General features: G+C 64.1%; 211 protein-coding genes and 4 tRNA genes. 108 read left to right on the forward strand and 107 right to left on the reverse strand.

Annotation, left to right across the window (positions count from 1 at the left end; genetic code table 11):
* Positions 1-146 precede the first annotated feature (146 nt).
* A tRNA-Cys gene (locus LK12_RS06915) sits at positions 147-220 on the reverse strand.
* 212 nt (positions 221-432) lie between these two features.
* Here LK12_RS06915 and mobA point away from each other — a divergent pair.
* Positions 433-948: a molybdenum cofactor guanylyltransferase gene (gene mobA, locus LK12_RS06920; RefSeq protein ID WP_039280986.1), complete on the forward strand. Its 516-nt coding sequence runs from the start codon at positions 433-435 to the stop codon at positions 946-948.
* Here mobA and LK12_RS06925 read toward each other — a convergent pair.
* Both LK12_RS06925 and LK12_RS06930 read right to left on the reverse strand, forming a co-directional pair.
* A complete protein-coding gene (locus LK12_RS06925; RefSeq protein WP_052223230.1) occupies positions 943-1,509 on the reverse strand; it encodes a winged helix-turn-helix domain-containing protein in 567 nt (188 codons plus the stop codon). The genes mobA and LK12_RS06925 overlap by 6 nt on opposite strands.
* A gap of 292 nt (positions 1,510-1,801) precedes the next feature.
* Positions 1,802-3,001, reverse strand: a complete 1,200-nt coding sequence (locus LK12_RS06930; protein ID WP_039280988.1) for an LL-diaminopimelate aminotransferase — start codon at positions 2,999-3,001, stop codon at positions 1,802-1,804.
* Positions 3,002-3,195: 194 nt separating this feature from the next.
* Between LK12_RS06930 and LK12_RS06935 the strand changes: the two genes are divergently transcribed.
* From LK12_RS06935 to lptG, 6 genes are all read left to right on the forward strand, one after another.
* Entirely contained in the window at positions 3,196-5,058 is a 1,863-nt protein-coding gene (locus LK12_RS06935; protein WP_039280990.1) for a PHA/PHB synthase family protein, read from the forward strand.
* 301 nt (positions 5,059-5,359) lie between these two features.
* Positions 5,360-6,352, forward strand: coding sequence for a phasin family protein (locus LK12_RS06940; RefSeq protein ID WP_039280993.1), 993 nt, complete (start codon positions 5,360-5,362; stop codon positions 6,350-6,352).
* Between the two features lie 112 nt (positions 6,353-6,464).
* Positions 6,465-6,851: an ATP-dependent Clp protease adapter ClpS gene (clpS, locus tag LK12_RS06945; protein WP_052223231.1), complete on the forward strand. Its 387-nt coding sequence runs from the start codon at positions 6,465-6,467 to the stop codon at positions 6,849-6,851.
* Positions 6,852-6,930: 79 nt separating this feature from the next.
* Positions 6,931-7,326 carry an MAPEG family protein gene (locus LK12_RS06950; RefSeq protein WP_039280994.1) on the forward strand — a complete coding sequence of 132 codons (396 nt, stop codon included), beginning with the start codon at positions 6,931-6,933 and terminating at the stop codon, positions 7,324-7,326.
* Between the two features lie 70 nt (positions 7,327-7,396).
* Entirely contained in the window at positions 7,397-8,623 is a 1,227-nt protein-coding gene (gene lptF, locus LK12_RS06955; RefSeq protein WP_039280997.1) for an LPS export ABC transporter permease LptF, read from the forward strand.
* A gap of 1 nt (position 8,624) precedes the next feature.
* Positions 8,625-9,722: an LPS export ABC transporter permease LptG gene (lptG, locus tag LK12_RS06960; protein ID WP_039280998.1), complete on the forward strand. Its 1,098-nt coding sequence runs from the start codon at positions 8,625-8,627 to the stop codon at positions 9,720-9,722.
* 7 nt (positions 9,723-9,729) lie between these two features.
* On the opposite strand, the gene LK12_RS06965 is transcribed toward lptG, so the two are convergent.
* Entirely contained in the window at positions 9,730-10,833 is a 1,104-nt protein-coding gene (locus LK12_RS06965; RefSeq protein ID WP_039281001.1) for a fatty acid desaturase family protein, read from the reverse strand.
* Between the two features lie 147 nt (positions 10,834-10,980).
* Between LK12_RS06965 and LK12_RS06970 the strand changes: the two genes are divergently transcribed.
* Both LK12_RS06970 and LK12_RS06975 read left to right on the forward strand, forming a co-directional pair.
* Entirely contained in the window at positions 10,981-12,147 is a 1,167-nt protein-coding gene (locus LK12_RS06970) for a hypothetical protein (RefSeq protein WP_039281675.1), read from the forward strand.
* Between the two features lie 89 nt (positions 12,148-12,236).
* Complete coding sequence (locus LK12_RS06975; protein ID WP_052223232.1) at positions 12,237-13,172, forward strand: HpcH/HpaI aldolase/citrate lyase family protein; 936 nt, start codon at positions 12,237-12,239, stop codon at positions 13,170-13,172.
* On the opposite strand, the gene LK12_RS06980 is transcribed toward LK12_RS06975, so the two are convergent.
* Both LK12_RS06980 and lipB read right to left on the reverse strand, forming a co-directional pair.
* The gene (locus LK12_RS06980; RefSeq protein WP_039281003.1) at positions 13,153-13,461 is read right to left on the reverse strand and encodes a hypothetical protein; all 309 of its coding nucleotides are present in this window, start codon (positions 13,459-13,461) and stop codon (positions 13,153-13,155) included. The two genes, LK12_RS06975 and LK12_RS06980, sit on opposite strands and share 20 nt — an antisense overlap.
* Entirely contained in the window at positions 13,462-14,172 is a 711-nt protein-coding gene (lipB, locus tag LK12_RS06985; protein WP_039281006.1) for a lipoyl(octanoyl) transferase LipB, read from the reverse strand.
* A gap of 80 nt (positions 14,173-14,252) precedes the next feature.
* Here lipB and LK12_RS06990 point away from each other — a divergent pair, with 80 nt between their 5' ends.
* The gene (locus LK12_RS06990) at positions 14,253-15,095 is read left to right on the forward strand and encodes a lipoyltransferase (protein ID WP_039281008.1); all 843 of its coding nucleotides are present in this window, start codon (positions 14,253-14,255) and stop codon (positions 15,093-15,095) included.
* A gap of 18 nt (positions 15,096-15,113) precedes the next feature.
* On the opposite strand, the gene LK12_RS06995 is transcribed toward LK12_RS06990, so the two are convergent.
* From LK12_RS06995 to LK12_RS07010, 4 genes are all read right to left on the reverse strand, one after another.
* Positions 15,114-15,761, reverse strand: coding sequence for a class I SAM-dependent methyltransferase (locus LK12_RS06995; protein WP_039281011.1), 648 nt, complete (start codon positions 15,759-15,761; stop codon positions 15,114-15,116).
* Between the two features lie 113 nt (positions 15,762-15,874).
* Positions 15,875-16,219 (reverse strand): arsenate reductase (glutaredoxin), encoded by a 345-nt coding sequence (gene arsC / locus LK12_RS07000; protein WP_039281013.1) that lies wholly within the window; start codon positions 16,217-16,219, stop codon positions 15,875-15,877.
* A 10-nt stretch (positions 16,220-16,229) separates the two neighbouring features.
* Positions 16,230-16,808 carry a (2Fe-2S)-binding protein gene (locus LK12_RS07005; RefSeq protein ID WP_039281016.1) on the reverse strand — a complete coding sequence of 193 codons (579 nt, stop codon included), beginning with the start codon at positions 16,806-16,808 and terminating at the stop codon, positions 16,230-16,232.
* Between the two features lie 42 nt (positions 16,809-16,850).
* Positions 16,851-18,890, reverse strand: a complete 2,040-nt coding sequence (locus LK12_RS07010; protein WP_039281018.1) for a TonB-dependent receptor — start codon at positions 18,888-18,890, stop codon at positions 16,851-16,853.
* 261 nt (positions 18,891-19,151) lie between these two features.
* Here LK12_RS07010 and LK12_RS07015 point away from each other — a divergent pair, with 261 nt between their 5' ends.
* Positions 19,152-21,593, forward strand: a complete 2,442-nt coding sequence (locus tag LK12_RS07015) for a TonB-dependent receptor (protein WP_039281020.1) — start codon at positions 19,152-19,154, stop codon at positions 21,591-21,593.
* 82 nt (positions 21,594-21,675) lie between these two features.
* Here LK12_RS07015 and LK12_RS07020 read toward each other — a convergent pair whose 3' ends face one another.
* Together LK12_RS07020 and LK12_RS07025 are read right to left on the reverse strand one after the other, a co-directional pair.
* Positions 21,676-22,683 (reverse strand): alcohol dehydrogenase catalytic domain-containing protein, encoded by a 1,008-nt coding sequence (locus LK12_RS07020; protein WP_039281023.1) that lies wholly within the window; start codon positions 22,681-22,683, stop codon positions 21,676-21,678.
* 7 nt (positions 22,684-22,690) lie between these two features.
* Entirely contained in the window at positions 22,691-23,386 is a 696-nt protein-coding gene (locus LK12_RS07025; protein ID WP_039281025.1) for a fumarylacetoacetate hydrolase family protein, read from the reverse strand.
* Between the two features lie 122 nt (positions 23,387-23,508).
* Between LK12_RS07025 and LK12_RS07030 the strand changes: the two genes are divergently transcribed.
* Complete coding sequence (locus LK12_RS07030) at positions 23,509-24,069, forward strand: YqgE/AlgH family protein (RefSeq protein ID WP_039281027.1); 561 nt, start codon at positions 23,509-23,511, stop codon at positions 24,067-24,069.
* A 4-nt stretch (positions 24,070-24,073) separates the two neighbouring features.
* Here LK12_RS07030 and LK12_RS07035 read toward each other — a convergent pair whose 3' ends face one another.
* The 5 genes from LK12_RS07035 to LK12_RS07055 all read right to left on the reverse strand — a co-directional run bounded on the left by LK12_RS07035 (position 24,074) and on the right by LK12_RS07055 (position 28,372).
* Positions 24,074-24,361 (reverse strand): putative quinol monooxygenase, encoded by a 288-nt coding sequence (locus LK12_RS07035; protein WP_039281029.1) that lies wholly within the window; start codon positions 24,359-24,361, stop codon positions 24,074-24,076.
* Between the two features lie 4 nt (positions 24,362-24,365).
* Positions 24,366-25,331, reverse strand: coding sequence for a TauD/TfdA dioxygenase family protein (locus LK12_RS07040; RefSeq protein ID WP_052223234.1), 966 nt, complete (start codon positions 25,329-25,331; stop codon positions 24,366-24,368).
* Between the two features lie 43 nt (positions 25,332-25,374).
* Entirely contained in the window at positions 25,375-26,265 is an 891-nt protein-coding gene (locus tag LK12_RS23750) for an SDR family NAD(P)-dependent oxidoreductase (protein WP_052223235.1), read from the reverse strand.
* Between the two features lie 102 nt (positions 26,266-26,367).
* The gene (locus tag LK12_RS07050; protein WP_039281032.1) at positions 26,368-27,444 is read right to left on the reverse strand and encodes an LLM class flavin-dependent oxidoreductase; all 1,077 of its coding nucleotides are present in this window, start codon (positions 27,442-27,444) and stop codon (positions 26,368-26,370) included.
* Positions 27,445-27,487: 43 nt separating this feature from the next.
* Complete coding sequence (locus LK12_RS07055) at positions 27,488-28,372, reverse strand: TauD/TfdA dioxygenase family protein (protein WP_082010397.1); 885 nt, start codon at positions 28,370-28,372, stop codon at positions 27,488-27,490.
* 247 nt (positions 28,373-28,619) lie between these two features.
* Here LK12_RS07055 and LK12_RS07060 point away from each other — a divergent pair, with 247 nt between their 5' ends.
* Positions 28,620-29,357 (forward strand): TetR/AcrR family transcriptional regulator, encoded by a 738-nt coding sequence (locus tag LK12_RS07060; RefSeq protein WP_039281034.1) that lies wholly within the window; start codon positions 28,620-28,622, stop codon positions 29,355-29,357.
* A gap of 3 nt (positions 29,358-29,360) precedes the next feature.
* Here the strand turns inward: LK12_RS07060 and LK12_RS07065 are convergent, their stop codons facing one another.
* From LK12_RS07065 to LK12_RS07090, 6 genes are all read right to left on the reverse strand, one after another.
* Positions 29,361-30,512, reverse strand: a complete 1,152-nt coding sequence (locus LK12_RS07065) for an NADH:flavin oxidoreductase (protein WP_039281036.1) — start codon at positions 30,510-30,512, stop codon at positions 29,361-29,363.
* Between the two features lie 48 nt (positions 30,513-30,560).
* Positions 30,561-31,142 carry a nucleotidyltransferase family protein gene (locus LK12_RS07070; protein WP_039281039.1) on the reverse strand — a complete coding sequence of 194 codons (582 nt, stop codon included), beginning with the start codon at positions 31,140-31,142 and terminating at the stop codon, positions 30,561-30,563.
* Positions 31,139-32,128, reverse strand: a complete 990-nt coding sequence (locus LK12_RS07075; protein WP_039281041.1) for an XdhC family protein — start codon at positions 32,126-32,128, stop codon at positions 31,139-31,141. Before LK12_RS07075 ends, LK12_RS07070 begins: the two co-directional genes overlap by 4 nt.
* 73 nt (positions 32,129-32,201) lie before the next feature.
* Positions 32,202-32,804 carry a TetR/AcrR family transcriptional regulator gene (locus tag LK12_RS07080; protein WP_039281043.1) on the reverse strand — a complete coding sequence of 201 codons (603 nt, stop codon included), beginning with the start codon at positions 32,802-32,804 and terminating at the stop codon, positions 32,202-32,204.
* Positions 32,805-32,869: 65 nt separating this feature from the next.
* Positions 32,870-33,517, reverse strand: a complete 648-nt coding sequence (locus LK12_RS07085; RefSeq protein ID WP_052223237.1) for a murein L,D-transpeptidase catalytic domain-containing protein — start codon at positions 33,515-33,517, stop codon at positions 32,870-32,872.
* Positions 33,518-33,602: 85 nt separating this feature from the next.
* Positions 33,603-34,847: a polyhydroxyalkanoate depolymerase gene (locus tag LK12_RS07090; RefSeq protein ID WP_039281046.1), complete on the reverse strand. Its 1,245-nt coding sequence runs from the start codon at positions 34,845-34,847 to the stop codon at positions 33,603-33,605.
* A gap of 197 nt (positions 34,848-35,044) precedes the next feature.
* On the opposite strand from LK12_RS07090, the gene LK12_RS07095 reads away from it, so the two are divergent.
* The 8 genes from LK12_RS07095 to ribA all read left to right on the forward strand — a co-directional run bounded on the left by LK12_RS07095 (position 35,045) and on the right by ribA (position 44,275).
* Positions 35,045-36,877, forward strand: a complete 1,833-nt coding sequence (locus tag LK12_RS07095; protein WP_039281048.1) for an ABC transporter transmembrane domain-containing protein — start codon at positions 35,045-35,047, stop codon at positions 36,875-36,877.
* A gap of 103 nt (positions 36,878-36,980) precedes the next feature.
* Complete coding sequence (locus LK12_RS07100) at positions 36,981-39,113, forward strand: M13 family metallopeptidase (protein ID WP_039281050.1); 2,133 nt, start codon at positions 36,981-36,983, stop codon at positions 39,111-39,113.
* 151 nt (positions 39,114-39,264) lie between these two features.
* Positions 39,265-40,077, forward strand: a complete 813-nt coding sequence (locus tag LK12_RS07105) for an undecaprenyl-diphosphate phosphatase (protein ID WP_039281052.1) — start codon at positions 39,265-39,267, stop codon at positions 40,075-40,077.
* A 5-nt stretch (positions 40,078-40,082) separates the two neighbouring features.
* Complete coding sequence (gene ppk2, locus LK12_RS07110) at positions 40,083-40,865, forward strand: polyphosphate kinase 2 (protein ID WP_039281055.1); 783 nt, start codon at positions 40,083-40,085, stop codon at positions 40,863-40,865.
* A gap of 145 nt (positions 40,866-41,010) precedes the next feature.
* The gene (rpmG, locus tag LK12_RS07115) at positions 41,011-41,178 is read left to right on the forward strand and encodes a 50S ribosomal protein L33 (protein WP_039281057.1); all 168 of its coding nucleotides are present in this window, start codon (positions 41,011-41,013) and stop codon (positions 41,176-41,178) included.
* Between the two features lie 42 nt (positions 41,179-41,220).
* Complete coding sequence (locus LK12_RS07120) at positions 41,221-41,880, forward strand: LolA family protein (protein ID WP_039281059.1); 660 nt, start codon at positions 41,221-41,223, stop codon at positions 41,878-41,880.
* Positions 41,881-42,419: 539 nt separating this feature from the next.
* Positions 42,420-43,208, forward strand: coding sequence for an exodeoxyribonuclease III (xth, locus tag LK12_RS07125; RefSeq protein WP_039281062.1), 789 nt, complete (start codon positions 42,420-42,422; stop codon positions 43,206-43,208).
* Positions 43,209-43,240: 32 nt separating this feature from the next.
* Positions 43,241-44,275 carry a GTP cyclohydrolase II gene (gene ribA, locus LK12_RS07130; RefSeq protein ID WP_231568265.1) on the forward strand — a complete coding sequence of 345 codons (1,035 nt, stop codon included), beginning with the start codon at positions 43,241-43,243 and terminating at the stop codon, positions 44,273-44,275.
* Positions 44,276-44,278: 3 nt separating this feature from the next.
* Here the strand turns inward: ribA and LK12_RS07135 are convergent, their stop codons facing one another.
* The 5 genes from LK12_RS07135 to LK12_RS07155 form a co-directional block, all read right to left on the reverse strand.
* A complete protein-coding gene (locus LK12_RS07135) occupies positions 44,279-45,121 on the reverse strand; it encodes a TauD/TfdA dioxygenase family protein (RefSeq protein ID WP_039281064.1) in 843 nt (280 codons plus the stop codon).
* Between the two features lie 104 nt (positions 45,122-45,225).
* The gene (locus tag LK12_RS07140) at positions 45,226-46,176 is read right to left on the reverse strand and encodes a hypothetical protein (protein ID WP_039281066.1); all 951 of its coding nucleotides are present in this window, start codon (positions 46,174-46,176) and stop codon (positions 45,226-45,228) included.
* A 390-nt stretch (positions 46,177-46,566) separates the two neighbouring features.
* Positions 46,567-47,436, reverse strand: a complete 870-nt coding sequence (locus LK12_RS07145) for an aldo/keto reductase (RefSeq protein WP_039281069.1) — start codon at positions 47,434-47,436, stop codon at positions 46,567-46,569.
* Positions 47,426-47,698, reverse strand: coding sequence for a tautomerase family protein (locus LK12_RS07150; RefSeq protein ID WP_039281071.1), 273 nt, complete (start codon positions 47,696-47,698; stop codon positions 47,426-47,428). Before LK12_RS07150 ends, LK12_RS07145 begins: the two co-directional genes overlap by 11 nt.
* A 5-nt stretch (positions 47,699-47,703) precedes the next feature.
* Positions 47,704-48,201, reverse strand: a complete 498-nt coding sequence (locus tag LK12_RS07155; RefSeq protein ID WP_231568266.1) for a (R)-mandelonitrile lyase — start codon at positions 48,199-48,201, stop codon at positions 47,704-47,706.
* 132 nt (positions 48,202-48,333) lie between these two features.
* Between LK12_RS07155 and LK12_RS07160 the strand changes: the two genes are divergently transcribed.
* On the forward strand, positions 48,334-49,242 hold the full coding sequence (locus tag LK12_RS07160; protein WP_039281073.1) for a LysR family transcriptional regulator: 909 nt from the start codon (positions 48,334-48,336) through the stop codon (positions 49,240-49,242).
* A gap of 18 nt (positions 49,243-49,260) precedes the next feature.
* Here the strand turns inward: LK12_RS07160 and LK12_RS07165 are convergent, their stop codons facing one another.
* A complete protein-coding gene (locus LK12_RS07165; protein WP_039281075.1) occupies positions 49,261-49,530 on the reverse strand; it encodes a hypothetical protein in 270 nt (89 codons plus the stop codon).
* A gap of 336 nt (positions 49,531-49,866) precedes the next feature.
* On the opposite strand from LK12_RS07165, the gene LK12_RS07170 reads away from it, so the two are divergent.
* On the forward strand, positions 49,867-50,052 hold the full coding sequence (locus tag LK12_RS07170) for a DUF465 domain-containing protein (RefSeq protein ID WP_039281077.1): 186 nt from the start codon (positions 49,867-49,869) through the stop codon (positions 50,050-50,052).
* Positions 50,053-50,123: 71 nt separating this feature from the next.
* On the forward strand, positions 50,124-51,104 hold the full coding sequence (locus LK12_RS07175) for a TerC family protein (protein WP_039281080.1): 981 nt from the start codon (positions 50,124-50,126) through the stop codon (positions 51,102-51,104).
* Positions 51,105-51,143: 39 nt separating this feature from the next.
* Here the strand turns inward: LK12_RS07175 and LK12_RS07180 are convergent, their stop codons facing one another.
* Complete coding sequence (locus LK12_RS07180) at positions 51,144-52,463, reverse strand: DUF2254 domain-containing protein (RefSeq protein ID WP_039281082.1); 1,320 nt, start codon at positions 52,461-52,463, stop codon at positions 51,144-51,146.
* A 112-nt stretch (positions 52,464-52,575) separates the two neighbouring features.
* Here LK12_RS07180 and LK12_RS07185 point away from each other — a divergent pair, with 112 nt between their 5' ends.
* From LK12_RS07185 to LK12_RS07200, 4 genes are all read left to right on the forward strand, one after another.
* A complete protein-coding gene (locus tag LK12_RS07185; protein WP_039281084.1) occupies positions 52,576-53,469 on the forward strand; it encodes a DMT family transporter in 894 nt (297 codons plus the stop codon).
* 285 nt (positions 53,470-53,754) lie between these two features.
* Positions 53,755-54,423 carry a LuxR C-terminal-related transcriptional regulator gene (locus tag LK12_RS07190; RefSeq protein WP_039281085.1) on the forward strand — a complete coding sequence of 223 codons (669 nt, stop codon included), beginning with the start codon at positions 53,755-53,757 and terminating at the stop codon, positions 54,421-54,423.
* 128 nt (positions 54,424-54,551) lie between these two features.
* Positions 54,552-55,133, forward strand: a complete 582-nt coding sequence (locus LK12_RS23755; RefSeq protein WP_082010398.1) for a PilZ domain-containing protein — start codon at positions 54,552-54,554, stop codon at positions 55,131-55,133.
* Positions 55,134-55,243: 110 nt separating this feature from the next.
* Positions 55,244-55,786 (forward strand): pseudouridine synthase, encoded by a 543-nt coding sequence (locus LK12_RS07200; RefSeq protein WP_039281087.1) that lies wholly within the window; start codon positions 55,244-55,246, stop codon positions 55,784-55,786.
* Positions 55,787-55,793: 7 nt separating this feature from the next.
* On the opposite strand, the gene nadA is transcribed toward LK12_RS07200, so the two are convergent.
* The 3 genes from nadA to LK12_RS07215 all read right to left on the reverse strand — a co-directional run bounded on the left by nadA (position 55,794) and on the right by LK12_RS07215 (position 58,549).
* Positions 55,794-56,780, reverse strand: coding sequence for a quinolinate synthase NadA (nadA, locus tag LK12_RS07205; RefSeq protein WP_039281089.1), 987 nt, complete (start codon positions 56,778-56,780; stop codon positions 55,794-55,796).
* A 94-nt stretch (positions 56,781-56,874) separates the two neighbouring features.
* Positions 56,875-57,588 (reverse strand): hypothetical protein, encoded by a 714-nt coding sequence (locus tag LK12_RS07210; RefSeq protein ID WP_039281092.1) that lies wholly within the window; start codon positions 57,586-57,588, stop codon positions 56,875-56,877.
* Positions 57,589-57,664: 76 nt separating this feature from the next.
* Positions 57,665-58,549 carry an MBL fold metallo-hydrolase gene (locus tag LK12_RS07215; RefSeq protein ID WP_039281094.1) on the reverse strand — a complete coding sequence of 295 codons (885 nt, stop codon included), beginning with the start codon at positions 58,547-58,549 and terminating at the stop codon, positions 57,665-57,667.
* Positions 58,550-58,672: 123 nt separating this feature from the next.
* Here LK12_RS07215 and glpK point away from each other — a divergent pair, with 123 nt between their 5' ends.
* Positions 58,673-60,163 (forward strand): glycerol kinase GlpK, encoded by a 1,491-nt coding sequence (gene glpK / locus LK12_RS07220; RefSeq protein WP_039281096.1) that lies wholly within the window; start codon positions 58,673-58,675, stop codon positions 60,161-60,163.
* A gap of 30 nt (positions 60,164-60,193) precedes the next feature.
* On the opposite strand, the gene LK12_RS07225 is transcribed toward glpK, so the two are convergent.
* Entirely contained in the window at positions 60,194-60,658 is a 465-nt protein-coding gene (locus LK12_RS07225) for a DUF1465 family protein (RefSeq protein WP_039281097.1), read from the reverse strand.
* 154 nt (positions 60,659-60,812) lie between these two features.
* Positions 60,813-61,010, reverse strand: a complete 198-nt coding sequence (locus LK12_RS07230) for a DUF465 domain-containing protein (RefSeq protein ID WP_039281099.1) — start codon at positions 61,008-61,010, stop codon at positions 60,813-60,815.
* 246 nt (positions 61,011-61,256) lie between these two features.
* Here LK12_RS07230 and LK12_RS24150 point away from each other — a divergent pair, with 246 nt between their 5' ends.
* The 5 genes from LK12_RS24150 to tilS all read left to right on the forward strand — a co-directional run bounded on the left by LK12_RS24150 (position 61,257) and on the right by tilS (position 67,148).
* Positions 61,257-61,412 carry a YdcH family protein gene (locus LK12_RS24150; protein WP_082010399.1) on the forward strand — a complete coding sequence of 52 codons (156 nt, stop codon included), beginning with the start codon at positions 61,257-61,259 and terminating at the stop codon, positions 61,410-61,412.
* 101 nt (positions 61,413-61,513) lie between these two features.
* Entirely contained in the window at positions 61,514-63,790 is a 2,277-nt protein-coding gene (gene ptsP / locus LK12_RS07235; RefSeq protein ID WP_039281101.1) for a phosphoenolpyruvate--protein phosphotransferase, read from the forward strand.
* 160 nt (positions 63,791-63,950) lie between these two features.
* Positions 63,951-65,075: a helix-turn-helix domain-containing protein gene (locus LK12_RS07240; RefSeq protein WP_039281104.1), complete on the forward strand. Its 1,125-nt coding sequence runs from the start codon at positions 63,951-63,953 to the stop codon at positions 65,073-65,075.
* A gap of 122 nt (positions 65,076-65,197) precedes the next feature.
* Entirely contained in the window at positions 65,198-66,172 is a 975-nt protein-coding gene (locus tag LK12_RS07245) for a tetratricopeptide repeat protein (protein WP_231568267.1), read from the forward strand.
* On the forward strand, positions 66,153-67,148 hold the full coding sequence (tilS, locus tag LK12_RS07250; protein WP_039281109.1) for a tRNA lysidine(34) synthetase TilS: 996 nt from the start codon (positions 66,153-66,155) through the stop codon (positions 67,146-67,148). Before LK12_RS07245 ends, tilS begins: the two co-directional genes overlap by 20 nt.
* A 3-nt stretch (positions 67,149-67,151) precedes the next feature.
* Here tilS and LK12_RS07255 read toward each other — a convergent pair whose 3' ends face one another.
* The 3 genes from LK12_RS07255 to LK12_RS07265 all read right to left on the reverse strand — a co-directional run bounded on the left by LK12_RS07255 (position 67,152) and on the right by LK12_RS07265 (position 70,391).
* Positions 67,152-67,829, reverse strand: a complete 678-nt coding sequence (locus LK12_RS07255) for a L,D-transpeptidase family protein (protein WP_039281696.1) — start codon at positions 67,827-67,829, stop codon at positions 67,152-67,154.
* Positions 67,830-68,056: 227 nt separating this feature from the next.
* The gene (locus tag LK12_RS07260) at positions 68,057-69,628 is read right to left on the reverse strand and encodes an AMP-binding protein (RefSeq protein WP_039281112.1); all 1,572 of its coding nucleotides are present in this window, start codon (positions 69,626-69,628) and stop codon (positions 68,057-68,059) included.
* A gap of 127 nt (positions 69,629-69,755) precedes the next feature.
* Positions 69,756-70,391 (reverse strand): TetR/AcrR family transcriptional regulator, encoded by a 636-nt coding sequence (locus LK12_RS07265; RefSeq protein ID WP_039281114.1) that lies wholly within the window; start codon positions 70,389-70,391, stop codon positions 69,756-69,758.
* Between the two features lie 111 nt (positions 70,392-70,502).
* Here LK12_RS07265 and LK12_RS07270 point away from each other — a divergent pair, with 111 nt between their 5' ends.
* From LK12_RS07270 to LK12_RS24895, 4 genes are all read left to right on the forward strand, one after another.
* Positions 70,503-72,824 (forward strand): TonB-dependent receptor, encoded by a 2,322-nt coding sequence (locus LK12_RS07270; protein ID WP_039281116.1) that lies wholly within the window; start codon positions 70,503-70,505, stop codon positions 72,822-72,824.
* Between the two features lie 96 nt (positions 72,825-72,920).
* Positions 72,921-73,790 carry an alpha/beta fold hydrolase gene (locus tag LK12_RS07275; RefSeq protein WP_039281699.1) on the forward strand — a complete coding sequence of 290 codons (870 nt, stop codon included), beginning with the start codon at positions 72,921-72,923 and terminating at the stop codon, positions 73,788-73,790.
* A 1-nt stretch (position 73,791) separates the two neighbouring features.
* Positions 73,792-75,057, forward strand: coding sequence for a spinster family MFS transporter (locus tag LK12_RS07280; protein WP_039281119.1), 1,266 nt, complete (start codon positions 73,792-73,794; stop codon positions 75,055-75,057).
* Positions 75,058-75,100: 43 nt separating this feature from the next.
* Entirely contained in the window at positions 75,101-75,415 is a 315-nt protein-coding gene (locus tag LK12_RS24895) for a hypothetical protein (RefSeq protein WP_052223240.1), read from the forward strand.
* Between the two features lie 13 nt (positions 75,416-75,428).
* Here LK12_RS24895 and LK12_RS07290 read toward each other — a convergent pair whose 3' ends face one another.
* The 7 genes from LK12_RS07290 to ectA all read right to left on the reverse strand — a co-directional run bounded on the left by LK12_RS07290 (position 75,429) and on the right by ectA (position 82,801).
* Entirely contained in the window at positions 75,429-76,766 is a 1,338-nt protein-coding gene (locus tag LK12_RS07290; RefSeq protein ID WP_039281706.1) for an MFS transporter, read from the reverse strand.
* Between the two features lie 32 nt (positions 76,767-76,798).
* Positions 76,799-78,052 carry an MFS transporter gene (locus LK12_RS07295; RefSeq protein ID WP_039281121.1) on the reverse strand — a complete coding sequence of 418 codons (1,254 nt, stop codon included), beginning with the start codon at positions 78,050-78,052 and terminating at the stop codon, positions 76,799-76,801.
* A 73-nt stretch (positions 78,053-78,125) separates the two neighbouring features.
* On the reverse strand, positions 78,126-79,565 hold the full coding sequence (locus LK12_RS07300; protein ID WP_039281122.1) for an aspartate kinase: 1,440 nt from the start codon (positions 79,563-79,565) through the stop codon (positions 78,126-78,128).
* Positions 79,562-80,482 carry an ectoine hydroxylase gene (gene thpD / locus LK12_RS07305; protein WP_039281124.1) on the reverse strand — a complete coding sequence of 307 codons (921 nt, stop codon included), beginning with the start codon at positions 80,480-80,482 and terminating at the stop codon, positions 79,562-79,564. The genes LK12_RS07300 and thpD overlap by 4 nt, the downstream gene beginning before the upstream one ends.
* A 24-nt stretch (positions 80,483-80,506) precedes the next feature.
* Positions 80,507-80,920: an ectoine synthase gene (locus LK12_RS07310; protein ID WP_039281126.1), complete on the reverse strand. Its 414-nt coding sequence runs from the start codon at positions 80,918-80,920 to the stop codon at positions 80,507-80,509.
* Positions 80,921-80,957: 37 nt separating this feature from the next.
* Complete coding sequence (gene ectB / locus LK12_RS07315) at positions 80,958-82,298, reverse strand: diaminobutyrate--2-oxoglutarate transaminase (RefSeq protein ID WP_039281130.1); 1,341 nt, start codon at positions 82,296-82,298, stop codon at positions 80,958-80,960.
* 17 nt (positions 82,299-82,315) lie between these two features.
* Positions 82,316-82,801 (reverse strand): diaminobutyrate acetyltransferase, encoded by a 486-nt coding sequence (gene ectA / locus LK12_RS07320; RefSeq protein WP_052223241.1) that lies wholly within the window; start codon positions 82,799-82,801, stop codon positions 82,316-82,318.
* Between the two features lie 289 nt (positions 82,802-83,090).
* On the opposite strand from ectA, the gene LK12_RS07325 reads away from it, so the two are divergent.
* Positions 83,091-83,552, forward strand: coding sequence for a MarR family winged helix-turn-helix transcriptional regulator (locus tag LK12_RS07325; RefSeq protein ID WP_039281132.1), 462 nt, complete (start codon positions 83,091-83,093; stop codon positions 83,550-83,552).
* A 31-nt stretch (positions 83,553-83,583) separates the two neighbouring features.
* On the opposite strand, the gene LK12_RS07330 is transcribed toward LK12_RS07325, so the two are convergent.
* From LK12_RS07330 to LK12_RS07345, 4 genes are all read right to left on the reverse strand, one after another.
* Positions 83,584-85,455 (reverse strand): AMP-binding protein, encoded by a 1,872-nt coding sequence (locus LK12_RS07330; protein WP_039281136.1) that lies wholly within the window; start codon positions 85,453-85,455, stop codon positions 83,584-83,586.
* 25 nt (positions 85,456-85,480) lie between these two features.
* Positions 85,481-85,990, reverse strand: a complete 510-nt coding sequence (locus LK12_RS07335) for a GNAT family N-acetyltransferase (RefSeq protein ID WP_039281139.1) — start codon at positions 85,988-85,990, stop codon at positions 85,481-85,483.
* A 90-nt stretch (positions 85,991-86,080) separates the two neighbouring features.
* The gene (locus LK12_RS07340; protein ID WP_039281142.1) at positions 86,081-87,748 is read right to left on the reverse strand and encodes an MFS transporter; all 1,668 of its coding nucleotides are present in this window, start codon (positions 87,746-87,748) and stop codon (positions 86,081-86,083) included.
* 56 nt (positions 87,749-87,804) lie between these two features.
* Entirely contained in the window at positions 87,805-89,211 is a 1,407-nt protein-coding gene (locus LK12_RS07345) for a DcaP family trimeric outer membrane transporter (RefSeq protein WP_082010400.1), read from the reverse strand.
* A gap of 209 nt (positions 89,212-89,420) precedes the next feature.
* Between LK12_RS07345 and acs the strand changes: the two genes are divergently transcribed.
* Both acs and LK12_RS07355 read left to right on the forward strand, forming a co-directional pair.
* Complete coding sequence (acs, locus tag LK12_RS07350) at positions 89,421-91,370, forward strand: acetate--CoA ligase (RefSeq protein WP_039281145.1); 1,950 nt, start codon at positions 89,421-89,423, stop codon at positions 91,368-91,370.
* A gap of 10 nt (positions 91,371-91,380) precedes the next feature.
* Entirely contained in the window at positions 91,381-92,010 is a 630-nt protein-coding gene (locus LK12_RS07355; protein ID WP_039281149.1) for a response regulator, read from the forward strand.
* Here LK12_RS07355 and LK12_RS07360 read toward each other — a convergent pair.
* The 5 genes from LK12_RS07360 to LK12_RS07380 all read right to left on the reverse strand — a co-directional run bounded on the left by LK12_RS07360 (position 91,987) and on the right by LK12_RS07380 (position 99,598).
* Entirely contained in the window at positions 91,987-95,334 is a 3,348-nt protein-coding gene (locus LK12_RS07360; protein WP_039281152.1) for a hybrid sensor histidine kinase/response regulator, read from the reverse strand. The two genes, LK12_RS07355 and LK12_RS07360, sit on opposite strands and share 24 nt — an antisense overlap.
* A gap of 105 nt (positions 95,335-95,439) precedes the next feature.
* Positions 95,440-95,515: transfer RNA gene (locus LK12_RS07365), tRNA-Thr, on the reverse strand.
* A gap of 71 nt (positions 95,516-95,586) precedes the next feature.
* Complete coding sequence (locus LK12_RS07370; protein WP_039281155.1) at positions 95,587-97,305, reverse strand: DUF885 domain-containing protein; 1,719 nt, start codon at positions 97,303-97,305, stop codon at positions 95,587-95,589.
* Positions 97,306-97,388: 83 nt separating this feature from the next.
* Entirely contained in the window at positions 97,389-98,255 is an 867-nt protein-coding gene (locus LK12_RS07375) for a hypothetical protein (protein ID WP_197063495.1), read from the reverse strand.
* Between the two features lie 23 nt (positions 98,256-98,278).
* A complete protein-coding gene (locus LK12_RS07380) occupies positions 98,279-99,598 on the reverse strand; it encodes a replication-associated recombination protein A (RefSeq protein ID WP_039281161.1) in 1,320 nt (439 codons plus the stop codon).
* A gap of 91 nt (positions 99,599-99,689) precedes the next feature.
* Between LK12_RS07380 and LK12_RS07385 the strand changes: the two genes are divergently transcribed.
* On the forward strand, positions 99,690-100,139 hold the full coding sequence (locus LK12_RS07385; RefSeq protein WP_052223242.1) for a hypothetical protein: 450 nt from the start codon (positions 99,690-99,692) through the stop codon (positions 100,137-100,139).
* Here the strand turns inward: LK12_RS07385 and LK12_RS07390 are convergent.
* The 4 genes from LK12_RS07390 to LK12_RS07405 all read right to left on the reverse strand — a co-directional run bounded on the left by LK12_RS07390 (position 100,136) and on the right by LK12_RS07405 (position 103,119).
* Entirely contained in the window at positions 100,136-101,287 is a 1,152-nt protein-coding gene (locus LK12_RS07390; protein ID WP_039281717.1) for a glycosyltransferase family 4 protein, read from the reverse strand. The two genes, LK12_RS07385 and LK12_RS07390, sit on opposite strands and share 4 nt — an antisense overlap.
* A gap of 115 nt (positions 101,288-101,402) precedes the next feature.
* The gene (locus LK12_RS07395; RefSeq protein WP_039281165.1) at positions 101,403-101,888 is read right to left on the reverse strand and encodes a hypothetical protein; all 486 of its coding nucleotides are present in this window, start codon (positions 101,886-101,888) and stop codon (positions 101,403-101,405) included.
* 235 nt (positions 101,889-102,123) lie between these two features.
* Entirely contained in the window at positions 102,124-102,507 is a 384-nt protein-coding gene (locus tag LK12_RS07400; RefSeq protein WP_052223243.1) for a hypothetical protein, read from the reverse strand.
* Positions 102,508-102,702: 195 nt separating this feature from the next.
* Positions 102,703-103,119: a hypothetical protein gene (locus LK12_RS07405; RefSeq protein ID WP_039281168.1), complete on the reverse strand. Its 417-nt coding sequence runs from the start codon at positions 103,117-103,119 to the stop codon at positions 102,703-102,705.
* Positions 103,120-103,529: 410 nt separating this feature from the next.
* On the opposite strand from LK12_RS07405, the gene LK12_RS07410 reads away from it, so the two are divergent.
* Complete coding sequence (locus tag LK12_RS07410) at positions 103,530-104,375, forward strand: outer membrane protein (RefSeq protein ID WP_039281171.1); 846 nt, start codon at positions 103,530-103,532, stop codon at positions 104,373-104,375.
* Positions 104,376-104,464: 89 nt separating this feature from the next.
* Here LK12_RS07410 and typA read toward each other — a convergent pair whose 3' ends face one another.
* A complete protein-coding gene (gene typA / locus LK12_RS07415; RefSeq protein WP_039281175.1) occupies positions 104,465-106,297 on the reverse strand; it encodes a translational GTPase TypA in 1,833 nt (610 codons plus the stop codon).
* Positions 106,298-106,609: 312 nt separating this feature from the next.
* Here typA and LK12_RS07420 point away from each other — a divergent pair, with 312 nt between their 5' ends.
* The 3 genes from LK12_RS07420 (at position 106,610) to LK12_RS07430 (ending at position 110,449) form a co-directional block, all read left to right on the forward strand.
* Positions 106,610-109,237 carry a TonB-dependent receptor gene (locus tag LK12_RS07420; protein ID WP_231568284.1) on the forward strand — a complete coding sequence of 876 codons (2,628 nt, stop codon included), beginning with the start codon at positions 106,610-106,612 and terminating at the stop codon, positions 109,235-109,237.
* 155 nt (positions 109,238-109,392) lie between these two features.
* On the forward strand, positions 109,393-109,848 hold the full coding sequence (locus LK12_RS07425) for a DUF805 domain-containing protein (protein WP_039281182.1): 456 nt from the start codon (positions 109,393-109,395) through the stop codon (positions 109,846-109,848).
* 115 nt (positions 109,849-109,963) lie between these two features.
* The gene (locus LK12_RS07430) at positions 109,964-110,449 is read left to right on the forward strand and encodes an RDD family protein (protein ID WP_039281185.1); all 486 of its coding nucleotides are present in this window, start codon (positions 109,964-109,966) and stop codon (positions 110,447-110,449) included.
* A 7-nt stretch (positions 110,450-110,456) separates the two neighbouring features.
* Here LK12_RS07430 and LK12_RS07435 read toward each other — a convergent pair whose 3' ends face one another.
* Positions 110,457-112,982: an ABC transporter permease gene (locus tag LK12_RS07435; protein ID WP_039281189.1), complete on the reverse strand. Its 2,526-nt coding sequence runs from the start codon at positions 112,980-112,982 to the stop codon at positions 110,457-110,459.
* 27 nt (positions 112,983-113,009) lie between these two features.
* Complete coding sequence (locus LK12_RS07440; protein WP_039281192.1) at positions 113,010-113,720, reverse strand: ABC transporter ATP-binding protein; 711 nt, start codon at positions 113,718-113,720, stop codon at positions 113,010-113,012.
* Positions 113,721-113,860: 140 nt separating this feature from the next.
* On the opposite strand from LK12_RS07440, the gene LK12_RS07445 reads away from it, so the two are divergent.
* Positions 113,861-114,541: an arylesterase gene (locus tag LK12_RS07445; protein ID WP_082010423.1), complete on the forward strand. Its 681-nt coding sequence runs from the start codon at positions 113,861-113,863 to the stop codon at positions 114,539-114,541.
* Here LK12_RS07445 and recF read toward each other — a convergent pair.
* The 3 genes from recF to LK12_RS07460 are packed head-to-tail and all read right to left on the reverse strand — an operon-like array spanning position 114,504 to position 117,575.
* Positions 114,504-115,601: a DNA replication/repair protein RecF gene (gene recF / locus LK12_RS07450; RefSeq protein ID WP_039281198.1), complete on the reverse strand. Its 1,098-nt coding sequence runs from the start codon at positions 115,599-115,601 to the stop codon at positions 114,504-114,506. The two genes, LK12_RS07445 and recF, sit on opposite strands and share 38 nt — an antisense overlap.
* 46 nt (positions 115,602-115,647) lie before the next feature.
* Positions 115,648-116,442, reverse strand: a complete 795-nt coding sequence (locus LK12_RS07455; protein ID WP_039281201.1) for a queuosine precursor transporter — start codon at positions 116,440-116,442, stop codon at positions 115,648-115,650.
* A gap of 11 nt (positions 116,443-116,453) precedes the next feature.
* Positions 116,454-117,575: an epoxide hydrolase family protein gene (locus tag LK12_RS07460; protein WP_052223244.1), complete on the reverse strand. Its 1,122-nt coding sequence runs from the start codon at positions 117,573-117,575 to the stop codon at positions 116,454-116,456.
* Positions 117,576-117,660: 85 nt separating this feature from the next.
* On the opposite strand from LK12_RS07460, the gene LK12_RS07465 reads away from it, so the two are divergent.
* Positions 117,661-117,737 (forward strand) — tRNA-Arg (locus tag LK12_RS07465).
* 58 nt (positions 117,738-117,795) lie between these two features.
* Here the strand turns inward: LK12_RS07465 and LK12_RS07470 are convergent.
* Positions 117,796-120,285, reverse strand: coding sequence for a TonB-dependent receptor (locus LK12_RS07470; RefSeq protein ID WP_039281204.1), 2,490 nt, complete (start codon positions 120,283-120,285; stop codon positions 117,796-117,798).
* 255 nt (positions 120,286-120,540) lie between these two features.
* On the opposite strand from LK12_RS07470, the gene LK12_RS07475 reads away from it, so the two are divergent.
* Both LK12_RS07475 and LK12_RS07480 read left to right on the forward strand, forming a co-directional pair.
* Positions 120,541-121,791: a cytochrome P450 gene (locus tag LK12_RS07475; protein WP_039281206.1), complete on the forward strand. Its 1,251-nt coding sequence runs from the start codon at positions 120,541-120,543 to the stop codon at positions 121,789-121,791.
* Positions 121,792-121,999: 208 nt separating this feature from the next.
* The gene (locus LK12_RS07480) at positions 122,000-122,992 is read left to right on the forward strand and encodes an MBL fold metallo-hydrolase (RefSeq protein WP_039281209.1); all 993 of its coding nucleotides are present in this window, start codon (positions 122,000-122,002) and stop codon (positions 122,990-122,992) included.
* 18 nt (positions 122,993-123,010) lie between these two features.
* On the opposite strand, the gene LK12_RS07485 is transcribed toward LK12_RS07480, so the two are convergent.
* A complete protein-coding gene (locus LK12_RS07485; protein WP_039281212.1) occupies positions 123,011-123,205 on the reverse strand; it encodes a hypothetical protein in 195 nt (64 codons plus the stop codon).
* A gap of 392 nt (positions 123,206-123,597) precedes the next feature.
* On the opposite strand from LK12_RS07485, the gene LK12_RS07490 reads away from it, so the two are divergent.
* Positions 123,598-124,425, forward strand: a complete 828-nt coding sequence (locus LK12_RS07490; RefSeq protein ID WP_039281216.1) for a universal stress protein — start codon at positions 123,598-123,600, stop codon at positions 124,423-124,425.
* Positions 124,426-124,435: 10 nt separating this feature from the next.
* Here the strand turns inward: LK12_RS07490 and LK12_RS07495 are convergent, their stop codons facing one another.
* Positions 124,436-127,171 carry an HAD-IC family P-type ATPase gene (locus tag LK12_RS07495; RefSeq protein ID WP_039281219.1) on the reverse strand — a complete coding sequence of 912 codons (2,736 nt, stop codon included), beginning with the start codon at positions 127,169-127,171 and terminating at the stop codon, positions 124,436-124,438.
* A gap of 460 nt (positions 127,172-127,631) precedes the next feature.
* Positions 127,632-127,967, reverse strand: a complete 336-nt coding sequence (locus tag LK12_RS07500) for a UrcA family protein (RefSeq protein WP_039281222.1) — start codon at positions 127,965-127,967, stop codon at positions 127,632-127,634.
* 351 nt (positions 127,968-128,318) lie between these two features.
* On the opposite strand from LK12_RS07500, the gene LK12_RS07505 reads away from it, so the two are divergent.
* The 3 genes from LK12_RS07505 to LK12_RS07515 all read left to right on the forward strand — a co-directional run bounded on the left by LK12_RS07505 (position 128,319) and on the right by LK12_RS07515 (position 132,481).
* Complete coding sequence (locus tag LK12_RS07505; protein WP_039281226.1) at positions 128,319-129,803, forward strand: AMP-binding protein; 1,485 nt, start codon at positions 128,319-128,321, stop codon at positions 129,801-129,803.
* Positions 129,804-129,942: 139 nt separating this feature from the next.
* Positions 129,943-131,007 (forward strand): tyrosine-protein phosphatase, encoded by a 1,065-nt coding sequence (locus LK12_RS07510; protein WP_039281230.1) that lies wholly within the window; start codon positions 129,943-129,945, stop codon positions 131,005-131,007.
* Between the two features lie 184 nt (positions 131,008-131,191).
* A complete protein-coding gene (locus tag LK12_RS07515; RefSeq protein WP_231568268.1) occupies positions 131,192-132,481 on the forward strand; it encodes an MFS transporter in 1,290 nt (429 codons plus the stop codon).
* A 6-nt stretch (positions 132,482-132,487) separates the two neighbouring features.
* Here the strand turns inward: LK12_RS07515 and LK12_RS07520 are convergent, their stop codons facing one another.
* The 8 genes from LK12_RS07520 to LK12_RS07550 all read right to left on the reverse strand — a co-directional run bounded on the left by LK12_RS07520 (position 132,488) and on the right by LK12_RS07550 (position 137,487).
* Complete coding sequence (locus LK12_RS07520; RefSeq protein ID WP_039281233.1) at positions 132,488-133,282, reverse strand: NUDIX hydrolase; 795 nt, start codon at positions 133,280-133,282, stop codon at positions 132,488-132,490.
* Between the two features lie 355 nt (positions 133,283-133,637).
* Positions 133,638-133,967, reverse strand: coding sequence for a Grx4 family monothiol glutaredoxin (gene grxD, locus LK12_RS07525; RefSeq protein WP_039281236.1), 330 nt, complete (start codon positions 133,965-133,967; stop codon positions 133,638-133,640).
* Positions 133,968-133,998: 31 nt separating this feature from the next.
* Entirely contained in the window at positions 133,999-134,232 is a 234-nt protein-coding gene (locus LK12_RS07530) for a BolA family protein (protein ID WP_039281238.1), read from the reverse strand.
* A gap of 55 nt (positions 134,233-134,287) precedes the next feature.
* The gene (locus LK12_RS07535) at positions 134,288-134,611 is read right to left on the reverse strand and encodes a DUF1476 domain-containing protein (RefSeq protein ID WP_039281241.1); all 324 of its coding nucleotides are present in this window, start codon (positions 134,609-134,611) and stop codon (positions 134,288-134,290) included.
* A gap of 167 nt (positions 134,612-134,778) precedes the next feature.
* The gene (leuD, locus tag LK12_RS07540) at positions 134,779-135,381 is read right to left on the reverse strand and encodes a 3-isopropylmalate dehydratase small subunit (RefSeq protein ID WP_039281245.1); all 603 of its coding nucleotides are present in this window, start codon (positions 135,379-135,381) and stop codon (positions 134,779-134,781) included.
* A complete protein-coding gene (locus LK12_RS24900; RefSeq protein WP_197063486.1) occupies positions 135,381-135,551 on the reverse strand; it encodes a hypothetical protein in 171 nt (56 codons plus the stop codon). The genes leuD and LK12_RS24900 overlap by 1 nt, the downstream gene beginning before the upstream one ends.
* Before the next feature lie 5 nt (positions 135,552-135,556).
* On the reverse strand, positions 135,557-136,990 hold the full coding sequence (leuC, locus tag LK12_RS07545) for a 3-isopropylmalate dehydratase large subunit (RefSeq protein WP_039281248.1): 1,434 nt from the start codon (positions 136,988-136,990) through the stop codon (positions 135,557-135,559).
* A gap of 83 nt (positions 136,991-137,073) precedes the next feature.
* On the reverse strand, positions 137,074-137,487 hold the full coding sequence (locus tag LK12_RS07550) for a hypothetical protein (protein WP_039281252.1): 414 nt from the start codon (positions 137,485-137,487) through the stop codon (positions 137,074-137,076).
* A 314-nt stretch (positions 137,488-137,801) separates the two neighbouring features.
* On the opposite strand from LK12_RS07550, the gene LK12_RS07555 reads away from it, so the two are divergent.
* The 5 genes from LK12_RS07555 to LK12_RS07575 all read left to right on the forward strand — a co-directional run bounded on the left by LK12_RS07555 (position 137,802) and on the right by LK12_RS07575 (position 141,581).
* The gene (locus LK12_RS07555; protein ID WP_039281254.1) at positions 137,802-138,575 is read left to right on the forward strand and encodes an alpha/beta fold hydrolase; all 774 of its coding nucleotides are present in this window, start codon (positions 137,802-137,804) and stop codon (positions 138,573-138,575) included.
* 32 nt (positions 138,576-138,607) lie between these two features.
* Positions 138,608-139,126: a sterol desaturase family protein gene (locus LK12_RS07560; RefSeq protein WP_039281257.1), complete on the forward strand. Its 519-nt coding sequence runs from the start codon at positions 138,608-138,610 to the stop codon at positions 139,124-139,126.
* Between the two features lie 107 nt (positions 139,127-139,233).
* Positions 139,234-139,566, forward strand: coding sequence for a hypothetical protein (locus LK12_RS25130; protein ID WP_231568269.1), 333 nt, complete (start codon positions 139,234-139,236; stop codon positions 139,564-139,566).
* A 97-nt stretch (positions 139,567-139,663) separates the two neighbouring features.
* The gene (locus tag LK12_RS07570) at positions 139,664-140,623 is read left to right on the forward strand and encodes a formate/nitrite transporter family protein (protein ID WP_082010403.1); all 960 of its coding nucleotides are present in this window, start codon (positions 139,664-139,666) and stop codon (positions 140,621-140,623) included.
* Between the two features lie 121 nt (positions 140,624-140,744).
* Complete coding sequence (locus LK12_RS07575) at positions 140,745-141,581, forward strand: sterol desaturase family protein (protein ID WP_082010404.1); 837 nt, start codon at positions 140,745-140,747, stop codon at positions 141,579-141,581.
* Positions 141,582-141,587: 6 nt separating this feature from the next.
* Here LK12_RS07575 and LK12_RS07580 read toward each other — a convergent pair whose 3' ends face one another.
* Both LK12_RS07580 and LK12_RS07585 read right to left on the reverse strand, forming a co-directional pair.
* Positions 141,588-141,947: a YbaN family protein gene (locus tag LK12_RS07580; protein ID WP_039281261.1), complete on the reverse strand. Its 360-nt coding sequence runs from the start codon at positions 141,945-141,947 to the stop codon at positions 141,588-141,590.
* Positions 141,944-142,357, reverse strand: a complete 414-nt coding sequence (locus tag LK12_RS07585; RefSeq protein ID WP_039281263.1) for a SufE family protein — start codon at positions 142,355-142,357, stop codon at positions 141,944-141,946. Before LK12_RS07585 ends, LK12_RS07580 begins: the two co-directional genes overlap by 4 nt.
* A 108-nt stretch (positions 142,358-142,465) precedes the next feature.
* Here LK12_RS07585 and LK12_RS07590 point away from each other — a divergent pair, with 108 nt between their 5' ends.
* Both LK12_RS07590 and LK12_RS07595 read left to right on the forward strand, forming a co-directional pair.
* Complete coding sequence (locus tag LK12_RS07590; protein WP_039281266.1) at positions 142,466-142,975, forward strand: CinA family protein; 510 nt, start codon at positions 142,466-142,468, stop codon at positions 142,973-142,975.
* Between the two features lie 29 nt (positions 142,976-143,004).
* The gene (locus LK12_RS07595; protein ID WP_052223273.1) at positions 143,005-145,029 is read left to right on the forward strand and encodes an NAD(+) synthase; all 2,025 of its coding nucleotides are present in this window, start codon (positions 143,005-143,007) and stop codon (positions 145,027-145,029) included.
* 15 nt (positions 145,030-145,044) lie between these two features.
* Here LK12_RS07595 and LK12_RS07600 read toward each other — a convergent pair whose 3' ends face one another.
* From LK12_RS07600 to LK12_RS07625, 6 genes are all read right to left on the reverse strand, one after another.
* Positions 145,045-145,284 carry a hypothetical protein gene (locus LK12_RS07600; protein WP_039281272.1) on the reverse strand — a complete coding sequence of 80 codons (240 nt, stop codon included), beginning with the start codon at positions 145,282-145,284 and terminating at the stop codon, positions 145,045-145,047.
* Positions 145,281-145,571, reverse strand: a complete 291-nt coding sequence (locus LK12_RS07605) for a hypothetical protein (protein WP_039281276.1) — start codon at positions 145,569-145,571, stop codon at positions 145,281-145,283. Before LK12_RS07605 ends, LK12_RS07600 begins: the two co-directional genes overlap by 4 nt.
* A gap of 79 nt (positions 145,572-145,650) precedes the next feature.
* On the reverse strand, positions 145,651-145,941 hold the full coding sequence (locus LK12_RS07610) for a hypothetical protein (RefSeq protein ID WP_039281279.1): 291 nt from the start codon (positions 145,939-145,941) through the stop codon (positions 145,651-145,653).
* Positions 145,942-145,963: 22 nt separating this feature from the next.
* A complete protein-coding gene (locus LK12_RS07615) occupies positions 145,964-146,356 on the reverse strand; it encodes a PspC domain-containing protein (protein ID WP_039281282.1) in 393 nt (130 codons plus the stop codon).
* An 88-nt stretch (positions 146,357-146,444) separates the two neighbouring features.
* Positions 146,445-147,302, reverse strand: a complete 858-nt coding sequence (gene pspA, locus LK12_RS07620) for a phage shock protein PspA (protein WP_039281285.1) — start codon at positions 147,300-147,302, stop codon at positions 146,445-146,447.
* Positions 147,299-147,493: a hypothetical protein gene (locus LK12_RS07625; protein ID WP_039281288.1), complete on the reverse strand. Its 195-nt coding sequence runs from the start codon at positions 147,491-147,493 to the stop codon at positions 147,299-147,301. The genes pspA and LK12_RS07625 overlap by 4 nt, the downstream gene beginning before the upstream one ends.
* A gap of 162 nt (positions 147,494-147,655) precedes the next feature.
* Between LK12_RS07625 and pspF the strand changes: the two genes are divergently transcribed.
* The 13 genes from pspF (at position 147,656) to LK12_RS07680 (ending at position 158,611) form a co-directional block, all read left to right on the forward strand.
* Positions 147,656-148,714: a phage shock protein operon transcriptional activator gene (gene pspF / locus LK12_RS07630; protein ID WP_039281291.1), complete on the forward strand. Its 1,059-nt coding sequence runs from the start codon at positions 147,656-147,658 to the stop codon at positions 148,712-148,714.
* A 99-nt stretch (positions 148,715-148,813) separates the two neighbouring features.
* Positions 148,814-149,329, forward strand: coding sequence for a helix-turn-helix transcriptional regulator (locus LK12_RS07635; RefSeq protein ID WP_039281294.1), 516 nt, complete (start codon positions 148,814-148,816; stop codon positions 149,327-149,329).
* A 60-nt stretch (positions 149,330-149,389) separates the two neighbouring features.
* Positions 149,390-149,743, forward strand: a complete 354-nt coding sequence (locus tag LK12_RS07640) for a hypothetical protein (RefSeq protein ID WP_231568270.1) — start codon at positions 149,390-149,392, stop codon at positions 149,741-149,743.
* Positions 149,744-149,763: 20 nt separating this feature from the next.
* Positions 149,764-150,240 carry a hypothetical protein gene (locus LK12_RS24590; protein ID WP_156135421.1) on the forward strand — a complete coding sequence of 159 codons (477 nt, stop codon included), beginning with the start codon at positions 149,764-149,766 and terminating at the stop codon, positions 150,238-150,240.
* Positions 150,210-150,602 (forward strand): JAB domain-containing protein, encoded by a 393-nt coding sequence (locus tag LK12_RS24595; RefSeq protein WP_269430654.1) that lies wholly within the window; start codon positions 150,210-150,212, stop codon positions 150,600-150,602. Before LK12_RS24590 ends, LK12_RS24595 begins: the two co-directional genes overlap by 31 nt.
* 324 nt (positions 150,603-150,926) lie before the next feature.
* Positions 150,927-151,499 (forward strand): ribosome maturation protein RimP, encoded by a 573-nt coding sequence (rimP, locus tag LK12_RS07650; protein WP_039281298.1) that lies wholly within the window; start codon positions 150,927-150,929, stop codon positions 151,497-151,499.
* Between the two features lie 2 nt (positions 151,500-151,501).
* Positions 151,502-153,130: a transcription termination factor NusA gene (gene nusA, locus LK12_RS07655; protein ID WP_039281300.1), complete on the forward strand. Its 1,629-nt coding sequence runs from the start codon at positions 151,502-151,504 to the stop codon at positions 153,128-153,130.
* Positions 153,111-153,830 carry a DUF448 domain-containing protein gene (locus tag LK12_RS07660; protein WP_039281303.1) on the forward strand — a complete coding sequence of 240 codons (720 nt, stop codon included), beginning with the start codon at positions 153,111-153,113 and terminating at the stop codon, positions 153,828-153,830. The genes nusA and LK12_RS07660 overlap by 20 nt, the downstream gene beginning before the upstream one ends.
* Positions 153,831-153,853: 23 nt before the next feature.
* A complete protein-coding gene (gene infB / locus LK12_RS07665; RefSeq protein ID WP_039281305.1) occupies positions 153,854-156,463 on the forward strand; it encodes a translation initiation factor IF-2 in 2,610 nt (869 codons plus the stop codon).
* A gap of 92 nt (positions 156,464-156,555) precedes the next feature.
* Positions 156,556-156,729, forward strand: a complete 174-nt coding sequence (locus LK12_RS24600) for a hypothetical protein (RefSeq protein ID WP_156135423.1) — start codon at positions 156,556-156,558, stop codon at positions 156,727-156,729.
* Positions 156,726-157,259: a DUF1697 domain-containing protein gene (locus tag LK12_RS07670; protein ID WP_039281308.1), complete on the forward strand. Its 534-nt coding sequence runs from the start codon at positions 156,726-156,728 to the stop codon at positions 157,257-157,259. The genes LK12_RS24600 and LK12_RS07670 overlap by 4 nt, the downstream gene beginning before the upstream one ends.
* Before the next feature lie 131 nt (positions 157,260-157,390).
* Complete coding sequence (gene rbfA / locus LK12_RS07675; protein ID WP_039281311.1) at positions 157,391-157,783, forward strand: 30S ribosome-binding factor RbfA; 393 nt, start codon at positions 157,391-157,393, stop codon at positions 157,781-157,783.
* Between the two features lie 96 nt (positions 157,784-157,879).
* On the forward strand, positions 157,880-158,611 hold the full coding sequence (locus LK12_RS07680; RefSeq protein ID WP_039281313.1) for an alpha/beta fold hydrolase: 732 nt from the start codon (positions 157,880-157,882) through the stop codon (positions 158,609-158,611).
* A 12-nt stretch (positions 158,612-158,623) separates the two neighbouring features.
* Here the strand turns inward: LK12_RS07680 and LK12_RS07685 are convergent, their stop codons facing one another.
* On the reverse strand, positions 158,624-160,264 hold the full coding sequence (locus tag LK12_RS07685) for a DUF1963 domain-containing protein (RefSeq protein ID WP_039281315.1): 1,641 nt from the start codon (positions 160,262-160,264) through the stop codon (positions 158,624-158,626).
* A 121-nt stretch (positions 160,265-160,385) separates the two neighbouring features.
* Here LK12_RS07685 and LK12_RS07690 point away from each other — a divergent pair, with 121 nt between their 5' ends.
* The 8 genes from LK12_RS07690 to LK12_RS23765 all read left to right on the forward strand — a co-directional run bounded on the left by LK12_RS07690 (position 160,386) and on the right by LK12_RS23765 (position 167,792).
* Positions 160,386-160,976, forward strand: coding sequence for a thymidine kinase (locus LK12_RS07690; protein ID WP_039281318.1), 591 nt, complete (start codon positions 160,386-160,388; stop codon positions 160,974-160,976).
* 150 nt (positions 160,977-161,126) lie between these two features.
* A complete protein-coding gene (locus tag LK12_RS07695; RefSeq protein WP_039281319.1) occupies positions 161,127-162,047 on the forward strand; it encodes a sulfotransferase family protein in 921 nt (306 codons plus the stop codon).
* A 42-nt stretch (positions 162,048-162,089) separates the two neighbouring features.
* The gene (locus LK12_RS07700) at positions 162,090-162,776 is read left to right on the forward strand and encodes a site-2 protease family protein (protein ID WP_039281322.1); all 687 of its coding nucleotides are present in this window, start codon (positions 162,090-162,092) and stop codon (positions 162,774-162,776) included.
* A gap of 117 nt (positions 162,777-162,893) precedes the next feature.
* Entirely contained in the window at positions 162,894-163,289 is a 396-nt protein-coding gene (locus LK12_RS07705) for a DUF6491 family protein (protein ID WP_052223246.1), read from the forward strand.
* Positions 163,290-163,337: 48 nt separating this feature from the next.
* A complete protein-coding gene (gene truB / locus LK12_RS07710; RefSeq protein ID WP_052223247.1) occupies positions 163,338-164,273 on the forward strand; it encodes a tRNA pseudouridine(55) synthase TruB in 936 nt (311 codons plus the stop codon).
* Positions 164,274-164,278: 5 nt separating this feature from the next.
* Complete coding sequence (gene rpsO, locus LK12_RS07715; protein ID WP_039281325.1) at positions 164,279-164,548, forward strand: 30S ribosomal protein S15; 270 nt, start codon at positions 164,279-164,281, stop codon at positions 164,546-164,548.
* Positions 164,549-164,849: 301 nt separating this feature from the next.
* Complete coding sequence (gene pnp, locus LK12_RS07720) at positions 164,850-167,117, forward strand: polyribonucleotide nucleotidyltransferase (protein ID WP_039281329.1); 2,268 nt, start codon at positions 164,850-164,852, stop codon at positions 167,115-167,117.
* 222 nt (positions 167,118-167,339) lie between these two features.
* Positions 167,340-167,792 (forward strand): hypothetical protein, encoded by a 453-nt coding sequence (locus LK12_RS23765; protein WP_052223248.1) that lies wholly within the window; start codon positions 167,340-167,342, stop codon positions 167,790-167,792.
* A gap of 41 nt (positions 167,793-167,833) precedes the next feature.
* Here LK12_RS23765 and LK12_RS07730 read toward each other — a convergent pair whose 3' ends face one another.
* From LK12_RS07730 to LK12_RS07750, 5 genes are all read right to left on the reverse strand, one after another.
* Entirely contained in the window at positions 167,834-169,045 is a 1,212-nt protein-coding gene (locus LK12_RS07730) for a sensor domain-containing diguanylate cyclase (RefSeq protein ID WP_197063487.1), read from the reverse strand.
* 227 nt (positions 169,046-169,272) lie between these two features.
* Positions 169,273-169,794, reverse strand: a complete 522-nt coding sequence (locus tag LK12_RS07735) for a DUF1993 domain-containing protein (protein ID WP_039281332.1) — start codon at positions 169,792-169,794, stop codon at positions 169,273-169,275.
* 51 nt (positions 169,795-169,845) lie between these two features.
* A complete protein-coding gene (locus LK12_RS07740; protein WP_231568285.1) occupies positions 169,846-170,934 on the reverse strand; it encodes a GGDEF domain-containing protein in 1,089 nt (362 codons plus the stop codon).
* A 265-nt stretch (positions 170,935-171,199) separates the two neighbouring features.
* Entirely contained in the window at positions 171,200-171,952 is a 753-nt protein-coding gene (locus tag LK12_RS07745; protein ID WP_039281336.1) for a peptidylprolyl isomerase, read from the reverse strand.
* 4 nt (positions 171,953-171,956) lie between these two features.
* A complete protein-coding gene (locus LK12_RS07750; RefSeq protein ID WP_039281338.1) occupies positions 171,957-172,649 on the reverse strand; it encodes a GcrA family cell cycle regulator in 693 nt (230 codons plus the stop codon).
* 97 nt (positions 172,650-172,746) lie between these two features.
* Here LK12_RS07750 and LK12_RS07755 point away from each other — a divergent pair, with 97 nt between their 5' ends.
* Positions 172,747-173,625, forward strand: a complete 879-nt coding sequence (locus tag LK12_RS07755; protein WP_039281341.1) for an ABC transporter permease — start codon at positions 172,747-172,749, stop codon at positions 173,623-173,625.
* A 41-nt stretch (positions 173,626-173,666) separates the two neighbouring features.
* Here LK12_RS07755 and hspQ read toward each other — a convergent pair whose 3' ends face one another.
* Positions 173,667-174,047: a heat shock protein HspQ gene (hspQ, locus tag LK12_RS07760; protein ID WP_039281752.1), complete on the reverse strand. Its 381-nt coding sequence runs from the start codon at positions 174,045-174,047 to the stop codon at positions 173,667-173,669.
* Between the two features lie 157 nt (positions 174,048-174,204).
* Here hspQ and LK12_RS07765 point away from each other — a divergent pair.
* A tRNA-Ser gene (locus tag LK12_RS07765) sits at positions 174,205-174,294 on the forward strand.
* A 244-nt stretch (positions 174,295-174,538) separates the two neighbouring features.
* Here the strand turns inward: LK12_RS07765 and LK12_RS07770 are convergent.
* The 4 genes from LK12_RS07770 to LK12_RS07785 all read right to left on the reverse strand — a co-directional run bounded on the left by LK12_RS07770 (position 174,539) and on the right by LK12_RS07785 (position 178,122).
* Positions 174,539-176,209: a recombinase family protein gene (locus LK12_RS07770; protein WP_039281343.1), complete on the reverse strand. Its 1,671-nt coding sequence runs from the start codon at positions 176,207-176,209 to the stop codon at positions 174,539-174,541.
* Complete coding sequence (locus tag LK12_RS07775) at positions 176,206-176,622, reverse strand: DUF2924 domain-containing protein (protein WP_039281346.1); 417 nt, start codon at positions 176,620-176,622, stop codon at positions 176,206-176,208. The genes LK12_RS07770 and LK12_RS07775 overlap by 4 nt, the downstream gene beginning before the upstream one ends.
* Entirely contained in the window at positions 176,622-177,179 is a 558-nt protein-coding gene (locus LK12_RS07780; RefSeq protein ID WP_039281349.1) for a DUF3489 domain-containing protein, read from the reverse strand. Before LK12_RS07780 ends, LK12_RS07775 begins: the two co-directional genes overlap by 1 nt.
* Positions 177,180-177,480: 301 nt before the next feature.
* On the reverse strand, positions 177,481-178,122 hold the full coding sequence (locus LK12_RS07785; RefSeq protein ID WP_231568274.1) for a TetR/AcrR family transcriptional regulator: 642 nt from the start codon (positions 178,120-178,122) through the stop codon (positions 177,481-177,483).
* Positions 178,123-178,174: 52 nt separating this feature from the next.
* On the opposite strand from LK12_RS07785, the gene LK12_RS07790 reads away from it, so the two are divergent.
* From LK12_RS07790 to LK12_RS07805, 4 genes are all read left to right on the forward strand, one after another.
* Positions 178,175-179,713: a cytochrome P450 gene (locus tag LK12_RS07790; RefSeq protein WP_039281756.1), complete on the forward strand. Its 1,539-nt coding sequence runs from the start codon at positions 178,175-178,177 to the stop codon at positions 179,711-179,713.
* Position 179,714: 1 nt separating this feature from the next.
* Positions 179,715-180,527, forward strand: a complete 813-nt coding sequence (locus LK12_RS07795) for an SDR family NAD(P)-dependent oxidoreductase (RefSeq protein WP_039281352.1) — start codon at positions 179,715-179,717, stop codon at positions 180,525-180,527.
* Positions 180,528-180,555: 28 nt separating this feature from the next.
* Positions 180,556-181,767, forward strand: a complete 1,212-nt coding sequence (locus tag LK12_RS07800; protein WP_197063488.1) for a cytochrome P450 — start codon at positions 180,556-180,558, stop codon at positions 181,765-181,767.
* A 261-nt stretch (positions 181,768-182,028) separates the two neighbouring features.
* Positions 182,029-182,805, forward strand: a complete 777-nt coding sequence (locus tag LK12_RS07805) for an NYN domain-containing protein (protein WP_039281357.1) — start codon at positions 182,029-182,031, stop codon at positions 182,803-182,805.
* A 372-nt stretch (positions 182,806-183,177) separates the two neighbouring features.
* Here LK12_RS07805 and LK12_RS07810 read toward each other — a convergent pair whose 3' ends face one another.
* From LK12_RS07810 to LK12_RS07820, 3 genes are all read right to left on the reverse strand, one after another.
* Positions 183,178-183,960, reverse strand: a complete 783-nt coding sequence (locus LK12_RS07810; RefSeq protein WP_039281359.1) for an alpha/beta fold hydrolase — start codon at positions 183,958-183,960, stop codon at positions 183,178-183,180.
* A 925-nt stretch (positions 183,961-184,885) separates the two neighbouring features.
* A complete protein-coding gene (locus LK12_RS07815) occupies positions 184,886-185,665 on the reverse strand; it encodes an SDR family NAD(P)-dependent oxidoreductase (protein WP_039281362.1) in 780 nt (259 codons plus the stop codon).
* Positions 185,666-185,749: 84 nt separating this feature from the next.
* Positions 185,750-186,193, reverse strand: a complete 444-nt coding sequence (locus LK12_RS07820; RefSeq protein ID WP_231568286.1) for a nuclear transport factor 2 family protein — start codon at positions 186,191-186,193, stop codon at positions 185,750-185,752.
* Here LK12_RS07820 and LK12_RS25135 point away from each other — a divergent pair.
* Positions 186,143-186,355 (forward strand): hypothetical protein, encoded by a 213-nt coding sequence (locus tag LK12_RS25135; protein WP_231568288.1) that lies wholly within the window; start codon positions 186,143-186,145, stop codon positions 186,353-186,355. The two genes, LK12_RS07820 and LK12_RS25135, sit on opposite strands and share 51 nt — an antisense overlap.
* A gap of 5 nt (positions 186,356-186,360) precedes the next feature.
* On the opposite strand, the gene LK12_RS07825 is transcribed toward LK12_RS25135, so the two are convergent.
* Both LK12_RS07825 and LK12_RS24160 read right to left on the reverse strand, forming a co-directional pair.
* Positions 186,361-188,775 (reverse strand): TonB-dependent receptor, encoded by a 2,415-nt coding sequence (locus tag LK12_RS07825; RefSeq protein WP_039281366.1) that lies wholly within the window; start codon positions 188,773-188,775, stop codon positions 186,361-186,363.
* 147 nt (positions 188,776-188,922) lie between these two features.
* A complete protein-coding gene (locus LK12_RS24160; RefSeq protein ID WP_082010407.1) occupies positions 188,923-189,648 on the reverse strand; it encodes a TetR/AcrR family transcriptional regulator in 726 nt (241 codons plus the stop codon).
* Between the two features lie 212 nt (positions 189,649-189,860).
* On the opposite strand from LK12_RS24160, the gene LK12_RS07835 reads away from it, so the two are divergent.
* From LK12_RS07835 to LK12_RS07855, 5 genes are read left to right on the forward strand one after another with little or no spacing between them, the layout of a single operon-like run.
* Positions 189,861-191,201, forward strand: coding sequence for an aromatic ring-hydroxylating oxygenase subunit alpha (locus tag LK12_RS07835; protein ID WP_052223253.1), 1,341 nt, complete (start codon positions 189,861-189,863; stop codon positions 191,199-191,201).
* 40 nt (positions 191,202-191,241) lie between these two features.
* Entirely contained in the window at positions 191,242-191,718 is a 477-nt protein-coding gene (locus LK12_RS07840) for a nuclear transport factor 2 family protein (RefSeq protein ID WP_039281369.1), read from the forward strand.
* A gap of 36 nt (positions 191,719-191,754) precedes the next feature.
* On the forward strand, positions 191,755-192,570 hold the full coding sequence (locus tag LK12_RS07845; RefSeq protein WP_039281371.1) for a sugar phosphate isomerase/epimerase family protein: 816 nt from the start codon (positions 191,755-191,757) through the stop codon (positions 192,568-192,570).
* A gap of 46 nt (positions 192,571-192,616) precedes the next feature.
* Positions 192,617-193,138 (forward strand): VOC family protein, encoded by a 522-nt coding sequence (locus LK12_RS07850; protein WP_039281374.1) that lies wholly within the window; start codon positions 192,617-192,619, stop codon positions 193,136-193,138.
* 51 nt (positions 193,139-193,189) lie between these two features.
* On the forward strand, positions 193,190-193,936 hold the full coding sequence (locus LK12_RS07855) for an SDR family oxidoreductase (RefSeq protein ID WP_039281377.1): 747 nt from the start codon (positions 193,190-193,192) through the stop codon (positions 193,934-193,936).
* Between the two features lie 131 nt (positions 193,937-194,067).
* On the opposite strand, the gene LK12_RS23780 is transcribed toward LK12_RS07855, so the two are convergent.
* Positions 194,068-194,733: a TetR/AcrR family transcriptional regulator gene (locus tag LK12_RS23780; protein ID WP_156135424.1), complete on the reverse strand. Its 666-nt coding sequence runs from the start codon at positions 194,731-194,733 to the stop codon at positions 194,068-194,070.
* A 117-nt stretch (positions 194,734-194,850) separates the two neighbouring features.
* Between LK12_RS23780 and LK12_RS07865 the strand changes: the two genes are divergently transcribed.
* The 9 genes from LK12_RS07865 (at position 194,851) to LK12_RS24605 (ending at position 203,451) form a co-directional block, all read left to right on the forward strand.
* A complete protein-coding gene (locus LK12_RS07865; RefSeq protein ID WP_039281379.1) occupies positions 194,851-195,252 on the forward strand; it encodes a nuclear transport factor 2 family protein in 402 nt (133 codons plus the stop codon).
* Between the two features lie 31 nt (positions 195,253-195,283).
* Positions 195,284-196,045 (forward strand): SDR family NAD(P)-dependent oxidoreductase, encoded by a 762-nt coding sequence (locus tag LK12_RS07870; protein ID WP_039281382.1) that lies wholly within the window; start codon positions 195,284-195,286, stop codon positions 196,043-196,045.
* Between the two features lie 27 nt (positions 196,046-196,072).
* Positions 196,073-196,600: a VOC family protein gene (locus tag LK12_RS07875; RefSeq protein ID WP_039281390.1), complete on the forward strand. Its 528-nt coding sequence runs from the start codon at positions 196,073-196,075 to the stop codon at positions 196,598-196,600.
* Positions 196,601-196,641: 41 nt separating this feature from the next.
* A complete protein-coding gene (locus LK12_RS07880) occupies positions 196,642-198,732 on the forward strand; it encodes a PQQ-dependent dehydrogenase, methanol/ethanol family (protein WP_039281769.1) in 2,091 nt (696 codons plus the stop codon).
* A 13-nt stretch (positions 198,733-198,745) separates the two neighbouring features.
* The gene (locus LK12_RS07885; protein ID WP_039281391.1) at positions 198,746-199,132 is read left to right on the forward strand and encodes a nuclear transport factor 2 family protein; all 387 of its coding nucleotides are present in this window, start codon (positions 198,746-198,748) and stop codon (positions 199,130-199,132) included.
* 50 nt (positions 199,133-199,182) lie between these two features.
* Entirely contained in the window at positions 199,183-199,989 is an 807-nt protein-coding gene (locus LK12_RS07890) for an SDR family NAD(P)-dependent oxidoreductase (RefSeq protein ID WP_039281773.1), read from the forward strand.
* A 1-nt stretch (position 199,990) separates the two neighbouring features.
* Positions 199,991-200,785 (forward strand): sugar phosphate isomerase/epimerase family protein, encoded by a 795-nt coding sequence (locus tag LK12_RS07895; RefSeq protein WP_039281393.1) that lies wholly within the window; start codon positions 199,991-199,993, stop codon positions 200,783-200,785.
* A 660-nt stretch (positions 200,786-201,445) separates the two neighbouring features.
* Positions 201,446-203,281 carry a glycosyltransferase family 2 protein gene (locus LK12_RS07900; protein WP_231568275.1) on the forward strand — a complete coding sequence of 612 codons (1,836 nt, stop codon included), beginning with the start codon at positions 201,446-201,448 and terminating at the stop codon, positions 203,279-203,281.
* On the forward strand, positions 203,278-203,451 hold the full coding sequence (locus LK12_RS24605) for a hypothetical protein (protein WP_156135426.1): 174 nt from the start codon (positions 203,278-203,280) through the stop codon (positions 203,449-203,451). Before LK12_RS07900 ends, LK12_RS24605 begins: the two co-directional genes overlap by 4 nt.
* A 21-nt stretch (positions 203,452-203,472) precedes the next feature.
* Here the strand turns inward: LK12_RS24605 and LK12_RS07905 are convergent, their stop codons facing one another.
* Genes LK12_RS07905 through LK12_RS07915 form a run of 3 tightly spaced genes read right to left on the reverse strand, consistent with a single transcriptional unit; the run spans position 203,473 to position 205,416 of the window.
* A complete protein-coding gene (locus tag LK12_RS07905) occupies positions 203,473-203,892 on the reverse strand; it encodes an ATP-binding protein (protein WP_231568276.1) in 420 nt (139 codons plus the stop codon).
* Positions 203,876-204,199, reverse strand: a complete 324-nt coding sequence (locus LK12_RS07910; protein ID WP_039281403.1) for an STAS domain-containing protein — start codon at positions 204,197-204,199, stop codon at positions 203,876-203,878. Before LK12_RS07910 ends, LK12_RS07905 begins: the two co-directional genes overlap by 17 nt.
* Positions 204,199-205,416: a PP2C family protein-serine/threonine phosphatase gene (locus tag LK12_RS07915; protein ID WP_082010409.1), complete on the reverse strand. Its 1,218-nt coding sequence runs from the start codon at positions 205,414-205,416 to the stop codon at positions 204,199-204,201. The genes LK12_RS07910 and LK12_RS07915 overlap by 1 nt, the downstream gene beginning before the upstream one ends.
* A 139-nt stretch (positions 205,417-205,555) precedes the next feature.
* On the opposite strand from LK12_RS07915, the gene bcsS reads away from it, so the two are divergent.
* From bcsS to LK12_RS07940, 5 genes are read left to right on the forward strand one after another with little or no spacing between them, the layout of a single operon-like run.
* Positions 205,556-206,263, forward strand: coding sequence for a cellulose biosynthesis protein BcsS (gene bcsS, locus LK12_RS07920; RefSeq protein ID WP_197063489.1), 708 nt, complete (start codon positions 205,556-205,558; stop codon positions 206,261-206,263).
* A gap of 13 nt (positions 206,264-206,276) precedes the next feature.
* Entirely contained in the window at positions 206,277-207,131 is an 855-nt protein-coding gene (locus LK12_RS07925; RefSeq protein ID WP_039281410.1) for a glycoside hydrolase family 16 protein, read from the forward strand.
* Entirely contained in the window at positions 207,128-209,641 is a 2,514-nt protein-coding gene (locus LK12_RS23785; protein ID WP_052223255.1) for an ATP-binding protein, read from the forward strand. The genes LK12_RS07925 and LK12_RS23785 overlap by 4 nt, the downstream gene beginning before the upstream one ends.
* Positions 209,638-210,009 carry a response regulator gene (locus tag LK12_RS07935; protein WP_039281413.1) on the forward strand — a complete coding sequence of 124 codons (372 nt, stop codon included), beginning with the start codon at positions 209,638-209,640 and terminating at the stop codon, positions 210,007-210,009. Before LK12_RS23785 ends, LK12_RS07935 begins: the two co-directional genes overlap by 4 nt.
* Complete coding sequence (locus LK12_RS07940) at positions 210,002-210,295, forward strand: Hpt domain-containing protein (RefSeq protein WP_082010411.1); 294 nt, start codon at positions 210,002-210,004, stop codon at positions 210,293-210,295. Before LK12_RS07935 ends, LK12_RS07940 begins: the two co-directional genes overlap by 8 nt.
* A 533-nt stretch (positions 210,296-210,828) precedes the next feature.
* Here LK12_RS07940 and LK12_RS07945 read toward each other — a convergent pair.
* From LK12_RS07945 to LK12_RS07955, 3 genes are all read right to left on the reverse strand, one after another.
* Complete coding sequence (locus tag LK12_RS07945) at positions 210,829-211,134, reverse strand: hypothetical protein (protein ID WP_039281420.1); 306 nt, start codon at positions 211,132-211,134, stop codon at positions 210,829-210,831.
* Positions 211,135-211,476: 342 nt separating this feature from the next.
* A complete protein-coding gene (locus tag LK12_RS07950) occupies positions 211,477-211,842 on the reverse strand; it encodes a response regulator (protein ID WP_039281423.1) in 366 nt (121 codons plus the stop codon).
* 52 nt (positions 211,843-211,894) lie between these two features.
* Positions 211,895-212,177: alternative oxidase (locus LK12_RS07955; protein ID WP_039281427.1), on the reverse strand; the 283-nt coding region annotated here is incomplete at its 5' end.

Here is a 212,177-nt window from a genome sequence, read left to right on the forward strand (position 1 = left end):
TCGCCAGATCAAGCCGTCTTTTTACCGGTGCCGTGATTGTACCCCGATGGGGCCAGATCGGTCCGAACTGTCCTGGAGATTGTGGCCGAGAGACATCGGAAACAGCTGCCTGGCAGACGCCTGTGAGCGTCTCCGGAAAGCTGTACTGGAGGCCCGAGCCGGAATCGAACCGGCGTATACGGATTTGCAGTCCGCTGCGTCACCACTCCGCCATCGGGCCATCCGTGTGGAGGAATGCGCGCCTAGCAACGGATCGGGCGGGGTGCAACTCAGATTCGCGCGTTGTGCCGGAAATCGCGCGCAGGCGTTTGCCGGCAAGGCCTGGGAAAGGGGCATGCCGTGGAGTGGCCCGGTGGGTCTGCCCTTTCTTTCAGCATCTTCCTGCCGCTATGATGCCTGCCGAACCGTTCCCTGAACCGCGGAGCTATGACTATGATACTAGGGGCCGTCCTCGCCGGCGGAATGTCGAGCCGCTTTGGCAGCGACAAGGCGCTGGCCGAAGTGGATGGGCATACGCTCCTCACCCTGGCCGTCGATGCCCTCGCGGGAATGTGCGAGCATGTGATCGTCGTGGGGCGCGAAACGGCACCCGCACCGACCGTGCCCGATTGGCCGCGTCCGGGAATGGGGCCGCTTGGCGGACTGGCGGCGGCGCTGCACCATGCGGCGGACGAAGGCTACGAGACGGTGCTGAGCTGCGGAGTCGATGCCATCGCCTTGCCGGACGATCTTCTGCGGCGGTTGTCCCCCGCACCGGCGTGTCTTTCCGCACAACCGGTGATAGGGCAATGGCCCGCCTCGGCTGCGGCAGTGCTCGAGACGCTTTTAAACAGCGACGAACGTCACTCGATGTTTCGCTTTGCCGAGATGATCGGTGCGCGCAAGGTCGAGACCGCCAAGCCGATCCCGAATATCAATACGCCCGCCGATCTCGCGGCACTTTCATAGCCCGGCTGAGGCTTGGTTCTGAGGTAGCAGCGGCAAGGAATCGATCTCGCGCTCGGCGCCTCGGGTGCTGACCTCTTCCGCAATCCGCAGGCTGTAGCCTCCTTCGGAAGCGGTCTCAATGACGCCGACGAGGCCGGCAAAGCCCAGTTTGCGCCGCAAGCGCGACATGTGGACCGCTATGCTGTTGGTTTCGGGAACGAAGCCCATGCGCCAGACGTCGTGGATCAGGGCCTGCTTGCTGACGGTTCGATTGGGACTGTCGGCCAGACGCCAGATAAGGGCGAATTCACGCGGATTGAGATTGAGGGGCTTGCCGTTGCCGTATCCTTCCCGGGCGAGGAGATCGAGCTCGAGATTGCCGATCCGGCGCAGGCGGGGAAGCCAGTTGAGGCATTCTGCCACGCGACCGGCGCGCGCATCGAGTTCTTCGATCGAAAGCGTGTCGGGCAGCGCATCGCCGAATCCCATCTGAATTAGCGTCGCACGTTCGTGCGGGCGCTTCACCCCGGTGACCACGATCAGCCTCCGTTCGGTCGCGGCATAGGAGGAAAGCACTTTCATCCAGGAGATGCTGTCGAGCTCTCCGGCGTTGACAATCCCGACGCAGCCCGTGGTCGGGTCGGGTTCCAGGCACCACTTTCGGCGGCGCAGGTCCAGAGCCGAGGGAAGTGGTCCTTCCCCCAGCCAGCAAAAACGGAAAGACGTCCTTCCGTAAGAGTCCGACGAGCCCATTGATCCCCCATCTTGTCGTCCACTGTGACGGAGGAAGGATCGGCGCAGCGAGGGCTGCGAACAACACGTATAATCTTACAGGAAGTACCTGTGGTTTTTCCCCATGTTATGGGAATTTCTCTCAGGAAGCCGGCCCATTTACACCCATGGAGGCCAGATAGCGCTTCACATTGCGCGCCGCCTGGCGCAGGCGCTGTTCGTTTTCGACCATGGCAATCCGGACGAAACCCTCGCCGTCCTCGCCATAGCCCACACCTGGCGCGACGGCGACTTCGGCGTGGGTGAGGAGCTGCTTGGAGAATTCGAGGCTGCCCATTTCCTTGAGCGCAGGCGGAAGCGGCGCCCAGGCGAACATGGAGGCCTTGGGGCTGGGGATTTCCCACCCAGCGCGGCCGAAGGCTTCGACCATGACGTCGCGCCGCTTCTGGTAGAGCTGGCGATTCCGCTCGACGATATCCTGCGGTCCGTTGAGCGCGGCGCAGGCGGCGGCCTGGATCGGCGTAAAGGCGCCATAGTCGAGGTAGGACTTCACGCGGGTCATTGCCGCGATCAGCCGCTGGTTGCCCACGGCGAAGCCCATGCGCCACCCTGCCATCGAATAGGTCTTGCTCATCGAGGTGAACTCGACCGCCACGTCCTTGGCGCCGGGGACCTCCAGGATCGAACGGGTCGGATTGCCGTCGTAATAGAGTTCGGAATAGGCAAGGTCTGACAGCACCCAGACCTTGTTCTCCTTGGCCCAGGCGACGAGGCGCTCGTAGAAGGCAAGATCCACCGTCTCCGCCGTCGGGTTGGAAGGATAGTTGACCACCAGGATGGACGGGCGCGGCACGGTGAAAGCCATCGCCCGGTCCAGCGAATGCCAGTAGCGTTCGTCCGGCGTGGTCGGGACCGAGCGGATCGTGGCGCCGGCAATGATGAACCCGAAGGTATGGATCGGGTAGCTGGGATTGGGGGCCAGCACGACGTCACCTGGCGCGGTGATCGCGGTGGCCAGGCTGGCAAGGCCTTCCTTGGATCCCATGGTGACGACGACTTCGCTTTCCGGGTCGACGTCGACACCGAAACGGTTGGCGTAATAGTTGGCTTGGGCGCGGCGTAGGCCGGGGATGCCCTTGGATTGCGAATAGCCATGGGCATCCGGCTTGCGGGCCACTTCGCACAGCTTGTCGATCACGTGATCGGGCGGCGGCAGATCGGGATTGCCCATGCCGAGGTCGATGATGTCCTTGCCCGCCTGGCGTGCTGCATGCCGCATCGCGTTGACTTCGGCGATGACATAGGGCGGCAGTCGCTTGATGCGGTAGAACTCGTCTTCCATGACCTCTTTGATTCCATAAGTTGACGCGGCATGAGCGCCGCTCGGTCCCTGTAGGGGATTACGCTCGTTGCGCAAATCCTCGATCGTTGCAAAGATTGTATCACGAAGTGCTGCCGGTGGTGCCCGTTAGGGACTCGACACGGATCGTTCTGCGGGCCACATGCGGCAATGCACACCAAGGAGTTCGATTGCCCATGGCGAGCGACGCCAGTGATTTGCTTAGCGACGTCTTGAACACCCAGACCGAGAGCCTCGCCACCCTGTTTGGCGCCATGGTCCCCGCCGCAGGCACGCCGGAAGCGGAAAGTGCTATGCAATGGTCGCAGATTGCCGCCCGGATGCACACGATCTGGACCGAATATCAGGTCGAGCAGTTGGAAAAGGTCAAGGACAGACCGCCGCACTACGCCGATCCGGTGAAGTGGATCGCCACGGCAGAGGCCGTTTTCCGGCAATTGCCGCTCGCCGACCCGAAAGTGCAGCAGAACTTGTGGGAAGAGGGGATTGCCCTCGTCAATTCCGTGCTCGGGCAATATGGCCTGGGGCCGCAAGGATCCGCAAAGGCAGGCGGGGAGCCCGAATTGCCGCGCCGGGACCGTCGTTTTGCCGATCCCGAATGGCGCAACCAGCCATTCTTCGCTCTGCTCCACCAGCTCTATTTGCTGCTGAGCGACAACATCAAGGGAATGGCGTCCGCCGTCGAAGGGCTGGAACCGGCGCGCAAGGCGCAACTCGAGTTCGCGACCAGCGCCATCGTCGATGCCCTGAGCCCGGCGAATTTCCCGCTCACGAATCCGGTCGTCCTGGGCAAGGCGACGGAGACCAGGGGCGAAAGCCTGGTGCGCGGCCTCCAGAACATGCTGGACGACATGCGCAAGGGCCAGCTCACGCACAGCCGCCCCGGCGCCTTCGTGCTGGGCGAGAACATCGCCGTGACGCCCGGCAAGGTGGTTTTCGAAACGCCGCTTTTTCAACTCATCCAGTACACCCCCACGACAGACAAGGTGCTCAAGACGCCGCTGGTGATCTTCCCGCCGTGGATCAACCGCTTCTACATCCTCGACCTGAATGCCAAGAAAAGCTTCGTGCGTTGGGCCGTGGAGCAGGGGCTCACCGTGTTCATGGTCTCGTGGAAATCGGCCGATGCCTCGATGGCGGACCTTGTCTGGGACGACTACATCAATGCTCAGATCGAGGCGATCGACGTCGTCCGGGACCGGCTCAAGGTCCCTTCGGTCAACACCATCGGCTATTGTGTCGCGGGCACGACGCTGGCCGCCACGCTGGCGGTGCTGGCGCGAAAGGGCGAAGCCGACAAGGTCGCCAGCGCGACATTCTTCACCGCACAGGTCGACTTCGAAGAGGCCGGCGATCTCAAGCATTTCGTCGACGACCAGCAGATAGAGACCGTCGGCAAGCTGTCGCCGGAGGGCTATCTCGACGGGCGGTATCTGGCCGCCACCTTCAACGCCCTGCGGGGTAACGATCTCATCTGGAATTACGTCGAGAAAAATTACCTCAAGGGCGAGGACCATCCCGCCTTCGACCTGCTCCACTGGAACGGGGACGTCACCAATCTGCCGGCGCGCTGGCACCGGGACTATCTGCGCGATCTCTACCGCGACAACCGGATGGTCGTGCCGGATTCTCTCCAGGCCTGCAATGTACCGATCGACCTGCGCCGCATTGCCACACCGGTCTATATACAGGCCGGGCGCGAGGACCATATCGCACCGCCGCAAAGTGTCTGGAAGTTGACCCATCACCTGTCGGGGCCGTGGACATTCCTGCTGGCGGGGTCGGGCCACATAGCGGGTGTCGTCAACCCCCCGTCCTCGGGGAAATACCAGTACTGGATCAACGAGGGATCGCCCGAAACGCTGGAGGATTTCGTCGCCGGCGCGAACGAGCATCCTGGCAGCTGGTGGCCGCATTGGGGACAATGGGTCGAAGCCCTGGATCCGACCCGCGTCCCGGCTCGCGGCAAGCGGCGTCCCGGCGGCCGCGGCGACCGCGTGATCGAGGACGCACCCGGCCGCTACGTCGCGCAGCGCTGAACCGGCCAGGCAATGCCCTGCGAGCATTACGGATAGAGGCGGAACATCTCTTCGCCTAAACGGTAATACTTCGGGACTTGGGCAAGGCTGGCCTGGAAGACCGTCTGCGGCGAACGCTTCAGACGCCCGTTTGTGCACTGCAACATAAATTGTGCAGTGCACAAATTTCCATTTGACTTCGCGCCTGCACAAACCTATTTTGCAACGCAGCAACGATGAGTCGAATCACGTACGCATCACACATTGGTCGGGGGTGTCCCTTTCCCAATGGGGTGCATCACTCGATTGCCGGGATTGTCTAATGGCTGCCAATGAAGACCCGAAGGACATAGCTTCAGCAGACAAGGCCTATCAGGCTGCTGTCGAAGCTACGCCGATCAAGGCGGCGGAATCCACCAGCAAGGTGGATTCTGCAAAGGAGCCCGAGGCCAAGGCGGCTCCCGCCAAGCCGGCAGAGACGAAACCGGAGCCAAAGGGTGCCAAGGTCGAGCCGGGTCCGGCCGCAACGAAGGCCAAACCGGCGACGGCCAGCCGCAAGGCAGCGGCAAAGCCCAAACCGAAGTCGGCGAAAGCCAAGCCTGCAGCCAAGGCGACACCGAAGGCGGCTGCAAAGCCTGCTGAAACGGCGAAGCCCGTTGCAAAGACCAAACCGGTGGCGAAAGCCAAGCCGGCCAAGAAAAAGGAAGTTCCGGTGAAGGCTGCGGCGCCCAAACCGGCTGTCAAGGTTGCCGGGGCAAAGGACAAGGCGGTTTCCGCCGCGACCACCAGCCCCAAGGCAGCCGCCCCCAAGGCGGCGAAGCCCGCTGCAAAGCCCGCGTTCGCAGAATTTTTCAGCAACTTCATGCTCGAGGACAAGACAATGGATATGAGCGCTAATTTTTCCGGTTTCCAGGATGCAATGACCGAGGCCCAGGCCAAGGCGAAGGACGTGTTCGAGAAGAGCACCAAGATGTTCGGCGAAGCCGGCGATTTCGCCAAGGGCAATGTCGAAGCGGTCATGGAATCCAGCAAGATCATGGCCGAGGGCATGCAGTCGCTCGGTTCGGAAATCGTGACCGAGAGCCGCAGTGCCTTCGAGACCATGAGTGGCGACATCAAGGAACTCGCCGCTGCCAAGTCGCCCACCGACTTCTTCAAGATCCAGGGCGACATGATGCGCAAGAGCTTCGATAGTGCCGTGGCCTACAGCTCCAAGAACAGCGAAGCCATGCTCAAGCTTGCCAGCGACGTGATGGCGCCGATTTCGGGCCGCGTCAGCATGGCGATGGAAAAGGCCCGCTCCACTTCGCTCTGAGGCGGACTAGCCGTCCGGTCGGACTCGAATTGTCCGACCGGCGAGCATCAAATTCATTATCGTCGCCGGGGCATCTTGATGAAAGGTGCCCCGGTGCGATATTCTGATCCCTATGATTTCCTCTATCGCCGATTCCGAACGCTCGCCCCTCTGGCCGGTGCTTGCCGGGGACGACAATGATTCGGACAACGACACAGGCGGCGACGAGCAGGTCGGCATCGCTACGAAGACGCGCGCGAAGCCGAAAAAGCCCAGCCAGTTCAAAGTTCTGATGCTGAACGACGACTATACCCCGATGGAATTCGTGGTGATGGTCCTGAAGCGTTTCTTCCACATGGACATGGAGCAGGCGACACGCGTGATGCTCCACGTGCATCAGAAGGGTGTCGGCGTCTGCGGCATATTTCCTTATGAAATCGCGGAGACCAAGGTGAACCAGGTGATGGACTTCGCCCGGCAGAACCAGCATCCGCTCCAGTGCACTCTCGAAAAGGCCTGACGGGTCCGCGCGGTTGACGCGCACGGTCGCGCGCCGCAATGCTAGCCCCCCGCCAGTCATGCACAGGAGAAACATCGCGATGCCCCAGGAAATTCTCGTTCTGGCATGGGGCGCAGCCCTCGTGATCGTGCAGATATTCCTGGCAGGACATCTCAAGACAAAGCAGTACGGCGCGGATTGGAACATCGGGGCTCGCGACGAGCCGATGCCGCCGCTAGAGCCGGTGCCTGCGCGCGCCCGGCGGGCCCAGGACAACATGATGGAAACCTTCCCGGTCGCCGTCGCGGCTCTGCTGGGCGTGGTGGTTGCCGGCCGGTCGAGCGACGTCTCGGTCATCGGCGCCTGGCTGTGGCTGGCGATGCGGGTGGTGTATGTTCCGGTCTACCTGCTGGGAATCAAGGGCTTGCGCACGGCGATCTTCCTGGTGAGCATGGTTGGCCTGTTGATGGTCCTCGTCCCGCTGCTGGGGGGCTGAGACCCCTTTCCCAGGTGCCGCGATACGGTTAAGGCAGACTTCGCCTGTCGCAGAACCATCGCGGAGCCACGTGAAATTCTTCACCGCCCTTGACCGTTACATCTTCCGGCTCGTGCTGATGCCGATGCTCGCGATCTTTCTGCTCGCGGCTTCGCTTCTGGTCCTGGACAAGATGCTGCGGCTGTTCGACTTCGTCGCGACCGAGGGTGGGCCGGTCGGCGTAGTCTTCAAGATGCTGGGCAACATGTTGCCCGAGTACGCCAGCCTGGCCATTCCGCTGGGCCTGATGCTGGGTATCCTGCTGGCGTTCCGCAAGCTGGCGACCAGCAGCGAGCTCGACGTCATGCGGGCAGTGGGACTCAGCTATACGCGCATGTTACGCGTGCCCTATCTGATCACGCTGGTCATGGTCGCGATCAATTTCGCAAACGTCGGCTACCTCCAGCCGCTTGCGCGCTATGCCTACGAGCAGCTCAATTACGAGCTGAAATCAGGGGCCCTGGGGGCATCGATCAAGGTTGGCGAATTTACCTCGCTCAAGGACCGAATCGCCCTGCGGATCGACGAAAGCCAGGATGAAGGCCGGCGGTTGATGGGCATTTTTGCGCGTGTCGCCAACAGCAAGGGACAAGTGCTGTCGATATCGGCACGCGAGGGTCGTTTCCTTGCGCTCAAGGGATCGCCCGACACGATCATCCTGCGCCTCGAGCAGGGTCAGATCATTCAGGACGAACCCGGGCAGGAACCGCGCGTACTCACCTTCACCCGGCACGACCTGCCGATCGACCTTCCCGAAATCGAGAAGTTTCGCCAGCGTGGCGGCGCGGCCCGGGAATATCTTTTGCCCGAACTCATGAAGCTGGGCTGGAACGACAGCCAGCCCCAGGCGGGGCGCGTCTCAAGCCAGGCCAATTTCAGCTATCGCATGGTGGAAGTGGTGATGATGCTGCTCTTGCCGCTATTGGCGGTGGCGCTGGCGATCCCGCCCAAGAGGTCGACATCGGCACTCGGCCTGTTCGTGTCGATCGTGATGATCGTCGCCTATCACAAGGTCAACCAGTACGCGAACGACGTCGCCTCGCTGGGGCGCATCAATCCGATCCTTGGCCTGTGGGGCCCTTTCATCGTGTTCGCGGTGATCATCCTGTGGATGTACTGGCGCGTGGCCTATGTGCCGGGCGGACAGGCTATCGGCTGGCTCGAAAAGGCGGCGGACAGCATTTCCAAGCGCCTCAAGTCGCTGCTGCGCCGCCAGCGCCGCGGCCCTATCCTGCCCAAACCGGCGGACCAGTCCTGACATGCAGCTCGAATTCTTTCCCTCGCGCACGCTGACGTTCTATCTCGCGCGCCTGTTCATCACCCGCATTCTGGCGGTACTGCTGATGCTGGTCATGGTGCTGCAGGTCCTCGACCTGCTGGGCGAAAGCGGCGATATCCTGGCCTATTCCGGCAATGGCCAGATGCAGCTTCTCTATTACGTCTCGTTGCGCGCGCCGCAGTTGGTCGCCCGGTTCCTGCCCTATTCGGTGCTGCTGGCCACGATCATCACGCTGGCCACGCTGAACCAGAACAGCGAGGTCATCTCGATGAAGGCGGCAGGGCTTTCGGCACATCAGGTACTGGCCCCCTTGATGCTGACGGCGTTTGTGATTTCCTGCATCAGTTTCGCATTCAACGAACGGGTTGTGACTCGCGCATCGGCTGCGCTCGATGCCTGGCACGCCGTCGACTACGGGCCCATCCCCGAGGATTCCGGGGTGCGCAGCAACTTATACTTGTCCGACGGACGCGATCTCATGATGGCGAAAACGCTGACCGGGACCGGCAACGACATGGTGATGACGGGGGTGACGTTCTACCGCCGTGACGCCAACGACATGATCGTGGAGCAGTTGCGCAGTCCGCGTGCGATCTATGCCAACCCCGGTTGGAAGCTCGAAAAGCCACTCCGTTTCGAGGTGGACGGTACGACGACCACGCAATTGACGTCCGCCACGGTCGCCCCCGGGATCACGCCGAGCAAGGTCACCCTCGCGAAGGTGGACGCGGATTCGGAAAACATCTTCACGCTGGCCAGATCGATCAAGGCGATGAAGGTCGCCGGGCAGCGCACGAGCGCGCTCGATGCGGCCTGGTGGCACAAGATATCGGGACCGCTTTCTTCCACGCTCATGCCGCTTCTGGGTGCGGTCGCGGCTTTCGGTCTGGCGCGTTCGGGCCAGCTGCTGATCCGCGCCGTGATCGGCATGGCTCTGGGTTTTGCCTATTTCGTATTCGACAACGCGGCGCTGGCGATGGGCAACTTCGGCGGTTACCCGCCGCTGGTCGCGGCCTGGGCACCGTTCGTGCTTTTCGCCCTCATCGGCGAAACGGTGCTGGTCAGAACCGAGGAATAACGGGCTTTCAGCGCGCCCGCATCGTGCTTCCCGCCAGCCGTTTGAGCAATGGCGTCAGCCCCTTGTAGCTGGCCCGCGCATATGTCGTGTCCTCGCCCAGATGGGCCGAGAGCCGCCGGTGGCATTCGCTCAGCGAATGATAGGGCATCGATGGCAGCAGGTGGTGCAGCGCGTGATAGCGCAGTCCGACCGGCGCCCACAGCGGCGACAGCACCGCCGGTGGCGGGACATTGACGGAATCGAGATACTGCGCAGTGACGGTCATCGCTTCGCCGTCGTTCTCCCACAGGTGCGCCACGAGCGTACGCACCTGGTTGAGGAAGGCGGTGAAGGAAACGACGCACAGGGCAATGGCCAGCGGGCGCCATCCATAGGCAAAGCTCGCGGCCAGCTCGGCAATGGCCCATATCGAACAGCCCAATTCCTGCCAGAACACCATCCGTGCGAACTGGCCTTCGGGCGGCCGGCGCCGGTACTGCGGATTGATCGACAGCGCCGAGGCCCGCTCCCACACGAGCCGGCGGAGCGGCGGGATCACCACGCCGAGCGGAACGAGGACAGCCGAGCGTACCAGCAGCGCAGGGGGCAAAAGGATCGCGGTCAAGGCGAAGACCGGCAGGCTCCAGGGCTTCATCAGCGCCAACGGCATGTATTCCGGATCTTCGATCGTGCCGTAACGGGTGCGGGCGTGATGTTGCGTATGCACCCCTTCGTACATGAACGAGGGGATCAGCAGCGGAATGCCCACCAGCAGGTTCCAGGCGAAGCGGAAGCCGGGCAGGGCGTCCTTGTGGACGTGAGTCAGCTCGTGGATGAACAGCAGCGCCCGGTAGAGCGCCAGCGATGCCAGCAGGCCGCAGGCGAAAGCGGCAATCGGATTGTCCAGCAGGATGGCGCCGGCAAGGGCTGTATAGCCCAAGGCTGCCGAGCCGAGCATGTCCGGCCAGTAGATTGCCGGCCTCGCAGCCGAAATGTCTCGCGTCAGCTCCACCGCGGCGCGCAACATCTCCTTGTCGTCGGGCATTTGCGAATGCCACGTCGACGCCGCACGCTCTGACGCGTCCGGGCGCGGTGACGGGATAGACTGTTCGACTAGGTCCTGGGCAATCATGTGCTCGAATTCCAAAATCTTCCGGGCAAAACGGCGCCCGGGACACGGTTTGCGGAAATGGTCTGTCCCGGCCCGCTTGACAAGTCGCCGCGTGCGGCCGCACTTCGCCTTTCCATAGATCCCATAGGCTGGAACAAAGGCAGCATCGTGGCCAACTCCGAACTAGTCATCACGCCCGTTACCAGCAAGGCCGACCGCGCCGCCTTCGTGGACTTCGCCTATCGGTGCAATGCGGCAGATCAAAACTGGGTGCCCAACCTGCGCTCGGAGGAAATGTCCAAGTTCACGCCCGGCAAGAACCCTTACTTCGAACACGCCCGCTACCAGCTTTTTCTCGCGCGCCGCAGTGGACGGATCGTCGGGCGCATATCGGCGCACATCGATGAACTGGCGCTGAAACAGCCCGTGGAGCAGGGCATGGGGCCCGGAACCGGTAACTGGGGCGCGATCGAGGCAGAGGACGAGGAGACCGCGCAAGCCCTTATCGCCACTGCCGAAGGCTGGCTGCGCGGGCAGGGCATGACGCGGGTCCTCGCACCGATGAACCTGTCCATCTGGGAAGAGCCCGGGCTGCAGGTGCTGGGCCACGACCATCCGCCGATGGTGATGATGGCCCATCACAATGCTTCCTACCAGGGCTGGATCGAGGCGGCGGGCTACGAGCGGGCGAAGTCGCTCTACACCTACGATCTCGACGTAACGAAGGAGTTTCCCCCGCTGATCCAGCGCATCGTCGCTTCCGGCGAGAAGAACGCCAAGATCCGGATCCGCAAGGCCGACCTCAAGCACTTCGATCGCGACGCGGCGATCATCTGCGACATCCTCAACGATGCATGGTCAGATAACTGGGGCTTCGTGCCGTTCACGGACAAGGAAATCGAATATACCGGCAAGGCGCTGAAACCGCTGGTTCACCCCGAACTCATCCGCATCGCCGAATACGAAGGCGAACCGGTCGCCTTCATGATGACCCTGCCCGATCTCAACCAGCCGCAGATGCGCTTGAACGGTCGCAACGGCAAGCCGTCCATCCTGGGTCTGATCAAGCTCCTGCTGTGGCTGCGCAAGCCGCGCCCGGCGGACATGCGCGTGCCGCTCATGGGTGTGCGCAAGAAGCTTCAGTCCTCGCGGCTCGCAAGCCAGCTTGCCTTCATGATGATCGAATATATCCGCCGTGCCGCCACGGCCAAGTTCGGGGCGCAGCGCGGGGAAATCGGTTGGATTCTCGAGGATAACCAGGGGATGGTTGCCATCGCGGACGCCATCGACAGCAAGGTGAACCGGGAATACGTGATCTATCAAAAGACACTCTAGGTCCACCTCCCGGCCCCTGATCTCCAGACTTTCTTAACGCCCCGCCGCTAACCTCCGTGCAGGTTTGGAGAAGGCAAGGCAGGCTGGCGATGAAATTCCGCTCCTGGCTCATAGTGCCCGGCAATAGCGACGAGGATCTCGGCGCGGCATTCGGCAGCGGCGCGGATGCCATTGTGGTCGATCTCGAGGAGTCGGTATCGCACGACCAAAAGCCGCGAGCCCGGCAGATGGGCGCCGAATGGCTGGCCGCGCACCGCACGAACCTGCTTGAACACAGGCAGATGAGCCGTTGGGTGCGGATTAACGCGCTCGATTCGGGTCATGCGCGTGAAGATCTGGCCGCGGTCATGCCCGAGGCGCCGGACGGCATCATCCTGCCCAAGGCAGCCGGACCTGAGGCGGTTCGGCAACTTGCCAGCGAAATCTACGAGTTCGAGCAGCGTATCGCTCTGCCCGCGAATTCGACGCGGATCATGTCTGTGGTCGGCGAGACGCCGCTGTCGGCCATGCGGATTGCGGAATACATCGGGACTGCCCACCAACGGCTCTGTGCTCTTACATGGAATGCCGGCGGCCTCACCGCCTCGCTGGGGGGCACCGGTGTCCGCCGCGCGGACGGAACGTGGAGCGATGCGTGCAGCTTCGTGCGGGCGCAGACCCTGTTGACCGCTCATGCCGGTATGTTTGCCGCGATCGACACTGGCTTCGACGATCGCAAGGACGCCGCCGGCCTCGCGAATGCGGCGCGTCAGGCGCGGCGCGATGGATTTGCCGGCATGTTCGCACTTCACCCCGATCAGGTCGCTGCGATCAACGAGGCCTTCATGCCAAGCGGTGACGAAGTGGAGGATGCCCGCGCGATCATGGATGCTTTCGCAAGCAGCCCCCATGCCGAGACGCTACCGTTCAAGGGTCGGATGGTGGACCGCGCGCACCTTGCCATTGCGGAGCGGACGGTCGAACTGGCCGCCTATGCGACTGCCGGCGGCGACACCCGTACCGGGCCTATTCTGCGCCCTGCGTAACCGTATCGTCCTGCGCGGGAGCATCGGTCCCCGCGTCTTTGGCGGCATCGTCCGAATCCTGCGACGCTGAATCGTCCGGTGCTTCCGCCTTTCCGCCGGGCGTGGTGCTCGGGTTGGCCGGGGGTGCCTTGGAGCGCACGGTGTCGTAGGGCGGCATGTCATCGGTGACCGAACGCGGCAGGATTTCGCCTCCGGCGGCATCTGCCTCGTCAGGTGCCTTGTCCTTCTGGCAGCCTGCAAGCGCCAGGGCGATGGCCATTGCAAAGGTCAGAACAGTCGGGGCTTTCATTCAGGCGGTCTCCGGCGGAGCGGGTTGGGGGCAAGGCCGTTCGAGCGAAGCGAGAAAGTCGTTCGCGCGGGAAAGCAGGGCTTTGTCCCACGTTTCAAAGTCGACCTCCCGGCCAAGGCGTGCCAGGCTGGTCACGCCGAACTCCTCGATACCGCAAGGAACGATCCCGGCAAAGTGGGACAGGTCCGGCCGAATATTCACGGCGAAGCCGTGCATCGTTACCCATTTCCGGATGCGGACGCCGATGGCGCCGATCTTGGCTTCCTTGCCGTCCACGTCCGTGGTCCAGATGCCGATGCGCCCTTCGCGGCGGAAGCTCTCGACGCCGAAATCGCGCAAGGTCTCGATCACCCATCCTTCCAGGCCATGAACGAAACCGCGCGCGTCGCGAGCCCGCTTCTTGAGGTCCAGCAGGACATAACAGACCCGCTGGCCGGGGCCGTGGTAAGTGTAGCGGCCGCCCCTCCCGGCCTCGACGACTTCGAAGCGGGGGTCGAGAAGCTCGGCGGACGCCGCGCTCGTGCCGGCAGTGTAGACGGGAGGATGTTCGAGCAGCCAAACCAGTTCGCGGGCCTCCCCTGCTGCGATCGCGGCATTGCGCGCAATCATCTCGTCTAGCGCCTCGCGATAGGGCACGGGGCTTTGCGATATGCGCAGTTCTATATCGCCGGCCAGATTCAATTCACTGGTAAGTGTGGCGGGAATCGTCATGGCGCGTTGCGTGGCGTCATTCCCTGCGGTTATCAAGTGCCTTTAGACAGCCTGCGCGACAGGACGATCGGGAGCACGTGATGAAGTTCGATAGTAACAGGGCCTGGCTCGAGGCGATGGCGGCAGTTCGCGCCAACCGGCAGGTCCTGCTTGCGGTTGCCGGCGTATTCTTCCTCCTGCCCACGCTGCTGTCGACCGTGTTTCTCACCGACGTCCAGGCCCAGATCTTCGAAGCCATGAACAGCCCCGAGACGGTCGAGAGCATATTTTCGGCCAATCTCGGGCTGTTCCTGGTCTTCGGCATCGGCGGAATGCTGGTGCAATCCGTCGGCTACCTGACCGTCATGGCGCTGCTGAGCGATCGCGTGCGGCCGACCGTCGGCGAAGCCATCTCCGCGGCACTTCGTGCCCTGCCGACCCTGATCGGCGTCGTGCTGTTGACCATGGCCGGCACGTTTCTGGCGTCCTTGATTCTCGCGCTGTTGCTCGGCGGCATCGTCGGTCTGATCCTGGGGAAGGGCGCGGCTTCCGCATTGGTGGCGATCACCTTGCTTGCCGCGCTTGTCTATGCAGCCGCGAAACTCTCGCTGGTGATACCGGTCGTGGTCAACGAGGGCATCGGCAATCCCCTCGCGGCCATGGTGCGGTCCTGGCAATTGACGCGCCATAACAGTCTGCGGCTGTTCGGCTTCTTCGTGCTGTTGATGATTGCCTACCTGGCAGTGGCTTTCACCGCCACGGTTGCGCTGGTGGGGCCGGTGGCGCTGATCCTGGGGGAAGGGCGGGCGCTGACATTGTACACGGGCGTGATTTCCGGTGCCATCAGCGCGATCACCAGTGTGGTCCTGGTGGCGGTGCTGGCATACACGCACCGCCAGCTTGCCGGGCCGTCGCCAGACGCGATTGCCGAAACCTTCGAATAAGGGCGTGGCGTCGAGGCGTCAGGCCTCGTGCTGGTCTTCTTCTTCCTTCCAGCCCCACCACATGAAGCACGGCGGTACATTCAGCGGCTCAAGGGCATTGTCGATGCTCTTGAAGTGCCGGGCCATGTACGAGCGGGCCTTGGGGGTGAACTGGTAGACGAGGAATGCGCCGCCCTTGCGGATGACGCGATGGGTGGCTGCGGCAATCGCGGGACCCACGCCATCGGGCAGCGTCGAGAAAGGGAGGCCGGACAACACGTAGTCGGCCTTTTCATGTCCGTGCGCGCGAACGATCTCCTCGACGTCGGCGGCAGAGCCGTGGACCGCGACAAAGCGGCTGTCGGTAATCGTGCGGCGCAGGTAATCGATGAACTGGGGATTGGTGTCGATCACCAGCAACATGCCGTCGCGTCGCATGCGATCGAGCACCGGACGGCAGAACGTGCCGACTCCAGGCCCGTATTCCACGAAAAGCTTGCAGTTGTCCCAGTCGACTCGCGACAGCATCCGATTGATGGTGAATCGCGAGGAAGGAACGATCGAACCAACCATCACGGGGTTGCGCAGGAAGCCTTCGAAGAAGACGCCCCAAGGTCCCAAGCCTTGCTTAATCTTCCGCTTGATCCTTTGGGGCAGCGCCTCTCGGGCAAGCTCTGAACTATTCATGCTGGCGGAAGCTCTCGCACTGTTACCGGGTCACGAAGGAGCAAAGCGGTGGCAGATTAGCTACCGCTTTGCAAGGCGAAGGGGGCGGGCTTTCCAGATAAACTATCGGCCCGTCACAGAATTTCCTGCACCTTTTCTTGCGGTCGACACAGCCGCGCGCCCTTGTCCGTTTCGACGAGCGGACGTTCGATGAGAATCGGTTCGGCCGCCATCGCGGCAAGCACGGTTGCGTCGTCGGCCTCCGGCAGGCCCCGTTCGGTCGCATCGGTGCCGCGGATGCGCAGCCCCTGCTGCGGCGTGATGCCGGCATCCTTGTAGAGCTGCGCCAGCTTCTTCGCGCTCGGCGGATTCTTGAGATACTCCACCACTTCCACATCCACGCCGGGCGTTTCCTCGAGCATGGCGAGAGTCTTGCGCGACGTGCCGCATTTCGGGTTGTGCCAGATCGTGGCTTTCATGGTCGTCTCCTCATTGATCCGTTGGTGTGGGCGAGGGCGCGGTCGAAGGCTCCGTTACTGGAGCCAGGGCCGGGACTGCCTTTGCCGCGTCTTCGCGAGTGATGCCGGGGGGCGGTGCGGCACTGATGGTGTCCTCGCGGCGCCGGACCGCCCCGGCGCGTTGAATGGCGCGAACCAGGCGGGGATAGACGCCGCAACGGCAAAGATTGGGAATGGCTTCCTTGATCTCCGCTTCGGAAGGGTTCGCGTTGCGGGACAGAAGTGCGGCGCCGCTCATCACGATGCCGGGCGTGCAAAAGCCACACTGGATCGCCTGTTCGGCCACCATGGCCTGCTGCACGGGATGCGAGCGGTCGCGGGACAGGCCTTCGATGGTGATGACGAGGCGACCTTCGCACTCTGCCAGGGTTATCAGGCAGGACCGCAGGGCGGTTCCGTCGACCATGACCATGCAGGCGCCGCAATCGCCGACGCCGCAACCGTATTTGGTGCCCGTCAGATTCGCAGCGTCGCGCAACGCCCAAAGCAAGGGCGTTTGCGGGTCCATGTCGAATTCGACCGGGCGCTCGTTGACGGTCAGACGCGGCATCGCCGGATCCTTAAGCCTTCGCGCCGGGAACCGCCAGAGGGCTCATAGATCGAGCTTGATGCCCGCCCAGAGCGTGCGCGGGAGGCCAAGGTCCATCGAGCCGGCCTGATTGCGGGTGATGATGGTCTCGTCCGTCAGGTTCTCGCCGCGCAGGACCAATGCGAACGGGCCCGCGAGCGGCACGAGCGCGTAGGCGTCGAGTGTGGTCGCGGCGGGCAGCACGTCGGTTTGCTGATCGTCCTCGAACTGCGCCCCGACATGGCGGACCGTGCCCGCCAGCCGCCATCCCGGGCGCGGCGCCCATGCCAGAGTGGCGCTGGCGGCCAGTTTCGGGACCTGCGGGGGGCGCATGCCGTCGAGTGCCGCCTGCGAGCCGCTGGCTTCCACCTTGGAATCCGTCCAGGCCAGCGATCCGATGAAGTTCCACTGGCCCAGCGATGCATTGGCAGTGGCTTCGATGCCGCGGGCGCGGATCGCGTCGACGTTCTGGCGCTGGCGCAGGTTCGTGTCGACCGTGACATTGGCGATCGCATCCTTCAGTCGATTGTCGAATGCCGTCAGCGAAAGCAAAATCGCGTCGGACGGGCGTACTTCTATTCCCGCTTCGTATCCGCGCAGACGTTCCGGCTTCAGTGCGGCATTGGCCTGGGTTACCACGGGGAAGACCACGAAGGGACGGTACAGTTCGTTCAGGGTCGGTAGACGCATGCCGGTATAGGCCGCTGCCCGCAGAGAAAGCATATCGCTGGCATGCCAGACCACGCCGCCGCGCGCGTTTACGTTCCAGTCGGAACGGTCAGGAAAGGCGGTGTTCTCGCTGACGGTGCCAGTGGCATCCAGTTCCCGGTAGAAGCCGTTGCGGATGGTCCAGCGGTCGGCGCGGACCCCGGCGGTCAGGACGAAGGCGCCGAGCGTCCAGTCGTCCTCGGCATAAAGGCCGAAGTCGGACTGATCACCGCCGGCGCGGCGAAAGGCGGTGGGAAGCCCGCTCACGGTGGAATAGGGCATTTCGACGAGATGGCCTTCGGTGAGGCGCACGTCGGCGCCCAATCGCAGCACGTGGGCATCGCCTACAGGAGGGCGGATTTCGGCCTTTCCGCCCACCGCCAGCGTCGGCGTCTTTGCCTGATCGAGGACCTTCTTGAAGCGCGACGAACTGATGACGACATTCGAGAAGTTCTGCGCCTGGGCATAGCCCAGCACGTCGAACTGCCAGTCGCCACGGCCCACCAGGCGCAAACTGGCCTGCTGACCTGAGCTCGAGGAATCGGCGCCTTCGAAGCGCAGCGTGCGATTGTCGTCGTAGGCGAGGCCCGAGGCCTGGATCTCGACCGTATCGGTCAGCGGGGCTACGGCGCGAAGGGCGGCAGACCAGCTTTCGTATCCGGCACGAGCCGATGCCGGCACGCGCTGGTCGCGCGGTGTCGTCCAGAAGCCCTTGCCCCTGTCCCACTGAACGCTGGCCATCATGAAGCCATCGCCCAGACGTGGCGCCGTGGTGGCCGAAACCTGCGTTTCGCCGCGTTGGTCGACGAGAGCAGAGGCCTGCAGGGTGCCGATCTCGTCCGGACCCGCGCTGGTGAGGTCGATCGTGCCGGAAACGGCGCCGGTTCCGAACGCTCCCATGCCGCCGCCGCGGACAACGCGAATGGAGGCGAGACGTTCGGGGTTGAGTGCCGACAGGGGAATGTAGCCGAAGAACGGGTTGCCCACCGGCACGCCGTCGAGCAGCACCAGCGCCCGGCTCGACGCGTTGCCGCCCAGCGCCCTCAACGTCACGCCCTGTGCGGATGGGTTGGCGGAGCGGCTGTCGGATCGCCTGAATTGCTGGAACCCGGCGACCGAGGAAAGGACATCCTCGATCCGGCCAGAAGCGCTCGTGGTAACCTCCGCGCGATCGAGGACGGTCACGTCGTAGGCCGGCTCTGCCGGGCCACTTTCCAATCCCGCTCCGGTGACGACGATGGCGTTGGCCGGTGTTTCGACGTCTGCTTCGGCGGCATGAGCGGACGTGGTGGTCATGCCGATGCAAAGGGCAAGAAGAGAAGCGGCGATGTCGCGAATGGACCGGTACGTTTTCATGCCGCTTCCATAAGCAACGGACGATTTCAATCAAGCGCTGCATTGGATTGCGACATCCGCACTGTGCACGAACGGACAAGTAATTAACACTTGTTTAGAGAGGATGTTACAGGTGTTGATATTGCTGTGAAACAAAATTAGAAAAGTGCGCAGGGAAGAGGGAAAGAACCGATAACAGCGCGCGAATGCGCTTCCTCTTCCTGGCGCCGTGTGACGCCGATGCGCCATGCGGACGCCTGCAAGACATGGAGGAGGTAAGAGATGAATGCATCGAAGGCATGGCTTTGCGCCTGCACTACGCTTGCGGCTGCATTGGCAGCATCCCCGTCCCTCGCACAGGATTCCCAGCCCGGCGATCGCGCAGAACAGGATGACGTCTACGGTGGCGACATCATCGTGACGGCGCGCCGGCGCGTGGAAACCGCGCAGGATACCCCGGTGCCGATGACGGTACTCAGCGATACCTTGCTCGATCGCTATGGCGTGACGGGCATCGATTCGATTGCCCAGTTCACGCCCGGCCTGCTGACCGGCGAATCCTCCGGCTCGATGGGTGGTTCGATTTCCTTGCGCGGCATCGGTTCGGGCGAGTCGATGGCGTTCATCGACCAGGCCGTGTCGGTCAACGTCGACGGCGTGCCGATTTCGAGCGCCCAGATCCTGCGTGCCGCCCAGATGGACCTGCAGCAGATCGAAGTCCTGCGCGGCCCGCAGTCGCTGTTTTTCGGGAAGAACAGCCCGGGCGGCATCATCTCGATTATCACGGCTGACCCCGGCGACACACCAGAACTGATGGTGCGCACCGGCTACGAGTTCAAGGCGCGTGAGAAGTACGTCGACATCACGGCTTCGGCGCCGCTCACCGACAGCATCGGGCTGCGCCTTGCCACCCACTGGTCGAAGCAGAAGGGCTACATCAGGCTGGTCACGCCCAATGCGCCGGGCACCAGTTCACCGCCCCCGGGATTGATCCCCACCGACCTGCACCGTTTCCCCAAGCAGGACGAGATATTCCTGCGCGGTACGCTGGCGATCGACCCGACAGACAGGCTCAGCATCAGCCTCAAGGGCACCTACACCGATACCGAGATCGTGGGCGGCCCTTCGTTCTTTTCGGACATCGTCGCCTGTCCCTACGGTTCCGCGCAGCGTCCGTTCGAGGATGCCAGCAACTGCGAGAACGACGGCACGGTCTATACCTCGCAGCTGGACCCTTCGTTCCTGGCGCTCAGCCCGTTGTTCTACGGACCCTACGGCGGCCGTATCAACAAGCAGTACCTGGTGAGCGGCCAGATCGACTGGGATCTCACCGATGCCCTCAAGCTGACCAGCGTTTCCGGTTATTACGGCGTGCGCGAAGCCCTGACCTCGAACGGCGGCTACGGGCCGACCAGCAACAACGGCTTTGCCGTGCGCTTCACCAACGACCAGTATTCGCAGGAACTGCGCCTGGCTTCCGACTTTGGCGGCATGTTCGACTTCGTGGTGGGCGGCTTCTACGAAGACCGCAAGCTGTACACCCTGACCTTCATCGCGATACCGGTCATAAACTATCCGCTGCCGACCGAATCCACCCACCAGGACCAGAAGTCGGCCTCGGCCTTCGGACAGTTGCTGTTCAATCCCACCGACCAGCTTCAGATCACGGCTGGTGGGCGCTACACCCACGAGACCAAGCACCTGCTCGATTTCACGGTCACGCCTTACGGAGGCACGCCCTACGACGTGACGACGGATCCGCTCTATCCGGATACGAAGCTGAAATTCAACGATTTCTCGCCCGAACTGACAATCAACTACAAGCCCTTCGACGACGTGATGCTTTTTGCGTCTTACAAGGAGGGCTTCAAGTCGGGCGGCTTCGATGCCGGCTTCACCAACGGCGCCATCGTCCTCGATCCGGCCCGCGGGCAGAGCTTCGATCCCGAGGAAGTGAGCGGCTTTGAGGTAGGGATGAAGTCCCGGTTCGCGGATCGGCAGGTTACGCTCAACCTCACGGGGTACTGGTACGATTACTCGGGCCTGCAGGTGTCCGTGTTCGATACCACCAGCCGGGCCTTCCGTCTGCAGAACGCGGCCAAGGCGCGCATCCGCGGCATCGAGATGGAAACCAGTTTCCGCCCCTATTCGGTGCCGGGTCTCAGCCTGCACGCGGCAGCTGCCTTCAACGATTCCAAGTTCCGCGATTACCTGGCCGATTGCTATGCGGGCCAGACCGTCTCGCTGGGGTGCAACCAGCAGTACGACGCCGTGCTCATGCGCTACACGGCGCAGGATCTTTCCGGGCGGCGGCTGCGCAAGGCCCCGGTCTTCACCGGCCAGCTTGGCGGCTACTACGAGTTCGGCCTGGGCAAGTCGCTGATGATGAGCCTGTCCGCCGATGCCAGCTATTCGAGCAAGTACAACGTCGGCACTCAGCTTCAGCCGCTGGCCGTGCAGAAGGCCTTTGCCAAGCTCGACGCCACGTTCCGGCTGTTCACACCGGACCACAAGTGGGAACTGGCGGTCATCGGCCGCAACCTCACCAACAAGCGCAACCTCATCAACGGCATCGACCGTACCGGCACCGGCGGTGCCAAGGGCACGGACGGCGTGAGCTGTACCTCCATTGGTACGCCGACGGGCTGTATACCGCTCGCGGACATCATCGGTACGCCGGCAAAACCGCGCACCGTCGCGATCCAGTTGACCTACAACTACTGAGCAAGGGGGGATCCGGGCCGTCCTCCGGCGGCTCCGGAGCACCGGCTCTCCCGCAAGGGAGGGCCGGTGTCGGATTCCGGGCTCAGCGGGGCAGGCTGACGTGAACCTTGGTGTCCTCGTTTGGGCCGCGCAGTTGCACCATTGTTGCCGGCAGCGCATCGAGAGGAACGGTGCGTGTCAGGATCGTGGCGGGATCGACATGTCCCTTGTCGAATTCGTCTGCGATGTAGCGGAATTCCTCCGGCGTGTAGCCGACAAGGAATTGCACGGTCACGCACTTGTAGGAGGCCATCGCAGGAAGGACGGGGTCGGGATGTGTACAGAAGCCGAGTGAAATGACCCGTCCGTAGGGCCGAGCGTGCAGGACTGCCTTGTCCAGCATGCCTTCGACGCCGACGGCTTCGACCACTACGTCGGGCATGCCGCCGAGCACCTCCATGACGTCGGTCACTTCGTCTTCACCGAATGCGACAAAGGCATCGGCGCCCATTTGCAGGCACAGATCGCGGCGGCGGTCGGACCGTGAGGCAGCAACGATCCTGCCTGCCCCCATTAGCCTGGCCCAATAGATGGCATAGAGCGCCACGGTGCCGCCGCCGAGCACAAGCACGGTTTCGCCCTTTGCCAGTCCCGACCGGCGCATGCCGTAAAGGCCGACCGCCAGCGGCTCGATCAGCGCGCCGTCACTCACCGAAAGGGTCTGGGGCAGCGGAAAGGCCACTGCCTCCGGGATGGCGACATATTCGGAAAAGCCACCAAGGGCCGGGTGGGGGCTGGCGCAGATGATCGGATTGTCGCCGCCGTTGCAGGCAGGGCAATTTCCGCAGCCCAGGGCGGGGATTACGGCTGCACGGGTGCCGACCTTCAGCCGTTCCACGCCCTTGCCGAGCGCGACGACTTCCCCGGCATATTCGTGGCCGAACTGACCGGGCGCATAGTCCCAGGCCTGGCCCTTGGTCATCGAGATGTCGGTTCCGCAAATGCCACAGCGCTCGACGCGAAGGAGCACCTCGCCGGGCCCGGGTTCGGGGTCGGGCAGCGTTTCGATGGTGATCGGCTTGCCGCCGCCCGGATAGATCGCTGCCCGCATTACGCCGTCACTCCGCCGGGTCTATGGTCAGGCGAACGGGCTCCAACCCTTCGACCGCGCCTTCCAGGGTATCGCCGGGTGCCACCGGCCCAACTCCGGCCGGAGTGCCGGTGTAGATGAGATCTCCGGGTGCGAGGTGATACATGCGTGACAGATCGGCGATCAATTCCGGCAGCGTCCAGATCAGCTCGGCGAGCGAGGCATTCTGCTTGACGGCCCCGTTCTGCGACAGCGTGATCCGTTGGCTTGCGACTTCACCGAACCGGGCGGCCGGCGTGATCGGACCGAGGACCGCGGCATTTTCGAAGTCCTTGCTGGTATCCCAAGGACAGCTCTTGTCTTTCGCGATGTTCTGGAGATCGCGCCGGGTCATGTCGAGCCCGCTGGCATATCCGAAGACGAGGTCCACTGCGCTTTCTGCAGCCACGCGAAAGCCCGCAGCGCCTATCGCCACGACCAGTTCCATCTCGTAATGACAATTGGTCGTACCGGGAGGGTAGGCGATTGTCGCGCCGCTGTGACACACCGCTGCCGCAGACTTGGTGAACCAGATCGGAGCCTCGCGGTCGACGGGACTGCCCATTTCACGTGCATGGGCCTCATAGTTGCGCCCGACGCAGAAGATTCGCTGCACGGGAAAGCGCGAATCCACGCCTACAATGGGAATGCTGGGCGTCTCGGGAAGCTCGAAAAGCAGGCTCACGGGTCCGTATCTCCTTGATTCCCGCCCATGCATAGGCCGCCCTGCCGTACGGGAAAAGCGCTCTCTCCGGGTAGGTGCAACGCCGCCTTGCCCTCGCCGGTCGAATACCTACATTCGCTGGAGTGACAGCGGAGCAGTATCTTTCCGGACGAATCCTGCTGGCGATGCCCGGCATGTTCGACCCGCGCTTCGAGCGTTCGGTCAACGTCATATGCGTCCACGACGAGCACGGTGCGCTTGGTATCGGTATCGGCCATGTGCGCGAGGGTGTGACTTTTCACGAGGTCCTGGAAGAACTCGAGATCGACCCGGGAGTCGCGCCCGACCGACCCGTCCTTCATGGCGGCCCGGTGGAACCCGGGCGTGGCTTCATCCTCCATTCAACCGATTGGGGCGGGGCAGATACCGTCGAAGTCCAGCCGCTTTGCGCGCTATCCGCATCGATGGACATTCTCCGCGCCATTGCCGAGGGTCGCGGACCGCGCCACTGGCTGATGGCCCTGGGATATGCCGGTTGGGGCGCAGGGCAGCTCGAGGGCGAGATGCGCCATCACGGCTGGTATGCTGCCGAAGGGCACCGGGAAGTGCTTTTCGAAACTCCAGTGGATGCGCGCTGGATGGCGACCTGGCGCGCCGAAGGGATCGACCCGGCGCTGCTTTCGACCGAGACCGGACAGGCCTGAGCCTTCAAGCCACCGTATCGTGGATGCGGATATCTATATCTGCGATCATCGGCATGAGCCCGGCAAGCGACTGCTGCAGGCTCTCGCTGCCGATGTGGCGATCCATGGCCTCCTGATCGGCATAGGCTTCGATCACGCGGTAGGTGTCGGCTTCATCGCGACACTTGCCCGCGTGATAGAAGACAATGCCCGGGTTGGCATCGCGCACCCGCGGCATGATCTCGCCCACGGCCGTTTCGTACTCGGCCGCGCGCCCGGAGTGCAGGCGCACGGTCGCCACTACCAGGATCACGCGATCAGTACGTGCGTTCGAGGATCTTGTTATCGTTCGATGCGCCGCCTTCGAAGTAGCCGAGGCCATAGTCGCCCTTGATCGTCGTGCGCTGCATCCGGCGCGGATACTGCGGCGGGTGGCCGGAAACCGCGTGAAGGGCCCGCCAGTTGTCCCAAATAAGCATATCGGTCGGCTTCCAGTGATGCCAGTATGCCAGATCCTTGGACAGGTCGACGATCTCGCGTGAAACGGCATCAAGCAAGGCCTCGCCTTCGGGCGTTTCATCGTTCTCGATTCCTTCGGCCATCCAGGGGGAAAGGTGGAGGACCTTTTCACCGCTCTTTCGCGTCCACACGGCCGGATGCACCGCACGCGGGACCTTGGCGGATTCCTCCATCACCATGTCCGAACTCGGCTTCTCGGAATGGACATGATACCGGGCCGGCGCACCGAACCGGTAGTTCGCCATGATCACGTTCATCCGATAGAGGATATTGCGGCCTTCGATCTTTTCGCGCAGTTCGGGAGACAGCGCGTCGTAGAGCTCGATCCCGTCCACGAAACCGGTGAGGCCGCCTTCGGGTGGGATGTCGATTGCGCGCAGAACGCCGGCCCTGTTCAGTTCATTATTGTAGGCATGGTCGAAATGCCATGGCAGCCACGATGCGAGCGTTACGCCGTCGACATCGATGTCTCCGGGGTCGCCCGGCTTCATGGCCATGTCGATGACGCCGGGCATGGCATCCTGATCGACGCGGGCGACGGCCTTGCTGGGGTGATCCTTGAGCGAGCCGAAAATGTTGCTGAGTGCGACATGCATCTCGCCCGAAGGCTCAACCTCCGAAAAGACGATCATGCCGTGCTTTTCGAACAGGGCATTCACTGCCTCGCGCACCAGCGGATCGGCGGTCTGTTCGCGGGTGATCCCACTAATGCGGACGCCGAAATTGCGCCCTTCGATCAGTGGCCGGACATCGAGTTGGGCCATCATGTCTCTCCTAAGAAAACTTCCGGGGCCGTTTGGCCTCTCTTCAGGTCGTCACCAGCCGTGCGCCGTCGGGATTGGCTTCCGGCGTGCCGTGCTGGGCGTGCCATTCGTCTGCCGCATCATAGCACGCCTCGACAATCCCCGAATAGGTACGCCTGAACTCGGCACGATGCTCGGGATGATCGAAGACGAACGCCCGATTGTTCCGAACGGCATCGAGCACCATCGGCGCCACCGCATCGGGCGAATAGAATGCCATCGACTTGGCGTTCGCCGAAGCCTCGCTGACGTGCAGTTCGGTTTCTCCAGGGCCGCCGAATCGCGCCGGGCGATAGCGGGCGTTGTTGTCCTTCATGCCGGTGGCCACGCCGCCGGGACAGTAGCTGGTCGTAAACACGTTGTGCTCGCGCAGTTCGAGAGCGAGGTTCATCATCAGGCCGATGATCCCGGCCTTGGCGGCAGAATAGGGAGCGTGCACCGGGATCCAGCCCGGCAGCAGGCCGGCCATCGAAGCGGTAGCGCACACGTGCCCGCCTTTCGCGGCGATCATGTCGGGCAGGAAGGCGCGCGTGGTGTTCATCACCCCGTGCAGATTGACCTGCAGGATCCAGTCGACGTCGTCGTCGCTCATATCCATCAACGGGTCGAACGAGGTTGCGCCGGCATTGGCGAAAAGCAGGGTCACCGGGCCGAGCGTCTCGTGCACGGCGGACTTCATGGCGTCGATCGAGCTGCGCTCGCATACGTCGCAGGCCACGGCCATCGCTTCGCCGCCCGCTTCCCGAATCGCTGCCGCCACCTTTTCCGCGTTCTCGGGAATGATGTCGGCAACGGCAACTTTCGCGCCCTGGCGTGCCAGCTCCTTCGCCAGTCCCATGCCGATACCGTTGCCTCCCCCGGTGACGACGGCGGTGCGTCCTGCGATCTCAGTCATGCTCTTTCCTTCTCCCGGTATCTGCACGTCGATCCCGGGCGCGTCGGGCGGCCGGGATCGTATCGTCGCATGGTTTTTTCGCCCCTCGGGGGCAATGACAGCTTACGCCATGGCCGGCTCTTCCTCCTTGAGCCTCGGCATGACCTTGTCGGCAAAGAGCTTCATCTGCTCGTACACATCCTCGTAGGGCATGCCGCCGAACGAGAAATTGGCGATGATTTCGTAGTCGCCCACCATCGCCTTGCGCTGGAGGTGCTTCTCGTAAAGCTCCTCGGGCGTACCGATGAGGTTGCCGCCGATGTAGTCCTTGTAGGCATTGTGCGCGCCGCCGCGGGCTTCGGCCGCCTGGCCCATATAGGCATAGGTGGCATAGCTGGGCAGTGACTTGAAGTGATCGGACATGAACTCGTAGTGGTTCGCCACCTGCAGGAACTGCGCCGAGAAGTACTTATCGGTGTACTCGGTCACCTTGTCCTTGTCGTCGAAGCAGACCATGAAGTCCGAGATGACGAAGGGCGGTGCGGCCTTGCCGTGCTTGGCCTTGAAGGTGTCGCGGTAATTGTTGATTTCCGGCAGCGCCTTGGACCAGTCGCCCTGGCTGAAGCGCAGGGCCTTGAGCCCGTAGTCTGCCGCCACTTCGGCGGAAGAGGGCGACATCGAGACCATGACCGCCCGGTCGCGGCTCCAGCCTTCGGGGCGGGGGCGGATTTCGGTTTCGGGAATCTGGAACCACTTGGTGTCCGCCTTGACGATCCCGGTTTCGAGACCGTCCATGATGATCAGCGCGGCTTCGTCGAAGATCTCGCGGCTGTCGGCCAGATCGCGCCCGAACGATTTGAACTCGCGGCGGGCGGCACCGCGGCCCATGCCGAGGACGGCGCGGCCTTCGCTCAGGCTGTCGAGCATGGCCATCTTCTCGACCACGCGCAGCGGATCGTTCCACGGCAGGATGATCGCGGCGGGCATGAGCTTGATGGTCTTGGTCTTCGCCGCGACGTAGCTCAGCGCCTGCACCGGGTCGGGGCAGGCCGCATAGTCGGTGAAGTGGTGCTCCACGCATGCCGCGAAGTCGAAGCCCATGGCCTCCGCTTCGACCATGAGCTGCGTTTCGCGCCGGAAGAACTCCATGTCGCTCTCGCCGCGAAGGTTCTGGTATCCCAGGTGTACGCCTACCTGCATCGATCTCTCTCCTTGAATGTCTGGTTGTCTCGTTGGAGCAGCATCAGGCTGCTGCTTCCGCCATCTCGCCCGGTGCCGTCACCGGTTCCTCTCCGTTGAGAGTGCAGCGGTGAAATTCGCGCTTGCTCCCCGCTTCGAAGGGCATGGCTCGGTGCATCGCGCCGGTATTGTCCCAGATCGCGAGGTCGCCCAGTTGCCACTTGTGCCGATAGACATACTCGTCCTGCGTCGCGTGGATCATCAGCCGCTGCAGCAGGTCGTGGCTCTCCGCCGGGTGCATGCCTTCGACGTAGGCCCCCGACGTGCTCAGCACGAGCGACTTGCGGCCGGAGCGATGCTGCCACACCAGCGGGTGCGAACGTTCCGGGTAGCTGCACCAGATTGCGAATTCTTCGGGCGTGCAATTGCGCTTCGCAGGAAACAGCGCGGCTTGCATCGTGTGAACGACCCGCAGCGTTTCCAGCCAGGCCTGCTCTTGCGCCGGCAGGTCCTCGTAGGCGGCGTAGGTACTGGCGAACATCGTGTCGCCGCCTTCCTCGGACAGCCGATAAGGTGTGAACAGTGTCGCGAAGGGCGGCACTTCCTCGTAGGTGCCGTCCATGTGCCAGAGGTGGTTGCCGAACAGGAACCGCGCGTAGTCCGGGTTCACTTTCGGGTCGAGGCTGACCTTGAGTATCCCTTCGTCGCCTTCGTTCAGCGTCTTGCCGTCGGCGCCGCGCTTGGCGCCGCCGATGCGCAAGTCGCCCAGCGTTCGCGCGACGGTGCGCAGCTCCGCGTCGCTGAGGTGCAGGTCGCGCACGACGATCGCGCCGCGATCGACCAGCAGCTTGCGGATTTCTGCGGAATGCTCGCCGCTCAGCAGGGCGGCCTTGTCGAGCTTGAGCTCCGAACCGATCCTGGGTGTCAAATCGACAGTTGGTAAGGTCATGTGGCTCCACTCCCGTTCAATCCGCGCGACTCGTCCGGCCCGCTGCGACTGAATGTTACCTATGGCGTTTCAATAACACTGATTCTCCTGCTCGTCACGGGGGTAATTCGCATCTAAAGCAATATTTAGTACCTTTATCGTTTTATATTAATTTGCCGCCCGGGTGCAGAGGCGATAGGGTGATAGTGCAGGCGTGACGCCGAGCAATGAGAGGGACTTGCGCGTGGCTGGAATTGCGACGACCGGGATGCGGACGGTCAAGAGAAGGCCGGGGCGGCCTTCGCTCAGCAACGAGGAACTGCTTGACAAGGCGCTCGACCTGTTTCTGGAAAAGGGTTTCGCCGGCACCAGCATCGACGCGATCTGCACCGCCGCAGGCATGGCCAAGCGCACGGTCTATTCACGCTACGGTGACAAGGAAACGCTGTTCAAGGCCGCGCTCAGCCGCGCGATCGACGAATGGATCGTACCCATTGACCGCCTTCGCGAGCAGGAGAGCGAGGACTTCGAGGCCAGCCTCATAAGAATCGGCGAAATCCTTGTCACCAATGTGCTGGGACCGGCCGGTCTCCGGTTGCTGCGCCTCACCAACTCAGAATCGGTCACCATGCCCGAGATTTCGCTCGAGAACGTGCGCCGAGGGACCGAACCGACGTTGCAGTACCTTGCGGACCTGTTTCGCCGCCGACTCGGAGATGAGAACGGCAATTTCCCGGATGCCGAAGAGGCCGCGCAGGCCTTTCTCAGCATTGTGGTGGGCGGTCCTGCGAGCAATGCCGCCTGGGGCATGAACATCGACATGGCTTCGGTCGAACGTCATACGCGCTATTGCGTGAGGCTGTTCCTGCATGGCCTTCTGGAGGAATCCGCTTCCCCGCCCGAGAACGAGGCCGGTCAACTGCGCCGGCTCCTGCGCGACGCCGAAGACCGCCTTGGCGAAGCTCGTGGGCGCATCGAGGAGGCGACCCGTCTCGTCCGCGACTGAGCGCTATTCGGTCACATGCGCCATCAGCGCTTCGTCCAGCGCCTTGGGTGAAAACGGCTTGAGCGCATCCGTCCGGCCTGCCTGAACCAGTTTCGGCCAGTCGGGCTCGGCAATCATCGAGCGGCCGACGGCGACGAGATCGAAATCGCCGCGGTCGAAGCGGCGCATCAGATCGTCGAGCCGCGGCAGGTCTAGCCCCGAGGTCTTGCCTTCACCGAGGTTCGAGAAGAAGTCGCTGTCGAGACCGATCGAGCCGATCGTGCAGGTGGGAACCCCCGTCACCTTCTTGACCCATCCGGCAAGGTTGAGATCCGAGCCGTCATCGAAGGCCGGCTCCCAGAAACGGCGCTGCGAGCAGTCGATCAGATCGACGCCGGCTTCGACCACGAGGCTGAGCAGTTCTTCCAGTTCCTGTGGCGTTTCGGCCAGACGCGCGGTGTAGTCGACCATCTTCCATTGCGAGAGGCGCAGGATCAGAGGCATGCCCGGCTCCAGTTCGGCACGGCAGGCGCGGATCACCTCTGCCGCGAACTGGCCGCGTGCGCGGGCCGAGCCGCCATAGCGGTCGGTGCGATGGTTGAGGGCCTTCCACAGGAACTGGTCGATCAGATAGCCGTGTGCGCCGTGGAGCTCGATCCCGTCGAAGCCCAGCTCCACAGCCTTGCGCGTGCCGCGAGCATAGGCGGCGATGACCTCGTCGATCTCGGCCTGCGTCATGCCTTCGCAGACCTTGTTGTCGGGATCGATGTAGCCCGAGGGGCTGACTTGTCCGAGTTCGGGTCGATAGGCCAGCGGGCCGCCGGTCAGCACGTCCGGGCCCTTGTAGATCAGCCCGACGTGCCACAGTTCCGGCACGCAGATACTGCCCTTGGCGTGGACCTTGGCCGCGACGTTGCGCCAGCCGGCAAAGGCGTCCTCGCCATGGAAGCGACCTAGCAACGGATTGTCGCCGGACGATGGGTGATCGATGTAGACGCCCTCGGTGATTACGAGGCTCGCACCGCCTTGCGCGCGGCGGGCATAGTAGTCGGCGGCTTCCTCGCCCGGCACCCCGCCTTCGCAGACCTGCAATCCCATGGGTGGGAAGACGATGCGGTTGGGCAGGGTGAACTTGCCAAGCTCGAACGGCGTGAACAGGGGGCTGAAATCGGTCAAGGACGCTCTCCCGGGTGCTTTGCCGCGAGGTCCCTGGCACGCGGCGATTCAGTTCTTGTCGGCCCGGTCCCTGCCCGCCAGCCACCCGAGGTCTTCGGGCCGGTCCACGTCGAAATGTATGGCCGGATCTGTACAGTCGTCAAATACTACGTCGTCTCGCGTACGCAGAAGGCGTCCCGCGCCTTGATCGCCGGTCAGGTTCGCGATGTCCGCGAAGGCGGCGGAAGCGAGCAGAACGGGGTGCCCAGGGCGCCCGTCGTGTCGGGGGATGGCGGCATAGGCATGGCCGATCGTTTTCGCCAGCCGGGCCGCCTCCGCATGAGGAACCCGTGGCATATCGCCCAGAAATATGAAGGCGCCGTCGGCATCCGCCGCTGCGGCTATGCCGGTCTTCAGCGAATCGGACAGGGCGTTGCTTTCGATGCGGAGGACCTCGACCGAGGGCTCGCCTGCCCACGAGCCGGTGTCGAGGCCGGGCCGGGCAACGACGATGACGCGAGATACGGGCGCGGCGCGGGCGGCGCGGATCGCGTGGAACAGCAGCGGCTCGCCGTCGAGGGTGGCACTGAGCTTGTCGCTGCCGAAGCGCGTGGCATGGCCTGCCGCCAGTACCACCGCGACATAGCTCATGCCCGTTCGTGCGCCGGATTGAGCGCCTGCATGATCTCGGCGATGATGCCGGTGGCCACTTCCCAGGGCGATTTGCCCAAGCCGGGAATGCCGGGGGAAAGGTGCAGGCGGGAGAGCTCTTCCTTGCTTGCGCCGAGCGCTTCCAGCGCCTTCAGCCGGCCGTGCGCGCGCGACTTGGCGCCGATCATGCCGACATATCCCGCACCGCCGCGCAGCGCTGCCAGGCAGCCGCCGAGGTCGTGCTCGTCTTCGTGCGTGGCGCCGAGATAGCCGGTCCAGCGGTCGACGCCGAGGTCCTGCAGCGCGGAATCGGGGGCGGAGCGCAGATACTGCGCGACGGCAAAGGGTGGAGGGCTAACCGGTCCCTGCGGGCGGACCAGAATCGTCTCGAACTGGCCCAGAGCGCCAAGCTGCGCAGCGGCCAATGCGCCGGGGTCGCCGCCCGAGACGATCAGGCGGCGCGGTGGATCGTATCGCCGGGCAATCTGCAGGGGGGCTTCCGAGTACGTCAGCAGCGGCCCCGAAGCGTCGCGAACCGTGCGCGTCCTGCCGTCGCTTTCCCAGATGCAGGGGCGCCGTTCGCGGGCATGGCGGAGCAGTTCCGCGATTGCCGCATCGCCGGGTTCCGCCCGCTCGAGAAGAATGTAGAGCGCGCCGCCGCAGCGCAGGCGGATGTCGATCCACGGACTGCCCAGGCCGTAGTGCAATCGGCGCGGCTCGCCGTCGGTAAGGACCTGCGCAGCGTGATTGGCGACATCGCCTTCGATGCAGTCGCCGGAGAAATAGCCTGTTGCCGTTACGTTGCCATCGTCACGAAGGGTGAACAGCATCTGCGCGCCGGGACCGCGCGGAGCGCTGCCTTCGACGCGGTAGAGCGTGGCAAGCGCGGCCGGTTGCCCGTCAGCGACAGCCTCGGCCAGCGCTGGACGGATGTCGTCCACCCAGCCGAAGGTCGGCCAGTCGCCGTTTTCGATTTCTCCGCTCACAGGCTTTCACCCGAATGCCGCGACCGCATCGTGAGGCTTTCCAGTCTTATCAATGATACAGGGTGTTTCGTAACTATGGCGCAGGCGCGCGCTTTTCAACCTTGTCGCCGATGAGCGGGGCGATGACCAGACGGTGCAGGATCGTCGCGACGTCCTTGGCGTCGAGATCGTTTTCCTGCCCCAGCCACCAGGCGAGAATGTCGAAGGTGGAGCCGGTTCCGTGGACCACGCCGAGATCGGACGGCAGCCACTCCGGGGTCGTACGGGCTTCCTCCACCAGCGCGCGGGCCTGACGGATGAACTCCTCGCGCACGATGGCGGCGGCGCCACCGGTCAGCAGGGCCGACCACAGGCGGGCATGGTCGGCGACGTAGCGGCACAGCGCCAGCGTCGATTCATAGCTGTTGGATTCGTAAAGCACCGGCACCGTCATCGCGAGCAGATTGCCGATCTCGTCGGTGGCGATGTCGCTGAGCAGGGCTTCCTTGTCCGGATAATGCCGGAAGAAGGTGGCATAGCCCGTACCGGCGCGCGCGGTGATTTCGCGAATGGTGAGCTGATCGAACGACCGCTCTTCCAGCAGAGCGAGCAAGGCCGAGTTCAAGGCCTTGCGAGACCGGATCTGGCGCGCATCAGTCGGCATGGCGCGCTTTGGCGATGTCAGGGTGCCCTCCATGGCAGATTGGTAACACTGCGTTGCATGAGTGTCGATGCCCGTACCGCCGGGGCGAAGCGGTGTCGTCAGGCTTCGCCGATGCGGTCGGCGAATAACAGGCGCCCGCCGGAAAGGTGCCAGAGCGCTTCGTTGAAGTTCCCGTTGCTCATGGCGAAACAACCTTCGCTGCGCCCGAGCTTTCCCCATTTGTCGATCATCGCCTGATCGACGTACCAGGCCGGGTGCATCACGATCGCACGTTCAAGCGCGGTCGAATTGTCCGGATCGAGCCCGACGAGACGGATCGAGGTACCGTACTTGCCTTTGTACCACTCGCAGGTGAGGTAGGCCCCGCGCGAGGTCGCTTCGGAGCCGGGGACCTTGGAGAACGACTGCAGCCAGCCGCTGTGCTGGGGATCGGAGCCCTTGCCATGGGCCAGCAGGAACGAGCGGACTGTGCCTGCCTCGAGATTGGCAAAGTGCAGGCGGGGTTTCCATGAGGGCTGGGCAAAGTCGGCAATGCCGACCAGATCCGACCGCCACACCTTGCCCTCGACCCGTTGCACCTGAGCGGATGCCACGTCGAGGATGCGGCGCTCGTAGGGCGTAAGCGGGGAAGCCGATGCGCCGGTGGCCATCGCGTCTTCCGCAAGGGCGCGAACCGGCAGCGTCAGGCCAAGGCCTGCTGCCAATCCGCCCTTGAGGATTGTTCTGCGTTCAACCGCCCGTTTCATGGTGCAGGAAATACCACAATCAATTGCACCACGCCAGCCGGCCCACACGTGCGATAATTGCAGGCCAGCGGCGCTTTGCCGCCGCTCAGGCGACGATTTTCAGGGGCTTCTTCTGGTGCTGGCGGATCCAGTCCTCAAGCACGGGAGCAATAAGGTTTCGCCACTTGCTGCCGTTGAAAATGCCATAGTGACCCACGCCGTCGGCCAGGAAGTACTTCTTCTGATCGTCCGGCAGCTTATGGGCCAGGTGCAGGGCTGCCTTGGTCTGTCCGATGCCGGAGATATCGTCCTTCTCGCCCTCGACCGCGAGCAGCGCCGTGTCGCGGATGCCGGCAAGATCGATCACTTCGCCGCGGTGGACGAATTCGCCGTTGGGCAGCGAGTGGCGCTGGAACACGTGCTCGACGGTCTGCAGGTAGAATTCGGCGGTGAGGTCGCAGACCGAGCGGTACTCGTCGTAGAACGCCTTGGTCGCCGCAGCGCCGTCCTCGTCGCCTTCGACGAGGTGCTTGAACATGCCGTAGTGGCTGATCATGTGGTTGCCCAGGTTCATCGCCATGAACCCGGCAAGCTGCAGGAAGCCCGGATAGACCCGGCGCCCGGCGCCCGGATAGGTCAGCGGCACCGTGGCAATCACGTTGTTTTCGAACCAGGACAGTGGTTGGTTCATGGCGACGTCATTGACGCTGGTGGGCGCCTCGCGCGTGTCGATCGGCCCGCCCATCATCGTCAGCGTCACGGGCCGGCAGGGATCCTCGTGCTTGCCCATCACGGCGGCCGCCGCAAAGGCCGGCACCGAAGGCTGGCACACCGCCAGCATGTGCGTGCCGGGGCCGATGTGGCGGAGGAAGTCGATAAGGTAGTCGATGTAGTCGTCCAGGTCGAAGCGACCGGCACTTGTCGGCACGATCTTCGCGTCGGCCCAGTCGGTAATGTAGACCTCGCAGGACTGGAGCATGCGCGCCACGGTTCCGCGCAGCAGCGTGGCGAAGTGGCCGCTCATGGGTGCCACGATCAGCAGTTTGGGTGCATTGGCGGGCAGGCCGTCGTGGCTGAATCGCAGGAGATTGCCGAACGGGCGATGAAGAATGATCGATTCGGTTACGCCATGGGTCTTGCCGTCGACCTCGACTTCCTCGATGTCGAAATCGGGCTTGCCGCGAGCCATCGTGGCATGCGCGAAGACATCGAGCGCAGAGGCCATGATCGGCCCGAAGCCGAAATAACCCATTGGCATGGCTGGGTTCGTCAGCATTTCCGCACCGACCGAAGCCCATGCTGCAGCGCCGTTCATCATGGTGCGCTGCAGCTCGTAAGCATTGTAAAGCAAAGTACGTCTCCTGGCCGAACCGTGCGGCCGTGAAATCGGAATATGTCCTAATTTGGGCGCTAGCACCCGATTGTGCAATGCGGCAATTCCGAATTGTCTGTGCGCCTGGCTCGATCGTTCTTCGGTCTCGGCTCGGACTTCGCGGATTCTCCGGAGGAGCCCTTTCCCTCGGCGGTCCCACGCTGTAAGGGCCCCGCATGGACGCCAAATCGGGTACGGCCGCACCGTCATCGAGCGAAGCCACCGTCAGCGAGACCCCCGCGCCACGACGCAGGAGCCTGGGGCCGCTGCGCCTCGTCTGGGGGCAGCTGTTCAACTATCCGACCCGCGCCCTCGTCGCGCTTTGCGCGCTGATCGTTACGGCGACCTCGACTCTTGCCATTCCCTGGGGATTTCGCCGGATCGTCGACCGGGGCTTCGCCGAGGGCGCCGATCCCTCGGCGATCGGCAAGTGGTTCCTGATCCTGATCGCCATCGTGTGCGTTCTCGCCCTGGGTACAGCCGTCCGTTTCTACACGGTGTCCTGGCTCGGCGAGCGCATCGTGGCCGACATCAGGCTGCGCGTGCAGCGTCACTTGCTGACGTTGTCTCCCAGCTTTTTCGAGACCAACAGCCCCAAGGAAATATCTTCGCGCATGACCGCGGACACCGCGATCATCGAGCAGATCGTGGGCACGAGCGTTTCGGTCGCCTTGCGCAATGCGATCATGGCTGTTGGAGGAACGGTCTACCTTTTTATCCTGGCCCCGTGGCTCACTGCCGGTTTGCTGGGTACGATCGTCATCGTGCTGCCGCCGATCATTCTGTTCAGCCGGCGCTTGCGCTCGGTTTCACGCAGCAGCCAGGACCGGATTGCCGACATCGGCGCGATGACCACCGAGGTCCTGGGCGCGTTGCGGGTGGTGCAGGCGTTCAACCAGGAGGCCCGGGAATACGAGCGCTTCAGCGGCGGGGTGGAGCGGACCTTCGCCACGGCAAAGCGGCGCATCACGATCCGCGCGATCATGACGGCCGTCATCATGGTGCTGATCTTCGGGTCGATCACCCTGCTGATGTGGCGCGGCGCCGTAGGCGTGGCCGAAGGGACGATTACGGGCGGCACGATTGCGGCCTTCGTGATTACCGGCGGCCTCGTTGCAGGGGCATTCAGCTCGCTTTCGGAAGTTTACGGCGATCTGGTGCGCGGTGCCGGCGCCGCCAGCCGCCTCGCCGAATTGCTGGACGAGCGCCCGATGATCTCGTCGCCGGCCCGACCGCAAGCGCTGCCCGAACCGGCCCGCGGCAAGCTCGCTTTCGAACGCGTGACGTTTCGTTATCCGTCGCGGCCCGATGTGGCAGCACTGCACGAATTCAGCCTCACCGTAGACCCGGGCGAGACGGTGGCTATCGTCGGCCCCTCGGGCGCCGGCAAGTCCACGCTGTTCCAGCTTGCTGAACGCTTCTACGATCCACAAAACGGCGTCATCAAGGTCGACGGCGTCCCGTTGCCCTCCGCCGATCCGGAGGCCATCCGCAAGCGCATTGCCCTTGTCCCGCAGGAAGGCGTGCTGTTCGCTGCCAGTGCGCGGGACAACCTGCGTTATGGCAACTGGAGCGCAGACGACGAGGCCATCTGGAAAGCGGCGCGCGCCGCCAATGCCGAACAGTTCCTGCGCGAATTGCCGGAAGGCCTCGATACCTTCCTGGGCGAAGACGGCGCCCGACTTTCGGGCGGCCAGCGCCAGCGCATCGCGATTGCCCGCGCGCTCCTTCGCGATGCACCGATCCTCCTGCTCGACGAGGCGACCAGCGCACTCGATGCCGAAAGCGAAAGACTGGTCCAGAACGCGCTTGAACATCTGATGGCCCACCGCACCACGTTGGTGATCGCGCACCGGCTCGCCACCGTGCGCAAGGCCGACCGGATCGTGGTCATGGAGAACGGGCGCATTGTCGAGGACGGCAACCACGACAGCCTGACTGCCGCAGGCGGTCTCTATGCCCGCCTGGCCGCGCTGCAGTTCGACGAAGGGCTGATTCCGCTCGGCTAACGACATTTACGGACTGGCGTTACGCAATTGGGTAATTATGTTACCTGTTTGAGACCGGTTTGCAGGCCGGTTTGGTTGTTTCCATCCCCAAGAAGGGTCGCACATGCACAAGATTCTGGGGCGGGCACTTGCTGTATCGGCAAGCGTGTCGGCCATTGTCCTTTCGCTTTCCACCGTTCCTGCCCTGGCGGACGATGATGCTCCGGCATTGTCGACCAACTGGGGCGATTTCGGCATCCAGACCGAGTGGATCGATTCCGGCGTGAAGCCTGGAAACGACTTCGACGAATTCGTGAACGGCAAGTGGAAGGCTTCGGTCGAACTGCCGGCCGACCGCACGCGCTGGGGCTCGTTCATAGAACTCAACGAACTGTCGCAGCAGCGTCTGCATGCCATCATGAACGACCTTGTGGCGGCTGACCCGCAGCCGGGCAGCGATGCCGCTCGCGTGGCAGCCGCCTACAAGGCCTTCATGGACACGGACGGTATCGACAAGGCCGGACTTGCTCCGGCGCAGCCCTATCTCGAGCGCATCTACGCTGCGAAGACTCCCGCCGACATCGTCCGTCTGTTCGGCGAGCCCGGCTATGCCTCGCCGATTTCGCTCTGGGTCGATGCCGATTCCAAGCAGAGCGACATCTATGCGCTGCACGCCAATATCGGCGGGCTGGGCCTTCCCGATCGCGACTACTACCTCAAGCAGGACCAGCGATCGAAAGACATCCGCGCGAAATACGCGTCCTATCTCGCGTTTCTGCTGGGCAAGGCTGGCTATGCCGATCCAGACAGCGCAGCGAAGGCCGTGCTGTCGCTCGAAACGCAGATTGCGCAGACGGACTGGGATCGCGCCGGCGCCCGCAATCGCGACCTCACCTACAACAAGCTGCCGGTTTCGGAATTCGAAAACCTCGGCTCGCCGGGTCTGCTCAAGACGTTCCTCGACACGGTCGGTGCTGAAAAGGCCGGCTACGTGATCGTCGGCGAAATGCCGCCGACAGCGGAGGAACTCAAGGAGGCCAAGATCGACGCGGCCCAGGCCGAGGCGCTGTTCGGGGGCGGTATGCCGGCCCTGGCCAAGATGCTCGACACGGTGCCGGTATCTACCTGGCAGGCCTATCTCGCCGCGCGCTTCCTCAGCAGCCATGCGTCGGTTCTTCCCACCGCGATCGACGACGCGCATTTCGACTTCTACGGCAAGACGCTGACCGGCCAGCCCGAGCAGCGCCCGCGCTGGAAGCGGGGGATCAGTGCCGTGGAGAGCGAAGCAGGTGAACTGCTCGGCAAGATCTACGCCGAGAAGTACTATCCGCCCGAACGCAAGGCGGCGATGACCGAACTGGTCGCCAACTTGCGCAAGGCCATGGCCGAAAACCTCAAGGACCTGAAGTGGATGGGGCCCGAGACGCGGCAGGAGGCGAAGGACAAGCTCGATGCCTTCACCCCCAAGATCGGCGCGCCAGACGAATTCAAGAAGTACGAGGGGCTGACGTTCTCCGCCTCCGATCCATTGGCCAACATGATTGGTGCGGGCGAATGGCAGACCAACTTCGACATGAACCGCATTGGGAATGAGGTCGATCGAGCCGAGTGGGGCATGCTGCCCGAGACGGTGAATGCCTACTACAACCCGACGATGAACGAGATCGTGTTTCCGGCGGCGATCCTGCAGCCTCCGTTCTTCAACATCGATGCCGATCCGGCCGTGAACTATGGTGCGATCGGCGCCGTGATCGGGCACGAGATGAGCCACGGCTTCGACGATCAGGGCTCCAAGTCGGACGGCACCGGCAACCTGCGCAACTGGTGGACGCCTGCGGACAAGGCTGCCTTTCAGAAGCTGCAGGACAAGCTGGGCGCGCAATACGACGCGTTCTGCCCGTTCGATGAGGGCAAGACCTGCGTGAACGGAAAGCTGACGATGGGTGAAAACATCGGCGATCTTGGCGGATTGAGCCTTGCTTACCGGGCGTACAAGCTTTCGCTCAACGGCAAGGAAGCCCCCGTGATCGACGGCTATACGGGCGACCAGCGGTTTTTCATGGCGTGGGCTCAGGTCTGGCGCAGCAAGATCCGCGAGGCGCAGGCCCGTCAATATCTTGTGACCGATCCGCATTCGCCGCCGCAATACCGCATCAACGGCATCGTCCGGAATTTCGACGAGTGGTACAAGGCCTTCGACGTGAAACCGGGCAACAAGCTCTATCTGCCGCCCGATCAGCGCGTCCGGATCTGGTAAAGGCGCACGATCTCCAGCCTCGCTGCGGGCGGCGCCGATGATGCCGCCCGCAGCGAGGACGACCGCCTCATTCGTCGACCGTACCGAAATTTTTGCATTGCAGCAGGAGCCGGGTTGACTTGCGCTGCGGGTCGGGCATGACCTGCCGCCGATGGACCTGACCTTTACCGCGATCCTCCTCGGCATTGTCGAGGGCCTCACCGAGTTTCTCCCGGTCTCGTCGACCGGACACCTCATCCTCGCCACCGAACTGTTCGGCTACAATGCCTCCCAGTGGGCCACGTTCAATATCGTGATCCAGCTGGGCGCGATCCTGGCCGTCATCGTGCAGTTCTGGCGCACGTTCTGGGCGGTGGGCACGGGTCTGCTCGAACTCAATCCCACCTCGATCCGCTTCGTGCGCAACGTGCTGGTGGCCTTCCTGCCCTCGGCCGTGATCGGCCTCGCGCTGAAGGACTACATCGACCAGATGCTCGGTCAGCCGAGCATCGTGGCCTGGGCGCTGATCGTGGGCGGCATCGCCATTCTCGTGATCGAGAAGGTCGCCAAGCAGGGCCCGCTGACCGGCGTTGCCGAGCTGCCGCTCAAGAAGTGTGTCGGCGTGGGGGTGGCGCAGTGCCTTGCCATGGTGCCGGGCGTCAGCCGTTCCGGTGCGACCATCATGGGCGCGCTCGCCATGGGCGTCGAGCGTCGCACGGCAGCCGAGTTCAGCTTCTTTCTCGCCGTTCCCACGATGATGGGCGCAACCACGCTCGAACTGTGGGGTGCCCGCGACAAGCTGATGGCCGGCGTCGGCCCGGTGGGCTGGAACGAGATCGCCATCGGCTTCGTTGTATCCTTCGTCGTCGCACTGGTTGTGATCAAGGCGTTCATGGCTTTCGTCAGCCGCTCGGGCTTTGCCCCCTTCGCCTGGTATCGCATTGCAGCGGGTGCGCTGGCCCTGTTTCTGCTGGCGAAGGTCTAGAGCGCATGGGTGACGGGCTGGGACGGAAGGAATACGAAGCCCTGCTCGAGCCGATGCAGGAGGAACTGGCGGGCATGGCCCGTTGGGCCAAGACTACCGGTGCCCGCATCGTGGTGTTGTTCGAAGGACGCGATACCGCCGGCAAAGGGGGCACGATCGGCGCGATCGCCGACCACCTCAACACGCGACAGTATCGCATCGTCGCTCTGCCGGCGCCAAGCGAGCGCGAGCAGGGGCAATGGTACTTCCAGCGCTACGTCCCGCATTTGCCCGCTGCCGGCGAAATCGTCCTGTTCGACCGCTCCTGGTACAATCGCGCCGGGGTCGAAAAGGTCATGGGCTATGCGACGGAACCGCAAGTGGAAGCATTCCTGCGCCACGCCCCCATCTTCGAGAAGCTGCTCACCGATGATGGCATCCTCTTGTTCAAGTACTGGCTGACCTGCGATCAGGAAAAGCAGGAGGAGCGCCTGTTCGAGCGGCTCGACGATCCGCTCAAGCGCTGGAAGCTCTCGCCGGTCGATTTGGCTGCGCGGGAGAAGTACGCGGAATACACCAAGGCGCGCGAACGCATGCTCGAGGCGACCCATACCCGGCATGCGCCATGGACGCTCGTCGATTTCAACGACCAGAAGCATGGCCGGCTCACCCTGATTCGCGATTTTCTGGATCGGTTGCCGGATACGCGGTGCGATCCGCCCGAACTGGATATGCCACCGCTCGATAAAAAGCCGAAGAAGGAGAAATTTGGCGTTCTCGAGCCGATCAAGCCGTTTCCGCTGCCTTGAAGCGGTGGCTTCGGCTTGACTTTCCCCCCTCTCTGACGCATGGGCCGCAGCCTTGAAGGGCGGCGCATTTCAGCCGCCCGATGTTTTTCAACGGAACAGGCCGACCTGCCAGGGCGGCTGAAACGAGAGATTACAGGAAACCGCCATGGCGAAGCCCGCAACTGTAAAGATCCGTCTGGTCTCGACTGCCGACACCGGATTTTTCTACGTTACCAAGAAGAATCCGCGCAACCAGACCGAGAAAATGAGCTTTCGCAAGTACGATCCCGTCGCGCGCAAGCACGTCGAGTTCAAGGAAGCCAAGATCAAGTAAGGTTCACGGTCGGTTAAAGGCTGTGTACCTAGGGACATAGCCATGAAGACCGTAACCAAGACTTTTCGCAATTTTGCAGGCGCGGCCGCTCTGGCCGCGCTTTCCATTCCTGCCGTCCTTCCCGCCGTACCGGCTCATGCCGCGTCGTCTTCGGCGGATCAGAAGAAGCTCGCGCAGGCGGTTGCCGCACTTCGCGGCATTTCGACGATGAAGGCGGACTTCGTCCAGACAGACCGCAAGGGGCAGAGTGTCGGTGGTACGCTGATTCTCCAGCGTCCGGGGCGCATCCGTTTCCAGTACGAGAAGAGCGCGCAGATGCTGATCGTGGGCGACGGCAAGGCGCTGACGCTCGTCGACTATGCGGTGAACCAGGTCCAGCGCTGGCCGATCAGCAACAGCCCGCTCGGTGCGCTACTCGATCCCAGTCGCGACGTCGCGAAGTTCGGCAAAGTCGTTCCGACCGGTAATCCGAACGTCGTGAGCATCGAGGTTCGCGACACCGAGCATCCGGAATACGGGATCATTACCCTTATCTTCGTTCGCGACGCATCGGCGCCCGGCGGGCTGGAACTGACTTACTGGGTGGCCCTCGATTCGCAGAATCAGCGCACCACGGTAGCCTTGTCCAACCAGCGCTATGGAGTGGCGATCGACAAGAATGCTTTCCGCTGGAAAGATCCCCGTCCGCGCAATCGTCGCTAGGGAAAGGCGTTCCGTCGTACGCCGTGCCAAACCAGCGACAAATTGCGACATTTTCCTGAATTTCGTTCACTTGCCAGCAAGGCGTTCGCTCCTAAATTGAACTGGTCAGTACGGCTTGAGGCGGGTTTTCCCCCCTGTTGCCCACGCCTCCTGAACCGGCCGTACTGAACTAGCGTGACGAACGCTTATGGAACCCTCGAGCCTCTGCCCCCGGCTCGAGGGTTTTCCTTTGTGTATTGCTGATTGGTCCAGGTCGTGCTGCGAACGGCACTGGTCTGCGCTTCCGGTGCTCACGGCCAGAAAGGCCGCTGCGCGCGGGTTCTCGACCAGCACCATTCTCGCTCCGGCCTGTATCCAATCAGCAAAATACAAATCTCGTTTCTTCATGTTCTGCCCTCCCGCATGCGGGAGGGCCGCGAGACTTCCCGAACCGCAGGTGAGGATAGTCGCAGCGGGGTGGGCTGATCGCACTGCGCTCTGTCGATCCATCGCCAAGCGGCCTCTGGCATTTCGCGGGCGCGGTGCCTAAAGCCTGCGCCATGAAGATTGCCACCTGGAACATCAATTCCGTTCGCCTGCGCATCGACCAGGTCGGGCGCTTCCTGACCGAGCACCAGCCCGACGTGCTGTGCCTGCAGGAAATCAAGGTTGCCGAGCACCTCTTCCCGCACGAGATGTTCGAACGTCTCGGCTACACGCACCGCGCCATTCACGGGCAGAAGGGCTACCACGGCGTCGCCACGGTATCGAAAGTGCCCTTCACCGAGTTCAGCCGCCACGATTGGCAGGACAACGGCGAGGCCCGCCATGTCGGTGTGGAACTGCAGGGCAAGGGGCAGGGCCTGATCCTCGAGAACGTCTACATCCCCGCCGGCGGTGACGTCGCCGACCGCGAAGTGAACCCCAAGTTCGGCCAGAAGCTCGACTTCCTCGGCCGCATGACCGAATGGGCGGACAAGATCGACCGCCCCACGCTGATCGTCGGCGACTTCAACATCGCCCCGCTCGATTGCGACGTCTATGACCACAAGGCGCTGCTCAAGGTGGTGAGCCACACCCCGATCGAGGTCGAGACCCTGAACCGCTTCAAGGACGCCCACGGCTGGGTCGATCTCGGCCGCGCGTTCATTCCCGCGCCCGAGCGCAACTATTCCTGGTGGTCCTACCGCAGTTACTGGCGCCAGAAGGATCAGGGCCGCCGGCTCGACCACATGTGGGCCTCTCCCGACCTGGCCAAACAGGCGAAAGCGCACCGCTTTGTCGAGGAAACCCGCAAGTGGGAAAAACCGAGCGACCACGTGCCGCTGATCACGGAGTTCGACCTCTGAGCACAGGCCTGCCTTCGCCCGGAGCGCGCAGGGTGGCGCTGGCGCTCGATGCGCTGCGCCACGGCTGGCCGGTGCGCGTGGGCGACGGGGCCGTGCTGCTGCCGGCGGAGACCGGCTTTGCCGGCGGGGCCACGGCGCCGCGCATGCTCATCTCTGCAGCGCGCGCCGTCACGCTCAAGCTGGCCAACCAGCGCGAGGCGGCCGTGCCCGAAGCGCCGGTGCTGATCCGTGCAGCCGAGCCGTTCGATCTCGAAACCGCGCGCGCTGTTGCCGATCCGGCGCTGGATCTCGTCCACCCCATGAAGGGCCCCTTTGCCGCCGAGCACATCGGTGACGTCGAGGCGGCTCGGGCGGCGATGGAACTGGCACGGCTGGCCGGTATTCTCCCCGCGTTCCTCGTGGCCCCGGCACTCGATGGCGAGGTTCAGGACGTATCCGCGGCGGACCTTGCCGAATGGAAGGACGCCAGCCGCATTTCCATTGCCTCGCGTGCACGCCTGCCTGTGGCTGCTGCGGAGGATGCCGAGATCGTTGCCTTCCGGGCGCTCGACGATCTGCGCGAGCACGTCGCGCTGGTCATCGGCAGGCAGAATGGCGATCGGGCGCCGCTGGTGCGTCTGCATTCGGAATGTCTCACCGGAGACATCCTCGGCAGCCTCAAGTGTGACTGCGGGCCGCAGCTCGACGCCGCGCTGCATGCGATGGCCGACGAGGCGAAGGCTGGCGGCTGGGGCGTGCTGCTCTACCTGCGGCAGGAAGGGCGCGGCATCGGCCTCATCAACAAACTGCGCGCCTACCGGCTGCAGGACCAGGGCTTCGACACCGTCGACGCCAACAACCGGCTCGGCCTGCCCACCGAAGCGCGTGATTTCCCGGTGGCGGCGCGGATGCTCGAACTGCTCGGCGTCCATGCGATCCGGCTGATGACCAACAATCCCGCCAAGGTTGCCGCATTGCAGGGGGTCGGCGTCGAGGTGATCGAGCGGGTCCCGCACCAGTTGCCGCCCAATCCGCACAATGCGCGCTACCTCGAAACGAAGCGCGACCGCACCGGGCATCTGCTCTAGGCGTCAGACCACCATTTCGGTCCCGGCGATCGAGGTCCGGTGCATCTTGCGCCCGGAGGTCTCGTCGTAGGGGCGCACGCGGTGCATCACGCCGGTGTTGTCCCAGAGCACCAGATCGCCGTCCTGCCACTTGTGCGTGTAGCGGAACGCGGGCTGGGCCGCCCACTCGATCAGCCGCAGCAGCAGTGCGCGCCCGTCGGCAGGCGGCATTCCTTCGACGCGGTCGGCGCTGTAGCCGATCACCAGCGACTTGCGGCCGGAGTCGTGCGTCCACACGATCGGGCGCAGGCACCGGGAGTCGCCGCGCCACAGGGCCGTCTGCTCGGGCGTGGGATCATCGAAGATGAGCTTCATGCTCGGCTCGATGCTGTGGAACACCCGCAGGCCCTCGATCTCCTGCTTTTCCGCCTCGGGCAGTTCCTCGTAGGCGGCGTAGAGGCTGGCGAACTCGGTCTCGCCGCCCGTCGCAGAGAGCTGGCGCGCGGAGAGCAGCGTCGCCTTCGAGGGCGGCCGGTCCATCATCACGCCGTCGATGTGCCAGAAGAACGTGCCCTGCACGTATTCCTTGCGCCCGCCGAGCGCTTCTTCGAACGATACCTTGTAGACGTCCGGCATCTGCGTGTCGGTGCCGGGCGCGGGGGTGCCGAACTCCATGCGCGGGCCCAGCGCGTCGGTGAAGGCGAGCTGTTCGGCGTCGCTCACGCCGATGCGGGGGAACACCAGCACGCTGTGCCGCTCCAGCGCCTCGCGCACTGTCTCGACGACTTCCGGATCGCACAAGTCCGCGCGGTCGACCTCCACGGTCGCGCCGATGGCCGGTTTGATCGGGGTAACCCTGGCCTTCATCTGCCCACTCTCCGCTGTTCTGTTCTGCGGAAGAAGATAGCAGGCCCGGGCCCCCCGGTCATGCGCCGGGCAACTGTTCGCCCCGGCGTTGCGGCGGCGCAGCCTCAGCGCTTCTCGTAGCGCACGAGGCCCGGCCCCAGCGTGTTCGCGCCCAGCTTGACCGCATCGCCCGACCAGTCGGCGACGAAGGCGCTGCGGCGGTCGATGCCGGGGGCGAAGCGGGCGTTGTTGTTCTCGACCACGAGCCCGCCGGAGGGGTGGTTGCGGTGTTCGGCGGCGACGGCGATGAAGGCGGAATAGTTCTCCTTGTCGCGGCCCTGCACGAACCAGTTGCCGGCGATGCGTCCGGTGGCGCCGTCGGACAGGTCGATCATGTAGTTGGTGCCGCGCCCGCGGCTGTCGTCGAAGCTGGAATTGAGCACCGCCACGCGCGCGGCGCGGGTCTTGACGTAGTGCCCGCCGGTTCCGGCCTCGAAGCGGCTGCGGGTCACGGTCAGCGCGCCGTAGTTGCCGATGTAGAGCGAATGCGCGCAGCCCGAGCCTTCGCAGGTGCCCAGCCGGGTGAAGGTGGACTTGTCGATGGTGAGCGTGCCCGCCGGATCGTCACCGGTGAGGATGCCCTGTTCGCTGTCGCGGAACCACGCTTGCGACACGGCTAGGCTGCCGTGTTCGAGGCGGATGCCGGCGCCGTTCTTGTCGGGCACGCGAATGTTGGCGAAGACGAGGCCGGTCACCGTGGCGCTGCGCCCGCGCAGTACCAGCGCGGCCTTGCCTTCGCAGACGGCGCCGTCGAGCACCGACTGGCCGGGCACGGCGGCTTCGTAGGTCACGTCGCCCGCGGTCTGGATCGCGCAGTCGCCGAACCGCAACGAGGCGAAGCGGATCGTGCCGCTGCCATTGCCGATGGCATCCACCGCGTCCTGCAGCCGGGTATAGCTGCGGCCGGTCTCCACCACCGTGTAGGGCGCCGCGTTCTGCGCGGACGACAGGGTGGCCGGAAAGGCGGTGAAGAGCAGCGCCGAGGCGGCGAGGGCGAGTCGATGGGTCCGGGTCATGCCCGGACCTTACCGCGCCCGTATCGCCAAGGTGTAAACGCGCTGGGCGCCGTCCCGCGGCGGGACGGGGCAAGGGCCAAACCTTGCTGCGGGGCTAACTTCAAACTTTGTCCACCTGGCGCATGGAGAGTTTCCGGAAAAGCCTTGTGGTTCAGAGGGATGCAGACGCGCAAACTTCACACGCGCCGGCATGCGGAGAAGGGGAGGGAATGGACGGTTCAAGGAGCAGGGCAAACGAATGCCGCACGCAGTGTGACAGGCGGCGGGGGTGTAGGAAAATGCGGGGTGTGACGCAGCGAAGCGTGTGTGGCCTCGCCGCAGTGGGGGCCTGCGGCGGCTTGTCCGGAAGGCCGCACGGCGAGCGCCATCGCTGCCCCCCCCCTTCAGAACTCAGGCGCTGCGGGCGTTTTCGCCGTAGACCGGAAAGACGCTTGCCTCGCCGTAGTTTTCGATCGGCGCCACGTTGCGGAGTGTTTCCATGTCGGCCTCGCTGATCTGGAAGTCCACGTCTGCGTTGCTGCGCATGTGCGCCGGATTGGCGGTCTTGGGCAGAGGCAGCAGGCCTAGCTGCAGGCAGTAACGGATGGCGAGTTGGGCCACACCTACGCCGTAGCTGTCGGCCATCGACACGAGCACCCCGTTGCCGAGAATTTCGCCATGGCCGAAAGGCGAATAGGCTTCGACCAGAATGTCCGCGCCCTGAAGGTAGTCGATCAGGGCGAACGGCGTGTTGCTGACATGGGCGAGGATCTGGTTGACCGCAGGCCGGACAGTCCCGTTCTCCAGGATGTTCTCGACATCCACCCGTTCGAAGTTGGACAGGCCGATGGCGCGTACCTTGCCCGCCTCGCATGCCTCTTCGAGAGCACGCCAGGCCTGCAGGTTGCCGTCGAAGAAGTGCTCGCCCTTGCGGAAATCCGCCCAGGGTTGCGGGCTGTGAATGATCATCATGTCGATGGTGTCGAGCCCGAGCGTCCGCAGCGACCCGTCGATGGCCTCGCGGGCCTCGGCCAGGGTCTTGATGCCGGCATCAAGCTTGGTCGTGAGGAACAGCTCGTCCCGAGCAACGCCGCATGTGCGAATGCCTTCGCCCACGCCGCGCTCGTTGCCGTAGGCCTGCGCCGTATCGAAGTGGCGGTAGCCGATTGCGGCGGCATCGCGGACGGCCCGGGCGGCGTTGCCGTCGTCGATGAACCAGGTGCCGAGGCCCAGCTTGGGAATTTCGATGCCGTTGTTCAGCGTGTAGGTTTCATTCAGCATGGTCGTGTCTTTCGGTTCCCCGCGAAGGGCTCGGACCTGAGCCATAGCCGGGGTGTTTGGTGAGGCTGTGCCAGTGGCGCGCGATGTCGGGCTCGTAGACGCCGGCCATCCAGTCGCCCGGCGGGACTTCCTCGAACCCGACCGAGACCGATTCCGGGCCATATCCGAGGATGTTCGTCACATCCTCGACGATGGCATCGCTCAGCCGGCGCTTCTGTTCGGCCGACTTGCCCGGCCAGAGCTTGACGATGACGTGCGGCAAGCGGGTCAGTCCTTTGCCAGTTCGGCGTGGTATTCCTCGTCCGTCACCTTCTCCATCCAGGTGACGTTCTTGCCATCGAGCGTCTCCTGCAGTGCAATGTGGGTCATGCCCTCGTGCGGTGTCGCTCCGTGCCAGTGCTTCTTGTCGGCGGGGCACCAGAGGATGTCGCCTTCGTAGAATTCATACTTTCCCCCGCCATCGATTTGCGTCCAGCCCACGCCCTCGGTGACGATCAGCGTCTGGCCGAGCGGGTGGGAATGCCAGGCTGTTCGCGCGCCGGGTTCGAAATGCACGATGGCGCCGGTCAGGCGCGAGGGATCGTCGCGCTTGAACTGGCCGGTGATCGTGGCCTTGCCGGTGAAGTATTCCTCCGGTCCTTCGACTGTCTCGAGATCCGCCTTGCGCTTGATATCCATGGCTGCAGGTCCTTCGTTCGGGGGGGTGTCGCCGGTCGGCGCCATGGCTGCCGCGGCCAGAACCGTGATCGTGGTCGTGATGGTCATGGGCTGCTCCGGTTGCATCATCCATTTCGGATTGTGTGTAGCCCTGAAGCTAGACCTTCATCGTCCCGGTTTTTAGACGCCTCGCAGGCAACAAGCTGGTGAACTGCACTCAACAATGCCATATCTCCGCGCATGCCGATCAGCCGCACCGACCTGGCCGATTTTTCCTATTTCATGGCCATAGTCAGGCACCGCAACTTTCGGCGGGCCGCGCTGGAGATGGGGGTAACGCCCTCCGCGCTGAGCCACGCGATGACGGCGCTGGAAGAAAGGCGCGGCGTGCGACTGTTGAACAGGACCACGCGGAGTGTGTCTCTGACCGCGGCCGGTGAAGACTTGTGCGCGATGATCGAGGGGCCGCTTGATCGCATTGCCGAGGCTTCCGAGAGCCTCAACCGCTTTCGCGATGCGCCCGCGGGCCGGGTCAGGATCAACGTTCTGGAAGATGCCGTGCCGCTTCTGCTCGATCCGGTAATGCCGCTGTTTGTGGACCGCTATCCTGAAGTTGCCATCGACGTCGGCGTCACCAATCGCATGATCGACGTGATCGCGGACGGGTTCGATGCCGGCATCCGGTATGGCGGTACGGTGCCCGAAGACATGGTCGCGCGGCGTCTGTCTCCCGAAATCCGCTGGATCGCGGCCGCCGCGCCGGCCTACCTTGAGCGGTTCGGCTCGCCCTCCGACCCGCAGGACCTGCGAAACCATCGCTGCATCGGCATCAGGCTGGGCAATGACCAGATCTACAAGTGGGAGTTCGAACGCGGCGAAGAGGCGGTGGAGATCGAGACGCCGGGCCCGCTGACGGTTGACGAGAGCCAGGCCGCACTTGCCTTTGGCCGGGCCGGCGTGGGCGTCGTTTATGGAGCCGAGCCGGTCTTTCGGCCCGATCTGGAAAGCGGTGCGCTGGTTCGGATCCTGCCCGAATGGGCGTCAATGGGCGCGGGCTTTCACGTCTACTATTCCGGCCGCCGTCAGGTGCCGACCGGCTTGCGGCTCTTCATCGACCTGATCCGCGAAGTTCGGCCGCTTGGCTTGTGATTACACAACCAGCGGGCTTCAATCCCGCTCTCCCCAGCGCCATTTCCAGCGGCCGCGGGTACGCCGCGCGGCGATGGCGATGAGCAGGGCGGTGAGGACCAGCACCAGCGCGAAGGCAGCGGTGCGTTCGGCGGGCGCACCATTCTGCGCCAGCAGGCCCGCACCGGTGATGCCTGCGCAGTAGGCGGCCAGCAGGGCCCAGCCTTGCCAGGCGATGGGCAGGCCGGCGCCGTAGCCGTAGCGTTTCGGGGCGAACCAATCGCCTTTTTTCAGGAACATGTGCAGCATTGGACGTCGTCCTCATGGCTTTGGCCTGCGGGGAATACCCGATCAAGCCGGAGCGAGGCTATCGGTTTCCGGGGCCGCTCAAAAGCGGCGTGTCGAAGAAACTTGAAAAAAGAGCGATTCGGTCTTAAAAGGGTCGTGCGGGCCGGGCCCCTCTGGCGCGCCGTATGATCTGGCCGGGATCCCGGCAGTATCTGTGGCGCGTGATGTCGGACCGCATCGGGTTGACCGATGCAGGATCCGGTGGCGCTATCCAAGGATCCCCCCGAAACTCCGGCTCGCCGGTGTCCTGCGTCGGTTCCTCCCGATCGAACCCAACTTGTTCGACAGGGAATGAAGATGACCGAACGTATGTTCCAATTGCTCGAGCGTTATCAGAAGCTCGATGCCTTGCTCGCAACCGCCAGGGCGAGGCGCTTTGTCGATCCGATCGAGATCGCAAGGCTCAGAGAGCGGAAATCACACCTCAGGGGCAGGCTGGCGCGGCTGTTATCCCCCCCGACCGCCAGCGCAACGGGCCTGTAACCCACGCGCCGGCGCGCCCTCCCCATGGGTGCGTCGGCGCAACCCGTTTTTCCATCGCGAGTTACACCTGAATGGATTTTCTGTTTCTGGACTGGCTGGGAACCCCGGCCTGGTTCTGGCTGGCCTTTGCCGGCCTCGTCCTGCTTCTCACCGCCTTCGACCTCGGCGTCCTCCACAAGGACGACCGGGAAATGGGCATTTCCGAATCGCTCAGGCTGTCCGTCTTCTACATCGCCATCGCCATGCTGTTCGGCGGCTGGATCTGGTGGGCGAAAGGCAGCGGGCCGGGCATCGAGTATTTCACCGGCTACTTCATCGAGAAGGCGCTCTCGATCGACAACGTTTTCGTCATCTCGATGATCTTCGGCTATTTCGCGATCGCCCCGAAATACCAGTATCGCGCGCTGTTGTGGGGCATACTCGCGGTGATCGTGCTGCGCGGCCTGATGATCGCGGGCGGCGCGGCGCTCGTCGCGCAGGCCTATTGGGTGATGTACATTTTCGCCGCCTTCCTGATCTTCACCGGGGTGAAGATGCTGATGACGAGCGATCACGATCCCGACATCGGCAACAACCCGGCGATCCGCTGGATCTCGCGCCACATGCGGGTGACCAAGCAGCACCATGGCCAGCACTTCTTCGTGCGCGAGCGCAATGGCAAGGGCCAACTCGTCTGGGCCGCGACGCCGCTGTTCCTGGCGCTGGTGGTGATCAACCTTGCCGACCTCGTCTTCGCGGTGGACTCGGTGCCGGCGATCTTCTCGATCACCACCGACACCTTCATCGTCTACACCTCGAACATCATGGCGATCCTCGGCCTGCGCGCGCTCTACTTCGCGCTGGCGGCGATGGTGCACCGCTTCCACTACCTGAAGTATGCGCTGGCGCTGGTGCTGGTGTTCATCGGCGGCAAGATCCTGATCGCCGACTTCGCGCTGGGGGGAGCCAAGTTCCCGCCGCTGATCAGCCTGGCCGTAACCCTGGCGCTGATCGCGGGCGGCGTCGGCTGGTCCTTGTGGAAGACGCGCGGGGAGGAGGCGGCCGAAGCGTGAACCGCTCAGGACGAGCGGGCTACTTTCCGCAGGGCATGGCTAGGCCCACCCGGCCCGGATCGCGGCGTGGCGCTGGCGCACGTCGGCGATGTCCGGGCCGGTGAGGTGCTCCTCGGCCTGCTCGACCAGCAGGTCCACTTCGCGCTCCAGCAGCGCGCGGCGGTGGCTGCCGCGCACTTGCCCGGCCGCCACCGCCAGCGATTCCAGCGCCACCAGCGCGGCCAGGCGGTTCGTCGCCAGCCCGCTGCGCACCGCCGCGAAACCGCGCTGGAGGAAATGATCGAAGTCGTTAACCGGCGTGGCCACCGGGCAGGCGGCGCCGATGGGGTTCCACTTCTCGACGTCGAGATTGCGCCGGCCGAGCTCTGCCGTCGCCGCGCCCAGCCAGTGGGTCGCGGTGATCGCGGTGAAGGCGTCGTTGATGCCGGGCGAAAGCGCGCGCAGGGCGATCTCGACCAGTTCGTCGATCGAGAACTCGAGGTCCATCTCCGGCGTGCGCGAGGAGCCGAAGGCAAAGCTCTCGCGCACCGAATCGGCGACGTCGTCGGGCAGGGGCGTGGCATCGGTGCGGGCGATGGCGATGCCGGGGTAGACGAAATCCCCGGGGCGGACTTCCAGTGAGAGCGAGACGTCGTTCTTGCGGGCGCACTCCACCAGGGCGCCCATCTCGATCAGCCGGACATAGCCGGTGCGGTGCGCGCGCACATAGTCGCCGCGCGCCACGGCGCGTACCGGTGGGTCGGTCTCGCCTTCCTCGGGAAAGCGGTGCTCGATCTCGCGCAGCAGCCGGGCGCCGATGTTCTCGAGCACGGTGTTGATGCGGATGCTGGCCGGGATGTGGTGGAGGAAATAGACGAGCACGCCGACCGAGGCGATCATCAGCACGAAGGCCACCAGCAGGGCCAGCTGCGGCACGAACCCGCCGCCCGAGGCGACGGCGAAGGGGATTGCTGCCGGCGCCTCGTCGCCCCCGCGCACCGCGCGCAGCACGGTGATGGCATAGACGAAGGTGCCGATGAACATTGCCAGGCTGAACTGGTTGCCCTTGTCCTCCATGAAATTGGTCAGCAGCCGCGGGCCGTAGTTCCCGCTGGCATAGGCGACCGCGGCGATCGTGATCGAAAAGACCGTGGAGGCCACCCCGATCATCGAGCCCGACAGGACCGTGAGGATGTTGGTCGCGCCATCGGGCTGCGCGGGTACGACCCAGTGCGAGCGGCTCAGCCACTGCGCCGCCCCGATGCGGTCGAGATGGATGAGCACAAGGGCCAGAACCAGCCCGCCCAGCGCGAAGAGCGCGGGGTAGAACCAGTAGCTGGCCCGGATCGAGAGCCAGTTGGAACGCAAGTTGGCGAGCATTGCGGAACCTCCCCCGTCGCTAGAACGCGAAACCTCCAAATGTTCCCTAGCGCGATTTTCGCCGTCGCATAAGCGTGTTGCGGGTGGCCGGGCGAGGCCCTAGGGGACCGCGATGGCTGCCGCCCCCGCTTTACCCGACAGACCCGGCCACGACTGGACCGCGCGCCACCTCGCGGCGCTGCTGGCGGCGAACTTTGCGCTCGCGCTGGGGCCGTGGCTGGTGCGGCTGGCCGATACCGGGCCGGTGGCGGCCGGGTTCTGGCGGCTGAGCCTCGCCCTGCCGGTGCTGCTGGTGCTCTCCGCGCGCGAGCCGGTGGGCCAGCGCCATGTTCGCGGCATGGCGCTGGCACTGGTGCTGGGCGGCGGGGTGTTCTTCGCGCTCGACCTGGCAAGCTGGCATGTCGGCATCGAGACGACCAAGCTCGGCAATGCCTCGCTGTTCGGGAACAGCGGCAGCGTGATCCTGATGGTGTGGGGCCTGATCGCCGCGCGGCGCGCGCCGCGCTGGCTGGAGATCACCGCCATCGTTTCCGCATTGGGCGGCGCCTCGCTGCTGATGGGCGGATCGTTGGAAATCAGCCGGGCGAACCTGATCGGCGACCTGTTCTGCGCGCTCGCCGGGTTCTTCTATGCCTTCTACATCCTGATGCTCAACGCGGCGCGGGCGCGGCTGGGGCAGTTCTCGGTGCTCTCGGTTTCGATCTTCGCCAGCGCGCCGGTGATGCTGGGTATCTCCCTGCTGCGCGGCGAGGCGATCATGCCTGGCGACTGGACGTCGCTCGTCGCGCTGGCCTTTTCCAGCCAGCTCGTCGGGCAGGGGCTGCTGATTTATTCGCTGCGCCACTTCCCGCCGCTGGTGATCGGACTGGCGCTGCTGACCCAGCCCGCGGTATCCTCGACCGTCGGCTGGCTGGCCTTCGGCGAAGTGCTTACTCCGCTGGACGTGGTCGGCATGGTCCTGCTGGCGAGCGCCCTCGTCATGGCGAGGCTCGGCGACCGCCCCTAGGGCAAGGTTCGACGATTCTTTTTCACACTCTTACCCACAAAGTTATCCACAGGCCCTCGGGGGTAGGCGGGAATGGCCGGTAACTTCAAGGGGCTATGGCGAATGTCAATTCGGGCTGATCGGCGTTAATCATAATTCTCACGCGCATTGCCCCCAATGTGCAACTGCAGCATAATATGGGTCATCAGGAGTCGCGCCAGCTGGAAGTTACTAGCTAACGGAAATCAGGCTTGAGCGTGCCCGTTCCCGGTGATCGCTCGAAATCCTGGCCTCTGGAATTGGAGCATGACCATGATCACCGATTTTTGGCTGTTTAGCGCCGATGACATATTCAGGGCCGGCTTGGCTCGTGCCCTTGAGGCCGAGGGTTTCGGCGTAGCTGGCAAGTATGCAAGTCTTTGCGAAATCGAAAATTCCGGCTTGCCGAACGATATCATCGTCCTTGTCGACCTGCCTGCTGGCGACAGTCAGCTGGAAGCGGTAACGGCCCTGCGACAGCGGGTCTCCTCTGCCCGTGTCGTCGTTCTTTCGGGCGAGTTTGCACCGGGCTCCATGGCCGAGTGCTTCAATCGGGCCGCCGACGGCTACCTTCTCCGAACGCTCGAGCCGTCCGCCCTGGTCGCCGCCCTGCGGCTCATCGTCCAAGGCGAAAATTTCCTGCCTTCAGGTCTGGGAAATAAACTGGCCGCTACCAAGCCACGCAGAACACGGCCAAATCTTCGGCCGGAACGCGATGCTACGATGGCCGACCTTTCACCCCGCCAGAAAGAGGTGCTCAGTCACCTGGTTCACGGCAATCCGAACAAGGTCATTGCCAGCGCGCTCGACATGCGCGAGTCGACGGTGAAAGTGCACCTTCACGCAATTTTTCGAAAGCTGCACGTCCACAGCCGGACGCAAGCGGCAAATTGGGCCACAGCTCATGGCATGGGGGGGGGACCGGAATCATCCTGAATTGCAAATGACATTCCGGGCGGCATTTTTATAGAATAACTTCGGATGAATGCTTCTGGACGAGGCAAAAAATTCGTAAAGATTGCAACAAACGTTCAGCGCCAAGCAGTTAGGCGCTGGATTATTGAATGTGCGATGTGCCGTTCTTGGGAAAGTTACTCCCTTTGAGTGGATTTCGTACCCAAAAGGTGAGGTGCGTGGGACCGTTGCGAGCACAGATTTCGTTTACGCCGCTGTCGCAGGACGGCCGTGGACGTGTGCGTCGCAAGCTGCGGGTGGATGTATCGATCTCCTCCTCGGAATCCTGGTCGGAGGCGCGCGTCCACAACCTGTCGGAGACTGGCCTCATGATCGAGAGTGCGACCCCGTTGACGGTCGGGGAAATCATCAATTTCGAGCTTCCCAATGCGGAAAACGCCGAAGCACGGGTGGTCTGGAAAGAGGATACCCGTCACGGATGCGAGTTTCTGTCCCCCATCTCGAAAGCGTCCGTCAGCGCCGTCTTGCTGCAGGCTCCCCCGGACCCTCTTCCCCCTGCCGCCAAGAGCAGCGTCGAGGAATTGCGTGTCGGGCACCGGCCCGATGCCGATCAGATCGCCGCCTGGAAAACCGAGTTCGAACGCACCAAGGGGGCTGCCGGCTATCAGTTGATTGGCTTTCGGCAGGACCCGGATGGGGTCGTCTACGCCATCACCGCCAAGGCAAATTAGTATCCGGCCGGGACCGGGTAGCCAACCGGGGCGAGCGACCAGCCTCGCTTCAGCCCCCCATTGGTTCAGGCAGCCTTTCGGTGGCGCTCCAAAACAACTAGGCAAGCGCCATGTCGCGCCTGATCCTCTTCAATAAGCCCTACGAGGTGTTGTCGCAGTTCACCGATGCGAAGTCGCCCAGCCCGCGCGCGACGCTTTCGGACTTCATCGATGTGCCTGGCGTCTATCCCGCCGGGCGGCTCGACCGCGACAGCGAGGGGCTGCTCTTGCTTACCGACGACGGCCGCCTGCAGGCGCGCATTGCCGACCCCAAGTTCAAGACGGCCAAGACCTATCTGGCGCAAGTGGAAGGCGAGCCCGATGAGGCGGCGCTGGAATCCCTGCGCAAGGGCGTCCGGCTCAAGGACGGCATGACCCGCCCCGCAGAGGTGCGCCGTATCGACACCCCCGACCTGTGGCCGCGCACCCCGCCGGTGCGTTTCCGCAAGTCGGTGCCCGACTGCTGGATCGAACTCACCATCCGCGAAGGCCGCAACCGCCAGGTCCGCCGCATGACCGCGGCGGTCGGCCACCCCACGCTGCGGCTGGTCCGCTGGCGGGTCGGCGACTGGTCGCTCGACGGGATCGGGCCGGGAGAGTGGCGCGAAGCCTGAGGCGCGATCACCGCGCCCCCAGATCTCCCTTGCCCACGGTGCCGCCCGCCATTTCGAGCATCTTGTCGAGGCTCTTCTTGGCGGCGAGGCGCAGGTCTTCGTCGATCTCGATGCGCGGTTCCAGGTCGCGCAGGGCAAGGTACAGCTTTTCGAGCGTGTTGAGCGCCATGTAGGGGCAGATGTTGCAGTTGCAGTTGCCGTCCGCACCCGGCGCGCCGATGAAGGTCTTGTTCGGCAGTGCGCGTTCCATCTGGTGGATGATGTGCGGCTCGGTGGCGACGATCAGCGTGTCGCCTTCCATCTCGTTGGCGTATTTCAGGATGCCGCTGGTCGAACCGACATAATCCGCGTGATCGACGATGGTCGGCGGGCACTCGGGGTGCGCGGCGATGGGCGCGCCCGGGTGCTTGGCCTTGAGCTTGAGCAGTTCGGTTTCGCTGAACGCCTCGTGGACGATGCACACGCCGGGCCACAGCAGCATCGGCCGATTGAACTTGCGCGAGAGGTAGCCGCCCAGGTGCCGGTCGGGTCCGAAGATGATCGGCTGGTCCTTGGGGATCTGCTGCAGGATCGTCTCGGCGCTGGAGCTGGTGACGATCACGTCGGACAGCGCCTTAACCTCTGTCGAGCAGTTGATGTAGGTGAGGGCGATGTGATCGGGGTGCGCCTCGCGGAAAGCCTTGAACTTCTCGGGCGGACAGGAATCCTCGAGACTGCAGCCGGCGTCGAGATCGGGCAACACCACGATCTTTTCCGGGCTGAGGATCTTGGCGGTATCGGCCATGAACTTCACGCCGCAGAAGGCAATGACTTCGGCGTCGGTCTCCGCCGCCTTGCGGCTGAGTTCGAGGCTGTCGCCGACGAAGTCCGCGAGATCCTGGATTTCCGGCTTCTGGTAGTAGTGCGCGAGGATGACCGCGTTGCGTTCCTTGCGCAGCCGCTCGATCTCGGCGCGTACGTCGATGCCGGAAAGGTCGGCGGGCATTACGGTCATGATCTTCCTCTTGTCCTGCGCTTCCGGTCTCGCGCGCCGGAAGTGCCGCCTATCTAGGGACGGGCAGCGCAGGACCCAAGGGGAAAATTGCAGGTCAGGCGGCGATCACGCGCGCCGTGAAGGCGATCCACGCCGGGGTGATCGCGAGCAGCTCCACCAGCACGTGCCCGAGGATGACCGCGAGGCCCACGGCAATGGTCGCCGGATGGACGTGGCCCAGGTCCTTGCGGTCGTGAAGCAGGATCAGCGCGAGGACGCCGAGCTGGATGATCATCACCAGCCATTCGCCCCACGGCATGATGAAGGGCATCGGCAGGATGCGTCCGAGCGCTGGTTCCAGCAGCAGGATCGTCGAGCCGACCATCAGGCGCTTGTGCCAGTCCATCTGTCCGCGCCGGGCGACCGCCGTGGCGACGAGGGCTGCGAACAGGACCACGCCTACGTGCACCAGGGCGAGGAAATATGGCGCCGTGAAAAACGGGGGGTATATACCCGCTCGCAGCGCGGCGACCGATGTGACGCTGGCGAGGATGACGATCAGCGGCAGCATCACCGCGCTGGCCCAGCCGAGCCTCCGGTGCAACGCCAGGCCCCCGCGTCCGGCAAGTACGGCCTGGGTGGTCAGCAGCGACAGCCACGCCAGCATCGCGATGCCGTGCAGGTGCATGACCACGGGCGCGTGCCGATAGTCGACCATGCCGCGCAGGCCGAACTGCGCGAAGCCGAAGACGATGAAGAGGGACATGCCGATGGCCATCCGGGCCCAGAACGAAAGGCGAGCCGCGCTGACATTTGCTGCAGTGGCCATTGTTTTTCCCCACTCTATTTTCTGCGCGGGGAGAATAGACCTTTCTGGAAAATAGGAAATACTTGAAGTTAAATAGTTACGACCGGGCCAGTAACATCCACTCGTCTTCTCTTCTTGTTGTAATTCCGCGTTTTTCCAAGTCGATGAGGTGGGCGAGGACGGACCGACCGGCTGCCGGCCACAGCCTTTCGTCCACGCCCTTGTACATGTGCGGCACCATGTCGGCGATTCGCGTCCGGCCGGCCTCGATCTGGCGCTGGATCTGCTTTTCGCGCTGGCGGCGATGGCCGATCATCCCGCGCACCAGCTGGCGCGGCCTCGTCACGGCGGGGCCGTGGGCCGGGTAATAGACGCTATCCTGCGTGCGCTCGTGGAGTTTCTGGAGGCTGGCGAGGTAGGCGGTCATGTCGCCGTCCGGGGGCGAGACAACGCTTGTCGACCAGCCCATAACGTGATCGCCGGTGAACAGCGCGCCGGTTTCCTCCAGCGCGAAACACAAGTGGTTCGAGGTATGGCCGGGGGTGGCGATGGCCGTCAGCGTCCAGCCGTCGCCGGTCAGCGCCTCGCCGTCCGCGAGGATGCGGTCGGGGCGATAGGTGGGGTCGAACGAGGCATCGGCACGCGGGCCGTCGTCGTCGAGGATGAGCGGCGCGCAGCCGGCGATGGGCGCTCCGGTACGCGCGGCAAGCGGCGCGGCGGCAGGCGAGTGATCGCGGTGCGTGTGCGTGCAGCAGATCGCGACGACCCGGGCATCGCCGATGGCCTCGACCAGGGCATCGAGATGTTCGGCCTCGTCGGGGCCGGGATCGATCACCGCGACATCCCGCCCTTCGCCGACGATGTAGGTCTGGGTGCCGGTAAAGGTGAAGGGGGAGGGGTTGCGCGCCAGCACGCGGCGCACCAGCGGGCCGATCTGCTCGGCCACGGCATAGGGCTTCTCGATGTCGCGGGTTGCGTTCATGGAAGGCGATATGGGCGTTGGCGTTCCCCGTGTCGACCCATGCGAAGCACGAGGTTAAGAGGTGCCTGGTCGTGCTGTCACCACTTCGCTCGACACGCACGGAACGACAAGGTGGAGGAAGGGATGCCTGGTAAAGGCGTGACGGAAGGCGGCGCGATCCTCGTCATCGATGCGGGCACGACGTCCAACCGGGCGATGGTCTTCGCGCTCGACGGAACCGTGCAGGCGATCGCCCAGCGGCCGCTGACGCAGCACTACCCGCGCCCGGGCCGGGTGGAACACGATGCCGAGGAAATCTGGCAGGGGGTGCTGGCCTGCGCCCGCCAGGCGGTGACCCAGGCGGGCGGTGTGGACCGGATCGCCGCGATCGGCATTGCCAACCAGCGCGAGACCGTCGTTGCCTGGGACAGGGCGAGCGGCAAACCGCTCACCCGCGCGATCGTCTGGCAGGACCGCCGCACCGCATCTGCCTGCGAAGCGCTGCGCGAGGCCGGGCACGAAAGCGCGGTGCAGGCCGCCACCGGGCTGATCCTCGACCCCTATTTCTCCGCGACGAAGATGGGCTGGCTGCTGGATAACGTCCCCGAAGTGCAGGCCGCCGGCGAAGCGGGGCGGCTGGCGCTGGGGACGGTGGAATCCTGGCTGCTCTACAAGTTCACTGGCGGCGCACACCGCAGCGATGCCAGCAACGCCTCGCGTACCAGCCTGATGGGGCTTGCGGCCAGCGGCTGGGATGAAGGGCTGTGCGACCTGTTCGGCGTACCGCGTACGGCCCTGCCGGAGATTTGCGATTGCGCCGGGCAGATCGGCACGGCGCTACCCGACTGGCTGGGGGCTTCGATCCCGGTGACCGGGATGGCAGGAGACCAGCAGGCCGCGACCGTGGGGCAGGCCTGTCTTGCCCGCGGCGAGACCAAGGCGACCTATGGCACCGGCGCCTTCGTCCTGGCCAACATGGGCAGCGACGTCCCGTCCTCGGCGCACCGGTTGCTGGCGACCGTGCTGTGGCAGCTGGGCGGCGAGCGGGCCTATGCGCTGGAAGGATCCGTCTTCGTCGCCGGCAGCCTGGTGCAGTGGCTTCGCGACAACCTGGGGCTGATCGACGCCGCGGCCGAGACCGAAGACCTCGCCCGCTCGGTGCCGGACAGCGGGGGCGTGGTCATCGTGCCGGCGCTCTCGGGCCTCGGGGCGCCGCACTGGCGCGCCGATGCGCGGGCGGCGATCACCGGGTGCACGTTCGCCACCACCCGGGCACATCTGGCCCGGGCGGCCCTGGAAGCGATGGCGATGCAGACGCGCGACCTGGCGGAGGCCTTTGCCGCCGATGGCGCCCGGTGGACGGCGCTGCGGATCGACGGCGGGATGAGCGCCAACGACTGGATGGCGCAGGATCTTGCCGACGTGCTGGCGCTGCCCGTGGAGCGGCCAGCCTTCATCGAGACGACGGCGCTGGGCGCGGGAATGCTCGCGGCGCTGGGGGCGGGCCTGTTCTCTTCGCTGGAAGAGGCTGCCCTTGCAATGGGCGGCAAGCGCGAGACGTTCTCGCCGGCGATGCCGGCCGAGGTTCGCGCGGCGCGCGTCGGGGACTGGGCGAGGGCGCTGGCATCCCTGTGAGCGGCCCACCGCGGCAGGCGGCGAACCGGTTCAGCTTGCCAGCCGGCGCTCGATCCGTTCGCACAGGCGGTGGATGACACTGGGCTGCCGCTCTTCGCCCTGCCGCCAGCTCTGGTCGAGCCGCAGCAGACGTTCGTAGAAGTTGCGGGTGGTGTCGACGAGATCGGCTACCTGCGGCTCCAGCAAGGCCAGGTGTCGCGGTTCCGATTCGCGCAGGTCGGGCGAGAGCCGGCTGTGGCGATGCAGCTGGTAGTGGTTGATCTCGCCCATGAAGTAGGCCCGGTGATTGAGCAGCCAGGCCACGGCGTGCATCATCCGCGTCGTCGTGCGCAGGCCTTCGCTCGACAGCGCCACTCGCGCAAGGTCCTCGTCCTCGCTGCCCCTTTCGAGGCGTCCCGATAGCGTGAAGGCGGCGCGGACCTCGTCGGAAAGGACAAGGGCCTCGCAATAGAGCGCCTCGATGATGCGCGGATTTATGGTTGCAGGCTCGGTCATGCCCCTTTGGTATTTCCCAACCGCGACTCGCCGGCAACCACGTCATGGTAAAAATTGCGGGCAAAGTTGCACATTGTCCCTGTTCGGAACGTTTCCTGGTGCACACAAAACGAGCCGATGACGGCCGACACCCGGCGGGCGCAAAGCGCTGCGATCAGGCGATGATGTCGGGAATCAGGTAGTCCTCGATCTGGGTGATCTGGTCCTTGAGCTTGAGCTTGCGCTTCTTGAGCCGGGCGACCTGCATCTGGTCGCCGGCGCCCGCCGCCAGCAGCGCGTCGATCGCGGCATCGAGATCGCGATGCTCGATTTTCAGGATTTCGAGGCGCTTGCGCATTTCCTCTTCGGTCACGGCCGAAATTCCTCGTCTGATCGCGCGCGGACGCGCCGAAGGGGCGCGAACGGCAATTCGCTGGGGCTTTCCTGCCGAACGCAGGATTCATGCATTTCACCGATATGAAGCATTGCCTCTCTTCGCAAGGTCGACTGAATGTGCTTCCATCATTTCGCGCCGGACCACGAAAAGCCGAGTCGCCAATCCGGGCCCCTCGGCACCGGGTCATGATGACAGGTTCGGCCTAAAGAGGAGGAACCATCCATGGATAGTTCGCACGTCAGCGCCTTGCAGCTCAAGCATGCCGGTATCGAACGGCAGCTCCACGCGGAAATGAGCCGCCCGATGCCTGATGCTGTGGTGATCCAGGCCCTCAAGAAGCGAAAGCTCAGGATCAAGGAAGAGATTCAGCGATTTTAACCGCGGATCTTTCGATCAATTGAGCGATATCGTCGGAACCCGCTGATTTTGTCGGTTCCCCTGCGTTCCCAAAGAACGCTCTTTGGGTTACTTGCAACGGCATGACCAGCGGAGCCGTAGAAGCAGCCAGAAACATCCTCACGCGCCTCCACGAGGTGATGGCGTCGCGCAGCCATGCGCAGGCCAAGCTCAATACCGTGGTGGAAGTGATCGGCGAGTGCCTCGATAGCGAGGTCTGCTCGATCTACCTCCTGCGCGAGGGGATGCTGGAACTGTTCGCGACGCGCGGCCTGGCGCAGGAAGCTGTGCACGTCACCCGCATGGCGGTGGGGGAGGGTCTCGTCGGCACGATTGCCGAGCAGATCGAGACCCTCAACCTCGCGGAGGCGGCCGCCCACCCTGACTTCTCCTACCGTCCGGAAACGGGCGAAGAAAAGTTCCACTCGTTCGCCGGCGTCCCGATCGTGCGCCGCGAACGCGCCGTCGGCGTGCTCTGCGTCCAGCATGTCGATCCGCGTCGCTACGAGGAAGTCGAGATCGAGGCGTTGCAGACGGTGGCGATGGTGCTCTCGGAGCTCATCGTCAACGCCGATCTCATCGACGAGGAATATGCCTTCTCGCTGGGCGCGGCGCAGACCGGCCCGGAACAGCTGCACGGCCTCACGCTGGTGAAGGGCCTCGCTGTCGGGCAGGCGGTGTTCCACCAGCCGCGCGTCACCATCGAGCACGTCGTGGCCGAGGACACGGAGGCCGAGCGCCAGCGGGTGATCCTCGCCTTCGACAAGATGCGCGAGCAGATCGACCGCATGGCCGGGCAGGCCGAATTCGGCGTGGGCGGCGAGCATGAGGAAGTACTCGAGACCTATCGCATGTTCGCCTACGACGAAGGCTGGACCCGGCGCATCAACGAAGCCATCGATTCCGGCCTGACCGCGGAAGCCGCGATCGAGCGCGTGCAGCAGCGCACCCGCATGCGCATGCGGCAGATCGACGACCCGCTGCTGGCGGATCGCATGCACGACCTGGAGGACCTGGCGAACCGTCTGCTGCGGATCGTTTCGGGCCAGCTCGGAACGGCAGCGACGATGGGCCTGCGCAACGACGCCATTCTGATCGCGCGCAACCTGGGGCCGGCGGAACTGCTCGAATACGACCGCCGGCGCCTCAAGGGCGTGATCCTCGAGGAAGGATCGCTCACCAGCCACGTCGTGATCGTCGCGCGCGCCATGGGCGTTCCGGTGCTCGGCCGCGTGCGCGGGCTTCGCGCGGTGGTGCGCGAGGGCGACCAGCTGCTGCTCGATGCCGAACAGGCAACGGCGACGGTGCGGCCCTCGCCCGGGGCGATCGAGGCGTTCGAAACGCGCTTTGCCAGGAACCGCGAACGCCAGGCCGTCTACGCCGCATTGCGGGACGTCAAGCCGATGTCGCGCGACGGACAGCGGGTGTACGTGAAGATCAACGCGGGGCTGCGCGACGATATCGCGAACCTCAGCCTGACCGGCGCCGACGGCATCGGTCTGTTTCGCACCGAATTCCAGTTCCTGGTTTCCGCCACGCTGCCCCAGCGCGAGCGGCAGACCAGGCTCTACCGCGATGTCATGGATGCCGCCGGAGACAAGCCGGTCGTGTTCCGCACCGTCGATATCGGCGGTGACAAGACCCTGCCTTACCTGCGCCATGACGACGGCGAGGGCGAGGAGAACCCGGCGATGGGCTGGCGCGCCCTGCGCGTCGCGCTCGAACGCGACGGCCTGCTCAAGGCCCAGGCCCGCGCACTGCTCGAAGCAGCTTCGGGCCGAACGCTCAACGTGATGTTCCCGATGGTCGCAGAGCCGTGGGAATTCGATGCCGCCAAGGCCGTGTTCGACGGCCAGCTGGCCTATCTCAAGCAGCAGAAGAAGATCCTGCCCGAGGCGATCCGCTACGGCGTCATGCTGGAAGTGCCGGCGATGGCCGAGCAACTCGACCTGCTCGCCCCCAAGATCTCGTTCCTGTCGATCGGCACCAACGATCTCACGCAGTTCCTGTTCGCCGCCGACCGCTCCAATCCGAAGCTGGCCGAGCGCTACGACTGGCTGAGCCCCGCCATTCTACGCTTCATCCGGCGCGTGGTGCGCAGTCTCGACAGGTTCGACATCGACATCAGCGTGTGCGGTGAAATGGGCGGCCGACGATTGGAGGCACTGGCGCTGCTGGGGCTGGGCGTGCGCCGCCTGTCGATCACGCCGGCGTCGGTCGGTCCGATCAAGGAAATCGTCAGCCGGGTCGATCTGGGCGAAATCGGTGCGGCCATGGACGGTTGGCTGGCATCGCCGCCGCACAACCTGCGCGAGACGATGGCGCAGTGGGCCGCGGACCGGGAAATCCTCGTCGACTGACGTCGCTCGCCGCGCCGGGAGTCCCGGTCCCGTCGGGCGGGATGCACAGACCACAAGATAATCCACGGTTTTCCCGGCGCGCGATTGACTTTGAGGCGCAGGAGGGTTTGGTTGTGTTCTGCCCACGTATTTCAGAAAAGCCATAAATTTCGGGAGCCGAATGGACAGCGAGAACGTCGATGGTCAGGGCGAGGCAGGTCATCCTCAGACTGCCGGTAGCCGGTTACGCGAAGCGCGCGAGGCCGCAGGGCTGAGTCGTGCCGATATTTCGTCCCAGACCAAGATTGCCGAACGCCATCTCCTCGCCATCGAGGAGGATCGTTTCGGAGACCTCGCCGCCCGTACATATGCCGTGGGTTTCACGCGGGCCTATGCGCGCGCGCTCGGCCTCGACGAAGCCGAGGTCGCAGCCGACGTGCACAGCCATCTCGACGCCGAAGAAGCCCACCACGCAAATCCCGAACCCAGCTTCGAACCGGGCGATCCGGCCCGGGTGCCGCCGATGCGGCTGGCGTGGATTGCCGCCGGTGCGGCCGTCATCGTCATTGCCGTGCTGTTGCTGTTCTGGAGCAATTTCCTCTCGCCCGAAGGCGAATTGCCGGATCTCGTGGCCGAACAGACGGCCGCGCCCCAACCGGGCCCGACTGCAGCCCCCGCGGCTCAGCAGGCCCCGGTGGCGGACAGGCCGGTCGTGCTTACGGCCACGGCAGACCACGTCTGGCTGCGGGTAACCGATGGCAACGGCCGGCAGTTGCTGCAGAAGGAACTGGCCAAGGCGGAAAGCTGGACGGTGCCCGAAGATGCGCAGGCGCCGCAACTGCGCACCGGGCGGCCCGATGCCCTGCAGGTGAGCGTCGGCGGCAAGGTGCTTCCGCCGCTCGCCACCGAGCCCAGGACGGTCTCGGGAATCTCGCTTGCACCGGCCGACCTGCTGGGCCGTGCCGATCCGAACGCTACGGCAGCATCGGCAGCGCCGGCCCCGCGGCCTGCGCCTCGCCCCGCCCCGCGGCAAACGGCGGCGCCCGATCCCGCGCCGTCCCCGACAGCGACCCGCCGCGCCCCGACGCCGAGCCCGACGCCCAATCCCCGGCCCCGACCGTCAGCGACGGCGCCCGCGCCGACGGCGAGCCCGGCGCCCAAGCCAACGGCGACGTCCAGCGTGCCGGCAACGGTTCGGCCCGCGGGCACGGCGACGGCTGCGACTTCGACGCCGAGCCCGGCCCCGAGTGCCGCGACCGCGACGCCATCACCGTCCCCGTCGCCGGTTTCCACGGATTCTCAATAGCCGCGCCTCGACAGGCGCCGGCGCTTGCTGCAACACCTTGGTTAATTCCCCGTTCGGTCGGCTTCTGCCAGCGAAAGGCGCCAGATGGCCCGGGAATGCTGTGATACGGAGTGGTATTGGTGATGAAAGCTTCACTTGGCGGTATGCGGTTCGCACGCTTGCTGGCGACTGCGGCTGCAGGCGCGATGCTGGTTGCGGGCGCGGTGCCCGCGATGGCGCAGGAGAACGTCGATTCGCGGTTGAAGAAGGTCGAGGCGGAAGTGCGCGCGTTGCAGCGCAAGGTCTTCCCCGGCCCGGACGGCAAGTTCTTCGAGCCGGAAATCTCGGCCACGCCGACCCCGAGCAGCGTGCCGGGGCAACCTGCGACGACGCCCGTTACCGACCTGCTGACCCGCATGGACGCCGTCGAGGCGCAGATGGCGAAGCTTACGGCGCAGATCGAGCTGAACACCAACCGCATCGACCAGCTCGAAGCGAAGCTGGGCGGCGGTCTGCCGCCGGCAGCGGCAGCCCCCACCGCGTCCACCACGCCTGCCGGCGAGAGCGCCCAGCCCGCCGCGCAGTCCAACCTCAATGCCATGTCGGGCGGCGCCTCGGCAGGGCCGGCACCCACTGCTCCCGCTGCCAAGCCGGTGGAAACGAAGCCGGCTCCGCCTTCGTCCTCGCGCCTTGCCGCCGTGCAGGCCATCGTCAAGCCGCAGACCGACGATCCCGGGGATGACGAATACGTCTATGGCTACCGCCTGTGGGACGCGAAGTTCTATCCCGAGGCGGAGCAGCAGCTGAAGCTGTTCCTTGAAAAATACCCCAAGCACCGCCGTGCGAGCTGGGGGCGCAACCTGTTGGGCCGCGCCTATCTTGATGACGGCAACCCCGGCGAGGCGGCCAAGTGGTTCCTGCAGAACTACCAGACCGACAAGCGTGGCGAACGCGCGCCGGACAGCCTGCTCTATCTGGCCGTCGCGATGAAGCAGATGAAGGACACCAAGCGCGCCTGCATCGCTCTGGCCGAGTTCAGCGAGACCTATGCCACCGAGGCCGCAGGGCGCCTTGAGAGCCTCTACAATTCCACGCGCAATGGGCTCAACTGCAGCTGATCTCGGCCTGACCGAGGACGCTCTGGATCGGTTTCGCGCCGGTCTGGAAGCGCTCTGGCCGGAAAGCATCGACGAAGACGCGATGAAACTGGGGCTCGCCGTGTCCGGCGGGCCCGATAGCCTTGCCCTGCTGGTGCTGGCCCATGCCGCCCTCCCGGGCCGGGTCGAGGCGGCGACGGTCGATCACGGATTGCGTCCAGAAGCCGGGGCCGAAGCGGCCGAAGTCGCGCGGATCTGCAAGGGGCTGGGCGTGCCGCACGCGAACCTTCCCGTCGATGTCGCCGAGGGCAATCTGCAGGCGGAAGCGCGCTCGGCCCGCTATGCGGCGCTGGCCGAGTGGGTGGAGGAACGCGGGCTTGCCGCGCTCGCCACCGCGCATCAGGCCGACGATCAGGCTGAGACGCTGCTGATGCGGCTCAACCGGGCGAGCGGCGTTGCCGGGCTCGCCGGCGCACGGGCGAGGGGGAGAGTGCCGGGCACCGCGATTCCGCTGCTGCGTCCGGTGCTGGAGTGGCGCCGCGCCGAACTGGGCGATGTCGTCCGCGCGGCGGGTCTGACCGCAGCCGAGGACCCCAGCAACAGCGACGACCGCTTCGACCGGGTGCGCATGCGCAAGGCCCTCGCCGAGGCCGAATGGCTGGACGTCGATGCCGTCGCCCGCAGCGCGGCCCATCTTGCCGAGGCAGACGATGCGCTGGACTGGATGGCCGCGCTCGAGTGGCGCTCCTGCGTGAAGAAGGAGCCGATGGGCCTCAGGTACCGGCCCCAAGCGCCGCGCGCCGTGGTGCTGCGGGTGATCGCGCGTATCGTGCACGATCTCGATGGGGAGGAACCGCGTGGTAGCGGCGTAGCGCGCCTCTACGACGCGCTTGCGGAAGGCCGTCCTGCCTCGATCGGCAATCTGGTGGTGCGCCCCAATGCGGGCGGGTGGAGTTTCGCCAAAGCGCCCGTCAGGGCGGCGAAGCGCAAGACCTGAGGGTTACGAAGACCCTTCAAGGTTGTCGCCGAGGCCGACCTGCTTGCCGCGGGTAACGTAGACCTTGTCGCCCAGCCTGGTCAGCTTGAACAATTTGGCGGCGAACGGATTGGGCATGCCGATGCACCCGTGGCTGGCGTAGCCGAGCTCGACCTTCGAGCCGTGCAGCGTGATCCCGTCGTCGGTCAGCCGCTGCATGTAGGGCATCGGCGCGCCGGTGTAGATGTTCGAGACGTGATCGATGTCCTTCTGGGTGATCGGGAACACGCCCAGCGGGGTGGGCTTGTCTTCGGTACCCAGCAGCACGGCGGTCGCGCCGATTTCGTAGCCGTTCTTGAACACCGAGAGCACGCGCGCGTCGAGGTCGACGGTGATCACGATGGGGCCGTCGGGCACGTTGGTGTCGTCCCAGTGCCACTCGCCGTACTTGATCGGTCCGTCGATCGGCAGGATCCGCTTGATGACGAAAGGCTCGTCCTTGGCGGCGACTTCCGTCTTCGGTTCGGGCTTGGATAGGAGCGCAGCCGCTTCTGCTGCAGGCTCGGCAGCCTTGGTCGCCGCGACATTCGCTTCGGCCAGCGAAGCCGGTTCCGGTGTCGATGGTGACGCCGCCATGATCAGCACGCCGGCTACGGCGGCGAGGGCGACAAAGCCCGAGGCGAGAAAGATGCGTCCGTCCACTTGGCCCATTCCTTGGCGATTTCCGAGGCGAATCCCCGCGTTACCTTGCAGCATCATCGCCTAAGACGGGGTAAATCGCCAGTGCGGACCCGGTAGCGTCCCGTCGCAGGACTGGCCGGGGGCAAAAGTTAACGGCAGAGACCGTCATCCCAGCACAGGCTGGGATCGCTCTCGACGTGGCGCAATGTTGTCAGCGGTCCGAGCCTTCGCTGGGACGACGTTGGGGCTCAGGCCTTCATCTTTTCCGCATACTGCGCGCGCAGGGCCTTCTTGTCGGGCTTGCCGACGGGCGTCTGCGGAATGGCCTCGACGAACGCCACCGATTTTGGCGCCTGGTAGTTGCCCTTGCGCGCGGCGACGGGGCCGCACAGCTCTTCCTCGCTGGCGCTCGTGCCGGGCTTGAGCACGATTACGGCGTGGACCGCTTCGCCCCACTTTTCGTGCGGGACGCCGATCACGGCGACTTCGGCAACGGCGGGATGCTCGGCGATCACGTTTTCGATATCGCGCGGGTAGATGTTGAAGCCGCCCGAGATGATCATGTCCTTGGTGCGGTCGACAATGCGCAGGAAACCGTCGGGATCGCGCACGGCAACATCTCCGGTATGCAGCCAGCCGCCCTTGAAAGCCTCGGCGGTGAGGTCGGGATCGCGGTAGCCGTCCATCACCAGCGGACCTTGCACGACGATTTCGCCCGGCTCGCCGTCAGGCACCGGATTGCCTTCGCTGTCGTGCAGTTCGAGGCGGATCCACGGGCTCGGCAACCCGCAGCTGGCAAGCCGGTTCAGGTCGTTCGGGACGTGGTCCGCCTTGCGCATGTAGCTGATCACCATCGGCGCTTCGGCCTGCCCGTAGAACTGCGCGAAGACCGGGCCGATGCGCTCGATCGCCTCCTTGAGCCGGGCCGGGCTGATTGCCGAGGCGCCATAGAAGATCGTCTCGAGGCTGGAGAGGTCGAACTCGTCGAAGCGCGGATGATCGAGCAGCGCATAGATCATCGTCGGCACCAGCATCATGCAGTTGATGCGGTGTGTCTCGATCATTTCCATGACCTGCAGCGGATCGAAACGCGGCAGGATCAGGAAGGTGCCGCCGCGCAGCAGGGCGGGCATGAACATGGCGCCGCCTGCGTGGGTGAGGGGCGCGCAGGAGAGGATATTGGGCTTTTCGGGCCATTCCCATACCGCCTGCATGTAGAGGCCGGTGAGGAACCCGGAGCGCTGGCAGCTCGGGATAGCCTTGGGCTTGCCGGTAGTGCCGCCCGAATAGCCCAGACGCGTGACGTCGTGTTCGTCGACTTGGGGAGGGATCAGCTTTTGCGGTGTGCAGCTGGCAGCAAGCTCATGAATGTCGTCGGCCAATTCGCTGCGGCCGATGGCCAGCAGGCGGATATCGGGCACTTCGCGCTGGATTTCGGCGGCGCGGCCTTCGAAGCGATCGGCATCGAAGAGCATGACCTTCACGCCGGCGTCGCGGATCACGTTGAGCTGGTCGGAAAGGGCCGAGAGCGGATGGATCGGGACATAGAGCGCGGCAAGCAGTTGCAGCGCGTGCGTGAGATGGAGGCACTCGGGAATGTTCGGGGCGATCAGCGACACGCGGTCACCCGCTTCCACGCCCACCGCCTGGAGAGCCTGCATGAACCGGCTGGTCTCTTCGCGCACGTCGGCCACCGACAGGGTCGGTCCCTCGAGTTGCTTGAGCAGGGGGCGGCTGCCGCCGGTGTTGAGCGCATTGGCCAGCACATCGGCGTTGAAGAGAGGCCGATGGATCATGTCGGCCGGGTCGGTGGTGGTCATCGCTGAAATCTCTCCCGCTCCGTTACGGAACTAGACAAGTGTCTAGAAACGGATCGCGGGCGGAGTCAATCTTTCAGAGGCAGGAAGCCTGTCTGCAGCGGCACCCGGTCTTGGCGGGGGAGGGCGCTCAGCCCTTGTTCGAGGAGCGTGGCGCGATGCCGTCGCGGAGGATCGAGTTGGCGAGTTCGGCCACTTCTTCGGGCGCAGCTTCTTCCGACCACACCGCATAGCGCAGGCCCAGGAACACGTTCATGCCCATGATCGCCCAGGCGTGGGCCTCGCCCAGGCCTTCGCGCAGTTCGCCCCGGTTCATGCCTTCCTCGAGGCGCTCGTGAATGCGCCGGGCCGTGGTCTCGTAGTGGTGGCGGAAGCTTTGCGGGTCGACGAATTCGCACTCGTCGATGATGCGGTAGATTTCCTTGTGCTCGCGCGCGAAGCTCAGGAAGCCGGCCAGGGCCGCGCGTTCGGTTTCCAGCGCAGGCAATTCGCTCTGCAGGGCGTCGCGCGCGGCCTCGCGGACCTTGCCGCTGAGGTCGTCCACCAGCGCGCGGAAGATCTCGTCCTTGGAATCGAAGTAGGTGTAGAAGCTGCCCAGCGCCGTTCCGGCGCGACGGGTGATCCCGGTGATCGATGCCTCGTGAAAGCCCTTTTCGCCGAATTCTATGGCTGCCGCATCGAGCAGTTTGCGCAAGGTTTTGCGCCCGCGTTCGGTGCGTGGAGCCTTGCTCGATGGGGTCGATTCGCGCGCATCTGCTGTGGTCACGAAGCCACAGCTATACGCAGATCGACGGCATGGCAAACATTCAAAGTTGAAACATGGTTCAAGTATCAATATGAGGGCTGCCAACGACAAGGTTCATTGGGAGACCGAGTGATGCGTAAGGCGCGTGTTTTCGCGATTGGTACGAGTGTGCTGGCAATGGCCGGCGGTCTGGCGGTTCCGGCCATGGCGCAGGATGCGCCGCCGGCAGCCGAGGCGCCGCAGGAAGGCGGCGAGATCATCGTCACCGCCCGCCGCCGGGAAGAGCGGCTGGTCGACGTGCCGATCGCCGTCACCACCTTCAGCGGCGACCAGCTCGCCAAGTCGGGCGCGATCGATGTCACCGACATTGCCCAGACCACGCCGAACGTGACGCTGGAGCCCTCGCGCGGGACCAACTCGACGCTGTCGGCCTTCATCCGCGGCATCGGCCAACAGGATCCGGTCTCGGGCTTCGAGCAGGGCGTCGGCATCTATCTCGACGACGTGTACCTCAACCGTCCGCAGGCGGCCGTGCTCGACATCTACGACGTCCAGCGCATCGAAGTGCTGCGTGGTCCGCAGGGTACGCTCTATGGCCGCAACACCATCGGCGGCGCGGTGAAATACGTGACCAAGCCGCTGTCCGACGTGCCCTACCTCAAGGTCCGCGCGACCTACGGCACCTATGACCAGGCCGATGCCGTCGTCACCGCCTCGGCGCCGATCAGCGATCTGGTGCGCGTCGGTGGCTCGGTGGCGCGCCTCTCGCGCGGCGGGTTCGGCAAGAACCTGACGACCGGCGAAGACAACTACAACAAGGACATCTGGGCCGCGCGCGGAACCATGGAACTCGGCGGCTACGGCGAGCCGGTGCTGATCCGCATTTCGGGCGACTACACCCGCGACAAGTCGAACGCGCGCGGCGGTCACCGCCTGATCCCGGGGTACACCTCGGGCGCGCCGGTGCTGGACGACGTCTACGACACGCGCGGCGGCCTTACCGATCCCAAGCAGGACGTCGAGGCCTACGGCTTCTCGATCAACGCCACTGCCGAACTGAGCGATGCCTTCACGCTCCGCTCGATCAGCGCCTGGCGCAAGGACCACTCGGCCTCGCCGATCGACTTCGACGCGCTGCCCGCAGTCGATCTCGACGTGCCGGCCTTCTACCGCAACGAGCAGACGAGCCAGGAATTCCAGCTCCTCTACGACAGCGGCGGCATGTTCCAGGGCCTGATCGGGGCCTACTACCTGTCGGCCAAGGCGGACACGCAGTTCGACGTGCGCCTGTTCACGACTTTCCCGGGCTTCACCGCTTTCACCCAGGCCGATGTCGATACCGAGACCTTCGCGGTCTTCAGCGATGTCACGCTCGACTTCACCGACCAGCTCAGCCTCGCGCTGGGTGGCCGCTACACCTGGGACCAGCGCAAGGCGAACATCCTGCGCCAGAACTACCTCGGCGGCGGTTCACCGGTCTTCGGCGGCCTCGGCGTTCCCTTCGGCGATCCCAGCACCGACTTCTCGGGCAAGGCGACCTTCAAGAAGTTCACCCCGCGCGCCTCGCTCAGCTTCAAGCCCACGCCCGAGCACAATATCTACGCCAGCTTCTCGCAAGGCTTCAAGGGCGGCGGCTTCGACCCGCGCGGCGTCGGCGTCAACGCGCCCGACCTCAACGGCGACGGTGTCCGGCAGGACAGCGAAGTCGCCGATTACCTGAGCTTCCGTCCGGAATCGGTCGACAGCTACGAAATCGGCTACAAGGGCAACCTGTTCAACGGCGGGCTCTACGTTGCCGTGGCGGCCTTCCACATGGACTACAAGGATGTGCAGATCCCCGGTTCGCAGGGCTGCACCGTCAATGGCGTGGCCACGTTCTGCGGCGTGATCACCAATGCCGGCAAGGCCAAGATCGACGGCTTCGAGCTGGAGACCAATGCCCGCCTCGCCCGCGATCTCGCGGCCATGGGTGACCGCCTGAGCTTCACCGGCTCGCTCGGCTACATCAATGCGCGCTACAAGGAATACATCACCAACTCGGCAACGGGCCCGGTCGATGTGGCCGACCAGCGCGAGATCCAGAACACGCCGAAGTGGACCGGCAGCGCGACGCTGGCCTACGACACGCCGGTGGGCGACGGCGACCTCTCGTTCAGCTCGACGGTGTCCTACCGTTCGAAGACCTACCAGTTCGAGGTTCCCAACCCCTACATCGACCAGAAGGGCTATGCGCTCGTCGACGCCAGCCTGGTCTACACCGCACCGGGCGGCCTCTGGAGCCTGGGCGTCCACGGCAAGAACCTGTTCGACAAGCAGTACAAGACCTCGGGCTACTCGTTCGTCGCGCCCGACGGTGCCGGCGGCCTCGTGCCGACGCTCGGTACCGAAGGCACGCTGACCGCCTTCTACGGCAATCCGCGCCAGGTCTTCGTGACCGCGACGCTGGAACTCTGAGCCGGAGCGATCCGGTTCCGACTGGCGGGCTTCCCGTTCCCTCACATCCCCCGGGAAGCCCGCCAGCCGTTCACGCCTGAAAAGGAATTCATGGTCATGGAATACCGCGACCATCGCTATCGCAGCGCCTGCGGGCGGCTCGAGCTGGCCGCCCGCGACTATCCGGCCGCCGATCCCGCAGCGCCGGTGCTGCTGGTGATGCACGGCCTCACCCGCAACAGCGCCGACTTCGAACCGCTCGCCGCGCATCTTGCGGGGCGCTACCGCCTGATCGTGCCCGACCAGCGCGGGCGAGGCCTGTCCGAGTGGGATCCCGATCCCGCGCAGTACCGGCCCGACGTCTATGCGCAGGACATGCTGGCCCTGCTCGACGGCCTCGGCATCGAGCGCGCCGGGTGGATCGGGACCTCGATGGGCGGGCTCATGGCCATGGTAATGAACGCACTGCAGCCGGGCATGACGCAGGGCGTGGTGTTCAACGATGTCGGCCCGGTGCTCGATCCGGCCGGGATCGCGCGCATTCAGGGCTATGTCGGCCCCTCCGGCCCGATGGCGGACTGGACCGAGGCCGCCGCCCGTTGCCGCGCCGTCAATGCGCCGGCCTTTCCCGACTTCGGGAGCGCGGACTGGCTGGCCTTCGCAAAGCGCACCTGCCGTGAGCAGGAGGACGGTAGCGTCGTTTTCGCCTACGATCCGGCGATCTCGGAAAGCATTGCGGGCGACGATCCGCAGACCGTGCCGCCCGATCTCTGGCCGCTCTGGGACCTGCTCGATGCGGTTCCTGTCCTCGTCGTGCGCGGAGAGCTGTCCGATCTGCTCAGCCGCGAAACCGAACGCGAAATGGCGCAGCGGCACTCCGGGCCCTATGCCAGCGTCGAAGTGCCGCGCGTCGGCCATGCCCCCATTCTCGACGAGCCGGTGGCGCTCGCCGCGATCGAGGCGTTCTGCAAGGACCATGTGACCTGAGATGAACACGACGAAACGGGCAGGGAGCACAAATCCCAATCTGGTTCTGGCGATGCTGCTGCTCGTCTATGTGTTCAACTTCGTCGACCGGCAGATCCTCGCGATCCTTGCGGCGCCGATCCAGGCGGATCTGGGGCTGAACGATGCGCAGATGGGCATGCTCGGCGGTCTGGCCTTCGCCATCCTCTATTCGACGCTCGGCGTGCCGCTGGCTTCGCTCGCGGACCGCACCAGCCGCTCATGGGTCATTACCGGCTCGCTGGTGGTGTGGAGTCTGTTCACGGCTGTCTGCGGTCTGGCGCAGGGTTTCTGGCACATCTTCCTCGCGCGCCTCGGCGTGGGCGTGGGCGAGGCGGGGGGCGTCGCGCCCTCCTATGCCGTGATCGGCGACCACTTTCCCAGCCACCGCCGGGCCTTTGCGCTGTCGGTCTATTCGCTCGGCATTCCGCTCGGCTCGGCGCTGGGCGTGCTGGCGGGCGGCTATGTCGCGGCGCGGGTGGACTGGCGCGCGGCGTTTCTCGTCGTCGGTCTCGCCGGGCTGCTGATCGCGCCGCTGTTCCGCATGGTCGTGCGCGACAAGCCCAAGCCCGCTGCCGGGGAGGACATGGTGCCTTCGGTCCGGCTGGGCGCGGTGGCCGCGGTGCTGGCGCGCAAGAAGGCGTTCTGGCTGCTCAGCTTCGGCGCCGCGTCCAGCTCGATGCTCGGCTATGGTTTGGCTTTCTGGTTGCCGAGCCTCCTGCAGCGCAGCTTCGGCCTCGACCTCGTCCATACCTCGTGGTTCATCGGCGCGGTTCTGCTGCTCGGCGGGACCGTGGGCGTGCTCTCGGGCGGGGCGCTGGCCGACAAGCTCGGCACCGGCGACCGTGCGTTCTACGGCTGGGTGCCGGCCACGGCCTTTATCGTTGCGGTGCCGCTCTTCGCGGGCGGCATCTGGACCTCGAGCGTGCTCTTTGCCTTCCTGCTGTTCCTCGTTCCGCAGGCGCTCGCTTATGTCTGGCTCGGCCCGGTGACGAGCGCGGTGCAGCATCTGGTCGATCCGCCCGCGCGCGCGACCGCCTCGGCGCTGTTCCTGCTCATCAACAACCTCATCGGCCTCGGCGGCGGCATCTACGCGCTCGGCGCGTTCTCGACCGCGCTGACGCCGCTCTACGGCACCGAGGCGCTGCGCTATTCGATGCTGTGGTCGCTCGGGCTCTACCTGATTGCCGCGGTGCTGATGGCGCTGGCCGGTCCGGCGCTGCGGCGCGAGTGGGTGGCCGAAGGCTGATCGCCGCGTTACACTCGCGTTACAGCTAACGAGAGGATACGCGATGAAGCTGCTCAGGTGGGCGGTCGGCGGTGCATCCGCTTACGTCATCTACAAGTACTCGATGGGGCGCAAAGCCAAGGGTGAGGACGTGTTCGCGACGCCGGAAAAGGCTGTTGGCGAAGCGGCGCCCGCCAAGAAACCCGCGCCTGAGAAGCCGGCGTCCGAAAAGCCCGCAGAGGTGAAGCCGGCAGCTAAAAAACCGGCGGCGAAGAAAACCGCAGCCAGGAAACCGGCTGCGCGCAAGACGACGAAGGCGGCTTCGGGGGAAACAGCCAAGCCCAAGCGTCCGGCGCGGACCAAGCCCGAACCGCAGTGATAGCCGACCGCCGTCACCCGTGTGACGGCGGCGGATCTCCGATCTCGCGTAGCGGCTTGCCGGCGCTTTCCTTTGTGTAGCGCAGGGCCAGCAGACCGACGAGGCAGCTTGCCATCATCACGTAGGCGGGCATCAGCGCATTGCCGGTCTCGTCGATCAGCCACGAATTGAGCGCGGGCGCCGTGCCGCCGAAAAGCGAGGTGGAGATGTTGTAGGCCACGGCGAAGCCGGCAAAGCGCACCGGCGTGGGGAAGAAGGCCGGGAACGTCGCCGAAATCGTCGCGAGCTGGGGCACGTAGAGCAGGCCGAGAATGATGAAGCCGATCACTGCGCTCGTCATTCCGGTGCCGATGAACATGTAGAGCGGGATCGCGCCTATCAGCAGGCCGATCAGCGAAACCCGCCAGAGTGGCTTGCGGCCCACGCGGTCCGAGAGGGCACCGGCGAAGGGCAGCAGCACCATCATGAACAGCATGCCGGCGATCGGCACCATCAGCGAGGCATCGGTCGAAAGGCCGAGGCGGCGTTCGAGGTATGTCGGCATGTAGCTGAGCAGGGTGTAGTTCACGACGTTGAGCGCGACCACGAGGCCACCCATCGCCAGAAGCGGTGTGCGGTAAAGCGTCAGCAGGTGGCGGAATTCAACCTTGGCCGAGGGTTCCTCGGAGTGCATTTCCTCGACTTCGCGGAACAGCGGCGTTTCGGCCATGCGCGAACGCAGGTAGACGCCGACGAAGCCGAGCGGCCCCGCCAGCAGGAAGGGCAGGCGCCAGGCCCAGGCCTGCATCGTGTCGTCGCCCAGCAGCAGCGAAAAGCCGAGCATCAGCAGCGCGCCGCCGCAAAAGCCGGCGAGCGTGCCCACTTCGAGGAAGCTACCGTAGAAGCCGCGCCGTTTATCTGGCGCGTATTCGGCCATGAAGATCGCCGCGCCGCCATATTCGCCACCGGTCGAGAAGCCCTGCACCATGCGCAGAATCACCAGCAGCAGCGGCGCCCAGAAGCCGATGGTATCGTAGGAGGGGATCAGGCCGACGCCCACGGTGGCAGCCGCCATCATGACGATGGTGATGCCCAGCACCGCCTTACGGCCATAACGGTCCCCCAGCGGTCCCCAGAAGAAGCCGCCCAGCGGGCGCACGAGGAACGAGATCGCGAAGGTGGCAAGCGCGAAGAGCGTGGCCTCGGCGGCCTCGCCGGGAAACAGCGCTGCCGAGATATAGGTCACGCCGTAAGCGTAGATGCCGTAATCGAACCACTCGGTGGCGTTGCCGATCGCCGATGCGGCGATGGCGCGGTGAAGGACGCCGGGCGGCGTCGCTTCAGGATGCCCGCTGGGGACATCGGCGCCGATGTCGTGGTGATGATCGTGGTGGCCGTGGGTGGTCACGTGGAATTCCCTTCTAGGTCGGGCGCGTCTTCCGGCGCCACCGGGTCAAGCGAGGCGGACATTGCGGTCGTGCGCGGCAGGATGACATAGTCCTCCTGCTGCTCTGCAGGAACCGGCTTGGATTGCGTCTGGCGCCAGAGGCCGAAGGCCAGCGCCGCGCCGGCGCACAGCGCGATGAACAGGAACAGGCCCATGGCCCCACCGACGGACATGGCAAGGGCGCCGGCCGACGGACCGGCGGCCGCGCCGAGCGAATAGAGCATGACCAGGCCACCGCTCGCGGCGACGCGCTGCTCGGGCTGGAGGTGGTCGTTGGTGTGGGCGACGCACAGCGGATAGAGCGCGAAGCTCAGTCCGCCGAACAGGGCGCCGAGCGCCAGCAGGATCACCCCCGAGCGATCGAGCAAGGCAATCGCGAGGCTGGCTGCGAGCGTGCCGCCGAAGCTGAAGACGATGACCTTGCGTCGGTCCAGCTTGTCGGAGAGCCGGCCGAGCGGCCATTGCAGGGCTACGCCGCCGAGGATGACCATGCTCATGAACAGTGCCGTGGCCGACAGGTTCATGCCCAGCCGGCGGGCATAGACCGCGCCGAGGGCATAGAAGGCACCCAGCATGACGCCGGTCAGGCAGGCGCCGACGATGCCGAGCGGCGAGACCTTGTAGAGTTCCCGGAAGGGGACCGACCCGCCCTCGTCCGGCAGCGGCGCGATGATGCGGGTCAGGACGATGGGGATCGAGGCCAGCGTTATCAGGATCGAGGCGATGAGGAGCGGCAGGGCCCGGTTCGTTTCGCCCAGGCCGAGCAGGAACTGGCCGACCGCCTGCCCGCCGTAGAGCGCGATCATGTATCCGGCGATCACCGAGCCGCGGGTTTCCGGTTCGGCCCGTTCGTTGAGCCAGCTTTCCAGGCAGATGTAGACGCCGGCAAGGCAGAAGCCGTCGGTAAAGCGCAGTGCGCCCCACAGCAGGGGGTGGCGGTATACCGCGTAGACGAGCGTCGACGCGCTGATGACGGCGACGAATGCGGCAAAGGCGCGGATATGACCGACCCGCCGGATCAGGGCGGGCACCCGCAGTGCGCCGATGACCAGGCCGGCGAAGTAGGCCGTTCCCACAAGCCCGATGATCAGGGCGCCGCTGCCGGCCCGTTCCAGCCGGACGCTGACGAGCGTGTTCATGAATCCGCCGCCCGCCATCAACATGAAGATGGCGATCAGGAGGCTACGGACAGGAAGGATGGCCTGAAGCATGGAGGTTAGGGGTAAAGACAGAAAAGCCCGGACGCAAAGTGTTGCGCCCGGGCTTGCTTCCGTTGTGGCACTATCAGGCCGCTGCGCGGCCGATCTGCTCGGCATCCTCGACCAGCGCTTCGTGCAGGGCACGCACGGCCGGCTCGAAATCCTTGCTGCCGATGATGAACTGCACGTCCACGTTGCGGATCTGGTGCTGCATGGCGATCATGTCGATCTCGGCATCGGCCAGGGCCGTGAGGGCCCGCGGGACGAGGCCGGGTTCGGACAGGTCGCTGCCGATCGCCGAAACCATCGCCACCGGCTGCGAAGAAACCGCAGCACCCGGATAGGCGGCCTCGAGGTCGGCGATGATGCGGGACATCTGCGCCTTGCTGGTGCCGCTCAGGTAGTGGGTGATGGTATTGGCGTTCGAGCTCTTGCTGACGATCCATGCCCGGTGCCGCGTGAGCACCTCGAGGATCTTGGCGTCGTAGCCCTTCTCGCCGACCATGTCCTGCTCGAAGAACTGCAGCGCCTGCATCGAGGCGAGACCGGTGACGATCTCGACGCGCGGCTTGTCCGACACGTAGTCGCCGCAGATCAGCGTGCCTTCGTCGTGGCGATCGAAGGTGTTGCGCACGCGCAGCGGAATGCCCGACTGGCGCAGGCCGCGGCCGGCGCGCGGGTGGATCGCTTCCATCCCGAGGTTGGCGAGCTGGTCGGCCACGTCGTAGTTGGTGCGGCCGATCTTGCTGGCCTTGTCCTCACCCACGACGCGCGGATCGGCGCTCGACAGGTGGAACTCCTTGTGGATGATCGCTTCCTTCGCCTCGGTGATGACGGCGATGCGCGAGAAGGTCATTTCCGAATAACCGCGGGCATAGCGGCGCACCATGCCACCCTCGCAGCCGGCATAGCCGGTGACGATGGGCATCTGCGTGGCAAGGTCGATCTTGCCCAGTGCGTCGCTGATGCGGTCGTCGAGGCTGACCAGATCCTCGTGGTTCCACACCGTGAGGTCGACGAAGACCGCGTTGACGCCGCGATCGCGCAGCAGCAGCGAGGTCGAATGCGCCGAATGCGCTTCGCCCAGCCCGGCCAGCATCTCGCGGACGGTAATCATCTGCTCCTTGAGGCAGAAGCGGCCGTGACTGCGCACGCGGTCGAGGTCGTCGAGGCAGGCCTCGAGCGCCTTGACGCGCTCGTCGACGAAGCGGTTGGCCTCTTCGAGGCTTTCGCTGCGCACGAACATCTGTCCGTTGCGCTCGCGCATCGCTTCGCGGACCTTTTCCAGCGCATCGCGCCAGGCACCGGACGTCTCGTTGCCCTCGAAATGGGCATAGACGCCGGCATCGCCGCTCTTCTTGTGCTCGAGCAGCAGGTCGGTCATCCCGGCATAGGCCGAAACGACGAAGATGCGGTTGTAGAGGTCCGCACCCTTGCGGCCGGCGATCAGGACGTTGTCGAAGACGGTCGAGGTGGCGGCCATGGAGGTCCCGCCGATTTTTTCGACTGAATGGTTACCGGTCATGCATGTACTCCTTCGCCATGCAGCTTGCCCTTCACGGGCACGATTGGCTCCACCTCGCGCGCGGCGATGAAATCGGGGCGGGGCTTGGCGGCGGCAAAAGGTTCCACCAGCTTGTTGCTCACCGCGTTGAACACGAAAAACGCATTCGAGCGCGGGAAGGGGGTGATGTTGCCGTTCGAGCCGTGCATCGTGTTGCAGTCGAACAGCAGCACCGTTCCGGGCTTTCCGGTCGGTGCGTAGATGCCGTGCTTGTAGGCCAGCTCGGTCAGGATATCCTCTGGCGGCACGCCGTATTCCTGCTTGCGCAGCGAGAGCTTGTAGTGGTCTTCCGGCGTCTCGCCGACGCAGGAGACATAGACGTGCTGCGAGCCCGGGATAAGCATCAGCGGCCCGTTGTCCGGGGTGTTCTCGGCCAGCAGGACCGACATCGACAAGGCGCGCATGGTCGGCATGCCGTCCTCGGCGTGCCATGTCTCGAAGTCGGAGTGCCAGTAGAACTCCTTGCCCTGGAAGCCCGGCTTGTAGTTGAGCCGCGACTGGTGAAGGTAGACCTGGTCGTCGAGCAGATAGCTCGCGACCCCGGCAAGGCGTTCGTCGGCGGCCAGGCGCGCCATCAGCTTGCTCTGGCCGTGAATCTCGAAGATCGAACGGACTTCCTGCCTTTCGGGTTCGGCAACGACGGTCTCGTCCTTGAGGCCGGTCGGGTCCGACAGGAGGTGTCCGGTCTCGGCCTGCAGAACGGCCATCTCGTCCTCGGAGAACACGTTCTCCATGACAAGAAAGCCGTCGCGATCGAACTGTTCGATCTGCGTGGCCGTGAGAGGCGCGCCCGGTTCCCAGGCACGCCGCGCAACAGGTTCGGTACGGGCGAGCAGGTGAGGCTCGCCCGTGGTTCGGGTCGGATAGAGATCGTACATTTCTACCCCCTTTTTATCAGCATTTTATTCGGAAAGTGCGGGCTCGCGGTCTTCGCTCGTGTCGGCCGGATAGGCTCCCGTCTCGTCATGGACTTCGCGGCCGGTCACCGGCGGATTGAACACGCAGGCGCAGAGGATTTCGTTCTCGACGCGCACGATGTGCTTGTCGTGATCGTTGAGGGCGTACATCACGCCCGGGCGAAGCTCGTGGGTCTCGCCCGTGCCCAGGTCCTCGATGGTGCCGTTGCCCTTGAGGATCAGCACGGATTCGAGGTGGTTCTGGTAGTGCATGTGCAGTTCCGCGCCGGTGTAGAGCGTGGTGACGTGGAACGAGAAGCCCATGCCGTCGTCCTTGAGCAGGAGACGCGCGCTTTCCCAGCCGTCGGACTTGATGTTCTTGTCGCCCTGACGGATCTCTTTGAGTTTGCGAACAATCATTGTTTTTCGTTTCCTTGGATGTTCGAGGGACAGGGGCTCAGGCCGCGAGACCGAGCTTGCTGTCCGCCTTGGCGCCGGTGGTGTCAGAAGCATCGACGGGCGCGATCGTTTCCGCGATCGCTTCCTCGAGGATGTCCAGACCGGCATTGAAGGTTTCGTCGTCGATCACGAGCGGGGCGAGGACCTTGACGATCTCGCCGTGCGCACCGCTGGTCTCGATGATCAGCCCTTCATCGAAGCAGGTGCCGGTAATCTTGTCGGCAATCTCGCCGGTTTCGACGTTGATGCCGCGCATCATGCCGCGACCGCGGGTCGAAAGACCATGCCGCTTGGCCATCTTGTCGAGGCGCTCTTCGAGAATGCGACCGCGACGGGCGACGTCTTCTGCGAACTTCGGATCGGCCCAGAATTCCTTCAGGGCGGCCGTGGCGGTCACGAAGGCGTGGTTGTTGCCGCGGAAAGTGCCGTTGTGCTCACCCGGCGACCACACGTCGAGTTCGGGGCGGAACAGGGTCAGCGCGAAAGGCAGACCCATGCCCGAAAGCGACTTGGCCAGCGTGACGATGTCGGGCTTGAAGCCCATGTCCTCGAAGCTGAAGAAGCCGCCGGTGCGGCCGCAGCCGGCCTGGATGTCGTCGACGATCATCAGAGCGCCGTGCTTCTTGGCGAGCGCGGCGATCTTGCGCAGCCACTCGGGCGATGCGGCATTGAGACCGCCTTCGCCCTGGACCGTCTCGACCAGGAAGGCCGCCGGAGCGTCGAGGCCGCTCGAGGGGTCCTCGAGGCGCTGCTCGAGCAGGTCCGCGGTATCCACGTCCGGGCCGTAGTAGCCGTCGTAGGGTTCGTGGCTGACATGGCTGAGCGGAACGCCGGCACCGCCGCGCTTGCCGGCGTTGCCGGTGCAGGCGAGGGCGCCAAGGGTCATGCCGTGGAAGCCGTTGGTGAAGGCGATCACCGTTTCGCGGCCGGTGACCTTGCGGGCGAGCTTGATCGCCGCCTCGACGGCGTTGGTGCCGGTCGGGCCGGTGAACATCGCGCGATAGTCGAGCCCGCGCGGCTTGAGGATCACGTCCTCGAGCGTCGCGAGGAACTCGGCCTTGGCGTCGGTGTAGAGGTCGAGCGCATGGGTCACGCCGTCAGCGGCGATGTAGTCCATCAGCGCCTGCTTCAGGGCCGGGTGGTTGTGGCCGTAGTTGAGCGAGGAGCAGCCCGACAGGAAGTCGAGGTAACGGCTGCCGTCGTTGCCATGCATCCAGACGCCCTGCGCCTTGTTGAACTGGCGGGGCATCGAACGCGAATAGCTGCGCACGCCGGATTCGCGTCGCTCATAAATCTTGGTGTCGGGCGTCTTGGCGCTCGGCTTGGGAGTGCTGGTCATGTCGGATGGTTCCCTGTTCAATTGGACGGAGCGGTGGGCAGCGGCGAAATGCTTGCCTGCCACTCGGTGTCGTGCGCACCTGCAAAGTGCGCGTCGCGCGTGAAGCGCTCGGATTTGGTGAGTTCGGCGCCGTGGCGCCGGGCAAAGCCGCCGAAGAGACCCCAGGATGCAGGGTTGTCTTCGGTGATCGTGGTCGTCAGCGTCGTTGCGCCGCGTACGGCCGGTCGGGTGATCAGCTCATCGAGCATGCGTCCGCCAAGGCCGATGCCGCGGGCCGAACTGTCGACCGCGACTTGCCAGACGAAGATGCGCTCCGGATGAGACGGCGGGCGATAGCCCGAAATCCAGCCCACGATGCGACCGTCCTTTTCGGCCACGACGCACGTGTCGGCGAAATCGCTGCATTGCAGAAGATTGCAATACGCGGAATTGGGATCGAGCGGCGGAGATGCCGCGATCAGAGCCGTGATGGCCGGGCCATCCTCAGCGGTAGGACTGCGCATGGTGAGACCTGCGCAGTCGGTCGTTCGTTTAGGGCTCTCAATCTCTTCCTGAGAGCTTGATTCGCTCGCTTCCGAATTTAAAATTGCTTCATCCTCCGAAGCACATTGTGTGTGCTTGGCTACAGTTGGTCCGTTATCGGTGTGGCGCATATAATAGAGATAGGCCAAAATTTTGCAACCGCGAGAAGCCGATCCCGCCCCGCCTGAGAACCGTTAGGCCGCAAAAACCTTCGAAGTTGAAAGTATCTCTCCTATTGGCTCCAGCCTGCGGGAAAGCTAGCGTTCGGACATGGAAGCCGATCTCACCTCCGCCGCCCTTCTGGCGCTGCGAAAAATTCTTTTGGCCGCGGAAGTCGAGACCCGCAAAATGACCGCGTCGATCGGCCTGGCTCCCTCGCAGGTGCTTATCCTGCGCCAGATCGCCAGCCGCGATGGCGTGACGCCCAGTGCGTTGGCCGCAGCGGTCTGGCTGGGGCAGGCGACGATTACCAACATCGTCGATCGGCTCGTCGCCGCGGGCCTCGTCACCCGCACCCGCAGCGAGTACGACAAGCGCCAGGTCCTCCTGCGGGTAACGGAAGAAGGCCGCGAAAAGCTGAAGGCCTCGCCGTTGCCGCTGCAATTGCGAATCAGCGAGGCCTTCGGCGAACTGCCGACGTGGGAGCAGGCGATGATTCTTGCCAGCCTCGAGCGGTTGGGCTCGCTGCTCGACGACGGCAGCGAGGATGCCGCCGGCAGGGCGCGGAAATAGACCCGGCCCCTTTAGCGGGCCGTGATTCGCTTTAGCGGCGAACCGTGTTGATCAGCATTTCCGGCACAGAGGGGTCCTCGATTGTCGCGGGCGTGTCGAACTGTTCGCCGTTGACGATCTTGCGCAGCAGGTTGCGCAGGATCTTGCCCGAGCGGGTCTTGGGCAGCTGCGGCACGGTATAGACGGTCTTGAGCGCCGCTACCGGCCCCAGGTCCGCCCGTACCGCGGCGATCACGCGCGAAGCCAGGGTGTCGTCGTTCTCCGCGCCCGCGCGCGGGACGACGAAGCCGATCGGGATCATCCCCTTGATGGCATCGTCGGCACCGATCACCGCGCATTCGGCAACGCCGTCTTCCTGCGCGACGATCTGCTCCATCTGCCCGGTCGAGAGACGGTGTCCGGCGACGTTGATGATGTCGTCGGTGCGGCCCATGATGTGCAGGAAGCCTTCGTCGTCGAAGTGACCTGCATCGCCCGTCTCGTAGTAGCCTGGGAAACCGGCGAAGTTCTTCTCGTAGCCCGCCTTGTTGTTCCACAGCGTGCGGAAGGCGCCCGGAGGCAGGGGCGAGCGGATCGCGACCGAGCCGCTATGGCCCTGCGGCACCGGTTTTCCGTCCTCGCCGAGGATAGCGAAGTCGTAGCCCGGAACCGGGAAGCCGGCGCTGCCACGCTTGCGGCGCAGGTCGCCCAGCGCGACGCAGCTGGCGATGGCGGGCCAGCCGAGTTCGGTCTGCCACCAGTGGTCGATCACCGGCAGGCCGGACTTGTCCTCCAGCCATCCGATGGTGTCCGGATCGGCGCGTTCGCCGGCCAGGAAGATCGCCTGGCACTGCCCGGTACCGATTTCGCCGAGGAACTTCGCGTCCGGGTCTTCCTTGCGCACCGCGCGGATGGCGGTGGGGGCGGTGAAGAACGCCTTGACGCCATGACGGTCGATGGTGCGCCAGAACGTGCCGGGATCGGGGGTGCCGACCGGCTTGCCCTCGAACAGCACCGTCGTCGCGCCGACCAGCAGCGGGGCGTAGACGATGTAGCTGTGGCCCACGACCCAGCCCACGTCCGAAGCGGCCCAGAACACGTCCCCGGCGCCGATGCCGTAGATGTTCGTCATCGACCAGGTGAGCGCGGTGGCATGGCCGCCGTTGTCGCGCACGACGCCCTTGGGGGTGCCGGTCGTGCCCGAGGTGTAGAGAATGTAGAGCGGATCGTCGGAGGCGACCGGCACGCAGGCGGGGATCGCGTCCGCGGCCGTCTTTTCGCGCAGTTCCATCCAGTCGAGGTCGCGCGGCGCGGCAAGCTCGGCAGTGACCTGTTCGCGCTGGAACAGCACGACATGGTCCACCCCGTGCCTGGCCAGGCGCAGCGCCTCGTCGACCATCGGCTTGTAGGGGATCACCTTGGAACCCTCGATGCCGCAGGAGGCGGTGAGCAGCACCTTGGGCGTGGCATCGTCTATCCGCTTGGCCAGTTCGTGCGGGGCGAAGCCGCCGAACACCACCGAGTGGATCGCGCCCAGCCGGGCACAGGCGAGCATCGCGAAGACCGTATGCGGGATCATCGGCATGTAGATCACCACGCGGTCGCCCTTGCCCACGCCGAGCGAGGCCAGCATGGCGGCCACGCGGCCCACTTCCTCCAGCAGTTCGCTGTAGGAGAACGTCGCGATCGTGCCGGTGACAGGGCTGTCGTAGATCAGCGCCGCGGCATCGCCGTGCCCGGCCGCGACATGGCGGTCCACCGCGTTGTGGCAGGTGTTGATCCGGCCGCCGGGAAACCAGCCATCCGCCGCGTTCCAGCCCGTTTCGGGTGCCTTGGTCCAGTCCAGAGCCTTCGCGGCGTTCAGCCAGAACCCCTGCGGGTTGTCGATGCTGGCTTTCCAGGCTGCAGTGTAGGCGTCGCTCATACCGCTCTCCGTATGCAATTCTTTCTCAGCGCAAGGTCTTTGACAGCAGGACCAGCGTGCGGTCGTCGTCGAAGGGTTCGGGGGTGAAACCCTTTTCGCGTTCGAGTTCGATCGCGGCGTGGTTGTCGCGGCTCTCGATCGAGATGACGCGGCGCACACCGCGCTCCTTCGCTTCGCCGGCCAGGAAATCGAGAAGCGCCCAGCCCACGCCCTTGCCCTTGTAGTCGCTGCGGATCGAAACCGCGATTTCGCCGGTGTCGCAATCCGCGTCGCAGGCCAGCAGCGCCGAGGCGACGAGTTCGCCGCTGGCATCGTCGAAGGCGAGGAAGCTTTCGGACCGGAAGTGGTCTGCGTGCAACAGCGGCTCGAGCTGTTCATGGCTGACGTGCTCGCTGGCGGCAAGAAAGCGGAAGCGCCGGTCCTCGTCGCTGACGGCATCGAAGAAGGCGCCCAGAACGCCTTCGTCGCCCTCGGTGGCGGGGCGAACGGAAAGGCTGATGCCGGTGCGGGTGGTGAGCTGGGATGTCTTTTTCATGGTGTCTCCATCGGCTGGACCAGAATGGCGCGCCGCGCCTTGATCGGGGGCAATTCCTCCGTCGGGGCGCGGCGCGGCGCGGGGAAACGGTCAGGCGTCGATATTTCTCCTGAACGTTTCGGGGAGGAAGAGCAGGCCGATCACTACCGTGGCCGCGGCCACCACGACAGGGTACCACAGGCCGTAGTAGATATCGCCGGTGGCCGCGACCATGGCGAAGGCGGTGGTGGGCAGGAAGCCGCCGAACCAGCCGTTGCCGAGGTGGTAGGGCAGCGACATCGAGGTATAGCGGATGTTCGTCGGGAACAGTTCCACCAGCATGGCGGCGATCGGGCCGTAGACCATGGTGACCAGGAGCACGAGGTAGAACAGGATCGCGACGACCGTGACCTTGTCCATCCGGTCCGGATCGGCCGTGGCGGGATAGCCGGCATCGGCCAGCGCGCTCTTTATGCTCTCCTGATAGGCGGCGATGGCCGCGACGCGGTCTTCGCCGGTCACTTCGGCCGGGTTGGGCGCGGTCAGCGTCTGCCCGCCGATGGCGACCGAGGCGACCGTGCCCGGAGCGGCGGCCCGGTTGGTGTAGTTGATGCCGCTCTTGGCGAGGAAGGCCTTGGCGATGTCGCAGCTGGAGGCATCGAACTTGTTCTTGCCGATGGGATCGAACTGGAACGAGCATTCGGCGTCGTTGGCGGTCACGACGACCGGCGCATTCGCCGTCGCTGCTGCAAGTGCCGGGTTGGCGGCGTTGGACAGGGTGTGAAAGGCCGGGAAGTAGGTCAGCGATGCCAGCGCGCAGCCACCCAGGATGAGGTACTTGCGACCGATCTTGTCCGACAGCCAGCCGAAGAACACGAAGAACGGCGTGCCGAGGGCGAGCGCGATGGCGATCAGGTAGTTGGTCGTCGCGCCATCCACCTTGAGGATCTTTTCAAGGTAGAACATCGCGTAGAACTGGCCTGTGTACCAGACCACCGCCTGGCCTGCGACGGCGCCGAACAGCGCGATCAGCACGAACTTGAGGTTGCCCCACTTGCCGAAGGAGTCCTTGATCGGCGACTTGGAGGTCGTGCCCTCGTCTTTCATCTTCTGATAGACCGGGCTTTCGTTGAGCTGCATGCGGATCCACATCGAGACCGCGAGCAGCACCGCCGAAAGCAGGAAGGGCACGCGCCAGCCCCAGCCGGAGAACGTGTCCTCGCCCATGCCGGTGCGCACGCCCAGCACCACGAGCAGCGCGGCGAAGAGGCCGAAGGTCGCGGTGATCTGGATGAAGCTGGTGTAGAGGCCGCGCTTGTTGTTGGGCGCGTGCTCGGCAACGTAGGTTGCCGCGCCGCCGTATTCACCGCCGAGCGCGAGGCCCTGCACGATGCGCAGCGTCACCAGGATGATCGGCGAGGCAATGCCGATGGTGTCGTAACCGGGCAGCAGGCCGACCGCGAACGTCGAAAGGCCCATCAGACCCATGGTGACGAGGAAAGTGTACTTGCGGCCGACGAGGTCGCCCACCCGCCCGAACACCAGTGCGCCGAAGGGGCGCACCGCGAAGCCCGCCGCGAAGGCGCCCAGCGCGAGGATGAAGCCGGTGGTCTCGTTCACGCCCGCGAAGAAGACCTTCGAAATGAAGGTGGCCAGCAGGCCGTAGAGGTAGAAGTCGTACCATTCGAACACGGTGCCGAGCGACGACGCGGTGATGACGAGTTTCTCGTCGTGCGTTGCCTTGTGGTGCTTCGGCATGGCATCATATGTCGTAGCCATTGCTCACTCTCCCAAGTGGGGCCGGCCCCGTCGTTGCAGGATCGGCGGGTTCATTTTCAGAAGCTGTACTTTGCGGCAAATTCGATGCGGTCGAGCGCGCCGTCTGCGCCGCTCACCAGTTCCCGCTCGCCGTGCCGGTATTCGATACCGAGGTCGATGTTCTTCACCGGCGAGTAGAAGAGGTTGGCGGCCGCGCTCCAGGCCTGCTTGTTGAAGCTGGCGATTGCGAGCGTCCCGAGCGCATCGGCGTAGTCGACACGCTGGTAGCTGCCCATCACGTTGACGCGCCAGCCCGGTGCGATGGCGATGCGGGCAGCGGCAAGCGCGGCGATCACGTTCACGCTTTCGAGCTGGTTGGTCACCGGATCGTAGACCGCGTCCGGCGCGAAGTTGAGCCCGATGTAACGGCTGGCGTTGTGGCCGTAGGTGACGAGGGCGCGCACATCGCTCGACTTGGAATCGTTGAGCCAGATCTTGCCGCCGGCGCTGATGCCCCAGCCGAAGGAGTCGGCGGCAACGCCGGCGTTGTCGACGCGGACCTGTCGCGCGAGGACCGCCAGCGAGCCTTCGCCGATCTTGCCGGTATAGGCCAGGCGCGCCGCGAAGTCGGGCAGGCGGTCGTCGCCGTTTTCGGTCAGGGCGGGCGAGCCGACCGTGGCGGTGCCCGATTCCGGTTCCTCGATAGAGGCATGCAGCGTCATGCCCTCAGCCAGCGGCATGGAATAGCGGATCAGCGGCTGGCGAACGAAGACGGTGCCTTCGGTCGCGCCGACGAAGTCGGTGCTTTCGGGCAGGGCGCCGGTGTACTGGAAGCTCGACCAGTCCTGGCCGATGGTCACGCGGCCCACCTGCATCCAGGCCCGGCGCAGCGCGAGGTTGTAGCCGTTGGTGGTGCGCTGCGAGCCCTGCGTGCCCGGCGCGGTCTGGAAGTCGACCTCTACGAGGCCCTTCACGCTCTGCCCGCCCACGGCGGTATCGAGGTTGAGCCAGAAGCGCGATTGCTTGGCGGTGAAGTCCTCGACCTTCTGGGCCGTGCCACCCCCGGTGGGGATCGTCTGGGGCAAGTAGAAGTCGCGGCCCAGCGAATTGGTGGCGACTTCGCCGTCCGAAAAGCGGCTCGCCGAGGCCACCATCTTGATATAGCCGCCAAGCTTGATGGTGGTGTCGCCGGACTTGAAACCGTCGCCCTGCGGCCGGCTTTCGATGGCGGCGACCTTGGCGGTGGCTTCTTCGGACTTGGCATTGGCGGTGGCGATGGCGGCTTGTGCCTGCGCCGCGCTTTCGGCCTGCTCCTGCCGTGCGGACGCGAGGTCGGCACGCAGCAGTCGCATTTCGGCTTCGAGCCTTTCGAGCCGCGCTTCGAGTTGTACTTCCCGGTCGGTGGCGGCCGCTGCGGTCTGCGGTGCGACAAGACAACTTGCCGCAAGCAATGCGCCAGTCAGGGGCCTGTTGTTGTGTTTCATCACCCTCTCCTTGCCGGTCCGCTTGCCGCCTAGTCCTCTGGGGCATTGCGGGACCGGAAGGATCATCGGATGAATTGCATGCTTGCAGCCATCCCGACCATGGTGGAGCATCTACGACCAATGTCTAATACGCCGGTTCGATTCGCTTTGTGCTAGGCTGCCCGCAAAGCCGGGGCGCCGGCGAACCACACCGGAGAGGAGATCAAGAAATGGCCGAGGCCGTATATCCCGTTCCTGGCGATTGGGCCGAAACCGCGCTGATCGACGAAGCGCGCTATCAGGCGATGTACCAGCGCTCGGTGGATGACCCCGAGGGTTTCTGGCGCGAGGAAGCGCAGCGCATCGACTGGATCAAGCCCTTCACCGGCGTGAAGCAGACCAGCTTCAACGAAGCCGACTTCGGCATTTCCTGGTTTTCCGACGGCACGCTCAACCTTTCGGCCAACTGCCTCGACCGCCACCTTGCCGAGCGCGGCGACGAGATCGCGATCCTGTGGGAGCCCGACGATCCGAAGAACCCGGAACGCCGCATCACCTATCGCGAACTGCACGAAGCCGTCTGCAAGTTCGCCAACCTGCTCAAGAGCCGCGGCGTCAAGAAGGGCGAGCGCGTCACCATCTACCTGCCGATGGTCCCCGAAGCGGCAGTGGCCATGCTTGCCTGCGCGCGCATCGGCGCGATCCACTCGATCGTCTTCGCCGGGTTCTCGCCCGACGCGCTTGCGGGGCGTATCACCGACTGCGACAGCAACGTGGTGCTGACTGCCGACGAGGGCCTGCGCGGCGGCAAGAAGGTCCCGCTCAAGGCCAATGTCGACGAGGCGCTGACGCATTGTCAGGGCGTCGATACCGTCATCGTCCTCGAACACACCGGGGCCGGCGTGGCGATGACCGAGGGACGCGATATCGACTGGGCCAGTTCGGTCGCGGACATGTCCGCCGAATGCGAACCCGAAGAGATGGCCGCGGAAGACCCGCTGTTCATCCTCTATACCTCCGGCTCGACCGGGAAGCCCAAGGGCGTGCTGCACACCACCGGCGGCTATTCGGTCTGGGCCTCAATGACGCACGAATACGTCTTCGACTACCGCCCCGGCCAGATCTACTGGTGCGCCGCCGACGTCGGCTGGGTCACCGGCCACTCCTACGTCGTCTACGGCCCGCTGATGAACGGCGCGACCACGGTCATGTTCGAAGGCGTGCCCAACTTTCCTGATCCCAGCCGCTTCTGGCAGGTAGTCGACAAGTTCGATGTCGAGATCTTCTACGGTGCACCCACGGCGTTGCGCGCGCTGATGCGCGAAGGCGACGAGTGGGTGAAAAAGACCAGCCGCAAGTCGCTGCGCCTGCTCGGGTCGGTCGGCGAGCCGATCAACCCGGAAGCGTGGGAATGGTATCACAAGGTCGTGGGCGAGGGGCGCTGCCCGATCGTCGACACCTGGTGGCAGACCGAGACCGGCGGCGTGATGATCTCGCCGCTGCCGGGCGCGATCGCGCTCAAGCCCGGTTCGGCGACCAAGCCGATGTTCGGCGTGAAGCCCAAGCTGCTCGACGGAGACGGCAAGGAAATTGAGGGCGCGGGCGACGGCTGCCTTGTCATCACCGATTCCTGGCCGGGGCAGATGCGCACGGTCTGGGGCGATCACGACCGCTTCTTCCAGACCTATTTCAGCACCTTCAAGGGTTATTACTTTACCGGCGACGGCTGCCGTCGCGACGAGGACGGGTACTACTGGATCACCGGCCGCATCGACGACGTCATCAACGTCTCCGGTCACCGCATGGGCACCGCCGAGATCGAAAGCGCGCTGGTGGCGCACCACAAAGTGGCCGAAGCCGCGGTGGTGGGCATGCCGCACGAGATCAAGGGGCAGGGCATCTACGCCTTCGTCACCTGCAACTCGGAAATCGAACCCGACGAGGCGCTGCGCAAGGAGCTGGTCCAGTGGGTTCGCCACGAGATCGGCCCGATCGCCACGCCCGACGTGATCCAGTTCGCGCCGGGTCTGCCCAAGACCCGCTCGGGCAAGATCATGCGCCGCATCCTGCGCAAGATCGGCGAGAACGATTTCTCGAACCTCGGCGACACCTCGACGCTTGCGGATCCCTCCGTCGTCGATAACCTCATCGCGAACAGGCCGCAGCCGGCCGACGCGTGACGAGAGGGGCTTGAGCGACACGATCCTGATTGCCGACGATCACCCGCTGTTCCGCCAGGCGCTCGCGCTGGCGGTGCAGAAGGTGATGCCCGGTGCGACCCTGCGCGAAGCGGGGACGCTCTCGGCTGCCGCCCATGCCGCTGTCGAGGCGGAGGACCTGCGGCTGATCCTGCTCGATCTCAAGATGCCGGGCGCGGTGGGCTATTCGGGCATTGCCCTGCTTCATGCCGAGCGCCCCTCGGTTCCCATCCTCGTCGTCTCCAGCGCCGACGGGGCCGGGGCGGCGGAGGAAGCGCGCGCCTTCGGGGCCATCGGCTTCCTGCGCAAGGACAGCGATCTCTCGGCCATAGAGGCCGCGATCCGCGATGCGCTGGGCGGCAAGGCGTCTACCGGTGCCGGATCGGGCGACGCGCAGATGGACACCGTCCGCCGCGATGTCGCCGACCTCACGCCGATGCAGCTCAAGGTGCTGCTGGCGGTGCTCGACGGCCAGCTCAACAAGCAGATCGCCCATTCGCTCGGCATTACCGAGGCCACGGTGAAAGCGCACATGACTGCGATCATGCGCAAGCTCGACGTTTCCAACCGCACGCAGGCGGCATTGGTGGCGCGTTCGCTAGGGCTCGATCTGCGGCACTGACAGACCGGCCAGAAAGGCCTCTATGGCCGAGGCAGAAGCCGGTTTCGCCAGCACCGATACGCCGAGCGCGGCGGCGCGTTCGCGCAAGTCGGGGCCATCCTCGGCGCTGATGATCACGGCAGCGAGCCCCGGCGCTTCCTCCCGCATGGCCGTGATCAGCGAAAGGCCGTCCTCGCCGTTGTCGAGCCGGTAGTCGGCCAGCACGGCATCGACGCGGCGGCTGTAGGGCAGCGCTTCCGCCATGCCGGTGGCACCGATGGCGCGATGCCCCATGCGGTCGAGCAAAGCGAGGCTGGCCTCGACGATTCGCGGGTCGTTGTCGACGACGAGAAGGTCCAGCCTTGTCGGCGTCGCGGATGCGGCCCCCGGCTGTTGTTCGGGCCGTGGACTATCCGGCGTTTCGGACATGGGGGGCAGCCAGAAGCTGAAGCGGCTGCCGCGCCCCGGATTGGACTGCACGGTGATCGTCCCGCCCAGCAGGCGCGCGATGCGTTCAGACAGGGCGAGCCCGAGGCCGATGCCTTCCGCCTCGACCGTACCGAGCCGGGTGAATTCGCCGAAGATCGTCTCGATCTGTTCGGCCTCGATTCCCACCCCGGTGTCGATCACGTCGATGCGCAGCCCGCCGTCGCGATGGCGTACGCCCAGCAGCACGCCGCCCCGCTCGGAATAGCGCACGGCGTTGGCGAGGAAGTTCTGGATCACCGAGCGCAGCAGTCCGGGGTCGGTGCGGACATGGCCCGGCAGCGGCCCGAGCCTCAGCGTCAGGCCCTTGCGCTCGGCCATCAGGCGGAAGCTCTCGGCCAGATCGCTAAGGAACGGGGCCAGCGCGACGGGTTCGGGGCGGGGCTCCACACCGCCGGCATCGAGCTTGCTGATGTCGAGCAGCGCGCGCAGCAGGTCCTCGGCGGCACTGATGGCATTCTCGACGCGCTCGACGAGGGGAAGGGCATCGGCCGAGACGTCACGCTCTATGGCAGCGGTGAAGAGGCGCGCGGCATGGAGCGGCTGCAGCAGGTCGTGGCTGGCCGCGGCGAGGAAGCGCGTCTTGTCACGGCCCGCTTCGGCGAGGCGGCGGTTGGCCTCGCTCAGTTCGCGGGTGCGCTCGGCGACGCGCTGTTCGAGCGTTTCGAGTGTGCGCCGCAGCTGCTCGCGCACGCGCGCATCTTCGGTAATGTCGGTGAAGCTGGTCACATAGCCGCCGCCGGGCATGGGACCGCCCACGGTCTTGATCACGCGGCCATCGGGGTGCCTGCGCTCGAAGCTGTGCTCAAGGCCGCGGCGGAAGTGCCCGAGGCGCTTGTCGACGTGGAACTCGGGATCGCCTTCGCCGAAGTCGCCGCGCAGCGCGTTGTGGCGGATCAGGTCGGCAATCGGCACGCCTACGCGCAGCAGGCCCGACGGATAGTCGAACAGCGCTTCGTAGCGGCTGTTCCAGGCCACGAGGTTGAGGTCCGCATCGATGACGCTGATCCCGGCATCGAGGTTCTCGAACGTCGCCGCGAGCAGCTGCCGCGAAAAGCCGATGCTGCGGCTTCCCTCGTCGAGCAGCCGCGTGACTTCGGGCAGGCGCATCGTCCCGCCTTCGAGCGCCGATGAAATCAGCGCGCGCGCCGAGGAGACGCCGACGACGCGCGCGATCAGCTCTTCGGCGCGGCGGGCCGAGGTGCGGTCGACCGGCGTGCCGGCCTGCGCCTCGGTAAATTCCTCCCGCGCGCGCTCCTCGCCGACGAAGCTGGCGGTCAGTGCCACCAGGTCGCCGAGGTCCGCCACCTGATGCTGCCCGCGGCGGAAACGCGGCAGCGCGGAGGGCTTGATCCCGCGCGCGGCGACGAGGGCGTAGATCGCCAGATTGGCGCCGAGGCTCCAGAACACGCCGTGCACCAGCGGCGTTGCCTGCCCGATGCCGAACAGATGGAGCGGGTCGAACGGGGTCGGGACCAGCGCCGTCAGCCACGAGGGCGGCAGGATCGGCGGCAGGGCCAGTGTGTACAGCCACAAGGCCAGCCCCACCGAGAGGCTGGCGCGCGCGGCAATGGCATCGCGTCCGGCGCTGTAGGTCGCCAGCAGCAGGTGCGGTGTGAACTGCGCCATGGCGGCGAAGGCGATGAGGCCGATCGATGCCAGCGAGTTCTCGGAAGAGACCAGCAGGGCCCAGACCAGCGAGAGGGCCATGATCGCGAGGATGGTGACGCGCCGGATGCCCAGCATGCGCCGGCCCATCTCGCCCGACTGCCGGGCCGGGCCGCGCCGGAACACCGACGGGAACACAAGATCGTTGGAGACCATCGTCGCCAGCGCGGTGGAATCGACGATCGCCATCGATGCCGCCGCGCCGACACCGCCGAGCAGCGCAGTCGCCAGAATCCAGGTGCTGTCCGTGATCTCGGGAAGTTGCAGTACGTAGCGATCCGGCACCATGCTCGATGGCAGCAGGGCGGTACCGGCGAAGGCAATCGGCAGGATGAGCGCTGCCATCAGGCCGATGTAGGCGGCTAGGCCGAAGCGGGCACGCACCAGATCGCCGGGCTCGCGCGCTTCCACCAGCCCCATGTAGAACTGCCGGGGCAGCGCGACGATGGCCATCGCCGAGATCAGGGCGATGACGGCGAACTCCATTGAGAGATGCTGCGGCCCGAACTGCTCGGCTGCCGCAGCCCAGCCCCGGCTCAGGTCTGCGGGGCCGGCATGGAGCAGCAGGAATCCCGCAAGCGCGGCGACGGCAGCGAGCGCCAGCAGCTTGAGCAGTGAATCCAGCCCGATGGCATAGACCAGCCCTTCGGCGCGGCCCGCCACTTCATAGCGCCGCGCGCCGAACAGGATCGCGAAGAGCGCGAGCAGCAACGCCGCGACCATCATCACCGGCTCGGTCACCGAGCGTGCCGAAACGATCGACATGGCACTGCCGATGGAGCGCAGTTGCAATGCGATATAGGGGATCGAGCCGAGCAGCGCGGTCACCGTCACCAGCCGGGCGACGACGACATCGTGCCCGAAGCGTGCGGCGATGAAGTCGGAAACGGTGGCCGCCTTTTCGGTCGCGACCGCGCGCGTCAGCTTCGCCAGAAAGCGCGGGGCAGCCAGCAGCACCAGCATCGGCGCTGCATAGATCGGCAGGTAGTTCCAGCCCTCGCGCGCAGCAGTGCCGACGGCGCCGTAGAACGTCCAGCTCGAGCAGTAGACCCCGAGCGAAAGGGTATAGGCCCATAGTCGTAGGCGCGGCCGATGCTGAAAGGTGGCGCGCCGCGATTCGACCATGGCGGCGATCCCGAACAGGACCGCCAGCAGCGCCAGCGCCAGAATCGTCGATGCGCGTAAAGGCATGCGCAGCCCCCAAGACCTCTGCCACAGGCACTAACGATGCCGCGCCGCCGCGCAACCGCGGATTGCGGGCCGGACCTCAGGAAGCTGTCGGGTAAAGGCGGGAAATGGTGCCGGTTAGAGGATTCGAACCCCTGGCCTGATGATTACAAATCAACTGCTCTACCAACTGAGCTAAACCGGCGTGCCGTGAAGCAAGTCCGGCGCCCTTACCGCGAGGCAGGGGCGCCGGTCCAGTCGATTTTGCGCTTATTTTCAGAAGACGGCGTGGGGCGCGTCTTCGTGCATCATCTCTTCGCGAACCAGCGGGATCGGCGGGCCGCCGTAGCTGAGGAACTGGTCGTGGAACTGCTTCCACGCCGCCCGGCCACCGCGCGTGGCGGTCCAGTCGTCGCGCAGCTTCATGATCATCAGCTTGCCCAGCGTATAGTTGAGGTAGGCCGGATCGTAAGTGCCGCGTGCGGCCTGCTGTTCGGCATTGCCTTCGTCGATGTAGCACTGGTCCATGAACAGCTTCTTCGATTCCTCCTGCGTCATGCCGCGCGCGTGCAGGCCGATGGCGGACACGAAGCGGCAGTCACGCAGCAGGGCGTTGGAAAGCTGGCCGATGTGGACTTCCGGCTTGCCGTCGCCGAGCCCGGCGTCCCACATCATCTGCTCGGTATAGTGCGCCCAGCCTTCGGCGAAACCGTAGCCGACGAAGAGGCGGCCGACGATGGTCGGCGCCTGGTTCGAATGCAGGAACTGCAGGTAGTGGCCGGGCATCACCTCATGGACGCTGGTGAACAGAAGGTCGTCCTTGCCCGGAACATAATCGAGCTGCTTTTCCTGGGACCAGGTCGGGTCCGGCGGCGAGATGTAATAGACCGAGGAAGGGTTGTTCTCGAGCGGTCCCGGCGGGTCCATGTAGGCGGAGTTGGCGCGGTTGTAGGGCGGGCTTTCCTCCACCGCCGCCATCTTGTCGCCGGGGATGGTGACGATGCCGTTCTCGCGTACGAAGGAGACGAGCCGCGGGATCTGACGGCGCGCTTCGGCGACGGGGCCGTCCTCGGGCTTGTCGGCGCTCATCTTGGCGACGCATTCCGGGACCGTCTTGCCCGGAGCATATTGCGCGCAGGCCGTGACTAGCGCTTCGCGGTTCTTCTTCAGGTCGGCCCGGCCGACCGCTTCCAGCTTGTCGAGTGAAATGTCGACGGCCTCGGTGGCGGCGAGCATGCGCGAGAAGCGCTCCGCGCCCAGCGCGTAGTCCTGGTTGGTGGGAACCTGCGACAACCAGTCCGCGAGTTCCTTCATCGCTGCGCCGGCTGCTTCTGAGGTGGTCTTGAACTCCGCCTGCAGCGCCGGGTCTGCCACATCGGCGAAGGCCGCGCGGGCATCGCCGCGATAGTAGTCGGCGTATCCGGAAAAGGCGTCGGCGCCCAGCTTGACGAAGCTTTCCGGCATCGGCGTCTTCAGGTTCGCGCGGATGTGGCTGGCCGCCTCGGGCACGCCCTTGAAGAAGGCGATCATCGCCTTCATTCGCGCGGCCTTGTCGGTGTAGTTGCGGCTGACGTAGACGTTCGGGTCGAGCCCGCCGTTGATGTAGTATTCCGGATTTGTGTGCGGCTGGTCCGCATCTTCCAGCCAGAACAGCTGGCCCTTGGCGACCTGCACCATGTAGTCGCGCTCGAAGGCCTGCTCGGGCGTCAGCCCCTTGAAGTTTGGCGCATCGGCAATGACCGAGCGCAGGAAGGCACCCTTGGCCTCGAGGCCGGCTTCGCTCCAGTCGGCCAGCTTGCCGTCGTAGGCGTGCGCGCCTTCATAGACGGCGAAGGCCGGGTCGATTGCGAACCACTTGTCGATCGTGGTCTCGACGTACCGGTCCCAGCCCGAAGATTGCGCGGCGGCGACGCCGGTGGGTGCGGGGGCGGGCGCGGCGAGCGCGGAAGTGCCCAGCGCAAGGCAGGCCAGGCCTGCCAGCAGTTTGTGTTTCATGAGATCGTGTGCGTCCCTGTCATCATGGTGGAGTGGCGCCGGGGTTTGGGGGGGGTGGCGCCTCCGATGGCGGGCGTTTTGCGCTATGGCGCGCCGAAGGTCCAGCCCTCGGTTCGTGCCAGTTCGTCGGTCAGTTCAGCGGGGTGCCAGAGGTCCTCGCGGTGGGCAGCGGTGCGTAGCCATGCGGCGGTGACCAAGGCATCGGTGCTGTGATCGTCGATCGCGCCGATGCCCGGCACGGGTGGAGAACCGAGCGCCTGAAGCGCCGCGTTCAGGCTCTCGCGATCGATCATCTTGGCGCGCGACGCGCTGCGGCCGGCCGCGACGGCGGCGAGCGTGGTGTAGATTTCGACCACGACGGATCCCGAGGGCGGGAGCGGGTCGACGGGCCAGACAGGAACGCGGCCGTCCAGCCGGTGCAGCAATCGCATGCCGGTGAGGCTCGACTTGCCGACTTGCGCGGCGCCGACGAGGTTGAAGTTCGAGTAGGGCTTGCACCCGACCCGTGCCTGCGCCTCTTCGGTCACGCGCATGCGGCCGCGGCGGTGCGCGGCGTCGGGCAGGTGGAACAGGGACCCTTCGCGGCCGCCGTGGCGCCGGAAATAGGCGCTGGCCTCATGGTGATCGACGAAGCTGGTCGCGGAGAGGTGCGGATCGTCGCGGCAGATCGTGTCGATCAGCGCCCAGAGTTGCCGGGCGTCGGCGGGGCTGTCGTCCCAGCCGGGAAAGAAGGCGCCGGCATCGGTGAAAGGCAGAGAGATGCCGAGATCGAGGCCGACCAGCGTATCGTCCGGCAGGTGCTCCAGCAGCATGGCGAGCACGTCTTCGCGCGACCAGTGCGCGTGCCCTTCGGGCTGCAACAGACGAGGAGCCTCGCCGGCGTCGCTGCACAGGGCGACGGCAATGCCCTTCTGCCGCGCGCCCCGGGCGCCGGACCAGTCGATCGCCATGAAGTGCCGAAAGCGAGCCGCGTTCACTGGCCCCGCCGCTCGGCGCGCTTCTTGTCCCACCACTCGATGCGCTTGAGCACCTCGCGTTCGAAGCCGCGCTCGACCGGTTGGTAATAGGTCTGCGGCGCCATGTCCTCGGGCCAGTAGTTGTCGCCCGAAAAGCCGTCCGGCGCGTCGTGGTCGTAGGCGTAGTCCTTGCCGTAGCCGATGTCCTTCATCAGCTTGGTCGGGGCGTTTAGGATATTGGCAGGCGGGGCGAGCGAACCGGTCTCGCGCGCCGACTTGAACGAGGCCTTCTGCGCGGCATAGGCCGCGTTCGATTTGGGCGCAGTGGCGAGATAGAGGCAGGCTTGGACGATCGCGAGTTCGCCTTCGGGCGAACCGAGGAACTCGTAGGCATCCTTGGCGGCAAGGCACTGTACCAGCGCCTGCGGATCGGCGAGCCCGACGTCTTCGGAGGCGAAGCGCACGAGGCGGCGCAGGACGTAGAGCGGCTCTTCCCCGGCAGTCAGCATACGCGCGAGATAGTAGAGCGCGGCCTGGGGGTCCGAGCCGCGCAGGCTTTTGTGCAGCGCTGAAATCAGGTTGTAGTGCCCGTCGCGGTCCTTGTCGTAGACGGCGACGCGGCGCTGCAGGAACTGGCCGAGCCCGGCCGGATCGAGCGGCTCGTCGATCTTCGCGGCATAGAGCGTCTCGGCCTGATTGAGCAGGAAGCGACCGTCACCGTCGGCAGAGGCAATCAGGGCTTCACGGGCATCGGCATCGAGGGGCAGGGGGCCTTCCAGCGCCTCGGCCTTGTCGAGCAGCGCGCCCAGCGCTTCGGCGTCGAGCCGGTGCAGGATAAGCACTTGCGCGCGGCTGAGCAGCGCGGCGTTGAGGGCGAAGCTGGGGTTCTCGGTCGTGGCGCCGACCAGCGTCACCGTGCCGCGCTCGACGAAGGGCAGGAAGCCGTCTTGCTGGGCGCGATTGAAGCGGTGGATCTCGTCGACGAAGAGCAGGGTGCGCTTGCCCGCCTTGGCCATGGTTTCGGCTTCGGCAAAGGCCTTCTTGAGATCGGCGACGCCGGAAAACACCGCGCTCACCGCGGCAAAGCGCATGCCCACGGCATCGGCGAGCAGCCGTGCGGTGCTGGTCTTGCCGGTGCCCGGCGGGCCCCAGAGGATCATCGAGGACAGGCGCCCGGCCGCGACCATGCGCCCGATCGCCCCTTCCGGCCCGGTCAGGTGCTCCTGCCCCACGACATCGGCCAGCGTGGCCGGGCGCAGCCGGTCGGCCAGCGGCGCGTCGTCGCGCGGTTCGTCGGGGGAAGCAGCGGGCAGGTCTTCGGCAAAGAGGTCGGCCATGCGGGCTATCTAGCGACTATTGCGCGCGATTGCATCGGGGGAGGCGCAGGGATATTGTCCGCAGCCTCATCACATGCGGGGGAGAAGCACGATGGTTGATGCAATCGGTACGACCACTGGAACCAGGGCCCCTGTGTCCTTCTGGATCATCGCGGTCCTCTCGCTCCTGTGGAATGCCATGGGCTGTGCAGACTTCACCATGACGGTGACGCGCAATTCCGCCTATCTCGCAGGCTTTACGCCCGAAATGATCAATTGGCTCGACTCCGCGCCGACTTGGACGCTGGTGCCCTGGGCGCTCGGCGTCTGGGGCGCTCTGGCTGGATCGCTGTTCCTGCTCCTGCGCTCGCGCTGGGCGGTTGCCGCCTTTGCAGCGTCGCTCATCGGGCTGGCGGTGACCCAGATCTGGCAGTTTTCCTCGAACATGCCGGACAGCATGACGGCACCGGGAAGCGTCGCGTTCACGGTAACGATCTGGATCGTGGCGATCGCGCTGCTCTGGTATTCCGTGCGGATGCGCCGGTTCGGGGTGCTGCGCTAGCTGCGCGGCTTCTGGCGTATCAGCCGCAGGTAGGTATCGGCGACGGCCTGGTTGATCCGGTCCCAGCTGAACTCCGCGGCGCGGGCCTCGCCGGCACCGCCATGGGCATGGCGCAGCGCCGGGTCCTCGATATAGGCCTTGAGCGCCTCGGCGAACTGGTGGACTGCGCCCGGAGGCACCAGCCGGCCCGAAACGCGGTCGTCGACAAGGCTCTGGCTGCCGGTGGCGGCAGCGGCGACGACGGGCAGGCCGCAGGCCATCGCTTCGAGCGTCACATTGCCGAAGGTCTCGGTGACCGACGGGTTGAACAGCATGTCCATCGAGGCCACCGCGCGGCCGAGGTCTGCGCCCTGCTGGAAGCCGACGAAGGCCGCGCCGGGATTGCGCGATTCGAACCATTCGCGGGCCGGACCTTCGCCGATGACGAGTACTTTGTGCGGCACGCCGCGGCGGCGCAGTTCGTCGATCGTATCGGAAAAGACGTCGAGGCCCTTTTCCATCACCAGCCGGCCGAGGAAGCCGATCGCCACCTCGTCGTCGCCGATGCCGTGCGAGCGGCGCCATTCGAGATCGCGCCGGCCGGAGTTGAAGATGTCGCGGTCGACGCCGCGCGACCAGATCGATACGTCGTAGTTCATGCGCTGGTCGCGCAGGACCTGCGCCATGCTTTCCGACGGCGCGACGAGCGCGTCGCAGCGCCGGTAGAAGCGCCGCAGGATCGCCTCGATCACCGGCTCGCCCCAGGCCATGTTGTAATAGCGCAGATAGGTCTCGAAGCGGGTGTGGACCGAGGCCAGCACCGGCAGCTTGCGCTTGCGGGCCCAGGTCACCGCCTGGTGGGCCACCGGATCGGGCGAAGAGACGTGCACCACGTTGGGGGCGAAAGCTTCGAGATCGCGCCGGGCCTTGCCGGCGATGCGCAGTGGAATGCGATATTCGGAGCGCGATGGAATCGGCACTGCACCGACACCGACGAGATCGCCGGTCGGTTCGAAGGCAGGCTTCTCTACCACCGGAGCATAGACGCGCACTTGCGCACCCTGGCCCAGAAGATAGCCCACAAGACGGTTGAGCGCCTGATTGGCGCCGTCGCGAACGTAATTGTAGTTGCCCGAGAAAAGGGCGATGCGCAGGTCGGCGGTGTCCATTATGGGCAGCGCCATAGCCGGAGCGGCTTCGCTTGGCGAGAGCCGATCCATCCGGACGCCCGCGCCATGAATGCGGGGCGGCCGGATGAAATGCCGTGCCTGTCAGCGCGCGGGATCAGCGCCGATGGTGGCGGCCGTAGCGGCGATGATGCTCGCGGCGGTGATGACGCCGGTCGCGACGCCATTCGCGGCGTTCGTGACGCCAGTGGCGCCGCTCGTTTCGCCAGTGGCGGTCGGAATACCGCCTGTCGTATCCGCGCCCCCAGCGTTCGCGGTAATACGGCGCGTAGTAGCGGCTGTAATACCGGTCCCGGTAATAGCGGTGCGGATGACCCTCGTAGTAATAGTAATAGCCGGGGTGACCGCGCACGGTCACATAGCGGCGGGCAGGGTACCAGCCGCGATCGTAGTACCTGTCGTCGTGGCGATCCGCGATGGCGGCGCCGATGGCGAGGCCGATGATGCCGGCGCCGATGGCAATCGCGGCATCGTTTCCGTCACGGTGGCGATAGTGGTCGCGGGCCATGGCCGGCGAAGCGGCCATGAGCGCCGACGCTGCCAGGGCCGTGCCGAGCCCGAGTTTTTTCAATCCCTTAATCATTGACTTGCGTCTCCCTTGTGATTTGCCAACCGGGTGACGGCGATTTCGGCAGGCACGATAGGAAGACGGTCTGGCACGCGCGGACTGAACTCGTGCTGAATTTGTCGCAAGTTGTATCGAAAGAGCGCGTTTTACGCCTGCCAGGGCGGCATCGCACTCTCTCTCGCTCGCCGTTTGCCGGCAGGAATGGGGCTTTCGCTTCCTCCGACGGAAGGGAACGAAAGCCACCGTACCGTCAGCGCGGGTCGCGCCTGTCGCGCCTGTCGCGCGGGTTCCGGCGATCTCGCGGTGGCTCGAAGCGAGGCATGCGCGTGCCCTTGGGCGGCGGGCGCAGGGTCCCTTCAAAGCGCCGGAAGCGCGGTTCGGGCGGACGCACGTCGCCATGGCGGAAATGCAGCGGATCGCCGCGCCGGAACGCGCGTTCCTGGGGGCTCAGACGGAAATAGAATATGCTGCCCACCCAGTACCCGTCGTAGATCGGTCCGTAGAACCCGTCATACCAGCCGTAGTACGGATAGCTGGACCAGCCTACGGCGACGCGACTGTCATAGCCGTCGTGGCAAGCGGCAAGCGAAAGAGCCGACGCGGCAAGGCAAGCCAAAATCAAGGGACGCTTCACACACACCTCCATCACAGGCCCCCGCCCTGATGCGCATGAGACCATGCCACCTGCCGAAGCACCTTGATATGCATCAAGCGGTTCGTAATCGAGTGCGGGTGAAGCGAAACGAAAAGACGCCCGGCCAAGGGGAAGGTGCCGGGCGTCAGGTAGCCGGAAAGGAGGAGATCCGGCTGTCAGTTCATCGGTGTGCGATCAGCGATCGCGGCGCCAGTCGCGACGGTCGTAATGGCGATCGTAGTCACGGTCGCGCCGGGCGTTGTGATGGCGGTAGTCGCGGTGGCGGCGTCCATACTCGGCCCTGCTGTGGCGCCGGCCGTCGCGGTCCCAGTAATAGCCGTCGCGGTAGTACCAGCCGCTCGTGTAGGCGGGGCCATAGGCATAGCCCCGGTCGTAATAGCGGTCGCGATACCGGTCGTGGTCGTTGTTCGAAGAGGCAATGATCGCGCCGAGGGCGAGGCCGATCACGCCTGCGCCGATCGCGACTGCGGCAGTATCGTCGCCGCCGCGGTGATAGTCGCGGGCAGCAGCCGGGGTCGCCGTCACGGCAGTGGTGACAAGGGCGGTGGCGGCGAGAGTGCCTGCCAGTACGGTCTTTCTGATCAAGCTCATGGTGGCAATTCCTGTTCCGTGGACATCGGGCCTGGGCCCTTTCGTCCTGTATTTCCTTTCTAGAGGAGGGTGGCTGAACGGATCCGGAGCGGATCGAGCAGGTTCCGTTCAGGTTTGCAGGAAATTGTATGAACAGGCAGGCGGATAGGGTCAGCGCGCGCCGGTACGTCGCCCCGAGGCGAAGGGTGCCGGCTCCAAGTTGGATCGAGTTCAGGGTGCGCCATGAAAAGTTCCCGGCGGGACGAGGGGTCGGGACAAGCCGGGTTAGATCCGCGACAGACTGCTATTTTTGGTTAACTAATTGTTTCAATGTAGAAAATTTAACCGTGCATTGGAAACCCGACGCACCCTTGATGCATTTGGGCGCTGTTATCGCGCCTTGACGGCGCTCCCACATCAGGAAGGTGATCATGAGGACTATTCGACTTGCAGGCGCCGCATCGGCGCTGGCCACCGCTTTTGCCCTGTCTGCCACACCCGCGCAGGCGCAGGACCGCTCCGACCACTTCGACGGTCCTTATGTGCAGGTATTCGACGGCCTTTCGGCCCAGAACAACGATGCGGGCGACACGCTGGTCTTCGATACCAACGGCGACGGCAGCTATGACGATACGGTCACGACGACCACTGGCGCGAACGCTTTTGGCCCCGGTTTCTGCAACGGCCGCGCCAACGGCTCGACGCCGGCCGGCGGATGTCGCAGCGATCGCGACAAGATGGAGTTCGGTGCCCGCGTCGGTTACGATAAGCGCATGGGCAACTTCGTCGTGGGCGTCCTTGTCGAAGGGGCCAAGAGCAATGCCAAGGACGCGACCAGCGGCTTCAGTACCACGCCGGCGAGCTACGCGATCCAGCGCGAACTGGACTATGCGATTTCCGCTCGTGGCCGCGCAGGCTACACGCCCGGCGGCGGCGCGCTGTTCTATGTGACGGGCGGCGCCAGCTATGCCAAGATCGACCACACCTTCACGACCACGAACACCGCCAATGCCTTCGATCCGGAGCGCAACGGCTCGAACGTCTGGGGGTGGCAGGCTGGCGGCGGCGCCGAGGTCATGCTGACGGACAACATCAGCCTGGGCCTGGAGTACCTCTACAACCGCTACCACGACTACAAGTACGACGTGGCGGTGTCACAGGGTACGGCTCCGGCCACCAATCCCTTCGTGCTCGATTCCGGCACCACCCGCATCAAGGCGAGCGACGGCAACTTCGACTACCACTCGCTGCGCGCGACGGTGGGTTTCCGGTTCTGAGCCGGCACAAAGTTTGAGAGGAGCCTGCGGGCGGCGGATCTCGGTCCGTCGCCCGCTTTTTTGTGCGGGAAGGCCGCGGCCGTTGCGGCTTACGCGGCTTCCTTCTTGCGGTTGGCCTTCTTGCGCTCGTGCGGATCGAGGATCGCCTTGCGCAGACGGATCGACTGCGGGGTCACTTCGACCATCTCGTCGTCGTCGATATAGGCGATGGCCTGTTCCAGCGTCATGATCTTCGGCGGGGTCAGGCGGATCGCGTCGTCCTTGCCGCTCGAGCGGAAGTTGGTGAGCTGCTTGGACTTCATCGGGTTGACCTCGAGGTCGTCCGGCTTGGCGTTCTCGCCGATGATCATGCCCTCGTAGAGCTTGTCCTGCGGCTTGACGAAGAGGATGCCGCGATCTTCCAGCGCGTTGAGGGCATAGGCCACCGCTTCACCGGCGGCGTTCGAGATCAGCACGCCGTTGATGCGGCCTTCGATCTGGCCCTTGTAGGGACCGTACTTCTCGAACAGGCGGTTCATGATGCCGGTACCGCGCGTGTCCGAGAGGAACTCGCCGTGGTAGCCGATGAGGCCGCGCGAAGGGGCGGAGAAGGTGATGCGGGTCTTGCCCTGGCCCGAGGGACGCATCTCGGTCAGCTCGGCCTTGCGGCGCTGCATCTTCTCGACGACGGTACCGGAGAATTCATCGTCCACGTCGATCACGACGGTTTCGTAGGGCTCGGTGCGGTTGCCGTCCTCGTCGGTCTGGAACAGCACGCGCGGGCGGCTGATGCCCAGTTCGAAGCCCTCGCGGCGCATCGTCTCGATCACCACGCCAAGCTGCAGTTCGCCGCGGCCGGCGACTTCGAAGCTGTCCTTGTCGGCGGATTCGGTCACACGGATGGCGACGTTGGTTTCGGCTTCGCGCATCAGCCGGTCGCGGATCAGGCGGCTCGTCACCTTGTCGCCTTCGCGGCCCGCGAGCGGGCTGTCGTTGACGGCAAAGCGCATGGCCAGCGTCGGCGGATCGATCGGCTGTGCGGCGATCGGGTCGGTTACCTCCGGCGCGGCGATGGTGTTGGCGACGGTGGCCTTTTCCATGCCAGCAATGGCGATGATGTCACCGGCGCGGGCTTCCTCCACCGGCACGCGGTCGAGGCCGCGGAAGGTGAGCAGCTTGGAAGCGCGGCCGGTCTCGACGACCTTGCCGTCGCGGTCGAGCGCGCGGATCGGGTCGTTGACCTTGATCGTGCCCGACTGGACGCGGCCGGTCAGCACGCGGCCCATGAAGTTGTCGCGGTCGAGCAGGGTGGCGAGGAACGAGAACGGCGCTTCGACTTCCAGTGCCGGGGCCGGCACGTGGTCGACGATGAGCTGGAACAGCGGCTCAAGCGATCCATCGCGCGCGTCGATGTCCTCGCTGGCATAGCCGTTGCGGCCAGAGGCGTAGAGCGTCGGGAAATCGAGCTGCTCGTCATTGGCGTCGAGGCCCACGAAGAGGTCGAACACTTCGTCGAGCACTTCGTTGGCGCGGCCGTCGGGACGGTCGATCTTGTTGACGACGACGATCGGCTTGAGGCCGAGGCCGAGCGCCTTGCCGGTGACGAACTTCGTCTGCGGCATCGCGCCCTCGGCGCTGTCCACCAGCAGGATCACGCCGTCGACCATCGAGAGGATGCGCTCCACTTCGGCGCCGAAGTCGGCGTGGCCGGGGGTGTCGACGATGTTGATGCGATAGCCGTTCCATTCGATCGAGGTCGGCTTCGCCAGGATGGTGATCCCGCGTTCCTTTTCAAGGTCGTTGGAATCCATCGCGCGCTCGTCCACGCGCTGGTTGTCGCGGAACGTGCCGGACTGGCGGAAAAGCTGGTCGACGAGCGTGGTCTTGCCATGGTCGACGTGCGCAATGATCGCGATATTGCGCAAGGGAAGCGGGGCGGACATCGGACTACTTTCGAATAGGAGGTCAGGCGGCCTGCAGCTTTGCTGCGCCGCACAATCGCCGCGCCCTTAGCCGATCCGGATGATTCCGGCAAGCGCGCAGACGTATCGGCATGGTGTGGCGAAGCCGACACAGCATCAACGTTTCTTTCTCATTATCCACGGGCAATGATTGTTCGGCCGAATGCAACTTTCTAAAGCAAGGGCCTCAAATCGGGCGAGCCTGGCGGGCCATCGACAGCCGCGGGCGGCCATGCAGGGAGAGAGGATGGGATGACGGCTGTTTCCGCGGTCCGCTTTATCGAGCGCGCCAGGATGAAGGGGGCTTTTTCTGCCGGGGCGGCGTTATCGGTGCTGGCTATGGCGCCGGGGGCCATGGCACAGGAAGCCGCTGCGGGCGAAGGCTTTGCGGACGAGATCGTCGTCACTGCCACCAAGCGCGAACAGACTCTGCAGGACGTGCCCGTCGCCGTGACGGTGACCACCGCGGAAACGATCGAGCGGGCGCAGATCCGCGATCTGAAGGACTTGCAGTCGGTCGTGCCTTCGCTACGCGTGAACCAGCTGCAGTCGAGCGCGAATACCAACTTCTACATCCGCGGCTTCGGCAACGGCGCCAACAACGCCGGCATCGAACCTTCGGTGGGTCTGTTCATCGACGGCGTCTACCGTTCGCGCTCGGCCTCGATGATCGCGGACTTCCCGGACGTCGAGCGCATCGAAGTGCTGCGCGGACCGCAGTCGACGCTGTTCGGCAAGAACGCATCGGCCGGCGTCATCTCCATCGTGACCAAGAAGCCCGAGTTCCAGTTCGGCGGCAATGTCGAGGCGAGCTACGGCAATTACGATGCCATGGTGCTGAAGGGCCGCGTGACCGCGCCGATCAGCGAAACGATTGCCGCCAGCCTTGCCGGCGGCCTCAACAGGCGCGATGGCATCGTCAGGGACCTCGCCACCGGTGAGCGCACCAACGAGCGCGACCGTTGGTTCGCCCGCGGGCAGCTGCTGTTCGACGATCACGACAATCTCGAGATCCGCCTGATCGGCGATTACGGCAAGATCGACGAGAACTGCTGCGCGGTCGTCAACCTTCGCCAGGCGCTGCCGACGGCGGCGATATTCGCGCTGGGCGGGGCGGTGACGCTGCCTGGCGAACAGTACGACAACATCACCTACAACAACTTCGAAAGCGCCAACGATATCGAGAACTGGGGGCTTTCCGGGCAGGTCGACTACGATCTCGGCGCAGCGCAGCTCACCTCGATCACCGCCTATCGGCGCACCAATTCGCTCACCAACCAGGATTCGGACTTCTCCAGCGCCGACCTGCTCGGCCGCAACTGGCAGGACCTGCGGATCAAGACTTTCACCCAGGAACTGCGCGCCAACTTCGACATCGGCGAACGGCTGCACGGCCTGCTGGGAGCCTACTACTTCAACGAGAAGATCGACCAGAACAACGAGGTGTTCTGGGGCGACGACGCCCGGCCCTATGCCGACCTGCTGGTCCAGGGGCTGTCGAATGGCGCACTGAGCATTCCGATGCTGGAAACCACCTTCGGTGCTCTGGAAGGCGATCCGACCAAGTATACCGGCCAGTTCTTCCTGTCCGGCACCGGGCTCACCGAGTCCTATGCCCTCAAGAACGAGGCCTTTTCGCTGTTCGGCCAGCTCGATTTCGAAGTGGCACCGGGGCTGACAATCACCGGCGGCATCAACTACACGCACGACAAGAAGCGCTTCGCCACCGACACGACTTCGAACGACGTGTTCGCGGGCATCGATTTCGATAGTCCCGCCTACGCTGCGTTTCGACAGCAACTGCTGCTGGGCGGCGCTTTGCAGTCGGTCGGCATCGATCCGACGAATATGGCGCAGGTCACCGCGTTTGCGACCGACCCGGCGACGGCGCCGATCTACCAGCAGCTTGTCGGCTATGCGACGGCCAATGCCAGCAACCCGGCAGCCAACCCGCTCAGCCCGCTGCGCGCGCTGCAGTACTTCCCGCCGTTCATGAACGTGCCCAACGCGGTCGAACCGGGCAAGGTGAGCGATGGCGACTTCAGCTACACTGCGCGCGTGGCCTGGGACGTTACGCCCACGCTTAACGTCTATGCCGCCGTTGCCACCGGCTACAAGGCCGCCTCGATCAACCTGTCGCGCGACAGCCGCCCGACCCCGGCCGATCTCGTCGAGTTGCGGGCGCAGGGACTGGCAGTGACCAACCTGACAGCGGGCAGCCGCTATGCCGATCCGGAAAATTCGACCGTCTACGAGGCCGGCCTCAAGGCCAACTGGGGGCTGGTCTCGGCGAACGTCGCGGTGTTCAAGCAGGTCATCAAGGGCTTCCAGTCGAACATCTTCACCGGCGCGGGTTTCTTCCTCGCCAATGCCGGCAAGCAGTCGGCCTTCGGCATCGAGTTCGAAGGGGCGGCCAAGCCGGTCGAGCCGCTGACACTGACGCTGGCGATGACATACCTCGACGCCAAGTACGATACGTTCCGGCTTTCCGCGTTCGGCGACCTTTCGGGCACGCGCCCCGCCGGCGCTTCTCCGCTGTCGGTAACCTTCGGTGCCGAGTTCGTTCAGCCGGTGGGCAACGATGGCGACCGGGTTATCCTGCGCGGCGATTACCACTACGAGATGCCGTTCAAGCTGGTCGAGGGGCTGCCCGGCCTCGTCGTGCGCGATGCTTCGGGCACCGTCACCGATGTGAGCGCAGCGCTGGCGGCGGCACGCGAATTCAAGCAGGATATCAACGACGTCAACGCCTCGCTGACCTATGCCATGGCCAATGGCCTCGAACTGTCGATCTGGGGGCGCAACCTGCTCGACGACCGCACGATCCTGCAGATCTTCGACAGCCCGGCGCAGCCCGGCTCGATCTCGGGCTATCCGAACCAGCCGCGCACCTATGGCGTGGCGGCGCGCTACCGTTTCTAGAAACGGGGCGCGACGCGTCCCGGCCGGCACGGAGAAGCGGTCTGGGGCGCACACTGAAACGGGGGCTCGCTGTTATATAACGGCGTGCCCCCTTTTTGTTGCCCGCCCCGGCCAATTGCCTATAGCTGTCGGCCTGCGCAGGTACGGGGGCAGTCATGCTCGAACACATGATCACGCCTTTCTATCGTTATGCCGATTTCACCGGGCGTTCGCGGCGGCGCGAATTCTGGTCGTTCGCGCTGCTCCACCTCGTCATCACCTCCGTCCTCGTCAGCCTCGCCATATCCACCGGGTTTTCCTACCGGGTGCTGCTTCAGCGCGCCGAATTCGGCGGCAGCCTGGGGGTCGCGGCGATCGCTTTCTTCGGTATCCTCGCGATGTACGCACTCGCGGTGCTGGTCCCGACCGTGGCGGTGAACGTGCGCCGGTTGCATGACCGCGATCTCAGCGGGTGGTGGTGCCTCGGGTTCGTCGTGCTGGGCGCAGTGCCGTTGCTGGGCTGGATCGGCAACGTCGCCTATCTCGTGCTCATGGCGATGCCGGGTACGGAAGGCGCCAACCGGTACGGCAACGATCCCAGGGACCCGGAAGTGCCGGAGATTTTCGTCTAGATCAGCGGTTTCGCGCTTGCCGTTGGACGCCGCACGCCTATCCTGCCCCGCACGAGCCCGGCCGTATAGCGGGCGAAAAGCGCATTCACGCGCAAGGGGAACAAGGGGGAAGCCAATGCAACCTTACGGTGGTTTCTGGTGGCGGGTACTCGCCTACTTCATCGATGCGATCATCCTCAACATCGCGATCAGCGTGGTTTTCAGCATTCTCGGCCTCGGCATCGGGGCGAGCCTGACGATGATGGAAGCGGGGCAGGCAAGCAACGCCTATACCGGCGCGCTGATGATGAGCAGCCTGCTCAGCCTCGTGGCCTCCTGGCTCTATTTCGCGCTGATGGAAAGTTCACCGATGCAGGCGACGGTGGGCAAGCTGGCCGTCGGCGTGATCGTGACCGACCTCAACGGCAACCGGATCAGCTTCGCCCGGGCGACGGGACGGTATTTCGCCAAGATCCTCTCGGGCCTGATCCTGTTCATCGGCTACATCATGGTCGCCTTCACGGAGCGAAAGCAGGGGCTCCACGACATGCTCGCGGGAACCCTGGTCTGGAAGACGCGCGATCCGCGCTCGGTCGTCTCGCACGAGGAAGTCTTCCGGTAGGTCTTGCCTAGAGCTCCCTGAGCGCTCGGGCCGGTTTCGCCCGCAATAGCGGCAGCGAACCGCCGAGCGCGAAGGCGAGCACCAGCACCAGGCCGGCGCCGAGGACCATCAGCACCCGTGGCCAATCGGGCAGCCAGTCGAACTCGAAGAGCTTGACGATCACTGCCCAGGCCATGGCGCTGCCGGCCGCTAGCGCGACGAGGGCGAGGACGAGCGCCAGCAGGCCGTATTCCGCGAGCTGGAGGGCGAGAAGCTGCCGGCGGCTCGCACCCAGCACCCGCAGGATCACGTTGTCGTAGGTGCGGCTCGCCCGTGCCGCGGCTATGGCGCCGAGCAGGACGGCCAGGCCGGCGAGCACGGCCACGGAGGCCGCGGCAAGGATCGCCGTCGACATCTGGTCGAGGAGCGTCCGGGCATCGCGCAGCAGGGTTCCGGTTTCGATCACCGAACTGGAAGGAAAGGCGCGCGCCAGCCGGGGCAGGAGTTTCGCCGTAGGCGTGCCGGGCGGCACTTCGATGGTGGCGGCAAGGTGGTGCGGGGCATCGGCGAGGGCATTGGGTGAGAAGACGAGCACGAAATTGAAGCCCATCGTGTCCCAGTCGATCCTGCGCAGCGCAGCGATCCTCGCCGTCCGCTCGACGCCCAGAACGCCGATCGTGATGTAGTCTCCGACCTCGAGGCCGACCGCGTCGGCGAATTTCTCGTCGAGCGAGACGAGCGGTTCGCCGCGGTAGAACTCGGGCCACCACTTGCCGTCGGTGACAGTGCTGCCCTCGGGTACGCCGACGGAATAGGTCAGGCCCCGCTCGCCGCGCAGCGCCCAGGCGCCGTCGGGGAGATCGTCGCCCAGGCTGGCGACACGGGTCATGTGCCCCTTGGGCCCGTAGGCCAGGATCTTGCCGCGCAGGTTCGGCACGATCTTCGTCACCGCTCCGGGCAGGGTTCTTTCCACCGTGTCGCGGAAGGCGCCGGCCCCGTCCTGGGGGACATCGAGCACGAAGAAGTCCGGAGCGCGGGCGGGCACCGTCTTGCGGATGTTGGCGTCGAGGCTGGTCTGGACGGCCGCGATCAGCACGAAGGCCGAGAGTCCGAATCCGAGCGCCGTCACCAGCGCCCCGGTCTGCGCGCCGGGACGGTGCAGGTTTGCCAGACCGGCGCGGAGCATCGGCCCCCGCGGTCGCGGCAGGCGCGCCGCGACCTTGCGGATCGCAAGCCCGATTAGGGCCAGCAGGGCGAGCATGGCCGCCGCACCGGCGAGAAAGCCGATGGTCAACATGGGCTGTGCCGCATTGACCAGGGCCAGCGCCGCGATTGCCGCAAGACCCAGACCTACCGGCACCACGAGCGCGCGGCGGTTCGCGTCGAGAGGCGACACGCGTGCGCGCATCAGGGCCATGGCCGGGAAGCCGCGCGCGCGGATCAGTGGCGGTGCGGCAAAGACCAGGGCGACCAGCAAGCCATAGGCAGCGGCGGTGAGCAGCGCAGTGAGGGAGACGGTAAAGCCGGTGCTGACGGGCAGCAGCGTGCCCAGCGCATTCGCCAGCATCGGCGTGACCAGCACCCCTGCCAACAGACCGGCAAGGCTGCCCGCCAATGCGGCGGCGCCGATCTGCAGCAGGTAGATGCGCGCGATGTCGCCGCTGGTGGCGCCCAGCACCTTGAGGGTGGCGATCGAGTTGCGCCGGGCCTCGAGATACGAGGACACACCGCCACCGATGCCGATCCCGGCAATTATCAGCGCGGCGAGGCCGACGAGCACGAGAAACTCGCCCATCCGGCGCACGAAACGCTCGGTCGAGGGAGCGGCATTCTCGCGCGTGCGGACCTGAAAGCCGGCGTCGGGAAATTTCGCCTCGAGCGCGTCGGCCAGAGTGTCGGGATTGCGGGCAGGATCGGCCAGCTTCACGCGCACGGCGCTGCGATACATGGCGCCCGGTGCCGTCAGGCCGGCGCGGGCGGGCAGGTCGAGCGGGACGATGGCGACATCGCCCAGTGCGAACCCTTCGCTGAGCTGTTCGGGATCGGCCGTGAGGATACCGCCGGCCGTTACCTTCTGGCCGCCGATCCTGAGCGTGTCGCCGACCGTTATGCCCAGCCTGGCGGCCGTGCCCTTTGCGATCCACGCCGTGCCTTCGGGCGGGGCACCGACCGTGCGGCCATCGGTGAGTTGCAGCCGGCCATAGAGCGGCCAGTCGCTTGCGACGGCCTTCAGCGCCACGGGGGCCGTGAGATCGCCCTTGCTGGCGATCGCCTGCATCCGCAAGCCCGGAGAGACTTCCCCCAGCGGTTTCAGCGCTGCCATTTCCGCATCGGTAAGCCCGCGTTGCCAAACGCGCAGTTCGATGTCGCCGCCCAGGATCTGGCGGCCGCGAACCGCCAGTTCGCGCTCGATCGATCCGGTCAGCGTGCCGATGGCCGCAATCGCGCCGACGCCGAGGAACAGGCACACGAGCAGCAGCCGCAAGCCCCGGAACCGGGCCGAGAGATCGCGCCGGGCGATGGTCCAGGCGGTGCGCCAGGAGAGCGAGCTCAAGGCAACTTTCCCTTGGCGGGGTGCACGCTACGCAAGGCTGTCGCTCGCAATCTTGCCGTCGGCCAGCGTCACCACCCTTTCGCAGTGGCGGGCGAGCCCTTCGTCGTGGGTGATGATCAGCAGCGTCGCGCCGGCTTCGGCCCGGCGGGCGAACAGCAGGTCGATGATCGATGCGCCGGTGGCGGCATCGAGGTTCCCCGTCGGTTCATCGGCAAAGACGAGGGAAGGGCGCGGCGCAAGGGCGCGGGCGATGGCGACGCGCTGCTGCTCGCCGCCCGAAAGCTGCGCGGGATAATGCGAAAGGCGATGGCCCAGGCCGACGGCGGCCAATTCGGCCTCGGCACGCTCGTGTGCTTCGCGCATGCCGGCCAGTTCCAGCGGCGTCGCCACGTTTTCGATAGCGGTCATCGTGGGCAGCAGGTGAAAAGCCTGCAGCACCACGCCGATCCGGCCGCGGCGGGCGCGAGCAAGCGCATCCTCGTCCATGCCGGCAAAGTCCTCGCCCGCGACCGACAGGGAGCCCGAGCTTGCGCGCTCGAGGCCGGAGAGAACGGACATCAGCGAACTCTTGCCGGAGCCCGAAGGCCCCAGCAGCGCCAGCGTCTGGCCCTGCGGCACGGAAAGGTCGATGCCCTTGAGGATTTCGACCGCGCTGCCGCCGCTGCCCAGGGTCAGGCGCAGGTCGCGAGCTATGACGGCATGTTCGGGGGACTGGGAAGGACTTGTCACGCACCCCATATGGGATAGCAACAAGTCATCCGACAAGCGCTTCTTCCCCGGAGTCTCCTTTGCGCCTCTTCCGTCTGGTCCTGCTGGCCGTTCCCCTGTTCCTCCTTTCCGCTTGCGAAAAGGCGGAGCCGCCCGCCCCCGAACCGAGCATGAGCGAGACGCAAAGCGTGCTGGAAGCACCCCCGGCCATTCCGGTGATGGGCCCGGAACGGCCGATCCTCGCGTTCGGCGATTCGCTGCTGGCGGGCTATGGGCTGCAGGATGGAGAAAGCTATCCGGCGCGGCTGGAACAGGCGCTTCGGGCCCGCGGCATCAATGCGCGCATTGCCAATGCCGGGGTGTCCGGCGATACCACTGCGGCAGGGCTCGACCGGTTGGACTTCACGCTGACCAGTCAACCGGAGAAGCCCGAGCTCGCCATCGTCAGTCTTGGCGGCAACGACATGCTGCGCGGCCTTCCGCCCGAGCAGACCCGCAACAACCTCGATGCGATCCTCAAGCGCCTGACCGACCGGAACATCAAGGTCGTGCTGCTGGGCATGATGGCGGCGCCCAACCTCGGCAAGGACTATGCTGCGCGGTTCAACCCGATCTATCCGCAACTGGCCGAGAAATACGGCGCGACGCTGATCCCCTTCTTCCTGCAACCGGTGATCGACAAGCCCGATCTGATGCAGGAGGATCACGTGCATCCCACGGCGATCGGCATCGATGCGATCGTGGCGGCAACGGCGGACGATGTCGCCGAGGCGTTGCCCAAGGAGGAGGATACCCCCGCCGCGACCGACGCGCCTACCGAGGCTGCAGCCGGCGAACCGACCCGGCCGTAACTTCCCAGATTGCCGCTTCCTGCGCGATGGCTTCGAAGGGCGCGATTTCGGTTCCGGTCAGCCAGACCTGAGCCGACCCGGCGCGCAGGCGGTCGAACAGCGCCTCGCGCCGGACGGGATCGAGATGGGCGGCGACCTCGTCGAGCAGCAGCAGGCGCGGGCGGGTCTCGCCATCGCCTTCCAGAAGCTGCGAGTGGGCAAGGGTCATGGCGATCAGCATCGCCTTCTGCTCGCCGGTCGAGCACTCCGCAGCGGGCTGGTTCTTGCCTGCCATGGTCACGGCCAGTTCGTCGCGGTGCGGGCCGACGAGGGTGCGCTGTGCCGCCCGATCGCGCGGACGGCTGTCATGCAGGGCAACTGCAAGGGCATCGGCGGCAATCGGCCCGCCCGGCTGGTAGGCGAGTGACGGGCGGGCAAAGGGGGATTCCGGCAGGGCGGCAAGGGTAGCTTCGAGACGCGCGACGAGGTCGGCGCGGGCCGAGGCCACCGCCGCGCCTGCCTCGACGATCTGCATCTCGATCGCGTCCAGCCAATGCGGATCGGGCGCGCGCTCGTCCGAGAGCAGGCGATTGCGTTCGCGTATGGCGTTTTCCAGCCGCGAGGCATGGCTGGCATGCTCGGGGCGGACAGCCAGTACCAGTCGGTCGAGAAAGCGCCGGCGCGCGCCCGCGCTCTCGACGAACAGCCGGTCCATTGCCGGGGTCAGCCAGCCGATCGAGAGCCATTCGGCCAGCCGCACCGCAGGTGCCTCGGCGCCGTTGATCTGGACGATCCGCCGCCCCGGCCGGTCGGGCGCCACGCCGGTGCCGAGGCGGACCGGCTCGCCGCCCGGGACCGACAGCGCTGCGCTTACAGCGAAACCCCCGTCGAAGCCCTGTCCCGGCATTTCCGTGAGTGCTGCGCGCCGCAGCCCGCGGCCCGGTGCCAGCAGGCTGATCGCTTCGAGCACGTTGGTCTTGCCCGCGCCGTTCTCGCCGACCAGCAGGTTGAACTGCGCCGTGCCTTCCACCGCGGTTTCGCGGTGGTTGCGGAAACGGGAGAGGAGAATGCGGTCGAGCATGGTCGGCGCGGGCCTAGCCGCTCGGGAGCGTCAATGCCACCGGGCGTTACAGCGACTGGGTCTTGGCAAAGGGGGAGAAATCCACGTTGTCGTCGTAGACGTCCACGCCCTCGCGCCGCTTCAGGAAGCCGACGACGATGTAGGTGACCGGGGTCAGCACGGCTTCCCAAAGCGTCTTGATGATCCACTGGGTGAAGGCCAGCGTCACCACCAGGTGCGGGGTGAAGCCCGGCACGCCGAGGAAGGCGAGGGGATAGAACAGCGCGCTGTCCACGCCTTCGCCGAAGATCGTCGAGCCGATGGTGCGGGTCCACAGGTACTTGCCCTGTGTGAGCACCTTCATGCGGGCGAGCACGAAGGAATTGACGAACTCGCCGGCCCAGAACGCGATCAGCGAGGCGAGAACGATGCGCGGGGTCTGCCCGAAGATCGAATAGTAGGCGGCCTGGTTGGGCGCCGTCACCTGCTTGCCGTCGATCGTGTAGGTGGCAGAGGCCAGGGCCCATTCGGGATTGGCCGGGATGTAGACGACGACGACGCTCATCAGCACCATGAACAGCAGGCCGAAAAAGCCCGCCCAGATGCAGCGCCGGGCATTGGCGTAGCCGTAGACCTCGGTCAGCACGTCGCCGATGATGTAGGAGATCGGGAAGAACAGCACGCCAGCCCCGAAGGTGACGGTGCCCAGCAGCGGCAACGCGATCTGCGCCTGCTTGGCTGCGCCGATCAGGTTCGACAGCAGCAGGATCACCACGAAGGCGACCATCACGTAATCGAAATAGCGGAAGTGGCGGCGCGCGCCGGAAATGCCGTCGATGCGGGACAGGTGCAGATCGCTCATGGGCGCGAACCTTAACCTGTCCCTGTCCCCGCGCCTAGCTGGCTTGCGAAGGCGCGCAGATCCTCAACGAACAGGCCGGGAACCTCGATCGCGGGAAAGTGCCCGCCCGACCCGAACCGTTCCCACCGCACGACGTTGTAGTGCCGTTCGGCCCATGGGCGCGGGATCATGACCGGCTCCGCCGCATAATGCGCAACTGCCGTGGGCACGCTGACATAACGTTCGGGTGCGGGATCCTGCACGGCTTCGCGGTACAGCATGGCAGACGACGCCGCAGTGCCGGTGAGCCAGTAGAGCGAGACCACCCGGCAGATCCACTCGGGGTCGCGTGCCGGGTTGTCGGGGATGGCCCGATCCGACCAGTCGTGCAGCCGCTCGCCGATCCAGGCGGCCAGCCCTGCCGGCGAATCGTTGAGGGCATGGGCAATGCTCACCGGTGCCTGCGCCAAGAGGTTGAAATGCGGCCAGCCCAGGAGCGTCGCGTAGGTATCGGCGATTGCCTGGTCGTCGGCCGACAGGGCGGGCGCATCGGCGGTAGGGGCGCTTCCGTTCACGGTGTTGAGATGCAGGCCGATCAAGCGATCGGGAGCTTGCCGCGCCATCTCCGTGGCGATCGAACTGCCCCAGTTGCCGCCCTGGACAAGGAACCGCTCGTGGCCGAGCGCGCGCATCATTTCCAGCATGAGCGTGGCGATCCGGCGCGGGCTCAATCCCGGCGCGAAGGGCGAAAAGCCGTATCCGGGCAGCGAGGGAACGACGACATGGAAGGCGGGCATGCCGTCGCCGGGCTCGGCCAGGCGGTCGGCCACACCTGCGAATTCGAGAAACGCGCTCGGCCAGCCGTGAAGAAGCAGGAGCGGAACGGCGCGGTAATGCGCGGAAGAGCGCATCATTGCATGGATGGGATTTCCCGAGGTCGGAACGAGCACCTGCTGCCGCGACCGTATGGCCTGTTCGAATGCAGGCCAGTCGAAGCGGTCGCGCCAGTGGCCGCACAAGTCCTGCACGAACTGCAGCGAGGCGCCGGCGCCCGCGACTTGCGCCGCTGCGGACGGCAACCAGCGCGTGGCATCCAGCCGCCGGCGCAAGTCTTCGACTGCAGCGGATTCCAGTCTGAAGTCCAGTCTCTCCATGTCCCCACCCGTTCGTCGCCAAGGCCTTGCTTCGTCACTAACGCCGTTTGCGCACGGGACGAAGCACGCTATGGGGGCGAGGCGCGCGCCCGTAGCTCAGCTGGATAGAGCACGAGCCTTCTAAGCTTGGGGTCGCAGGTTCGAACCCTGCCGGGCGCGCCATTCCGCCTCATGGCGAGCGCGAGCGCAACGCCGGTCTGCTGGCGCTCGCGGTGCAATTTCAGCGAAACTTCGGCCTGATCGTGATGCGCAGCCAGACCTCGCGCCCGTTGTCGTAGGAGCACCAGATCTCGTCGCTGCCAGAAGGGCCCTGCCTCGGTCCGCCGTGCTCTTCGCCCGGAAACAGGATACCGCCGGCGTTGTTCGAGTTGAAGCACAGGCCGGTCGTGTACTTGTTGGTGAGATTGCTGCCCAACAGCGACACTTCCCAGCTGTCGTCCTCTGCCCCGAAGGCGATCGATGCGCCGAGCTTGAAGAACGCACCCTGATAGAAGTCTTCGCGCCGCCCGAGGTTGGTAATGTACTTCGAGGAATATTGGCCGGTCGTGCCCAGCCGCAGCTTGTGGTTCTCGCCCACGGGAAGTTCGTAGTCGATGCCGTAGCTGGCCTGCCATCTGGGCGCGCGACTCAGCGGCGTGCCGGTGAGATCTTGCGCCGCGTACTGGAAAGGCTCACCCGCCGCGTTCGTAAAGTAGTTGCCGGTGGCGTAGGATATCTGGTCGTCGACGCTGTTCACGAGATCGAGCAGGCGGGGCGTGAGGTTGCAGCCTTCGGCCGCGGTCTGCCCGCCCGCACAGGGCGCGCCGACGAAGCTGGTGAACTTCGCTATGTTCCAGTTGATCGCGCCGTGCAGCGACAGCCCGTCGATCGCGGCCGGGTAGTAGGCAAAGTCGAAGTCCGCGCCGTAGACCTTGGCCGAACCGGCATTCACCGTCTGCAATACCGGGATTCCGTTTGCGGCAGGCTGGTTGATGCCCACCTGCAGGCCATTGTAGCGGTAGTAGTAGCCCGCGAGGTTCAGGTTGAGCTGCCGGTCGGCCACCCGCGTCTTGATACCGATCTCGCCGCCCCGAACGCGCTCGTCGCCGTAGGAGTTGTCGGTTCCCGGAAAGATGGGCTGCACGATGTTGTAGGAGCCCGACTTGTATCCCTGCTTGAGCGAGGCGAAGAGCGTGAAGGTGTCGGTAGGGGTGAACGTCGCGGTCAACTCGGGCGACCACTTCTTCGATACCAGCTTCGGCGCGGTCGGCACGAAATCGAACCCGCCAGCGGTAGTGGTCATGTCGATGGAGCGCCGTTCGTCGGTATAGCGCGCGCCTGCGGCGAGTTCGAGAGTGGGGACCACCTGCCAACGCACCTGGCCGAAGCCCGACCATGACTTGATCTTCATGTCGAACGTTCCGGCGAGCAGCCGCGAGGGGAAGCCCAGCGCGGTGTTGCCGGCAAGGAAGGCGTCGTCGTAGACGGTCGCATGTTGGTAGAAGCCGCCGAGCAGGAAGTTGACCGGCCCCGCGTAGCTTGAAGTCAGCCGCAGTTCCTGGGTGAAATCCTTGCGCTGGTATTTCTTCGCCGCGGCGAAGGGCGTGTATGTCCCGGGGTTGAACCCGCCGGTGAGCGACTGGCTGCGCAGATTGTAATAGCCGGTCACGGAAGTCGCGGTGAGGGCATCGGCAATCTCGCCGTTCAGCTCTGCCGTGACGAAGTCCTGCTTGGTGCGGACGTACGGCTTGCCCTGATTTGGCAGCCCACCGAAGGTCTCCGGGTTCAGGTAGACAATCGCGGTGTGGCGATCGACCTGGCAGTCCTCGCCGGGGGCGAAAAAGCCCGGCAGCGGGATGCCGAGCGAGGGCAGATAGCTCGCGGTGCCTTCCGGGCACGACTTGTACTGGAATGGCCCGCCACCCTCGTTGTATTCGTTCGAGTGATTGAGCTTGATCCGCGCCGTGAAGGGGCCGCCGTTGTCGTAGAGGAGCGTGCCGCGCAGATAGATCGCGTGGTTGTGCCCCAGGCGATCCGGGGGCTGTACGCCACCCAGCGCGGAAATCGCGCCCGCATCGTTGTAGAAGTACCCATCCGAGGTGTTCACCGCTGCCGCCAGGCGTATGCCCAGGCCCGGTGCGACGGGACCTGAAACGATGCCCTCTCCGTGCATGGTACGGGCATAGAATTCATAGCCCAGCCGTCCGATGACCTCGGGTTCCGGGCCCGGGTCGGCAGTCCTGATCGAGACCACGCCGCCGGGCGAATTCTTGCCGAAGAACAGCGCCTGCGGGCCCTTGAGCACTTCGACCTGCGCCATGTCGAACAGGCCTATGGAATAGGCATTGCCTTGCGTGAACTGCATCCCGTCGATGTTGAGCGAGACGGACTGGTCGATGCCCGGATCGAGCGAGGTAGTACCGACACCGCGGATCGAGACCTGCGCCCCGTTTTCGAGCACCGACTGGCCGAGAATGAACCCCGGCGTCAGCCTGGTGATGTCCTGGAGATCGACCACCTGGTTGTCGGCGAGCTGCTGGGCGGTAACGACGTTGGCCACGACGGGGACCTTGAGGATCGATTCCTGGCGCTTGCGGGCCGTGACGATGATTTCGCCGCGATCGGCGGGGTTCGCCTGCTCGCTTTCCTGCGGTGCCGACTGTGCGTATGCCGTGGTCGCCGGTATGGTCATGACCGCTGCACCGGCCAGCAACGAAAATCTGCCCTTCATCGCCCGTCCCCCCTCTCGTGATTGATCCCGGTCGTCCGATTGCCGGGTGTTCGCAGGGGGACGGTAGCCGGGCTTGTCGCGCCCTCAACTATGCCACCGGCTCAATACTGGAACAGTTCGGGGCGCGTGTTCTCGCCATTCTCGCATCCCGGGCGACCCTGCGGGTTAGGATTGAGTCGGTGACGTCGCGCGAACCGGACATGCATCGGATGCAACGGATGCGGCATCGCCCACGGAGAAGGAGGAAGCACTTCTATGTCGCGACGCGCACCGGATGCAGCCGCGCCACTGATCGATGCGGACGACCTGGACCTGCCCTTCCTGCCGATCGAGGATCCTGCCTTCGCCGCCGATCCCGCGTCGCAATTCCGCCGGGCGCGGGACGCGCATCCCTGGCTTGCCCGCATCGGTATCGGCTACATCGTCATCGAACACGCGGCGATGCGGGAGATGATGCGCAACGACGCCCGGATGGTGTTCGGCTTCAACGAGGTCGTCGAGCACATGGGGGCGAGCGGTACGCCTTGGGGCGAGTTCATCAAGGGCACGATCCAGGTCCAGTCGGGCGACACCCATGCACGATTGCGCAACGCCCTCAGGAGCGCCTTTTCGCCGCGCATGGCCAACCGCTACCGCGACGTCATGCGCGAGCAGATCGACAAGCTGCTCGATGCCTGGTTGCCTCGGGGGCGCTTCGATTTCGAAGAGTTTGCTTCGTATTACCCGATTTCGGTCATGTGCCGGATGCTGGGTATGCGCGAAGAGGTCATTCCGGAAATCCGCTCCTCGCTGGAGGCGCTGGGCCTGGCGATGAGCATGGATCGCCGCTACCTGCCCGAACTGCAGCGCGGGACTCAGTTGCTCGAACACACCGCTCGCTCGCTGATCGCGCAGCGCCGCGCCGACGGGGGGAAGAGCGGCGATGCCGATCTCCTCGACATGGTGCTCGCTGTGCGTGAGAGCGGCGAGATGAGCGAGGATGAACTGGTCAACCTGCTCATCTTCATGTTCGTGGGTGGCTACGACACCTCCAAGAACGTCATCACCTTGATGATGCATGCCCTGATCGACCGGCCCGGGCTCTACGAAAGATGCGGCGAGAGCCTGGAATTCACGCGCAAGGCCATGCACGAAACTTTGCGCTTCCATTCGCCCGCTTCCGCGCTGCGCAAGGTCGTGAGCGACATCGACTTTCGCGGTGTACGGTTCCCCAGCGGCTCGCTGGTGATGTTTCCCTGGGGCTTTTCCGGGCGCGACCCCACGGCGGTGGATGAGCCCGACCAGTTCGATCCCGAACGAAAACGCCCGCAGGGCAGCCATTTCGCTTTCGGCATGGGAGCCCACATCTGCCTTGGCCAGTTCATCGGCATGGCGCAGATCGAGGAAGGCTTTCACGCGATCGCGCGGCGCCTCAGGAATCCGCAACGCACTGGCGAGCCGGGGTGGCGCCCCTATCCGGGCACCTGGGGCATTGCCGGCCTGCCCATCGCGTTCGGCCCGGCCTAGTCGCCGCGTTCTGCGCGCTCGGGCCGAAAGCATCTCCGCGGATCGGATCGGGCCTAAGGCGGCACGCGCTCGCGTGTTCTCTCGATCGGGTTTTCGACTGAATCTCTCAGGTGCAGCCGCAATTGGGCGCGGGCTGCCGATGGGCTATGGTCCCTTCAGCAAGCGTATCGAGAAACCCGCAGGCCGTTTCAGACATTTTTGCCGAGTTATGCGTCCAACCCTTCATCCCAGGCTCGTCAACGGGCGCTATGGCGATCCCGCCGTCTACGTGGCGGCGCTGCACCGTTCCCAGTCGCTCCTGTTTGACCTGGGCGACCTCGCAGCGCTCCCGTCGCGCGACCTGCTTCGGGTGGCGCACGTGTTCGTTTCGCACATGCATCTGGACCACTTTATCGGCTTCGACCGCTTGCTGCGGGTGAACGTCGGCCGGGAAAAGACGATCGAAATCGTCGGCCCGGCCGGAATTGCCGAGGCGGTCGGCCACAGGTTGCAGAGCTATACCTGGGACCTGGTCGACGGTTTTTCCGTGGACCTGGTTTTCGAGGTCTACGAGATCCACTCGCCCGGCCAGCTCGATGCCGCGCGCTTTCGCCTGAAGGCGGGCTTCGCGCGCGAGGAGGGGCCGAAACCGCCGAGCTGGTCGGGAGGCATGGAAATCGGCTGGCAGGACTTCCGGTTGCGGATGACCCGCCTCGAACATCACCACGGCGTCAGCCTCGGCTTTGCGGTCCAAGAGCCGCTGCACGTCAATATCTGGCGAAACCGGCTGGATGCGCGTGGACTGAAACCGGGACCGTGGCTGCAGGTCCTGAAGCGGGCATTGTACGAAGGCGCCGGAGACGGTGCCCCCATGCCCCTTCCCGACGGGAGCGAGGCGAGCCTCGGTTCGCTGCGCGATCTGGCGAGCATCGAGCCGGGCCAGAAAGTCGTCTACGTGACAGACATTTCGGATACCGCCGAGAACCGTGAGGCCGTCATTGCGCTTGCCGACCATGCCGACATACTTTTCATCGACGCCAGCTTTGCCGCTGCGGATGCCGCACTGGCGAGGCAGCGCGGACACCTGACCACTGCCGCAGCCGGCGAGATCGGACGGGCCGCTCGGGTGAAACGCATCGAACCCTTCCACTTCTCCCCACGCTACGAAACAGACGAGCAGCGCTTGCTGGACGAGGTCTATTCAGCGTTCGAAGCAGCCTGAACGACCCGCGAGGCCCAATTATCCGTGACCGCCGCGCCGGCCGCCGCGGCGGGGGTGATCACGTTTCTGATAATCTTCGGGCTCGACCGTGCTCTGGTTCTGTACGGCCTGTCTGTTTTCCTTCTGCAACGCAGGATCGGAATCGCGGTCACGCAGACTCGCTCCGCTTTCCTTGGCGCCGCCGTCCTTCAACGGCTTGTCATGCTCGGACATGTCGCTCTCCTCGTATGAGGCAGCACGGGTAACGCGGCCACGCACCGGTACTGCACCTTGCACAAGCAACGGTTGCCCGCCCGATTCGGTTTCCGGCACGTCCTTGCAGCACCAGGTCATGCTTGCGCAGATCGTCCCCCCGACAGCCAGCAACACCCGAGTCGTCGGCAGATCCCTGGTACCGCAAACCTAGAGGTTTCCAGGCCATGGCATGCTGTTCGAACATGCATGTTCCGAAAAGCGGCAAAGATTTGTCACTTGTCATCTTCAGCGGGGCAAGCGAGTCTCGCTTGGTCTTCTGGCCGGCCTGGATGCCGGTGAGTACTTGATCGATACGTGCCCACCTCGCGCATATCGTTTTTGAAGCCCGTTGGTCACGAAGAGAGCAGGCCATGCCCGAAAAACACCATCCCATACTGGTTGCGACCGACCTGAGTGCCCGTTCGGACCGAGCCGTCGATCGAGCCGTTTTCATGGCCTCGCAGCGGGACGCCCGCCTCATCGTCCTGCATGCGACTGAACGCGGGTCGCGGCTCGATGAACACCAGGAACTGGCCGAAAAAACGATCCGTGCCGTACTGCCAGACCCTTCGGCCGACATCGAAATCGTTTCGTCAGCCGGTTCCGCGCCCAAGCTGATCGTCGAGGCCGCCAAGTCGGCAGAATGCAGTCTGATCGTGACCGGAGTTGCACGCTTCAACACGATGGGCGACTTTTTTACCGGGACCGCCGTCGATCACATCGTGCGCCATGCCGACGCGCCAGTCCTGGTGGTCAAGCAGCGCTGCCACGACCGCTACCGCTCTATGCTCGTCGCGACCGACTATTCCAGTTGTTCGCGGGCTGCGCTGGTGACAGCGGCTGAGATGTTTCCGGACGCGACCATCCAGCTCGTTCATGCTTATCATGTTCCTTATGAGGGATGGCTGCGCGACGAAGCGAATCGGCAAGCGGCCACGCAAGAGGCGGAGAAGGACTTGAAGGCTTTCCTGGCAGATCCGGCCATTCCCCAAACCGTGCGTACGCGCACCCGCTTGCGTATCGGTTATGGCGGGACCACGCGCGTGGTGGCGGAAATGGCTCTCGAAGACGAGGTGGATCTCGTCGTGATCGGGACGCATGGGCGTGGCGGCCTGATCCACGCGACAATCGGCAGCATGGCCGAATCGCTGCTCGAATCCGTGCAGCCCGATACGCTCATGGTGCGCGAACGGGCGTAGCGGTCGCAGGCTAGGGGCGCGTCGCAGCTTGCTTCATGCCGAGGCGGGCGGGATACCGGAACGTCAGGCGCATCTGCTTTTCGATTTCCATCATTGCGAAGAATACCACGCCCAGCGCCACGATCAGCAGTCCGTCCGCGAGCGGTACCGCCTGCGTCCCGAAGACGGTCTGCAACGCAGGGACGTAGGTGATCGCGAACTGTGCCGCCGTGACCAGCAGGACCGCGGCCCAGACGTAAGGTGTGCCCCGCACCGCCGCGATCGATAGAGAGGTGCCGTGGATGTTGCGGACGAAGAAGAGGTTGAAGATCTCGAGCACGACGAGCGTGTTTACGGCCATCGTCTGTGCCAGCGCCTCGGGATATCCCTGGTCCAGCGCATAGAAGAAGACGCCCAGGACAGCCACAACGAACAGCATCGAGACGAGCAGGATGTGCCAGATCAGTTCGCCGGTCAGCAGCGGCGCATCGCGGGGGCGTGGAGGGCGCCGCATCGTGCCGGGTTCAGTCGGCTCGAAGGCGAGGGCGATGCCCAGCGTGACGGCGGTGATGAGGTTGACCCAGAGGATCTGCACGGCGGTGACGGGCAGTACGATCCCGGCAAACAGGGCCACCACGACGGTCATCGCTTCGCCCGCGTTGGTGGGCAAGGTCCAGCTGATCACCTTCTTGATGTTGTCGTAGACGGTTCGCCCTTCCCGCACGGCGGCGGCAATTGATGCGAAGTTGTCGTCTGCCAGGACCAGTTCGGCAGCTTCCTTGGCCGCTTCGCTGCCCTTCAGCCCCATGGCCGTCCCGGCATCGGCGCGCTTCAGTGCGGGGGCATCGTTCACGCCGTCCCCGGTCATGGCGACAGTAAGTCCGCGGGCCTGCAGCGCGGCGACCAGTCGTAGCTTGTGCGCCGGCGAAGTGCGGGCAAAGACGTCGGTCTCTACCACCGCATCGGCCAGTTCGCCGTCGGTCATGACCTCGATCTCGGCACCGGACAGCGCGCTTTGGGTGTTGCTGAGACCAATCTGCGCGGCAATGGCGAGGGCCGTGGCGGCATGGTCCCCGGTGATCATCTTTACCCCGATGCCGGCTTCATGGCACTCGGCCACGGCGGCTATGGCCTCCGGGCGAGGCGGGTCGATCAGGCCGACCAGCCCGATGAACAGGAGCTGGCGCTCAAGGTCGGCGCTGTTGAGGACCGTATCGTCCTGATTCATCGGCCGCGATGCCAGCGCGATCACCCGCATGCCCTGGGCCGCGAGCGCTTCGATCCGGTCTTGCCAGTACCCCGCGTCGACTGGCTCAATCCCCCCCGTCCCGGTGCGCTGGCCGGAGCACATCGGCAGCACGGCTTCAGGCGCGCCCTTGACGTCCACGAATGCGTGGCCATCGTGGTCGTGGTGAAGCACGGCCATGTAGCGATGTGCAGCGTCGAAGGGGATGGCATCGGTTCGCGCAAACTGCTCCCACGAGGCGGCCCGCCCGGCGGAGATCTTTTCCGCCAGGGCAATCAGCGCGCCCTCCATGGGATCGCCTTCCACCCGCCAGTCGTCATCGTGCCGCACGAGTTCCGCATCGTTGCAGAGACGGGCCGCACGGGCGAATTCCCAGAGGACCGGATCGCTGTCGAGATCCGCCGGGACCCCGTCGCTGCGCTGCACCGTTCCCTCGGGCGTGTAGCCTTCGCCGGTCACGGTGTATTCCGTTCCGGCGGTGACCAGAGCCGTCACCTGCATCTCGTTGCGGGTCAAAGTGCCGGTCTTGTCGGTGCAGATCACCGAGACCGAGCCGAGCGTTTCGATCGCTGGCAAGCGCCTGACGATGGCATTGCGCCGCGCCATGCCCTGCACGCCTACCGCCAAGGTGATCGTCAGGACCGCCGGCAGACCTTCGGGAATGGCCGCTACCGAGAGCCCGACAACGACCATGAAGACTTCACTGAACGGCATGTGCCGGACGAAGAACCCGAAAGTCAGCAGACAGGCCCCCACCATCAGGATGAAGAGCGTGAGCCAGCGCGCGAAGACATCCATCTGGCGCACCAGGGGGGTGGTCAGCGTTTCCACTTTCGACAGCATCGAACTGATCTGGCCGATTTCGGTGGCGTCACCGGTCGCTACCGCCAGTCCGCGGGCAGTGCCGGATACCACCATCGTCCCGCTGAACAGCATCGGCGTGCGGTCTCCCAGCGCAGCGTCAGGCGCGACCGGGCCCGTGCCCTTGTCGGCGGGTACGGATTCGCCCGTCAGGATCGCTTCTTCGGCCTTCACGCCGCGCGCTTCGATCAGTCTTAGGTCGGCCGGGACACGGTCACCCGCTTCCAGAAGGACGACATCGCCCGGAACCAGCGCATCTGCCGGGATCGTGCGCCGCGCGTTATCGCGCAGAACCGAGGTATGCGGCGCCAGCATCCCGCGGATCGCCGCCATGGCGTTCTCGGCGCGTCCTTCTTGAATGAAACCGATCACCGCGTTGGCCAGGACGACCGCGAGGATCACGGCGGTGTCGATGAGGTGCCCAAGCGTTGCCGTGACCGCCGAAGATGCCAGCAGGACGTAGATGAGAATATTGTGGAAGTGCGAAGCGAAACGCACGAACGGATTGCGCCCGGGCACTTCCCGCAGCCGGTTCGGCCCGAATTCGGCGAGCCGTCTGTCGGCTTCCGATTCCGTGAGTCCCTCCGGACTGGAATCAAGCGTGCCCAGCACCTGATCGATCGGCTCCGCATGGTGAGGCTGGCGGCTGACCTCCATCATGGTGCTTGGTGCTCCTTGCATCGGATGGTCGGAAAGGCGGTGTCAGATGAAAGGCGGGTGGTTGGCCTCATCGACATTACCCAATTCCAGGCCGTCGCGGAACCCGTGCGAGGTCGGGTCCCGTGACGGCGGAGCCGGCCCAGGCGCCCAGATTACGGGTTGGAAGGGGCAAGCGACCGAAAGACCCGCGCCAGTCTGCTAACATGAATTGCCTGTAGGAGGCTGTCGTCACCGACCGGGTGGCCGCTTCGATCTCGTGCCGTCGATGATCGAGAAGAACGGAGCAGGGACGGGCCCATCGGAGAGCGCCCGCAGGAAGGACCAACTGTACCGGAAAGGTGCAGCGGATCAGGAAAGCGGAGGCGGACGAAGCCCGCGAAAGGCGGTCGGTTTTTCCGCTCCTGTGGCGGCGCCGTTCGCGCGCGCCACAGGAGCGGCAAGTCCTGTTCCCGACCTCAGGTCAGGACGAAGTGTCCTCGAAATTCACGCTGCCCTGCCGCTGTGACGTGTCTGCCAATGCAAGCGCGCGACCTTCCTCGGCCGACGTCCGGGCTTGGTTCAAGCAGCGTTGCCGAGCGTGAAACGCATCCATGGTTGGATTTTCCGCTCTGCTGCAAAGCGTGGTGACCGCTTCGTCCAGGCGCCGATCAAGCTCTGCCACCTGGCTGGGCCGGTTGAGGTCCAGGTCGTTGTATTGGATGACGGTCGTCTGTTTTTCCCGCGCTTGCGCTTGGGGCACAACCACTCCTGCGCACGCTGTCAGGGCAGCGAGCGCAGCTATTGCTGGCTTCATCATTGTGTTCTCTCCCATTAACATCTGCAGCCGGAGCAATCCTCAGGGATGGCCATGTTCTTGTCTGGCTTCATTCCTGCGAGAGACGATGGGGGTCACCCAAACGTACCCGAATGCAGTGAACCCTGATTAGGGCTCCAGGTGGTTCAACGCAATGAGAGACGGCAAGTTTCCTGCAATAAACGATGCTGCGGCCGCGAAGAACGAGCCTCCCGCTTGCAGGTGCCAACCGTTTGCCGCCCCGCCCAAAATCTCCTAACGACCGGTCCGTCGTCTCAAACCTTCGAGATCGCTTCGGCTGGCATCGGCTGGGGCCTTTTGAAGTGAGGACAGGATTTGGGGAGAAGCGATACAGTGTCTGGCGATCTCTATTCACGCTTTGCGCAGAGCTTCGAGCGCTTCAGCGACAGTGTCCTCGTCGAGGACGGTGCGCGCGCCTGGACCTACGGCGAGATCGCGGCGATGGCCGGGCGGCTGGCAGGCCGACTGCAGGCACTGGGCGTCGCGGCTGGCGAGCGGGTGTTGGTGCAGACGGACAAGAGTGTCGAGACGCTGATCCTCTATTTCGCGACGATCCGGGCCGGTGCGATCTACCTGCCGCTCAATATCGACTACACCGAAAGCGAACTCGACTACTTCGCTACCGATGCGACGCCGGTGCTGGCGGTCTGCCGCGACCAGTCGGTCGATCTTTTCGGGCGGATCGGCGGCGGCGCGATGCAGGTCACGACACTGGCGCAGCTCTTCGCCGAGCTGCCCGAGGCCGAAGCCCCGCCGGTTCCGCGCGCAAGCGACGACGTCGCGGCGATCCTCTACACCTCGGGCACGACGGGCAAGCCGAAGGGGGCGATGCTCACGCAGGCCAATCTGGCGTCCAATGGAGAGATGCTGATCGATTTCTGGCGGTTCACGTCGGAGGACCGGCTGATCCATGCCTTGCCGATCTTCCATGTCCACGGCCTGTTCATCGCGGTGCACTGCGTGCTGTTTTCCGGCGCCTCGATGGTGTTCCTGCCCAAGTTCGAAAGCGGCCGCGTGATCGAGCTCATGGCAGACAGCACCGTGCTCATGGGCGTGCCGACCTTCTACATCCGCCTGCTGGCCGATCCCGCCTTCACGCGCGAGAGCGCGGCCAACATGCGGCTGTTCATTTCCGGCTCGGCCCCGCTTTCAGCCGACATCCACCGCGCCTTCGAACAGCGCAGCGGGCATCGCGTGCTCGAACGCTACGGCATGACCGAGACCGGGATGCTTACGTCCAACCCCTATGACGGTGAGCGCCGCGCAGGCTTCGTCGGGCCGCCGCTTCCGGGCGTGTCGCTGCGCATTGCCGAGTTCGAGACGGGCAAGGTCCTGCCGCAGGGCGAAGTCGGTATTGTCGAGGTGAAGGGCCCGAACGTCTTCAAGGGCTACTGGCAGATGCCGGAAAAGACCGCTGCCGAGTTCCGCCCGGATGGCTATTTCATCACCGGCGACATGGGCTTCATCGATGCCGACGGCTACGTCCAGCTTGTCGGGCGCGAGAAGGACCTGATCATTTCCGGCGGGCTCAATGTCTATCCGGCCGAAGTGGAAGCGCTGCTCGACGATAGAGAGGATGTCGGCGAAGCGGCGGTGATCGGCGTGCCGCATCCCGACTTCGGCGAGGCCGTGGTTGCCGTGGTTCAGCCGGTCGGTGCCTTCGATGCCGATGCCGTGCGCGAGGAACTGCGCAAGGATCTGGCGGCCTTCAAGGTGCCCAAGATGATCCTCACGATGGAATCGTTGCCGCGCAATACGATGGGCAAGATCCAGAAAAAGCTGCTGCGCGAACAGTACGCCGATCTCTTCGCCGGCTGACGAGAAACGCGGCTTTTTCATCGCCGCGGCGGCAAGCGGCCGACCCGTCTCGCAACTGCCGTGACGGGGCGCTAGACGGGTCGCTGATTGCGCGGCACCACACGTGTAGCTGTGTGTGAACGATTGGGAGATCCATCCGATGCGTACCGCCCTTTCCGGTGTCCTGGCCATTGCGATTTTTGCCGCTTCCGGCGCCGAAGCGCGCGAGCAAGTGACGGTGACACGTATCGATTCCAATCGGGTCGAGCTCGAGCGGGACGACGCGCATCCCGTGACGATATGGCTGAGCAGCGACACGCGCCTCGATGAATCGGACAGCCGCGTCGCCGAGGCGACCACGGCGCGCAAGCTGGACATCGACCTGCCCGGTTCGAAGCGGGAATACCTGATACTCAAGGGTGCCGACGGCAGTGTCCGCGTGGCCGCCGAGCGCGTGATGCCGCTGGAGCAGGGCAGCAACTTCCGCGACATCGGTGGCTATGTCACGAAAGACGGTCACGTCGTGCGGTGGGGCAAGGCCTTCCGGTCCGGCGCGCAGCCGCTGCTGACTGAAGGCGATCTTGCGCTGGTCGATCAGCTCGGCATCGGTACCGTTGTCGATCTGCGCTCGCTTGAGGAACGGCAGATCAACCCCGATACCATCGACGACCGGGAAGGCGCCCTGTTCGTTTCCAACGACTACAGCATCAAGGCGCTGATGGGGCCGATGATGGCGCGCAAGGGCGAGCACATCTACGAGGGCATGGAAAAGCTGTTGGCCCCGCAATACCGCTCGCTCTATCGCCAGATCATGGCCGAAGGCGATGGTGCCGGTGCCGTGCTCTATCACTGCTCGGCCGGCCAGGACCGCACCGGAGTGGCGACGGCCTTGCTCTACGACATGCTGGGCGTGGACCGGGAGACGATCCTGGCCGACTATCACCTGTCGACCGAACTGCGGCGTCCCTACTGGGAAATGCCGCGGTTCGACGCGGCCGAATATCCCGATAACCCGATCGCCCAGCACTATGCCAGGTCGTATCCGGAAAAGGGCGCCAAGGCAGAGCCATTGTATACGCCGGGCGGACAATCGCATTTGGCGCAGTTCTTTGCATACCTCGATGCGGCTTACGGTGGTTCTGCCGGTTACATGAAGCAGGTTCTGGGCTTTACCGATGCGGATCTGGCACGCTTGCGGTCGGTGATGTTGCGGCCCGCGCGATGAGCCAACTCCGCCTTCCCTAAAGCGAGCTCATCTTAGGGAGCTTGCGCGAGGACGGTTGCAACCTCCCCGAATGCAAGTCGGGCCATGAAAACGTCGCGCCTGCGAATTCCGTTTCGGTATGGCGGATAAACACTGGTCAAGTACGCGCTTTCGCATCACACTCGGCATTTCGTATACAACCGGCATGAAGACCGGTTCATCGAAGGTTTCGGGAGAGAACGACTTGGCCCATTCCGCTGCCCCCATAGGGGACGCTCCAAATCATCCCCTCGCCGTGCGCATGGGGGTGATTGCCGGTGTCTCGCATAATGTCGTCATCGGTACCGTCATGGGCTCGTTCGGGCTCATGCTCGCCTCGGTCGAGCAGAGGCTGGGCGTTACAGGCGAAGAGGCGGCAGTCGGTATTCCGCTTGTCCTCGTCGGCTCGTCGATCCTGGCGCCCTTCGTGGGCGTGCTGATCGCAAAGCTTTCGCTCCGCCTCCTGCTGATGCTCGGCGCATTGCTGACGGTTGCGGGGTATTTCGTGCTCGCCACGACCAGCAGCTATGCCCTCTACCTCGTCGCCTATGGCCTGTGTTTCGGCCCGGCGATGTCACTTGCCGGATCGATCGGACCGGCCACGCTGGTGACGCGATGGTTCCATCGCAACCGTGGCCTGGCGCTGGGGCTGGTCCACTTGCCGATCGTCATTGCCATCGTGCCGTGGGCACTCGAACGCGCGCTCGGCCACTATGCGCCGACCACGCTCTATGCGGCGATCGGCACGGTTTCCGCAGTGCTGCTGGTGCCGCTCATCCTGTTTACCGTGGACCATCCGCCGAACGCCGAAACAGTGGCGCCGGAACCGGAGGAAAAGCGCACTGCGGACGGGTCCTTCAGCATTGCACAGTTGCTTGCGCGGCCGCGATTCTGGGCCCTTTGCCTCGCCGCGATCGCCAGCATGACGAGTTCGGTCCTGCTTGGTTCCCTGCTCGTTCCCATGGGCATGTCCTGGGGCTTTACCCGTCCCGATGCTGCGCTGTTGCAGTCGATCATGTCGCTGGTCGGCATCGTCGGCTCGATCCTGTTCGGCTGGGTCGCAGACAAGCTGGGAGGCGGCCGGTCACTGGCCCTGATCGGGTTCAACTGCGCGATCCTCTGGCTTGTTCTCCTGCAGCATCCACCTTTCGCGGTCACGGCGGTCGTCGTGGGCCTGATCGGCATGCACGGCGCCGGCGCAATCCCGACCCTGGGTCGCGGCATTTCCGATACCTTCGGACAGGCCAGCTACAGCCGCGGCTTCGGGCTCAATACGCTGATCGGCTTGCCGTTCATCGCGCTTGCCGTCGTCGGCTCGGCCCGGGCCTACACGACGACGGGCAGCTACGATCTGGCCATCGCCGCAATCGCTGCCTTCTTCGTCCTCGCGGTGTTGCTGGGGCTCTACGGAGCGACAGGCCCGAAGGTGGAAGGTCCCGCAGCCGCGCCGGCGTAGGAAGGGTCAACCGCGCAGCGCCGAGGCCTTTGTCTGGCCTCGCACCGGGTAGCCGTGTCCATCGGGGATGACGATCCATTCTTCCTCGTCGCGCTGCTCCGAGCCAGGATGGACGCGCGCCACCGGGTGTGCCGCGATGTCCTTCAGCGCCTCTTCGTAGGTGCCGTACTGCGCGAGCCGTTCGAGATTGCGGCGGGTGGGGAAGATGACGCTGATCTCGCCGCGATCGGCCATCGCTAGGGCGTCGCTGGCGCTGGCCCAGAACAGGTGGGTGTTCTCCGTCGCGTCGACCGCAATGTCGACCAGGCCCGTGCCGAGGTTGGTCACGAAGAAGCGCGTGTCGAATGCCTTGTCTCGCAGAGGGCACCAGTGCGCGAAGAATGAGAGCGTCTCCGGCTGCAATTCCCAGCCGAAGTGCGCAAGGACCGGGGCAAGCTTACCGGTCTCGAGCAGCATCCGGCGCCCTGCTGCGGCTTGGGCGGCGCTCACCGGAGCGCGTGTGGCGATCATCAGGCCGGTTTCTTCCAGCGTTTCGCGAATTCCGGCGATGCGGGCCGCGGCGATCTCTTCCGGCTCCTCGGGCAGGAGCTTGCGGGCGAGTTCGTAGTCCGCCGGGTCGACGCGTCCGCCCGGAAAGACTGCTGCGCCGCCGGCAAAGCGCATTTCGCGCGAGCGCTTTACCATCAGGAGCTCGGGAGGCCGGCCTTCTGCGGCATTGCGGAAGATGACCACGGTTGCGGCCGGAACGACCGCGGGGGCATCGGCAGGCATGGGCAGATGGGATGGGGCAGTTGGCGGCATGCAACGGCCTCTCGCTCGACAGCGCCCTGCAGGCAAGTGGAAAAGTTGTGCCGCCCGCGGCACGGCAATGTCGGAAAGTTTTACAACACCGTCGGTTTACAATTCAGGCCTATTGCCAGGATCCTCGGAAAACCGGGAAAAATCAAAACTGGCACGGGTCGTGCTTATATGATTGCGTACCCCAAAGCAGTCTCGATAGAGGCGGGGCCGACCCAGTCTCCCGGCCCCGCCTCCCCGAAACAGCCTTCCCACACCTCAGTTGCCGCAGCGGGCCGAATGTTCTCCGTCCGCGCATGAAAAAGGCCCGGAAAGGCGATGCTTTCCGGGCCCTTCAATCCATATTGTGAGGCGGTGGTCAGCCTTGCGCAGCGATGCCGGCGTCGGCCATCAGCTGGTGGAGTTCACCGGCTTCGAACATTTCCATCATGATGTCGCTGCCGCCCACGAATTCGCCCTTCACGTAGAGCTGCGGGATGGTGGGCCAGTCGGAATAGACCTTGATGCCCTGGCGGATGTCCATGTCCTGCAGCACGTCGACGCTCTCGTAGGGCACGTTCAGGTGCTCAAGCATCGCGACGGCGCGGCTGGAAAAGCCGCACTGTGGGAACAGCGGGGTTCCCTTCATGAACAGGACGATGTCGTTTTTGTTTACAATCTCGCCGATGCGGGTGTTGACGTCGGACATGGGTAGGGGGCCTTCTTGTGTGTTCCTGTCGTCAGTTGGGTACGGCGGTCGTCAGTTGCAAGGCGTGGAGTTCGCCGCCCATGCGTCCGCCCAGCGCTTCGTAGACCATCTTGTGCTGGGCTACGCGCGGCTTGCCGGCAAAGGCGGCCGAAACGACATGGGCTGCATAGTGGTCGCCGTCTCCGGCAAGGTCGGTGATCGATACCTGCGCATCGGGCAGGGCCGCGCGGATAAGGGATTCGATCTCGCTGGCGGGCATCGCCATGGCGGGGCTCCGGATCTAGTGTGGCAGGCCCGGCGGTGCCGGGCCCGGTATCGTCTCAGGCTTCGCCGAGGAAAGCGCGGCGCGCTTCGACCTGCTTGGCTTCGAGCGCGGCGCGCACTTCGGCTTCTGAGGTCTCCACGCCGGCGGCCGTCAGGTCGCCCAGCAGCTTGCGGATCACGTCTTCGTCACCCGCTTCCTCGAAATCGGCCTGCACCACGGCCTTGGCATAGGCTTCGGTTTCGGCCTGAGACAGCTTCATGCGTTCCGCCGCCCATTCGCCGACCAGACGGTTGCGGCGGGCCTGAATGCGGAACTGCGTATCGGCATCATGCGCGAACTTGGCTTCTTCTGCGCGTTCACGGTCCTGAAAACTCGTCATCGAAAGTCCTCGACTGATTCGATCCCAGACGGTCTGGGCCCCCTTCTTCAACCAACCGCGATACGGCGCGCATTGATCCGGTTCAATCCCGATTCGCAACAGGCAGCGCCGCAATCGCCATCGCGGGGTGCCTGCGTCGGGTCCGGTTTGCGCCTTGCCCGGGCGGTTCAGTTCACCGTGGCCGGCGTGCGGGCCAGGAACGGCAGGTCCACCTTGGCCTTCGCCTCGTGGGCGCCGATCGCATCCGCCTGCGCCATCGTCAGGCCCACTTCGTCGAGGCCGTTTTCAAGGCAGTGCTTGCGGAACGGGTCGATGTCGAAGGTGAAACGGTCCTGAAACGGGGTGGTGACGGTCTGCGTTTCCAGATCGATGTCGATCGGATCGGTCCTGGCGACTTCCATCAGCCGGTCGATCGCCTCCTGCGGAAGGGCGACGGTGAGGATCCCGTTCTTGAAGGCATTGCCCGAGAAGATGTCGGAAAAGCTCGGTGCGATCACGCAGGTCACGCCCATGTCGAGCAGGGCCCAGGCGGCATGCTCGCGCGAGGAGCCGCAGCCGAAATTGTCGCCCGCGATCAGGATCGGCGCCCCGGCGAACTCGGGGTCGGTAAAGACGTTGCCCGGTTCCTTCTTCACCGCCTCGAAGGCGCCCTCGCCGAGGCCTTCGCGGGTGATGGTCTTGAGCCAGTGCGCAGGGATTATGACGTCGGTGTCGACGTTCTTGCGGCCGAACGGGATGGCGCGGCCGGCAACGTGGTTGATCGGTTCCATCAATCGGTCTCGGGCGCGTCTTCGGGATGGTTGGGCTTTACGTCGGAGACATTGCGCTCCTTGCGCCGTTTCACGAAGAGCAGGGCGGCTGCGATGGCGGCCGAGCCGATCGCGGCCCCGGCGGCAATGGCGGCCTTTCCGGCCAGCGAGGTATCGGTTTCGTCTGCCATGATCGTTATCCTACCAGTTCGCGCACGTCTGTCAGCTTGCCGGTCACGGCCGCGGCCGCGGCCATTGCGGGACTCATCAGGTGGGTGCGGCTGCCCGGGCCCTGGCGCCCGGTGAAGTTGCGGTTGCTGGTCGAGGCGCAGCGCTCGCCCGGGGGCACCTTGTCCGGGTTCATCGCGAGGCAGGCCGAGCAGCCCGGCTCACGCCATTCCAGACCGGCATCGGTGATGATCTTGTCGAGCCCCTCGGCCTCGGCCTGTTCCTTGACGAGACCGGAACCGGGCACGACGATGGCCCACTTCACGTTGTTCGCCTTCTTGCGGCCCTTGAGCACTTCGGCAGCGGCGCGAATGTCCTCGATGCGGCTGTTGGTGCACGAACCGATGAAGACGTTCTCGACCGCGACATCGGTCAGCTTCGTGCCGGGCGTCAGGCCCATGTAGTCGAGGCTCACCTTGACGGCGTCACGCTTGGACGCATCGGCGAAATCCTCGGGGGCAGGGACCACGCCGCCGATGCCGGACACGTCCTCAGGGCTGGTGCCCCAGGTGACGGTGGGCTGGATGTCTTCCGCCCGGATCGAGACGGACTTGTCGAAGCTGGCACCTTCGTCGGTGGCCAGGCTCGTCCACCAGGCGACGGCCTTGTCCCAATCCTCGCCGGTCGGTGTGTAGGGACGGCCCTTAAGGTATTCGAAGGTCTTTTCATCGGGCGCGACGAGGCCGGCGCGGGCACCGCCCTCGATCGACATGTTGCACACGGTGAGGCGTCCTTCGATCGACATTTCCTCGAACACGTTGCCGCGGTACTCGATGACGTAGCCGGTGCCGCCCGCCGTGCCGATCACGCCGATGACGTGGAGGATCACGTCCTTGGGCGTGACGCCGGCACCGAGCTTGCCCTCGACGCGCACTTCCATGGTCTTCGATTGCTTGAGCAGCAAGGTCTGTGTCGCCAGCACGTGCTCGACCTCGGTCGTGCCGATACCGAAGGCCAGCGCGCCGATGCCGCCGTGGCAGGCGGTGTGGCTGTCGCCGCAGACGATCGTCGCGCCGGGTAGCGAGAAACCCTGCTCGGGGCCGACGACGTGGACGATGCCCTGTTCGCGGTCGGTCGCGTCGATGTAGCGGATGCCGAATTCCGGCGCGTTCTGACGCAGGGCGGCAAGCTGCGTCGCGCTCTGCGGATCGGCGATGGGCAGGACATTGCCCTGCGCGTCGCGGCGCGCGGTCGTGGGCAGGTTGTGGTCTGGAACCGCGAGGGTAAGGTCCGGGCGGCGCACCGTGCGGCCGGCAGCGCGAAGGCCCTCGAAGGCCTGCGGGCTCGTCACTTCGTGGACGATATGCCGGTCGATATAGATGAGGCAGGTACCGTCGTCGCGCGTGTCGACGACGTGGGCGTCCCAGATCTTCTGGTACAAGGTGCGCGGGTTCGTGGTCATAACAGAGGCGCGATTAGGCGTGCCCGCTCCGCAATTCAAGCGGTACGAGCACGCCGTTTCACGCAATTATGTGGTGCGGCCGATCAGTGGCGGTGGCGATCGCGCTCGTGGCGCTGCGCATGGATGGCGGCGCGAACGCGTTCGATCTTGCGTTGCAGGGTGCGTAGCTCGTGGCGGTCGAGCCCGCCGCGGACGTAGCTGGCGTGGAGGCGCTGGATTCCGGCAGCTTGCCGGTGCAGGCCGGCTGCTTCACGTCTGGAGATTACGCGGCGCGCAGAGGCCCGGTCGATGTCGCGATGCAGGGTCTGCATGTCCGCACGCACCATTGCGCCGCGCGAAGCAGCGTAGCGGGGTTCGTGGCGGTGGCTCTCTGCGTAGCGGGTGGCCTGTTCACGGCGAGCCTTTTCGTGGGGCGCAGCGGCGTGGGCGGGCGCCACGGCTCCCAGCGCGAGTGTGGCAGCAAGGGCGGGCGCGATAAACCTAGTCAGGGCAGGCATGGTCTTCTTCCTTGGATTCACGGGCGGGATGGCCTCGCTCGTTCATTTTTATTGCGCGAAACGTGAACGCCAGAAGACTCGTCGGTCACAGATATGTCGGGATTTGTAATTAAGAGTCGCGCGAAGAACGCGCTATTGTCCTCCTGCGACCCGAAGGGAGGGGGAGCGCCAAAAGGCAATTTGCAGACGCAGGCATGAATCTCCCCCAGCAGGAGCATGTCTGTGTCTGTTTGCCGGTTGTCTCCCCCGACCTGCCATCCCATACTCCTTTCCGACTAACGGCCCGAAGGCCAATTCCAGATCGGGGGGGCGAGATGCGTTTCGTGCTGGTTCACGGTGGCTTCCACGGCGCATGGTGCTGGGAACGAGTCGTGCCGGAGCTTCAGGCGCTGGGACACGAGGCCATAGCCATCGATCTGCCCGGACACGGCGCCCGGGTCGATGAAGAGGTCACCCTGAAGACACGGCAACAGGCGTTGGTCGACGTCATCGAAGCCGGCGACGTACTGGTGGGGCATTCCGGCGGCGGTTATGACATCACCCTGGCGGCGGATGCGGTGCCGGAGCGGATTGGCCACCTGATCTACCTGGGAACCGGACTGCTGATCGAGGGTAAACCGCTTATCGAGGCCAGTGGCGGCCGCCCTGCCGAGGACGTCGCGCAGGATGGCCGGACGCAGTTGATGACCGACGACACCGGCATGATGGAATTCATCGCCACGGACAGCCGCGGCAACATGGTCTGCGCCGATTTCGAGAAGACCTGGGCTTTCTTCTATCATGACTGCGACGAGCAGACGGCGCGACGGGCTTTCGAACGCCTGACTCCGGCCCCCGTCGGCTTCATCCAGGAGCCCGTTCACCTGTCGCGTTTCTGGCATGCGGATCTGCCGCGCAGCTACATCCGCTGTCTGCAGGATCGGGCAGCTCCAGCCTGGTTGAGTGCGCAGGCGGCCGAGCGACTTGGGGTCGAGCCGCTGACGATCGACGCCTCGCATTCGCCGTTTCTCAGCCGGCCGCGCGAGACCGCGGAGCTGTTCGAGCAAGCCGTCGCAACGCTGCCCACGGGCCCTCTACAACCCCGATAGGCGCGCCCCGCAGCCGGTGCTATAGGCGAGGCATGTCTCCGCTTGCCGCCATAGCAATCGTGCTCGCCACCGTCACCACGATGGAATTCGTCGCCTGGGCAAGCCACAAGTACGTGATGCACGGCTTCGGCTGGTCTTGGCACCGCGACCATCACGAACCGCACGACAAGGTTCTGGAAAAGAACGATCTTTACGCTGTGGTCGGTGCGGCGATCAGCATTTCCATGTTCGCGCTCGGTTCGCCGCTGGTCATGGGCGGCAAGGCCTGGGCACCCGGCACCTGGATCGGTCTGGGCGTACTGGTCTACGGGGTGATCTATACGCTGATTCACGATGGACTGGTGCACCAGCGCTACTTCCGGTGGGTGCCCAAGCGCGGCTATGCCAAGCGGCTGGTGCAGGCGCACAAGCTCCACCATGCCACGCTCGGCAAGGAGGGCGGCGTCAGCTTCGGGTTCGTGGTCGCTCGCGATCCGGCGCAACTGAAGCGTGAACTGCGCGTTCAGCGCGAGCGCGGAATTGCCGTGCTGCGCGATGCAGTCAACGACTGAACCGGCGTGTCCTCGGCGGCGCTATGGTGGACTTTGCCGAAGAGGCTGGACAGGGGCGCCCTGCAAATGCACCATCGTTGGTCCACCATATCCAGTGCAGGGATTGCATGACGCAGGCACCGGAGGGGCAGATCATGAGTGATAGCAGTGAAGACAGGTCGACGGTTGAACATCTTCCCAGCCAGAAGCCAGCTTTGATATCGGACGAGTTGGCCAAAATCCGCGCCATGGTGCGCGAGCACACCTCGAAGGATGCGAAGATCAGCATCGAATTCGACGGGAAGCTGCGTTTGCACGTCGACGTCCGCAATGGTGAGGACGTCAAGGTGCTGGCAAAGATGCTGCCCACGCTGGGGACCGGAATCTTTCACAGTATAGAAGTGGGCGCGACGCCCCACCATCCGTTTTTCCATCGCGTTTCCGCCCTGATAGAGCGTTAGGCGCATATACCGATAGCGCCAGCGCGTTGCAGGCGGCTGGAAACCGCATGGGTTTTGGTGGGTTTCCACGTCTCGACCTCGCAGGAGATTGAGCATCGTGCACGACAGCCCCGCACCGGAAAATGGTGCTGCGCCTGGAAAGAAGGCGCCCGATACGGGAAAGAAGGCGGAGCAGAAGGCCGAGCAGAAAGCCGAACAGAAGGCGGTCCGCGAAAGCGCAGAGCGTGAAATCGAGGGCAGCGCCGCCACGCTGACGCGCAAGGAACGCCGCCAGGTCACCGAGCATAGCCGGCTTTCTGCGCTGACCGTCTTTTCGATCATTCGACGCGAGGGCGAGGAAGAGTTACGGCGTCCGTCCTCGTCGCTCTGGTGGTCGGGGATCGCGGCAGGTGTTGGAATTTCCTCATCCGTCTATGCGCAGGCGCTGCTCTATGATTCGTTTGCAGGTCATCCGCATCGCGCCCTGATCGCCAGCCTTGGTTATACCGTCGGTTTCGTGCTGGTGATCCTCTCGCGCCTGCAGCTTTTTACCGAAAACACGCTTAGCGTCGTGCTGCCGATGCTGTCAGAACCCAGCTGGCGCAGGCTGGCAAGGTCCGGGCGTCTGTGGGGGATCGTGCTCACCGCCAACCTGATCGGTACGGCTCTCACCGCTTTCGTCGTGCTTACGGTGACGCGCGGGACGGAAGCCGGATATTCGAGCCACATCATCGCGATGCTTGATGTCTCGCAGCACGCCGCAGAGGCCAGCGGCATGATCGCGCTGGTAAAGGGCATTCCCGCCGGGTTCTTCATCGCTGCCCTGGTGTGGATGCTGCCCAGTTCGAAGGGATTCGAGCTCTGGGTGATCATGCTGTTCACAGGGCTTATCGCCGCGGGCGAATTCACCCATGTCATTGCCGGGTCGACGGAGATGTTCCTGCTGGTCGTTGATGGCCGGATGGGCATTGTCCAGGCGTTTGCCGACCACCTCGTGCCGACTTTTGCCGGCAACGTCATCGGAGGCACCGGGCTGTTCGCAATGCTGGCCTACGGGCAGATTCACGCCGAGATCTGATCCCGGTCCGACACTATTCCGATTGATTGAGAACATCGTTTCCGCTATGAGCCCTAGTCGCTCACAGAGGGGAGAAGGGCGCAGGCAGACGCCCGGTTTTGCAGAAAGAGCAGGATTTGCGATGAACTCGTCTTTATTTTCAACGATTCTTGCCAACTATCATTGGCAGCTTTCGCTGATCACCGGCCTTGGCATCATCGCCATGGTCTTGCTGGGCAAGGTAATCGCCTTTGCCGTGCCGGCCCTGCGGGTGGAGGCGAAGCGCAACGCCGATGCCTACAGCCGCAAGATGGAAAAGCCGAGCTACGCGGCGAACCAGAAATGGAACCGCAAGTGGGCGATCCTTTTTCTGGTCCTCATCTTCGGCGTCATCCTGCCGTTCTGCCTCACGGCCGAGCCGCAGCCCTGGTGGCGGGTGGTGCGCGACATCGTCGTGATCCTCATGTTCTACGACTTCTTCTACTACCTCACGCACCGCTTCCTGTTTCACGACAGCGCGCTGTTCGGCGGGGCCGGGCCGCTCAAGTGGATGCACGCGATCCATCACCGCCAGCACAATCCCTGCCGCGGCGATTCGAGCTTCATCCACCCTCTGGAAGTGGCGATCGGGCTGGGCCTCTATGTCGCCTCGATCGCGGTGCTCGCGGCCCTGATGGGGCAGTTCCACGTCGTCACCATCGTGATCACCTGGATCGCCTTCAACCAGATCAATTTGCACAACCACGACTTGTGGGAGACGGACCGCTTCCCGTTCCGCTATCTCAACTACGTCTCGGTGATGCACCACAACCACCACGCGCGCTTCACCGGCGGCAATTTCGCGACGATCACGCTGCTTTACGACTGGATGTTCGGCACGCTGGACCATGGCAACGGCCACCGCGGCGAATATACGCCCCAGATGGCGGCCGAGGCAGCCGCTGCCAAGGCGGCGAAGGCGGGCGCCAAGAAGGCCTGAGTCCGCCTATTCGTTGCGGGTCCAGATCCAGGGGCCGATCACTGCAAGAACGACCACCGGGATCAGCACCCATGGCCAGCCGAGCGTCAGCCCGACGAAGGCGATGCTGCCGCTCATGGCCAGGATCGCCGCTACCTTGCCCTTGCGGCTGATCGCCCGCCGGTCGCGCCATTCGCGCAAGTGGTGGCCGTGGCTGGGGTGGTTGTAGAGTTTCTCCGCCAGATGCGGATGGCTTTTCGAGAAGCACCAGGCCGCCAGCAGGTAGAACACCACGGTGGGCAACAGCGGCAGGAAGATGCCCACCGTTCCCAGCGCGGTGAAGAACAAGCCCCCCGTCAGCCACATCGGACGGGTGAGGCGTTTCATGACCCTTGCGCGTAACGGGCCGCGGTTTCGCGGATCAGCGCGATCATGTTGGGAACGCCCTGCGTGCGGTTGGACGAGAGCTGGTTCTTCAGGTCGAACGGCTCGAGTGCGGCGGCTATGTCGGTCTCGGCGACGGTTTCGGCCGGCTTGTCCTGAACCGCGGAGATGACCAGGGAAACGATGCCCTTGGTGATTGCGGCATTGCTATCGGCCAGGAAGTGCAGCGTGCCGTCTTCGCGGGCAGTGGGATAGACCCAGACGCTTGCAGAGCAGCCGCGTACCTTGGTGGCATCGGTCTTGAGCGCGTCGGGCATCTCGTCGAGCTCGCGGCCCAGTTCGATCAGGAGACGGTAGCGTTCGTCGCCGTCAAGGAATTCGTACTCTTCGCGGATATCGTCAAGGCTGCGCATGTCTCAGCCATTTAGGGTCGCGACCGGCAAGGGCAAGGCCTTTCGCGGGAACAGGGGCATTGCCGCAGCATTGTTGCTGCAAGCGTGAGTGCCAGGAGAGAGGAACACATGGCGGAAGCACTGGATCCGGCCTTGCCGCGCGCAGTGATCGATCAGGCCGAGACGCTTCTGGACCTGGCCCATGACAACGGCCTGATGCTGGTGACGGCGGAAAGCTGCACGGGCGGGATGCTGGCATCGCTGCTCACCGATGTGCCCAGCCGCAGCCACGTGTTCGAACGCGGCATCGTTGCCTATTCCGCCGATGCCAAGTGCGAACTGCTGGCGATCGAGCGGCGCATGGTCGATGCCTGCGGCGCGGTCAGCCGGGAAGTGGCCGAAGCGATGGCGCTCGGCGCGCTGAACGGTTCGCGGGGCGACGTGGCGCTCGCCATTACCGGGTTTGCCGGGCCCGGCGGCGTGGACGACGAGGAAGGGCTTGTGCATTTTGCCTGTGCGCGCCACGGCTTTGCTGTACTGCACCGGGAAGCGCACTTCGGTGCCATCGGCCGCGCGGGCGTGCGGCGAGCGGCACTGGAGGCGGCATTGCAATTGTTCGAAGAGGCCCTGAACCTTTGACCGAGACGACTGCCCACCCCTTCTACGCCATGCATGAACACGGGTTCGTGCGCGTCGCCACGTCCACTCCGCAGGTCCGCACGGCCGATGTCGCGTTCAACCGCGATGCCGTCCTGGCCGAGGCGCGCCGGGCGCACGAGGCACACGTGGACTTGCTGGTGTTTCCCGAGCTGTGCCTGTCTTCCTATGCCATCGACGATCTGCACCTGCAGGGCGCGATGATCGAGGCGGTCGAGGCGGCGGTCGGCGAGATTGTGAAGGCCAGTGCCGATCTTTCGCCGGTCCTGCTCGTGGGCGCGGCGCTGATGCACAAGGGGCGGCTCTACAACTGCGCGCTGGCCATTGCCCACGGCAAGCTGCTGGGCGTGGTGCCCAAGTCCTATCTCCCCAATTACCGCGAGTTCTACGAGAAGCGCTGGTTCGCCAGTGGCAAGTCTTTGCGCGGCGAAACCATCCGCGTGAACGGACATGACGTCCCCTTCGGTACCGACCTCGTATTCGCCTCCGAAGTCCTGCCGCATTTCCGGTTCTTCATCGAGATCTGCGAGGATTTCTGGGCCGCGACCCCGCCCAGTTCGCTGGGTGCGCTCGCCGGGGCGACGATCCTGTGCAACCTGTCCGCCTCGAACATCGTGATCGGCAAGTCTGACGAGCGGCACATGCTGTGCCGCTCGCAATCGGCGCGCACGGCGTCGGCCTATGTCTATTGCGCCGCCGGACACGGCGAGAGTACCACCGATCTGGCCTGGGACGGGCAGGGCGTGATCTACGAACTGGGCGACCTGCTGGCCGAGTCCGAGCGCTTTTCCCTCCATCCCGAGCAATGCGTCGCGGACATCGATTGCGAGCGGATCGTCATGGATCGCCTGCGCATCCCCACCTACAACGATGCCGCCGAAGCGGCGGGACGTCCGGAAGAAACATTCCGCACCGTGGCATTCCGCCACGCACCCCATGGTGGCGCGATCGGGCTGATCCGCCCGGTCAGCCGCTTTCCTTTCGTGCCCGACCGGGCCGACCGGCTGGATGCCGATTGCTATGAGGCGTTCAACATCCAGGTCGATGGCCTGATGCGGCGGCTTGAATCGACGCATTCGCAATCGATGGTGATCGGCGTGTCGGGCGGGCTCGATTCCACCCATGCGCTCATCGTCGCTGCCAAGGCCTGCGACCGGCTCGGGCTGCCCCGCAGCTTCATCCGCGGCTACACCATGCCCGGCTTCGCAACCAGCGAGGGCACCAGGTCCAATGCGTGGAAGCTGATGGAAGCGGTGGGGATCACGGCGGAGGAAATCGACATCCGTCCTGCCGCCACGCGCATGCTCGAGGACATCGGCCACGCCTTCGCGGGCGGCGAGCCGGTCTACGACGTGACGTTCGAGAACGTGCAGGCCGGGCTGCGCACCGATTACCTTTTCCGGCTCGCCAGCCAGCATCACGGCTTCGTGATCGGTACGGGAGACCTGTCCGAACTGGCGCTGGGCTGGTGTACGTACGGCGTGGGCGACCAGATGAGCCACTACGCTGTCAATTCGGGTGTGCCCAAGACGCTGATCCAGTACCTGATCCGCTGGTGCGCGCGCGGTGACCAGTTCGACGACGAGACAGACGCCGTGCTGCTCGCGATCCTCGATACCGAAATATCGCCGGAACTGGTGCCTGCAGGCGAAGACGGGGAGATCCAGAGTACCGAAGCCAAGATTGGCCCCTACGAACTCAACGACTTCTTCCTCCACCACGTGATGCGCTTCGGGCAGAAGCCGTCAAAGGTGGCGTTTCTGGCCTGGCATGCCTGGAAGCAGGCGTCGGCCGGCACCTGGCCGGCAGGGTTTCCCGACAGTCGCAAGAACGAATACGACCTGGCGGCGGTGCGCATGTGGCTGGAGAAGTTCCTGCAGCGATTCTTCGCCTTCAGCCAGTTCAAGCGTTCGGCGATTCCCAACGGCCCCAAGGTTTCCTCCGGCGGTGCGCTCAGCCCGCGGGGCGACTGGCGGGCGCCTTCCGATGCCAGTGCCGCCGTGTGGCTGGCGGAGCTGGATGCGCGAATGCCCTGACCGGCACCGCGCCTATCAATCGCGAAGGGATTCGATCTCGCGCGCGAGGTCCTTGCCGCGCTGTTCGTCGGTGGCGATGCGCTCGAGCACCGCTATGCGCTTGCGCATTTCCTCGACCTCACGCTCCAGTTCGTGTTCGCGCGCGGTGTGATCGTAGTCGCCGCGCTTGTTGCCCAGGGCGCGATACTTCTGCGTGCGCAACCAGGTGACGCACGCGATTGCGAAGAGAACGACGACGGCAGTCCAGAAACTCATTGCGTGGTAACCTCGGTCGGTTCGATGTCGCGCAGTGCTTCTATTTGTCGGGCGACGTCACTGCCGCCACCATCTGTAATGATGCGCTCGAGAACACGCACGCGATTTTCCAGTTCCGTATTCTGGGTGGCATATTGGGCGGCCTTCTCAGCCGTCTGGCTCGCCATGATCTCGAGTTCACGTTCCTTGAAGGCCAGCCTGCGCTTGTAGGTCCCTGCCAGGATCGAGACGATGGCGATGAGCGCCGTCATCAAAACCAGCAGGCCGACCACGTCTTCGGGAGTCATTACGGAGTTTCCTTCGTGGGGCCCGCCGGGGCACCTGCGTCCGGCAGGCCCCTATATCGGTCCAGGCCAAGTCGTGTCGTCAGTTGACGGTCTTCTCGCGTTCGCCGGCCGCGCCTTCCTCCACCGCACGCTGGTCGCGCAAGGCTTCGATCTGCAGCGCGGTGTCGTAGCCACCGTCGGTTATGATGCGTTCCAGCACGCGTACGCGTTCTTCCAGTTCGCGGCTGTGCGAGGCGTATTGCGCGGCCTTTTCCGCCGTGGCTTCTGCCTGCAGTTCGACCATGCGCCGCTGGTGTTTGGTCCAGATGGCGAGGCCGGCGATCAGGAAGGGGGCCAGCGGGATGAGCAGTGCAAGTGATCCGGTGTCCATGTCGTTCCCCTGTCAGCCCGCCTCAGCGCAAGCTGTCGATCTCGGCCGCCAGGCGCGAGCTGCTGCTGCTGGTGTAGTGCGCTTCCATGTCGGCAATGCGGCGATCGAGGTCGGACATGTCCGCACGCAGGCGCCTGGAGCGCGATGTGACCATGCCGCGCTGCTGGCGGCGGCGTTCCATGCGGCGCAGCAGGCGTTCTTCTTCGGCCTCGCTATAGAGCGCCATCGGGCGATTATCGGCCAGCACGGCAACCGCGATATAGATCGGGATGGTGATGAACGAGACCCAGATCGTCAGAAAGACGGCGGCTAGCCGGATCCACAGGGCGTCGACACCGGTATAATCAGCGATGCCGGCACATACGCCCGCCATCTTGGCATTCGACTTGTCGAGATAGAATGGTCCGCGTGACACTGGTTTTCCCTTCCCTTGAAAAACAGACTTCCCGGCCTTTGCCCATCGCGGGCGGTGCTAGCCTCCGGGACGCAGGCTTGCACCGCTATTATTCAGACTTTGCTTCGCCGGACTGCGGCTTGGCCGTGTCGCTGGCGCCCATTGCACGCTTCATCTCGGCGAGTTCCGCCTCGATCTTGTCGCCATCGGCAAGCGCGGCGATCTCGTCGGCAAGTGTCGGCTGGCGATTGTCGGCAAGGTTCATCGCCTCCGCCCGGCCTTCGGCATAGTCGACACGCCGTTCGAGCTGATCGAACCGTGCCATTGCGTCGTCCACGCGCTCGCTCGAGAGCAGGGTGCGCAGTTTGACCCTGTTTTCGGCGCTCTGCAAGCGTGCAGCGATGGATGACTGGCGGCTGCGGGCCTCGCGCAGGCGGCTCTGCAGTTTCTCGATATCCTCCTCGTAGGCGCGCAGGGCATCGTCGAGCACGGCGATTTCCGCCTTGAGCTGCTCGGCCATGTCGGCTGCCTTCTTGCGTTCGAGCAGAGCGGCGCGGGCCAGGTCCTCGCGGTCCTTGCTCAGCGCGAGTTGCGCCTTTTCCGACCAGTCGGACTGCAGCTTGTCGAGCTTGGTGACGTGGCGACGCAGTTCCTTCTGATCGGCGATGGTGCGCGCGCTGCTGGTACGAACCTCGACGAGGGTTTCCTCCATTTCGAGGATGATCAGGCGGATCATCTTTGCCGGGTCTTCCGCCTTGTCGAGCAAGTCGTTGAAGTTGGCGGCTACGATATCGCGGGTGCGGGAGAAGATACCCATCCTGATGTTTCCTTTTTTGTAGGTCGGGCGAAAGCTGGCGGCGCCGGTGTGATGGTCCATATCGTTGGCAGCCATGAACGGGAGAGCCTTGGCCTGGCCTGCACGATCCGAAGTCTGCACAATTTCAATCTCGGCGTCGAGCCTGCTCATGCCAGGGGTACTCCGCATACGGCGGGTGCGGCGGCATAGGCCTTGGTGGCGCCGAACTGGTCGGCCATGACCAGGAGGTTGAACGCGCCCATCGCCAGCAGGCTGATGATGATGGCCCAGTCCAGCTTGGTGCGGGCCATCGTGGACCGGACCTGGGGCTGGCTTGAAGCGTTGGCGTTGCACTGTGGCATGGCGTTGTTCCCTCAAATTCCTCAATTCGTGTCTTGCCGCTGACATCGCAAACCGCGTGCCAAATCGGATATTGCGCAGTTTTCAGGCGATTTTTCTCGACGCGCGGTCGGCGACAAAAAGATGAATTGCCAATAAATAGCGAAAATTGCTAACTATTGGGAATGGAGCGGGACGTTCAGTTCATCGGCCAGTCGATGGCCTTCCTCGATGCGGTGGAGCGGGCCAGCCTCGCCGCGCCGGTGCGCCGTCCGGTCCTGGTGATCGGCGAGCGCGGGACCGGCAAGGAACTGATCGCCCAGCGCCTGCATCGCCTCTCGCCGCGCTGGGGGGAGCCGCTGGTCACGCTGAACTGCGCGGCCCTGCCGGAAACCCTGATCGAGGCCGAACTGTTCGGGCATGAAGCCGGCGCCTTCACGGGCGCGACCCGCGCACGCGCCGGCCGCTTCGAGGAAGCGGACCGGGGAACGCTCTTTCTCGACGAACTCGGCAACCTTTCGATGGCGGCGCAGGAGCGGCTCCTGCGCGCCATCGAATACGGCGAGGTCGTGCGGATCGGTTCGTCCCGACCGGTCACGGTGGACGTTCGGATCGTCGCTGCGACCAACGCCGACCTTCCGCGCATGGCCGAAGAGGGTACCTTTCGTGCAGACCTGCTCGATCGCCTCAGCTTCGAGGTCATTACCCTGCCGCCGCTGCGCGCCAGGGAAGGCGACGTCCACGAACTGGCCGACTATTACGGGCGCCGCATGGCGAGCGAACTGGAGTGGGGCGGCTGGCCGGGATTTTCCGAAGCTGCCCTGGCCGTTCTCGCCGCGCACGACTGGCCGGGCAACGTGCGCGAACTGCGCAATGTCGTCGAGCGCGCAGTCTATCGTTGGGGGCGCGACGATGCGCCGATCGGCGAAATCATCTTCGATCCCTTCGAAAATCCCTGGCGGGCAGACGATGAACAGCCGGCGAAGGCATCGTCGCCCTCTGCCGGTGGACAGCGCGCCATGACACGAGAAGTCGGCAACGTTTCCCGTGAGATCCCGCAGGATCTGAAGGCTGCGGTGGAGGCTTTCGAACGCAGTCTGCTGCTCGATGCGCTCGACCGTCACCGGTGGAATCAGCGCCGCGCCGCTGCCGCCACCGGCCTCACCTACGACCAGCTGCGCCATTGCATCAAGAAACATGGGCTTCACGAAACCGTTGCAGGCGCTAATAGTAAGCAAGGCTAGTTATCGATCGTTCAGTGGCTTTGCGGCTACGCAGTATCCGATTGGTGATGCGCGGCCGATGCCGTATTTTCGGACGGAACAGAATGAGTCTTTGAAGTCGTGACCGATGATGCCCAAGCATTGAAGCAACTGGAAAGCCTGACTGCCAAGCAGGTCGAAGTGCTTGATCTGCTGGTCATGCACCGCACTACCAAGGAGATCGCGCGCGAGCTTTCCATTGCACCGAACACTGTCGACCAGCGGATCAATGCCGTACGCGACAAGTGGGGAACCACCAACCGCAAGGATACGGCCCGCCGCTATGCATGGCTGCTGGAGCAATGTGGCAAAACCACATGTGGTTTTTCACGTGTCGACCAGGAGGAAAGGAACGGGAAGGACGGTGGACAGGACCTGCCGGTCGATCCGGTTTTCGTCCTTTCCGATGCCTCCGCCTATGGTCGGCCTCGGGACTGGTACGAACACCTGGACACGCGACCGAAAGGCCTGGAGGCTTTCGATGCAAGGTTCGGGCGATTTGGCCGCGTCGCTGCGGTTCTCGTCCTGGCGCTGATAATGGCTTTGACGCTGGCGTCTTCGCTGGCGATTGCCGAGGTTCTCGGGAGACTGATCTGAACGGTCGGTAGTTTCGAGACCGGAACCGAGCATAGCCTTCGACCTGGAATTGGCGCCCTGGTGCCGCTGGAGGCGAAGATTATGACCCCTGAAATTGCCAGCATGCGGATCGCACGCAACATCAAGTCGGTCGAGGATGATCTGGATGAACTGCTTGCCAAGGCCGGCGAACTCCTTACCGAACTCGCCCGAGCTCGGGTGGCTGCGCTCGATGCTGCCGTGCACGGCCAGCGCCCGATGGCGCGCGTCGCGGCCATGCAAAAAAGTCTGATCGAGGCCCGCTCCGAAATCGTGCGGGCGCACAACGATCTCGCGAAGTTGGCGGAAACAATGGACATTCCGACCGATTGCCCCGACCAAGCGCATCTTGCCGATGATATGCGCGCCGGGCGGGATATCTCCGTCGCGGCCTGAATTCTGGGAGAGGGGCAGGTTTGACGAATCCGCTGCAGATTGCGTTTTTTCTGCTCCTCGCCCTGGCCGTTCCCGTGGCCGTCTGGAAAGGCGGCACGCCGGAGCGGTTCGGCGCGGCTGCGATCCTCTTCATGTGGGGGCTGCAGTCTGTGGGGGATCGAATCCTTCCTTCCGGATGGACTTCCGTCGACACGTTCTCCTTCCTGTCCGACGTGACCGGTTTCCTGGCCTTTGGCTATCTTGCCCTGGAGGCGCGGAGGATTTGGCCCCTATGGGCAACATCGCTGCAGATCTTGAGCTTAAGCGCGCACTTCGCAAGATGGGCGGACATAACCATCCATCCCATGGTCTATGCCGTGATGCGCGGAGCGCCGACGTTCGGCGCCCTGATCGCGATCTTATTGGGCGTGCTGTTCCATCTGCGCCGGCTTCGGCGCGATGGCTCCGATCCAGCCTGGCAGATCTGGTGCCGTTTCGCAGCAGGATCAAACCGCTAGCTGCGCCTCTCTTCGAAATCCTCGTGCGATCGATGGGCGGGCTGCGGCACGAAGTGCTCCTGCAAGTGCTGTATGATGAGAGCGGCAGGCTGTGCGGGCATCAGGTGTGTGGCGGTAGCGGGCTCGCCTGCGTGTCCGTGCGCTATCGCGACCTTTTCGAGCATGCGTTCAGAATCGACGCGAGCGGCTTCGTTCTCGTCCACAACCACCCTTCAGGCGATGCCCGGCCCAGCGCCGGAGACATCAGGGCGACTCGCGCGCTCGGCGCCGTCGCCCAGGCCATGGACATGGAGTTTCACGATCATCTCATCGTTGCCGGCCATGCGGCAGTGAGCATGCGCGAAGCCGGTCTCATGGCCTGAATGCCGGGGGCTTGAAACGGTTGACTGCCCTTGGGCAGGGGCAAGGGATCCCGCAGTACGGCGTGCTCGAGCGCCGTGGTGCAGGAGTCGGCCACTGGGGAGTGGCGGCCTGCGTGCGCCGGGAATTTCCCGGCGCACGCAGGCTTGAGGCACACGAAGCAAAAGCGCACGCCGGCCCCTTGCCTTTTTGGGGGAATGCGCCTATCTGGCCCTCATCCCGACATTGGTGAAACAAGGATCGGGCTGGCGCCGGAAGGGGCCGGCGCGAAACTGCGTTGCATCGATGCCGCACCGACCGATCGTTTTAGACTGGAGAATGCCCGCGTGGCCGATATCGCCCGCCTCACGCAAGTCATCGAGCCCGAGGTAACTGCCCTCGGCTTCGATCTCGTGCGCGTGCGCATCTTCGGCAAGAGCGAGGTCGGTGATGACGAACTGGCGCTGCAGGTCATGGCCGAGAACCCCAAGACCGGGCAGCTCGTGCTCGACGACTGCGTGCAGCTTTCGCACCGCATTTCCGATCGCATGGACGCGCTCGAGGAAGCTGGCGAAGTGCTGGTCGACGGTGCCTACCGGCTCGAGGTCAGCTCGCCGGGCATCGACCGACCGCTTACCCGGCCGAAGGACTATGCCGACTGGGCCGGGCACGAGGCCCGCATCAACCTGACCGAACCCGTCGCCGGAAACCGCAAGGCGCTCCACGGGGACCTGATCGGTATCGAGGGCGATCCCGGTTCCGAAGTGGTCACGCTTGAGGACCGCAAGTCCGGCCGTGTCAGCTTCCCGCTGACCAATATTCATTCTGCAAGGCTTGTCCTGACCGACAAGCTGATAGCCGCAACCCGCCCGCTCGATACCAGCGGCGCCGACGAGATTTTCGAGGAACAGGAAGACTGACAATGGCCAGTGCGATTTCCGCCAACCGCGCCGAGCTGCTTGCTATCGCGAACTCCGTCGCGTCGGAGAAGATGATCGACAAGTCGATCGTCATCGAGGCGATGGAAGAGGCGATCCAGAAGTCGGCCCGCAACCGCTACGGTGCCGAGAACGACATCCGCGCGAAGCTCGATCCGCGTACCGGCGATCTGCGTCTGTGGCGCGTCGTCGAAGTGGTCGAGGAAGTCGAGGACTACTTCAAGCAGGTCGATCTCAAGCAGGCCGAGAAGCTGCAGCCGGGCTCGAAGCTGGGCGACTTCATCGTCGACCCGCTGCCGCCGGTCGATCTCGGCCGTATCGATGCGCAGTCGGCCAAGCAGGTGATCTTCCAGAAGGTCCGCGATGCCGAGCGCGAGCGCCAGTACGAGGAATTCAAGGATCGCGTGGGTGAAGTGATCACCGGCGTGATCAAGTCGGTCGAATTCGGCCACGTCATCGTCAACCTCGGCCGCGCCGAGGGCGTGATCCGCCGCGATCAGCAGATCCCGCGCGAAGCCGCCCGCGTCGGTGAGCGCGTGCGCGCCATCGTGCTGCGCGTCGAGCGCCAGAACCGCGGCCCGCAGATCTTCCTTTCCCGCGCGCACCCCGAGTTCATGAAGAAGCTCTTCGCGCAGGAAGTGCCCGAGATCTACGACGGCATCATCGAGATCAAGGCCGCTGCCCGCGATCCCGGCTCGCGCGCCAAGATCGGCGTGATCAGCCACGATCATTCGATCGACCCCGTCGGCGCCTGCGTCGGCATGAAGGGCAGCCGCGTGCAGGCCGTCGTGCAGGAACTGCAAGGCGAGAAGATCGACATCATTCCCTGGAGCGAAGACACCGCGACCTTCGTCGTCAACGCGCTCCAGCCCGCGACTGTCAGCCGCGTCGTCATCGACGAGGAAGAGAGCCGCATCGAAGTCGTCGTGCCCGATGACCAGCTTTCGCTGGCAATCGGCCGCCGTGGCCAGAACGTTCGCCTCGCCAGCCAGCTCACGGGCTCGCAGATCGACATCATGACCGAAGCCGAGGCTTCGGAGAAGCGTCAGAAGGAATTCCAGGAACGCTCCAAGATGTTCGAGGACGAACTCGACGTCGACGAGACCCTCTCGCAGCTGCTGGTGGCCGAAGGCTTCACCGAGCTCGAGGAAGTCGCCTACATCGACATGAACGAACTGGCCGCGATCGAGGGCTTCGACGAGGAACTCGCCGAGGAACTGCAGAGCCGCGCCCACGAAGCGCTCGAGCGCCGCGAGGAAGCGGCCCGCGAGGAGCGCCGTTCGCTCGGTGTCGAGGACGCCATTGCCGAACTGCCGCACCTGACCGAGGCCATGCTGGTCACGCTCGGCAAGGCAGGGATCAAGACGCTCGACGACGTTGCCGATCTCGCCACCGACGAGCTCATTGCCAAGAAGCGCACCGAGCAGCGCCGTCGCGACGGCTCGGTCAATCGCCGCGCCCGCGAAGAGGACAAGGGCGGCGTGCTTGGCGAGTACGGTCTGACCGAAGAGCAGGGCAACGAAATCATCATGGCAGCGCGTGCGCACTGGTTCGAGGACGAAGAGCCCGCTGCCGATTCCGGGGAGGCCGCCGATGCGGAATCCTCGCAATGAGCGCGTAAGCTCCGACATCGACAACGCCAGGGCGGAGAGGACTTGCATCCTTTCCGGCCGGAAGGCTGCGCGGGATGAACTGCTGCGTCTGGCGATTTCGCCGGACGGGGTGGTGCTTCCCGACGTGCACGCACGTGCCCCCGGGCGCGGGGCGTGGATCGGCGTTGCGCGCGCGGACCTTGAAAAAGCCGTCGCGAAGGGCAAACTAAAGGGAGCGCTGGCGCGCGCATACAAGGGCGCGCCGCTTTCCATCCCCGACGACCTTGCCGAGAGGATCGAACAGGCGCTGACCCGCGCGCTGACCGAGCGGCTTGGGCTCGAACTCAAATCGGGCAAGCTGCTCATGGGCTCGGACCGCATTGCGCAGAATGCGCGCGAGGGCCGGGTTGCCTGGCTCGGTCATGCCGCCGACGCGAGCGAAGACGGTTCGCGAAAGCTCGATCAGGCCTGGCGGGTCGGGCGCGAGGCGGAAGGAAGCGGTCTCATGGGCACGCGCTTGCCTCTGGACCGGGAGACGCTGTCTGTGGCATTGGGCCGCGACAACGTCGTTCACCTGGCGCTGAATGACCGTGGAGCGGCCGAACGAGTCGCTTTGCAACTGCAGCGCCTCCTGCATTTCCAGGGGCAGGCCGATTGGAACGCGGCCGACACGGATGATGTAACCGGGCAGGCGCCAGCTGCGCCCGTGACGACGAATTGAGATTGAAGGGCAAAACGAGAGATATGAGCGAGACCGACAACAAACCGACCCTGGGCCGCAAGCCGCTTGGGCTTAAGCGCTCGGTGGAAGCGGGTGAGGTCAAGCAGACCTTCAGCCACGGTCGTACCAACAAGGTCGTGGTCGAGGTGAAGCGCCGCAAGCTGATCGGCAAGCCCGGTTCGGAGGCGCCTGCCGAGGCCAAGACCGAAGCGCCCGCTCCCAAGCCTGCGCCGAAGAAGCCTGCGCCGGCGCCCAAGCCCGCGCCGAAGAAGCCGGCGGCTCCGGCGGGCGAGACTCGTCAGGAAATGCAGGCGCGCCTGCTGCGCGAGGCCGAGGAAGCCCGCCTTGCCGCGCTCGAGGAAGCCAACCGCCGCGAGCAGGAAGAAAAGCTGCGCGCGCTGGAGGAGGAAAAGCGCCGGGCGGAAGAGAATCGCCGCGTCGAGGAAGAGGCTGCCGCAGCCGCCGCCAAGGCGGAAGAGGAAGCCGCCAAGGCTCCTGCGCCCGAGGAAAAGGAGCCGGAGCCGAAGGCGGAAGCGCCTGCTGCCAAGGCCCAGGAACCTGCCGAGCAGGCAGAGGAAGCTGCCACGCCGGTTCCGGCGCCGCGCAAGTTTACCCCGGTGCAGCGCCCCGAACCCCGCAAGGCGGAATCATCGGGCGGTGGTGCGCCGAAGAAGGCCGACTCCGGCAAGAAGGGGGCTCCGCCCTCACGCGGCGGCGATCGCAAGGATCGCCGCCAGTCGGGCAAGCTCACGGTCACTCGCGCGCTCAACGAGGACGAGGGTGCACGCGCCCGTTCGCTCGCCGCGCTCAAGCGTGCCCGCGAGAAGGAGCGTCGTGCCCACTTCTCCGGTCAGAGCCAGCCGCGTGAAAAGCAGGTGCGCGACGTCATCGTTCCGGAGGCGATTACCGTTCAGGAACTGGCCAACCGCATGGCCGAGAAGGGCGCCGACCTGGTGAAGGCGCTGTTCAACATGGGCATGATGGTCACCGTCAACCAGACGATCGACCAGGATACCGCCGAACTGCTGGTCACCGAATTCGGCCACAACATCGAGCGCGTTTCGGAAAGCGATATCGATATCGACACCTCCACGGACGTCGATACCGAGGAATCGCTCAAGCCGCGCGCGCCGGTGGTGGCGATCATGGGCCACGTCGACCACGGCAAGACGAGCCTGCTCGACGCTCTGCGTGGCACCGACGTGGTGCGCGGCGAGGCCGGTGGCATCACGCAGCATATCGGCGCCTACCAGATCAAGACCAAGAGCGGCGACGAAGTCACCGTTCTCGACACGCCGGGCCACGCGGCCTTCACGCAGATGCGCATGCGCGGTGCCAACGTCACCGACATCGTCATTCTCGTGGTGGCAGCCGATGACGGCATCATGCCGCAGACGATCGAGGCCATCAATCACACCAAGGCCGCCGGCGTGCCGATGATCGTGGCGATCAACAAGTGCGACAAGGAAGACGCGAACCCGCAGCGGATCCGCGAACGCCTGCTCGAGCACGAAGTGATCGTCGAGGAGATGTCGGGTGACGTGCAGGACGTCGAAGTCTCGGCCAAGACCGGCAAGGGTCTGGAAGAGCTGATCGAGAAGATCCTGTTGCAGGCCGAGTTCATGGAACTCAAGGCCAACCCCGATCGCCCGGCCGAGGCCACAGTCATCGAAGCCAAGCTCGACAAGGGCAAGGGTCCGGTCGCGACCGTTCTCGTCAACCGCGGCACGCTCAAGCGGGGCGACATCTTCGTCGTCGGCACCGAGAGCGGCCGTGTGCGCGCGATGAACGACGACAAGGGCCGTCAGGTGAAGGAAGCGGGCCCGTCCACGCCGGTCGAGGTTCTCGGCCTCAGCGGTGTGCCGATGGCAGGCGACATGCTCAATGTCGTCGAAAGCGAGCAGCGTGCCCGCGAAGTCTCGTCCTATCGTCAGGAACAGGCGACGGCCAAGCGCACTGCCACGGCTCCGGCCAGCCTCGACACGATGTTCTCGGCGCTCGCCGCCAAGCAGAACGTCATCGAGTATCCGGTGGTGATCAAGGCGGACGTGCAGGGGTCGGTGGAAGCGATCAACAACGCGCTTCACAACCTTTCGAACGACGAGATCAAGGTTCGCATCCTGCACTCGGGCGTGGGCGCCATCACCGAGACCGACGTGTCGCTGGCTTCGGCCTCGGGCGCGCCGATCATCGGCTTCAACGTCCGCCCGAACGCCAAGGCGCGCGAGCAGATCGAGCAGTCGAAGACGCGGATGATGTACTACGACGTCATCTACGAACTGACCGAGGAAGTCGCCAAGGAAATGGCCGGCATCTGGGGCCCCGAACGCGTCGAGACCGTCGTCGGCCGTGCAGAGGTCAAGCAGGTCTTCCCGGCCGGCAAGAAGGACAAGGCCGCTGGCCTGCTTGTCATCGAGGGCTTCATCCGCAAGGGTCTCAGTGCCCGTCTCACCCGCAACGACGTCATCGTTTCGGCCACGACCATCGCGTCGCTGCGCCGCTTCAAGGACGACGTCGACGAAGTCCGTACCGGTCTGGAATGCGGCGTGGTGCTGGCGGATACCAACGACATCAAGGCGGGTGACCACCTCGAAGTCTTTGAAGTCAGCGAGCGCGAACGCACGATCGGGTAACCTCGCGGTTCCTGAGAATGTCCAGCGGCCGCTGTCGGTTTGTCCGGCAGCGGCCGTTGCGCGCTTCGGCGGGTGTAGCCCGACCGGCCGGCATGAGCGACTTGTGTTTCCTGGCGCAGGACGGCGGGAGCGGCGAAGACGATGAGGAACAGAAGGCAGCGGGTTGCCTGCTGGACGCCGTTTACGAGGTGCGTGGATGCAGGCTTTTCCTCAGCCCCGCGTTTGCCGGTATCGCGATGCTGCCATTGATCGGAGTCCACCCATGACCCGCTATCTCGCCCTGTTCGGTTCGATCAACGTCGGCGGCAATCGCCTGAAGATGGCGGACTTGCGCTATGCCTTCGAGCGCGAGGCATTCGAGAATGTCGAGACGGTGGTGGCCAGCGGCAACGTCCTGTTCGATTTCGACGAACGTCCGACCGACGGGCTCGAAGAGCTCTTTGCCTACATGATGCGCGATCGTTTCGACATCGACAGCTTCGTTGCGGTGCGCACGAAGGACGAGCTCCGGTCAGCTGTGGAGGACAACCCTTTTGTTGGCGGTAGCGACGACAAGTTCGTCCACACTCACTTTCTCGAGTGTCAGCCTGATCGGGCCAGGTTCGACAAGCTGGTGAGCGACCACCAGGAAAGAGGGGACGAGAAAATGGCACTGGGCGAGCGCTGCCTGTACATCGACTATGTGAACGGTGTCGGCGACAGCAAGCTTACGAGCGCCTTCATAGAACGGCGGTTGGGCTGCCGCGGCACGGCGCGCAATGTTCGATCGCTGGCACGTATTCTCGCCAAGATGTGAGCCGGATCCGGCGCGGTGCGGGCCACTGCGGTCGCTTCGGCGGCGTTTCACGAGGATAACTTCGCACTTTCGCTTTTGCGGCGCGAGCAAGTGTTGCAAAATATACCGCGCCTCCCACATGGTCCCGGACGATGGCACGTCAGCAATTCACGCCCGAACAGCATTCCGTCCGCCTGCTCAAGGTGGGCGAACAGGTGCGCCATGTGATCAGCGAAATTCTCGCCCGGCAGCAGGTCCATGACGATACGCTCACCGCGCACTCCGTTTCCGTCACCGAAGTGCGCATGACGCCGGACCTTCGGCAGGCCACCGTCTACGTGAAGCCCTTGCTCGGTCAGGATGAGGAAGCCGTGCTCAAGGCGCTGCGCACCAACACCGCCTATTTCCAGCGCGAAGTGGCGCAGCGCCTCAAGCTGAAGTTCGCCGCCAAGCTTCGCTTTCGATCCGACGAGACGTTCGACGAGGCGAGCCGGATCGATGCCCTGTTGAACGATCCCCGCGTCAGGCGCGACCTCGACGACTAGCATTCCCATCCCCGCGACGATGCTGGGGGAACTACCCATTCCCTGCCGGCGGATTCGCGGTATCTCTTTGCAGGAATAGAGCAGGGAGACGGAAGAATGGCGCAGTTCGTATTCCTTCATGGAGGCGGGCAGGGAAGCTGGGTCTGGGACGAGACGATCGTGGCCGTCGGCCGCCAGTCCCAAGGCAGGGCCCAATGCCTGGCGCTCGATGCCCCCGGTTGCGGGAGCAAGCGGGGAGTGGATACGTCAGGCTATGCCTTTGCCGACACCACCCGGGAACTGATTGCGGACATAGAACGGGCCGGCATGCTCGATGTCGTTCTGGTCGGCCATTCGCAGGCGGGCATGACGCTGCCGCACATTGCCGAACTCGCGCCGCCGGGCCTTGTCAGCAAGCTCGTCTACGTGGCGTGCTCAGCCCCCCTCAAGGGCCTCAATACACTTCAGCAGATGGGGCAGGGGCGCCATGGCGAGAGCCCGGACGAGGTCGGCTACCCGCTCGGGCCGGATGCAGCGATGGAGGAGCGCTTCGCCGCCATGTTCTGCAACGACATGGCAGAACCCCGGCGGTCCGAGTTCCTGGGAAAGCTGGGCAAGGATAATTGGCCAGCGAGCGCCTACACCTACAGCGACTGGCGTTACGAACACCTGCGCGGCATCCCGTCGAGCTATGTCGTCACCCTGCGGGACGGCGTCCTGCCGGTGGAGTGGCAGGAGCGGTTCGCCGACCGGCTCCATGCGCGAAGAATCGTGCGTGTCGATGCGGGCCACCAGGTCATGAACACGCGCCCCGAGGCCTTGGCCGAAGTGTTGCTGGCCGAAGCCTGAGGCGTCCGGGGCTCAGGCTTCCTCGAACAAAAGGCGCGCATTCTCCCATCGCCCGGCGGCGGCATCCTGCGGGCTTATCCAGAACTGGAACATACCCAGTTCGCCCCAGCGCCATTCCATCATGTCATCGTAGGCGAGTTGCAGGAGCAGGATTTCGCCGGCTTGGGCATGCTCGGTAGATTGCCGGCCGGCGCCGGGGCCGAACATCTGGTGCTGGTGGCGTATCGGCAGACGGTATTCGCGGTTGATCCTGTCCAGTTGGTCGTCAGGCATGGCTGCCAGGGCTTCGGGCGCATCGGTCACCATCGTGCGCAGCGAAAGGGCTGCAAGGTCCGCGAGCGTGAGCGGCGCGTTGTAGCGAACGACTTCGGAACAGTTGGCATGCAGCTCGGCGAGGAACTCCTCGATGAGCCCGTATTCCTCGGCCGTGAGCTGCTGCCAAGGGTCCCGCCCGGCCACGAACTGTTCGAGCGCGGCGATCATGTCGGGAATGCCGTCGCGTTGGGCTTCTATCGCCGCGAGGTCCGCCTGCCGCTGGGCAAGATGTTCGCGGGCGGCCTCGAGGCGGGCATCGTCCGGGCCTCCGTCGGCCTCGATGGCGGCGACCGCTTCTTCTGCCTGCCGAACGCTGTCGCGCCTTAGCGCCACCGGGCGTTTTGCCTCTTCGATTGCGACATGAAGCTGGTCGGCCAGGTGATTGACCCCATGCCACCACAGATAGGGTGAACCCTCGGCGCCGAAAGGCCCATTGCGCGGGGCTGCATGAGGCGCGAGCAGGTCGGTCATGACAGTTTCGGTTTCCTGTCGATGCGCTGCGTCGCCGGGGCCGCGCAGCACTTCCGGCAAATCGAGAGCGACGGGTTCAACCGGCCAGAATGGAAAGAAATGGCGGCTAAGGCGATTGGCTTTCGTCGGCAGGGAGAAACCGCCCTCGTCGAAGGCCGGAGGCAGGTTCTGCGGCGGTTCGGCGAAGTCCCAATGGCCTTCCGGCACTGCGACCACGGCGCCCGTGCCGAGGAAGAACGCCAACGAACCCGTATGCGGCAAGGGACTTTCGGGGCAGGCCGCAGCGAGTTCGGCAAGATCGATCTGCGCCGCGAAGGGCAGGGGCGTGCCGCCTGTATCGCAAGGCCAGGCAGCTTCACCGAGCCGAGGCAGTCCGCCCAGCCAGCTGCGATCATCGAACCAGTCGCGGTCCCGTTCTCTCGGCTTGCGTATCAGCACGACCGGCCGTGGCCCATTGCCCGCATCCGGGCCTGCGGCTTCGGCACTATCGCCGATGGCGCGACGGCGCAGGCTGGCGATCCTGTCTTCCTGCGACATCGGTTCGGGGCGCCATACCGGGCCCGGCGCCGCATAGGCGGGCGATGCTTCATCGGGCCGCCTGGACTTTGCCGCTTTCCTGTCCACCGGCCCTTCGCCGATGGTCAGGGCGACAAGCAGGACGAGCACGATACCGAGCAGGAGAAATGCAATGATCGCGGCATTTCGTCCACCCAGCGCAATGGCGTGGGCCGCCGCTTCATCGAGCAGGGACAGGATGCGTCGGGCGGCCGGGGAATCGGTGGGAGAGGCGATTGGCGCAAGGCCGACATAGGCGGCCATCAGGGCGCTGAGCCCGAAGACCGCGATCATCGCCAATACTCTTTTCATGCCTGCCCCCTGCGTTCCCGGCAGTATTCCCCTAAATCGCGATGGCTGGATTCATTCAATCCGGGGAGAAGCATGCGCAATCCCGTGCGCGGCAAATGACGCGGTGTTATCCCCAGTATTCATGGCAAAGCTCTACTTTTACTACGCCAGCATGAATGCGGGGAAGTCCGCGACGCTGCTGCAGGCGAATTTCAACTACAACGAGCGCGGAATGCGCACGATGCTCTGGACGGCGGAGCTCGACGACCGCAGCGGGCAGCGGGGCGACGGACACGCCATCGAAAGCCGCATCGGCCTGCATGCCGGGGCGCATCGCTTTTCCCGTGAAACCGACCTGCTGAACCGCGTCCAGGACACCCATGCGGTGGAGCCGCTGTCCTGCGTGCTCGTGGACGAGGCGCAGTTTCTTACGCCCGAGCAGGTGTGGCAGTGCGCCGACATTGCCGACAAGGCGAACATTCCGGTGCTCTGCTATGGGCTGCGTACCGATTTCCGCGGGCAGCTGTTTCCCGGTTCGGCGGCCCTGCTCGGCCTTGCCGATACCCTCGTCGAACTGAAGGCCGTGTGCCACTGCGGGCGCAAGGCCTCGATGAATCTGCGCGTCGATGCCGCGGGCCGGGCCGTCAACGAAGGGCCCCAGGCCGAGATCGGCGGCAACGACCGGTACGTGGCCCTGTGCCGTCGCCATTTCAGCGAGGCGCTCGGCCGTTGAGCCCCGGCCCGGCCTGAATTCATCAGTTCGGCCCGTGGATGGGGCAGCCCCCCGCAAAAACGCGAGGGGTAGTGTCAGATACAGAAATCTTCCTGCAACGTTGGAAGGCCAATTTCTCCGTAACCGCAAAAAACACGGAACGGGTCGCACATGCAGAATGCCATCGTCCATCTTGGCTATCACAAGACGGCCACCACCTGGTTGCAGGAACAGGTCTTCCCGCGCGCCACCAGTCATGACTTCGTGCCGCGCAAGGCGGTGCAGGATGCCTTGCTTGCACCATCGGGCCTGCATTTCTGTGCCGACAACGCGCGCCGCGTCCTGTCGCTGCAAGGCCGCAACCGGCCGGTCCTGCTCAGCGAGGAAAACCTCTCCGGTTACATCCACAACGGCGGCCTGCACGGGTTCCTCGCGCCGGAGATGGCCCGCCGCGTCAAGGCGGTCTTTCCCGACGCGCGGATCGTCGTGTTCATCCGCAACCAGTTGGACATCTGCCGCGCCAGTTATGCGCAATATGTCTCGGGTGGCGGGACCTGGAGTGCGCGGCGCTATTTCGAGACCGCCCGCTTCGTGCGCGGGGCGCTGACGCGGCCCTGGAAGGCGCCGGTCTTCGAGTTCGAGCACTTCGAATACGATCGCCTCGTATCCCACTACGACAGCCTGTTCGGCGCAGAACGGGTCCACGTCTATCCCTACGAATGGTTGCAGGATCGCTCCTCCATGCTGAAGCGCATGGAGAAGGACCTGGGCCTGTCACTGGACGCCCTGCCGCCCGAGGGATCGCGCGCGAACCGATCGCTCGGTGCTGCCGGACTGACGGCGATGCGCGCGGTCAACCTGTTTACCCGCCAGTCGGTCGTCAACAAGGACAGGATCGTCGATCTGCCGGGCGGGCAGGTCCTGCGGCATGGCGCGAAGTGGCTGGTGGGCCGGGTGCCGGTGATCAACCGCAGTCCGGCACGGCTGTCCGATCGGCTCCGCCGGCGGATCGCCGAACACTATCCGCAAAGCAACCGCCGCCTGATGGCGATGCGCGATCTTCCGCTCGACGATCTCGGCTATCCCGTCTGACCCGCCGTTGCGGTGGGCTCCCGCCCGTCCTAGATGGGAGCTATGAGCGAATTCCTGCTGCAGGCCGCAGCGATCATCATTCCCCTGATCATCGCGATCGTGTTCCATGAAGTCGCACACGGCTGGGTGGCACGGATGCTCGGCGATCCGACCGCGCACGAGCAGCGTCGGCTCAGCTTCAATCCGCTGCGCCACGTCGATCCGTTCGGTACGATCATCCTGCCCGGCATGCTGTGGCTGACCACGCATACGGCGTTCGGATGGGCCAAGCCGGTGCCGGTCAACAAGTGGCGGCTACACGATCCGCGCCGGGGCATGATGGCGGTGGCGGCGGCAGGTCCGGGGATGAACCTGGTGCTTGCCGCCATCGGTGCGGTGCTGCTGGGCCTGCTGGTGCGTTTCGCCGGAGACAGTTCTTCCCCGTCGCTTCAGTTCGTGGCCGACAACTTCAACAATTTCATCATGATCAACGTCTTCCTGGCGTTCTTCAATCTCCTGCCGATCCCGCCCTTCGACGGATCGCACATCGTCGAAGGCGTGCTGCCGCCACCTGCAGCGCGACAGTACGAGCGGTTGAGGCCCTTTGGTTTCGTACTGCTGTTTCTGGTGCTGCTGGTGATTCCGCAGCTGTTTCCCGACTGGAACGTGATCGAGCGGGTCGTGGTCCCGCCGGTGCGGTGGATCGGGGAGCACTATTACCACCTGGCACGGGCCGTTGCAGGCCTGTGAGCGGTCGCTTCGGACAATTCAGGTTTGTATGACTTTGTCTCACCGCCTTGCGGCCGAGGCCGCGAGTGCCGATTTTACAGGGGCGGGGATGGCAGGACAGACCGGAAAGGACCTGCGATGAAACGCCTTTCTCTTATACTTCCGATCGCGATGATGGCCGCTGCGCCCTTGCCTGCGCTGGCTGCAAATGCGCATGCAGAGGCCCCCGCCAAGACCCGGAGCGGGGCCTCCATTCCCTTCGCCAATCACGGCGGCGTGTGGGACTGGCGCGCCGACGGCAACCGCACGGTCTATTTCGAGGACAATCACGACAACTGGTACAAGGCCGAACTGATGGGTTACTCGCCGGACCTGCCGTTCGTCGAGTTCATCGCTCTCGACACCCGGCCAAACGGCACGCTCGACCGGTGGAGTGCGGTCTACATTCACGGCCAGCGCTATCCGTTCGTGTCCTTCGAAAAGGTCGATGCGCCTCCGGGTAAGCATGAGGCCAAGGACAAGGCCAAAGGGTAAGCCGGCACCGCCGTTGACCGACGCGTCCGTGGCGCCCATGGGGGCGCCATGACGCAGGCCTCCCCTCCAACCCGTCCGGCGCCCAGCGGATGGGTCATTCTCGACAAGCCTGTCGGGCTCGGCTCGACGCAGGCCGTGGCTGCCGTGAAGCGCAATCTGCGCGAGGCGGGCTATGGCAAGAAGGTGAAGGTCGGGCACGGCGGCACGCTCGATCCGCTGGCGAGTGGCATCCTGCCGGTGGCCCTGGGCGAGGCGACCAAGCTCACCGGGCGAATGCTCGATGCGAGCAAGACCTATGAATTCACCGTCCGCTTCGGTGAGGAGACCGATACGCTCGACCTCGAAGGCGCGGTGATCGCCACCAGCGATGTGCGTCCGACGCGTGGGCAGGTGGAGCAGGCGTTGCCGCAGTTCACCGGCCCGATCGAACAGATCCCTCCCGCATACTCCGCGCTGAAAATCGATGGCCAGCGCGCCTATGATCTGGCGCGGGCGGGCGAAGAGGTGGCGCTGAAGGCCCGGCGGGTCACGGTGTTCGCCCTGTCTCTCGAACATTTCGACGAAACCGAAGGGGCCACGCTCCTCGCAAAAGTCTCCAAGGGAACCTATATCCGGTCCCTGGCGCGCGACATCGCGCAAGCCCTCGGCTCATGCGGCACGGTGACCATGCTTCGCCGCACTCAGGCCGGCCCGTTCGACCTGTCCCACGCGATTTCGCTGGACAAACTGAACGAAACCGGTAAGGGCGCGCCTCTTGAACAGATACTCTTGCCGCTGGAGGCGGGGCTGGACGACATCCCGGCCATCGACCTCGATCCGGAGCAGGCAAGGGCGGTCCGGCAGGGCCGCGTTCTTACCGGGTCGCCCCACGAAGACGGGCTTTACTGGGCGCGGCAAGGGAATGTTCCTGTTGCGCTGGTGGAGCTTTCGGGCGGAGACGTCCGGGTTGTCAGGGGGTTCAATCTCACCGATGTCGCGGAGTAGAATGAATGTCGGTTACCGCTGAGAAGAAGCAGGAAATCATTTCGGACAACGCACGTGGCAATCAGGACACGGGCAGCCCGGAAGTCCAGGTCGCGATCCTCACCGAGCGCATCGTCAACCTGACCGAACACTTCAAGACGCACCACAAGGACAACCATTCGCGTCGCGGTCTGCTGGCCATGGTCAACAAGCGCCGCTCGCTGCTCGACTACCTCAAGAAGAAGGACGTCGAGCGCTACAACGCACTGATCCAGAAGCTGGGTCTGCGTAAGTAACGCAAGATTTCGGCCCGCCACTGGCGGGCCGTTTCGCATTTGCGTTGCCCAAAGAGGGCGTCATCCCGGCAGGGCGTCGGGAGCGCTGGCCGTGAAAGCGGCAGTACGTTACAAGCCTTCCGCCGCAAGACATGGCTCGAAGGCACAGGATCCCGGATTTGGGATCACGAAAAGGGGCGGGCTTCGCAATCCGGCGAAGTTTCAGCCGAAGGGGCGACACATGCCCCGCACCGGACCGGGACGGTATCCCCGGCAGTAAACCCCGCCAGGCAATAGGGCCGGTGGGTTGAGGAAACTCTATATGTTCGACGTAAAAACCGTATCCATGGAGTGGGGCGGAAAGACCCTCACTCTGGAAACCGGCCGCATAGCCCGCCAGGCTGACGGCGCGGTCCTCGCCACTTATGGCGAAACTGTCGTGCTGTGCGCTGTCACGGCCGCCAAGTCGGTGAAGGAAGGCCAGGACTTCTTCCCGCTCACCGTCCACTACCAGGAAAAGTTCTCGTCCGCCGGCCGTATCCCCGGCGGCTTCTTCAAGCGTGAACGCGGAGCGACCGAAAAGGAAACGCTGACCAGCCGCCTGATCGACCGTCCGGTGCGCCCGCTGTTCCCGGAAGGCTTCTACAACGAGATCAACTGCATCGCGCAGGTCATGTCCTATGACGGCGAGACCGAGCCCGATGTCGTTGCCATGATCGCCGCTTCGGCCGCGCTCACTATTTCCGGCGTGCCTTTCATGGGCCCGATCGGCGCCTGCCGCGTCGGCTTCGTCGACGGCGAATACACGCTCAACCCGAAGCAGTCTGCCGCTCTCGAAGATGGCCGCCTCGACCTCGTCGTCGCCGCCACCGGCGAAGCCGTGATGATGGTGGAATCGGAAGCCAAGGAACTGGCCGAGGACGAGATGCTCGGCGCTGTCATGTTCGCGCATGACGAGTGCAAGAAGGTCGTCAACCTCATCATCGACCTGGCCGAGAAGGCTGCCAAGGAACCCTGGGAAATCGCAATCAGCGACAACTCGGCGATCAAGGACAAGCTCAAGGAAGTGGTCGGCGCCGATGTCGCCGCCGCCTACAAGCTGACCGACAAGTCGGCCCGCTCGAACGCCCTCAACGAGGCGCGCGCCAAGGCCAAGGAAGCTTTCGCCGACGCCGACGCGCAGACCCAGATGGTCGCCATCAAGACCATGAAGAAGGTGGAAGCGGACATCGTTCGCGGCGCCATCCTCAAGGACGGCACCCGCATCGACGGCCGCAAGCTCGATCAGGTCCGCCCGATCGATTCGATGGTCGGCTTCCTGCCGCGCACCCACGGTTCGGCGCTGTTCACCCGCGGTGAAACGCAGGCGATCTGCACCACCACGCTGGGCACCAAGGACAGCGAGCAGATGATCGACGGCCTCGAAGGCCTGTCGTACTCGCCGTTCATGCTGCACTACAACTTCCCGCCCTACTCGGTCGGTGAAGTGGGCCGCTTCGGTGCCCCGGGCCGTCGCGAGATCGGCCACGGCAAGCTGGCATGGCGCGCGCTGCATCCGGTGCTGCCGAGCAAGGAAGACTTCCCCTACACCATCCGCATCCTGTCCGACATCACCGAGTCCAACGGCTCGTCCTCGATGGCGACGATCTGCGGTGGCTGCCTTTCGATGATGGACGCGGGCGTTCCGCTCGAGCGTCCGGTTTCGGGCATCGCCATGGGCCTGATCCTCGAAGGCGACGAGTTCGCCGTCCTTTCGGACATCCTGGGCGACGAGGATCACCTCGGCGACATGGACTTCAAGGTGGCCGGCACCGAGAACGGCATCACCACGATGCAGATGGACATCAAGATCGCCGGCATCACCAAGGAAATCATGGGCAAGGCGCTGGAGCAGGCGAAGGCCGGCCGCGCGCACATCCTGGGTGAAATGCAGAAGGCCCTCGGTTCGGCCCGCACCGAGCTTTCGGCCCACGCCCCGCGCATCGAGACGATCCAGATCGACAAGTCGAAGATCCGCGACGTCATCGGCACCGGCGGCAAGGTGATCCGCGAGATCGTCGCCGAGACCGGCGCCAAGGTCGACATCGACGACGAAGGCGTGATCAAGATCTCGTCCTCCGACATCAACCAGATCGAGGCTGCCAAGGCCTGGATCCAGGGCATTGTCGAGGAACCGGAAGTCGGCAAGATCTACACCGGCAAGGTGGTCAACATCGTCGACTTCGGTGCCTTCGTGAACTTCATGGGCGGCAAGGACGGCCTCGTCCACGTCTCCGAAATGAAAAACGAGCGCGTCGAGAAGCCGACCGACGTCGTTTCGGAAGGTCAGGAAGTGAAGGTCAAGGTCCTCGAGATCGACAACCGCGGCAAGGTCCGCCTGTCGATGCGCGTGGTCGACCAGGAAACCGGCGAAGAGCTGGAAGACACCCGTCCGCCCAAGGCGCCGCGCGGCGACCGTGAAGGCGGTCGTGGCGGTGACCGTCGTGGTCCGCGCCGCGGTGGCGGTGGTGGCCGCGATCGCGGTCCGCGTCGCGACAAGGACGAAGGTGGCGATCCGAACCACATGCCTGCCTTCCTGAAGGAAGACTGAGCCAGACCCGTCAGGGTACAGTAAAGGGAAGGGGCCGCGCCGTTGCGTGGCCCCTTTTCCTTGGTGGGCGGCAGGCAGTGGCGGCTTCGCCCGTCCTGCTGCTGATGCACTGCCGCAGTGCATTCGTCGCTCGCGGAAAGGTTTGCCGGGCGCGGCCTCTCAAAACGGAACATCGGCTTTCGCGCGATTGACCGCAGCGCCGGGGCAAACCATGGTTTCCGCATGTTAAGCAAAATTCTCGCCGCCGCCTCGCTGGTGCTCGCCGTCTTTCCCGTTTCCGCTATGGCCGAACCCCGGGACTATGCCGAAGGGCAGGTGTGGCAATACGCCACACGCGCGCAGGATGCCGGATCGCTGGTCAAGATCCAGAAGATCGAGATCGAGGAGGGACGCCGGGTCTACCACGTCAGCGTCATCGGCGTTCATTTCGCCAATGCGCAGACCGCGAGCGTGCTGCCGCATCTGCCGGTCTCTGCGGAAACGCTGGATGCCAGCGTGACACGGGAAGTTCAGGCGCCCTCGGCATTCGGCGGCATGTCGGTCGACGAAGACATTGCCGAGTGGCATAGGGCCCAGGGCGGCGTTCTGCGCGTTCCGCTGGCACAGGCTCTGGATGAAGTCGACGTGATGATTTCCCGCAACGACCCATTGCCCGATCGGGGGATCGCCTCGTAACCGGGGCGCCGATTTGGCCCTGAGATTGCCGGGAGGCGCGCTCAGCCTGTAACGGCGAGACGCGGGCCTGCGGCGGATGTCCCGTCGCTGGACGACGCGCGCTTTTCCGCAGCCACGACCCGGTTCTTGCCTGCCTCCTTGGCTGCGTAGAGCGCGGCGTCGGCCATCGGAATGACATCGGCGGCGTTGGATGCCGTCTCCGGGACGGTGGCGACGCCGAAAGAGGCGCTGATCGGGACGCCATGCACTTCGGAAAGGCTTTCGATCCGCAGCCGCAGCATTTCGGCCTTGGACACCGCGTCCTCGACACCGCAGTTCGGCAGGATGACCATCAATTCCTCGCCGCCGTAGCGGGCCACGACGTCGGACGGACGCAGGGCCCCCACGAATTGCCCGGCTACATCGCGCAGCACGGCGTCGCCCTTGGCGTGGCCGTAGTCGTCGTTGAGCCGCTTGAAATTGTCGAGGTCGATCATCACGACCGAAGTCGCGGCCCCGGTCCGTTCGGCGAGGCTGAGGTAACGTTCGAGCGCATCTTCCATGTAGCGGCGGTTGTAGAGGCCGGTGAGCGGGTCGCGAAGCGACTGGGTGCGCAGCTTTTCGCGCAAGGCGATGTTGGACAGCGCCAGCGACATGGAATCGGCAAGGGCGCGGGCGATCCTGCGGATGCCCTTGAGGTGGGTGAAAGCGCTAGGCCCGTCATAGGCGAGCATCAGCAGGCCGAAAACCTGGCCCCGGGCCATCATCGGCACTTCCACCGTCGCGGCCGAACCTAGATGGTGCATGCAGCAAAGGGTGTTGGAACTGGCATCGTTGATGTGCGGCTTGCCGCGCTTCAGGGCCCAGCAATTGCCGGGAAGCAGCGTGGGCGATGGTTCGAACCCCTCGGTGATGTTCCATGCCTTGGCCAGATCCAGGCGATCGCGAGAATTGTTGAAGACATAGAGCGCGCCGCCAAATTCGGGCAGCAGGCGATCGGAAGTCGCCATCAGCACGGCGCCGGCATCGTCATGATCCTCGGCTGCCTGGAGCATGTCCGTCATAGCGAAGAGTTCTTCGATCTGGCGTGTGCTGTCACGGGCTTGTTCGAACAGCGCTATGTGTTCCTGCATGTCCTGAACGGCGATCCGGGTAGCGGCCAGCGCCACGACGAGTACCGAGATAGAGCAGGTTGCCGCGATTGCACCGGCAATTAGCGTAAAGCGTGCGTCCAGGAGGAGAATGGCAACAGCTGCAGCAACGTTCAGGGCCATGATCGAGTTCATGGCATACCGGATGCCCCGGTTCTGTCGGTTGTTTGGCGCCAGGAGTCCTTCTTTTTGCACCGCGTCTCACCCAATAGCTATGGCTGGAACGTATGCAAAAAAAGTTAACCGATCGTAACTGTTTAGGTGTTTTGCCCGAAATTTCCGAACGTATCCTCCTTCTCTGGCTGCGGTGCGCGGTCTGTGATTTTAAATAGCGGCCAATTTGAGAATGTTTATTCTTTGACGCGGACCTTCCCGAGATAGTCGCGCTTGCCGACGTCGAGCCCATGATTTCGCAAAATGGCGTAAGCGGTCGTGCTGTGAAAGAAAAAGTTCGGCAACGAAAAGCTGGTTAGAAAATCCTCGACAGTAAAATCCATGCGCATGGAGCCGAATTCGAAACGCATGTCGCGCCCGGCAATGGCATCCAGTTCGCCTGCCGGGATTGTCTTGAGAAAGGCAATCGATTCATCGATTTCCTTTCGCAGCGCTGCAAAGTTGTTGGGCACCGGATCGATCTCGGGATGGAACACGCCCGCCCGTACGCCGGCAACGGCACGCGCGGAATGATGGCCGGCTTCGAAGACCTGCTTGGCGAACGGCCACATGTCCGGTGCCAGACGCGCGTCCGTCAGGGTTTCGGCGGGTTTGCCGTGCTCGGTGCAATGCGCCTCGGCCTTGTTCACGAGACCGGACAGGCTCTCGAGCGATTGCAGGCAGGTGGCGACGAAAACGTTGTCCAGCGAAACGGTCATGGCTTTCTCCCGGGTCCTTTCCGCCGAGAGTAGAGCGCGTCCGCAGCAGGTTCAATCCGCTCCGTCTGCCTTCAATACCACGTTACGACCTGCTTCCTTGGCCCGCAGCAGCGCATCATCGGCCGCCCGCAAGGCTTCGCGAGGGTCGTGATAGGCGTGAACGTCGGCCACTCCGGCGGAAAGGGTGATGCGGCCGAATGGGACGTCGGTCATGCGGTTGATCAGGCGTCTTGCGGCAATGGCTTCTCGCGCTTCGTCCACGATCGCGCAGGCTTCCTCCAGCGACCTGTCGCGCAGCAGGACAACGAACTCCTCGCCGCCGTGGCGCGCCACATGGCATTTATCGTCGGATATGGTCGCAAGCGACTGGGCCACCGTGCGCAAGACCCGGTCGCCGGCTTCATGCCCATGCTTATCGTTGATACGTTTGAACTCGTCGATGTCGCAAAAGGCCACGCACAGCGCTTCACCGCTTTCGCGCGTGGCTGCGTATTCCTCGTTGTAGCGCGTTTCGAATGCCCTGCGATTGGGCAGGCCGGTCAGGTGATCGATCTCGGCCTCGGCGCGTGCGTCTGCAAGCTGCTGTTGCAGTGCGTTGGATTCGCGCTCGGATCGGGCCAACGCACGGGCGACTTCGCGTGTACGGTCGAGCATGTCGCGCGCCAGCGTCGTGATCTGCGCTATCACGTCGCCGCCGCTGTCGATGGCGGCCAGCCCGTCCACATGGGCCTCGAGCGCGGAATTGTAGTCGTCGGTAGCCGTCTGCGCTGCGCTGGCGGTGACCGAAAAGGCGTCGATGGTGGCTTCCAGTCTCATGATGAGAGCAAGAAGCTCCGCCGATCCGTCCCTTGCGGCATACGCATTGCGCACCTGCTCAAGCCATTCCGTCGTCACGCCGTCGCCATCAGCCAGACGGGCGGCGGTCAAGGCGGCCAGCGCCGGGTTGGCGCCGGTGACGATATCATGCGCCGCTTCCAGCACGAACGGCGTGACCGGCAAGTCGTGTTCGACGACAAACTGCGAAATCTCGGCAAGAGCTTCGAGCCGTTCCTGGCCGTCAAACGGCAACGCGGGCGCTTCCACGGACGATGCCGTTTCGAATGTCTCGCGCCTGGTCCCGCCAAAGCCGAGCCATCGCATCAAGCCCCCCCGGGCCATGCTGGGATCATGTGCCGTCATATCACGGTTAACGGCTGTGCTCTGCGAGTTTTAAGTTCACTATTGCAATAAAACGCGTTGCGAGCAGCGAATTGGCGCAAGTGTTACCAATTCCTTTTACTCGTCATCGGCGTTTGGTTCCGGAATATCGTAAATGAAGCTCTCAGAATTCCCGTGTCGAGAAGGCAACACGCAGGAGTTGAGGACTGTTCCGGGTTCGCCGGGGATAGCCGCTGGCTCCAGCCGCCTAATCGGCCGTAGAAGCTTCGCCAGTTTCCGCTGGCGGCTGCGGTTCGGGCTCGGGCGGGCCGGCAACGCGGCGGGCGCTGACGATCTTCACTTCGTCTTCGAGAATGTCGCCCTTCATCACCCCTTCGCCTTTCGTGGCCGAGCGCGGCTGGTTCCAGATCGCACGCACCACGTCCATGCCGCCCACGACATGGCCAAAGGCGGCAAAGCCTGCTCCGGGGTCCTCGCCCGAATTGCCTTCGGCGGCATCGAGGGCCGGCATGGCGGACAGCAGGATCATGAAATCCGCCGTCGCCGTTCCGGGGGCAAAGCGGGCCATCGATATCGTTCCGGCCTTGTGCAGGATACCCGTCTGGTTCGTCGATTCGTGCGCAACGGGATCGAACAGTTTGGCACCGTCGCGAACGCCGCCTTGCAGCAGGCCTGCCGGCTCGTCGCTGTGGCCGAGATGCATGGCGCGATAGAACACCGCACCGTCCATCCGCTTGCTGTCGACGTATTTGAGGAAATTGGCTGTCGTAAGCGGCGCGTGGGTCTTGTCGAGATCCAGCGTGATGACGCCCATGCCGGTGGTGAGAGCTACAAAGACATGCTCGACGGGTTCGGGCGCCGGAGCCGCTACTGCGGCCTCGTCGACCGGCGCCGTGGCTGCGGGCGCATCCTGCGCTGCAGCCAACCCGGGCTGGAGGACGAGGGCGAGAGATGCGAGCAATGCCGCAATCCCGGCCCTCTTCCGCTTCGTACGCGGCATGGAATCAGCGAACCCGCGGACCGCCGAACGGCAGAGGCGGAGGAGGACGACGCGCGCCGCGCGGGAGCTGTGCCTGGTAGGCGCGGCCGCAGTGATCGACGCAATAGGGAAAGCCCGGGTTCACCTTCTCGCCGCAGAAGTGGAAGTCCGGCTCGCCGGGGTGTCCCATCGGCCAGCGGCAAATACGGTCGTTGAGGTCGAGCAGGCTGGTCTTGTCGGCAATCTCCGGGCTCGGCTTGGCGGGAACGAGACGGCGCGGCGGGGCCGGCGGGATCGGGGCCTGCTGGTCGCCGGGGCCCTGACGCAGGAAGCCGCCGGGGCCGACCGAGACGATGCGCGGCTGGTCGCCGGCGGGCTTGTCGCTGCCTGCTGCGGGAGCCGACGGTGCAGCGGCGCGGGCAGGCGCCGGCGACGGCGCGGGCGCCGCTGCGCGCGGGGCGGGCGCCGGTGCAGGAGCGTCCGCTGCCTTGGCGGGCGGAGAATCGGCTGCCGGCTTGGCCTTCTTGGGCGCTGCCGGGCGGGCAGGCTTTTCATTCGCCTTGACCGGAGAGGGGCGAGCCTTGAGACCGAGGCGATGCGCCTTGCCGATCACGGCATTGCGGCTTACGCCTCCAAGCTCCTCGGCGATCTGGCTGGCCGTGGCCCCGCCTTCCCACATCTTGGTCAGCTTCTCGATCCGCTCGTCCGTCCAGCTCATTCCAGTTCCGTTTCCGTGCATGGGGCGATTGCAGAATCGCCCCGAAATTCCAGGCACCCGCTTGCCTTGCAAGGCCGCAGCCGATACTCGCCGGGTCATGGCCGATCAATCTAATTCGACCGAACTGCTGGGGCCCACCGTGATATCGCAGCCTCGCCGGTTTCCGGCAAAGGGAGAACCCCTGATCCACCAGATAAACTGGGTGGGGCTCAAGACCCTTTATATGAAGGAGGTGCGCCGGTTCTTCAAGGTGCAGACCCAGACGATCTGGGCGCCCGCGATCACCACGCTGCTGTTCCTCGTCATCTTCACGCTGGCGCTCGGGCGCGGCGGCCGGGAAGTGCTCGGCGTAAACTTCGCGACGTTCATCGCGCCGGGCCTGATCGTCATGGGCATGATGCAGAACGCCTTTGCGAATGCCAGCTTTTCGTTCCTCTCGGGCAAGATCCAGGGGACCATCATCGACTTCCTGATGCCGCCGCTCAGCGAGGGCGAACTGATGCTGGCCATGGTGGCCGCGGCGGTGACCCGTGCCATTCTGGTCGGGCTGGTGCTGGCCGGTGCGATGTTCCTGTGGCCGAGCGTTGACCTGTCGGTCTCGCATCCCTGGGCCATCGTGTGGTTCGGGCTGATGGGCGCGATCTTCCTTGCGCTGCTGGGTTTCCTGTCCTCGATCTGGGCGGAGAAGTTCGATCACAACGCGGCGATCACCAATTTCGTCATCGCGCCGCTCTCGCTGCTCTCGGGCACGTTCTACGTCATCGACAACCTCGCGCCGGCGTTCCAGGCCGTCAGCCGCGTCAATCCCTTCTTCTATGTGATTTCCGGCTTCCGCTTCGGGTTCCTCGGCGCCAGCGACATCGGCGACACCAACCTTGCCGTGTTGCACAGCGCGCTCGGCATGGGCTTGCTCAACGCGGTGCTCGCCCTGATCGTCTATTTCGTTCTGCGCTCTGGCTGGAAGCTCAAGGGCTGACCGTCATGTGGCCTGCAGCCGGAAAGGCCGTGCAAATCGTTCTAATGGGCCATTCCGCGGCGTAGCTGATAGCGGCCGTTGCGGAAGTCCTCGAAGATCTGGGACAGGGAAGGGTGGTCCACCGGTCCGCCTTCGGCATCGCCTGTCAGATTCTGCTGACTGACGTAGGCCACATAGCTGGAATCCTCGTTTTCGGCGAGGAGGTGGTAGTAGGGTTGCTCGCGCCCGGGACGGACGTCGAGCGGAATGGACTGGTACCATTCCTCGCTGTTGGCGAAGACCGGATCGATATCGAAGACGACACCGCGAAAGTCGTGGTGCTTGTGACGCACCACGTCGCCGATCGCGAAACGCGCTCGGGTCTGGCGGGGCGCATCGATGACGCGACCGGCTTGGGGAGAAAAGAACGATGCCCGGTTCATGTGGTCAATATAGGCCTGCCTGAACACGAAACAAGCGAACCACCCCAGCCATCCCCGCTTTTCGCGAATTCGGGGGTTGGCAAGCGTCATCATCTGGGCTACCGGCGCGCTTCGCTCGACCCGTACGGGGCCCTCCGGCTCCATGGCGATCTCTAGCGGAGAGGTGGCAGAGAGGTCGAATGCGCCGCACTCGAAATGCGGTGTACGGGCAACCGTACCGTGGGTTCGAATCCCACCCTCTCCGCCATTAAGTCCTTGTTTTATAAGGGAAATGTGAAAATCTGCCGCAAGGCGCGCGGTTCTGCGGGCTTGCGCGGTGCGTTCCGGTCAGGAGAGAGCGCTTTTGTGCCATCGTTCGGCGCCCTTGGCGGCTTTTTCTCCAAAGCCCATTTTCCCAGTACGGCCATGGCTGGCGACGCAGGGGATGGCGGTCACGGCAACGAGAAACGGCGCTAAAGCGCCGCTATAAGGTCGTTGGTTTTGGCCGCCGGCTAAAATCCGAACATAGCCAATTGCTCGTCCCAAGCCATGGGAAGGTCGGCGCAGCGCAGCGAGGCCGCGCTGACACTAGCAGGCTGGGTACCTGCGAGAATGGCCTCGATGATGGCCGGGGCAAGGAAGTTCAATCGGACCAGCCGCGAGACCCAGGAGTCGTTGACCTTCTCGGCACGCGCGATGCCGGCGATGTCGGTGTGGCCATCCTGCAGCTGCATCCACCAGGCCCGTCCCTTTCGCAGCATCTCGACCAGGCCTGCATCGGGCGTGCCGGCGCTTACGGCGCGACCGTTCTGCTGCACCAGCTTGAGGGCGTGCCCCGTGCGGGTCAGCTGCATCGGTTCGATCAAGGTGATGACATCAGGAGAGGACGGTGGGCGATCGATGTGCAGCGCCGTGCACAGGGCTGCGCTGGCAAGGTCGACGCAGACCTGTTTGCGTTCGATGACAACACCTGCAACCAGCGAGCGGAAGGTGGGCCGATCCCTGCGCTGAACCTTGGAGCCGAGCGTCTGGGCCCTTGCGATGATGCGCTGCAGGCTTTCGCCTTGAAAAGGGACCTCCAGCTTTTCCAGCAGTGCGAGCGGGTCGTCGAAGGCTTTGGCCAGCATTGTGGTGACCGCGGCTTCGATCTCGCGCGCCGGTATGCGCAGAGCTTCGGTTGGCTCGCTTCTATTGGCGTCGCCGCCATGTTGAAGGCATCGGCTGACGTAATAGCGGTAGCGGACCGTGCCCTTGACGGCATGCGCTGCGACCATGGCGTCGCCAGCCTCGTCGGCCAGCTTGCCCGCAAGCAGGCTGGGAGCCCTGGCGCGCTCGCCAGTGCGTTGACCTTGCAAGTTCTCGGCCAGTGCTTGCTGGACCGCCTCCCAGGTCTCGCGATCGATGATGGCTTCGTGCCTGCCGGCGTGGACCTGGCCTTTATGGTGAATCGCCCCGATGTAGACCGGGTTGGCGAGCAACTTGTAGATCTGCCCGCGCGAGAAGGGACGACCGCCGGTTATTCGCCCGGTCGTTGCTTCACGGCGCGGCGTGAGGATGCCGTCTCCGGCAAGCTCCTCGGCAACGAGGCGGACATTGCACAGCGCCCGGTAGCGCTCGAACACGTGCCGCACGATCCCGGCATGCTCTTCGACGACGGCGAGGCTGCGTCCGTCGGGCCGGTAGCCCAGCGGCGGGTTGCCGCCCATCCACATGCCGCGTGCCTTGGAGGCGGCGATCTTGTCGCGGATGCGCTCGGCGGTGACCTCGCGCTCGAACTGGGCGAAGGAGAGCAGCATGTTGAGTGTCAGGCGGCCCATGCTGTTGGTGGTGTTGAACGACTGGGTGACTGAGACGAAACTAGTCCCTGCCTTGTCCATCGTTTCGACCAGCTTCGAGAAGTCGAGCAGCGAGCGGGTCAGGCGATCCACCTTGTAGACGACCACGATGTCGATCCGCCCCGCCTCGATATCAGCAAGCAGGCGCTGAAGGGCAGGGCGCTCGAGCGTGCCGCCCGAAAGGCCGCCATCATCGTACTCGCCTGGTAGCAGGGACCAGCCTTCCGAGGCCTGGCTCAGGATATAGGCTGCACAAGCCTCGCGCTGGGCATGGAGCGAGTTGAAGTCCTGCTCAAGCCCTTCCTCGCTCGATTTGCGGGTGTAGATCGCGCAGCGCACTTTCTTCATGCCGCACGCCTCCCGGCAAGGCCAAAGAAGGCCGGGCCGGACCAGCGCGTGCCGGTGATGGCGCGGGCGATCGCCGAGAGGCTGCGCCAGGCCCTGCCGTTCCAGTGAATGGCACCCGTCTCGTCGACGGTGACGACATGGACAGTGCCCTGCCATTCGCGCACAAGCCGCATGCCCGGGGCGAGCTGAGTGGCGACCCTTCGCTTTTGGGAAGCGGCGGCGTCCAGCATCTGCTGTGCCGGGCGGGAAAGACTGCCGCCTGTTCGGGCCTGCACCTCGTAGGCTAGCGCCAGGCGCAGCATCTTCGTGCTCAGCTTTGGCGCTGGCCGACCGGTGAGTGAAGCCCACCGGTCGATCAGTGCCGCGCGGCCGAGATCGGCGATTTCATCGAGCGTGATCGTTGCCCGTGCCATCAGGCGGCCTCGGGCACGATGCGGTAGAAGCTCGTTCCCTCGAGCGTCGTGCGGGCGATCACGTGGCCCTTCTTGCGCAGGCCGCTCAGGGCGGCGCGGGCCGTGTGTGGGAGCCAGCCGGTCGCCCCGGTCAGCTCTTCGAGGGTCGCACCGCCTTCGCGTTCCAGCAACGTGATGACGCTGGCGATCTTGCTGCTCGTCCTGGATTTACCTTGCGTTTCCGCTTCAGCTTCATGGGCGGCAGGGGCTGGCTGTACATCGCTGCCCTGTGCCTCCTCCTGGCCCGCTGCGTGGTGGGCGCTGATCGCAGCAAGGCCCGCGGCGGTGATGAAGAGGCCGACCTTCCTGTCGCCGTCGACACGCCAGGTCAGGCTGTCGTCGTGCACGGTGCGCTGTTCGATGAGCTTGCGGCGCACCAGCGAGGCCAGCGCCTTGCTGAGGCGCGGCATTTCCAAGGCGCAGGCTTGCGGCAGCGGTATCAGGCTGCCGTTCTCGCGCTGCGATGCACCTGCAAGCAGGAGCAGTTGGAGGTCGTTGAGGTGGACTCTGCGGGTCATGATAGATTCTCCTTGGATCGTGAAGCGACACACTTGCCGCTCCCACCACCCAAGGCCCCGGTCAGCGCGCCAGCGTCCGGGGCCGCAGCCGCCTTGCCGGGCTGCGTTTCAGTACGCACACCAATGCTTGCTGCGCGCACGAAGTCGAATGGAATCTGGAATGGATTGAGAAAAGTCGATGTGGCTGGCAATGGCCGCTATGCCGGACACTCCGGTTAGTCCGCTATCGACACCGCATTTGAGACCAGCCGCCCTTCGTTCATCAACCCAATCGGGCAGCTTCTGGAAGGAAATGAGGTCGTCACTGGGCCAAGGTCGAGGCGCCGATTAGGCGATCCAGAATTCCCGCGATCTCACCGGGACTGTGCGTTCCGTCCGGCTGGGCGAGCCACCACGAGATTGTCTCAGCGATCAAGCTGGTGGAACAGATGGTCCCCAGTTCCTTGGGCAGCCAGTCGGAAACCGGGTCGTGCGTTTCGGCGACGATTCGAGCCCGCCGCAGCCATTCCGCGCGCATCGTCGCGCCGGCGCCCCCGTTAAACAGCACCGACCAGAGCGCGCGATGCTGCTGTACATAGTCGCACAGAGCATCGAACGAAGCCCGGTCGCCGACCTCGTCCTTGATAGGCAAGGTCAGGTCGACAAGCGTTTCGATCTGCTGGGCGGCGAGGCCGTCGAGCAGGGCTTCCTTGCTTGGGTAATGGCGGAAGAAGGTGGCATAATGGACGCCGGCTTTGGCGCAGATGTCGCGGATGGTGATCTGGTCGAAGGCCTTGTGCTCCAGCAGGCTTAGCAGCCCCTCGCGCAGGGCGGCACTCGACCGCAGGGCGCGTGCATCCTTGGCGGTTGACCCGGCATGATGATCGGAACTATGCGACACAGTGTCGCACAAAATCGGATTCGCTTTGGATTTGGTCCTCATCGCTCCCTTGTGGAGCAGCACCCGAGGACAAGGCGCAAGCGATTTCCGCAAGGTATGGATACGGAGAGCAATGATGCAGGCGCTGATCGAACGTGATTACTTCTCTGACCATGAGGTCCTGAGGGACCCCTACGCCTTCTTCAACGCGATCCGCGAACAGGGGCCGATCTATCGACCTCCGGGCAAGGACTATTTCATCGTCACCGGCTTCGCGGAAGCGCTCGAAGTGCTGCGCGACCACGATGCCTTTTCGGCCATCATCGGCCTGCAGGGCGCCTCGGCGCCGTTGCCGTTCACGCCGCATGGTTCGGACATCACCGCCCAGATCGAAGAACACCGCAAGGAGTTCGCCGGCGGCGACCAGGTCGTGAACCTGGACGACGAGCCTCACACCAAGCTGCGCGCCTTCATCAATACGCTGTTCGTGCCTTCGCGCCTCAAGGCCAGCGAAGAATTCATCGAAGTATACAGCAAGGACATGGTGGGCAGGGCCGTGGCAGATGGCGGGGTCGACCTTATCAGCAAGATCGCCACGCCTTTCGTCACAATGGTCGTTGCCGACCTGCTCGGCGTGCCGATGGAAGACCGCCAGCTGTTCATGGATGCGATCGCCAGGGGACCGATCCCGGGAGCGCTCGACGGTACCGATCCGATGTCGGGCGGAGAAGAACACCCCTTCGCAGTGATGGGCACTTATTTCTACAGCTACCTTGCAGATCGGCGCGCCAACCCGCGCGACGACATCCTAACCGAATTTGCGCACGCCAAGTACAACGACGGGACGACCCCGGAGCTCTATGATCTCGTTCAGCTGGGCATGTTCATGTTCGGCGCTGGCCAGGACACTTCGGCCAAGCTGCTCGGCAATTCGATGAAGTACCTGGTCGAGGACCAGGAATTGCAGAGCCGCCTGCGTGCCGATCCCAAGCTGATCCCGGCCTTCCTCGAGGAAGTCCTGCGTATCGAGGGCTCTACCAAGCAGACCGCACGGCTGGCCCGCAAGGACACGCGCATCGGAGACGTCGATGTCCCGGCCGGGACCAAGATCCTCGTAGCCTTGTCGGCCGCCAACCGCGACCCGCGGCGCTGGGAAAATCCCAACGAGCTGGTGATCGGCCGCAAGAAGGTAGCCGAACATCTCGGGTTCGGCCGCGGCAAGCACGTTTGCGCCGGTGCGCCACTTGCTCGGGTGGAAGTGCGGGTTATCATGGAAAAGTTCCTCGAGATGACCTCGAAGATCGAGCTGGATCTCGAACAACACCCGAACGGCGTCGCGGACCTCACCTACGAACCCAGCTTCATTATCCGTGGTCTGGACAAGATGCATATCAAGCTGACGCCTGCCGAGGGATTTATCGCGCCGGCAAAGCAAGAGGCGGTGCCCGAAGCGAAGAAGAACTGGTCCACTTCAGGCAGCCGCATCGGGGACCTGTTGAGCGACGATGCCGCTCGGGCCGTGCTCGACAAGCACTTTCCCGGCATGACCGAGAACCCCCAGATCAGCATGGCCAAGGGCATGACCCTGCGCGCGATCCAGGCATTCGCCGCCGATCAGTTGAGCGATGAAGCACTCGACGCTGTCGATGCAGATCTCGCCAGGCTTGGGCACTGATATGGCGGTCCGTGACGTCTCCGCCCTGCCGTTGACCGAACTGATCTCGCTCAAGGGCCGCAACGCTGTGATCACCGGCGCGGCCTGGGGCCTCGGCCGGGCGACCGCCTTCCGGCTGGCCGAGGCAGGCGCGTCAGTCCTGATCGGAGACGTCGATACCGACAAAGCGAAGGCGACGGCGGCTGACATATCCTTGGCCACGGGTGCGCGCGTGCTCTCGACTTATTCCGACGCGGGCGACAGCGCCTCGGTAGTCGGGCTTGTCGACCATGCTATCAAGCAATTCGGCAACATCGACATCTGGGTCAACAACGCCGGCCTGCCATCGTCGGTGCCGGTGTTCGACCTGTCCGAAGAAGAATTCGACAGGGTCGTCGCGATCACCCTCAAGGGTACATTCCTCGGCGCGCGCGAAGCGGCCAGGCGGATGGTCGAGGCCGGACGCGGCGGTACGATCGTCAATGTTGCCTCACTCGCCGGCCTGCTGGGCATTTCGCCGGGCCAGTCGGCCTATGTCGCCGCGAAGCACGGCGTTGTCGGCCTGACCAAGACCATGGCCATCGAGCTCGGCAAGCACGACATCCGGGTGATGGCAGTCGCACCTGGTGTCTGCTTGACAGAGAAGACGGCGTTCCTCGCCGATCTGCCCCCGGAAAAGCTGAAGGCAATCGGGATCCCCGGCATCGACACCAGCCGCCTGGGGCGGGTCGGCACGGCCGACGATGTCGCCCGCGTGATCCTGTTCTGCGCGTCCGACATGGCCATGTTCATGTCTGGCTGCACTCTTCCAGTGGATGGCGGAATAGCGTCATGAGCGCCGAACATGGATGGAGGAATTGATAATGGCAACGCGGATCGACCAGCTCGACCTCATGGACTTGCAGATCGAAGATCGCGCCTTCGGCGATGACCCCGAGCCCTGGTTCGCTCTGGCTCGCGCCCGGCACCCCTGGCTCGCAAAGTTCACACATGGCTACCTCGTCCACGGTCACCGGGAGATCCGCGACCTGATCCAGATGGACGACAAGCTGCACATCGCCACCGACGACGTGGTCGAGATCATGGGTGCCTCGGGCAAGCCGTGGGGCGACTTCATGAAGGCGCTGCTGATCAGTCGTCACGGTGCCGATCACAAGCGGATGCGCGAGGCCCTGAAACCATTCTTCAAGCCCCGCCGGATCGCGGCGCATGTTGGACTTATCCGCGACGTGGTTTCCAACCTGCTCGACGAATGGGTGCCAAAGGGCCAGTTCGATTTCACTGAGTTCGCCTCCAACTTTCCGGTCGCGGTCATGTTCGGCCTTATCGGCGCGGACCTTGCTGATCTGCCGAAGATCAAGTGGGCGCTGGAAGTCCAGGGCTTGAGCTACAGTCTCGATCCGACGCTGCTGCCGGAGCTTGAGTCAGCCCACACGATGATGATGGAATTCGGCTCGGACCTTGTCACCTCGCGCCGGGCCAGTGGCGAGGTGCGCGAGGACCTTCTCCAGGACCTGATCAAGGCAGAAGACGAAGGCGTGCTTTCGCACCAAGAGGTCTGCGAGCAGCTCTTCTTCCTGTTCGCCGCGGGCTACGACACCACCAAAAACCAGCTCGGCATGGCCGCAAGGCTCCTGTTTCAGCAGCCCGAGCTGTGGGAGCGATGCGCGACTGACCGGGAGTTCTGCACGCTGGCGATCGAGGAGGGCCTGCGCCACTCGAGCCCGAGCAGCCCGCCGCGGATTGCGTTGGACGACATCGAATATGCAGGTGTGCTCATTCCCAAGGGCTCGCACCTGATGTTCCTGCTTAACATCTCAGGTCGCGACCCGCGGGCCTTCGATGACCCAATGACTTATCGGCCAGGCCGGGAATCGGCGAAGCATCATCTCGCCTTCGGCAAGGGTGTGCACATCTGCCTCGGCCTGCACCTGGCACGGTTCCAGATGGAGGAAGGCCTTCACTTGATGGCACAGCGCATGCGGCAGCCTGAAATCGCCGGACGCGAAACCTGGCGACGCTTTCCCGGGGTCTGGGGACTTGAGTCACTGCCTGTGCGTTTCACGCCGGTCTGAGACAAGCACCTGGACCAACGACCGCTTTCAGACAGGACCATAACGACTGTCGATGTCGGGTAGGTCGGCGGCTGCCGACCCAGCTTGCGCCACTCTGCGAAGAAGCGTTAACGTCTGCTCAGGCCAAAATCGGTCGCAGAGAGACCAGTGTATGAATGACGGAGTAGGCCACCTGTCGAGCGCCAACGCGCAAAGCACAAGCTGTGCGCGCCAGGAGATGCATTAGGGCGACGTCAAGGACTTGGTAGGTAGGTAGACGCCATGTCACGCGTCGACCAGTTGCCACGCCTTGCCGTCCTCATTGACGCCGAGAACATTTCACCTCGCATCGCGCAGCGCCTCTTCGAAGAGATCGCAACTCTCGGTGAGGCGAGCGTGCGGCGCGTCTACGGTGACTTCTCGGAAGAGCGGCTCAAGGGATGGGCCCAGATCCTCGCCGACCATGCGATTATCCCGCAGCAGAATTTCGCGCTGACCGTCGGTAAAAACGGATCCGACATCGCGTTGGTGATTGACGCGATGGACCTGTTGCACAGCGGTCGAATAGAAGGATTCTGTCTGGTGTCATCGGACAGCGACTTTACGCGCCTCGCTGCACGCATCCGTGAGCATGGCTTTGACGTGTTCGGCTTTGGCGAAGCCAAGACCCCTAAGAGCTTCCGACAGGCTTGCAAACGCTTTGTCTTCACCGAGAATCTGCTCCCTCAACCGGAGCTTGCCGCACCCGCCGCCAGCACGAAGGCTGCCGCCCATTCTCCTGTCACGCCTAACTCCGCACCGCGCAAGCCTGCGCAGGCAACGACCATCATTCGGCGCGCGATCGCGCAACTCGAGGATGAGGAGGGCTGGGTCCATCTCGGCGGCCTTGGGTCGCGGCTCTTGGCAATGGACCCCGAATTCGATCCGCGCACTTACGGTTGCGCCAAGCTGACGACGTTGATCGAGCAAGCAGGTGACTTCGAGGTGCGACGCGGCAGCGGCATGTCTGTGCAGGTCCGGCAAACGGACAGCGCGCACGGTTCCAAACACGTCACATAACTGAACGAAAGCAGCTTGTGGCTCCGACCAAACGCAAGTCGTTTCCCCGCGCTCGCGGGAACGGCCGCTACTGATGAAAACCCCGGCATTCGCCAAATCGCTAGGAAACGGCAGCAAAGTCCCAGATCTGGTCGGTCGGTCCGCCCTGAGAGCTTGATGAACGATCGGAAGGTTTAGAGCAGCCGATTTGAACGACTGAACGGCGGCTCTGTCGGCGGCAGGTGCCACCCTTCTCCGGTACTAAAATCTGAGCTATTCGAAGTCTTCCATCGGAGACGAGACTGGCAAAAGATGGCTCAGCAGACGCCATTTTTTCAGGCGCGACTTTCAAGCTTCCGAGTTTCCAGTTCACCGGTCGCGGTGTCAAATTGATCATGGTCGACCCGTGGCGTCCAGAATGACCCGAACCGTCTCGTCTGGCTGATCCCACATCGGAAAGTGTCCGCTATGTTCAAACCAGTGGAGCGTAGCTTTGGGAAAGGCATCCATCGCGCGTTTCGCCTGCGGCGGCAGGCACAGACGATCTTTTCGCCCCCAGCCGATCACCACCGGCGAACGCGTGTCTGCAGAGCCCAGCTGATTTGCGCTGGTAGCGAGATCGTTGACAAGCGCGACGAACGTGCCCGTGTCCGCGTATGATCTCAGCTCATGCGAAACGAGTGCGGGTTCGAGGGCCCACGGCTTGGCCGAAAGCTGGATCATCAAGGCGGTCCGACCCGCGACGTTTTTGGCAATCGCGGGAAGCGCCGGTCGAAGTGCCCGCACCAGACCAATCGAAGGTATTAAGGTGGTTCTGAAAAACGTGCGCTCCCACCCCTGCCAGAAGCCGCCCGGATCCAAAGCAACAACTGCGCCGGCGTGGCCTCGCCGGGCCATCTCCAGCACCAGGCGAGCGCCCAGCGAGCTGCCGACCATATCGATCTCGGTAAGCCCTTCAGCCCTGAGCCAATTGTCCAGGCTGCGCGCCAGCCCGTCAAACGTGCCGCTGTCGGCCTCCACGGGCGTTCGCCCGTGGCCAGGCAAGTCCGGGGCGATGACCTCTCTGCTTTGAGCAAGCGTGGGCGAGATAGTGTTCCACGAGCGGCTGCTTCCGCCCAAGCCGTGGACAAGGAGTAAAGGTTTACCGCGCCCCGTGCGCGTATGGTGCATTATCATATAAGGGTAACGCCTCGGAACGAGTTATGGCTCGCCCGCCCTGAAAACGTCCTTTATCGCGCGCAAAGCACCAAGCGCACAGTCCCGCGTCGACCTAATTATCGCTACTGGCCGCGGGGTGAATGAAAGGCAGGTTTCAACGGTCTAATCCGAGCCAAGAAACGACGGCTTTGTCGGCGGTTTCCGCCTCGATGCCGCGCATGATGGAGGGCGGTAGCTCCCGACCCTTCCTGGCCGCTCGTGATCACTTTTCAACTTGCCGAATGTGGACATAGTTTCCGTTGTGAATATCCATCGCCCAATGCCAGAAAAGTTCGACGATCCGGATTGTTCGCTTGCAGGGTTAGGGTGCGGCCAAGAAGACTTTCGCGACTGCTCGCAGCAATGACAGCGACCGCCTCAATTTAGGTTATTCACTTTCGTCTCAGGCGTGCTCAGACCACTATCAGGTCAATGAGTGGAGTAAACCTCGGGAAGCGGCACGATACACAGCATTCACCCTGCTACTCGCATCGAGCTTTTCGCACAGGTTGTTGAAATGGAAACGCACGGTCAGGGCAAGTGGTGACGATCTTGCGACAGTTTGCCCAAAATGCTTCGTCGAGAACTGTCATGGCGTAGGTGAGCTGCGACAGTTCGCCCGACGCATGCGTTACCCAAGGGAGACGGGCATATCGGGCGGCACACTCATCAAGTCCGAAGGGGGCTGCGAAGGGTGGCAGATTGTCGGCAATGCAAACTTTGAAGCGCCCGATCCTCTGGCATGCTCTGCTAGGACATCGAGCGCCGCACCCACCCGGGATTTCGGATCCATGGTTATGGTCGTTGGTGCCGTCAACGCGACCCGGCAAATTCCCCGGCCGCTGGCAGAGTTTCACCTGCGCCAACAGCGAAGCGAGTGTAGGTCGCGAGGAGGCTATGCTGCCTAGCTGGCAGCATAGCCTCCATCCACATGGATGGCATCGCCGTGGATATAACGCGCTGCGCTCGATGCTAGGAAAGCCACCGCTTCGGCAACTTCGGGAGGGGTGACAAACCGTCCCATCGGATTCCCGCCGGCAACGCCGGCCCGCAACGTTTCGACAGGGGTTCCTCCGGTTATCTCGGAATACGTCTCGAGGATCTTGTCCATCATCGCGGACTCGACGACGCCAGGATGCACGGAATTCACCCGGATCGGTTTCTTGAGCACGGCAAATTCGATCGCGGCGACGCGTGTCAGCATCCGTGCTGCTGCCTTGCTCGTGCAATAGGCGGCACTGAACGCGGATGGACGATCCGAGGCGCCCGAACACAAGTTGATCACCGCACTGCCGCCGAGACGATCCGCTCCGCTTTTCGAAAGCAGGTCTGCGGCAACTTTCAGGCCCAGGAACATGCCCTCGACATTGACCGCCTGGCAGCGACGCCAGTCCTCGAGGGACATGCTGTCGATGCGTCCCATCGGGGCCACGCCCGCATTGTTGACAAGAATGTCCAGTCGGCCATGGTCGCCGTCGATCTGCGAAAGAACCGCCTTCCAGCTGCCCTCGCTGGTCACGTCATGAACCAGAAACCCTGAGCCGGTGTCCGAGGTCTGGCGAAGGTCGGAACGGATTACGGTGGCGCCCCGTTTTTCCAACAGGCTTGCCACCGCCGATCCGATGTCGCCACTTGCGCCGGTCACGAGTGCGATCGAACCATCGAGCTTAGTTGCGTCGGTCAATCTGATATCCTTAGGTTATTTCTGACATTCTTGGCTGCATGATCGTTGCTGGCAGGCCTTGAAATCGCGGCGTGCACGCTCGCATCAAACAGGCCAGTTCCTTTGTTCGCTGAAATCAGCGCCGTGACGGCCTCCCAGAGTGAGCGTCATCTGGCCGAGGAACGAATCCGTGGCAGGATCGGTTCTGGCCCAGTCGATGACTTCGCGTCTCTTCAGGATTTTCCAGCCCGCGCCGCGGTCTTCGTACTCGTCGATATAGCGGCCTGCGACGAAGAGATCCTTCTCGACCTCGTCTTCGACAATGCGATGCTGTGCGATGAAATAGACTTCGCCGGAAGCCCGCTTGCCGGTGACCGAGATGTGCGCCTGCATGATGCCGTGCTGGCTGGCGATCATGTCGCCGAGCAATGTCTGCGCGAAGTTGACGAAGCCGTCCGGATCGCCAGCAAAGGGCCCACAGTCCACATAGGCATCGTCATGGAATACGCTTCGGTGCAATTCGGGCAGGAGGCGATCCTGCGCCCGCATATACGTGCACAGCAACTCGAAGATGTCACGTCGTGCTACAATGTCCCGCAACTGAGCGGCTTGTTCTGCGCCAAAAATATCAGCCATTTGATGACCCGCCTTTCGATCGAAAGTTCAAAGGGGAAGGAAGGGCTGGCCAGCGTTACGCCGACCAGCCCCTGATTTCATCAGAAGGTATACTTCGCCGAGACGCCATATTGACGGGGGGGAGCGTAGTTCACCAGGCCGATGGTGCCAGGCACATCGAACACGCTGTTGGTGTAGCGCTGGTCGAAGATATTGGTCCCCCAGACACTCAGCGTCAGGCTTTCGTTGATCGCGAGATCGGCGTTGGCATTGACGATGTGCGTGGGCTGCACGCTCGCCCGGGCCGTGTCGATGATCGAGGAATAGAGCTTTTCGCTGGTATAGTTGTACTGGGCACCGATACGGCCGTTCATGTCGCCCACGGGAAATTCCCACATGAAGCCGACGGTGGCAGTCCATTTCGGCGCGTTCTGCAGACGCTGGCCCGCAAGTTCCAGCACGGGCGGCGGCGTCGCGGGATCGCCGTCGTCGTCAGGCAGCTGGAAGGGGAAGTCCTTGTACTTCGCCGACAAGTAGGCAAGCGAGCCATTGAGCGTGAGCCCGTGGACCGGGGCTGCGAGCAGCTCCGCCTCGAAGCCCTTGATCTGCGCGCTCGCCACGTTGAGGATGGTGTTGCCCTGCCGCAAGCTGGCGCCCGATCCCAGGAAGTAGATCTGGGCAAGCTGCAAGTCGCGGTAGTTGGTGTAGAAGCCGGCGAAATTGAAACGGATCTTGCGATCCAGGAATTCGGTCTTGATGCCGGCTTCAAACGTATCGACTTTCTCGGGTCCATAGGGGCCGAGGTCCTGCTCTATGCCGATGCGCCCGGTAAAGCCGCCCGACTTGAAGCCACGTGCCCAGTAGCCGTAGAGCAGGAGATCATCGACGGGCCTGTAGTCGAGGCCAACCTTCCAGCCCAGGTTCTGCCAGGACTTGCTGCCCCGCGGGGGCGCGGCGGCATCGATGAGAACGTTCGGCGTGCCGTCAGGCGCGGTTCCGTCGAACGTGGTGACGCCGCCGGTCGCCAGCGTCGTGGTCGTTGAGGCCAGCATGCTGGTCTTCTCGTAAGTGTAGCGGATGCCCGCCTGCAACCGCAACTGATCGGTCAGGTCAACATAGCTCTGCGCGAAGCCGGACAGCGAGTAGTTGTCCTGGTCCTGGAGGTTGAGTTGGTAGAGACCCGGCAGGCCATAGGTGACGTTTCCTGTGGCCGGATCATAGCTGAACCCGCCCGCAAAGTTGATCCGGAACTTCTGGTAGTGCTCGTAGTGGTCCTTGAGATAGAACCCGCCGACCAGCAAGTTGATGCTGTCGTTCAGGTCGATGCTCGTGCGCAGTTCCTGGCTGAACTGCCAGCCCTTGGTGCGACGGCGCGTGTCGTCAAGGAACAGCGGGGTTCCGTCCTGATCGGTGTATTCGAACAGGTGGAAGTGCTTGTAGGCGGTGATAGAGGTAATATCGCCGACCGCGGTGTCACCGATGTTGACCGTGAGCGAGGTGCGATAGGTGTCCATGTCGCTGCGATCCTTGATCGGATCGACGAAATTGCCGTTCGCGTCCTTAGGCCCCGGATCGAGCGCGGAGAAATAGTGATCGGGAGCCTTGCAGCGCGAGCCCATCGGAAGGCACGGCGAGGCGTACATCCCGGCGAGCCCGGTATCGACGTACTGAGCCTCGCCGGGCAGATCGCCAGCGACGACCACCGGCGCGCCGTTGCGGCCGCGATCATACTCGCCCGACAGCGTGATATCGACATTTGTGCCCGGGTCGTACTTGAGGATGCCGCGCATGACGGTGACGTTCCGCCGCCCCATGTCCGATCCGTCATAGACATTCGTCACCCAGCCATCGCGGCGATCGTGCGAGACGACGAAGCGTCCGGAGAGCGATTCGGAAAGGGGTACGTTCAGCACCCCGGCGGCCTGGAAGTGGTTGTAGTTACCATAGCTCAGGTCGACGCGCCCCTCGAACTTGTCGGTCGGCTGGCTATTGACGACATTGACAACACCGCCGGTAGTGTTCGCGCCGAACAGCGTTCCCTGCGGGCCGCGCAGGACCTCGATGCGGTCGACGTCGTACAGGTCGACAAGCGCCCCCATCGAAAAGAACTGCGGCACCCCGTCCACCACGATGCCCACCGTGTTGCCGGCATAGGGATCCGGCTCGATCACGCCGATGCCGCGAATGGTGAACACCGCACTGGCCGGCGCGTTGGAAAAATTGCCGATCTGGACATTGGGAACGGCCCCCTGAAGGGCCTGCAGCGTTGTGGCGTGCATGTCCTCGACGGCCTGTGCGGATACTGCGGCGACCGAGATGGGCACGTCCTGGAGGTTCTCCGCGCGCTTCTGCGCCGTAACGATGATCTCGGCGATGCCACCGCCGCTCTCTTCGGCAGCTTGCGGTGCCGCGTCCTGGGCATGGGCCGCAGCACATGCCCACTGCACCGCGACAACCGAGATGCCGATACGCCCCATGGTGCCAAGTTTACTTGAACGTTTCTTTGAAAGCTTCATGCCTGCCTCTCCCAATTTTCGGCTCAATGTCCGAATTTTCGGCTTCGTGTTCGAGCCGAGCCTTGCACATGTGTTGCGCGCAGCATGGGCGATTCAGGAACTATGGAATTGGCTAGGTTTGCAAATTAATCGTACAGACGTTCTGGTTTAATCGGAGGTCTCGGCAAGCGCCCGGAGGCCTCCAGTAAAAAATGTGGCGGCCGGCGAAATGAGTTCGTTGATGGCTGCGATCGGATATTCCCCGTCGGTGACCTGGTCGAGAAAACCCTGGTCCTGAACCATGAATATCACGGCGGCGTCGATGAGGTAGACGGCCAGCTTCAGCTTGCGATCGGGAATGTGCGGCGCTGCGTCGCGCAGGAATTCCGCGAAGAGACTGGAGATTGGCAGTAGCTCGAGCAGCGCGACATTAACTTCGTTCGCGGCGTATGCACCCATGAAACTTGAGGTTAGGCGGATATAGGTCCTGAACTCACTCCCCGAATCGATGCAACTTCTTAGAAAAGGCCGAATAAAAGCTTCAATAGTTCCGAGATCCCCTTTGTTTTCATTTTTTGCCCGTTCAAGGTTTTCACGAATGATTTCAATCAGAGGATCTCGCTTACGCAACACGACGTTATAGAGAAGGTTCTCTTTACTCGGGAAGTGATGCGTGATTACGCCCAGACTGGCGTCTGCCTGGCGTGCGACATCGCGCAAGGAAGCGCCGTCGTACCCGCGCAGCGCGAATACCTGCTCTGCCGCATCCATGATTTGCTCGCGACGAACAGCGCCGTTACGGCGGCGCACCGGCGCGGCGACCGCTTGCTCGGCGGGCTTGGTGGATCTGGCATTGCCGCGGGCAGTACGGGCGTCGGACGATACCTTTTTCATTGCTCAGGAGATGTTCGTCCGGCGGATGGCCGTCAAGAGCGCGACACGGACGAACGGGCGCCTGGCTGAGCCGCCCCCTACTCTAAGTCACAGTATAACAGAACGATCGTACTAGTAAGATTGTTCGAGATTGACGGTCCGCAAGAGCCAGGCTCGCCAAATTGCAGAGGGGGCTTCCAAGGGCGTGTCCGCATAAGAAGAGGAGAGAGGTTTTGGGTGAATTTGCAGTGCATCCGCTGACCATCAATGGGCGAGACCCCGCGAACTTGCGCGGCGATCCGATCACCGGCGACCGCTACACCTCACGCGAATTCGCGCAGCGGGAATGGGATCACATGTGGACTCGCATCTGGCACGTTGCCGGACGGTCGGCGGAGCTGCAGGAAGAGGGCGACTACCTCGTGCACGACTTCATGCACGAGTCGGTGATCTGCGTTCGTCAGGCGGACGGCTCCGTAAAGGCGTTCTACAACGCTTGCGCGCACCGCGGACAGCGCCTCGCCTGGGCTAACTCAAGCGCCTCGAACGGTTTTCATTGCCCGTATCACGGCTGGCGGTTCGCCATCGATGGTGTGCTCAAGACGGCGCAGGACTCCGAGGATTTCCCGCAGGGCAATCCGTGCGGCAAGGTCAAGCTTCGCGAACTGCGCTGCCAGACCTGGGGCGGGTTCGTCTGGTACACAATGGACGACGAAGCGCCGTCGCTGCTCGAGTACCTGAGCCCGATGCCGGAGATCTATCGCAACTATCCCATGGAAACCGCCGTGTGCGTGTTTGCGATGAAGATCGACCTCAACACGAACTGGAAGTTCGCGACCGACAATTTTTCCGAGAGCTATCACACGCGCACGGCGCATCCGCAGGTGCCGCCATGGATCGACCAGGACGTCGACAGCGCGCGCCACGAAATGTTCCCCAACGGCCATGGTCGCACGGTTCAGCCGATGCGCCCTTCGCTGACCGACCTTCCCCCTGCAGGCATCGATCACCCCTTCGACGCCATCCTGCGCCAGTGGGGCATCGATCCCGATGCCTACCCGGATTACAAAACCAAGGCGATGCAGGGCTGGCTGGACCTCAAGGCGGCCAAGCGCGCGAATTGGAAGGAGCGCGGCTACGTCCATTACGAGCACATGGATGACGAGGAACTGACCGACAGCCCGCACACGGTGGTCTTCCCGAATGTGACCTTGTCGTTCCTGCCGGACAATCTAATTTTCTTCCGTACCGAGCCGCATCCCGACGACCCCAACATGTGCACGTTCGATCTGTGGTGCATGGCCTATCCGGTCGAGGGACAGGACACCGTCGATTCCATCATGGCAGGCCCCCGTCCCTTACGTGAATGCGAAGTTGAGCATCGCGCGTTCGACGGTGGAAAGGGTGTGCCGGAGATCGAAGGGCAGATCGTCTACCAGGACATGCAACTTGCCGAGGGGCAGCAGCGGGGCATGTACTCGCGGGGCTACCAGGATGCGTACCTCAGCGCGCAGGAAACTCGCGTGCGCTTTTTCCATGAAGTCCTGAACGACTACCTCGAAGGCCGGCGCTGAAGCGCCGGCCCGCCAAAAAAAGACAACACGGAGAGAAGAGATGACCGGCACGACCGAGGAACGCCTGCGCCGCGTGGAAGACATTCTTGCGATCAAGGATTTGCGGGCGCGATACGCGCACGCTGCGAACATGATTAAGGGGCGCAGCGGCGACAACAAGGTGTTTGCCTCGCTTTTTGCGGAAGACGGCACTTTCGATCCGGGCATGGGTTCGGCGACAGGCCCGGCCGCGATCGAGGCGATGATGGACAAGCTCACGACGCAGTGGCAGTCGGCCGTGCATCACATGCTCAATTCGGTGATCGAGGTCGATGGCGACACCGCCACCGGCACCATCAACGGCCTGATGGTCTTCACGAAAAAAGACGATCCGACGCCGATCTGGCTCTCCAACATCTATAATGACACTTATGTCCGCACGGCAGCCGGCTGGCGATTCAAACTCGTGACCATCACTGACATCTTCGCACAGCCGGCCTTTTTCGAGGCCTATGCGGAATTTGCCGCAGGCAACTGAGCCTCGCCGTCTGAAATTCCGCGACAGGAGTCCGGCATGCGCAAATTCGCGCTTCACCAGATCACCGCGATCGAACTGCCGCCCGACGAGTTGATCCGTCTGGCAGCTGAGGTCGGGTGCGACCGCGTCTGTGTTTTCGTGCGTTCGCCCCTCGTGGTTTCCGAAACGTCCGGTCGCGAAGAGCACCTCTTCCCGACGATAACCGTGGCATCCGTGGAGACCGTGCGGCAAGCGCTCGACGAGACCGGGGGCTCGATCATGAACATCGAGTACTTCCCGATCGAGGATGGGGTCGATCTCGAAACATATCGCGATGCCCTGGCACTTGGCGCATCGCTCGGCGCCGAACGGATCGTGACCCATATGCACGAGACCGATCCGGAGCTCGGCAGGAAGAGACTTGGGTTGCTGTGCGACATGGCGGCCGAATTCGGCTTGAAGGTCGGGCTCGAATTCATGGGCCTTTCGCCCGGATGCAATTCGATCGCGATGGCGCAAGAGATCGTCGCGGACGTCGCCAGGCCCAATCTGGGCATAGCGATCGATGCCCTGCACCTGGCGCGAACCGGAGGCACGATCAGGCAGGTCGCGGATCTTCCCCCCTCGATGATCGCCTACGCCCAGTTGTGCGATGGCGAGCACCTGCGCACGAGCAATGACTACCTGCCCGAAGCGATGGACCGAATGCTTCCGGGCACGGGGGTGTTCCCTTTGCGCGAACTGGTCGCAGCGTTGCCTGACGACACGCCCTACGATGTCGAGGTTCCCGGCGAGCGCCTCCGCGAAAGCGGGGTCGATGCCAAGCAACGGGCGCAGTGGGCGGTGGAAGCCTGCGCGAAGCTCTTCAAATGATCGGCGGCGATCAGATGCGTTGCCGCCCAAAGGATGACTGCAGCCAATGACGGGTTTTTCAGACTTCACCCAGAACTGCTGGGTCGTTTCCGATATCGATGAGGCTGTCCGGCGTTGGCATGCGACCACCGGAATTGGCCCCTTCTTCTTGCTCAGGTCGCCGACCGTCGGGGACTTCCATTATCGCGGCGTCGCGGGCGAACTCGAAATGGACGTGGCCCTGGCTCAGGCCGGCGACATCCAGATCGAGCTGATCCAGCCGAAGGGCGAAGGACCCTCGGCCTACCGCGATGCGTGCCCGCCCGGGGGCGAGGTGTTCCACCATCTCGGCAAGATGACCCGCAATTACGATCGCGACTTCGCGCACTATTCGCAAGCTGGCTTTGCGTTGGCGCAGAACGGATTGGCCGGCGATTCCCGGTTCGGATACTTCGACACGCGCGGCGTGCTTGGGATGATGGTCGAGCTCATCGAGATGAAGCCCGGCCTCGAAGCCATGTTCTCGATGATCGCTGAAGCGGCCCAGGGATGGGATGGCAGCGACCCTTATCGCACAATCGACTTCTGAGACCGCAGCGGCCGGCTTCATCATTCCAATTGCATCAAAGGAGAAAAGAAAATGGGAAAGCTCGACGGAAAGGTTGCCCTGATCACAGGTGGCTCGAACGGCCTCGGAGCCGCCGATGCAAGGATGCTGGCAAGCGAGGGTGCGCAGGTCGTCATCACCGACATCCAGGATGAACTCGGCGAAGCGACCGCCGCCAGCATCGAAGGTGCGCTTTATCTCCATCACGATGTTCGCGACGAAGCGCAATGGCGCAGCGTCGTCGACACGGTCATCGAACGCTACGGCCGGCTCGATATTCTCGTCAACAACGCCGGCCTCGTGATCTTCGGAAACGTCGTCGATCAGTCTTTCGCGGACTACAAGATGCATGTCGACGTGATGCTCGACGGCACCTTCCTCGGGTGCAAGACCGCCATTCCGCATATCGCCAGGGCAGGTGGCGGCACGATCGTCAATATGTCCTCGGTGGGCGGCATCAAGGGCGTCGGCGCGATCCCGGCCTATGCGGCGGCTAAGGGCGGCATCATCGCGATGACCAAAAGTATCGCGGTCTATTGCCAGGAGCAGGGTTTCAACATCCGGGTGAACGCCATCGCACCCGGCGCAATTGAAACGCCTATGACGGCCAAGGCCGTCGCGCAGCTGCCCAAGGAGGAGGCTGGTCTGGCCCAGTTGCAGAACCACGGCATGGGCAAGCCCGACGACATCGCCAACACGGTCCTGTTCCTGGTAGGTGATAGCGGTCGGCACATCACCGGCACCACCATCACGGTCGATAACGGCGAAACCGCCCGCTGATCGTGACGCCAAGGAGATTTCCGAAGGGTTGGTCAGGGAGATGCAGGCAAACTTAACCGAGGCAACCTGCAGGGCATCGAGGGCGACACCTGATGCGGCTCTACGATAAAATGGTCAGCGGCGCCCTTCTGTCATCGCGAGGCTTTCCATTCCTCGCCGAGCAATTGGCTCAGTGTCGCTTCCAGCCCGAAACACAGATGGTCACCCAAATCCCGACCGTCCATGCGCCCGCTCGCAAGGTCGTGGACCAGAGCATAGCCGAGGTTCGCGAACTGGTGGCGCGCGATTGCGAGCCGTCTCGGGTCCGAAACCACGTGGGAATGCGCCGCGAGCGCAAGGGCGGCCTGGAGATGTCGCAGCCCGACCTCCTGCAACCTTGCGTACGTTTCCGGATCGACATCGTCCGAAAAATAAAGGGTCGCGATTGTCTGGGACCAGTTGCGGTTGCGCGCGAGGTCCATGGCGATCGCCCGGATCGAAGCGAACAACTCGTCCATGTCGGGAAAGTTGCTGAGGCCGAATTCGGCGATGACGGTGGTCTGGTAAAGCTCGACCAGCTTGGCGGCCAGGTTCGTCTTGGAGCCGAAGATGTTGTAGACGGTTTTCTCCGCGACACCGGCTTCGCGCGCGATCCCGATCATGGTCACGGCGTTTATGCCATCCCGGGACACAAGGCGAAACGCTGCATCCAAGACGCGTCGTTGCGTCTGCACGCCGCGCGACCGGCGCGTGCCTTCTGCGTTGGGCTCAGGATTGTCCATCGAGCGCCCCTTAGCAGGAATCGCCGCGCGGCGCACAGCTGGGCGCTGCGCAAAAGGCTAGGTTCGCCCCAGACGCTTCCCGTATTACAGGATACTGTAATAGAAGTTTCAGGCGCATCGCAAGCGCACTGAACCTCAAAAAGGAGAGAGGCATTGACCGATTGGGCTGACAGGGTTGCGATTAACGACGTGCTTGCCCGCTATGCCGATGGCGTGAACCGTCGCGATGCCGACCTGTGGAGTTCGACCTGGGATGAGGAGGGTGAATGGTTCCTCTTCGGTCCTGACCCCGTGAAGGGGCGCGATGCCATCGTGGCGGCATGGAAGGACGCCATGGTGGGTTATCCCTTCGTCGTCATGTTCGCATCGCAAGGCGCGGTCGAAATCGATGGAGGCCACGCTTCCGGCGTTTCCTACACGAACGAAGTGGCGCGAACCGCGGCTGGGACCGAGCTGCGCGTCACCGGACGATACACCGACCGGTATGTGAAGCGCGATGGTCGCTGGGGCTTTGCGTTCCGCCAGTTCGAACCGTTGCACCAGCAGCAGATCTGAAATGCCAGACAATACGAGAGAGGGAAGAGAGATGGGCAGATTGCAAGGCAAGGCCGCCGTCATCCTGGGCGCGTCTGACGAACGCAGCATGGGTTTCGCAACGGCGAAGCGCTTCGTGGAAGAGGGGGCGAAAGTCGTACTGGCGGCACGGCGGGGAGACAATGTCAGGGAACTGGCGGATCGCCTTGGTGGCACGTCGATCGCCTGCGACATCACCAACGAAGCCGATATTGCCGCGCTTGCCGCCAAGGCACTTGAAGAATTTGGACGGCTGGATGTTGCCGTGAACTATTCCGGCGTGGATGTGGCGGAATCGATCATGGAATCGACAGCCGAAGGTCTGCGCAAGTCTTCCGAAGTCCACTTCGTCGGGACCGCGCTGTTCATCAGGCACATGGCGTCGGCAATGGCCCATGGCGGTTCGATCATCACGACCTCGTCGCTCACAGCCCTGGCGCAGGCTCCGAACTACGCCGCATATGCGGGTGCCAAGGCGGGGGCCGACACCATCGTGCGCATCGCCGCCAACGAACTGGGCGAGCGCGGCATCCGCGTGAACAGCATCGCGCCGGGCTTCACTAGAAGCGCCATGACCGACGCCTACTTCGAGATGGAAAACATCACCAAGGCGTTCATCAAGGAAATTCCCCTCGGCAAGTTCGTGGTCGTCGAAGACATTGCCGAAACCGCGCTCTGGCTCGCCGCTGAAGCGGGTTCCACGACCGGACAAGTGATTGACGTGACGGGCGGGCAGTCGCTGCGGCGCGTGCCCTTGCCGATCGATTTCGGCTGATCCCTGGATCTTGCCAGGACTAATCCCATGACGCGCACGCCGCTGCATTTTGTGCAGAACTGTTACGTGGTCGCCGACCTCGACGCGGCGTGCCGTCGGTTTCACACGCTCTATGGCATCGGCCCGTTCGTCGGTGGCAGCGAGGCCGTACTGGGTGACCATTTCTATCGCGGCGCCCCGGCCGAACCGATCCGCCTGCGCGGCGTGTTCGTGCAATCAGGCGATCTCAATGTCGAACTGGTCGAGCTTCTTTCCGATGCGCCCAGCGCGTTTCACGACATGTTCGCGAAGGGCGGGGAAGGCTTCCACCATGTGGCAATCTTCTCGGCCAGCTACGAGGAGGACCGGGACCGGTTCGTAGCAGCGGGAATGCCGCTTGCCAGCGAGTTCACCACGCCGTTCGGGGCCAAGATCTGCTACCTGGATGCGCGCGACACGCTCGGCCACATGATCGAGCTTTACCCTGAAAATGCAATCATTCGCGACATGTACCGCCAGACGCGCGACGCCGCGCTCAGTTGGAACGGGCATGAACTGATCGTGCCTTGGCAATGATGAGCCTGCAAGGCCTCCAGCGCCGAAAAGCCCCTGACATGATGAAGCCATCGAGCCTGCGTTTCCCCTTGGGCATCCTCGCCATACTGGCGTTGCTGAGTTGCGCGCGGGCAGACACCGACACTTCGGACGCCCTTGTCGACCCGGACAACTGGACAGGTTTCGGCCGGACGACGGGCGAGCAGCATTTCAGCCCGCTGGACGAGATCAATTCCGACAACGCGGGCCAGCTCGGACTGGCCTGGTCGATGGACCTGCCGCCGGGCAACAGCGTCTCTGCGCCGCTGGCGATCGACGGCGTGCTCTACACGGCGACCGGATACAGCGTGGTGCGCGCGATCAATGCTGCCACGGGCAAGCTCTTGTGGGAGTTCGACCCCAAGGTTCCGGAAGCGGCGGGTAGCAAGCTGCGCCAGGGCTGGGGTATCCGGGGCCTGGCCTACGGCGAAGGCAAGCTCTACGTCGGCACGCACGACGGGCGTCTCCTGGCGATCAATCCCGGTGACGGGTCTCTCGCTTGGTCCTCGCGGACCGTGCCGCAGGACAACGCCGCCTTCATCAGCGGGCCGCCGCGCTATTTCGACGGCAAGGTGATCATCGGCTTCGGTGGCGCCGACGTCAGTGCCGTGCGCGGCTATGTGACAGCCTACGATGCGAAGACGGGCAAGCAGCTCTGGCGCTTCTGGACCGTGCCGGGCAATCCCAAGGACGGCTTCGAGAACAAGGCCATGGAGATGGCCGCGAAGACGTGGTCGGGGGAATGGTGGAAGTACGGCGGCGGCGGCACCGTCTGGAACGCCATGACCTACGATCGGTCCACCGGGTCGATCATCATCGGCGTTGGCAACGGATCGCCCTGGAACCACAAGGTGCGCAGCGCCGGCGAGGGGGACAACCTGTTTCTCGCCTCGATCGTGGCGCTGGACGCCGACACGGGCGCCTACAAGTGGCACTATCAGGTCAACCCCGGCGAAAGCTGGGACTACAACGCGTCGATGGACATGGAACTGGCCGATCTCGACATCGGCGGCAAGCGCCGCCAGGTGCTGATGACCGCGCCGAAGAACGGCTTCTTCTACGTCATCGACCGCACCAACGGGAAGCTGATCTCGGCCGAACCCTTCGTGAAGGTCACCTGGGCTAAGCGTATCGATCTCAATACCGGACGGCCGGTCGAAGACCCCGACGCCCGCTATCCCGATGGCAAGACCTTCGTGATGTGGCCTAGCCCGGTCGGCGCACATACCTGGCTGCCGATGGCCTACAGCCCCCGGTCGCGGCTGGTCTATATCCCGGCGATCGAGATGGCCACCAGCTACAACGACGTCGGGATCACGCGCGAGAACTGGACGCGCGCGCCCGGCAATGCGGTGGATGGGGCAGCCAATCCCGATTTCGTCGTTGCCGATGCCGGGCCGACGAATGCCACCAGTTCCCTTCTGGCCTGGGATCCGGTCAAGCAGAGCGTCGTTTGGAAGGTTCCTAACCCGGGCCCGTGGAACGGCGGTGTCATGACGACCGGCGGCAACCTGGTGTTCCAGGGCCGGATCGACGGAACCTTCAACGCCTATGCAGCCGACAGCGGACGCAAGGTCTGGAGCTTTGCCGCGCAGGCTCCGGTCACCGCGCCGCCGATCACCTATTCGGCGAACGGGCGCCAGTACGTGACCGTCCTCACCGGCATGGGCACCAGCGGTTCGGCCTTCGGGGTGCTCTTGCCGGTATCGATCGATTATCGCACGCAGGCCCGGCGCATCCTGACCTTTACGCTTGACGGCAAGGCCGTCCTGCCCCGCCTCAAGCCCGAGCCGCTCGCTCCCGTGGCCGATCCAGGCTTCGTGCCCGATGCATCGCTGCAGGCCAAAGGACTCGTCGCGTTCGCAAGGCATTGTGCCGTTTGCCATGGCGTCAACACGATCGCGGCGGGCCATGCCCCGGACCTCAGGGCATCGCCCATGCCTCAGGACAAGGATGCCTTCCGCAGCATTGTGCGAGAGGGCGCCCTCGTGCCCAACGGGATGCCGCGCTTCGAGGAGTTCGACGATCGCCAGCTGGCCGAACTCGCGCAGTACATCAGGGGAGAGGCCGCCAGGTGGCGCGCTGCGCCCGCGACCGAGAAACCGCAACGATAGGGAGGTGTCCACAATGGACAGAACGGCAATGATCGCACTGGTCGACAACCTTTACGCGGCGACAGCGGCGGGCGACTGGGATCGTGTCGCCACCATGCTGACGGACGATTTTCGGGTCGTCGAGCCGGATTGCCTGCCGCTTGCAGGAGACTATCCCGGTGTCGCGGGCCTGCGCGAAGTCTTCGGCAAGCTCACAAGCTTGTGCGACGTGGCCGGCATCGACCGGATTGCGAACGCGACGGACGAGGATCTCGTCATCTGCCTGATCCGCATCCGTTTCGCCGATCCCGCGCTCGAGCCTGCCGAGGTGTGCGAACTGTTCCGCCTGCGCGGCGGGAAGTGCTGCGAGATCAAGCCCTACTACTTCGATCACCTGGTGCTGACCCGCGCGGCCCAGTGAATTTCCGGCGCCGGCAAGGCAATTTGGTTTGAGAAAGGGATAAAACAATGATTGGACGCCTAGAAGGTAAGACCGCGCTCGTGATTGGCGCTGCCGGACGCGACAACATGGGCCAGGTGATCGCCCGCCGCTTTGCCAAGGAAGGCGCCAAGGTCGTCGTCGCCGGCCGGCGTATGGATGAACTGGAACGCTTCGCGGCCGAGATCGGCGGCAAGGCCACCAAGGTCGACGTCACCCGCAAGGCGGACCTGGAAGCCGCGGCGAAGTTGGCGAAAGACGAATTCGGCCATCTCGACATCGCCCTCAACGCGACTGGCTGGGGCTTGCTGAAAGGCTTCCTCGAGACAACCGAGGAGGAGTTCGACGCGATGAGCGAGCTCCAGTTCAAGGGGCCCTTCCTGTTCATGCAGTCGATGATCGCGGCCATGGACAACAAGGCCGGTGGCCGTGGCGGCTCGATCATCCAGATCTCCTCGGCAACCGCCAAGATCATGTTCCACGACCACGCCGCCTACATGGGCGCCAAGGCCGGCACCGACCACCTGATCCGCGTCGTGGCGAACGAATTCGGAACTCACGGCATCCGTGCGAACTCGATCTCGCCGGGCCTTACCGAATCTCCGATGACCCAGGATGCCATGGGGGTACCGGGTCTCAAGGAAGCTTTCCTGAAGGGTTACCCGCTAGGTCGCATTGGCACGGCAGACGACATTGCGGCGGCGGCGGTCTTCGTAGCATCGGACGAATGCTTCATGACGGGCGAAAACCTGCAGATCAGCGGCGGTCTTACCCTGCGAGGAAATCCGACTCGCGAGGACATCGCTGCCTCTGTCGCGGCCGCTTCGGCGACTGAATGATATGGCGAAAAACCTTGTCTCCCTTGCCTCGGGGGTCGTTCCAGAGTTTTCGGCGTTGGAAACCATCACCGCCGCGTCAGAAGCCGGCTTCGACGCGGTCGGAATCTGGGTCGACATGGCCGAGTGGAGCCCTGCGACGACAACCACGGTAAAACAGCGGCTGTCTGCAACCGGTTTGCCGGTGCTTGATGTCGAAGTTGTCTGGATCAAGGCCGGGCCGCTCGATCCCGATCACCTGCGGATCATTGACGTTGGTGCCGAGATTGGGGCGGCAAACGTGCTCGTCGTGAGCTCGGATCCGGACCAGGGGGCGACCCAAGCCAAGTTCGCTGCCCTGTGCGAGCATGGACAGCAGGCGGGACTGCGCGTTTCGCTGGAATTCGGCATGTTCACCGAAGTGCGCACGATCAGCGAAGCCCTTGCGATTGCGACCGCCGTTGCGAACCCGGCCGCAGGTATTCTCGTTGATCCCATCCACCTCGACCGCTCGTGCGGGACACCTGCGCAAGTGGCTACAGTCCCGCGGCACCTGTTGTCCTACGCACAGCTCTGCGATGCAGGCATGCGCACATTTGATCCAGCTGACTTCGATGCGGTCATACGGGACGCGGTTGACGAGCGGCTGCTACTGGGCGAGGGCGTATTGCCTGTGGCGGACATAGTCGCCGCACTGCCGCCACTCATTCCCTTCAGCATCGAACTGCGGTCCAAGGCTCTGCGCGACGCCTATCCTGAAGCCGTTGAGCGGGCAAAGGTCGTTGCGCAGGCAAGCCGACGCTTCTTGGCAAAATTGTAAGGGGGAGTCCTAGCGGAGCTAGGCCGTATTGTCCCTTGAGGATTTCGCAATTCTGACCGCACTGTCTGGGCCGGAGCCTAGTGTCTGCTATCGCCACTTCGGCGCTCCAAAGCGGACCGAGCACAAGGTCCCAAAGCCCGTCGGAACTTCCGACACAACCGGGTGATGAACGAAGGGCGGGTTTCAGGGAACAGCTTGGGGCCGTCTAACGACCGGTATGTCGGCGAATGTCATCGCACGACCTACCTGCAGGGAACGGCGGCACCCGACCCAACTTCGGTCATCCAGCGGAATGGTGCAGTTGGCTCCTCTTACCGGAACCGGTCGTTGGCATTTGCCAGAGCATCCAGGCGCAAGCGCCGCCAAGGCGGCTGTTCAGCGCCTCATCTTGACACCCTGAAAATAGCCCAATGTTCCCCGAAGTGGGAACGCCCTTCATGGACATCCGCGATTGTTAGGTTCAGACTAGCGATTTGAGGAATGGCGACATTCCCGGTGAAATATTGTGGAGCCGGTCGAGATCGCGGGCGCCGTAGAAGCATCCTGTCACTGGCGTAGGCGACAATTGCTTGCCTCATGCAACAAACATGCAAGGCTCGAATATCGCAAACATGGAGTATCCGATTTGCTGATCTTGTCGCATCGTGCGAAAATCCAGACTTGAGTTTCCGGCAGACAGTGGCGGCGCACTTCTACTTTACCCCGTTTGAAGGCAGGCGCCCGCCGCCGCCGCTCCGGGTGTCGCGCTCGGTCGAGCGCATCTGGCATGTACTCGGCGTGGCCAACCTGCTTGCCGGGGCGATCTATATGTGGTGGCGCTGGACGCATTCACTCAATTTCGATGCCCTCTGGTTTGCAGTCCCGCTCGTCCTGGCCGAGACCTGTGCCTACTTCGGGCTGATCTTATTCACAGCCAATCTCTGGAAGACGCGCGATTACCCGCAGCAAGCGCCGCCTTCGTCGATCACGCAATGCACGCGCGAGGGGGAGAGTGCCGACAGGCCAGTGAGCGTCGACCTGTTCATCACGACCTACAGCGAGGAGGAGGAGCTCGTTCGCCTCTCGATCCGCGATGCGAAGCAGGTAGCCTATCCGCATCCGATCGACTTTCGCATCCACGTGCTCGACGACGGGCGGCGGGAGTCGATGCGGCAGGTCTGTGAAGAGGAGGGGGTCGGCTATATCAGCCGCACCAACAATGTCGGCTACAAGGCCGGCAACCTGCGCAATGCGATGGAGCAGACGAGCGGCGATTTCATCGTCATCTGCGACGCCGACACCCGGCCTTTCCCCACGATCCTCGAACATACGCTGGGCTATTTCCGCGATCCCGATGTCGCGATCGTGCAGACGCCGCAGTGGTTCTACGATCTTCCCGAAGGCAAGCGCCTGAAAGATGCCTGGGGGCGCCGCACAGGTAAGCCCGGGGAGCTTCTGGGCGCAGCGATCGAAGCGGTCTTCGGCGAAATCCGCATCGGCGAGGACCCGTTCGTTAACGATCCGGCGATGTTCTACGATGTCATCCAGCGCCGGCGAAATCCCTGGAATGCGGCGTTTTGCTGCGGTGCGGGTTCGATCCACCGCCGTGAAGCGGTGATGTTCGTGGCGCTGCGAGCCTATGCCGACGCCATTTCCCGCAGCGGAGACGAAGGCCGCAGCCGCATCCGCAAGCTGCTGGGGCTGCAACACAAGCCCGACGATGCGCTTGCCCGCTGGCAGGCGGCACAGGAAGAGGAACTGACACCCTACAAGTTCCACGTTTCGGAAGACATCTACTCCACCATCGTCCTGCATCAGGACAGCGAACGGAAGTGGAAGACCGTACTCCACCCGGAAGTGGAGTCGAAGATGCTGTCGCCGCAGGATCTGCTCTCGTGGACGGTGCAACGCTTCAAGTATGCGGGCGGCAGCCTGGATATCTTCTTCCACGACAATCCCGTGACGCGACCCGGCATGACGCTTGCGCAGCGCGTGATGTACCTGACAACGTTCTGGTCCTATCTCGGCGCTGTCTGGAACCTGATCTTCCTGCTTTCACCGATCGTCTATATGTTCACGACGATCGCGCCGGTAAGAGCCTATACTGGCGACTTCTTCGCCCATGCGCTGCCGTTTCTGGTGCTCAACGAATTGGCCTTCATGACGGGGACATGGGGGCTGTCGGGTTACAAGGGCAAGGTCTCCTATCTCGCCAGTTTTCCGATCTCGCTGCGCGCTCTGTGGGCAGTGATCCGGGGCAAGAAAATCTCGTTTCCAGTCACGCCGAAGCAGCGGCAGGAAGGCAATTACCTCGGGCTCGTCTGGCCGCAGATCGCCGTGATCGGCCTGACCGTCACAGCCTTTGCCTGGTGCGCCTTCCGGCTCTTCACTGTGGGCGGAGGCTATACGCTGGGCGGGTTGATTGCCAACGGCCTGTGGGGGCTCAACAACATTCTGGCGATGTCGATCATGGTGCGGGCCGCGTTCTGGAAACCGGAAGCGGAGGCAAGCCATTGAGTTTTCGCAGGAACCTACGCCATGCCCGCAGTCATCTCATCATCGTCGCGGTTCTGATCATAGCCGGCGCCGTGATCGTGCACATCGAAGACAAGAACCTGCAGCAGGAAACCGGCAAGCCGATTCCTGAACACGGACTTGAAGCGGTGAGGACTGTCACCGAAAAATAGACGGATGAGACGGAGAGCGGATTACGTCAGCCGCTTGATCATCACCAGCCGGTTCAGGCCGTTCTCACTGGTATACTCGATTTCGTCGACGCAGGATTGGATGATGCCGGTGCCGCGTCCGTGGGTGGCATCGAGCGGCACTGCCTCGCAGTGCAGGAACTGTCCTTCGGGAACGGGCATGCCGTAGTCGAGAAGTTCTATGCGTACCGCGTCATCGGAAATTTGCACGATCAGCGTCAGCTCGCCTTGCGGCCGCCCCTGGTAGCCATGCTCGACTATGTTGTTGGCGGCCTCGACCAAGGCAAGTTCGCAATCGAACGCCGTCAATTCGTCGATGGCCTTTTCCGCGCAGGCCATGCGCAGATGTTCGGCAAGCCGCCTGACTTCCGTCAGGCTTGCCGCAACGGAAATATCCGATGGCAGGTCAGGCGAGGGCATCATGCGCGGCTGACATGCTGTCGCACTGGACGAACAGGCTATCGAGACGGGTGATGTGCAGGAGCCGCTGAACTGCGGGCGATGCCCCCACGATCACGATGCGGCCTTTCGTTCCCATCTGCTTCAGCATCGAGACCAGCACGCCGAGGCCGGTGGAATCGATGAACTGGACATTCGAAAGATCGAGAATGACCCGCTCGGGACGGTGTTCGAAACGGCTTGCCAGTTCCTGGCGCAAGGACGGCGCCGCTGCAGCATCCAGCCGGGGGTGATCGATCACTACTTCTAGAATTTCGCCGTCGCCTGCCATCAGTCGTTGCTCTCCGTTCGGCTGTGTTCGATCGCCAGCATGGAAATATCGTCCTCGAAAGTCTGTGTTGGCAAGTGGGATCGCAAATCGTCCGAAAGAGAGGCTGCAAATTGCGAGAGAGGTGTGCTTGCGCTGGCGACCAGCGCTCGCTCGAGCCGTTGCTCTCCGAACTGTTCGCCGGACGCGTTCATCGCTTCGGTTATCCCGTCCGAGTATGTCACAAACCGGGCTCCGCGTGGGAAGGCGAACCGTTCGGGCTCGTAGGTGGTGTCGTCGAACCATCCCACCGGCATCGCGCGGCCGCCGGAAATCTGGCTGACGCTTCCGTCGATCATGAGCAGCGGCGGCGGGTGGCCGGCGCAAACCACCCACCCTTCACCATCGTCGGGAAAAATGAGACCGCAGGCTACGGTGGCGTAGCTGTCATCCGCGCGGTCGCAGATCTCGCGGTTGATCGTCGCCATCGCCACACCGAGATCGGCGGCGCTTGTCGGTCTCAACTGCTTGATGCGATGATGCAGATGAAAGGAATCCAGAGCCGCGGGCACACCATGGCCGCGCACGTCGACCAGGAAAAACAGCAAGCCTTCCTCACGCAGCGGCGAAGCGCCGATGGAATCGCCGCCCAGAAGAGCAGCCGGCCGATAGAGATGCGAGAGCCTGAGAGCGCCGCACGTGTTGAAGCCCGGCAGCAGGCGTTCATGCAAGGCCGTTGCAGCCCGAAGGTCGGCTTGCACCCGCTCCAGTGCCTCACTCGCACGCCTGTGCTCCATGGCCAACTGGGAGTTGCGGCGTTTGAGACGATGGTGAAGCAGGCGATTGCGTGCGGCGCTGGCGATGACGAGTCCAAGCTCCACAGTCTGAAGCGGCTTGAAAAGAAAGTCGTCTACGCCCGCTTCCATGGCGGCGCGCATCACTTCTTCCTCGCCGCGTGCGGTCATCATTGCGATGTGGAGGTGCTTGTCCGCGCTAGTAAGTTTGCGGGCTTCGGCCACCAGTTCCATCCCGTCCATGCCGGGCATCTGCCAGTCGGAGATGAGCAGGTGCACTTCGCCATTTTTCAGGATTTCGAGGGCTTGAGCGCCGCTTTCGGCGGCTTCCGGCCGGCATCCGAATGATTCCAGCTGCAGACACAGGAACTCCCCCATCAGGGCATCGTCATCGACGATGAGGACCTTCAGGTTGGTGCGCGCGGAGGAAATGGCAGAGGTAAACATGGAATAACGGGCACACAGGGGAAACTGACCAGATTATTCCCGGAACTGGTTACCTTTTGCTAAACACCTTCGAATATATGTGTGCCTCGTTGAAATGGGTCTCGTGAGCGTGACCCGTGTAGGCCTGAAGGCACGCCTGATGAGTTTCAAAAATCTGTGTTCTTTTTTCGGTGCAAGCCTCGTTCTGCCGCTTGCGCTGTTCGCCCAACCTGTGTTCGCGCAGGATACGGGTGTCGTTTATACAGGGGGCTCGGCGGGAGACGGCGTGAATGCCTACACCGGCGGCGTTGTCGCGCTGCCGGGCGCTGAGCTCGGCAAGGGCCTTGCCGTCCGCGCCGGCGTCAGCGGCGGACAGTACCGCTACGAATCGAACGATCAGCGCATTTCTGCCGACTACATCGGGGCAGAAGTGGCGCTGGTCTATCAAATGTCCGGCCGTTGGGGCTGGGTGAACGTCTCGGCCGGCCCGCGCGTGACCGATACCACCCTGAAGCCCGTCGATATCGGCAACCGCATGCGGGGTACCCGGTTCGACCTTGCAATGCAGACCGACGGTACTGTCGGCAACGAATGGCGCGCGAGCTGGTTCGCCTCATACGCGGTGAACGATCGCAGCTATATCACGCAGCTTCGGCTCAATCGCCTCGTCGACGGAGAGACCGACACGCGTCTTGGTATCGAGGGTGGCGTACAGGGCGACCGCAGCTACACTCGCCCGAGTGTCGGCATCTACGCGTCCACACGGCTTTCCGGAAAGTGGCAGGGGCTCATTGCCGCCGGTGCTTCGAAGCAGAAGGACCGTTCCGCCAAACCCTACGTCACACTCGGCGTAAGCCACGTGTTCTGAAGGGGCATGCCGAATGTTCGCGAGAACGGCGCTTGCCTTTCTGATCCTGGCTGCATGGACGTTTCCGGTTAGCACCATGGCTGTAGATGCTTCTGCACCGCTGCCGGCCGTGGGTGATCCGTTCGTTCGCCCGGAAGGTTACAAGATCGTCTGGAATGATGAATTCGCCAGCGGCGACCTGCCCGATGTCGGGCACTGGCATAACGAGACCTCTCGTAACCGCCGGGGTTGGTATAACGGCGAGCTCCAGTACTATGCGCGTCAACGCCGCGAGAATGCCCGGATTGAAAACCAGCGGCTTGTCATCGAGGCGCGGCAGGAGGATCTGTCTGCCAAGGGATGGGATGACTGGTCTGGTCAGAAGTTCAGTTCTGCCCGCCTGACCACGCGGGGGCGGGCGTCATGGCGACACGGCTTCTTCGAAATTCGCGCAAGACTGCCCTGTGTGATCGGCGCCTGGCCGGCCATATGGCTGCTGCCGGAACATCAGGACATGCAATGGCAGGGCGGCGAGATCGATATCGCCGAAGCCGTCGGTTATGAACCGGGCACGGTTCACCATGCGGTCCAGACCGCCAAGCGCAACTTCCTCGACGGCAATCACGAACGCGGGGAAAGCCACTTCAACTATTGCGGTGGCTTCCACGACTACCAGTTGCTCTGGACGGAAGACCGCATCGTCGTAGGCGTCGACGGCAAGGTAGGCTTTGCCACCCGGCCGCGAGGGTTCGACCGCAAGATGATCCTGATCTTGAACGTCGCGGTCGGGGGCGCCTGGGCCGGTGCACAGGGTGTCGACGCCGAAGCCTTTCCTGCCCGCATGGAAGTGGCCAGCGTACGCGTCTGGCAAAAGGCTGAGGCCAGATGAACCGAAACCGGATCAGCGGTCGGGCACAGCGCGCGGAACGGTGGCGGGAACGCTTTGCAAAGATCGTCGCTTTCCTTGCGCCCCTGATCATCGGTGCGGTGGTGATCTTGCTCACGCAGCAGGTGCGCACGACTGACCACCTCAATCTTGAGAAAGAGCGCGCGCGGGAGCGGCGTACGGAACTGTTTCAGCTGCTCTCGGCGCATCAGGACGTCGAGACTGGCGGTCGCGGCTATGTAATCACAGGAAATGAGAAGTTCCTCGAGCCCTACAACAAGGGCCGCCAGCGTCTCCTCTCTGTTTGGCCGAATCTGTCCGAAGCCGGCCCCGGTCAGTCGTCGGAAGCTGCGGCGCTCCTGAAACTGCGAAAACTGTCGAACCTCAAACTGGCCTACACCAGAGCAACCATCGAAGCGCGGCGAAGCGGCGATCAACAGGACGCAGAAGCCAGAGTGATTTCGGGACGGGGCAAAGCCCTCATGGATGACATACGAGAGGGAATCGACCAGCTTCTGGAGCAACAGCAAAATACCATTGCCGAACGGTCGGCGAAGGCCGAGCGGGCGGTCTCCAACCTGCGCTACCTCACGTTCGTTTTGTTGGCGGTGCTTGCCGCGCTTCTGATCGCCGCATGGCTGGCCTTGCAGCATTCCCTGCGCTCGCGCGACGACGCCTGGACGAAACTCGAAGATATGGCCTTGCGGCAAGAGGCCATCCTCGAAAGCGCCATGGACGGGATCATCACCATCAATCCCAGCGGTTCGATCGAAAGTGCAAATGCAGCGACCTTGCGCATGTTCGGTTATGCGCCCGCTGCACTCGACCGCCGCGATGTCGGCATCCTGCTTGCCGATCAGCCGCCGATCGGTCAGATCGCAGAAGAACTGCGCGCGTTCGGGATGCAGGACGATACGGACGGAACCGCCGTCGAAATTCTCGCACGTCGTAGCGACGGCAGCGAATTCCCCACGGAAGTCGCGCTGACGACGACCCTGTTGAACGAAGGTCTGCGCTACGTCGCGGTGATCAGGGACGTGACCGAGCGCAAGCGCAACGAGCAATTGAAATCCGACTTCGTGTCGACTGTAACGCACGAACTGCGCACACCGTTGACGTCCATCGCCGGTGCTCTCGGTTTGCTGAAGGGCGGCAGTGCAGGCGCACTGCCCGAACGGGTCGACCGTCTGATCACCATCGCCAACGACAACGCCAATCGCATGGTGCGCCTCGTCAACGATATTCTGGACATCCAGAAAATAGAATCTGGCAAGATGCCTTTCAATCTGCGCGAGCTCGATCTGAAAGCAGCGGTCAGTTCCGCCATCGAGGAAAACCGCAGCTACGCCGCCAAGTTCGGCGCCGATATCGCGCTGTCGGCACCGATGACGCCGATGACAGTGTCCGCCGATCCGGACAGGCTCGCTCAGGTCTTTACCAATTTGCTGTCCAATGCAGCAAAGTTCTCACCGCCCGAGGGCACGGTGCAGGTGACCATATCCCGGAACGACGCTTTTTACCGGGTTACGATTGCGGACAAAGGGGCAGGAATTCCTGAAGACTTCCGCGATCAGATATTCACGAAGTTCGCGCAGGCCGATTCCACCACGAACCGTGCCAATGGCGGCACTGGGCTGGGTCTCAGCATCGTTCGGGAAATCGTCGAGCGACTGGATGGGCGCGTCAGTTTCGAGACGGAAACGGGCAAGGGAACGCGCTTTCACGTCGATCTGCCCGTCTCAGATCGCGCCGACGAGCGGCAAACGCCAGACCGGCCGGCATTGCTCGTTTGCGGCAATGGCGCGGGCAAGGTTCTGACCCAGGCTTTGCGAAAGGCCGGCTATGCAGTCACATATGCCAGTAATCCTGACATGGCGCGCAAGGCGGCCGGCAGGACGAAATTTGCAGGCATTGTCGTCGATATGGGCCTGCCTGACGGGGTAGGAATCGACATCATCCAGAGCCTGCACGAAGACGCGCTGAATGCCGATACGCCCGTCATGGCGTTCGGTGGCGAACCCGGCGCTACAGAACTGGATGGTGCAGCCGCGCTCATCCTGGACTGGTTGCGCAAACCGGTCGACATTCCCCGGCTGATAGACAGCGTTGAAACCGCCCGGGCCGCGATAGACCAGCGCTGCCCGCGCATTCTCCACGTGGAAGACGATCCCGATGTGCGCCGTCTGATCGGCATGGCCCTCGAAGACCACTGCGAGATCGTCGTGGCCGACAGCCTGGCCCGTGCGCGCGCGCTTTTGGAGAATGGCGATTTCGACCTCGCAATTCTCGATATCGGTCTGCGCGACGGTACCGGCGTCGAACTGCTTCCCGAATTGCAGCATGATAGAGACCTGCCGATCCCGGTCATCATCTTCTCGGCGCAGGATACCGATTCCGAAAGTGCAGGCCTCGTCGATGCCAATCTCACCAAGGCCCGCACGCCGATAGCAGAACTGATCGCGACCGTCGGAAGACTGGTCGAGGCCCATCGCGAAAGGACATCGGCAGAATGACCGTCTCGATACTCTATGTGGACGATGAGCCGGATCTGAGGGAAATCGCGACGATCGCGCTAGAACTCGATCCCGAAATCAGCGTCCAGACTTGTGGTAGCGGCCCCGAAGCACTGGAAGTTCTTGCCCAGACGACGCCGGACCTCATCCTGCTGGACATGATGATGCCGGTCATGGACGGGCCGATGACGTTTGCCGAAATCCGCGAGCGTTTCGGCAAAAACACACCGGTGGTCTTCATTACCGCGCGAACGAGCCCAGAAGATGTTGAACGGTTGGTCTCATTGGGTGCGCATGGCGTGATTCCCAAGCCCTTCGATCCGATGAAGCTGATCAAGCAGGTACGGTTTTTCGTCGACCATGTCTGAACAGTTGTCCCGCCTTGCCGTCATACGCACGCGCTTTCTGGAACGCCTCGAAGAGCAGCGCCAGGAACTGGAGCTATTGTCCCGACAGAAGGGCGGAAATAGCGCAGTGCAGGACATCGTCCACAAGATCGCCGGCATGGCAGGTTCTCTGGGGCTGTCAGATCTTTCAGCAGCTGCCTCCGAGTTGGAAATGCTGCTGGGAAAGGACAATGCGGTGAACTTGCCCGAAACGCAGCAATTCGGCCGTCTGATGGAGCAGATCGAATCAGACTTAAACACGCGTTGAACCCGGCACTCGCAGGGGACAGAGTACTCTGCTGGTTTGGCCACTATCCACGCTGTACATCCGATGGGATCAGCCGCTGATCTTGTCAATGGGCGAAGAGAGGAACCGGCCTGTGGACTTCGGGGGATTGGAGGTTGGCGGTTGAATTGAGGGATTGGGTTGTTCCCGAAAGCCGCCGCCGAGGAATTTTAATGTCGGTTCTCGCGTTTTCGTGCCTGCGAAACCGCCGTTTAGGAGTGCCCTGCATTGCACCCATACCGAAGCCAACCAAACGACGTCCGCTTTCTGCAAAAAGCTGACACCCGCCGGTATTTCTGGGAACGGCAGGAATGTCCCAGATCTGGTCGGTCGGTCCGCCTTGAGAGCTTGATGAACGAACGGAAGGTTTAGAGCAGCCGATTTGAACGACTGAACGGCGGCTCTTCAGGCGCCTGTCGCCGGCTCAGCCTGGCCGAACGCGAACGGCAGCATTTCAGACTTTTAATCCGGAAGGTGCCTTTCCGGTGTCGCCGACAAAGTTGACAACACAAACATCAGGCGTCCGACGGTAGTTCCTTCTCGTAGGTCACCATTGAACTGCCAAATTGAATGGCATCCTCCAACGCGTCGCGGAGATACTGTTCCTCAAGCTCGTAAGGCTGAGCGGTCACCTCTGCTCCGTTGTGCAAATCGACATGAAGCCAGCCATTGTCGGCAGCGATCTGATGGGCAAACTTTTCAGCATCTGCGATGCTTCTTGCCCGGGCGAACACCATCAGGGTGTGACGTGCGCCTTGCCTATAGTTGAGGGTCTGCCAAGCCACCCCTTCGCCTTTGAACGCGTAAATGCTGTCTCCCATATTGAGAGCTTCGCAATTTTCGGTGCCCAGAGCAATGTCCGCTCCCCCCGACATTGGCGCCGGCGGGAGCGGGCCAGGCGCTGCTGAAAACCGGCCGCTCGTTGTCCGATCAGTCATCATGAACGGATGACCGCTATCGGGCAGTCAATTTGATCCGGCGAATGGCCGCTTTGTCGGCGAGGCCTGACCGAAGGACACAATGAGCTCGGAATGACCGGTGTCGGCGTAAGCTGACACTCTCACCACCACACGGGAACGGCTTGGGTTGGGACCAAAGCTGCCAGCTGCCACCGCTCCTGGGAACGTCGGGTCACGCCAAAACCGGTTATTCGTGGCCCCCCGTTAATCGATTTCCACGGCAATGTGCCGGATCACGTCGACAATGGCATGGCGCAACAGCGGCTTCTCGACGAGGATGGCGTTCTTCGCGGCGATTTCTGCGCGAACTCTCTTTGATGTGTTGCTGGTAATGATGATTGCCGGGAGAGATGGTTCGCTGTCGCGCAGGCGTGCCAGCAGGGAAAGGCCGTCCATCCCGGGCAGGCGCTGATCCAGTACGGCGCAGACGATGCGTCGGTGCGGCGCCGCCAGCGCCGCCTCGGCGTTTGGGTAACCCTCTACGTCGAACCCTTCCACTTCGAGAGCGAACGTGATCGCTGCCCGTACGCCAGGATCATCGTCGACAAGAAGGATTCGCGGTCGAGCCATGGACGATATCCGAAAGGGCAGGCGGCGGATAGGTGCCGCCGCCTGCCTGTATTCAGGCAGCCTTCTTCCAGGCCGGTTCCAGCGTCTCGTGCGGTGGGCACGGGGCCACGGCGCCATGCGGCAGGCCGGCGATCTCATTTGCGAAACCATGGTTGACGTCGCGGTGGTGCGCTTCGTCTGCCCGGACAACAAGCACCACGTCGCGAAGTGTGGCATCGTCGGCCAAGCCCCAGTATCGCCTGGCGATATCAGGCGCCGGCACGTTGGGCGAGCGGCCTTCGTCGATTTCGGCGAGATAATGCGTGTAGCTGATCACGGCCTCCTCTTCGAAATAG

Source organism: Novosphingobium malaysiense (genome assembly GCF_000802225.1).
GTDB classification, from domain to species: domain Bacteria; phylum Pseudomonadota; class Alphaproteobacteria; order Sphingomonadales; family Sphingomonadaceae; genus Novosphingobium; species Novosphingobium malaysiense.

What these genes read in the sequence shown, in the direction of transcription:
- mobA (WP_039280986.1), top strand. Translation starts at nt 433, where the DNA reads ATGATACTAGGGGCCGTCCTCGCCGGCGGAATGTCGAGCCGCTTTGGC.
- LK12_RS06925 (WP_052223230.1), bottom strand. Translation starts at nt 1,509, where the DNA reads ATGAAAGTGCTTTCCTCCTATGCCGCGACCGAACGGAGGCTGATCGTG.
- LK12_RS06930 (WP_039280988.1), bottom strand. Translation starts at nt 3,001, where the DNA reads ATGGAAGACGAGTTCTACCGCATCAAGCGACTGCCGCCCTATGTCATC.
- LK12_RS06935 (WP_039280990.1), top strand. Translation starts at nt 3,196, where the DNA reads ATGGCGAGCGACGCCAGTGATTTGCTTAGCGACGTCTTGAACACCCAG.
- LK12_RS06940 (WP_039280993.1), top strand. Translation starts at nt 5,360, where the DNA reads ATGGCTGCCAATGAAGACCCGAAGGACATAGCTTCAGCAGACAAGGCC.
- clpS (WP_052223231.1), top strand. Translation starts at nt 6,465, where the DNA reads ATGATTTCCTCTATCGCCGATTCCGAACGCTCGCCCCTCTGGCCGGTG.
- LK12_RS06950 (WP_039280994.1), top strand. Translation starts at nt 6,931, where the DNA reads ATGCCCCAGGAAATTCTCGTTCTGGCATGGGGCGCAGCCCTCGTGATC.
- lptG (WP_039280998.1), top strand. Translation starts at nt 8,625, where the DNA reads ATGCAGCTCGAATTCTTTCCCTCGCGCACGCTGACGTTCTATCTCGCG.
- LK12_RS06965 (WP_039281001.1), bottom strand. Translation starts at nt 10,833, where the DNA reads ATGATTGCCCAGGACCTAGTCGAACAGTCTATCCCGTCACCGCGCCCG.
- LK12_RS06975 (WP_052223232.1), top strand. Translation starts at nt 12,237, where the DNA reads ATGAAATTCCGCTCCTGGCTCATAGTGCCCGGCAATAGCGACGAGGAT.
- LK12_RS06980 (WP_039281003.1), bottom strand. Translation starts at nt 13,461, where the DNA reads ATGAAAGCCCCGACTGTTCTGACCTTTGCAATGGCCATCGCCCTGGCG.
- lipB (WP_039281006.1), bottom strand. Translation starts at nt 14,172, where the DNA reads ATGACGATTCCCGCCACACTTACCAGTGAATTGAATCTGGCCGGCGAT.
- LK12_RS06990 (WP_039281008.1), top strand. Translation starts at nt 14,253, where the DNA reads ATGAAGTTCGATAGTAACAGGGCCTGGCTCGAGGCGATGGCGGCAGTT.
- LK12_RS06995 (WP_039281011.1), bottom strand. Translation starts at nt 15,761, where the DNA reads ATGAATAGTTCAGAGCTTGCCCGAGAGGCGCTGCCCCAAAGGATCAAG.
- arsC (WP_039281013.1), bottom strand. Translation starts at nt 16,219, where the DNA reads ATGAAAGCCACGATCTGGCACAACCCGAAATGCGGCACGTCGCGCAAG.
- LK12_RS07005 (WP_039281016.1), bottom strand. Translation starts at nt 16,808, where the DNA reads ATGCCGCGTCTGACCGTCAACGAGCGCCCGGTCGAATTCGACATGGAC.
- LK12_RS07010 (WP_039281018.1), bottom strand. Translation starts at nt 18,890, where the DNA reads ATGAAAACGTACCGGTCCATTCGCGACATCGCCGCTTCTCTTCTTGCC.
- LK12_RS07015 (WP_039281020.1), top strand. Translation starts at nt 19,152, where the DNA reads ATGAATGCATCGAAGGCATGGCTTTGCGCCTGCACTACGCTTGCGGCT.
- LK12_RS07020 (WP_039281023.1), bottom strand. Translation starts at nt 22,683, where the DNA reads ATGCGGGCAGCGATCTATCCGGGCGGCGGCAAGCCGATCACCATCGAA.
- LK12_RS07040 (WP_052223234.1), bottom strand. Translation starts at nt 25,331, where the DNA reads ATGGCCCAACTCGATGTCCGGCCACTGATCGAAGGGCGCAATTTCGGC.
- LK12_RS23750 (WP_052223235.1), bottom strand. Translation starts at nt 26,265, where the DNA reads ATGACTGAGATCGCAGGACGCACCGCCGTCGTCACCGGGGGAGGCAAC.
- LK12_RS07050 (WP_039281032.1), bottom strand. Translation starts at nt 27,444, where the DNA reads ATGCAGGTAGGCGTACACCTGGGATACCAGAACCTTCGCGGCGAGAGC.
- LK12_RS07055 (WP_082010397.1), bottom strand. Translation starts at nt 28,372, where the DNA reads ATGACCTTACCAACTGTCGATTTGACACCCAGGATCGGTTCGGAGCTC.
- LK12_RS07060 (WP_039281034.1), top strand. Translation starts at nt 28,620, where the DNA reads ATGCGGACGGTCAAGAGAAGGCCGGGGCGGCCTTCGCTCAGCAACGAG.
- LK12_RS07070 (WP_039281039.1), bottom strand. Translation starts at nt 31,142, where the DNA reads ATGAGCTATGTCGCGGTGGTACTGGCGGCAGGCCATGCCACGCGCTTC.
- LK12_RS07080 (WP_039281043.1), bottom strand. Translation starts at nt 32,804, where the DNA reads ATGGAGGGCACCCTGACATCGCCAAAGCGCGCCATGCCGACTGATGCG.
- LK12_RS07085 (WP_052223237.1), bottom strand. Translation starts at nt 33,517, where the DNA reads ATGAAACGGGCGGTTGAACGCAGAACAATCCTCAAGGGCGGATTGGCA.
- LK12_RS07095 (WP_039281048.1), top strand. Translation starts at nt 35,045, where the DNA reads ATGGACGCCAAATCGGGTACGGCCGCACCGTCATCGAGCGAAGCCACC.
- LK12_RS07100 (WP_039281050.1), top strand. Translation starts at nt 36,981, where the DNA reads ATGCACAAGATTCTGGGGCGGGCACTTGCTGTATCGGCAAGCGTGTCG.
- LK12_RS07105 (WP_039281052.1), top strand. Translation starts at nt 39,265, where the DNA reads ATGGACCTGACCTTTACCGCGATCCTCCTCGGCATTGTCGAGGGCCTC.
- ppk2 (WP_039281055.1), top strand. Translation starts at nt 40,083, where the DNA reads ATGGGTGACGGGCTGGGACGGAAGGAATACGAAGCCCTGCTCGAGCCG.
- rpmG (WP_039281057.1), top strand. Translation starts at nt 41,011, where the DNA reads ATGGCGAAGCCCGCAACTGTAAAGATCCGTCTGGTCTCGACTGCCGAC.
- LK12_RS07120 (WP_039281059.1), top strand. Translation starts at nt 41,221, where the DNA reads ATGAAGACCGTAACCAAGACTTTTCGCAATTTTGCAGGCGCGGCCGCT.
- xth (WP_039281062.1), top strand. Translation starts at nt 42,420, where the DNA reads ATGAAGATTGCCACCTGGAACATCAATTCCGTTCGCCTGCGCATCGAC.
- LK12_RS07135 (WP_039281064.1), bottom strand. Translation starts at nt 45,121, where the DNA reads ATGAAGGCCAGGGTTACCCCGATCAAACCGGCCATCGGCGCGACCGTG.
- LK12_RS07140 (WP_039281066.1), bottom strand. Translation starts at nt 46,176, where the DNA reads ATGACCCGGACCCATCGACTCGCCCTCGCCGCCTCGGCGCTGCTCTTC.
- LK12_RS07145 (WP_039281069.1), bottom strand. Translation starts at nt 47,436, where the DNA reads ATGCTGAATGAAACCTACACGCTGAACAACGGCATCGAAATTCCCAAG.
- LK12_RS07155 (WP_231568266.1), bottom strand. Translation starts at nt 48,201, where the DNA reads ATGACCATCACGACCACGATCACGGTTCTGGCCGCGGCAGCCATGGCG.
- LK12_RS07160 (WP_039281073.1), top strand. Translation starts at nt 48,334, where the DNA reads ATGCCGATCAGCCGCACCGACCTGGCCGATTTTTCCTATTTCATGGCC.
- LK12_RS07165 (WP_039281075.1), bottom strand. Translation starts at nt 49,530, where the DNA reads ATGCTGCACATGTTCCTGAAAAAAGGCGATTGGTTCGCCCCGAAACGC.
- LK12_RS07170 (WP_039281077.1), top strand. Translation starts at nt 49,867, where the DNA reads ATGACCGAACGTATGTTCCAATTGCTCGAGCGTTATCAGAAGCTCGAT.
- LK12_RS07175 (WP_039281080.1), top strand. Translation starts at nt 50,124, where the DNA reads ATGGATTTTCTGTTTCTGGACTGGCTGGGAACCCCGGCCTGGTTCTGG.
- LK12_RS07180 (WP_039281082.1), bottom strand. Translation starts at nt 52,463, where the DNA reads ATGCTCGCCAACTTGCGTTCCAACTGGCTCTCGATCCGGGCCAGCTAC.
- LK12_RS07185 (WP_039281084.1), top strand. Translation starts at nt 52,576, where the DNA reads ATGGCTGCCGCCCCCGCTTTACCCGACAGACCCGGCCACGACTGGACC.
- LK12_RS07190 (WP_039281085.1), top strand. Translation starts at nt 53,755, where the DNA reads ATGACCATGATCACCGATTTTTGGCTGTTTAGCGCCGATGACATATTC.
- LK12_RS23755 (WP_082010398.1), top strand. Translation starts at nt 54,552, where the DNA reads ATGTGCGATGTGCCGTTCTTGGGAAAGTTACTCCCTTTGAGTGGATTT.
- LK12_RS07200 (WP_039281087.1), top strand. Translation starts at nt 55,244, where the DNA reads ATGTCGCGCCTGATCCTCTTCAATAAGCCCTACGAGGTGTTGTCGCAG.
- nadA (WP_039281089.1), bottom strand. Translation starts at nt 56,780, where the DNA reads ATGACCGTAATGCCCGCCGACCTTTCCGGCATCGACGTACGCGCCGAG.
- LK12_RS07210 (WP_039281092.1), bottom strand. Translation starts at nt 57,588, where the DNA reads ATGGCCACTGCAGCAAATGTCAGCGCGGCTCGCCTTTCGTTCTGGGCC.
- LK12_RS07215 (WP_039281094.1), bottom strand. Translation starts at nt 58,549, where the DNA reads ATGAACGCAACCCGCGACATCGAGAAGCCCTATGCCGTGGCCGAGCAG.
- glpK (WP_039281096.1), top strand. Translation starts at nt 58,673, where the DNA reads ATGCCTGGTAAAGGCGTGACGGAAGGCGGCGCGATCCTCGTCATCGAT.
- LK12_RS07225 (WP_039281097.1), bottom strand. Translation starts at nt 60,658, where the DNA reads ATGACCGAGCCTGCAACCATAAATCCGCGCATCATCGAGGCGCTCTAT.
- LK12_RS24150 (WP_082010399.1), top strand. Translation starts at nt 61,257, where the DNA reads ATGGATAGTTCGCACGTCAGCGCCTTGCAGCTCAAGCATGCCGGTATC.
- ptsP (WP_039281101.1), top strand. Translation starts at nt 61,514, where the DNA reads ATGACCAGCGGAGCCGTAGAAGCAGCCAGAAACATCCTCACGCGCCTC.
- LK12_RS07240 (WP_039281104.1), top strand. Translation starts at nt 63,951, where the DNA reads ATGGACAGCGAGAACGTCGATGGTCAGGGCGAGGCAGGTCATCCTCAG.
- LK12_RS07245 (WP_231568267.1), top strand. Translation starts at nt 65,198, where the DNA reads ATGAAAGCTTCACTTGGCGGTATGCGGTTCGCACGCTTGCTGGCGACT.
- tilS (WP_039281109.1), top strand. Translation starts at nt 66,153, where the DNA reads ATGGGCTCAACTGCAGCTGATCTCGGCCTGACCGAGGACGCTCTGGAT.
- LK12_RS07260 (WP_039281112.1), bottom strand. Translation starts at nt 69,628, where the DNA reads ATGACCACCACCGACCCGGCCGACATGATCCATCGGCCTCTCTTCAAC.
- LK12_RS07270 (WP_039281116.1), top strand. Translation starts at nt 70,503, where the DNA reads ATGCGTAAGGCGCGTGTTTTCGCGATTGGTACGAGTGTGCTGGCAATG.
- LK12_RS07275 (WP_039281699.1), top strand. Translation starts at nt 72,921, where the DNA reads ATGGAATACCGCGACCATCGCTATCGCAGCGCCTGCGGGCGGCTCGAG.
- LK12_RS07280 (WP_039281119.1), top strand. Translation starts at nt 73,792, where the DNA reads ATGAACACGACGAAACGGGCAGGGAGCACAAATCCCAATCTGGTTCTG.
- LK12_RS24895 (WP_052223240.1), top strand. Translation starts at nt 75,101, where the DNA reads ATGAAGCTGCTCAGGTGGGCGGTCGGCGGTGCATCCGCTTACGTCATC.
- LK12_RS07295 (WP_039281121.1), bottom strand. Translation starts at nt 78,052, where the DNA reads ATGCTTCAGGCCATCCTTCCTGTCCGTAGCCTCCTGATCGCCATCTTC.
- LK12_RS07300 (WP_039281122.1), bottom strand. Translation starts at nt 79,565, where the DNA reads ATGACCGGTAACCATTCAGTCGAAAAAATCGGCGGGACCTCCATGGCC.
- thpD (WP_039281124.1), bottom strand. Translation starts at nt 80,482, where the DNA reads ATGTACGATCTCTATCCGACCCGAACCACGGGCGAGCCTCACCTGCTC.
- LK12_RS07310 (WP_039281126.1), bottom strand. Translation starts at nt 80,920, where the DNA reads ATGATTGTTCGCAAACTCAAAGAGATCCGTCAGGGCGACAAGAACATC.
- ectB (WP_039281130.1), bottom strand. Translation starts at nt 82,298, where the DNA reads ATGACCAGCACTCCCAAGCCGAGCGCCAAGACGCCCGACACCAAGATT.
- ectA (WP_052223241.1), bottom strand. Translation starts at nt 82,801, where the DNA reads ATGCGCAGTCCTACCGCTGAGGATGGCCCGGCCATCACGGCTCTGATC.
- LK12_RS07325 (WP_039281132.1), top strand. Translation starts at nt 83,091, where the DNA reads ATGGAAGCCGATCTCACCTCCGCCGCCCTTCTGGCGCTGCGAAAAATT.
- LK12_RS07330 (WP_039281136.1), bottom strand. Translation starts at nt 85,455, where the DNA reads ATGAGCGACGCCTACACTGCAGCCTGGAAAGCCAGCATCGACAACCCG.
- LK12_RS07335 (WP_039281139.1), bottom strand. Translation starts at nt 85,990, where the DNA reads ATGAAAAAGACATCCCAGCTCACCACCCGCACCGGCATCAGCCTTTCC.
- LK12_RS07340 (WP_039281142.1), bottom strand. Translation starts at nt 87,748, where the DNA reads ATGGCTACGACATATGATGCCATGCCGAAGCACCACAAGGCAACGCAC.
- LK12_RS07345 (WP_082010400.1), bottom strand. Translation starts at nt 89,211, where the DNA reads ATGAAACACAACAACAGGCCCCTGACTGGCGCATTGCTTGCGGCAAGT.
- acs (WP_039281145.1), top strand. Translation starts at nt 89,421, where the DNA reads ATGGCCGAGGCCGTATATCCCGTTCCTGGCGATTGGGCCGAAACCGCG.
- LK12_RS07360 (WP_039281152.1), bottom strand. Translation starts at nt 95,334, where the DNA reads ATGCCTTTACGCGCATCGACGATTCTGGCGCTGGCGCTGCTGGCGGTC.
- LK12_RS07370 (WP_039281155.1), bottom strand. Translation starts at nt 97,305, where the DNA reads ATGAAACACAAACTGCTGGCAGGCCTGGCCTGCCTTGCGCTGGGCACT.
- LK12_RS07375 (WP_197063495.1), bottom strand. Translation starts at nt 98,255, where the DNA reads ATGGCGATCGACTGGTCCGGCGCCCGGGGCGCGCGGCAGAAGGGCATT.
- LK12_RS07380 (WP_039281161.1), bottom strand. Translation starts at nt 99,598, where the DNA reads ATGGCCGACCTCTTTGCCGAAGACCTGCCCGCTGCTTCCCCCGACGAA.
- LK12_RS07385 (WP_052223242.1), top strand. Translation starts at nt 99,690, where the DNA reads ATGGTTGATGCAATCGGTACGACCACTGGAACCAGGGCCCCTGTGTCC.
- LK12_RS07390 (WP_039281717.1), bottom strand. Translation starts at nt 101,287, where the DNA reads ATGGACACCGCCGACCTGCGCATCGCCCTTTTCTCGGGCAACTACAAT.
- LK12_RS07395 (WP_039281165.1), bottom strand. Translation starts at nt 101,888, where the DNA reads ATGATTAAGGGATTGAAAAAACTCGGGCTCGGCACGGCCCTGGCAGCG.
- LK12_RS07405 (WP_039281168.1), bottom strand. Translation starts at nt 103,119, where the DNA reads ATGAGCTTGATCAGAAAGACCGTACTGGCAGGCACTCTCGCCGCCACC.
- LK12_RS07410 (WP_039281171.1), top strand. Translation starts at nt 103,530, where the DNA reads ATGAGGACTATTCGACTTGCAGGCGCCGCATCGGCGCTGGCCACCGCT.
- typA (WP_039281175.1), bottom strand. Translation starts at nt 106,297, where the DNA reads ATGTCCGCCCCGCTTCCCTTGCGCAATATCGCGATCATTGCGCACGTC.
- LK12_RS07420 (WP_231568284.1), top strand. Translation starts at nt 106,610, where the DNA reads ATGAAGGGGGCTTTTTCTGCCGGGGCGGCGTTATCGGTGCTGGCTATG.
- LK12_RS07425 (WP_039281182.1), top strand. Translation starts at nt 109,393, where the DNA reads ATGCTCGAACACATGATCACGCCTTTCTATCGTTATGCCGATTTCACC.
- LK12_RS07430 (WP_039281185.1), top strand. Translation starts at nt 109,964, where the DNA reads ATGCAACCTTACGGTGGTTTCTGGTGGCGGGTACTCGCCTACTTCATC.
- LK12_RS07440 (WP_039281192.1), bottom strand. Translation starts at nt 113,720, where the DNA reads ATGGGGTGCGTGACAAGTCCTTCCCAGTCCCCCGAACATGCCGTCATA.
- LK12_RS07445 (WP_082010423.1), top strand. Translation starts at nt 113,861, where the DNA reads ATGAGCGAGACGCAAAGCGTGCTGGAAGCACCCCCGGCCATTCCGGTG.
- recF (WP_039281198.1), bottom strand. Translation starts at nt 115,601, where the DNA reads ATGCTCGACCGCATTCTCCTCTCCCGTTTCCGCAACCACCGCGAAACC.
- LK12_RS07455 (WP_039281201.1), bottom strand. Translation starts at nt 116,442, where the DNA reads ATGAGCGATCTGCACCTGTCCCGCATCGACGGCATTTCCGGCGCGCGC.
- LK12_RS07460 (WP_052223244.1), bottom strand. Translation starts at nt 117,575, where the DNA reads ATGGAGAGACTGGACTTCAGACTGGAATCCGCTGCAGTCGAAGACTTG.
- LK12_RS07470 (WP_039281204.1), bottom strand. Translation starts at nt 120,285, where the DNA reads ATGAAGGGCAGATTTTCGTTGCTGGCCGGTGCAGCGGTCATGACCATA.
- LK12_RS07475 (WP_039281206.1), top strand. Translation starts at nt 120,541, where the DNA reads ATGTCGCGACGCGCACCGGATGCAGCCGCGCCACTGATCGATGCGGAC.
- LK12_RS07480 (WP_039281209.1), top strand. Translation starts at nt 122,000, where the DNA reads ATGCGTCCAACCCTTCATCCCAGGCTCGTCAACGGGCGCTATGGCGAT.
- LK12_RS07485 (WP_039281212.1), bottom strand. Translation starts at nt 123,205, where the DNA reads ATGTCCGAGCATGACAAGCCGTTGAAGGACGGCGGCGCCAAGGAAAGC.
- LK12_RS07490 (WP_039281216.1), top strand. Translation starts at nt 123,598, where the DNA reads ATGCCCGAAAAACACCATCCCATACTGGTTGCGACCGACCTGAGTGCC.
- LK12_RS07495 (WP_039281219.1), bottom strand. Translation starts at nt 127,171, where the DNA reads ATGATGGAGGTCAGCCGCCAGCCTCACCATGCGGAGCCGATCGATCAG.
- LK12_RS07500 (WP_039281222.1), bottom strand. Translation starts at nt 127,967, where the DNA reads ATGATGAAGCCAGCAATAGCTGCGCTCGCTGCCCTGACAGCGTGCGCA.
- LK12_RS07510 (WP_039281230.1), top strand. Translation starts at nt 129,943, where the DNA reads ATGCGTACCGCCCTTTCCGGTGTCCTGGCCATTGCGATTTTTGCCGCT.
- LK12_RS07515 (WP_231568268.1), top strand. Translation starts at nt 131,192, where the DNA reads ATGAAGACCGGTTCATCGAAGGTTTCGGGAGAGAACGACTTGGCCCAT.
- LK12_RS07520 (WP_039281233.1), bottom strand. Translation starts at nt 133,282, where the DNA reads ATGCCGCCAACTGCCCCATCCCATCTGCCCATGCCTGCCGATGCCCCC.
- grxD (WP_039281236.1), bottom strand. Translation starts at nt 133,967, where the DNA reads ATGTCCGACGTCAACACCCGCATCGGCGAGATTGTAAACAAAAACGAC.
- LK12_RS07530 (WP_039281238.1), bottom strand. Translation starts at nt 134,232, where the DNA reads ATGGCGATGCCCGCCAGCGAGATCGAATCCCTTATCCGCGCGGCCCTG.
- LK12_RS07535 (WP_039281241.1), bottom strand. Translation starts at nt 134,611, where the DNA reads ATGACGAGTTTTCAGGACCGTGAACGCGCAGAAGAAGCCAAGTTCGCG.
- leuD (WP_039281245.1), bottom strand. Translation starts at nt 135,381, where the DNA reads ATGGAACCGATCAACCACGTTGCCGGCCGCGCCATCCCGTTCGGCCGC.
- LK12_RS24900 (WP_197063486.1), bottom strand. Translation starts at nt 135,551, where the DNA reads ATGGCAGACGAAACCGATACCTCGCTGGCCGGAAAGGCCGCCATTGCC.
- leuC (WP_039281248.1), bottom strand. Translation starts at nt 136,990, where the DNA reads ATGACCACGAACCCGCGCACCTTGTACCAGAAGATCTGGGACGCCCAC.
- LK12_RS07550 (WP_039281252.1), bottom strand. Translation starts at nt 137,487, where the DNA reads ATGCCTGCCCTGACTAGGTTTATCGCGCCCGCCCTTGCTGCCACACTC.
- LK12_RS07555 (WP_039281254.1), top strand. Translation starts at nt 137,802, where the DNA reads ATGCGTTTCGTGCTGGTTCACGGTGGCTTCCACGGCGCATGGTGCTGG.
- LK12_RS07560 (WP_039281257.1), top strand. Translation starts at nt 138,608, where the DNA reads ATGTCTCCGCTTGCCGCCATAGCAATCGTGCTCGCCACCGTCACCACG.
- LK12_RS25130 (WP_231568269.1), top strand. Translation starts at nt 139,234, where the DNA reads ATGACGCAGGCACCGGAGGGGCAGATCATGAGTGATAGCAGTGAAGAC.
- LK12_RS07575 (WP_082010404.1), top strand. Translation starts at nt 140,745, where the DNA reads ATGAACTCGTCTTTATTTTCAACGATTCTTGCCAACTATCATTGGCAG.
- LK12_RS07580 (WP_039281261.1), bottom strand. Translation starts at nt 141,947, where the DNA reads ATGAAACGCCTCACCCGTCCGATGTGGCTGACGGGGGGCTTGTTCTTC.
- LK12_RS07585 (WP_039281263.1), bottom strand. Translation starts at nt 142,357, where the DNA reads ATGCGCAGCCTTGACGATATCCGCGAAGAGTACGAATTCCTTGACGGC.
- LK12_RS07590 (WP_039281266.1), top strand. Translation starts at nt 142,466, where the DNA reads ATGGCGGAAGCACTGGATCCGGCCTTGCCGCGCGCAGTGATCGATCAG.
- LK12_RS07595 (WP_052223273.1), top strand. Translation starts at nt 143,005, where the DNA reads ATGCATGAACACGGGTTCGTGCGCGTCGCCACGTCCACTCCGCAGGTC.
- LK12_RS07600 (WP_039281272.1), bottom strand. Translation starts at nt 145,284, where the DNA reads ATGAGTTTCTGGACTGCCGTCGTCGTTCTCTTCGCAATCGCGTGCGTC.
- LK12_RS07605 (WP_039281276.1), bottom strand. Translation starts at nt 145,571, where the DNA reads ATGACTCCCGAAGACGTGGTCGGCCTGCTGGTTTTGATGACGGCGCTC.
- LK12_RS07610 (WP_039281279.1), bottom strand. Translation starts at nt 145,941, where the DNA reads ATGGACACCGGATCACTTGCACTGCTCATCCCGCTGGCCCCCTTCCTG.
- pspA (WP_039281285.1), bottom strand. Translation starts at nt 147,302, where the DNA reads ATGAGCAGGCTCGACGCCGAGATTGAAATTGTGCAGACTTCGGATCGT.
- LK12_RS07625 (WP_039281288.1), bottom strand. Translation starts at nt 147,493, where the DNA reads ATGCCACAGTGCAACGCCAACGCTTCAAGCCAGCCCCAGGTCCGGTCC.
- pspF (WP_039281291.1), top strand. Translation starts at nt 147,656, where the DNA reads ATGGAGCGGGACGTTCAGTTCATCGGCCAGTCGATGGCCTTCCTCGAT.
- nusA (WP_039281300.1), top strand. Translation starts at nt 151,502, where the DNA reads ATGGCCAGTGCGATTTCCGCCAACCGCGCCGAGCTGCTTGCTATCGCG.
- LK12_RS07660 (WP_039281303.1), top strand. Translation starts at nt 153,111, where the DNA reads ATGCGGAATCCTCGCAATGAGCGCGTAAGCTCCGACATCGACAACGCC.
- infB (WP_039281305.1), top strand. Translation starts at nt 153,854, where the DNA reads ATGAGCGAGACCGACAACAAACCGACCCTGGGCCGCAAGCCGCTTGGG.
- LK12_RS24600 (WP_156135423.1), top strand. Translation starts at nt 156,556, where the DNA reads ATGAGCGACTTGTGTTTCCTGGCGCAGGACGGCGGGAGCGGCGAAGAC.
- LK12_RS07670 (WP_039281308.1), top strand. Translation starts at nt 156,726, where the DNA reads ATGACCCGCTATCTCGCCCTGTTCGGTTCGATCAACGTCGGCGGCAAT.
- rbfA (WP_039281311.1), top strand. Translation starts at nt 157,391, where the DNA reads ATGGCACGTCAGCAATTCACGCCCGAACAGCATTCCGTCCGCCTGCTC.
- LK12_RS07680 (WP_039281313.1), top strand. Translation starts at nt 157,880, where the DNA reads ATGGCGCAGTTCGTATTCCTTCATGGAGGCGGGCAGGGAAGCTGGGTC.
- LK12_RS07685 (WP_039281315.1), bottom strand. Translation starts at nt 160,264, where the DNA reads ATGAAAAGAGTATTGGCGATGATCGCGGTCTTCGGGCTCAGCGCCCTG.
- LK12_RS07690 (WP_039281318.1), top strand. Translation starts at nt 160,386, where the DNA reads ATGGCAAAGCTCTACTTTTACTACGCCAGCATGAATGCGGGGAAGTCC.
- LK12_RS07695 (WP_039281319.1), top strand. Translation starts at nt 161,127, where the DNA reads ATGCAGAATGCCATCGTCCATCTTGGCTATCACAAGACGGCCACCACC.
- LK12_RS07700 (WP_039281322.1), top strand. Translation starts at nt 162,090, where the DNA reads ATGAGCGAATTCCTGCTGCAGGCCGCAGCGATCATCATTCCCCTGATC.
- LK12_RS07705 (WP_052223246.1), top strand. Translation starts at nt 162,894, where the DNA reads ATGAAACGCCTTTCTCTTATACTTCCGATCGCGATGATGGCCGCTGCG.
- truB (WP_052223247.1), top strand. Translation starts at nt 163,338, where the DNA reads ATGACGCAGGCCTCCCCTCCAACCCGTCCGGCGCCCAGCGGATGGGTC.
- rpsO (WP_039281325.1), top strand. Translation starts at nt 164,279, where the DNA reads ATGTCGGTTACCGCTGAGAAGAAGCAGGAAATCATTTCGGACAACGCA.
- pnp (WP_039281329.1), top strand. Translation starts at nt 164,850, where the DNA reads ATGTTCGACGTAAAAACCGTATCCATGGAGTGGGGCGGAAAGACCCTC.
- LK12_RS23765 (WP_052223248.1), top strand. Translation starts at nt 167,340, where the DNA reads ATGTTAAGCAAAATTCTCGCCGCCGCCTCGCTGGTGCTCGCCGTCTTT.
- LK12_RS07730 (WP_197063487.1), bottom strand. Translation starts at nt 169,045, where the DNA reads ATGGCCCTGAACGTTGCTGCAGCTGTTGCCATTCTCCTCCTGGACGCA.
- LK12_RS07735 (WP_039281332.1), bottom strand. Translation starts at nt 169,794, where the DNA reads ATGACCGTTTCGCTGGACAACGTTTTCGTCGCCACCTGCCTGCAATCG.
- LK12_RS07740 (WP_231568285.1), bottom strand. Translation starts at nt 170,934, where the DNA reads ATGCGATGGCTCGGCTTTGGCGGGACCAGGCGCGAGACATTCGAAACG.
- LK12_RS07745 (WP_039281336.1), bottom strand. Translation starts at nt 171,952, where the DNA reads ATGCCGCGTACGAAGCGGAAGAGGGCCGGGATTGCGGCATTGCTCGCA.
- LK12_RS07750 (WP_039281338.1), bottom strand. Translation starts at nt 172,649, where the DNA reads ATGAGCTGGACGGACGAGCGGATCGAGAAGCTGACCAAGATGTGGGAA.
- LK12_RS07755 (WP_039281341.1), top strand. Translation starts at nt 172,747, where the DNA reads ATGGCCGATCAATCTAATTCGACCGAACTGCTGGGGCCCACCGTGATA.
- hspQ (WP_039281752.1), bottom strand. Translation starts at nt 174,047, where the DNA reads ATGAACCGGGCATCGTTCTTTTCTCCCCAAGCCGGTCGCGTCATCGAT.
- LK12_RS07770 (WP_039281343.1), bottom strand. Translation starts at nt 176,209, where the DNA reads ATGAAGAAAGTGCGCTGCGCGATCTACACCCGCAAATCGAGCGAGGAA.
- LK12_RS07775 (WP_039281346.1), bottom strand. Translation starts at nt 176,622, where the DNA reads ATGGCACGGGCAACGATCACGCTCGATGAAATCGCCGATCTCGGCCGC.
- LK12_RS07780 (WP_039281349.1), bottom strand. Translation starts at nt 177,179, where the DNA reads ATGACCCGCAGAGTCCACCTCAACGACCTCCAACTGCTCCTGCTTGCA.
- LK12_RS07790 (WP_039281756.1), top strand. Translation starts at nt 178,175, where the DNA reads ATGCAGGCGCTGATCGAACGTGATTACTTCTCTGACCATGAGGTCCTG.
- LK12_RS07795 (WP_039281352.1), top strand. Translation starts at nt 179,715, where the DNA reads ATGGCGGTCCGTGACGTCTCCGCCCTGCCGTTGACCGAACTGATCTCG.
- LK12_RS07800 (WP_197063488.1), top strand. Translation starts at nt 180,556, where the DNA reads ATGGCAACGCGGATCGACCAGCTCGACCTCATGGACTTGCAGATCGAA.
- LK12_RS07805 (WP_039281357.1), top strand. Translation starts at nt 182,029, where the DNA reads ATGTCACGCGTCGACCAGTTGCCACGCCTTGCCGTCCTCATTGACGCC.
- LK12_RS07810 (WP_039281359.1), bottom strand. Translation starts at nt 183,960, where the DNA reads ATGATAATGCACCATACGCGCACGGGGCGCGGTAAACCTTTACTCCTT.
- LK12_RS25135 (WP_231568288.1), top strand. Translation starts at nt 186,143, where the DNA reads ATGGAATACGCTTCGGTGCAATTCGGGCAGGAGGCGATCCTGCGCCCG.
- LK12_RS07820 (WP_231568286.1), bottom strand. Translation starts at nt 186,193, where the DNA reads ATGCGGGCGCAGGATCGCCTCCTGCCCGAATTGCACCGAAGCGTATTC.
- LK12_RS07825 (WP_039281366.1), bottom strand. Translation starts at nt 188,775, where the DNA reads ATGAAGCTTTCAAAGAAACGTTCAAGTAAACTTGGCACCATGGGGCGT.
- LK12_RS24160 (WP_082010407.1), bottom strand. Translation starts at nt 189,648, where the DNA reads ATGAAAAAGGTATCGTCCGACGCCCGTACTGCCCGCGGCAATGCCAGA.
- LK12_RS07840 (WP_039281369.1), top strand. Translation starts at nt 191,242, where the DNA reads ATGACCGGCACGACCGAGGAACGCCTGCGCCGCGTGGAAGACATTCTT.
- LK12_RS07845 (WP_039281371.1), top strand. Translation starts at nt 191,755, where the DNA reads ATGCGCAAATTCGCGCTTCACCAGATCACCGCGATCGAACTGCCGCCC.
- LK12_RS07850 (WP_039281374.1), top strand. Translation starts at nt 192,617, where the DNA reads ATGACGGGTTTTTCAGACTTCACCCAGAACTGCTGGGTCGTTTCCGAT.
- LK12_RS07855 (WP_039281377.1), top strand. Translation starts at nt 193,190, where the DNA reads ATGGGAAAGCTCGACGGAAAGGTTGCCCTGATCACAGGTGGCTCGAAC.
- LK12_RS07870 (WP_039281382.1), top strand. Translation starts at nt 195,284, where the DNA reads ATGGGCAGATTGCAAGGCAAGGCCGCCGTCATCCTGGGCGCGTCTGAC.
- LK12_RS07875 (WP_039281390.1), top strand. Translation starts at nt 196,073, where the DNA reads ATGACGCGCACGCCGCTGCATTTTGTGCAGAACTGTTACGTGGTCGCC.
- LK12_RS07880 (WP_039281769.1), top strand. Translation starts at nt 196,642, where the DNA reads ATGAAGCCATCGAGCCTGCGTTTCCCCTTGGGCATCCTCGCCATACTG.
- LK12_RS07885 (WP_039281391.1), top strand. Translation starts at nt 198,746, where the DNA reads ATGGACAGAACGGCAATGATCGCACTGGTCGACAACCTTTACGCGGCG.
- LK12_RS07895 (WP_039281393.1), top strand. Translation starts at nt 199,991, where the DNA reads ATGGCGAAAAACCTTGTCTCCCTTGCCTCGGGGGTCGTTCCAGAGTTT.
- LK12_RS07905 (WP_231568276.1), bottom strand. Translation starts at nt 203,892, where the DNA reads ATGATGCCCTCGCCTGACCTGCCATCGGATATTTCCGTTGCGGCAAGC.
- LK12_RS07910 (WP_039281403.1), bottom strand. Translation starts at nt 204,199, where the DNA reads ATGGCAGGCGACGGCGAAATTCTAGAAGTAGTGATCGATCACCCCCGG.
- LK12_RS07915 (WP_082010409.1), bottom strand. Translation starts at nt 205,416, where the DNA reads ATGTTTACCTCTGCCATTTCCTCCGCGCGCACCAACCTGAAGGTCCTC.
- bcsS (WP_197063489.1), top strand. Translation starts at nt 205,556, where the DNA reads ATGAGTTTCAAAAATCTGTGTTCTTTTTTCGGTGCAAGCCTCGTTCTG.
- LK12_RS07925 (WP_039281410.1), top strand. Translation starts at nt 206,277, where the DNA reads ATGTTCGCGAGAACGGCGCTTGCCTTTCTGATCCTGGCTGCATGGACG.
- LK12_RS23785 (WP_052223255.1), top strand. Translation starts at nt 207,128, where the DNA reads ATGAACCGAAACCGGATCAGCGGTCGGGCACAGCGCGCGGAACGGTGG.
- LK12_RS07935 (WP_039281413.1), top strand. Translation starts at nt 209,638, where the DNA reads ATGACCGTCTCGATACTCTATGTGGACGATGAGCCGGATCTGAGGGAA.
- LK12_RS07940 (WP_082010411.1), top strand. Translation starts at nt 210,002, where the DNA reads ATGTCTGAACAGTTGTCCCGCCTTGCCGTCATACGCACGCGCTTTCTG.
- LK12_RS07945 (WP_039281420.1), bottom strand. Translation starts at nt 211,134, where the DNA reads ATGGGAGACAGCATTTACGCGTTCAAAGGCGAAGGGGTGGCTTGGCAG.
- LK12_RS07950 (WP_039281423.1), bottom strand. Translation starts at nt 211,842, where the DNA reads ATGGCTCGACCGCGAATCCTTCTTGTCGACGATGATCCTGGCGTACGG.